At 60.9% G+C, this 230,686-nt stretch carries 207 protein-coding genes and 1 pseudogene (1 of these 208 cut by a window edge); 99 read left to right on the top strand and 109 right to left on the bottom strand.

The features are described 5' to 3' along the window. Both ACYUCQ_RS05100 and ACYUCQ_RS05095 read right to left on the bottom strand, forming a co-directional pair. Nucleotides 1-149 carry the beginning of an anti-sigma factor family protein gene (locus tag ACYUCQ_RS05100; RefSeq protein ID WP_460253423.1) on the bottom strand. 664 nt of this gene lie to the left of the window's left edge, so the window shows 149 of its 813 coding nt (coding positions 1-149); the start codon lies at nucleotides 147-149; its stop codon lies off the left edge, out of view. 32 nt (nucleotides 150-181) lie between these two features. Continuing rightward, nucleotides 182-694: an RNA polymerase sigma factor gene (locus ACYUCQ_RS05095; RefSeq protein ID WP_460253422.1), complete on the bottom strand. Its 513-nt coding sequence runs from the start codon at nucleotides 692-694 to the stop codon at nucleotides 182-184. Nucleotides 695-810: 116 nt separating this feature from the next. Here ACYUCQ_RS05095 and ACYUCQ_RS05090 point away from each other — a divergent pair, with 116 nt between their 5' ends. The 3 genes from ACYUCQ_RS05090 (at nucleotide 811) to ACYUCQ_RS05080 (ending at nucleotide 3,118) form a co-directional block, all read left to right on the top strand. After that, nucleotides 811-969 (top strand): IS1096 element passenger TnpR family protein, encoded by a 159-nt coding sequence (locus ACYUCQ_RS05090; RefSeq protein WP_460253421.1) that lies wholly within the window; start codon nucleotides 811-813, stop codon nucleotides 967-969. A gap of 146 nt (nucleotides 970-1,115) precedes the next feature. Beyond that, nucleotides 1,116-1,289, top strand: a complete 174-nt coding sequence (locus tag ACYUCQ_RS05085; RefSeq protein ID WP_460253420.1) for a hypothetical protein — start codon at nucleotides 1,116-1,118, stop codon at nucleotides 1,287-1,289. Nucleotides 1,290-2,965: 1,676 nt separating this feature from the next. Next, nucleotides 2,966-3,118 (top strand): hypothetical protein, encoded by a 153-nt coding sequence (locus tag ACYUCQ_RS05080; RefSeq protein ID WP_460253419.1) that lies wholly within the window; start codon nucleotides 2,966-2,968, stop codon nucleotides 3,116-3,118. A 75-nt stretch (nucleotides 3,119-3,193) separates the two neighbouring features. On the opposite strand, the gene ACYUCQ_RS05075 is transcribed toward ACYUCQ_RS05080, so the two are convergent. The 4 genes from ACYUCQ_RS05075 to ACYUCQ_RS05060 form a co-directional block, all read right to left on the bottom strand. Beyond that, the gene (locus tag ACYUCQ_RS05075) at nucleotides 3,194-3,499 is read right to left on the bottom strand and encodes a demethoxyubiquinone hydroxylase family protein (protein ID WP_460253418.1); all 306 of its coding nucleotides are present in this window, start codon (nucleotides 3,497-3,499) and stop codon (nucleotides 3,194-3,196) included. A 93-nt stretch (nucleotides 3,500-3,592) separates the two neighbouring features. Further along, the gene (locus tag ACYUCQ_RS05070) at nucleotides 3,593-5,962 is read right to left on the bottom strand and encodes a xanthine dehydrogenase family protein molybdopterin-binding subunit (protein ID WP_460253417.1); all 2,370 of its coding nucleotides are present in this window, start codon (nucleotides 5,960-5,962) and stop codon (nucleotides 3,593-3,595) included. Further along, complete coding sequence (locus tag ACYUCQ_RS05065) at nucleotides 5,959-6,420, bottom strand: (2Fe-2S)-binding protein (RefSeq protein ID WP_460253416.1); 462 nt, start codon at nucleotides 6,418-6,420, stop codon at nucleotides 5,959-5,961. Before ACYUCQ_RS05065 ends, ACYUCQ_RS05070 begins: the two co-directional genes overlap by 4 nt. Continuing rightward, complete coding sequence (locus tag ACYUCQ_RS05060) at nucleotides 6,417-6,932, bottom strand: FAD binding domain-containing protein (RefSeq protein WP_460253513.1); 516 nt, start codon at nucleotides 6,930-6,932, stop codon at nucleotides 6,417-6,419. Before ACYUCQ_RS05060 ends, ACYUCQ_RS05065 begins: the two co-directional genes overlap by 4 nt. Between ACYUCQ_RS05060 and ACYUCQ_RS05055 the strand changes: the two genes are divergently transcribed. From ACYUCQ_RS05055 to ACYUCQ_RS05025, 7 genes are all read left to right on the top strand, one after another. After that, on the top strand, nucleotides 6,837-7,172 hold the full coding sequence (locus ACYUCQ_RS05055; protein WP_460253512.1) for a transposase: 336 nt from the start codon (nucleotides 6,837-6,839) through the stop codon (nucleotides 7,170-7,172). The genes ACYUCQ_RS05060 and ACYUCQ_RS05055 overlap by 96 nt on opposite strands. Nucleotides 7,173-7,519: 347 nt before the next feature. Continuing rightward, entirely contained in the window at nucleotides 7,520-8,617 is a 1,098-nt protein-coding gene (locus ACYUCQ_RS05050) for an ISAs1 family transposase (protein WP_460253415.1), read from the top strand. 86 nt (nucleotides 8,618-8,703) lie between these two features. Then, the gene (locus ACYUCQ_RS05045; RefSeq protein ID WP_460253414.1) at nucleotides 8,704-8,952 is read left to right on the top strand and encodes a FitA-like ribbon-helix-helix domain-containing protein; all 249 of its coding nucleotides are present in this window, start codon (nucleotides 8,704-8,706) and stop codon (nucleotides 8,950-8,952) included. Then, nucleotides 8,949-9,374 carry a PIN domain-containing protein gene (locus ACYUCQ_RS05040; RefSeq protein ID WP_460253413.1) on the top strand — a complete coding sequence of 142 codons (426 nt, stop codon included), beginning with the start codon at nucleotides 8,949-8,951 and terminating at the stop codon, nucleotides 9,372-9,374. Before ACYUCQ_RS05045 ends, ACYUCQ_RS05040 begins: the two co-directional genes overlap by 4 nt. Beyond that, on the top strand, nucleotides 9,356-12,286 hold the full coding sequence (locus ACYUCQ_RS05035) for an SNF2-related protein (RefSeq protein ID WP_460253412.1): 2,931 nt from the start codon (nucleotides 9,356-9,358) through the stop codon (nucleotides 12,284-12,286). Before ACYUCQ_RS05040 ends, ACYUCQ_RS05035 begins: the two co-directional genes overlap by 19 nt. Continuing rightward, a complete protein-coding gene (locus ACYUCQ_RS05030; protein WP_460253411.1) occupies nucleotides 12,268-14,049 on the top strand; it encodes a site-specific DNA-methyltransferase in 1,782 nt (593 codons plus the stop codon). The genes ACYUCQ_RS05035 and ACYUCQ_RS05030 overlap by 19 nt, the downstream gene beginning before the upstream one ends. Nucleotides 14,050-14,052: 3 nt before the next feature. After that, nucleotides 14,053-16,755 (top strand): DEAD/DEAH box helicase family protein, encoded by a 2,703-nt coding sequence (locus ACYUCQ_RS05025; protein WP_460253410.1) that lies wholly within the window; start codon nucleotides 14,053-14,055, stop codon nucleotides 16,753-16,755. A gap of 268 nt (nucleotides 16,756-17,023) precedes the next feature. Here the strand turns inward: ACYUCQ_RS05025 and ACYUCQ_RS05020 are convergent, their stop codons facing one another. After that, entirely contained in the window at nucleotides 17,024-18,472 is a 1,449-nt protein-coding gene (locus tag ACYUCQ_RS05020) for an ATP-binding protein (RefSeq protein WP_460253409.1), read from the bottom strand. 75 nt (nucleotides 18,473-18,547) lie between these two features. Further along, a complete protein-coding gene (locus tag ACYUCQ_RS05015; RefSeq protein WP_460253408.1) occupies nucleotides 18,548-19,585 on the bottom strand; it encodes an IS1595 family transposase in 1,038 nt (345 codons plus the stop codon). A gap of 484 nt (nucleotides 19,586-20,069) precedes the next feature. Between ACYUCQ_RS05015 and ACYUCQ_RS05010 the strand changes: the two genes are divergently transcribed. The 3 genes from ACYUCQ_RS05010 to ACYUCQ_RS05000 all read left to right on the top strand — a co-directional run bounded on the left by ACYUCQ_RS05010 (nucleotide 20,070) and on the right by ACYUCQ_RS05000 (nucleotide 26,673). Next, entirely contained in the window at nucleotides 20,070-23,609 is a 3,540-nt protein-coding gene (locus ACYUCQ_RS05010) for a glycosyltransferase (RefSeq protein WP_460253407.1), read from the top strand. 415 nt (nucleotides 23,610-24,024) lie between these two features. Continuing rightward, nucleotides 24,025-25,908 carry an AMP-binding protein gene (locus tag ACYUCQ_RS05005; RefSeq protein WP_460253406.1) on the top strand — a complete coding sequence of 628 codons (1,884 nt, stop codon included), beginning with the start codon at nucleotides 24,025-24,027 and terminating at the stop codon, nucleotides 25,906-25,908. A 180-nt stretch (nucleotides 25,909-26,088) separates the two neighbouring features. After that, entirely contained in the window at nucleotides 26,089-26,673 is a 585-nt protein-coding gene (locus tag ACYUCQ_RS05000; RefSeq protein WP_460253405.1) for a histidine phosphatase family protein, read from the top strand. Nucleotides 26,674-26,802: 129 nt separating this feature from the next. Here the strand turns inward: ACYUCQ_RS05000 and ACYUCQ_RS04995 are convergent, their stop codons facing one another. Beyond that, nucleotides 26,803-27,069 (bottom strand): type II toxin-antitoxin system TacA family antitoxin, encoded by a 267-nt coding sequence (locus ACYUCQ_RS04995; protein ID WP_460253404.1) that lies wholly within the window; start codon nucleotides 27,067-27,069, stop codon nucleotides 26,803-26,805. Between the two features lie 138 nt (nucleotides 27,070-27,207). On the opposite strand from ACYUCQ_RS04995, the gene ACYUCQ_RS04990 reads away from it, so the two are divergent. Continuing rightward, complete coding sequence (locus ACYUCQ_RS04990; protein ID WP_460253403.1) at nucleotides 27,208-27,705, top strand: GNAT family N-acetyltransferase; 498 nt, start codon at nucleotides 27,208-27,210, stop codon at nucleotides 27,703-27,705. Between the two features lie 250 nt (nucleotides 27,706-27,955). On the opposite strand, the gene ACYUCQ_RS04985 is transcribed toward ACYUCQ_RS04990, so the two are convergent. Then, nucleotides 27,956-28,378 (bottom strand): hypothetical protein, encoded by a 423-nt coding sequence (locus ACYUCQ_RS04985; protein ID WP_460253402.1) that lies wholly within the window; start codon nucleotides 28,376-28,378, stop codon nucleotides 27,956-27,958. 88 nt (nucleotides 28,379-28,466) lie between these two features. On the opposite strand from ACYUCQ_RS04985, the gene ACYUCQ_RS04980 reads away from it, so the two are divergent. The 11 genes from ACYUCQ_RS04980 to ACYUCQ_RS04930 all read left to right on the top strand — a co-directional run bounded on the left by ACYUCQ_RS04980 (nucleotide 28,467) and on the right by ACYUCQ_RS04930 (nucleotide 40,916). Then, a protein-coding gene (locus ACYUCQ_RS04980; protein WP_460253401.1) for an IS3 family transposase occupies nucleotides 28,467-29,683 on the top strand; the annotation gives its coding sequence in 2 pieces (ribosomal slippage) (nucleotides 28,467-28,740 and nucleotides 28,740-29,683; 1,218 coding nt in all). Between the two features lie 522 nt (nucleotides 29,684-30,205). Then, the gene (locus ACYUCQ_RS04975) at nucleotides 30,206-30,922 is read left to right on the top strand and encodes a 50S ribosomal protein L25/general stress protein Ctc (protein ID WP_460253400.1); all 717 of its coding nucleotides are present in this window, start codon (nucleotides 30,206-30,208) and stop codon (nucleotides 30,920-30,922) included. A gap of 15 nt (nucleotides 30,923-30,937) precedes the next feature. Further along, complete coding sequence (gene pth / locus ACYUCQ_RS04970) at nucleotides 30,938-31,519, top strand: aminoacyl-tRNA hydrolase (protein WP_460253399.1); 582 nt, start codon at nucleotides 30,938-30,940, stop codon at nucleotides 31,517-31,519. A gap of 18 nt (nucleotides 31,520-31,537) precedes the next feature. Continuing rightward, complete coding sequence (gene ychF, locus ACYUCQ_RS04965; RefSeq protein WP_460253398.1) at nucleotides 31,538-32,632, top strand: redox-regulated ATPase YchF; 1,095 nt, start codon at nucleotides 31,538-31,540, stop codon at nucleotides 32,630-32,632. A gap of 18 nt (nucleotides 32,633-32,650) precedes the next feature. Continuing rightward, the gene (gene priA, locus ACYUCQ_RS04960) at nucleotides 32,651-34,651 is read left to right on the top strand and encodes a replication restart helicase PriA (protein WP_460253397.1); all 2,001 of its coding nucleotides are present in this window, start codon (nucleotides 32,651-32,653) and stop codon (nucleotides 34,649-34,651) included. Nucleotides 34,652-34,820: 169 nt separating this feature from the next. Next, on the top strand, nucleotides 34,821-35,372 hold the full coding sequence (atpH, locus tag ACYUCQ_RS04955; protein WP_460253396.1) for an ATP synthase F1 subunit delta: 552 nt from the start codon (nucleotides 34,821-34,823) through the stop codon (nucleotides 35,370-35,372). 1 nt (nucleotide 35,373) lies between these two features. Continuing rightward, complete coding sequence (atpA, locus tag ACYUCQ_RS04950; protein WP_460253395.1) at nucleotides 35,374-36,906, top strand: F0F1 ATP synthase subunit alpha; 1,533 nt, start codon at nucleotides 35,374-35,376, stop codon at nucleotides 36,904-36,906. 15 nt (nucleotides 36,907-36,921) lie between these two features. Next, nucleotides 36,922-37,827 (top strand): F0F1 ATP synthase subunit gamma, encoded by a 906-nt coding sequence (locus ACYUCQ_RS04945; protein ID WP_460253394.1) that lies wholly within the window; start codon nucleotides 36,922-36,924, stop codon nucleotides 37,825-37,827. Nucleotides 37,828-37,860: 33 nt separating this feature from the next. Beyond that, a complete protein-coding gene (gene atpD / locus ACYUCQ_RS04940; RefSeq protein WP_460253393.1) occupies nucleotides 37,861-39,306 on the top strand; it encodes a F0F1 ATP synthase subunit beta in 1,446 nt (481 codons plus the stop codon). 7 nt (nucleotides 39,307-39,313) lie between these two features. Then, nucleotides 39,314-39,715, top strand: coding sequence for an ATP synthase F1 subunit epsilon (gene atpC, locus ACYUCQ_RS04935; RefSeq protein WP_460253392.1), 402 nt, complete (start codon nucleotides 39,314-39,316; stop codon nucleotides 39,713-39,715). 124 nt (nucleotides 39,716-39,839) lie between these two features. After that, nucleotides 39,840-40,916, top strand: a complete 1,077-nt coding sequence (locus ACYUCQ_RS04930; protein WP_460253391.1) for a glycosyltransferase family 4 protein — start codon at nucleotides 39,840-39,842, stop codon at nucleotides 40,914-40,916. On the opposite strand, the gene rsmD is transcribed toward ACYUCQ_RS04930, so the two are convergent. From rsmD to ACYUCQ_RS04915, 3 genes are read right to left on the bottom strand one after another with little or no spacing between them, the layout of a single operon-like run. After that, on the bottom strand, nucleotides 40,900-41,457 hold the full coding sequence (rsmD, locus tag ACYUCQ_RS04925) for a 16S rRNA (guanine(966)-N(2))-methyltransferase RsmD (protein WP_460253390.1): 558 nt from the start codon (nucleotides 41,455-41,457) through the stop codon (nucleotides 40,900-40,902). The two genes, ACYUCQ_RS04930 and rsmD, sit on opposite strands and share 17 nt — an antisense overlap. Next, entirely contained in the window at nucleotides 41,457-42,269 is an 813-nt protein-coding gene (locus ACYUCQ_RS04920; RefSeq protein WP_460253389.1) for a pseudouridine synthase, read from the bottom strand. Before ACYUCQ_RS04920 ends, rsmD begins: the two co-directional genes overlap by 1 nt. Then, nucleotides 42,266-42,979 (bottom strand): gamma-glutamyl-gamma-aminobutyrate hydrolase family protein, encoded by a 714-nt coding sequence (locus ACYUCQ_RS04915; RefSeq protein ID WP_460253388.1) that lies wholly within the window; start codon nucleotides 42,977-42,979, stop codon nucleotides 42,266-42,268. The genes ACYUCQ_RS04920 and ACYUCQ_RS04915 overlap by 4 nt, the downstream gene beginning before the upstream one ends. Before the next feature lie 53 nt (nucleotides 42,980-43,032). On the opposite strand from ACYUCQ_RS04915, the gene ACYUCQ_RS04910 reads away from it, so the two are divergent. The 7 genes from ACYUCQ_RS04910 to ACYUCQ_RS04880 all read left to right on the top strand — a co-directional run bounded on the left by ACYUCQ_RS04910 (nucleotide 43,033) and on the right by ACYUCQ_RS04880 (nucleotide 50,827). Continuing rightward, complete coding sequence (locus ACYUCQ_RS04910) at nucleotides 43,033-43,491, top strand: nucleoside deaminase (RefSeq protein ID WP_460253387.1); 459 nt, start codon at nucleotides 43,033-43,035, stop codon at nucleotides 43,489-43,491. Nucleotides 43,492-43,626: 135 nt separating this feature from the next. Continuing rightward, complete coding sequence (gene fliF, locus ACYUCQ_RS04905) at nucleotides 43,627-45,237, top strand: flagellar basal-body MS-ring/collar protein FliF (RefSeq protein ID WP_460253386.1); 1,611 nt, start codon at nucleotides 43,627-43,629, stop codon at nucleotides 45,235-45,237. Continuing rightward, nucleotides 45,234-46,244 (top strand): flagellar motor switch protein FliG, encoded by a 1,011-nt coding sequence (fliG, locus tag ACYUCQ_RS04900; protein WP_460253385.1) that lies wholly within the window; start codon nucleotides 45,234-45,236, stop codon nucleotides 46,242-46,244. The genes fliF and fliG overlap by 4 nt, the downstream gene beginning before the upstream one ends. Nucleotides 46,245-46,296: 52 nt before the next feature. Next, nucleotides 46,297-46,617 (top strand): flagellar motor switch protein FliN, encoded by a 321-nt coding sequence (gene fliN, locus ACYUCQ_RS04895; RefSeq protein ID WP_460253511.1) that lies wholly within the window; start codon nucleotides 46,297-46,299, stop codon nucleotides 46,615-46,617. A gap of 8 nt (nucleotides 46,618-46,625) precedes the next feature. Next, complete coding sequence (locus ACYUCQ_RS04890) at nucleotides 46,626-47,987, top strand: sigma 54-interacting transcriptional regulator (RefSeq protein WP_460253384.1); 1,362 nt, start codon at nucleotides 46,626-46,628, stop codon at nucleotides 47,985-47,987. A gap of 10 nt (nucleotides 47,988-47,997) precedes the next feature. Beyond that, nucleotides 47,998-50,064 (top strand): flagellar biosynthesis protein FlhA, encoded by a 2,067-nt coding sequence (flhA, locus tag ACYUCQ_RS04885; RefSeq protein WP_460253383.1) that lies wholly within the window; start codon nucleotides 47,998-48,000, stop codon nucleotides 50,062-50,064. 160 nt (nucleotides 50,065-50,224) lie between these two features. Next, nucleotides 50,225-50,827, top strand: a complete 603-nt coding sequence (locus tag ACYUCQ_RS04880; RefSeq protein ID WP_460253382.1) for a hypothetical protein — start codon at nucleotides 50,225-50,227, stop codon at nucleotides 50,825-50,827. Here ACYUCQ_RS04880 and ACYUCQ_RS04875 read toward each other — a convergent pair. Then, entirely contained in the window at nucleotides 50,779-51,693 is a 915-nt protein-coding gene (locus ACYUCQ_RS04875; protein ID WP_460253381.1) for a tyrosine recombinase, read from the bottom strand. The two genes, ACYUCQ_RS04880 and ACYUCQ_RS04875, sit on opposite strands and share 49 nt — an antisense overlap. 58 nt (nucleotides 51,694-51,751) lie before the next feature. On the opposite strand from ACYUCQ_RS04875, the gene aroB reads away from it, so the two are divergent. Together aroB and ACYUCQ_RS04865 are read left to right on the top strand one after the other, a co-directional pair. Further along, on the top strand, nucleotides 51,752-53,407 hold the full coding sequence (gene aroB / locus ACYUCQ_RS04870) for a 3-dehydroquinate synthase (RefSeq protein WP_460253380.1): 1,656 nt from the start codon (nucleotides 51,752-51,754) through the stop codon (nucleotides 53,405-53,407). After that, nucleotides 53,292-53,840, top strand: a pseudogene (locus tag ACYUCQ_RS04865) (FMN-binding negative transcriptional regulator); the annotation flags it as partial. The gene aroB and the pseudogene ACYUCQ_RS04865, both read left to right, overlap by 116 nt. 82 nt (nucleotides 53,841-53,922) lie before the next feature. Here ACYUCQ_RS04865 and ACYUCQ_RS04860 read toward each other — a convergent pair. Further along, entirely contained in the window at nucleotides 53,923-55,023 is a 1,101-nt protein-coding gene (locus ACYUCQ_RS04860; protein ID WP_460253379.1) for a hypothetical protein, read from the bottom strand. 125 nt (nucleotides 55,024-55,148) lie between these two features. On the opposite strand from ACYUCQ_RS04860, the gene ACYUCQ_RS04855 reads away from it, so the two are divergent. Beyond that, entirely contained in the window at nucleotides 55,149-55,685 is a 537-nt protein-coding gene (locus ACYUCQ_RS04855) for a cytochrome b (protein ID WP_460253378.1), read from the top strand. Nucleotide 55,686: 1 nt separating this feature from the next. On the opposite strand, the gene ACYUCQ_RS04850 is transcribed toward ACYUCQ_RS04855, so the two are convergent. Then, on the bottom strand, nucleotides 55,687-56,499 hold the full coding sequence (locus ACYUCQ_RS04850; RefSeq protein ID WP_460253377.1) for a TIGR00282 family metallophosphoesterase: 813 nt from the start codon (nucleotides 56,497-56,499) through the stop codon (nucleotides 55,687-55,689). Between the two features lie 136 nt (nucleotides 56,500-56,635). Between ACYUCQ_RS04850 and ACYUCQ_RS04845 the strand changes: the two genes are divergently transcribed. The 3 genes from ACYUCQ_RS04845 to ACYUCQ_RS04835 are packed head-to-tail and all read left to right on the top strand — an operon-like array spanning nucleotide 56,636 to nucleotide 62,050. Continuing rightward, nucleotides 56,636-58,030 carry a TolC family protein gene (locus tag ACYUCQ_RS04845; RefSeq protein WP_460253376.1) on the top strand — a complete coding sequence of 465 codons (1,395 nt, stop codon included), beginning with the start codon at nucleotides 56,636-56,638 and terminating at the stop codon, nucleotides 58,028-58,030. Further along, the gene (locus tag ACYUCQ_RS04840) at nucleotides 58,027-58,941 is read left to right on the top strand and encodes an efflux RND transporter periplasmic adaptor subunit (protein ID WP_460253375.1); all 915 of its coding nucleotides are present in this window, start codon (nucleotides 58,027-58,029) and stop codon (nucleotides 58,939-58,941) included. Before ACYUCQ_RS04845 ends, ACYUCQ_RS04840 begins: the two co-directional genes overlap by 4 nt. A 19-nt stretch (nucleotides 58,942-58,960) precedes the next feature. Further along, nucleotides 58,961-62,050, top strand: coding sequence for an efflux RND transporter permease subunit (locus tag ACYUCQ_RS04835; RefSeq protein ID WP_460253374.1), 3,090 nt, complete (start codon nucleotides 58,961-58,963; stop codon nucleotides 62,048-62,050). A 7-nt stretch (nucleotides 62,051-62,057) separates the two neighbouring features. On the opposite strand, the gene ACYUCQ_RS04830 is transcribed toward ACYUCQ_RS04835, so the two are convergent. The 5 genes from ACYUCQ_RS04830 to ACYUCQ_RS04810 all read right to left on the bottom strand — a co-directional run bounded on the left by ACYUCQ_RS04830 (nucleotide 62,058) and on the right by ACYUCQ_RS04810 (nucleotide 69,750). After that, on the bottom strand, nucleotides 62,058-63,713 hold the full coding sequence (locus ACYUCQ_RS04830; RefSeq protein WP_460253373.1) for a flavin monoamine oxidase family protein: 1,656 nt from the start codon (nucleotides 63,711-63,713) through the stop codon (nucleotides 62,058-62,060). Then, the gene (locus ACYUCQ_RS04825) at nucleotides 63,713-64,528 is read right to left on the bottom strand and encodes a carbon-nitrogen hydrolase family protein (protein WP_460253372.1); all 816 of its coding nucleotides are present in this window, start codon (nucleotides 64,526-64,528) and stop codon (nucleotides 63,713-63,715) included. The genes ACYUCQ_RS04830 and ACYUCQ_RS04825 overlap by 1 nt, the downstream gene beginning before the upstream one ends. A gap of 11 nt (nucleotides 64,529-64,539) precedes the next feature. Next, on the bottom strand, nucleotides 64,540-65,361 hold the full coding sequence (locus ACYUCQ_RS04820) for an enoyl-CoA hydratase-related protein (protein WP_460253371.1): 822 nt from the start codon (nucleotides 65,359-65,361) through the stop codon (nucleotides 64,540-64,542). Between the two features lie 137 nt (nucleotides 65,362-65,498). Beyond that, entirely contained in the window at nucleotides 65,499-66,635 is a 1,137-nt protein-coding gene (locus ACYUCQ_RS04815; protein WP_460253370.1) for an outer membrane beta-barrel protein, read from the bottom strand. A 271-nt stretch (nucleotides 66,636-66,906) separates the two neighbouring features. Further along, complete coding sequence (locus tag ACYUCQ_RS04810) at nucleotides 66,907-69,750, bottom strand: ATP-dependent DNA helicase (protein ID WP_460253369.1); 2,844 nt, start codon at nucleotides 69,748-69,750, stop codon at nucleotides 66,907-66,909. Nucleotides 69,751-69,804: 54 nt separating this feature from the next. Here ACYUCQ_RS04810 and ACYUCQ_RS04805 point away from each other — a divergent pair, with 54 nt between their 5' ends. The 10 genes from ACYUCQ_RS04805 (at nucleotide 69,805) to ACYUCQ_RS04760 (ending at nucleotide 80,485) form a co-directional block, all read left to right on the top strand. Next, entirely contained in the window at nucleotides 69,805-71,373 is a 1,569-nt protein-coding gene (locus tag ACYUCQ_RS04805; protein WP_460253368.1) for a lysine--tRNA ligase, read from the top strand. Nucleotides 71,374-71,591: 218 nt separating this feature from the next. After that, nucleotides 71,592-73,718 (top strand): ribonuclease R family protein, encoded by a 2,127-nt coding sequence (locus tag ACYUCQ_RS04800; RefSeq protein ID WP_460253367.1) that lies wholly within the window; start codon nucleotides 71,592-71,594, stop codon nucleotides 73,716-73,718. Then, nucleotides 73,715-75,256 carry a S41 family peptidase gene (locus ACYUCQ_RS04795; RefSeq protein WP_460253366.1) on the top strand — a complete coding sequence of 514 codons (1,542 nt, stop codon included), beginning with the start codon at nucleotides 73,715-73,717 and terminating at the stop codon, nucleotides 75,254-75,256. The genes ACYUCQ_RS04800 and ACYUCQ_RS04795 overlap by 4 nt, the downstream gene beginning before the upstream one ends. Nucleotides 75,257-75,340: 84 nt before the next feature. Continuing rightward, entirely contained in the window at nucleotides 75,341-75,508 is a 168-nt protein-coding gene (rpmG, locus tag ACYUCQ_RS04790) for a 50S ribosomal protein L33 (protein WP_460253365.1), read from the top strand. A 128-nt stretch (nucleotides 75,509-75,636) separates the two neighbouring features. Beyond that, nucleotides 75,637-76,728: a zinc-binding metallopeptidase family protein gene (locus tag ACYUCQ_RS04785; RefSeq protein ID WP_460253510.1), complete on the top strand. Its 1,092-nt coding sequence runs from the start codon at nucleotides 75,637-75,639 to the stop codon at nucleotides 76,726-76,728. A gap of 125 nt (nucleotides 76,729-76,853) precedes the next feature. Then, nucleotides 76,854-77,051, top strand: coding sequence for a DUF3311 domain-containing protein (locus ACYUCQ_RS04780; RefSeq protein ID WP_460253364.1), 198 nt, complete (start codon nucleotides 76,854-76,856; stop codon nucleotides 77,049-77,051). Beyond that, a complete protein-coding gene (locus tag ACYUCQ_RS04775; protein ID WP_460253363.1) occupies nucleotides 77,048-78,508 on the top strand; it encodes a sodium:solute symporter family protein in 1,461 nt (486 codons plus the stop codon). Before ACYUCQ_RS04780 ends, ACYUCQ_RS04775 begins: the two co-directional genes overlap by 4 nt. 158 nt (nucleotides 78,509-78,666) lie before the next feature. Beyond that, nucleotides 78,667-79,656, top strand: a complete 990-nt coding sequence (locus ACYUCQ_RS04770) for a lysylphosphatidylglycerol synthase domain-containing protein (protein ID WP_460253362.1) — start codon at nucleotides 78,667-78,669, stop codon at nucleotides 79,654-79,656. 100 nt (nucleotides 79,657-79,756) lie between these two features. Continuing rightward, nucleotides 79,757-80,077 carry a thioredoxin gene (gene trxA, locus ACYUCQ_RS04765; protein WP_460253361.1) on the top strand — a complete coding sequence of 107 codons (321 nt, stop codon included), beginning with the start codon at nucleotides 79,757-79,759 and terminating at the stop codon, nucleotides 80,075-80,077. Nucleotides 80,078-80,131: 54 nt separating this feature from the next. Beyond that, entirely contained in the window at nucleotides 80,132-80,485 is a 354-nt protein-coding gene (locus ACYUCQ_RS04760; RefSeq protein WP_460253509.1) for an acyl-CoA thioesterase, read from the top strand. 82 nt (nucleotides 80,486-80,567) lie between these two features. Here the strand turns inward: ACYUCQ_RS04760 and purD are convergent, their stop codons facing one another. Then, nucleotides 80,568-81,845 carry a phosphoribosylamine--glycine ligase gene (gene purD / locus ACYUCQ_RS04755; protein WP_460253360.1) on the bottom strand — a complete coding sequence of 426 codons (1,278 nt, stop codon included), beginning with the start codon at nucleotides 81,843-81,845 and terminating at the stop codon, nucleotides 80,568-80,570. Nucleotides 81,846-81,908: 63 nt separating this feature from the next. On the opposite strand from purD, the gene xseA reads away from it, so the two are divergent. Beyond that, complete coding sequence (gene xseA, locus ACYUCQ_RS04750; RefSeq protein ID WP_460253359.1) at nucleotides 81,909-83,267, top strand: exodeoxyribonuclease VII large subunit; 1,359 nt, start codon at nucleotides 81,909-81,911, stop codon at nucleotides 83,265-83,267. On the opposite strand, the gene ACYUCQ_RS04745 is transcribed toward xseA, so the two are convergent. Together ACYUCQ_RS04745 and ACYUCQ_RS04740 are read right to left on the bottom strand one after the other, a co-directional pair. Further along, complete coding sequence (locus ACYUCQ_RS04745; RefSeq protein WP_460253358.1) at nucleotides 83,268-83,987, bottom strand: anti-sigma factor; 720 nt, start codon at nucleotides 83,985-83,987, stop codon at nucleotides 83,268-83,270. Beyond that, complete coding sequence (locus tag ACYUCQ_RS04740) at nucleotides 83,984-84,523, bottom strand: sigma-70 family RNA polymerase sigma factor (RefSeq protein ID WP_460253357.1); 540 nt, start codon at nucleotides 84,521-84,523, stop codon at nucleotides 83,984-83,986. Before ACYUCQ_RS04740 ends, ACYUCQ_RS04745 begins: the two co-directional genes overlap by 4 nt. Before the next feature lie 206 nt (nucleotides 84,524-84,729). Between ACYUCQ_RS04740 and ACYUCQ_RS04735 the strand changes: the two genes are divergently transcribed. The 3 genes from ACYUCQ_RS04735 (at nucleotide 84,730) to ACYUCQ_RS04725 (ending at nucleotide 86,614) form a co-directional block, all read left to right on the top strand. Beyond that, on the top strand, nucleotides 84,730-85,734 hold the full coding sequence (locus tag ACYUCQ_RS04735; RefSeq protein WP_460253356.1) for a DUF3034 family protein: 1,005 nt from the start codon (nucleotides 84,730-84,732) through the stop codon (nucleotides 85,732-85,734). Nucleotides 85,735-85,780: 46 nt separating this feature from the next. Further along, the gene (locus tag ACYUCQ_RS04730; protein WP_460253355.1) at nucleotides 85,781-86,239 is read left to right on the top strand and encodes a group I truncated hemoglobin; all 459 of its coding nucleotides are present in this window, start codon (nucleotides 85,781-85,783) and stop codon (nucleotides 86,237-86,239) included. Between the two features lie 105 nt (nucleotides 86,240-86,344). Beyond that, on the top strand, nucleotides 86,345-86,614 hold the full coding sequence (locus ACYUCQ_RS04725) for a hypothetical protein (RefSeq protein ID WP_460253354.1): 270 nt from the start codon (nucleotides 86,345-86,347) through the stop codon (nucleotides 86,612-86,614). A gap of 104 nt (nucleotides 86,615-86,718) precedes the next feature. Here the strand turns inward: ACYUCQ_RS04725 and ACYUCQ_RS04720 are convergent, their stop codons facing one another. The 17 genes from ACYUCQ_RS04720 to ACYUCQ_RS04640 form a co-directional block, all read right to left on the bottom strand. Then, the gene (locus ACYUCQ_RS04720) at nucleotides 86,719-87,393 is read right to left on the bottom strand and encodes a response regulator (protein ID WP_460253353.1); all 675 of its coding nucleotides are present in this window, start codon (nucleotides 87,391-87,393) and stop codon (nucleotides 86,719-86,721) included. Further along, on the bottom strand, nucleotides 87,390-89,990 hold the full coding sequence (locus ACYUCQ_RS04715; protein WP_460253352.1) for a DUF4118 domain-containing protein: 2,601 nt from the start codon (nucleotides 89,988-89,990) through the stop codon (nucleotides 87,390-87,392). Before ACYUCQ_RS04715 ends, ACYUCQ_RS04720 begins: the two co-directional genes overlap by 4 nt. Before the next feature lie 9 nt (nucleotides 89,991-89,999). Next, entirely contained in the window at nucleotides 90,000-90,614 is a 615-nt protein-coding gene (gene kdpC / locus ACYUCQ_RS04710; protein ID WP_460253351.1) for a potassium-transporting ATPase subunit KdpC, read from the bottom strand. A gap of 11 nt (nucleotides 90,615-90,625) precedes the next feature. Continuing rightward, a complete protein-coding gene (kdpB, locus tag ACYUCQ_RS04705; RefSeq protein ID WP_460253350.1) occupies nucleotides 90,626-92,659 on the bottom strand; it encodes a potassium-transporting ATPase subunit KdpB in 2,034 nt (677 codons plus the stop codon). Between the two features lie 11 nt (nucleotides 92,660-92,670). Then, entirely contained in the window at nucleotides 92,671-94,368 is a 1,698-nt protein-coding gene (gene kdpA, locus ACYUCQ_RS04700) for a potassium-transporting ATPase subunit KdpA (RefSeq protein WP_460253349.1), read from the bottom strand. 2 nt (nucleotides 94,369-94,370) lie between these two features. Beyond that, nucleotides 94,371-94,460 carry a K(+)-transporting ATPase subunit F gene (gene kdpF, locus ACYUCQ_RS04695; RefSeq protein ID WP_460253348.1) on the bottom strand — a complete coding sequence of 30 codons (90 nt, stop codon included), beginning with the start codon at nucleotides 94,458-94,460 and terminating at the stop codon, nucleotides 94,371-94,373. A 277-nt stretch (nucleotides 94,461-94,737) separates the two neighbouring features. After that, nucleotides 94,738-96,270, bottom strand: coding sequence for a monocarboxylate uptake permease MctP (gene mctP, locus ACYUCQ_RS04690; protein ID WP_460253347.1), 1,533 nt, complete (start codon nucleotides 96,268-96,270; stop codon nucleotides 94,738-94,740). Between the two features lie 10 nt (nucleotides 96,271-96,280). Further along, nucleotides 96,281-96,496 (bottom strand): DUF3311 domain-containing protein, encoded by a 216-nt coding sequence (locus ACYUCQ_RS04685; RefSeq protein ID WP_460253346.1) that lies wholly within the window; start codon nucleotides 96,494-96,496, stop codon nucleotides 96,281-96,283. A gap of 213 nt (nucleotides 96,497-96,709) precedes the next feature. Next, nucleotides 96,710-98,242 (bottom strand): sodium:solute symporter family protein, encoded by a 1,533-nt coding sequence (locus tag ACYUCQ_RS04680; RefSeq protein ID WP_460253345.1) that lies wholly within the window; start codon nucleotides 98,240-98,242, stop codon nucleotides 96,710-96,712. Nucleotides 98,243-98,610: 368 nt separating this feature from the next. Then, nucleotides 98,611-99,219, bottom strand: a complete 609-nt coding sequence (gmk, locus tag ACYUCQ_RS04675) for a guanylate kinase (protein WP_460253344.1) — start codon at nucleotides 99,217-99,219, stop codon at nucleotides 98,611-98,613. 3 nt (nucleotides 99,220-99,222) lie between these two features. Further along, a complete protein-coding gene (locus ACYUCQ_RS04670; protein WP_460253343.1) occupies nucleotides 99,223-100,128 on the bottom strand; it encodes a YicC/YloC family endoribonuclease in 906 nt (301 codons plus the stop codon). After that, nucleotides 100,125-101,189, bottom strand: a complete 1,065-nt coding sequence (locus ACYUCQ_RS04665) for a DNA methyltransferase (protein WP_460253508.1) — start codon at nucleotides 101,187-101,189, stop codon at nucleotides 100,125-100,127. Before ACYUCQ_RS04665 ends, ACYUCQ_RS04670 begins: the two co-directional genes overlap by 4 nt. 90 nt (nucleotides 101,190-101,279) lie before the next feature. Continuing rightward, nucleotides 101,280-102,215, bottom strand: a complete 936-nt coding sequence (locus tag ACYUCQ_RS04660) for a heavy metal-binding domain-containing protein (protein WP_460253342.1) — start codon at nucleotides 102,213-102,215, stop codon at nucleotides 101,280-101,282. Between the two features lie 10 nt (nucleotides 102,216-102,225). Continuing rightward, nucleotides 102,226-102,615 carry a hypothetical protein gene (locus ACYUCQ_RS04655; protein ID WP_460253341.1) on the bottom strand — a complete coding sequence of 130 codons (390 nt, stop codon included), beginning with the start codon at nucleotides 102,613-102,615 and terminating at the stop codon, nucleotides 102,226-102,228. A 28-nt stretch (nucleotides 102,616-102,643) separates the two neighbouring features. Further along, nucleotides 102,644-103,372, bottom strand: coding sequence for a PspA/IM30 family protein (locus ACYUCQ_RS04650; protein ID WP_460253340.1), 729 nt, complete (start codon nucleotides 103,370-103,372; stop codon nucleotides 102,644-102,646). A gap of 21 nt (nucleotides 103,373-103,393) precedes the next feature. Next, a complete protein-coding gene (locus tag ACYUCQ_RS04645; protein WP_460253339.1) occupies nucleotides 103,394-104,224 on the bottom strand; it encodes a heavy metal-binding domain-containing protein in 831 nt (276 codons plus the stop codon). 205 nt (nucleotides 104,225-104,429) lie between these two features. Next, complete coding sequence (locus ACYUCQ_RS04640) at nucleotides 104,430-104,831, bottom strand: hypothetical protein (protein WP_460253338.1); 402 nt, start codon at nucleotides 104,829-104,831, stop codon at nucleotides 104,430-104,432. 192 nt (nucleotides 104,832-105,023) lie between these two features. Here ACYUCQ_RS04640 and ACYUCQ_RS04635 point away from each other — a divergent pair, with 192 nt between their 5' ends. The 3 genes from ACYUCQ_RS04635 to der are packed head-to-tail and all read left to right on the top strand — an operon-like array spanning nucleotide 105,024 to nucleotide 108,381. After that, nucleotides 105,024-105,689 carry a tetratricopeptide repeat protein gene (locus ACYUCQ_RS04635; RefSeq protein ID WP_460253337.1) on the top strand — a complete coding sequence of 222 codons (666 nt, stop codon included), beginning with the start codon at nucleotides 105,024-105,026 and terminating at the stop codon, nucleotides 105,687-105,689. Nucleotides 105,690-105,698: 9 nt separating this feature from the next. After that, complete coding sequence (locus tag ACYUCQ_RS04630) at nucleotides 105,699-107,033, top strand: PQQ-like beta-propeller repeat protein (protein WP_460253336.1); 1,335 nt, start codon at nucleotides 105,699-105,701, stop codon at nucleotides 107,031-107,033. A 13-nt stretch (nucleotides 107,034-107,046) separates the two neighbouring features. After that, nucleotides 107,047-108,381 carry a ribosome biogenesis GTPase Der gene (gene der, locus ACYUCQ_RS04625; protein ID WP_460253335.1) on the top strand — a complete coding sequence of 445 codons (1,335 nt, stop codon included), beginning with the start codon at nucleotides 107,047-107,049 and terminating at the stop codon, nucleotides 108,379-108,381. 105 nt (nucleotides 108,382-108,486) lie between these two features. Here the strand turns inward: der and ACYUCQ_RS04620 are convergent, their stop codons facing one another. The 7 genes from ACYUCQ_RS04620 to ACYUCQ_RS04590 form a co-directional block, all read right to left on the bottom strand. Beyond that, entirely contained in the window at nucleotides 108,487-108,759 is a 273-nt protein-coding gene (locus tag ACYUCQ_RS04620; RefSeq protein WP_460253334.1) for a hypothetical protein, read from the bottom strand. A 160-nt stretch (nucleotides 108,760-108,919) separates the two neighbouring features. Continuing rightward, nucleotides 108,920-109,612, bottom strand: a complete 693-nt coding sequence (locus tag ACYUCQ_RS04615; RefSeq protein WP_460253333.1) for an RluA family pseudouridine synthase — start codon at nucleotides 109,610-109,612, stop codon at nucleotides 108,920-108,922. Beyond that, nucleotides 109,612-110,568 carry an inorganic phosphate transporter gene (locus tag ACYUCQ_RS04610; protein ID WP_460253332.1) on the bottom strand — a complete coding sequence of 319 codons (957 nt, stop codon included), beginning with the start codon at nucleotides 110,566-110,568 and terminating at the stop codon, nucleotides 109,612-109,614. The genes ACYUCQ_RS04615 and ACYUCQ_RS04610 overlap by 1 nt, the downstream gene beginning before the upstream one ends. Beyond that, entirely contained in the window at nucleotides 110,565-111,206 is a 642-nt protein-coding gene (locus ACYUCQ_RS04605; RefSeq protein WP_460253331.1) for a GNAT family N-acetyltransferase, read from the bottom strand. Before ACYUCQ_RS04605 ends, ACYUCQ_RS04610 begins: the two co-directional genes overlap by 4 nt. Nucleotides 111,207-111,212: 6 nt before the next feature. Further along, nucleotides 111,213-113,135 carry an RNA polymerase sigma factor RpoD gene (gene rpoD, locus ACYUCQ_RS04600; protein WP_460253330.1) on the bottom strand — a complete coding sequence of 641 codons (1,923 nt, stop codon included), beginning with the start codon at nucleotides 113,133-113,135 and terminating at the stop codon, nucleotides 111,213-111,215. 168 nt (nucleotides 113,136-113,303) lie between these two features. Continuing rightward, nucleotides 113,304-115,124, bottom strand: coding sequence for a DNA primase (gene dnaG, locus ACYUCQ_RS04595; protein WP_460253329.1), 1,821 nt, complete (start codon nucleotides 115,122-115,124; stop codon nucleotides 113,304-113,306). Next, a complete protein-coding gene (locus tag ACYUCQ_RS04590) occupies nucleotides 115,121-115,588 on the bottom strand; it encodes a GatB/YqeY domain-containing protein (RefSeq protein WP_460253328.1) in 468 nt (155 codons plus the stop codon). The genes dnaG and ACYUCQ_RS04590 overlap by 4 nt, the downstream gene beginning before the upstream one ends. Before the next feature lie 125 nt (nucleotides 115,589-115,713). Between ACYUCQ_RS04590 and carA the strand changes: the two genes are divergently transcribed. From carA to ACYUCQ_RS04565, 5 genes are all read left to right on the top strand, one after another. Continuing rightward, the gene (carA, locus tag ACYUCQ_RS04585; RefSeq protein ID WP_460253327.1) at nucleotides 115,714-117,066 is read left to right on the top strand and encodes a glutamine-hydrolyzing carbamoyl-phosphate synthase small subunit; all 1,353 of its coding nucleotides are present in this window, start codon (nucleotides 115,714-115,716) and stop codon (nucleotides 117,064-117,066) included. A 58-nt stretch (nucleotides 117,067-117,124) separates the two neighbouring features. Continuing rightward, complete coding sequence (carB, locus tag ACYUCQ_RS04580; protein WP_460253326.1) at nucleotides 117,125-120,382, top strand: carbamoyl-phosphate synthase large subunit; 3,258 nt, start codon at nucleotides 117,125-117,127, stop codon at nucleotides 120,380-120,382. Between the two features lie 106 nt (nucleotides 120,383-120,488). Beyond that, complete coding sequence (gene greA / locus ACYUCQ_RS04575; RefSeq protein ID WP_460253325.1) at nucleotides 120,489-120,965, top strand: transcription elongation factor GreA; 477 nt, start codon at nucleotides 120,489-120,491, stop codon at nucleotides 120,963-120,965. Further along, nucleotides 120,958-122,190 (top strand): threonine ammonia-lyase, encoded by a 1,233-nt coding sequence (locus ACYUCQ_RS04570; protein ID WP_460253324.1) that lies wholly within the window; start codon nucleotides 120,958-120,960, stop codon nucleotides 122,188-122,190. The genes greA and ACYUCQ_RS04570 overlap by 8 nt, the downstream gene beginning before the upstream one ends. Next, nucleotides 122,187-123,503, top strand: coding sequence for an AmpG family muropeptide MFS transporter (locus ACYUCQ_RS04565; RefSeq protein WP_460253323.1), 1,317 nt, complete (start codon nucleotides 122,187-122,189; stop codon nucleotides 123,501-123,503). Before ACYUCQ_RS04570 ends, ACYUCQ_RS04565 begins: the two co-directional genes overlap by 4 nt. Nucleotides 123,504-123,615: 112 nt before the next feature. On the opposite strand, the gene ACYUCQ_RS04560 is transcribed toward ACYUCQ_RS04565, so the two are convergent. Both ACYUCQ_RS04560 and ACYUCQ_RS04555 read right to left on the bottom strand, forming a co-directional pair. Beyond that, complete coding sequence (locus ACYUCQ_RS04560) at nucleotides 123,616-124,059, bottom strand: GNAT family N-acetyltransferase (protein ID WP_460253322.1); 444 nt, start codon at nucleotides 124,057-124,059, stop codon at nucleotides 123,616-123,618. An 89-nt stretch (nucleotides 124,060-124,148) separates the two neighbouring features. Then, nucleotides 124,149-125,567: a hypothetical protein gene (locus ACYUCQ_RS04555; RefSeq protein WP_460253321.1), complete on the bottom strand. Its 1,419-nt coding sequence runs from the start codon at nucleotides 125,565-125,567 to the stop codon at nucleotides 124,149-124,151. 230 nt (nucleotides 125,568-125,797) lie between these two features. On the opposite strand from ACYUCQ_RS04555, the gene ACYUCQ_RS04550 reads away from it, so the two are divergent. Further along, nucleotides 125,798-126,412 carry a hypothetical protein gene (locus ACYUCQ_RS04550; RefSeq protein WP_460253320.1) on the top strand — a complete coding sequence of 205 codons (615 nt, stop codon included), beginning with the start codon at nucleotides 125,798-125,800 and terminating at the stop codon, nucleotides 126,410-126,412. An 88-nt stretch (nucleotides 126,413-126,500) separates the two neighbouring features. Here the strand turns inward: ACYUCQ_RS04550 and ACYUCQ_RS04545 are convergent, their stop codons facing one another. Next, nucleotides 126,501-127,484, bottom strand: coding sequence for a malate dehydrogenase (locus ACYUCQ_RS04545; RefSeq protein WP_460253319.1), 984 nt, complete (start codon nucleotides 127,482-127,484; stop codon nucleotides 126,501-126,503). A 110-nt stretch (nucleotides 127,485-127,594) separates the two neighbouring features. On the opposite strand from ACYUCQ_RS04545, the gene ACYUCQ_RS04540 reads away from it, so the two are divergent. Then, nucleotides 127,595-128,167 carry a regulatory protein RecX gene (locus tag ACYUCQ_RS04540; RefSeq protein ID WP_460253318.1) on the top strand — a complete coding sequence of 191 codons (573 nt, stop codon included), beginning with the start codon at nucleotides 127,595-127,597 and terminating at the stop codon, nucleotides 128,165-128,167. A 7-nt stretch (nucleotides 128,168-128,174) separates the two neighbouring features. On the opposite strand, the gene ACYUCQ_RS04535 is transcribed toward ACYUCQ_RS04540, so the two are convergent. After that, nucleotides 128,175-129,176, bottom strand: a complete 1,002-nt coding sequence (locus ACYUCQ_RS04535) for a polyprenyl synthetase family protein (protein ID WP_460253317.1) — start codon at nucleotides 129,174-129,176, stop codon at nucleotides 128,175-128,177. Between the two features lie 104 nt (nucleotides 129,177-129,280). Between ACYUCQ_RS04535 and ACYUCQ_RS04530 the strand changes: the two genes are divergently transcribed. Next, the gene (locus ACYUCQ_RS04530; protein WP_460253316.1) at nucleotides 129,281-129,487 is read left to right on the top strand and encodes a putative signal transducing protein; all 207 of its coding nucleotides are present in this window, start codon (nucleotides 129,281-129,283) and stop codon (nucleotides 129,485-129,487) included. Between the two features lie 2 nt (nucleotides 129,488-129,489). Further along, a complete protein-coding gene (locus ACYUCQ_RS04525; RefSeq protein WP_460253315.1) occupies nucleotides 129,490-130,209 on the top strand; it encodes a tRNA1(Val) (adenine(37)-N6)-methyltransferase in 720 nt (239 codons plus the stop codon). Here the strand turns inward: ACYUCQ_RS04525 and ACYUCQ_RS04520 are convergent. From ACYUCQ_RS04520 to rpsA, 3 genes are all read right to left on the bottom strand, one after another. Then, nucleotides 130,204-131,793 (bottom strand): YifB family Mg chelatase-like AAA ATPase, encoded by a 1,590-nt coding sequence (locus ACYUCQ_RS04520; RefSeq protein WP_460253314.1) that lies wholly within the window; start codon nucleotides 131,791-131,793, stop codon nucleotides 130,204-130,206. The genes ACYUCQ_RS04525 and ACYUCQ_RS04520 overlap by 6 nt on opposite strands. Next, a complete protein-coding gene (gene radC / locus ACYUCQ_RS04515; protein WP_460253313.1) occupies nucleotides 131,790-132,686 on the bottom strand; it encodes a RadC family protein in 897 nt (298 codons plus the stop codon). The genes ACYUCQ_RS04520 and radC overlap by 4 nt, the downstream gene beginning before the upstream one ends. 158 nt (nucleotides 132,687-132,844) lie before the next feature. Then, nucleotides 132,845-134,569: a 30S ribosomal protein S1 gene (rpsA, locus tag ACYUCQ_RS04510; RefSeq protein ID WP_460253312.1), complete on the bottom strand. Its 1,725-nt coding sequence runs from the start codon at nucleotides 134,567-134,569 to the stop codon at nucleotides 132,845-132,847. Nucleotides 134,570-134,863: 294 nt separating this feature from the next. Between rpsA and ACYUCQ_RS04505 the strand changes: the two genes are divergently transcribed. The 3 genes from ACYUCQ_RS04505 to ligA are packed head-to-tail and all read left to right on the top strand — an operon-like array spanning nucleotide 134,864 to nucleotide 139,434. Continuing rightward, on the top strand, nucleotides 134,864-135,739 hold the full coding sequence (locus ACYUCQ_RS04505) for an outer membrane protein assembly factor BamD (protein ID WP_460253311.1): 876 nt from the start codon (nucleotides 134,864-134,866) through the stop codon (nucleotides 135,737-135,739). Between the two features lie 18 nt (nucleotides 135,740-135,757). Further along, nucleotides 135,758-137,437 carry a DNA repair protein RecN gene (gene recN / locus ACYUCQ_RS04500; protein WP_460253310.1) on the top strand — a complete coding sequence of 560 codons (1,680 nt, stop codon included), beginning with the start codon at nucleotides 135,758-135,760 and terminating at the stop codon, nucleotides 137,435-137,437. Further along, the gene (gene ligA, locus ACYUCQ_RS04495) at nucleotides 137,434-139,434 is read left to right on the top strand and encodes an NAD-dependent DNA ligase LigA (RefSeq protein ID WP_460253309.1); all 2,001 of its coding nucleotides are present in this window, start codon (nucleotides 137,434-137,436) and stop codon (nucleotides 139,432-139,434) included. The genes recN and ligA overlap by 4 nt, the downstream gene beginning before the upstream one ends. A 10-nt stretch (nucleotides 139,435-139,444) precedes the next feature. Here the strand turns inward: ligA and ACYUCQ_RS04490 are convergent, their stop codons facing one another. The 14 genes from ACYUCQ_RS04490 to dusB all read right to left on the bottom strand — a co-directional run bounded on the left by ACYUCQ_RS04490 (nucleotide 139,445) and on the right by dusB (nucleotide 155,252). After that, entirely contained in the window at nucleotides 139,445-140,992 is a 1,548-nt protein-coding gene (locus tag ACYUCQ_RS04490; protein ID WP_460253308.1) for a GMC family oxidoreductase, read from the bottom strand. A 127-nt stretch (nucleotides 140,993-141,119) separates the two neighbouring features. Further along, nucleotides 141,120-141,428: a chaperone modulator CbpM gene (locus ACYUCQ_RS04485; RefSeq protein ID WP_460253307.1), complete on the bottom strand. Its 309-nt coding sequence runs from the start codon at nucleotides 141,426-141,428 to the stop codon at nucleotides 141,120-141,122. Continuing rightward, entirely contained in the window at nucleotides 141,425-142,381 is a 957-nt protein-coding gene (locus ACYUCQ_RS04480) for a DnaJ C-terminal domain-containing protein (protein ID WP_460253306.1), read from the bottom strand. The genes ACYUCQ_RS04485 and ACYUCQ_RS04480 overlap by 4 nt, the downstream gene beginning before the upstream one ends. A gap of 76 nt (nucleotides 142,382-142,457) precedes the next feature. Beyond that, nucleotides 142,458-143,606 carry a rod shape-determining protein RodA gene (gene rodA / locus ACYUCQ_RS04475; protein WP_460253305.1) on the bottom strand — a complete coding sequence of 383 codons (1,149 nt, stop codon included), beginning with the start codon at nucleotides 143,604-143,606 and terminating at the stop codon, nucleotides 142,458-142,460. After that, nucleotides 143,603-145,483, bottom strand: a complete 1,881-nt coding sequence (gene mrdA / locus ACYUCQ_RS04470) for a penicillin-binding protein 2 (protein ID WP_460253304.1) — start codon at nucleotides 145,481-145,483, stop codon at nucleotides 143,603-143,605. The genes rodA and mrdA overlap by 4 nt, the downstream gene beginning before the upstream one ends. Next, nucleotides 145,484-146,011: a rod shape-determining protein MreD gene (gene mreD, locus ACYUCQ_RS04465; RefSeq protein WP_460253303.1), complete on the bottom strand. Its 528-nt coding sequence runs from the start codon at nucleotides 146,009-146,011 to the stop codon at nucleotides 145,484-145,486. It abuts the gene before it with no gap. Further along, nucleotides 146,008-146,871, bottom strand: a complete 864-nt coding sequence (locus ACYUCQ_RS04460) for a rod shape-determining protein MreC (protein WP_460253302.1) — start codon at nucleotides 146,869-146,871, stop codon at nucleotides 146,008-146,010. Before ACYUCQ_RS04460 ends, mreD begins: the two co-directional genes overlap by 4 nt. Nucleotides 146,872-147,041: 170 nt before the next feature. Next, nucleotides 147,042-147,446 (bottom strand): hypothetical protein, encoded by a 405-nt coding sequence (locus ACYUCQ_RS04455; RefSeq protein WP_460253301.1) that lies wholly within the window; start codon nucleotides 147,444-147,446, stop codon nucleotides 147,042-147,044. Continuing rightward, nucleotides 147,443-147,811 (bottom strand): hypothetical protein, encoded by a 369-nt coding sequence (locus ACYUCQ_RS04450; protein WP_460253300.1) that lies wholly within the window; start codon nucleotides 147,809-147,811, stop codon nucleotides 147,443-147,445. The genes ACYUCQ_RS04455 and ACYUCQ_RS04450 overlap by 4 nt, the downstream gene beginning before the upstream one ends. A gap of 79 nt (nucleotides 147,812-147,890) precedes the next feature. Further along, entirely contained in the window at nucleotides 147,891-149,279 is a 1,389-nt protein-coding gene (gene ntrX / locus ACYUCQ_RS04445) for a nitrogen assimilation response regulator NtrX (RefSeq protein ID WP_460253299.1), read from the bottom strand. Further along, the gene (locus ACYUCQ_RS04440) at nucleotides 149,272-151,554 is read right to left on the bottom strand and encodes a sensor histidine kinase NtrY-like (RefSeq protein ID WP_460253298.1); all 2,283 of its coding nucleotides are present in this window, start codon (nucleotides 151,552-151,554) and stop codon (nucleotides 149,272-149,274) included. The genes ntrX and ACYUCQ_RS04440 overlap by 8 nt, the downstream gene beginning before the upstream one ends. A gap of 7 nt (nucleotides 151,555-151,561) precedes the next feature. Continuing rightward, the gene (gene ntrC / locus ACYUCQ_RS04435) at nucleotides 151,562-153,004 is read right to left on the bottom strand and encodes a nitrogen regulation protein NR(I) (protein ID WP_460253297.1); all 1,443 of its coding nucleotides are present in this window, start codon (nucleotides 153,002-153,004) and stop codon (nucleotides 151,562-151,564) included. Then, the gene (locus tag ACYUCQ_RS04430) at nucleotides 153,001-154,176 is read right to left on the bottom strand and encodes a two-component system sensor histidine kinase NtrB (protein WP_460253296.1); all 1,176 of its coding nucleotides are present in this window, start codon (nucleotides 154,174-154,176) and stop codon (nucleotides 153,001-153,003) included. The genes ntrC and ACYUCQ_RS04430 overlap by 4 nt, the downstream gene beginning before the upstream one ends. Beyond that, on the bottom strand, nucleotides 154,173-155,252 hold the full coding sequence (dusB, locus tag ACYUCQ_RS04425) for a tRNA dihydrouridine synthase DusB (RefSeq protein WP_460253295.1): 1,080 nt from the start codon (nucleotides 155,250-155,252) through the stop codon (nucleotides 154,173-154,175). Before dusB ends, ACYUCQ_RS04430 begins: the two co-directional genes overlap by 4 nt. Nucleotides 155,253-155,339: 87 nt before the next feature. Between dusB and ispF the strand changes: the two genes are divergently transcribed. Genes ispF through hisI form a run of 4 tightly spaced genes read left to right on the top strand, consistent with a single transcriptional unit; the run spans nucleotide 155,340 to nucleotide 158,370 of the window. Beyond that, entirely contained in the window at nucleotides 155,340-155,873 is a 534-nt protein-coding gene (gene ispF, locus ACYUCQ_RS04420) for a 2-C-methyl-D-erythritol 2,4-cyclodiphosphate synthase (RefSeq protein WP_460253294.1), read from the top strand. Nucleotides 155,874-155,914: 41 nt separating this feature from the next. Then, the gene (gene sseA / locus ACYUCQ_RS04415; protein WP_460253293.1) at nucleotides 155,915-156,766 is read left to right on the top strand and encodes a 3-mercaptopyruvate sulfurtransferase; all 852 of its coding nucleotides are present in this window, start codon (nucleotides 155,915-155,917) and stop codon (nucleotides 156,764-156,766) included. Nucleotides 156,767-156,772: 6 nt separating this feature from the next. After that, nucleotides 156,773-158,029: a cystathionine beta-lyase gene (gene metC / locus ACYUCQ_RS04410; RefSeq protein WP_460253292.1), complete on the top strand. Its 1,257-nt coding sequence runs from the start codon at nucleotides 156,773-156,775 to the stop codon at nucleotides 158,027-158,029. Beyond that, nucleotides 158,026-158,370, top strand: coding sequence for a phosphoribosyl-AMP cyclohydrolase (gene hisI, locus ACYUCQ_RS04405; RefSeq protein ID WP_460253291.1), 345 nt, complete (start codon nucleotides 158,026-158,028; stop codon nucleotides 158,368-158,370). The genes metC and hisI overlap by 4 nt, the downstream gene beginning before the upstream one ends. On the opposite strand, the gene ACYUCQ_RS04400 is transcribed toward hisI, so the two are convergent. The 9 genes from ACYUCQ_RS04400 to ACYUCQ_RS04360 form a co-directional block, all read right to left on the bottom strand. Further along, a complete protein-coding gene (locus ACYUCQ_RS04400) occupies nucleotides 158,361-158,732 on the bottom strand; it encodes a HesB/IscA family protein (RefSeq protein WP_460253290.1) in 372 nt (123 codons plus the stop codon). The genes hisI and ACYUCQ_RS04400 overlap by 10 nt on opposite strands. A gap of 27 nt (nucleotides 158,733-158,759) precedes the next feature. Next, nucleotides 158,760-159,128, bottom strand: coding sequence for an iron-sulfur cluster assembly protein (locus ACYUCQ_RS04395; RefSeq protein ID WP_460253289.1), 369 nt, complete (start codon nucleotides 159,126-159,128; stop codon nucleotides 158,760-158,762). Beyond that, nucleotides 159,121-159,570, bottom strand: coding sequence for a Fe-S cluster assembly sulfur transfer protein SufU (gene sufU / locus ACYUCQ_RS04390; RefSeq protein WP_460253288.1), 450 nt, complete (start codon nucleotides 159,568-159,570; stop codon nucleotides 159,121-159,123). Before sufU ends, ACYUCQ_RS04395 begins: the two co-directional genes overlap by 8 nt. Then, a complete protein-coding gene (locus ACYUCQ_RS04385) occupies nucleotides 159,570-160,811 on the bottom strand; it encodes an aminotransferase class V-fold PLP-dependent enzyme (protein WP_460253287.1) in 1,242 nt (413 codons plus the stop codon). The genes sufU and ACYUCQ_RS04385 overlap by 1 nt, the downstream gene beginning before the upstream one ends. Continuing rightward, nucleotides 160,808-162,004 (bottom strand): Fe-S cluster assembly protein SufD, encoded by a 1,197-nt coding sequence (gene sufD / locus ACYUCQ_RS04380; RefSeq protein WP_460253286.1) that lies wholly within the window; start codon nucleotides 162,002-162,004, stop codon nucleotides 160,808-160,810. Before sufD ends, ACYUCQ_RS04385 begins: the two co-directional genes overlap by 4 nt. Continuing rightward, nucleotides 162,001-162,744, bottom strand: coding sequence for a Fe-S cluster assembly ATPase SufC (gene sufC, locus ACYUCQ_RS04375; protein ID WP_460253285.1), 744 nt, complete (start codon nucleotides 162,742-162,744; stop codon nucleotides 162,001-162,003). The genes sufD and sufC overlap by 4 nt, the downstream gene beginning before the upstream one ends. A 10-nt stretch (nucleotides 162,745-162,754) precedes the next feature. Continuing rightward, the gene (gene sufB / locus ACYUCQ_RS04370) at nucleotides 162,755-164,206 is read right to left on the bottom strand and encodes a Fe-S cluster assembly protein SufB (RefSeq protein ID WP_460253284.1); all 1,452 of its coding nucleotides are present in this window, start codon (nucleotides 164,204-164,206) and stop codon (nucleotides 162,755-162,757) included. Between the two features lie 8 nt (nucleotides 164,207-164,214). Next, a complete protein-coding gene (locus ACYUCQ_RS04365) occupies nucleotides 164,215-164,682 on the bottom strand; it encodes an SUF system Fe-S cluster assembly regulator (RefSeq protein ID WP_460253283.1) in 468 nt (155 codons plus the stop codon). Between the two features lie 91 nt (nucleotides 164,683-164,773). Next, complete coding sequence (locus ACYUCQ_RS04360) at nucleotides 164,774-165,433, bottom strand: HAD family hydrolase (RefSeq protein ID WP_460253282.1); 660 nt, start codon at nucleotides 165,431-165,433, stop codon at nucleotides 164,774-164,776. Nucleotides 165,434-165,514: 81 nt separating this feature from the next. Here ACYUCQ_RS04360 and glmU point away from each other — a divergent pair, with 81 nt between their 5' ends. The 4 genes from glmU to ACYUCQ_RS04340 all read left to right on the top strand — a co-directional run bounded on the left by glmU (nucleotide 165,515) and on the right by ACYUCQ_RS04340 (nucleotide 170,192). Then, nucleotides 165,515-166,840 (top strand): bifunctional UDP-N-acetylglucosamine diphosphorylase/glucosamine-1-phosphate N-acetyltransferase GlmU, encoded by a 1,326-nt coding sequence (gene glmU / locus ACYUCQ_RS04355; RefSeq protein WP_460253507.1) that lies wholly within the window; start codon nucleotides 165,515-165,517, stop codon nucleotides 166,838-166,840. A 2-nt stretch (nucleotides 166,841-166,842) separates the two neighbouring features. Beyond that, nucleotides 166,843-168,666, top strand: a complete 1,824-nt coding sequence (glmS, locus tag ACYUCQ_RS04350; protein WP_460253281.1) for a glutamine--fructose-6-phosphate transaminase (isomerizing) — start codon at nucleotides 166,843-166,845, stop codon at nucleotides 168,664-168,666. Nucleotides 168,667-168,813: 147 nt separating this feature from the next. Continuing rightward, nucleotides 168,814-169,602 carry a TIGR04255 family protein gene (locus ACYUCQ_RS04345; protein WP_460253280.1) on the top strand — a complete coding sequence of 263 codons (789 nt, stop codon included), beginning with the start codon at nucleotides 168,814-168,816 and terminating at the stop codon, nucleotides 169,600-169,602. Continuing rightward, a complete protein-coding gene (locus ACYUCQ_RS04340) occupies nucleotides 169,599-170,192 on the top strand; it encodes a hypothetical protein (protein ID WP_460253279.1) in 594 nt (197 codons plus the stop codon). The genes ACYUCQ_RS04345 and ACYUCQ_RS04340 overlap by 4 nt, the downstream gene beginning before the upstream one ends. Nucleotides 170,193-171,059: 867 nt before the next feature. Here ACYUCQ_RS04340 and ACYUCQ_RS04335 read toward each other — a convergent pair. From ACYUCQ_RS04335 to ACYUCQ_RS04285, 11 genes are all read right to left on the bottom strand, one after another. Next, a complete protein-coding gene (locus ACYUCQ_RS04335; protein WP_460253278.1) occupies nucleotides 171,060-172,493 on the bottom strand; it encodes an APC family permease in 1,434 nt (477 codons plus the stop codon). Next, the gene (locus ACYUCQ_RS04330) at nucleotides 172,493-172,687 is read right to left on the bottom strand and encodes a hypothetical protein (RefSeq protein WP_460253277.1); all 195 of its coding nucleotides are present in this window, start codon (nucleotides 172,685-172,687) and stop codon (nucleotides 172,493-172,495) included. The genes ACYUCQ_RS04335 and ACYUCQ_RS04330 overlap by 1 nt, the downstream gene beginning before the upstream one ends. 171 nt (nucleotides 172,688-172,858) lie before the next feature. Beyond that, entirely contained in the window at nucleotides 172,859-173,983 is a 1,125-nt protein-coding gene (locus ACYUCQ_RS04325; RefSeq protein ID WP_460253276.1) for a beta/alpha barrel domain-containing protein, read from the bottom strand. Between the two features lie 12 nt (nucleotides 173,984-173,995). Then, nucleotides 173,996-175,405 (bottom strand): class II 3-deoxy-7-phosphoheptulonate synthase, encoded by a 1,410-nt coding sequence (locus ACYUCQ_RS04320; RefSeq protein WP_460253275.1) that lies wholly within the window; start codon nucleotides 175,403-175,405, stop codon nucleotides 173,996-173,998. 116 nt (nucleotides 175,406-175,521) lie between these two features. After that, nucleotides 175,522-176,874 (bottom strand): glutathione-disulfide reductase, encoded by a 1,353-nt coding sequence (gene gorA / locus ACYUCQ_RS04315; protein ID WP_460253274.1) that lies wholly within the window; start codon nucleotides 176,872-176,874, stop codon nucleotides 175,522-175,524. A gap of 58 nt (nucleotides 176,875-176,932) precedes the next feature. Further along, the gene (gene boxA / locus ACYUCQ_RS04310) at nucleotides 176,933-178,144 is read right to left on the bottom strand and encodes a benzoyl-CoA 2,3-epoxidase subunit BoxA (protein ID WP_460253273.1); all 1,212 of its coding nucleotides are present in this window, start codon (nucleotides 178,142-178,144) and stop codon (nucleotides 176,933-176,935) included. A 9-nt stretch (nucleotides 178,145-178,153) separates the two neighbouring features. Further along, complete coding sequence (gene boxB, locus ACYUCQ_RS04305) at nucleotides 178,154-179,602, bottom strand: benzoyl-CoA 2,3-epoxidase subunit BoxB (RefSeq protein ID WP_460253272.1); 1,449 nt, start codon at nucleotides 179,600-179,602, stop codon at nucleotides 178,154-178,156. A 26-nt stretch (nucleotides 179,603-179,628) separates the two neighbouring features. Next, the gene (gene boxC, locus ACYUCQ_RS04300; protein WP_460253271.1) at nucleotides 179,629-181,281 is read right to left on the bottom strand and encodes a 2,3-epoxybenzoyl-CoA dihydrolase; all 1,653 of its coding nucleotides are present in this window, start codon (nucleotides 181,279-181,281) and stop codon (nucleotides 179,629-179,631) included. Between the two features lie 62 nt (nucleotides 181,282-181,343). After that, nucleotides 181,344-182,144 (bottom strand): alpha/beta fold hydrolase, encoded by an 801-nt coding sequence (locus tag ACYUCQ_RS04295; RefSeq protein ID WP_460253270.1) that lies wholly within the window; start codon nucleotides 182,142-182,144, stop codon nucleotides 181,344-181,346. Further along, nucleotides 182,141-183,679, bottom strand: coding sequence for a benzoate-CoA ligase family protein (locus tag ACYUCQ_RS04290; RefSeq protein ID WP_460253269.1), 1,539 nt, complete (start codon nucleotides 183,677-183,679; stop codon nucleotides 182,141-182,143). Before ACYUCQ_RS04290 ends, ACYUCQ_RS04295 begins: the two co-directional genes overlap by 4 nt. A 171-nt stretch (nucleotides 183,680-183,850) precedes the next feature. Further along, entirely contained in the window at nucleotides 183,851-186,019 is a 2,169-nt protein-coding gene (locus tag ACYUCQ_RS04285; RefSeq protein WP_460253268.1) for a malate synthase G, read from the bottom strand. Nucleotides 186,020-186,271: 252 nt separating this feature from the next. On the opposite strand from ACYUCQ_RS04285, the gene ACYUCQ_RS04280 reads away from it, so the two are divergent. Then, the gene (locus tag ACYUCQ_RS04280) at nucleotides 186,272-189,373 is read left to right on the top strand and encodes an AsmA family protein (protein ID WP_460253267.1); all 3,102 of its coding nucleotides are present in this window, start codon (nucleotides 186,272-186,274) and stop codon (nucleotides 189,371-189,373) included. A 22-nt stretch (nucleotides 189,374-189,395) separates the two neighbouring features. On the opposite strand, the gene hemW is transcribed toward ACYUCQ_RS04280, so the two are convergent. Further along, nucleotides 189,396-190,544, bottom strand: coding sequence for a radical SAM family heme chaperone HemW (hemW, locus tag ACYUCQ_RS04275; protein WP_460253266.1), 1,149 nt, complete (start codon nucleotides 190,542-190,544; stop codon nucleotides 189,396-189,398). A gap of 217 nt (nucleotides 190,545-190,761) precedes the next feature. On the opposite strand from hemW, the gene rpsB reads away from it, so the two are divergent. The 4 genes from rpsB (at nucleotide 190,762) to mscL (ending at nucleotide 196,556) form a co-directional block, all read left to right on the top strand. Continuing rightward, a complete protein-coding gene (gene rpsB, locus ACYUCQ_RS04270; RefSeq protein ID WP_460253265.1) occupies nucleotides 190,762-191,559 on the top strand; it encodes a 30S ribosomal protein S2 in 798 nt (265 codons plus the stop codon). 137 nt (nucleotides 191,560-191,696) lie between these two features. Next, entirely contained in the window at nucleotides 191,697-192,605 is a 909-nt protein-coding gene (tsf, locus tag ACYUCQ_RS04265) for a translation elongation factor Ts (RefSeq protein ID WP_460253264.1), read from the top strand. A 196-nt stretch (nucleotides 192,606-192,801) separates the two neighbouring features. Further along, entirely contained in the window at nucleotides 192,802-196,038 is a 3,237-nt protein-coding gene (locus ACYUCQ_RS04260; RefSeq protein ID WP_460253263.1) for a Hint domain-containing protein, read from the top strand. A gap of 62 nt (nucleotides 196,039-196,100) precedes the next feature. After that, nucleotides 196,101-196,556, top strand: coding sequence for a large conductance mechanosensitive channel protein MscL (gene mscL, locus ACYUCQ_RS04255; protein ID WP_460253262.1), 456 nt, complete (start codon nucleotides 196,101-196,103; stop codon nucleotides 196,554-196,556). Nucleotides 196,557-196,600: 44 nt separating this feature from the next. On the opposite strand, the gene ACYUCQ_RS04250 is transcribed toward mscL, so the two are convergent. The 3 genes from ACYUCQ_RS04250 to ACYUCQ_RS04240 all read right to left on the bottom strand — a co-directional run bounded on the left by ACYUCQ_RS04250 (nucleotide 196,601) and on the right by ACYUCQ_RS04240 (nucleotide 200,054). Further along, nucleotides 196,601-198,169 (bottom strand): sensor histidine kinase, encoded by a 1,569-nt coding sequence (locus ACYUCQ_RS04250; protein WP_460253261.1) that lies wholly within the window; start codon nucleotides 198,167-198,169, stop codon nucleotides 196,601-196,603. A 110-nt stretch (nucleotides 198,170-198,279) separates the two neighbouring features. Then, nucleotides 198,280-198,963, bottom strand: coding sequence for a response regulator transcription factor (locus ACYUCQ_RS04245; RefSeq protein ID WP_460253506.1), 684 nt, complete (start codon nucleotides 198,961-198,963; stop codon nucleotides 198,280-198,282). After that, complete coding sequence (locus ACYUCQ_RS04240) at nucleotides 198,963-200,054, bottom strand: S1C family serine protease (protein WP_460253260.1); 1,092 nt, start codon at nucleotides 200,052-200,054, stop codon at nucleotides 198,963-198,965. The genes ACYUCQ_RS04245 and ACYUCQ_RS04240 overlap by 1 nt, the downstream gene beginning before the upstream one ends. 177 nt (nucleotides 200,055-200,231) lie before the next feature. On the opposite strand from ACYUCQ_RS04240, the gene ACYUCQ_RS04235 reads away from it, so the two are divergent. The 5 genes from ACYUCQ_RS04235 to ptsP are packed head-to-tail and all read left to right on the top strand — an operon-like array spanning nucleotide 200,232 to nucleotide 204,306. Next, on the top strand, nucleotides 200,232-200,738 hold the full coding sequence (locus tag ACYUCQ_RS04235) for an HPr kinase/phosphorylase (protein ID WP_460253259.1): 507 nt from the start codon (nucleotides 200,232-200,234) through the stop codon (nucleotides 200,736-200,738). 28 nt (nucleotides 200,739-200,766) lie between these two features. After that, entirely contained in the window at nucleotides 200,767-201,723 is a 957-nt protein-coding gene (gene rapZ / locus ACYUCQ_RS04230) for an RNase adapter RapZ (protein WP_460253505.1), read from the top strand. A gap of 13 nt (nucleotides 201,724-201,736) precedes the next feature. After that, nucleotides 201,737-202,159 (top strand): PTS sugar transporter subunit IIA, encoded by a 423-nt coding sequence (locus tag ACYUCQ_RS04225; protein WP_460253258.1) that lies wholly within the window; start codon nucleotides 201,737-201,739, stop codon nucleotides 202,157-202,159. A gap of 26 nt (nucleotides 202,160-202,185) precedes the next feature. Continuing rightward, entirely contained in the window at nucleotides 202,186-202,485 is a 300-nt protein-coding gene (locus ACYUCQ_RS04220; RefSeq protein ID WP_460253257.1) for an HPr family phosphocarrier protein, read from the top strand. An 18-nt stretch (nucleotides 202,486-202,503) separates the two neighbouring features. After that, nucleotides 202,504-204,306, top strand: coding sequence for a phosphoenolpyruvate--protein phosphotransferase (ptsP, locus tag ACYUCQ_RS04215; RefSeq protein WP_460253256.1), 1,803 nt, complete (start codon nucleotides 202,504-202,506; stop codon nucleotides 204,304-204,306). Nucleotides 204,307-204,410: 104 nt separating this feature from the next. Here the strand turns inward: ptsP and ACYUCQ_RS04210 are convergent, their stop codons facing one another. The 5 genes from ACYUCQ_RS04210 to metX form a co-directional block, all read right to left on the bottom strand. Then, on the bottom strand, nucleotides 204,411-205,181 hold the full coding sequence (locus tag ACYUCQ_RS04210) for a Bax inhibitor-1/YccA family protein (RefSeq protein WP_460253255.1): 771 nt from the start codon (nucleotides 205,179-205,181) through the stop codon (nucleotides 204,411-204,413). Nucleotides 205,182-205,377: 196 nt separating this feature from the next. After that, nucleotides 205,378-205,647 (bottom strand): 30S ribosomal protein S15, encoded by a 270-nt coding sequence (gene rpsO / locus ACYUCQ_RS04205; protein WP_460253254.1) that lies wholly within the window; start codon nucleotides 205,645-205,647, stop codon nucleotides 205,378-205,380. A gap of 16 nt (nucleotides 205,648-205,663) precedes the next feature. Further along, complete coding sequence (truB, locus tag ACYUCQ_RS04200) at nucleotides 205,664-206,605, bottom strand: tRNA pseudouridine(55) synthase TruB (protein ID WP_460253253.1); 942 nt, start codon at nucleotides 206,603-206,605, stop codon at nucleotides 205,664-205,666. A gap of 48 nt (nucleotides 206,606-206,653) precedes the next feature. Further along, nucleotides 206,654-207,265, bottom strand: a complete 612-nt coding sequence (metW, locus tag ACYUCQ_RS04195; protein ID WP_460253504.1) for a methionine biosynthesis protein MetW — start codon at nucleotides 207,263-207,265, stop codon at nucleotides 206,654-206,656. Between the two features lie 35 nt (nucleotides 207,266-207,300). After that, nucleotides 207,301-208,446, bottom strand: coding sequence for a homoserine O-acetyltransferase MetX (metX, locus tag ACYUCQ_RS04190; RefSeq protein ID WP_460253252.1), 1,146 nt, complete (start codon nucleotides 208,444-208,446; stop codon nucleotides 207,301-207,303). A 180-nt stretch (nucleotides 208,447-208,626) separates the two neighbouring features. Between metX and ACYUCQ_RS04185 the strand changes: the two genes are divergently transcribed. Genes ACYUCQ_RS04185 through ACYUCQ_RS04175 form a run of 3 tightly spaced genes read left to right on the top strand, consistent with a single transcriptional unit; the run spans nucleotide 208,627 to nucleotide 211,530 of the window. Further along, complete coding sequence (locus ACYUCQ_RS04185; RefSeq protein WP_460253251.1) at nucleotides 208,627-209,523, top strand: chorismate mutase; 897 nt, start codon at nucleotides 208,627-208,629, stop codon at nucleotides 209,521-209,523. After that, complete coding sequence (gene hisC / locus ACYUCQ_RS04180; RefSeq protein WP_460253250.1) at nucleotides 209,520-210,626, top strand: histidinol-phosphate transaminase; 1,107 nt, start codon at nucleotides 209,520-209,522, stop codon at nucleotides 210,624-210,626. The genes ACYUCQ_RS04185 and hisC overlap by 4 nt, the downstream gene beginning before the upstream one ends. After that, on the top strand, nucleotides 210,619-211,530 hold the full coding sequence (locus ACYUCQ_RS04175; protein ID WP_460253249.1) for a prephenate/arogenate dehydrogenase family protein: 912 nt from the start codon (nucleotides 210,619-210,621) through the stop codon (nucleotides 211,528-211,530). The genes hisC and ACYUCQ_RS04175 overlap by 8 nt, the downstream gene beginning before the upstream one ends. 11 nt (nucleotides 211,531-211,541) lie before the next feature. Here the strand turns inward: ACYUCQ_RS04175 and minE are convergent, their stop codons facing one another. The 4 genes from minE to ACYUCQ_RS04155 form a co-directional block, all read right to left on the bottom strand. Beyond that, a complete protein-coding gene (minE, locus tag ACYUCQ_RS04170; protein ID WP_460253248.1) occupies nucleotides 211,542-211,805 on the bottom strand; it encodes a cell division topological specificity factor MinE in 264 nt (87 codons plus the stop codon). Further along, complete coding sequence (minD, locus tag ACYUCQ_RS04165) at nucleotides 211,802-212,617, bottom strand: septum site-determining protein MinD (protein ID WP_460253247.1); 816 nt, start codon at nucleotides 212,615-212,617, stop codon at nucleotides 211,802-211,804. The genes minE and minD overlap by 4 nt, the downstream gene beginning before the upstream one ends. 14 nt (nucleotides 212,618-212,631) lie before the next feature. Beyond that, nucleotides 212,632-213,399 (bottom strand): septum site-determining protein MinC, encoded by a 768-nt coding sequence (gene minC, locus ACYUCQ_RS04160; RefSeq protein WP_460253246.1) that lies wholly within the window; start codon nucleotides 213,397-213,399, stop codon nucleotides 212,632-212,634. Between the two features lie 119 nt (nucleotides 213,400-213,518). Beyond that, complete coding sequence (locus ACYUCQ_RS04155) at nucleotides 213,519-214,505, bottom strand: Gfo/Idh/MocA family protein (RefSeq protein ID WP_460253245.1); 987 nt, start codon at nucleotides 214,503-214,505, stop codon at nucleotides 213,519-213,521. Nucleotides 214,506-214,625: 120 nt separating this feature from the next. Here ACYUCQ_RS04155 and secD point away from each other — a divergent pair, with 120 nt between their 5' ends. The 3 genes from secD to ACYUCQ_RS04140 all read left to right on the top strand — a co-directional run bounded on the left by secD (nucleotide 214,626) and on the right by ACYUCQ_RS04140 (nucleotide 218,152). Further along, nucleotides 214,626-216,206, top strand: coding sequence for a protein translocase subunit SecD (gene secD / locus ACYUCQ_RS04150; protein WP_460253244.1), 1,581 nt, complete (start codon nucleotides 214,626-214,628; stop codon nucleotides 216,204-216,206). 42 nt (nucleotides 216,207-216,248) lie between these two features. After that, nucleotides 216,249-217,217, top strand: a complete 969-nt coding sequence (secF, locus tag ACYUCQ_RS04145) for a protein translocase subunit SecF (RefSeq protein ID WP_460253243.1) — start codon at nucleotides 216,249-216,251, stop codon at nucleotides 217,215-217,217. A gap of 110 nt (nucleotides 217,218-217,327) precedes the next feature. Beyond that, nucleotides 217,328-218,152, top strand: coding sequence for an EAL domain-containing protein (locus ACYUCQ_RS04140; protein ID WP_460253242.1), 825 nt, complete (start codon nucleotides 217,328-217,330; stop codon nucleotides 218,150-218,152). Here the strand turns inward: ACYUCQ_RS04140 and ACYUCQ_RS04135 are convergent. Genes ACYUCQ_RS04135 through ACYUCQ_RS04120 form a run of 4 tightly spaced genes read right to left on the bottom strand, consistent with a single transcriptional unit; the run spans nucleotide 218,149 to nucleotide 221,513 of the window. After that, nucleotides 218,149-219,318 (bottom strand): iron-containing alcohol dehydrogenase, encoded by a 1,170-nt coding sequence (locus tag ACYUCQ_RS04135; RefSeq protein ID WP_460253241.1) that lies wholly within the window; start codon nucleotides 219,316-219,318, stop codon nucleotides 218,149-218,151. The genes ACYUCQ_RS04140 and ACYUCQ_RS04135 overlap by 4 nt on opposite strands. Nucleotides 219,319-219,369: 51 nt before the next feature. Then, a complete protein-coding gene (locus ACYUCQ_RS04130; RefSeq protein WP_460253240.1) occupies nucleotides 219,370-219,927 on the bottom strand; it encodes a histidine phosphatase family protein in 558 nt (185 codons plus the stop codon). Between the two features lie 2 nt (nucleotides 219,928-219,929). Next, on the bottom strand, nucleotides 219,930-220,553 hold the full coding sequence (locus ACYUCQ_RS04125) for a glutathione S-transferase family protein (protein ID WP_460253239.1): 624 nt from the start codon (nucleotides 220,551-220,553) through the stop codon (nucleotides 219,930-219,932). Nucleotides 220,554-220,580: 27 nt separating this feature from the next. Then, nucleotides 220,581-221,513, bottom strand: a complete 933-nt coding sequence (locus tag ACYUCQ_RS04120) for a ribose-phosphate pyrophosphokinase (RefSeq protein ID WP_460253238.1) — start codon at nucleotides 221,511-221,513, stop codon at nucleotides 220,581-220,583. A gap of 206 nt (nucleotides 221,514-221,719) precedes the next feature. On the opposite strand from ACYUCQ_RS04120, the gene hisG reads away from it, so the two are divergent. The 6 genes from hisG to ACYUCQ_RS04090 all read left to right on the top strand — a co-directional run bounded on the left by hisG (nucleotide 221,720) and on the right by ACYUCQ_RS04090 (nucleotide 225,723). After that, nucleotides 221,720-222,415 carry an ATP phosphoribosyltransferase gene (hisG, locus tag ACYUCQ_RS04115; protein WP_460253237.1) on the top strand — a complete coding sequence of 232 codons (696 nt, stop codon included), beginning with the start codon at nucleotides 221,720-221,722 and terminating at the stop codon, nucleotides 222,413-222,415. An 8-nt stretch (nucleotides 222,416-222,423) separates the two neighbouring features. Continuing rightward, nucleotides 222,424-223,719 carry a histidinol dehydrogenase gene (hisD, locus tag ACYUCQ_RS04110; protein ID WP_460253503.1) on the top strand — a complete coding sequence of 432 codons (1,296 nt, stop codon included), beginning with the start codon at nucleotides 222,424-222,426 and terminating at the stop codon, nucleotides 223,717-223,719. A gap of 80 nt (nucleotides 223,720-223,799) precedes the next feature. Then, nucleotides 223,800-224,018, top strand: coding sequence for a translation initiation factor IF-1 (gene infA / locus ACYUCQ_RS04105; RefSeq protein ID WP_460253236.1), 219 nt, complete (start codon nucleotides 223,800-223,802; stop codon nucleotides 224,016-224,018). Further along, the gene (locus ACYUCQ_RS04100) at nucleotides 224,018-224,593 is read left to right on the top strand and encodes a Maf family protein (protein ID WP_460253235.1); all 576 of its coding nucleotides are present in this window, start codon (nucleotides 224,018-224,020) and stop codon (nucleotides 224,591-224,593) included. Before infA ends, ACYUCQ_RS04100 begins: the two co-directional genes overlap by 1 nt. A 24-nt stretch (nucleotides 224,594-224,617) precedes the next feature. After that, the gene (locus ACYUCQ_RS04095) at nucleotides 224,618-225,550 is read left to right on the top strand and encodes a ribonuclease E/G (RefSeq protein WP_460253234.1); all 933 of its coding nucleotides are present in this window, start codon (nucleotides 224,618-224,620) and stop codon (nucleotides 225,548-225,550) included. Then, nucleotides 225,547-225,723 carry a DNA gyrase inhibitor YacG gene (locus ACYUCQ_RS04090; RefSeq protein WP_460253233.1) on the top strand — a complete coding sequence of 59 codons (177 nt, stop codon included), beginning with the start codon at nucleotides 225,547-225,549 and terminating at the stop codon, nucleotides 225,721-225,723. Before ACYUCQ_RS04095 ends, ACYUCQ_RS04090 begins: the two co-directional genes overlap by 4 nt. Before the next feature lie 93 nt (nucleotides 225,724-225,816). On the opposite strand, the gene ACYUCQ_RS04085 is transcribed toward ACYUCQ_RS04090, so the two are convergent. After that, nucleotides 225,817-226,359, bottom strand: coding sequence for an LOG family protein (locus ACYUCQ_RS04085; protein WP_460253232.1), 543 nt, complete (start codon nucleotides 226,357-226,359; stop codon nucleotides 225,817-225,819). A gap of 88 nt (nucleotides 226,360-226,447) precedes the next feature. On the opposite strand from ACYUCQ_RS04085, the gene ACYUCQ_RS04080 reads away from it, so the two are divergent. Both ACYUCQ_RS04080 and ACYUCQ_RS04075 read left to right on the top strand, forming a co-directional pair. Further along, complete coding sequence (locus ACYUCQ_RS04080; RefSeq protein WP_460253231.1) at nucleotides 226,448-227,425, top strand: LysM peptidoglycan-binding domain-containing protein; 978 nt, start codon at nucleotides 226,448-226,450, stop codon at nucleotides 227,423-227,425. A gap of 402 nt (nucleotides 227,426-227,827) precedes the next feature. Further along, nucleotides 227,828-228,886, top strand: a complete 1,059-nt coding sequence (locus tag ACYUCQ_RS04075; RefSeq protein WP_460253230.1) for a P63C domain-containing protein — start codon at nucleotides 227,828-227,830, stop codon at nucleotides 228,884-228,886. A gap of 191 nt (nucleotides 228,887-229,077) precedes the next feature. Here the strand turns inward: ACYUCQ_RS04075 and ACYUCQ_RS04070 are convergent, their stop codons facing one another. Together ACYUCQ_RS04070 and ACYUCQ_RS04065 are read right to left on the bottom strand one after the other, a co-directional pair. Continuing rightward, nucleotides 229,078-230,163, bottom strand: a complete 1,086-nt coding sequence (locus tag ACYUCQ_RS04070; protein ID WP_460253229.1) for a hypothetical protein — start codon at nucleotides 230,161-230,163, stop codon at nucleotides 229,078-229,080. Nucleotides 230,164-230,241: 78 nt separating this feature from the next. Then, nucleotides 230,242-230,686, bottom strand: a 445-nt coding sequence (locus ACYUCQ_RS04065) for an IS66 family transposase (protein WP_460253228.1), incomplete at its 5' end; no start/stop codon positions are given.

Here is a 230,686-nt window from a genome sequence, read left to right as displayed (position 1 = left end):
GCGACAATCGGATCGAATGCTGTCCGCAACGCCTCGCGCTGGGCGATCCAGGCGTCAATCCGGCGACGCTGACCAGGATTAGAGCAGAGATACGCATCGACATCGGCCCAGCGCGCAGCGTCCAGTTTGCCATCGACGTAGGCGTGCAAATCATCATCGGTAATTGGTGGGATTGGGTGGTTCATTTGACCCGCCGTAAAATCGGTTGTGTCGATCCATCCATTGCAGCACTCAGCCGATCGCGGGCGCGGCTGAGGCGCGACATAACAGTGCCCAAAGGAATATCAAGCATAGTAGCCACCTCGGCATAGGTGAAATTTTCCAGCGTCACCAGCAACAACACCTCGCGCATTTCATCGGGGAGCGCGGCCAGACCGGCTTTCAGATCACGCATGCGCAGTCCAGCCTCTTGTGTGGCCGGGACGCGATACATCAGCGCGTCGGCTCCTGTGTCAGAATCATCGATTGGAATCGTCCGGCGGTATTTTGCTCTGCGCCTGTCGCTGATGAAGCGGTTTCGCATGATGGTAAACAACCACGGCCGAAGTTCATTCAGGGGCATTGACGGTCTCATAGTGGCCAGAGCCTGGAGTAGGGCATCGTGAACCAAATCGTCAGCGTCTTGGACCGAACCAAGCAGAGCGCGCGCATAGCGCCGCAGCGCCGGTATAAGCGCCTCAATCGCCGCATTCATGGCGACTTAAGGGGTCCAAAATTACGCATCAGTGTTGGCAAGCGATCTGAAGCTCATGACGCACCAACGCATGGAATTAAGAATTATTCCATCGGCGCGAAAAATAATCGAAATTTATGACTTGGCACGACCCTGACCATGATGACCATAAAAGCATGCGCCGATGGGTTGGCCGAAAGTTCGATCCAGACCGATTTAATCTGGAAGCAACCAACAAAGCCATCGCCCGAGCAATGCGGGCGTCCCAGGGCGAGTATCGGTTCCGCCTCATTTAGGCGCCGCCGCAGTCTCCAGCGGCGGTGATCATCGCAGACACGCCGATTAGGCCAATACTCTGCCCGAAACCCACTTTCGCGTGAGGATGCAGTAAATTGCGCACGGTCTGATTGACTTACTGGGCCACAAGATTATGCGCAGGCTCATGGAAAACCGGCTTATGTTGCTTCCGATCATCTATGTAGTTGCTGTGGTTGCCTTTGGATTGATCGCGATGCTGATACTCCCTGGAGGTCATGCTGAAAATCACCATCGTGGCCACACGAAAGATGTTTCTCTCCAGATCAACAAATCCACAAACGCGCCGTCCGCCGGATGATATATTCCGTGTTCGATGGGACATTGCGGCCTCCTGGGCATGGATAAGGCTTTGCCGACCAGCCGGATTGGGCGCATTAGCCTTCCCAGCGCACCCAGACATGATCGCGCAGATCTTTGGCCCCCTGGAAGGCGACTGGCCGTCTCTATGGCTGGACGCCACTATATCTGAAGGTGTGCGAGGGCGGGGGCCGGATCTTCTCGGTGGCCGTTACCATCGCGACTGGCGTCAATAGCGCAGCCAGCGCGAAGTTCTCGGCATGGCGGTCGCCGCTTGGAGGGCTGAATTCTGGTCTAGTTCTGGATGTGGGGTGGTCTGTGAGCGCGGGCGGCCTGCGGCCGCCCCCATCAGTGGGTGGTCTTTCTTTGGGTGTGAGGCGATCTGGCTTGGGGTCTGGGATACCTGCGTCCTGGCTTTGGTGGTCTTTTTTGGCGTGGTTTTGCGTGTGCTAAATCTGTCATATTTAGCGTTTTCGGATTCGCTAAATCTGTCATATTTAGCGTTTTCGGATTCGCTAAATCTGTCATATTTAGCGCTTTTGGATTCGCTAAATCTGTCATTTTTATCTTTATTTTGGGGCTGCGGTTGGTGGCCTTTTTGGGCGGCTTATCCGCTTCGGTAGCGGGTGATCTGGGGTCTTATTAGGCTACCCTTAATTTTAACTTGGCCATCTGTTCTCGCGGTCGACCGATTTTAGCGGGCGACTTATATTTTAACGGGCGCGCTTTATCCCTCGCTGGTGCCCCCATTTTGGCTCCGGTTGCCTGTGCCTGCTCTTAGCTAAATTTAGCTAAATTTTATCTTCGGCTTATGGCAACCCACTTAAAATTAAGTGCGGCCCTTATTTTTATGGTTGACCTTATTTTTAATGCAGGGCAACTTTTTATCGATTTTGGTCATCTAAGTTCGATTTTGGCTGTCTACCCCCCGTTGTCGAAGGTTTTTACTCAAAAAAATCCCTCGATATCACCATCCAGGGCCCTGAAAAGTAAAGACCTGCGAAGATCTCGGTCAAAAATATCAAAGAAATTGTATAATAAAACGCAGAAAAGTAAAAAATGGCGAAGAATTTGTAAAAATAACTGTAGAAAATCGGGCCCCGGCGGGAGCCATAAATTTTAACTAAAATTATAAGTCTGGCGAGTTAAAATTTTATCTGACCGTTATCTAGCACATATTAGCAGATAAAGATAGGGGACTTAAATTTAATTCGACCCGAGTTATAATTTTAAGTCAGCCTATCTACGCTCACGATCTCGTTATATTTGATTAAGTCATGAATCTTAAAAGCACGCTAAATCTGTCAGATTTAACGTATCACAAAAATGCTAAATATGTCAGATTTAGCGCATGGCAAAAATGCTAAATCTGTCAGATTTAGCGTAACACAAAAATGCTAAATCTGTCAGATTCTGCATTTTTCGAATGTGCAAAATCTGACAGATTTGGCATATCGATCATTTATGTGCTCACTATTAAATAATTTGCATTATATTTCTGCTATATAGTCAAGAAAAAAACCTAATATACAATAAAAAACTTGACATAAACCAAATCTATATACTCGTTTAGCATTGCTGTTGTATTTTATGGCGAGTTCTGAACCAATAGGCAACCACCGCCTTCGGTCTGACATACACCATCGCCAGCGAGCTCGTGCATCTGAGGCTCAGCACATGGCATTACGCGCCGCTGGTGCCGCGCTTGCCCGGCATCTTCCCCCATTACGCGGCACCAATCGTGCGCAACCAGCCCAACGGGCGAAAACTGGTTATGGCGCGCTGGGGTATGCCCTCACCATCCTTTGCCCTGCAGGGCCGGAACGCTGATCCGGGGATCACCAACGTGCGCAATACCGCCTCGCCGCACTGGCGCCGTGAACTGGTCCCACTTTCGGGCCCAGTTCACGCACCGGTAAGCCAGCCAGCAACCTTCCAGAGTGGCAGCAATACGCTGCGCTGATGCGGACCCAGCAACGCATCCAGCCGGGCGAGGTGATCACACTCGGTCGCGAGATGCCGCTCGGTAAATTGCCGGACCCCTGGATCGTAAGCGATTGCCAGCATCCCGACGTAGATCGCCACAGCGCCCGTTTCTCCGGCATGATCCGAGCGCAGATCGCCGATCAAGCCGCTAACGTCGCGGGCGATCCCAACCACGGTTTGAACATCCAACTCGGCATGGGAAATAATTTGACTGACATCGAGCATGCAGCGAACATTGTTGCGAATCAGCTTGTTGCAACCGCCCCTTCGCGCCAGACGAATGAGGCACCTACCTCAGCGCACGCCAGAGTTTAACGCTCAGCCGATCACGCCGAGTGCGGCCAGCACCCGGGTCGGGGTGAGCGGTAAGGCGGTGAGCAAGGCGGCATCCGGCGCCAGCGCGTCGTTCACCGCGTTCAGCACCGCCGCCGCCGCCGCGGCGGTGCCCGCTTCGCCCGCACCTTTGGCGCCCAGCGCGGTTTCCGCCGTCGGCGTGCAAACATGGCCAATCTCGATATCGGGCATTTCGGCGGCCATCGGCACCAGATAATCGGCCATCGTCGCGTTGGTCATCTGTCCCGCCGCGTCATACCGGCACGCCTCGAACAAGGCGGCCCCGAGCCCCTGCACCACGCCGCCGCGAATTTGCTCATCGACCAGCAGCGTGTTGATGATGGTGCCGCAATCTTCAACCACCCAATGACGGCGCAGCGTGATAAACCCAGTCTCGGTATCGATATCGACCAGCGACCCCTGCACGCCATTGGTAAAGGCGAACGGATAGTCGCGCGGCACGTGATGGCGGGTCGCCGCCAATTCGGGGACGATACCGGGGGGCAGCGTGTCAGGACGAAAATGCGCGATCCGCGCGAGATCAGCCAGCGCCATGCGCGGCGCCCCGGCGGCATCGGTGATCTGACCGTCACGCAAATCAAGCCGCGATGGATCGGCCTGTAATAAACTCGCCGCCAGCGTGAGCAATTGACCGCGCAACGCCCACGCCGCTTGCCATGCCGCCTCGCCGCCTACGCCCGCGCCGCGCGAGGCCCAGGTGCCACCGCCATAAGGCGTCGCGTCCGTATCGCCGAGCCGGACCAAAACCTGCTCCGGCGCTAAGCCCAGCGCCTCCGCCGCGATTTGCGCCAGAATGGTCTCGGTGCCTTGCCCCTGCTCGGTAACGCCCGCCTGCAGCACAACATGCCCAGCGGCATCAAGCCGGATGGTCGCCCCCTCCTGCGCCGAGATATGCGCGCCGCCCACACCATAAAACGCCGCACCCGGATTGGTGATTTCAATGAAACTGGCAATGCCGATGCCACGCCGGATCCCCCGTGCGCGCAAAGCCGCCTGCTCGGCACGCAACGCATCATAGCCCATCATCGTCAGGAGTTTTTCCAGGCAGGCATGGTGCGATAGCGCCTCGAACCGCATGCCACTGGCGGAGCAAGTCGGGTAGGCATCGTCAGCGATCAGATTGCGCCGCCGGATCAGCACCGGATCAACGCCAATCCGCCGTGCCGCCGCATCGATCAGCGCCTCGGTCACCGTGGTCGCAATCGGGTGACCAACCGCGCGATATTGCGACATCATCGCCTTGGTCTGAAACGCAACCCGCGCGCGGGCGCGGTAAGCTGCCACCGCATACGGCCCGCCGACCAGATTGATCACCTGATTCGCCTCAACCGCCGAGGTGCGGGGATACGCCGAATACGGGCCAATGCCCGTGAGGTCATCAACATCAAATCCGGTAATCATCCCTGCCCGGGTCACCCCAATCCGCGCGCGCACCTGATGACCGCGCGCATGAATGTCACCGATGAAACTCTCCAGCCGGTCAGCAACAAAGCGCACGGGCCGCCGCAGGGCGCGGCTCGCGGCGATGGCCGCCATTTCATCGGGATAAATATGGATTTTAATCCCGAATGAGCCGCCAACATCAGGAGCCAGCACCCGCACTTGATGCGCCGCGAGACCAAAATGCCGAGCATAGACATCCTGCAACATATGCGGAACCTGGGTGCCCGCATGCACGGTCAGGCGTTGCTCGCCCTCATTCCAATCGGCCACCACCGCGCGCGGCTCGAGCGTGACGCCGGTATGGCGCGCAAAGTCGAAATCAAGGGTCACGATCTCATCGGCCATGGCCATTGCGGCGTCGATGTCGCCCGCCTCGATCCGCCGTTCAAACGCCAGATTATCGCCGAGCGCGGGATGAATCGGCACAGCATCCGGTGCCAGCGCCGCCAGAGCATCAACCACCGGTGCCAGCGGCTGGTAGTCAACGGCAATCTGTTCGGCAGCATCCTCGGCCTCGGCGCGGCTGGTCGCGAGCACCATCGCCACCGGCTCGCCATGAAAGCGCACGCGGCCCCGCGCCAGCGGATATTGCGGCGCGGATTTCAGCCCGGTGAGATGGGTCAGCGTGCCGACCCACGGGGAACACCACGGGTCAATCGCCGCCGCATCGAACACGCCGACAACCCCTGGCATCGCGCGCGCGACGTCCAGCGCAATATTGCCGAGTTCTGCATGGGCGTGGGGCGAGCGCACAAAGGCGGCATGAACCATGCGCGGCAACATAATGTCACTGGCGAAGCGCCCGCGCCCCTGAGCAAGCCGCCGAGATGTGCCGCGCGGCACAGAGCGGCCAATTTGACGCGCCGGGCGATCAGGATCGTTGAATTTCATCGGCTGCCAACCTGCGCGATGGCATCAATGATCGCCTCATAGCCGGTGCAGCGACAATAATTGCCGGATAAATGCGCGCGGATCGCGCTGCGGTCGCACCGGTCAGGCGCGTTGGCAAGGAAATCGAGCGCGGTGATCACCATGCCCGGCGTGCAATACCCGCATTGCAGCGCGTTGCGGGCCGCGAAAGCGTCTTGCAGCGCCTGGGCCTCGCCGGAATCGGTAACGCCCTCGATGGTCTCAATGGTCGCGCCGTCGGCTTGCACCGCCAGCACCAAGCAAGACCGCACAATCGCGCCATTGAGCCGGATGGTACACGCGCCGCAAACCCCGTGCTCGCACCCAAGATGCGTGCCGGTCAGGCCGCAATGCTCACGCAAAAAATCAGCCAAATGCACCCGTGGCAATATCTCGGCATGGATCATCGCGCCATTGATGGTGAGGGTAATGCCGGTCATGCTTCGGTCCCTGCTTCGGTCCCAGCTGTCGCCCCTGGCGTCATCCATGCGGTGGCAACCCGGCGCAGCAGCACTTGCGCGAGATGCAGGCGCATCGCCGCTCCGGCCTCAGGGTCGTCATGCGCAGGTAAATCCTCTGCGAGCGCCCGGCAGGCCGCGCCAATCCGCTCAGCATCCAGCGGCAAGGTGCCCAGCGCGGCAGCGGCGCGATGGGCGAGCAGCGCCGTCGGCCCCGCCGCAAAGAAGGCCAAACGCGTTTCAGCGCGGGTGATCGTCGCAGCCAAGCCAATGATGGCGTAATCACCATGACGACGGGCGAGTTCAGCGAACCCCCAGCGCCGCTCGCGGATCGGGATATCAACGGCAACCAAAATCTCATCCGGCGCCAAGGCGGTTTCAAACATGCTCGTGAAGAAATCACCTGCTCTAATCAGCCTCGTGCCCAACGCCCCCTCGACGATCATCGTGGCATCAAGATTAACCGCTGGGAAGGCGAGGCCGTACTTGATCAAATGGCAGCGCGGCTTGCAGCCAGGCCAGAAATCCTGAGGGTGCGCCGGGAGACCGTTGAACATCCGTTCGGCAGCATCAAGCAGTGGATGAACCAGGGATATTTTCTGATGCGTGGGATCGAGAAGGTTCGAGGAGAGTTCAGTCTCACTTCGCTGGCCTACAACATCAAGAGGGTGCTCAACCTCGTCGCGTGGGACACGCTGATGGCGGCAGTGAAGGTGGAGGTCGCGCCGGGCTGAAAAGCCCGGACTCCTGGGCGTTTGCCCGGTCGGCGGCATGGATTTGCCGCTGGCAGGTCAGGCACAGGTCGTACGTAAGCGGGTTGATCGGCCTCGGCACGTTACTCGGGAGGCTGACCATCCGATCGACCGTGCTAACCCGCACCGCAGAGTTTTCACACAGTCTGGATTGTTTTTGGACACGCTTATAACTCGCTCAATGGAATTTCATAAACAAAAATACAAGCCGCCAAGAGCCGGTACAGGCAGGGGAATCGCACTTGAAATTTTCAGAATAAGGGGGGCTTGCGTGACTGAGCGGGAGCGATTCTACCGACGGCGTGTGAAACACTTCGGGGGAGGACACGTTGGAGGAATTTGCTGCGTGCTGGCAGGGTTTGGAAGATCCGCGGACCAGTAATGCCGCTTTGCACAACTTCCATGAGCTTTTGATGATAGCCTTGTGCACGGTTCTGTGCGGTGGCCAATGCGCTGTCGACATGGCGCTGTTTGCCCGCGCGAAAGAGTCGTTTCTGCGGGGGTTTCTGAAGCTTGAGAACGGACTACCCAGCCATGACACGTTCAGCCGGCTATTTCGTCAGATCGATCCGGAGCAGTTCAGCGCTGCGTTTCAGCGGTTCATGGCTCGATTTTCCAAGACGATCGAGGGTGTTGTGGCGATCGATGGGAAAGTCCTTCGTCGATCTTTCGATCATGCCCGCGGCAAATCGGCGTTGCATATGGTCAGCGCTTGGGGTTGCGAACAGCGTCTCGTGCTGGCGCAGATCGCCACAGACGTCAAATCCAATGAAATCACCGCAGTGCCGAAACTGTTGAAGTTGCTATCATTGAAAGGCACGATCGTTACAACCGATGCGCTGAACTGCCAGCGTGCGATCGCGCAACAAATCGTCGATCAAGGAGGTGATTACGTTCTCGCGCTGAAGGGGAACCAAGGCAACTTGCATGGTGATGTCTCCATGTTTCTCAACGACGTGCGGTGCGACGAAACCAATACGACGCGCACAGTCGATGCTGATCATGGTCGTATCGAGACCCGCACCGCAACCGTTTCAGACGATATCGCCTGGTTGCAGGAGGGACACCGATGGCCGGGTCTTGCCGCCATCGGCAAAATTGTCCGTATGCGCGAAACCTCCACCAAAACCACGACTGAGACCGCCTACTACCTGCTCAGCACTGTGCTCTCCAGCGAACGCTTCAATGAGGTTGTCCGGTCACATTGGGGCATTGAAAACCGGCTCCATTGGAGGCTCGATGTCGTCATGAACGAGGATCAGGATCGAAGCAGATTGGGCAATAGCCCAAATAATCTCGCAGTCCTGCGACATATGGCCCTGAACGTCATGCAAAAAGAGAACGCCACCAGGGGCTCCCTGCGCGGCAAATTCAAACGGGCCGGATGGGATGATGCCTACCTCACCAGCCTCCTACAACTATTCTGAAGTGCGATTGCCCTGCCGGTACAGGCGCATTGGCTTGACAAGCAATCAATGCCTATAAATACATCACTGATGACTGAGGTGGACTCATGGCGAGCATCACGATTCGAAATCTCGACGATCCCCTGAAGGCCCGGCTGCGCATCCAGGCGGCGGTCCATGGCCGTTCGATGGAGGACGAGGCGCGGGATATTCTCCGTTCCGCACTCAGCCGCGAGCCGTCGCGGCAGGGTAATTTAGCGACCGCTATTCGTGCCCGCTTCGCGCCGCTTGGCGGGGTGGAACTGCCGGCGGTTCCCCGCGCGCCGATGCGCGCGCCGCCGTCCTTCGACGAATGATCCTTCTCGATACGAACATCCTGTCAGAGCTGATGCGCGCGGTTCCCGAGACGGCGGTTGAGCGGTGGCTTGCCGACCAACCGGGCGCCAGCGTGTTTATCTCCGCCATCACCGAGGCCGAGCTGCGCTATGGCCTTGCCCTCATGCCGCCCGGTAAGCGGCGATCGGCCCTTGCCGTCGAGATCGAGAACATGTTGGGGGAGGACTTCAGCGATCGCATCCTGCCCTTCGATAGCCCGGCAGCCGTCGCCTTCGCCGAGATCGCGGCCGAGCGCCGCCAGGCCGGTCGGCCGATTTCACAGGCAGATGCCCAGATTGCCGCAATCGCGCGGTCGCGCGGCGCGACGCTTGCCACACGCAACGTGCCGGACTTTGAGGGGTCCGGGGTTGAGATAATCAACCCTTGGAGTTCGGCTTCATGATCGCCGGGTACACTCCTCATCACGGCACATATCTGGCGCATCGCATCACGCTTGAAGGGCGCGGCGAAGATGTTTTTGCCAAAAACCTTTCAACCGCACGGGTTGAAACCAAGCCGCATCAGGTCGATGCTGCGCTCTTTGCGCTGCACTCCCCTTTGTCCAGAGGGGTCATCCTCGCTGACGAGGTGGGGCTGGGGAAGACGATTGAAGCCAGCCTAGTCATTGCTCAGTGCTGGGCGGAGCGCCGCCGCCGGATATTGCTTGTCGTTCCGGCATCACTTCGCAAGCAGTGGCAGCAAGAGCTAAGGGAGAAATTCTCTCTCCCCAGCAGGATTATGGAGGCCCGGACCTGGGCCGATGCCCAGAAATCCGGCCAGTCCCGCCCGTTTGACGCTGCCCAGGAAATCATTCTGACATCCTATGAATTCGCCGCCCGCCGCGCCGATGACGTGCAGCGGGTTCATTGGGATTTGGTTGTTTTCGACGAAGCGCACCGCTTGCGGAACGTCTACAAAAAGGCTGGTTCCGCGCGGGCCAAGGCCCTGCGCGATGCGGTCAAAGACCGCTTCAAAATCCTTCTCACGGCTACGCCACTCCAAAACTCCCTGATGGAGCTTTATGGGTTGGTTTCGATCATTGATCAGCAGTTTTTCGGTGACGAGCGCAGCTTCAAGACGATGTATGAGAGTCGGCAGACCAACGCCTTGGCCCTGACGGCCCTTCGCCGTCGCATGGCCCCGATCTACAAGCGCCATCTTCGCCGCGACGTGCAGGAAGCCGGCCATGTTTCCTTCACCCGGCGCATGGCGACGACCTTTGATTTTGAGCCGTCCGACCGGGAAACCGAGCTTTACGAGAAGGTTTCCGCCTATCTGCAACGGTTTGATTCCATAGCTTTTGGGCTGCGACCCAATCAGCTTGTCATCATTCAGGCTCGCAAGATTCTCGGCTCTTCTGTCGCGGCTATCTTGGGCTTTTTGCAAACCGTGCTGGACCGCTTGCGCCGCCACCAGGTTGCTGATGTTTCGACGGTTGCCGATGTTGGCGACATCGAGGAGCTGGCGGAGGAGCTGGCTGAGACAGCCACGCTTGACGGGGAGTCCGCCGACGCGGCCGGCGACACCGGGGCGGACGACGAAAAGACCAAGGCCCCGGAGATCGACCCCGCCAAGCTGAAGGCCGAGATTGCCGAGCTGGAGTCCTACATCGTCCTTGCGCGGGAGATCGGCCCGAACGCCAAGGGCGAGAAGTTGGTCGCACGATTGCCGGAGGTGCTGGACGAGGTTGTCCGGCGTAACGGCCAGCGCAAGGTGGTGATCTTCACCGAGTCCGTCCGTACCCAGAATTACCTTGCGGCCTTGTTGGCCGAGAACGGCTACGGCAGCCAGGTTGTGTTGTTGAACGGCTCCAACAGCGACCCCGGCAGCCAGGCGCTCTATAAAGCCTGGAACGAGCAGCATAAAGGGACAGATGCGATTTCAGGGTCGCGATCTTCCGACATGAAGGCCGCGATTGTTGAGGCGTTCCGGGGTGCGGATAAATCGATCCTGATTGCCACGGAATCCGGGGCGGAAGGCATCAATCTTCAGTTCTGTTCCATCGTGTTGAATTTCGATCTTCCCTGGAATCCGCAGCGCGTTGAGCAGCGGATCGGTCGTTGCCATCGCTACGGCCAGAAGATCGACGTAACCGTCGTGAACATGCTGAATCGTCGGAACAAGGCCGAGCAGCGAGTTTATGAGCTTCTGGACAGCAAATTTAAGCTGTTTTCGGGGGTGTTTGGGGCCAGCGACGGCGTGCTGGGAGCCATCGAAAGCGGGATCGACTTCGAGCGCAAGGTGGTCGAAGCGGTGCAGCGGGGCCGCACCGAGGCCGAGGTCGAGGCCGAGTTTCGCCGCATCGAGGAGGAGCTTCAGGACCGCATCACGACCGATATGCAGGAGGCGCGGCGAAAGGTTTTCGACGCGCTCGACCGCGACGTGGTGGCCCGGCTCCGCCAACGCGGTGACGACATCCAGATCACCCTTGATGCTTTTGAGCAGCGGCTTTTGGCGGTAGCCAAGGCCGAGCTGCCGGGCGCGCAGTTTCATGCGGCGAACGGCCCGCGTTTCGACTTCGACGGCAAGACCTGGACCACGGAATGGCCCCTTGCCGATGAAAAGGGATGGCAGTTTTTCCGCTTAGCCGAGGGCACGCTGGCCGAGGAGATCGTTAATCGCGCGCGGGAGCGCAGCGCCCCAACCGCGATGCTGGCCTTCGATTATGCCGCCTATCGTGCGGCGGGTTGGCCCAAGTTGTCTAATGTCGGCCGACTTGCCGACCGCACGGGATGGCTGACGGTCAGCCTTCTCTCGATGAAGTCCGTTGATCCAGAAATCGGCCGACGCGACCGGTTAATTGTCGCGGGTTTTTGCGACGATGCAGCGGATGAGATCGACCAGGTCACAGTCGATGACCTGTTCCTGGTTCCGGCCGTGGCCTCACAAACGGCCGAGTCGCTGCCGGCAGATCGAATGGCCGGCTTCGAGGCCACGGCCCGGCAGGCTGCCCTTGCTCAGATCGAGAACGAAAGTCGCCTCTGGCTTGATGAGGAGACCGAGAAGCTGGACGCCTACGCCGACGATCTGGAGCAGGCCGCCGAACTACGGGTGAAAGAGCTGGAGACCGAGATCAAGGCCGCCAAGAAAGCCTTGCGCAGCAACACCGCCATCAGCTTGGCCGACAAGGTGCGCGAGCAGCGGCGGATAAAGAACATGCAGGAAGAGGCCGACGAGCTGAAGATGACCACCTTCAAACGGAAGAAGGACATTCGCGCCGAGATCGACGCCAAGCTCGACGCCATCGCCAACTCGCTTCAGGCGACCCCGAGCATTACGCCGATTTTGACCCTTCGATGGACAGTGAACGAATGAGCTGGCACCAGAAACTTGAATTGACCTGGATTGGCAAGGACGAACGGCCTCGCCTGGAGCCGCGCATTCTGTTGGAAGATTCGGCGCTATCTTACCACGCGAAGGAACGGCAGCACGAAGACATATTCGAAAATCGACTGATACATGGGGATAATTTGCTGGCGTTGAAGGCGTTGGAGCAAGAATTCTCCGGCAAGGTGAAGTGTATTTACATCGACCCTCCCTACAACACAGGAAGTGCGTTTGAGCATTATGACGACGGTTTAGAGCATTCATTGTGGCTGACGCTTATGCGTAACCGAATTGAATTGCTTCGGTCTTTGCTTGCACATGATGGATTACTGTTTGTTCAAATAGATGACAACGAAATGGCGTATCTAACTGTTCTTCTGGACGAAATTTTTGGCCGAAATAATCGCGTTAATGTTGTTGCGGTTAAAATGAGCGAAGCCTCTGGCGTGAAAATGTCTCACGTCGACAAAAAACTACCAAAACTAAAAGAATATATTTTGATATATCGAAAAGACATCACCCCGAAGCTTAAAATGGAGGGGATTCATGTCGGTGAGTGGAATGACGAATACAAGACTATTCTGCTTGGAATCGAAAAGACAGAAATAGATCTATTAAAAGAAATAATCGATCATGATATCTGTACATCGGATGATGTAGAGCAATGCAACGGGATTCTGAAAAACGCCTATACAGAGACGTTAGCATCCCACTTCAAGAGAGTTGGCGTCCCTCCAACTAAGCAATCTGAATTCAAGTTTGCAAATGCGTGGCGGATAATTCAAGCTGTAGGATCGTCAAGCGTCCTCGCAATGGCGAAACAACAACCTGTGAGGAATCAGGAAATCGCCGCAGGTCTTTCTGCTCGGGGTCTTATTTATCTCTATAAAACAGAGTTTGATTTTGATGCAAAGCAGCCAAGAATTCAGGTTATTTTTGCAGACCAGAACCTATTGAGAAATCCGGGAGACTTTTGGACTGATATAAAGACTACTGGGGGTGTTGGACAAGAAGGGGGTGTTCTATTTCCGAATGGGAAAAAACCGGAGGCGCTTATCCGACGAATCATCCAAATGTGCACTAACCATGGAGACCTCGTCCTCGACTCTTTTGCGGGCTCCGGCACGACAGGCGCGGTCGCCCATAAAATGGGCCGACGCTGGATTATGATAGAGCTTGGTGATCACGCAAGCAGCCATTGTGTGCCGCGCCTAAAGAAGGTCATTGATGGCGAAGACCCTAGCGGAATTACTGAGGTGGCAGGCTGGCGGGGTGGCGGCGGGTATCGCTTCTATCGCCTTGCCCCTTCGCTGCTAGCCAAGGACCGCTTCGATAACTGGGTTATCGCGCCGAGCTACAATGCTGCGATGTTGGCCGAAGCTGTGTGCAAGCTAATGGGCTTCACATATGCCCCGAGCCAGGTGCCGGAAGAATACTGGCGTCATGGTCATTCGACCGAGACAGACTTCATCTATGTCACCACGCAATCTTTGACCCATGACGCGCTGAAAAAGCTGTCGGATGAGGTGGGACCGAAGCGCACCTTACTGGTTTGCTGCAAAGCGTGGAACGGCAAGGAAAGCACCGTCCCAAATCTGACGGTGAAGAAGATACCCCAGGCGGTGCTGAAGAAGTGCGAATGGGGCCGCGATGATTACAGCCTGACGGTTGCCAGCTTGCCCGTTGCTCCGAATGTCAACGGGGCGGACGTGGATACAGACGCCGCCGACTCTGGCGTGGAGGAGGTTTGAGTCATGACCGATGACCGCATTCTTCGCCAGATCAAGGCTCGCCTTTCGTTGCGGGCACCGCAGTCCGATAGCCTCGAATTGCTGGCCCAGATCATCGACCATTCGCCGCTCAAGGAATTGGTGCTGCTGCAAAAGCTTGCGGGCACGGCCGAAATGCTGGCCGCCGTCCAGGCTCTCTTTCCCGAGGTCACGGACTTCGAGCGCGACTTCCCCTCTCTGTGCTTTGCCCTTGCCACAGGCGTCGGCAAGACTAGACTCATGGGGGCCTTTATCAGTTGGCTCTACCTGACCAATCGCTCGCGACATTTTTTCGTGCTGGCCCCCAACACGACCATCTATGACAAGCTCATCGTCGATTTCACGCCGAACACCCCGAAATATGTGTTCAAGGGAATCTCGGAATTCGCGCAGATGCCGCCCTTGTTGGTTACGGGTGAAAATTGGGAACAGGGCCGAGGCGTTCAGGGTGGTGATCTTCTCGGCGAAACCGCCATCATCAACATTTTCAATGTGGACAAAATCAACAAGGACAAGGGCCGCATCAAGACGATGCGCGAATATATCGGACAGAGCTATTTCGATTATCTGGCCGAGTTGCGTGACCTTGTACTGCTGATGGACGAGGCGCACCGATACCGCGCCAATGCCGGGATGCGCGCCGTTGCCGAGTTGAAGCCGGTGCTGGGTTTGGAGCTGACTGCCACGCCGCGGTCAACCGGAAGCAAGTCCGAGCGGTTCAAGAACGTCGTCTATGACTACAGCCTTGGCCAGGCCATGCAGGATGGTTTCGTCAAGGAACCAGCCGTTGCCACCCGTAAGGATTTCCGCCCCGATTCCGTGACGCCAGAGCAGTTGGAGTGGATCAAGCTCGAAGACGGCATCCACTGCCATGAGAACGTCAAGGCTGAGCTGGATATCTATGCCCGTTCAACCGGCCGCCCGAAGGTCCATCCCTTCATGCTGGTGGTGGCAACAGACACCACCCACGCCGAAGCCTTGCGCCAGATCATCGAGGGCGAGGAGTTCTTTGGCGGTCGCTACAAGGGCCGCGTCATCCGCATTGACAGCGCCACCAAGGGGGAAGAGAGCGAGGACGCGACCGCGCGCTTGCTGGCCCTGGAGACCGACACCACCACGGACGTTGTCATCCATGTCAACAAGCTCAAGGAAGGCTGGGACGTTCGCAACCTCTACACCATTGTCCCGTTGCGGGCGTCCGCTTCGGACATTCTGACTGAGCAGACCCTTGGGCGTGGGCTGCGCCTGCCTTACGGCACGCGAACGGGCGTTGATGCAGTCGATACCCTGACCGTCATCGCCCATGACCGCTTCGATGAGGTCATTAAGGCCGCGCGTGATCCCAATTCCATTGTCGCCATCCGCAAGACCGTGACAGTTGGCGCGGGCGGGGACGTATCCGCCGAGGGCGCGCAGGTTCTCGAAAGCCATTCATTCGTAGAAACCTCGCTGACTGGGAAAGGGTTTCCCGAGGAAACAACAGAGTTTGTCTTCGCCATTCCGGAAGAGCGCCAGGCGGCTGACTTTGCCTTGCGGCTGATCCAGGACCGCTATGAGCGGGAGCTGAAGAAGGGCATCAATCAGCTTTCCGAACCCGAGGTGCAGGCGCGCATCACGCGCGATGTTGAAGAGGCGATGGCCCCCTCGCAGGCGACGCTCGAACTTGGGCAGAAGCGGCCGGACATCGCCGCCGTGGTGCGGCAGGTGACGGCGAAGGTGGTGGAGCTGACCATCGAAATCCCGGAGATCGTGGTGTTGCCGACCCGCGAGGTGACATTCGGCTTTAACGATTTCGACCTGACCGGGCTGGACGCCATCGCCAAACAGCCGATTTCCGACGACATCATGATCCAGCGTCTCCGCGACGAGGCGCGCAGTTACCTTGCCCGCAAGAGCGAAGCGGTGCGCGAGGAGAGGGCTGAAAACTACCTGGTCCGTCACTTGGTCGATTATTCCGAGATCGACTACGACAGCCAAAGCGAGCTGCTGTTCAAGCTGTCCGAGCAGATGGTCGGGCGCTTGCGGAGCTACCTGCCCGACGAGGATGACGTTGAAAGTGTCCTGTTGGTTCAAGGCAAAGATTTGGCCCGCTTCATTTTCGAGCAGATGAAACAGCACTACTGGGAAACGCCAACCGACTATCGCGCGACCGTTGCCAAGGGATTCCAGCTTCTCCGACCGCAGGCATTCAATGTTCCGAACGACCGCGCCATATGGGATTTCCGCAAGCCTGTGGTGCCGGCCGGTGACACCAGGAAGCATGTTTTCGGCAGCTTCACCCGGTGCTGCTACCCCTATCAACGCTTCGATTCCAATGAGGAACGGGAGTTCTCGGTCATCATCGAGAGCGCAAACGAACCCGACGTCATCCGCTGGATGAAGCCGGGGCCGGGCCAATTCAGGATCGAATACGCCAGCGGCCAATCCTACGAACCCGACTTCGTGGTCGAGACGAAGACCCAAAAGCTGATTGTCGAGATCAAGGCCAAGAACGAGATGGAAGATCCGATTGTGAAGGCGAAGGCGCGTGCGGCCAGCAAATGGGTCAGCTACGCCAACGCCCACGCCGCCGAGATCGGCGGTAAGCCTTGGGCCTATGCCTTGGTCCCGCATGACGTTGTTGGCCCCAGCACGACCCTCGCGGGCTTGATGGCGCGGCACGGACTGACGGTTGCCGTAGCGACATAAGCTGTTTCCTAAATCGGCCTGCACGGCTGAATGGAACAGAAAGCCGGCATAAGGAGGTGCAAAATACCAGATTGTGCGAAACTCAAGATTTCTGCAAACCCGGCCCGCCCTAAGCAAATCATAGCGTCACACCTTGCATAAGATATGGCCGAAATAACCCGCCATTTCCAGCGGATGGGCTATGCCGACGTCAGTTCCCACGTCCAGGCATCTCGATGCCCAGTTCGGGCCGAACACTCTTCGACCTCCATTTGTGCCGCAGATTAAGTCATTGGTCCGCCTGTTCATCTAGCCGAGGCACTTCAAAAGTGTCGAATTCTATACCAGCTCCGACCCCAATCCACTTTTGCCAGGCCGCTTTGTTCCCATTCTTGCCTGGGACACGTTCGATTAACTGCCGTCGAAACAGACTGAGAAACACTTCTTTCATTGAGTTTTCAGACTTAATGCCGGTCAATTCGCGCGCTATACTATTCGTGATTTCATCGTGGTTATCAAGGTACGCCATCACCGAATCCTGTGGCGAAGCAAGTGGTGAATGCAAAATATGCACAATAACGGAAGTATCTGTCTCCTCGATCTCTGGCGTTTTGAGTCGAAGCGCCCTCATGGCTTCAAATGCGGTATTGAGACCTTCTCCGACATCCTTGTTCGGAGCATTGGGAAATTTGTTGATTAGCCGAACGAGACGAGGATTCCGGGCGGCTTGCTCGTCAAGCATGTTTTCCTTGGTGACATGGCCAGGAATTTTTCCAGGGCTTTGAACCTCGACACGGTTGTCAAAGATACGGATGTGAATGTCCGAGGCTAGGCTATAATCCCGATGGAGTACAGCATTCGTGATGATCTCGTGAAGTGTTTCGTCAGGATAGATGACTTCCTCCAAACCTTTATCCGTCAGCTTGCGGATACCCTGTATGATGTCCTTTGTCCGCGCGACGGCAGAATAAATCAAATCGTATGCGCAACCTTCTATGGTTATTGGATCTTCAGCAAGCTGATCTCTGACGCCTTCATCATTGCGGGTTTTATAGCGGTATATCTTTATCGCGGAACGTTTGGGCAGTGCTGATTGTGGCTCATCGTTAAAAAGCATGACGCCGGCAACGGTTGGCCGCCCGTTGGCAATCAATGACTGCTTGGTTAGCCACGCCTGGGGATCGCCACTCGGGATGACACCGAGCATGAACCTTATGATTGCGATCGAGTTTGTTACGCTTTCGATTGGGGCGTTCACCACATCGTCTTCAAAGCTAATTATGCCCTTGTCGAGTTCTAATCGGCGTAGTCCATCTGGGGTGTCGACACGCAGCTTTTGCGCCCCCTTCCTGACGTAGGGATACCCGTCAGACGCCTTGATTACGTCCTTTGACTTCGGAATTTCGAGGTGTAAGACATAGCCGGGTACCGATGCGCATTTCAAGAAGACGGCGTTGTAGTGCCCTCCAAGCGGCCTCATCGCCTCCAAAACCTGAATATGAGCGTTGGCCGCTTCGATGTCAGTGAAGCCACGCCAGCTTCGGACCTTCTCGTCGTTCTCGTTCCGCTCGTCTATACCGATATAGACCTCGCCGCCGGAGGTGTTGGCAAAGGCCGATACTGACTCGGTCAATTTTCCGGGTTTTATTTCGAGAGCTTTCACGTCATAGAAATGATTTTCTTCAAGGGCCAAGATCGTCTCGACTTGAGTGGGCGCAATTTCAGCTTGATCAGTCATGACTATTTAGACCTCCAGGTCGGCTATCTTTCTACTTCGAGGGATGCCTGGGTAGCAAGCTTGCCTATCCGGTTGTCACATCGACCCACTAAATGTGGGGTGCTCCCACTTGCCGGAATATAGCTCGTCGTAGGTGGGGCTGGTGGCGTCGCCGGCGATCGCGAGCAGGGAGCGGAAGGCGTTGAAGGGATAGTACCGCCGGTTGAAGCGGAAGACGAATTCGTTGAGGTAGGCTTGCAGATGTTGATGGCTCACCCCGTGATGGATCCCGAACAGCCAGGTCTTCAGATTGGCGAAGACGAGGTGGGTGATGGGCAGGAAGGCTTCGGCTTCGTCCGGATCACCGCACTCGGCGACCGCATGGTGGTCGTAGCCCCGTTTGCGAAGGCTGGCGTAGGCGCTCCAGTCATCGGTGACGACCAGTGTCCCTGTCGCCACCGCGCTCTCGACAAAGCCGCACAGCGATTGGGTCGTGCGGTCGGGCACCACAGCCAGGCGGACCCGTCCGGCATAGCGGCCGTCCTTCCTTTTGTCCTGAGCGGTGCCAGGCTTGCGGTGGCGGACCTCGACGGCGCAGGCGACGGGAACCTTGTGATGGACGCCCCGGCCTTCCCCGCGCGTCCGCCCGCCGATCCATGTTTCGTCAACCTCGACATGGGTGCTGGGCGGCCCGCCGATGCGGTTCCGGTTGGGCCGAACCATCCCGGCGCGCAGCTTGTGCAGGATCTGAAAGGCGGTCTCGTAGCGCTTCAGACCAAGCTGGCGCTGGAACTGTACGGCGGACACACCAGGCGTCTGGCTGGTCATCAGGTAAGCCGCCCAGAACCATACGCTCAGCGGGGTGTGCGAGAGTTCCATCACCGTGCCCGCCGTCAGGCCCGTGTCGTGACGGCAAGCGCCGCAGCGGAGCACGCCCGGTCGCTTAGCAACCCGGACCGGGGCAGAGAGCGTCCCGCATTTTGCACAAACGAAACCGTCCGGCCAGCGCAACTTCTCCAGATAGGCGGCGCACGCCGCATCATCGGGGAAGAGCCGCTGAAAGTCCGACAGGGACTGCGGGAAGCCGAGCTCGGCGCGATGATGAATGTCGAAATGGGCGTCAAGGTCGACCATGCCCACATACTACGGGTAGTATGCCGATGTGACAACCGGATAGGCAAGGTCTCTACTATGGACCAGCTCGATCACGTCTCCCCGCGCTGCATCTGCTCATACTATAACATCATCACCCGCTCATATCGTCTGATCACCATGATCCCTGAATGGATCATGCGGTGGATGGGCGCTGAGGGCGTCAACCGTGGTGATGGTGGTGGTGAGAAGTTGCATGGTGGGCCATGGGTTATACCAAGGCGGGCGTAAGGTCGGGTATTGGGCAGGCGCGCAGCAACCGGCTGGAATCAGAAAAGAGGGATGGCTTGGTCGCCAAATTTAATCGCGTATGCTAAACTTTGAACTTGCATTGGCTGTCCGTGAGGCTCAGCGATGGTGCTTAACGACTGCAGATACGCGCGTTGATGCGCCACGCGGACTGATATTTCATGAAAGGGATACGTCGCCACTATGATGAAACCAGCCACATCCCGGGAGATTTAATTTGAACACAGGTGTTAAAGGCGGCGAAGCAGAGGGCGGCGAGCCCCAAAGAGTTATTGAGCACGCGGAAGTTATTATCGTGCTTGGCATGCACCGCAGCGGCACTTCAGCATTTGCCGGCGCACTGAGCTTACTAGGGGTTGACCTGGGTGATGATCTGATGCCCGGCAATTTCGACAATCCAAAGGGATACTTCGAGCATAATGGCATTGTTGCAATCAATGAATCATTCCTTTGGGAGCGCGTGTCTGCTTGGGATGACCCCCGCGCCCCTCGGACGTGGAGTGCTGATCTTCCTTCCGATAAGGTCGAAAACCTACTAAAAAAAAGCTTTGGAAACAGTCGGCTTTGGGGGCTTAAAGATCCACGGATTTCGATACTGCTTCCGAGTTACATACCAATTCTAAAACGGCTTACCACCAAAATTAAAGCTGTTCTGATGCTTCGCTCTCCGACCGATGTTGCGGCATCTCTTAGCACACGAAACCAAATTAATTACGATAGAGCGGCTGCACTTTGGATCGATTATACCCTTGCGCCTTTAGAATATTTTTCTGAAGCGGACCTGACTGTAGTCTCGTACGATGAGCTTATCGATGATCCAGAGGAACTGATACGGGTGGCTGAAAGGCTTGGACTACCGTCTGTCAGTTGTGACGCTGCGCTCAGCCGGGCGCGCACCTTCTTGACTAAAACTCTCCGCCACCACCTAAGCCACCCGAACATCCAAGAATCCGCCCTGGTGACTGATAAGCAACGCAACATGCAATTGGCCCTAGATGGTTACAATGCGCTGCTTGAGGCCGTGGAATCTGGTAATAGTTTAATTCCAACAATCGATAAAATTAGAGACCTCGCGAACCAACTTGATCGAAACTCAGCCACGAATGATTATTTTGACAAAAAACTGCCTGCGCTTTATGGAACTATCAATGCTTTGAGACAAAATCAATCTGAAACATCGCATCAGGAAGAAACGATACAGTTAGAATTTTTTACAATATGTGCAAGCAACTATCTCGCATTTGCAAGCGTTCTTGCGAAATCTCTCGGGCTTGCCTACCCTGGGCGTAAATTAACAGTATTCCTGATCGATGATCTCGTTGAAAACGTGGATATCTCGGAATATCTGACCGTGCTGCCCGCCGCGGAAGTTTTGTCTGATGCCGACTGGTCACATCGGCTAGTTTATTATGACATCTTGGAGTTTTCGACGTCTATAAAACCAGCATGCTTCCTGAAGATGTTCGAGCTGGGTCATCGCAACGTTGTCTACCTCGATCCAGACATTTACGTATTCAGGCCGCTCCAGCAAGTCGCTAATGCTTTCACCCACGGTGCTGAGGTTGTCCTGACACCTCACATATTGACCCCCTACCCGGATGATCAGAAGCGTCCAGAGGATCTTGATATCCTACGAGCCGGCACGTTTAACCTTGGCTTCGCAGCTTTTGCAAATTCCGATCGCGCCCGTCACCTTCTTCATTGGTGGAATGACCGTCTCAGGTTTCAGTGTATGTCCGACGTCCGAGAAGGAACGTTTACTGATCAGAAATGGATCGATTTCCTTCCTTCTTTTGAATCTAGTGTCTATATCCTCCGCGATCCGGCCTATAACGTTGCTTACTGGAATTTGCACGAGCGATATCTTGTTTGTTCTGAAAATCTATGGGGCATAGCTCAGTCCGGACAATCGATCGTTCCGTTAGTATTCTATCACTATTCTGGTTTCGATCCTAAAAAACCCGACATTCTTTCGAAGCACCAAAACAGAATTACGGCTGAGAATTCAAGCGTTGAGGTAAAAGACTTAATTGATTTCTATAAAAATCATGTCATCAGCGCTGGCTACGAAACTTATATGCAAATCGGTATTTCGCCTCTTCGTTTTATATCTGGCGAAATTTGGGATCCGATATGCCGATCGCTCTACCGCGAATCCCTGCGGATGGGTCTCAATTTCGAATATCCGCTCAAAGACCCCGCCTTCATCGTTTGGATGGCATCGTATGGTCCCTCGGATCACGTGCCCCGTTATCTGCGTGAACTCTTTAAATTAAGGCCGGATGTGGGCGCAAACTTTCGGGACGGGCATGACCGGAGCAATCTGATTGAGTGGCTACGTCTCAATGGAAAGGAACAGCTGGGCATCGACGAGAGACTTTTGGTTCGCCTCGGGCTGATTGGTCCGCCACGAAATGTAATTGGTGTGAATTATGTGGGGTATCTCACAGCACATCTGGGGATAGGCGAAGCCGCCCGTGGGATGATTGAAGCCCTCACAATGGCCGGCATCCCTGTATCGATCCTTGATATTAGCGAAATGAGCAACAGCCCGAGAGGCGATTATGGTATCGTGAGCCGATTTACGTCTTCGGAAACAAAGCTCTATCCGATAACGATCTTGCACGTGAACGCAGATCAGTTGCCATACGTGATGCCAAAGTTGCCTCTGGGCATACAGAGCACGCTGAAAATAGGTGTATGGGCGTGGGAAACCTCAGATTTCCCAGAAAAGTGGTGCGATCGGTTTGGTTTACTCGATGAAGTCTGGGTAGCGACAAGGTTTATGGCCGACGCGGTTTCCAGAAAATCCACCATTCCAGTTTTCACCGTTCCCTATGTCTTTGGATGGAAAAGCGTAGAGTGCGATCGAGAATGGCTGCAGTCAAAATTGGTTGATATTGGGTCGGACGAATTCATATTCCTCTTTCAGTTCGATGCATTTTCAGTGCCTTTCCGAAAAAATCCGCACGCCGTGATCCGCGCATTTATTGAGGCGTTCAGGCCAGACGTGCCAGTTCGCTTACTGATTAAAACCCTAAATGGTGTGGACAATGCCACATTGATCTCCGAATTAGAAGCGCTAGGATCCGGGAGGCGTGTAACAATCTGGGATGCGCCATTATCCAACAATGATCGGTTTAAGCTTTTAGCAAGCGTTGATTGCTTTGTTTCGTTACATCGTGCCGAAGGGTTTGGGATGTCGATTGCAGAAGCCATGGCGCTCAAAAAGCCTGTTTTAGTTACAAACTGGAGCGGGATAGCGGATCTTCTCTCAACCAAGGTGGCTGCTCTCGTCGACTACACTCTTAAACCTCTAAAGCAAGACTACGGCCCTTACGAAAAAGGGACGCTTTGGGCTGAAGTTATAATCGAGGATGCTGCCGAGAAGATGCGTCGTATTTTTGAAGACACTCAATATCGAAACAACATCGGGAAATCAGCAGCTGATTTCATTCTGAATAATTTAAGTCCAGCAACTGTTGGTGCCCTGGCCCGAGAGCGATTGGAACGCGTTGTTACGTCAAAAATGCGAAATACCGCAACGTGTGAAGCATCGGCAATTCCACGGACGAAGGCATCTACGCTCTTGAGACGACTCAAAATTTTGTTGCGTATATCCTCCGATGTGGCCCGACGTCCGCTTTTTTACGCTAAGAGAATTCCGTCTGCGCTTCGTGTCTTACGGAAATCTGGCGTGCGCTCGGTGGTAGCGATATCGTTACAGCTAGTGGATGCAGATCGACCGCGTCAGTAAGAATCTAGGCGGATCGGCTATCGCTATGGCTACACGAACGACGAAACCGGCATAAGGCATGCCTTGATCGAAGGTCCGGCAGCTAATGTCGACGAGACGGATGCGCTGTTCATGCTTGGCGCGTGCGCGGCTTTCGTGTCATATTTGATTGGTAAGGGCCGGTCGGCTGGCATCCTTGGGTCGTGATTGATTTCCGGTTCGGACACAGATTGCACCCTCGGCGGTGATCAATCCGTGTCCGGTGGGGAGGCAATGGAGGGCGAGACATTCGTCGCCCTTTGGGACCCAAGCGGGACCCGGTGTCGGCAAGGCACCCTAAGTCGAGGGCTTAAAAACGCAATAAATCTCTGATAAACATCGACAAAGTTTCAAAAGTTTGTCGATGAGACACATCAATCAGAATAACGAGGACGCCATGAACTCATCTTATCACGATATTTATGCTGCGTGGCAGCGCGATCCGGAGGGATATTGGGCCGAGGCGGCGCACGCGATTGACTGGATTTTCGCTCCGACGCGGATTTTTGATCCATCAGTGGGGCCGTTTGGGCGCTGGTTTGTCGATGGAGTGATGAATACCAGTGCCAATTGCCTGGATCGGCATGTGGCTGCTGGCGCGGGTGAGCGGGTCGCGTTGATTTGGGATAGCGCGATGGAGGGGCGGGTGAGCCGCATCACCTATCGGGCGTTGCGCGACCGGGTGGCGAAATTGGCCGGGGCGTTGGCGGCGCGCGGGGTGCGCAAGGGGGATCGGGTGGTGATTTACATGCCGATGATCCCTGAGGCGGCGATGGCGATGCTGGCCTGTGCGCGGCTGGGGGCGGTGCATTCGGTGGTGTTTGGCGGGTTTGCGGCACCGGAATTGGCTAATCGGATTGAGGCGGCGCAGCCGAAATTGGTGATTGCGGCGTCCTGCGGGCTCGAGCCGGGGCGGGTGGTGGCGTATAAGCCGATTTTGGATGCGGCGTTGGCGTTGAGCGCGCATCAGCCGGCGCATTGCCTGATTTTCCAGCGACCGGCGCTGGAAGCGGCGATGCTGGCCGGGCGGGATGAGGATTTTATGGCTGCCGAGGCGGCGGCGACGCCGCATGAGCCGGTGCCGGTGGCGGCGACTGATCCGCTTTATGTGCTCTACACATCGGGGACTACGGGTAAGCCGAAGGGGATTATGCGCGATAATGGCGGGCATGCGGTGGCGCTGGCGCGCTCGGTGCCGATGATTTTCGATGTGCATCCGGGCGAGGTGATGTGGACGGCCTCGGACGTGGGTTGGGTGGTGGGGCATACTTATATTGTTTATGCGCCGCTGCTCGCGGGGGTGACCTCGGTGATGTATGAGGGCAAGCCGGTGGGCACGCCGGATGCCGGGGCGTTTTGGCGGGTTTGTGCCGAGCATGGCGCGAAAACCTTGTTTACCGCGCCGACGGCGTTGCGCGCGATCAAGCAGCAGGATGCGACCGGATCGCTGCTCGCGCATTATGATTTATCGCGGTTGCAGGCGTTATTTTTAGCCGGCGAGCGGTGCGATCCGCCGACGGCGGAATGGATTGCCGGGCTATTGGGTAAGCCGGTGATTGATAATTGGTGGCAGACCGAGACCGGCTGGCCGATTAGTGCGCGGTTCCGGGGGTTGGGGCTGACGCCGTTCAAGCCGGGTTCGGGCGGACGGCCCTGCCCTGGCTATGATGTGCAGGCGTTGGATGCGCAGGGTGTGCGGATGCCGCCGGGCGAGGTTGGGGCGCTGGCGATTAAGCTGCCGCTGCCGCCGGGCTGCGCGCCGAGCCTGTGGCAGGATGATGCTGGTTATCGGCGGGCTTATTTGGACGCGCTGCCGGGCTGGTATCGCACCGGCGATGCGGGGGCGGTGGATGAGGATGGCGATATTTGGGTGATGGGGCGCACCGATGATGTGATTAACGTCGCGGGGCATCGGCTTTCGACCGGGGCGATGGAGGAGGTGTTGGCGGCGCACCCGGATGTAGCGGAGTGCGCGGTGATTGGGCGGCATGACGCGATCAAGGGCGAGGTGCCGCTGGGGCTGGTGGTGTTGAAGGCCGGGGTGACGCGGACGGATGCGGAGATTAGTGCGGAATTAGTGGCGCTGGTGCGCGAGCGAATTGGCCCGGTGGCGGCATTTCGCGACGCGCTGGTGGTGCAAAGACTGCCCAAGACCCGGTCCGGCAAGATTTTGCGCGCCACGATGAAGCAAATGGCAAACGGCCAGACGCCGCTGGTGCCGCCGACGATTGAGGATGCGGGGGTGCTGGAGCAGATTGCGGGGGTGCTCCGGGCGGGGTGATTGGGGCGGGGTGACGATTGGTAACCGAATGGCGCCCAAAACCCAAAGGCGTAAAAGCGAATGATTGGGTTGATTTTTTGACACATGGCCCTTGAATGCCATACCGATCCCAACTGATAAGCGCGGCAGAGACTTTTTTGGCTGCAGAATTCCGTGCGTCTTGGTCGAGAATAACTTAACATGCTTGTGATGCCCAAAGCATACTTCATTACTCATCCGGACGTGCAAATTGATCCAGCAGTGCCGGTTCCGGAGTGGCCATTATCGTCGCGTGGTCGGCACCGCATGAGTCAGATTTTGGCGCAACCGTGGGTGGGTGGACTTCGCAGCATTTGGTCTAGTTCGGAGCGAAAAGCACGCGACGGCGCTGCGATTCTCGCTGATGGGTTAGGTTTGTCGGTAGCCGAATTGGCCACATTGGGAGAAAACGATAGATCGGCAACCGGATATCTACCACGATCAGAATTCCAAGCCGTGGCCGAGCTATTCTTTGCTCATCCCGAAACAAGCGTGCGGGGCTGGGAGCGTGCGCTCGACGCGCAGGATCGCATCATAGCCGCTGTCAATCAGGCATTGGCCGCCTCCGAAGCAGGAGGAGACGTAGCCATCGTGTCGCATGGCGGCGTTGGAACTTTACTGCTTTGCCACCTGAAAGGTTGTTCAATAGGAAAGGAACATGACCAACCTGCGAATAACGGGGGAAATTATTACGTTTTTGATATTGAAAATCGCACACTCTGCCACGGATGGAAGCCAATCGACTAATTGTTATTGCTGATCTATCGTGGTGGCTGACTGGAAATTAAGGTGAGCAATGTTTGTTGTTTATGATTTTCTATTGGTTGCGAAGTCAATGTAGGATCAAGTGACCTGGACTGAGATCACTCGGCGACATCAGACAGGAGCGCGTTGCTGTATGCAAGCGACAGCGCGGCTTGCCGGTGCATCCAGCCAATTCATGATTTTCTCGAAGGCTTTGGCGTCCGCATAAAGGGTGGTTTGATCGAGGAGAATGTTTTTTGCGGCTTTGACGGCGGAGGCCAGCATGAATTGCGAGCGGTTGGTGCCAACGAGTTCCGCCGCCTGATCGATCAGCGCCCGATCCTGCGTGCGGGCGCGCAGGTGGATATTGACCTCGGCGGTGGCGGATTGTGGTTTCATGGGCAAGCGATGGATAGATGTGGAGCCATTGTCAACACATATGCGGCTTGGGGTGTTTGGAGGCTGGGCGGGTATGGCTTGTCAGCATCGATCTTTGATTGGATCATCGCCTATGGGTTTTGTTGAGGGGATACGCGCATGATTATCCGGCGATTGGCTTCGTGTGATTCGATTGAAGCTATTACCGCTCTATTGCATGATGCTTATGCCGAGCTGGGCCGGATGGGCTTGAATTATACGGCGGTCGATCAGACGGATGAGGTTACGCGCGAGCGGATCGCGCGCGGAGACTGCCTTGTTGCCACCGAGGACGATCAACTGGTCGGCACGATCATGTTTACGGAGCCAAGCCGAACTTGGGGCGGCACGCCGTGGTATCGGCGCGCTGATGTCGCGGTTATTGGGCAATTTGGTGTGCATCCGCGTTATCAGCGGCGCGGCGTTGGCGTTCGTTTATTGCGGGCCGCAGAGCAGCTGGCTGTTATGAGCGGTGCCAAGGAACTTGCCCTCGATACAGCGGAAAGCGCCGGTCATCTGGTTGCTTGGTATCAGCGCCAGGATTTCCGGTTTATTGAGTATGCTCAATGGGAGGGCAAGACTTATCGCAGCGTGATTATGAGCAAGATGGTTGAGTGAACTTGATTTTTTTAGAGGGGCCGGATCGGGCAAGACGGGGTCCGTAGGCAACCGCGTAGGTGCTCCGGTAAGTAGACGATATAGTGCCGGAAAGATTTAGTTTTATCTTCACTCATAAAAATTGTGCATTTTACGTTGTCCAAAGCAATTCGCGGCGAACCAATCCATTATTTAGTTCGATGGTGGTTAGACCAGCTCCGTCTGCGCGAGATTTAACCGCGCACATTGCACGAAAATTGCTATGGAGAAACTATGTGTTCGGCGAATCTGGTGCCAAAACCAGTTTATTACCTTGGTCAATGAACCGATAATGACGAACGAGCGACGGGCAGCAATGGGGATCATTTGGTCCATATTCTAGCGAGTGGGCGCTCACCTCACCGTTTTTAATGAATACTGATTGTTCCATCGCCGTCGAGCGGTGCGGGATAACAACCATTGTCCCGCCATCATCGTAAAACGCGAGAAAATCGGAGTACCAGTTATTACCACCACCACAACCCTCTACGCCAAATGGCATAACAGTGATTAATTTACTCGATCCTTTAATATATCCAGAAATCATTTTGGATTTATCAATACTCACTTCACAAGTTTGGTTTTGACCTCTGAGGTAGGCTAATATTTGGGCCGAAGAAATTGCTGCATTGGCCGTTTTGGTCGTGCTAATCACCAGACCAAGGCCTGAACTGGGCCCCGAAAATGGGACCAGGGGCTTAATTGGAAGATGCGTCGCTCAGTTGTGGTAAACGGAGCGAATTATGAGCAAAACGAGACGGACGATTGATGCGGCGTTGAAGGCGAAGATTGCCTTGGAGGCGTTGCGTGAGCAGGCGACGGTGGCCGATTTGGCGACCCGCTATCAGGTTCACCCGAACCAGATTTACGCGTGGAAGAAACAGTTGCAGGAGCATGCGGCGCGCGCGTTTGATCCGAAGATTGGCCAGGATGCCGAGGCGGCCTCGAGCCGGGCGATCGAGAAGCTGCACGCGAAGATCGGACAGCTGACGATTGAGAACGATTTTTTCGCAAAGAGGTTCGGCAAATGAGCGCACCGGACCGTAGAGCGAAGCTCGACCGGCACCATCCCGATCTATCGGTCCGCCGGCAATGCGAAATGCTGAATGTGGCCCGATCTGGAGTGTACCGAGCGCGTCGGCCTGCGAATGACAACGATCTGGAACTGATGCGCCGGATTGATGAATTATTCCTGCGGCACCCGTTTCTGGGGTCGCGACGGCTGGTGGCGCTGCTGAGGGCCGATGGATTGCGGGTGAACCGCAAGCGGGTGCGGCGGCTGATGCGTCTGATGGGGATCATGCCGCTGGGTCCCAAGCCGCGGACCAGCAAGCCGGATGCGGGTCACAAAATCTATCCGTATCTACTGCGGAATCTGAAGATCGATCGGGCAAATCAGGTGTGGTGCGCCGATATCACGTATCTGCCGATCGGCCGGGGATTTCTGTATCTGGTGGCGATCATGGACTGGTATAGCCGCGCGGTGCTGGCCTGGCGGGTATCGAACACGATGGATGTCAGCTTCTGCGTCTCGGCGCTGGAAGATGCGTTGGCGCGGTTCGGCAAGCCGGAGATCTTCAATACCGATCAAGGCTCGCAGTTCACCTCGGCGGAATTCACCGGTGTGCTGAGCGCTGCGGGAATCCGGATCTCGATGGACGGCAAGGGACGCTGGATGGACAATGTGTTCATCGAGCGGCTCTGGCGATCACTGAAATACGAGGATATCTACATCAAGTTCTATGCCGATGGGAGCGAGGCGCGTGCCGGGATTTCTCAATGGATGGCCTTTTACAATTATCAACGCCCCCATCAGGCGTTGAGCAATCGGGCGCCAATGGAGGTCTGGCGCGAAGAGATGATCGGCGCGCTACCGCCGATGGCTGTGGATATGACGCTGGTCCTTCGGTCCAGCTTGGACAACGCTCACGCGTTGCCCACATATCCACAGCCACAATAGCAGCAAGCAGCGTAACATAAATGGAGATCAGAACGGCGCCGCTTCCACCTTAATGCCACCCGAACTTGGTCCTCACCGCAGGGTCCAGTTCAGCCGAGAAAAGCCAAAAAATACTTTAATGCCTTGGGCATATAAATTCCCCACAAAAAATTAGCGACAAATCGTCCCGATAATTCGTACCCTGCATTAAGTCCCTTTGACAAGCGGAAAGGTTAGACGTTTTCAACCTTAATTTTTGCTATAGGTCACACTTAACCGCACTCAGCTTTGGGCGTCCAGTCGGATTGCGTTGAAACGACCCTATCCATCTTCGTGCGGCCGTTATGCCAATGGCCTGTCCGGGTCCGACCGAGCAAAGTTTTTTTGGTTCTTTTTGTTCACAAAAAGAACTTTTGCGCCTCTTTGGGGTCTGTCGGGCGCGGTGTTGTGGTGGGGTGCTTGCGTTGGGCGGTGTGATTGGGTAGTGGGTCGGTGTGCCGGCACCCCTGGAGGCCGGCTTTTTCTGTTGCATAGGAGCGAAAGATGGCCAATTTTGAAGTGATCCCGGCCGAGGTTCGCGCGCGGGCCGGCAAGGGGGTGGCGCGGGCGACACGGCGGAGTGGGATGGTGCCTGCGGTGGTGTATGGTGCGAAGCAGGAGCCGAGTTTGATTGCGCTTGATCCGCGTGTGGTGATGCGTGAGTTGAAGCGGGGCGGCTGGCGCTCGCGGTTGTATGAGATTGATGCGGCGGGGGTGAAGACCCGTGCGTTGATGCGTGATGTGCAGTTTCATCCGGTGACGGATGCGCCAGAACATGTGGATTTTCAGCGGCTTGCGGTTGGTGAGCGGGTTCGCGTGGCGGTGCAGGTGGTGTTTTTGAACGAGGCGATTTCGGTCGGGCTGAAGCGGGGTGGCGTGCTCAATGTGGTGCGGCATTCGGTGGAGGTGTTGGTTGATCCGGATCATATTCCGGACCGATTTGAGGCTGATTTGGGCCCGTTGGACATTAACGACAATATTCGCTGGCATGATTTGAAGGGCACGGAGAATACCCGCCCGACGATCATTGACCGTGATTTTGTGATTGCGACGGTGGCGTCGCCGACGGTGATTGCTGAGGCGGCGCCGGACCCGAATTCGCAGGTGGCGGCAGCGGCGCCGGCGAAGGGCAAGGGCGGCCCGGCGAAGGCGCAGGCACCGGCGGCGCCGGCGAAGGGGGGTGCGGCGAAGGCGCCGGCCAAGCCTGCTGCGAAGAAGTAGTTTTGGGCTTCGGCCATGCTGCTCTGGGTCGGTCTTGGCAATCCCGAAGCGGGGATGGCGCGGAACCGGCATAATATTGGGTTCATGGCTGTTGATGTGTTGGCTGACCGCCACGGTTTTGCGCCGTGGCGGCGGCGTTTTTCCGGATTGGTGACTGAGGGAAGTTTGGGGGCGGAGCGGGTGATGCTGCTCAAGCCGCTGACTTATATGAATGCGTCCGGGCGGGCGGTGCAGCCGGCGGCGGCGTTTTTTAAGCTGGCGCCGGGGGCGATTACGGTGTTTCACGACGAGCTTGATTTGGCGCCGGGCAAGGTGCGGGTGAAGCGCGGCGGCGGGGCGGCGGGGCATAATGGCTTGCGCAGCATCGATCAGGTTTTGGGCACGCCGGATTATCAGCGGGTGCGGTTGGGGATTGGCCATCCGGGCGATAAGGCGCGGGTGACTGGGCATGTGCTGGGTAATTTTGACCGTGCGGATGAGGATTGGCTGGTGCCGATGCTGGAGGCGGTCTCGGAGGCGGCGGGGCTGTTGGCGGCGGGGCAGAGCGAGGCGTTCATGACCAAGGTTGCGCTGTTGCAGCAATCATCGGCGGATTGACGGGGGCGAAGGGCGGTTATGGGTTTTAATTGCGGGATTGTCGGGCTGCCGAATGTGGGCAAATCGACCTTGTTTAATGCGTTGACCGCGACGGTGGCGGCGCAGGCGGCGAATTATCCGTTTTGCACGATTGAGCCGAATATTGGGCGGGTGGCGGTGCCGGATCCGCGCCTGGCGGCGCTGGCCACGATTGGTAAATCGGTGAAGATTGTGCCGACCAGTTTGGAATTTGTGGATATTGCCGGGCTGGTGCGGGGCGCGGCGAAGGGCGAGGGGCTGGGCAATCAGTTTCTGGCGAATATTCGCGAGGTGGATGCGATTATTCATGTGCTGCGCTGTTTTGAGGATGATGATGTGACCCATGTGGAGGGGAGCATTGATCCGCTGCGGGATGCGGAGACGGTGGAGACGGAGCTGATGCTGGCGGATTTGGACTCGCTGCAAAAGCGGGTGCCGAATTTGCAGAAGAAGGCGCGGGGGAATGATCGGGCGGCGGCGGCGGAGTTGGCGCTGATGGAGCCGATTTTGGCGGCGTTGGAGGCGGGCCGACCGGCGCGCAGCGCCGTGCCGCCGGGGGAGGAAGAGGCGGTGCGGCGGTTGAATTTGCTGACCGCGAAGCCGGTTTTGTTCGTGTGCAATGTGGAGGAAGGCTCGGCGGCGACGGGCAATGCGCAATCGGCGCGGGTGGCGGCGATGGCGCAGGCGCAGGGGGCGCGGGCGGTGGTGGTGTCGGCGGCGATTGAGGCGGAGGTTGCGCAATTGCCGGAGGCGGAGCGGGCGGAGTTTTTGGAGGGGTTGGGGCTGGCGGATTCGGGGCTCGATCGGGTGATCCGGGCGGGGTATGCGCTGCTGGGGCTGGTGACCTATTTCACGGTGGGGCCGAAGGAGACGCGGGCTTGGACGATCCCGCGCGGGACCAGCGCGCCGGCGGCGGCGGGGGTGATCCATGGCGATTTCGAGCGCGGCTTTATTGCGTGCGAGACGATTGCTTACGCGGATTACATTGCGTTTCAGGGCGAGGCTGGGGCGCGCGAAGCGGGTAAGCTGCGAATCGAGGGGCGCACCTATGTTGTGCAGGATGGAGACGTGCTGCTGTTTCGCTTTAACGTGTAGTGGGCTGGGGGTTGGGGCGTGAGCGCCGTCCGGGTGACGGTGCTGCTGCCTTTGCCCTTTGACCATCCATTTGATTATGCGCTGCCGGATGGGATGGTGCTGCGTCCGGGTGATTTGGTGTCGGTGCCGCTGGGCAGGCGGATTGTGGTGGGCGCGGTGTGGGATGATGCGCCGGACGCGACGCTGGAGGATGGGGCTTCGGCGCGGCTGAAAGAGGTGGCGGCCAAATTGGAGGCCCCTGCCCTGCCTGCGGATTTACGGAAATTCATTGATTGGGTGGCGCAATATACGATGGCGCCGCGTGGGGCGGTTTTGGCGCTGGCGCTGAAGGCGAATTTGCTGGCGCCGGTTGGGTTGGCGCGTGGGTCGCGGCGGGCGGAGGCGGCGCAGCCCGATCCGGATTTTCCGGGGCCGGTCTTGTCAGCCGCGCAGGCGCAAGAGGCGGCGCGGTTGCAGGCTTTGGTGCAGGCGCGGGATTTCAGTGTGACATTGCTGGAGGGGGTGACCGGCTCGGGCAAGACGGAAGTTTATTTGGAGGCGGTGGCGACGGCGCTGCGCGGCGGCCAGCAGGCGTTGTTGCTGCTGCCGGAGATTGCGCTGTCGGCGCAGTTCACCGCGCGGCTCGCGGCGCGGTTTGGCGCGGCGCCGGCGGTTTGGCATTCGGCGCTCAGCCCGGCCAGGCGGCGGACGACGTGGCGCGGGGTGGCCGCAGGACGGATTTCGCTGGTGTTGGGCGCGCGCTCGGCGTTGTTTTTGCCGTTTGCTGATTTGGGCGTGGTGATTGTCGATGAGGAGCATGAGGCGGCGTATAAGCAGGAAGACGGGGTGATTTATCACGCGCGCGATATGGCAGTGGTGCGCGCGCGATTGGCGGGGTGTGCGGCGATTTTGGCCTCGGCCACGCCATCGCTCGAATCATCGGTGAATTCGGCGCAGGGGCGCTATCGGCATGGGGTGTTGGCGGCGCGGCATGGCGGGGCGGCGGCGCCGATGATCGAGACAGTGGATTTGCGGCTGGCACCGCCGGAGCGGGGGCAGTTTTTATCGCCGGTATTGATCGAGGCGATGGCAGCGACCTTGGCGGGCGGGGCGCAGGCGATGCTGTTTTTGAACCGGCGGGGTTATGCGCCGTTGATGCTGTGCCGACGTTGCGGGCATCGGGTGTCGTGCCCGAATTGCACGGCGTGGCTGGTGGCGCATCGGGCGCGGGATCGGCTGCTGTGTCATCATTGCGGGCATACGATCCGGGTGCCGACGCAATGTCCGTCCTGCAAGGCGGCAGAGAGTTTGGTGCCGATTGGGCCGGGGGTGGAGCGGATTGCCGAGGAGGTGCAGGCGGTGTTGCCGCAGGCGCGGCAGCTTTTGATGACCAGTGATGCGATTGGCTCGGCGGAGCAGGCGCAGGCGGCGGTGGGTGCGATTGAGGCGGGTTCGGTGGATTTGGTGATTGGCACGCAGATGATGGCCAAGGGCTGGCATTTTCCGAATTTGACGCTGGTGGGGGTGGTGGATGCGGATTTGGGGTTGGCGGGCGGTGATTTGCGGGCGGCGGAGCGCAGTGCGCAGCTTTTGCATCAGGTGGCGGGGCGGGTGGGGCGCGCCGAGCAGCCGGGGCGGGCGTTGTTGCAGACCTATCAGCCTGAGCATCCGGTGATGCAGGCGTTGGCGAGCGGGGATTTGGCGGGGTTTCGCGCGGCGGAGGCGGATTTGCGGCGCCCTGGCCATTGGCCGCCTTTTGGCCGGTTGGCCGCGTTGATTGTGACGGCGGATGAGGCGGAGGCGGTGACGGCTGCCTGCCGGGCGTTGGCGATGCAGGCACCGGTGCAAGACGGGCTGGTGGTGCTGGGGCCGGCACCGGCGCCGTTTGCGATGTTGCGGGGGCGGCATCGCTGGCGGTTTTTGCTGAAAGCCGAGCGCCGGGTGGCGGTGCAGCCGGTGTTGCGCGACTGGTTGGCGCGGGTGCGGTTGCCGCGATCGGTGCGGATCATCATCGATATCGATCCCATCTCGTTTTTGTGATGTGTGGTTGCGCGGTGGGGAGGGCTGTGCTAGTGCCCGCTCGCCGCACGGAGACGCGGACGGGTAGCTTTTGCCCGCATCTCAACGGTCCGCTTGGCTCCGGGATGGTTCCGGCGGGTGGAAATATTGGTGGAAACGCTACGAAAGGCCGCGCGTGACAGAAGTCGCCATGGATGACATCGCCTCGACCCTCGCTGAGCGCTATGCGACGGCGCTGTATGCGTTAGCGGATGAGCGGAAAATTCTTGATCGGACCATTGAGGAAATGGACGCGCTGGGCCGGTTGATTGCGGAATCGGCACCGCTGCGCCGGTTGCTGGCGGTGCATATGATCCCGCTCGATCAGGTGAAGGCGGCGTTGGACGCGGTGCTGAGCGGGCAAGGGTTTGGTGATTTGGTGCGCCGGTTTGTCGCGATTGCGGCGGATAATCGGCGGCTGGCGGATTTGGCGGAATTGGTTTCCGGGTTTGCCGCTTATGCGGCGTCGCGGCGGGGAATTGTGGTGGTTGAGGTGATCTCGGCGCATCCTTTGGCCGATAGCCAGCGCGGCTTATTGACGGCGCGGCTGGCGGAGGCGGGTTATGGACGGGTGACGCTGCGCGAGCGGGTTGATCCGGGTTTGCTTGGAGGGCTGGTGGTGAAAATCGGCTCTAATTTATACTACACAAGTTTGAAATCACGTTTGCAGCGTCTGCGATACGCTATGAAGGGAGCTAACTAATATGGAGATCCGCCCAGCCGAAATCTCCGAGATCCTGAAACAACAGATTGCCGGGTTTGATACTGCGGGTGATGTTGCGGAAACCGGTCAGGTTCTCTCGATTGGCGATGGTATTGCCCGGGTGTTTGGCCTGGCGAACGTGATGGCCGGTGAGCTGGTTGAGTTCCCGAATGCCGGGCTTAAGGGCATGGTGTTGAACCTTGAGCTTGATAATGTCGGAATCGTGGTGTTTGGCGAGGACCGGACGATCCGCGAGGGCGACACGGTGTTGCGCACCAAGCAGATTGTTGATGTGCCGGTGGGGCGCGGTTTGCTGGGCCGGGTGGTTGATGCGCTGGGCAATCCGATTGATGGCAAAGGCCCGATTGCGAGCACCGAGCGCCGGCAAGTTGAGGTCAAGGCGCCGGGGATTATTCCACGGCAATCGGTAACCGAGCCGATGCAGACCGGGATTAAATCGATCGATTCGCTGATTCCGGTGGGGCGCGGCCAGCGCGAGCTGATTATTGGCGATCGTCAGACCGGCAAGACGGCGTTGGTGATCGATAGTTTCCTTAACCAGAAAACGATCAATCAGGGCGACGACGAGAGCAAGAAGCTCTACTGCATTTATGTGGCGATTGGCCAAAAGCGCTCGACCGTGGCGCAATTGGTGCGGGTGCTCGAGGAAAATGGCGCGATGGAATATTCCATTGTGGTCGCCGCGACCGCGTCCGACCCGGCGCCGATGCAGTTTTTGGCGCCCTATACTGGCTGCGCGATGGGTGAGTTTTTCCGCGATAACGGCATGCATGCGCTGATTTGCTATGATGATTTGTCCAAGCAGGCGGTGGCGTATCGGCAAATGTCGTTGTTGCTGCGCCGCCCGCCGGGCCGCGAGGCTTATCCGGGCGACGTGTTTTATTTGCATTCGCGCTTGCTCGAACGGGCGGCGAAAATGTCCGACGAATTTGGTGCGGGCAGCTTGACGGCGTTGCCGATCATCGAGACGCAGGCGGGCGATATTGCGGCGTATATCCCGACCAACGTGATTTCGATTACCGATGGGCAGATTTTCTTGGAGACCGAATTATTCTTCAAGGGTATCCGGCCGGCGGTGAATGTTGGTAACTCGGTGTCACGCGTGGGCTCGGCGGCGCAAATCAAAGCGATGAAGCAGGTGGCTGGTAAGATTAAGCTGGAGCTGGCGCAATATCGTGAGATGGCGGCGTTTTCGCAATTTGCCTCGGATTTGGATGCGGCGACGCAGAAATTGCTGGCGCGTGGTGCGCGGTTGACCGAATTGCTCAAGCAGCCGCAATTCAGCCCGATGGCGGTTGAGGAGCAGGTGGTTTCACTGTTCATTGGCACGCGCGGCTATTTGGATGCGGTGGCGATCAACCGGGTGGGTGATTTCGAGCGGCTGTTGCTGTCGGAATTGCGCGGCGACGGGGCCGATATTTTGGCGGCGATCCGCAATGATCGTGAGCTGAAGAAAGAGACCGAAGCCAAGCTGATCAGCTTTGTTGAGAATTTCGCGAAAAACTTCGCATAAGGCGCTGCACAGACCATGCCCAGCTTGAAATCGCTTCGCAATCGGATCGGCAGCGTCAAATCGACGCAGAAGATCACCAAGGCGATGAAAATGGTCGCCGCCGCGAAACTGCGCCGTGCCCAGGCGCAGGCCGAGGCGGCGCGGCCTTATGCGGCGCGGATGGCCGAGATGATGGCGGCATTGGCGGCGGGGGCGGCGGATAATCCCGATGCGCCCGCGTTGCTGGTGGGCACCGGGCGGGACCGCACGCATTTGCTGGTGGTGATGACCGCTGATCGTGGTTTGGCGGGGGCGTTCAATACCCAGGTGGCGCGCGCGGCGCGGCAGCGGGCGTTGGCGCTGGAAGCCGAGGGCAAGAAGGTCAAGATTTTTGCTGTGGGCCGCAAGGGGCGTGATTATCTCAAGCGCGATCTGGCCGACCGGATGATTGGCGATGTTAATTTCGTTGGCCGCAAGAGCATTGAGTTTACCGACGCCGAGGCGATTGCCCAGCGTTTGGTGAGTGAGTTCGAGCAAGGCAATTTTGATATTTGCACGCTGTTTTACAATCATTTCGTCTCGGTGATTGCGCAGCGCCCGACCATGATGGCGTTGATCCCAACCCATCAGCCGGGAATTGCCAATGATAATCGGCGCTCTGAGACCGGCCAGCGCGCGATGCCGACTGAGGATTACGAGATTGAGCCGGATGATGGTTCGGTGCTCGATGCGCTGCTGCCGCGCAATCTGGCGGTGCAGATTTACCGCGCCTTGCTCGATAGTGCCGCCGGTGAGCATGGCGCGCGGATGACCGCGATGGATAATGCCAGCCGCAATGCTGGCGACATGATCAACCGGCTGACCTTGAACTATAACCGAACCCGCCAAGCCAATATCACACGCGAACTGATCGAGATCATCTCGGGCGCGGAAGCGCTCTGATTTCGCTCTGCAGGACTGACAGGAAACCGATAGATGACGCAAACTAATACTGTGCAAAATAAAACGGGCCGGATTACGCAGATTATGGGCCCGGTGGTGGATGTGCAATTCGAGGGTGAGCTGCCGTTCATTTTGAACGCGCTGGAGGTCAAGATCGGCGATCGCCGGTTGGTGCTGGAAGTGGCGCAGGAAATTGGCGAGCGCACGGTGCGCTGCATCGCGATGGATAGCACCGATGGTCTCGCGCGCGGGGCGTCGGTCACCGATACCGGCAATGCGATTGCCGTGCCGGTCGGGCCGGAGACGCTGGGGCGGATTCTCAACGTGATTGGCGAGCCGATTGATGAGCGCGGGCCGATTGGTGCCAAGCAGACCATGCCGATCCATCGGGATGCGCCGGCGTTCGATGAGCAATCGACCTCGGCGGAAGTGCTGGTGACCGGCATTAAGGTGGTGGATTTGCTGGCACCTTATTTGAAAGGCGGCAAAATCGGGTTGTTTGGCGGCGCGGGCGTTGGCAAGACGGTGCTGATCCAGGAGCTGATTAATAATATCGCCAAGGGCCATGGCGGCGTTTCGGTGTTTGCCGGGGTGGGTGAGCGGACCCGCGAAGGCAATGATTTGTACCATGAAATGATCGATGCCGGGGTGATCAAGCTGGGTGATAACACCACCGAAGGCTCGAAAGTGGCGCTGGTCTATGGCCAGATGAACGAGCCGCCGGGTGCGCGTATGCGCGTTGGGCTGTCGGGCTTGACCATGGCGGAATATTTCCGCGACCAGGAAGGGCAGGATGTGCTGTTCTTTGTGGATAATATTTTCCGCTTTACCCAGGCGGGTGCAGAAGTCTCGGCGCTGCTGGGGCGGATTCCCTCAGCGGTGGGCTATCAGCCGACGCTCGCAACCGATATGGGCGCGTTGCAGGAGCGGATTACCTCGACCAAAAAAGGGTCGATCACCTCGGTGCAGGCGATTTACGTGCCGGCGGACGATTTGACCGATCCGGCGCCCGCGACCTCGTTTGCCCATTTGGACGCGACCACGGTGTTGAACCGGGCGATCTCGGAGAAGGGCATTTATCCGGCAGTGGACCCGCTGGATTCGACCTCACGCTCGCTCGACCCGATGATTGTTGGTGAAGAGCATTATAATACCGCGCGCGAAGTGCAGAAGATTTTGCAAACCTATAAAGGCTTGCAGGATATTATTGCGATTTTGGGCATGGATGAATTGTCCGAGGATGATAAATTGATCGTCGCACGGGCGCGCAAAATCGAGCGTTTCATGTCCCAGCCATTCCATGTGGCGGAAGTGTTCACCGGCTCGCCGGGCATTTTTGTGCCGCTGGCCGACACGGTGCGCAGCTTCAAGGCGATTTGCGCGGGCGAGTATGACCATTTGCCGGAAGCGGCCTTCTATATGGTTGGCACCATCGAGGATGCGGTGGCCAAGGCCGACCAGATGAACGCGAAGGTTTGATCGGGACATGCCTGTTGCCCTCGATATATTGAGCCCGGAACGGCGCTTGCTGGCGCAGGACGTGGATATGGTGGTGATCCCCGGCGTGGAGGGGGATTTGGGCGTGCTGCCCGGTCATTCCAAACTGATCACCGTGCTGCGGCCTGGCTTGATCGATTTATATCAGGGCCAAGCGATGATTGATCGGTTTCTGGTGCGCGGCGGCTTTGCCGAGGTCACCGAAACCGGCTGCACGGTGCTGGCCGATGCGATTATGCGGCCCAGCGAGGTCAATGAGGCGGGCTTGCGCGATTGGCTGCGCGATTGTGGGTTGGATCAGGCCGATATTAGCGCGATGCAAGGGTTGATCGCCGGAACGCCGGGCAGTGTGGCGGCGCTGGCGGCGAGCCGGGCTGATATCGCGCCGTAACATCACGCGCGGCAACCCGGCCCCGCCCCCAGCCCTGCCCCCGGCCCCTCATTGTGATGCGCGGGGTGGTCTCATGATGTTGCGCGGGTTGCCTGTTGGTCATGATTAAGTGATACCGGCCCCGATGATTGCGCCGCCGACCAGCTTTGCCGATCTTGCCTTGCCGCGCCATCTCGCGCTGTTGGCCGGGCTTGCGCTGTTTTCCGGCATCATGGTGAAAATCATGATCGCGGTGGGCGTGCCGGATCGGCCAGATGCGCGCAAGGCGCATGCGAAAATCACGCCGAAATCGGGCGGGGTTGGGATTGTTGCCGCGTTTTTGCTCGGGATTTTGCTGTTATACCGATATGGCGAAGTCTCGCGCCTGGCAGCACCCCTGTTTTTGGGGGTGATTGCGGCGGCGTTTTTGATTGCTGCGGTTTCGCTGCTCGATGATATTTTCGATTTCCCGTTTCTGGTGAAGCTGGCGGCGCAGTTGGCGGCGGCGCTGGTTGCGGTGTGGGCGGGGCTGGCGGTGCATCATGTGGCGTTGCCGGTGCTGGGGGTGGTGCGGCTGGGTTGGGCTGGGCCGGTGCTTTCGATCCTGTGGATCATGGTTGTGACCAATGCGATGAATTTCATCGATGGGTTGGACGGGCTGGCGGCGGGGACCACGCTGATTGCGTGTTTGTTTTTGGCGGTGATTGCCGGGCTGCATGGCGGGTTTTTCGTCTATACCGCGTCCTTGCTGCTGGCTGGCGGGGTGGCGGGGTTTTTGCCGTTCAATTATCCACGGGCGCGGATTTTTATGGGCGATGTGGGGAGCCAGTTTTGCGGCTTCATGCTCTCGCTGCTGGGGATTGCGGCGACGCAGGATCAGCATGTCACGTTGTCGTTCCTGGTGGTGCCGTTATTGCTGTCCGGCGTGTTGCTGGATGTGGCGGTGACATTGGTGCGGCGCGGCGCGCAGGGGCGCAATGTGGCGCAGGCGCATCGGGGGCATTTATACCAGATTGCGCATCGGGCCGGGATGGATGCGCGCTGGATTGCCCTGATTTATTGGGGATTCTCCCTGTTTGGCGGCATTTCGCTCCTGGTGTTTTTGAGCGTCGGGTCGGTCGGGAAACTGCTCGCGCTGGCGGCGCCGGTGGTGCCGTTTGCGGTGTGGGCCTGGTGGGTGCGGGGCTTGGCGCGGCGGGCCGGGATTACCGATTGGGGTTGAGGTAGAAAATCAGCCGGGCCGGGCCGTGGCTGCGCTCGGCGAGGAGCGGATGATCGGGCAGCGGATCATCCCGGCCCATTTCGGCGGCGATCAGCGCGTCTGGCGCGAGCCAGCCGGTGCGGTGCAAGGCGGCGATGGCTTGGGGCACCAGATTTTGGCCGTACGGGGGATCGAGCAGGATCACGGCGAACGGCGCGGGGGCTTGCGGCGGCGCGAGGGCGTTGGCGGCGGTGAGGCGCGATTGCGCGGTGGCGCGGCAGGCGGCGATGTTACGCTGGAGCACGGCGAGCACGGTGCGATCCTGTTCAATGAAGCCTGCGCGAGATGCGCCGCGCGACAGGGCTTCGAGGCCGAGGGCGCCGGAGCCGGCGAACACATCGAGCACCGGACGATCGACCACGCCGCCCATGGCCCAGGGGGCGTGGGCCAGCATGTCGAACAAGGCTTGGCGCACCCGCGCCGAGCTGGGCCGGGTGATGGCGCCCGTTGGGGTTTCCAGCACCCGCCCGCGCCACGCGCCGGCGATCAGGCGCAGCGCCATCAGGATTTGCGGTGGCGCTGGGCGCGCTTGGCGGCGGCGCTGGGCGGTTCGGCGGGGCGCGGCAATTGTTCGCGCAGGACTTTCGGGTTGACTTCGGCGACCGTGCGCACGGCGAGATTGCCGAGCTGGAACGGGCCGTAGGCGACGCGGATCAGGCGGGTGACTTGCAGGCCGAGGGCCGCCATGACTTTGCGAATTTCGCGGTTTTTGCCTTCGGTGATGCTAACCGAGAGCCAGGCGGTGGCACCGGAGGCGGAATCGACGTCGGCGGTGATCGGGCCGTAGCGCACGTCATCGACAATGATGCCTTGGCTGAGGGCGGCGAGGCGCTCGGAATCGACCATGCCATAGACGCGCACGCGGTAGCGACGGTGCCAGCCGGTGCTGGGCAGTTCCAGGCGGCGGGCCAAGGCACCATCATTGGTGAGGAGCAGCAGCCCTTCGCTGTTCAAATCGAGCCGCCCGACGCTGACCACGCGGGGCATGTCTTTGGGCAGGCGCTCGAACACGGTGGGGCGGCCGGCGGGATCGCGATGGGTAGTGAGCAGGCCGTCCGGCTTGTGATAGCGCCACAGGCGGGTGCGCGCCGGTTCGCCGATCAGCGCGCCATCGACCGCGATTTGATCGCCCGCGACGATAAAGGTGGCGGGATGGGTGACGGGCGCACCGTTGAGCACGACGCGGCCCTCTTCGATCATGCGTTCGGCGTCACGGCGGCTGGCGACGCCGGCGCGGGCGAGATATTTTGCCACCCGCTCGCCGACGGGTGCGGCTTCGTTGACGGTGGGTTGGGTGGGGGTGGGTTTGGTCATTGGGCGGCCCCGATGAAGGCGGCGAGCAGGCGGTGATCGCCCGGATCGATCTGGAATTCAGGATGCCATTGGACTCCGAGGCAAAACCGATGATCAGGCGATTCGATGCCCTCGATCACGCCATCTGGCGCGCGGGCATTGACGATCAGGCGCGGGCCGGGATCGGCCACGGCTTGGTGATGGGCGGAGTTGACTGCCATTTGGGTGACACCCGTGATCGCGGCGAGGCGGGTATTGGGGGTGATAGCGATGCTGTGGCTGGGTTGATCGCGCGGGTTGGGCTGTTCATGGGGCAGTGCGTTGGGCACGGCATCGGGAATATGTTGGATCAGCGTGCCGCCGAGGGCGACGGCGAGGAGTTGTTCGCCGCCGCAAATGCCGAGCACCGGCATGTTGCGGGCGAGCGCGCCGTGCAGGAGCGCTAATTCGGCGCTGGTGCGGCTGGGTTTGAGGGCGACCGATTGGTGGCGCTGATCGACGCCGTATAAAGCGGGATCGACATCAAACGCGCCGCCGGTGATGATCAGCGCATCGAGCCGATCGAGATAATCGCTGGCGAGGGCGGCGAGATGCGGCAAGGCGAGCGGCAGGCCGCCGGCGGCGGCGATGGCGTCCGCGTAGTTGCAGCGGAGCGCATACCAGGGGAATTTGGAGTATCCGCCGGGCGCCTCGGCATCGAGGGTCAGGCCAATGGTCGGACGATGGGTCATCGCGCGGTCTAGACCGGCAAGCCGGGTCGAGGCAAGAGAAGCGGATGACGCCCATGCAGCTTGCCTTGCTGGAAGCGCGCGCGGCCGCCTTGCGGGGCGAGGTGCCGGTGGGCGCGGTGTTGACCGATGCGACGGGGTTGGTGCTGGCGGCGGCGGGCAACCAGGTGGAGGCGTTGGCCGACCCGACGGCGCATGCCGAGATGCTGGTGCTGCGGGCGGCACGGGCGGCGTTGGGGGGGGGGAAATTTTTGCCGGGCTGCACCCTCACCGTGACATTGGAGCCCTGCCCGCTTTGCGCAGCGGCGCTCGCGCTGCATCGGGTCGAGCGGGTGGTGTTTGGCGCGTATGATCCGAAATCGGGCGGGGTTGAGCACGGGCCTCGGGTTTTTCAGCATCCGACCTGTCATCACCGGCCTGAAGTGGTGGGGGGCGTGGAGGAGCGCGCGGCGACGGCGCTGCTGCAGGAATTTTTTGCCGCGCGGCGTGACCCGGCAAATTCTGCCGAGCGTTAACCGAATAGTTATTTTCGTCGGCCATTCTGCGTTCACGGCAAAAACGTCGTAACCGCAGGAATCGCTAATGCCCGAGTTTGACTATGCGCCCCCCCGAGCTTCGATGGCTGATCGGCACCGTGTCAGGACCGGCTCATGAACAAATTGCTGGACAATTTGCGTGGGTTGGGCCGCACCAAGCTAGCCGCGTTGGCGGGCATTGCCGTGGCGGTGCTGGCCTTGATGGCGGCGGTGGCGCTCAGCGGCGGGGCTTCGGCCAATTCGATGCTGTATAGCGGCTTGAGCTTGGGCGATTCGGCAAAAATCGCGACGGCTTTGAAGGCGGGGCATATTCGCTATCGGCTTGCCGAGGGTGGCCATGCGATCATGGTGACGCCGGGCGCGCGCGATCAGGCGCGGCTGTTATTGGCCGAGAAAAATCTGCCCGCCGGCAATGCGGATGGGTTTGCTTTGTTCGATCATCAGAACCCGCTGACCGGCTCGTCCTTTCTGGATCGGATCAATGAGACGCGGGCGATTGATGGCTCGCTGGAGCGGACGATTACGCTGATCCATGGGGTGCGCGCGGCGCGGGTGCAGGTGGTGCTGCCGCATCGGGCGGCGTTCAGCCTGACGACTCAGCCGGCGCGGGCCAGTGTGATGCTCAGTCTGGCCGGGGCGGTGCCGCTTGATCAGCAGAGCGTGAATGCGATTTTGAATTTGGTGGCCTCGTCCGTGCCGGGGCTGCAGCCTGATAATATCACCATTGCTGATGATCGGGGCGAGTTGCTGGCCAGCGCGGGCCAGGCGTCGAGCCTGTTGCTCAGCGCGCATGAGGCGGCGATTCGCCGGCAAACCGAGCGGGCCTTGTCGCATCGGGTGCGCGATTTGCTGACGGCGGCGATTGGGCCGGGCAAGGCGCGGGTGGTGACCACGGTCTCGATGAATTTCGATCGCACCAATCGGCTGGCGACGCGGTATGACCCGAAAAGCCGGGTGGTGCGCAGCCGACAGACCAGCGATTCCACCAGTGACCGCGTGGATGGCCAGGACAAGACGGTTTCGGTGCAAAATAATTTGCCCGGCGCGAAGACGACCTCGAACCAGCCCAAGCGGCGGGACCGGCGCAATCGTGCGAGCCGGCTGACCAATTATGAGATCAGCAAGACGGTGGAGCATGTGGTGCATGCGGCGCCGACGATCAAACGGTTGAGCGTGGCGGTGATTGTTGATGGCGTCACCACGGTAACCGGCAAAGGGGCGAAGGCCAAGACCGTGTGGCGCCCGCGCTCTGCGGCGACGCTGGCGCAGTTGCGCACGCTGGTGGAGGCGGCGATTGGCTATGACAAGGCGCGCGGCGATGTGGTGGATGTGCAATCGCTCAGGTTTGCCCCGCCGGTGCCGATACCCGCCGGCCCTTCGATGATGGCGCGCTTGATGAGCAGCGGCGCGCTGATCCCGGTGTTGCGGACGCTGGTGACCGGCTTGATCGGGCTGGCGGCGTTATTCCTGGTGTTCAAGCCGATGCTGCGCAAGGTTTTGGATGATGCCAAGGGCAATGCGGACGCACCCCGCCTGACCGACGCGACGGAGGGTGATGCGCTGTTAGAGACCGAGGTGCCACAAGCGCCCGGCTTGCTGGGGCCTGCCATGCAGCGACTTGGCGCACCGAGCGGGCTTGAGCAGGTGATTGCGATGATCGAGGAAAATCCTGAAGCCTCGGTCACGGTATTGCGTGATTGGCTGGTTGAGGAGGTGGCAGCATGAGCGAGCAACGATTGGGCATGATTGCGGGACCGGCGCGCGCGGCGATTTTGCTGCTCGCGGTGGGTGAAGCGCCGGGAGGTAAATTATTATCACTGATGCGCGACGATGAGGTGCGCGAGATTTCGGCGGCGATGGCGGGGCTGGGCGTCGTGCCGCGTGAGACGTTGAATGCGATTTGTCAGTCATTCAGCGAGCGCATGCAGCAGGCGGGTGGGATTGCTGGGTCGTATGATGTTGCTGAGAAGCTGCTGCGCAACGCGATGCCGGCAGAGCGGGCGGATCAGATTTTGGAAGATATCAAGGGGCCTGCGGGCAAGAGCATTTGGGATAAGCTCGCGAAGGTTGATGACCAGATGCTCGCCAATTACTTGTTGGCCGAGCATCCGCAGACGGCGGCTTTGGTGTTATCGCGGCTGGATAGCGGGCATGCGGCGCGGGTTTTGAGCATTCTGCCCGAAGCGCGCACGCTTGAGGTGATTGAGCGGATGTTGCGGATCGATGGGGTGCCGCGCGAGGTTTTGGAGGATGTTGAGCGGTCGCTAAAAGCTGATTTCATTGTGAATATGGGCAAGCGCGCGGAGGCGGACCCGTTCACCCGCATGGCGGATATTTTCAATGCGTTTGATCGTCAGGTGGAAGCAAAATTACTCGGCGAGATTGAGACGCGCGATGCGCCAACGGCGGAGCGGATCCGCTCGTTGATGTTCACCTTTGAGGATTTGGGGCGGCTTTCACCCTCGGCGATCCAAGCGGTGCTGCGCGCGGCGGAAAAAGACAAATTGCCCGTGGCGCTCAAGGGCGCGTCCGAGAAAATCAAGGATTTGTTCTTTAATAATCTATCGGAGCGGGCAGGCAAAATGCTGCGCGATGACATCGAAGCGCTGGGGCCGGTGCGCATGCGCGATGTTGATGCGGCGCAACTCTCGATCATTGCGGTTACTAAAGAGCTTGCCGCTGCCGGTGAGATCGATATTGGACCTGGAAAGGAAGACGAACTTGTCATCTAACATCACAGAAGCGGGTGCGGATGCGCCGACGATCAACACGCCGGGACCGGCGGTGATCGCGGCGCCGGTCACGGCATCATCGGCCAACGCGCATCATGACGGGTTCGAGTCGGTGCGGCCAAGCCGCGAATTGGACGCGGTTTATGATATTCCGGTGCTGGTGAGCGCGGTGCTGGGACGAGCGACGATGCAGGTTAGTCAGATTTTGAAGCTGGGGCGCGGGGCGGTGGTTGAGCTGGATCGCAAGGTTGGTGATCCGATCGATGTGTTTGTCAATAATCGGCTGGTGGCGCGCGGGGAGATTGTGATTATCGAGGGAACCCGGCTGGGCATTACTATGACCGAAATCGTCAAATCTGATCGGGCGGGGTAGCCGGGGCCATGCGTATCCTGATTATCGGGTCGTTAGCGAGTGAACTGGGGGGTGCGGCGCGCATCGCGATGGCTCGGGGCGCACGGATCGATCAGGCCGATACGATGGGCGAGGCGCTAAGGGTGTTGCGCGGGCGAGCGCAGTTTGACTTGGTGATTGCTGATATTGCCTGCGGCATTGCCGCTTTGATCCAGGGGTTGGCGGCGGAACGGTTTGCCGTGCCGGTGATTGCGGCGAGTGCGGTGGCTGATGAGGCCTTGGTGATTGCGGCGATTGAGGCAGGGGCGCGCGATTATTTGCCGCTGCCGCCTGACCCGGACCTGATCGCGGCGATGCTGAGTGCGGTTGCCCATCATCCGGGTGAAGGCTTGATTGTTGGTGATCCGGCGATGGTGGCAGTGCTTGATCGTGCGCAGCAGGTGGCGCGCTCGGCGGCCTCGGTGTTGATCACGGGCGAGAGCGGCACGGGCAAGGAGGTTCTGGCGCTGCATATTCACCGGCAATCGGCGCGCGCGGAGGGGCCGTTTGTGGCGATTAATTGTGCGGCGATCCCCGAAGCGTTGCTGGAATCCGAGCTATTTGGCCATGAGAAAGGAGCGTTTTCTGGCGCGCTCGCGCGGCGCATTGGCAAATTTGAGGCGGCGCATGGGGGCACGTTATTGCTCGATGAAATTGCGGAAATGGATTTACGGCTGCAATCGAAATTGCTGCGGGTGCTGCAAGAGCGGGTGATTGATCGGGTGGGCGGCGACCGGCCAGTGCCGGTTGATGTGCGGATTATTGCGGCGACCAACCGCAATCTGATCGATGACATGGCGTTAGGGCGGTTTCGCGAGGATTTATTTTTCCGCCTTGGGGTGATTACCCTGAAAATCCCTTCATTGCGCGAACGACCGGGGGATATTTTACCGCTCGCGCGTTATTTTCTTGATCGGTATGCCCAGGCGAACGGGCTTGGCGATAAACTTCTATCCGAGGCGGCTGAGGCGGCGCTGCTGCGCTATGGCTGGCGGGGCAATGTGCGCGAATTGCAAAATATCATGCATCGGGCGGTGCTGTTGAGTGCCGGGGCGCTGATCGATATTGCCGATTTGGAGCTTGAGGGGGCGCCGGTGCCGACGCTGCCGGCCCCGAACGCGCTTTCATTGCCCGGGGAGGCCGTGACCCGCGAGATCGCGACGTTGGTTGGGCGGCGCATGGAGGAGGTGGAACAGGCATTGATTTTGGAGACCTTGCGCCATTGCCTGGGCAATCGCACCCATGCGGCGAATATATTGGGCATTTCGATCCGCGCCCTGCGCAATAAATTACGCGATTATGCGGCCCATGGTGCGACCGTGCCGAGTGCCGGTACCGGCATGGCGGCCTGAAGGAGAGCGCATGTTATCGAAATTGACTTGGCGTGAGGGACTGAAAAAGCTGCGCTTTGGCACCGATATTGGGCTGGCGATCAGCGTGGTTTTTATTATTTCGGTACTGATTGTGCCGCTGCCGACATTTTTGCTGGATATGGGGCTGTCTTTGTCGTTTACCGGCGGGATTTTGGTGTTGATGGTGGCGCTGTTCATTCGCCGACCGCTCGATTTTACCAGTTTTCCGACCGTGCTGCTGCTCACCACTTTGCTGCGATTGGCGCTCGATATTGCGGCGACGCGGTTGATTTTGTCGAATGGCAGCGAGGGGGTGGATGCTGCCGGGCATGTTATTGCGGCGTTTGGCGGGTTTTTGATGGGGGGTGATTTGATCATCGGCCTGATCGTGTTTGCGATCTTGCTGGTGGTGAATTTTGTGGTGATTACCAAAGGCTCCAGCCGAATTGCCGAGGTGGCGGCGCGCTTTACGCTGGATGCGATACCCGGCAAGCAAATGGCGATTGATGCGGAGTTGAATTCCGGCGCGATTGACGACATCACCGCGCGGCGGCGGCGCACTGAGCTTGAGCAGGAGAGTGGCTTTTATGGTGCGATGGATGGGGCCGCGAAATTTGTGCGCGGTGATGCGATTGCGGCATTGATTATCACCTCGATCAATATTGTCGGCGGGTTTGTGATTGGGGTATTGCAAAAGGAGATGTCGCTCGCGCATGCGGCGGCGGATTTTACCACGCTATCGATTGGTGAGGGGCTGGTCTCGCAAATTCCGGCGCTGCTGGTGTCGATTGCGGCGGGGATTGTGGTCACCAAGGGCGCGACTGAGGGCAGCGCGGATGCGAATTTGGTGGCGCAATTGGGCCGCACACCCAAGCCGCTGGGGCTGGCGGCGGCGGCGGCGTTGTGCCTGGCTTTGGTGCCGGGGCTGCCTTTCATTCCGTTCGCCGGGCTGGCGGCTTTGGCGGGGTTTGGCGCGTGGCAGCGATGGAAACATCCGCCGGCGCTCCCGAGCGATGCGGTGACAGCGGAGCCGGTTTTGACCGAGCCGCCAATTGCCGAGGCACTGAAGATCGAGCCGATCCGGCTGGAATTGGGATATGGTCTGCTGGTGCTGGCCGGGGGCGACACGCCGCGCCTGACCGAGCAGATCAAGGCACTCCGGCGGGCGATTGCGACCGAGATGGGGTTTATTTTGGCGCCGGTGCGGATTCAGGATAATATGCAGCTACCGGCCAATAGCTATGTGATCCGGATCAAGGAGATTGAGGCGGGGCGCGGGCAATTGCGCCCTGGTCAGGTGCTGGCGATGCGCGCGGGGGCGGCGCTGCCGACGATTGAGGGCGAGGCGACGACCGAGCCAGCCTTTGGCCTGCCGGCACTCTGGATCGATCCGTCGCTGCGCGAAACGGCACTGGCGAAAGGCTGCACCGTGGTGGACCCGGCGAGTGTGCTGACCACCCATTTGACCGAGATTGTGAAAGATAACATGGCGGAACTGCTCTCGTACGCAGAGACGCAGAAATTGCTTGATGATTTGCCGCGCGAGCAGCAACGCTTGATTGCGGATTTGATCCCCGGCCAAGTCACGGTGGGTACGGTGCAGCGCGTGTTGCAGGCTTTGTTGGCTGAGCGCGTTTCGATCCGGGATTTGGCCACGATTTTGGAAGGGATTCAGGAGGCGTGGACCATGCAGATCCGCGCGGTGCCCTCGATGGCGGCGCATGTGCGCACGCGCCTCGCCCGGCAATTGAGCGATGCCTATTTGGGGCCGCAAGGCTATTTGCCGCTGGTGGTGCTCAGCCCGGAATGGGAGCAGGAATTGGCCGAAGCGCTGGTTGGCCCGCCGGATCAGCGGCAATTGGCACTGCCGCCATCGCGCCTATCTGATTTGATCAAGCGGATTAGCCAAGTGTTTGAGACCGCCGCGCGCGAGGGGGAATCGCCGGTGTTGCTGACCAGTGCGATGCTGCGCAGCCATCTTCGGGCGGTGATTGAACGCATTCAGCCGGCCACGCCGGTTTTGGCGCAGACCGAGATTATGCCCCGGGTGCGCATCCGCACCATCGCGGCGATATGATCGGCCTGGCCATGGTTTGTTTGATCCTGCACACCAAGACGGATGTGCATGCTGCCCGACCAGACGGCGGGGCGATGATCCCGCCTGTCTCACTGCCATCCACGCCGAAAATCGGCTTGAGCTGTTCGCTTTTGCCCGATATTTCGCATGGAGTGCTCCGATGTTTCGACCCTGCCGCGTTCTGGTTTTGGCGACCCGGCATTGCCCTGATTTGCTCACCGCTTTGGTGGCGGCGCTGGAAAAATCCGGCGTTCATGCCGCGATTGAGAAGCTGGGTGACGAGGCCGATACCCAAGCTGACGTGCTGATTGCGGCGGTGCAGATTGGCGATGCGATCCCGGCATCGGGGATTGAGGCTGGGGTTCGCCGGGCGGAGGCGGATTTTTGGGTTTTGGTGTTGCGCGAGGACGTGGCGAGCGTGACGGCGGGGTTCATGGCGTTGAAGGCGATGCTGGGCGCATCAGGGTCAAAAGCGGGCTTGCCGGGGCGCGCAAAAGCGGGCGCCAATATCGGGCCGTGCGGTGTTGCTGTGCTGATTGATGCGCCGACGAGTGCGGCGGCGGCGCTCCAGGCGCATCGGTCGTTGAACCGGGCGGTGACGCAATTTCTGCGGCTAGAATTGATCCATGCGCCTGACATTGAGGCGGATGGCGAGGGGGTGCGGGCGGCAGCGCGCAGCCTGGCGCGGCGGATGAGCGCAAAATTGCGGCTGCATCAGCCATCGTCACGGCGCGAGGTGGTGGCGTTACGCGCGAGCGGGTGATGGGCATCGACCAGTTTTTGCAGCCGCTCGGCCAGCACATGGGTGTAGATTTGGGTGGTTGCGATATCGGCATGACCGAGCAGCATTTGCAGGCTGCGCAAATCAGCGCCATGGGCGAGCAGATGCGAGGCAAAAGCGTGGCGCAGCACATGGGGCGAGACGCGTGCGGGGTCCAGCCCGGCTTTCAGCGCGACGCGTTTGAGGATCAGGGCAAAGCCTTGACGGGTCATCGCCTCGGCGATGTTACGACCTGGAAATAAATACCGCGTGCCTTTGGCATGGTGGGCGCGCAAATCGGCGGCGGCGTGGCGGGCAGCATCCGATAGCGGGACGATGCGTTCGCGCCCGCCTTTGCCACGGATCAGCAGAACCGCCGCATCGCTCGACAAGGCGCTGGCGGGCAGGTTGAGCAATTCGGACACCCGTAAGCCGGTGGCGTAGAGAATTTCCAACCCGGCGCGGGCGAGCCGCCCTTGCTGGCCGGCGATGGCGCTGGCGGCGGCGAAGAGTTGGTCGATTTCGGCTTCGGCGAGAAATTTCGGGAGCGCGAGGCCCAGGCGCGGCGCGGTTGTTTGATCGGTCGGGTCATCGGGGCGCACGCCATCGCGGAGCAAAAACCGGTAGAATTGGCGCAGGCTGGAGAGTTTGCGCGCCTGGCTGCGCGCGGCCAACCCGGCGGCGGCGAGCGAGGCGAGATAATCGGCCACGATGCTGCGATCCGCGTTGGTGAGGCTATGGCCCGCCGCGGCGCAGAAGCTGGCGAAGGCGTCAAGATCGGTGCGGTAGGCGAGAATCGTGTTGGCGGCGGCACCGCGTTCGGCGGCGAGTAATTCCAGAAATGCTTCGATATGTCGCTCTATCGCCATGCTCTGAATGTGGTAAGCCGCGCAGGTGATGCAGCACAACCCCACCTTCCGTTCCCGCATGGCTTGTGACGCGGATGCGCCGCAACATCGCGCTCAAAATCGCAGTATTGTGCTGGTCGGCTTGATGGGCAGCGGCAAATCGGCGATCGGGCGGTTGCTCGCGCATCGGCTGGGGCTGACCTTCGAGGATTCCGATGCGGTGATTGAGCGGGAATTGGGCATGAGCATCGCCGAAATTTTTGCCCGCCATGGCGAAGCGGCGTTTCGCGGCGCGGAACGGCGGATTATTGCGACATTGCTATCGGGACCGCCGATTGTGCTGGCGACCGGCGGTGGCGCGTTCATTGATGAGCAGACCCGCGCGCTGATCCTGCGCACAGCCCGCTCGATCTGGTTGCGCGCGCCGATTGCGCTGCTGCTGAGCCGGGTGGTGGGGCGCAGCCATCGGCCTTTGCTCAATCAAGGCGACCCTGAGGCGATTCTGACCGCTCTTGAAGCGGCGCGCCGCCCGATTTACGCACTGGCGGATATTGTGATCGATAGCACCTCGGAGCCTGCCGCCATGACCGCTGACGCCGCTTTGCACGCCCTGACGCAATTCCAGCCGCCGGAGGCGATTGCGGTTGATCTGGTCGATGCGCCGTATCAGGTGCTGATTGGCGACAATATGCTGGCGCAGGCGGGGAAATATTTGATTGCGCCGTTGCCACAGCGCCGGGCGATCATTGTGACCGATCAACATGTGGCGGCGCATTATCTGGCACCGCTGCAGCAAAGCCTGGCCGAGCATGGCTTTGCCCATCAGGCGCTGATCGTGCCGCCGGGCGAGGCGTCGAAATCGATGGCGCAGTTTAGCGCGTTGATTGAGGATATTTTGGCCTGCAAGCCCGAACGGCGGAGTGCAATTATCGCGCTGGGCGGCGGGGTGATTGGGGATTTGGCGGGGTTTGCGGCGGCGAGTGCGCTGCGCGGCTTGCCGTTCGTGCAAATACCGACCTCGCTGCTGGCGCAGGTGGATAGCAGCGTGGGCGGCAAGACCGGGATTAATTCGCGGCATGGCAAAAATTTGATCGGCGCGTTTCATCAGCCGCGCATCGTGCTGATCGATATTGCGACCTTGCGCACCCTGCCCCGGCGTGAGCGCGCGGCGGGCTATGCGGAAATCCTGAAGGCCGGGCTGATTGCCGAGCCGGATTTGTTTGAATGGTGCCTGGCGCAGGGGCTTGCTTTGATCGAGGGGGATGCGGCAGCGCAGCGCCATGCGATCAGCGCGGCCGTGCGCTTCAAGGCGCGGGTGGTGGTGGCGGATCCGCATGAGCAAGCGCCGGAAAATGGCCGGGCTTTGCTGAATTTGGGGCATAGTTTCGCCCATGCGTTCGAGGCGGAGACCGGCTATGGCAGCGCGCTGCTGCATGGCGAGGCGGTCGCAATTGGCTTGGTGTGTGCGCTGCATCTCTCGGCGGTTTTGGGATTTTGCGCCCCGGATTTGGCCGAGCTGGTGGCGGCGCATCTCGCCAGCATGGGTCTGCCGCATAAAATCCCGGCGGGCAGCGTCGATCGGTTGATCGGTCATATGCGCAACGACAAAAAAATGCACGATGGCAAGCTCGCTTTCGTGCTCGTGCGCGGGGTTGGCCAGGCATTCACCGACCGGGGCGTGCCGGAGGAGGCGGTGCGGGCGACGTTGCGCGCGCGTGGCGCAAGCGATGTATAATCCGGCCTCGTTTCGCACCGAGGATCGCGTTGAAATGGCCGCGATCATGCGCGCAGCGCGGCTGCCGATTTTGGTGAGTGCGGCCGCGACGGGCCTGGAGGCAACCCATTTGCCACTTTGCTACACGCCCGAGCCTGGCCCCTATGGTCGGCTGGTGGGGCATATGGCGCGGGCGAACAAGCATTGGCACGCCTTGCGCGATGGCGCGGCGACGATGGTGATTTTCCAGGCGGATGATTTTTATGTCTCGCCAAGCTGGTATGCGACCAAGCGCGAAACCGGCCGGGTGGTGCCGACCTGGAATTATCAGGCGGTGCATGCGGCCGGCTCGGTGACGGTGATTGATGATCAGGCCCGGCTGCACGAGATTGTTTCGGCATTGACCGATCATCACGAAGCGCCACGCGCGACCCCTTGGCAGGTGGATGATGCGCCGGCGGATTACGTCGCGGCGCAGCTCAAGGCGATTGTTGGGATTGAACTCACCATCACCAGCCTGATCGGCAAGCGCAAGCTCAGTCAGAACCGGCCTTTGGCGGATCGGCACGGGGTGATCGCCGGGTTGCGCGCGGCGGGCGAGACGGGTGCTGCTTCGTTGATGCAGGCGTTGGAGGATGACGGCGCTGGATCGGCCAATCAATCTGGCCCAGCACCCAGCCTTCCACCGGATCGCTAAGGCTTGATGGCGGCGAATGGTCGGGTGGGCGATCGGGCGCGCCATTTATCACCGCGATGACATTCAGCACGCCGAGCAGACTATCGAATTGATCCTCGCCGGTAGGGCTGGGGCCGAAGCCTGAACTGATGGCGTGGTGCAAAGCGGGGCTTGGCTCGGCCTGTAGCTGCGCGAGGCTGCGTAACAAATCCGGTGCGAGGGCTTGGCGATCGGCTTGGTTGCGTTTGCTGCCGCGCAGGGTGAGGCCGAGCTGGACCAGGGCTTCGGCGGGGTAGGTTTCGGCGATGACGATCTGCGCCGGTTGCAGCAGGGCGCGAAACTCGCCCTCGAACGGCCACAGGCGCAGCTTGGTCTGGGCGGCGAAGGCCGGGAGCAAGCAATCGCGCCAGCCCGATAAGGCGGCTTTGCCGCATTGATTGGCGCCGAGGGTCCAAAATAGCGGCGCGCCGCCGGGGCGGCGGGCGGTTGGGTGATCGGCGGCGCGGCGCAAATCCTGCGGGCCCGCCAGCCCGAGCGCGTGCGCCAACGCCGCCTGATGCCCGGCGCCGGTGACGCTGGCGCGTGGATAAAATGGGCGGGCCAAGGATAGCTCGTCCAGCCTGTCGCAAACGCGAAACAACGGCGCATCGGGGGGCAAACCACGCAGCCAGGTGGGGAAATCGGTGATGCCTGCGCGCGCGGCGTAAGCGCGGGGCAATCCGAGGGGAAAATCGACACCGAAGGCGACCGGCGCGCCCGCCGCACGGCGCAGCAAACGAGCGAGCAGATCACCGGGCGGCCCCACCGGCTCTGGGGCGTCCACCATCCAGCGCCCCGCGTGGCGCCCAGCTTGGCGCCCAGTCTGGCGCCCAGCTTGGCGCAGAGCGTGGGTGATAACGCGTTTGGCCGGATTGACGCTCCAATCGGCGTGGGCAGCGAGAATCGGGGCCTCGTGATCCATAGATGCTCCCTGACTTGAAAAAATAATGGCTGGCCCCATCGAATTGTAACGGCGATGCTTCTATAGCGCGCCGGGTGACGATGGTTCAAACCATCAATCATCGAACGCTTAGCATGGAGCCATTAATGGAACCGCGATACCGCACCACCGTTCAAATTCTGCACTGGCTGATTGCGCTCGCGGTGATTGGGCTGATCGTGGCGGGGTTGATTTTGAAATATGATCTGGCACCCAAGCCGCTGCGACCCGAGCTGCGGATGCTGCATATCAGCGCCGGGCTGACGGTGCTGGTTCTGATGATGGTGCGGCTGGTGCTGCGGCTGATCCATCGGCCACCGCCGCTGCCCGCGACGGTGCCGACGCGTGAGCGGATTGCGTCCACGGCGGCGCATTGGCTGTTTTATGCGATGGTGCTCGCCATGCCGGTGTTTGGCGTGCTGTTTGTACAGGCCTATGGCCATCCGGTGGGCTGGTTCGGCTTGGTGATGCTGCCGCAATTGGTGGGCAAAAATACCGCCATCGCCACGTTATTCTATGCGCTACATTTTTATGTCGGGCTTGGTTTGCTCGCGCTGATTGTGCTGCATGTGAGTGCGGTGATCCGCCATGAAAAACGCGGTGAGCGGCTGCTGATCCGGATGATGCCGCGCCGTCAGCGCTGACTTATCGCTCCGGCATCGCCGGGGCGAGGCGGCCACCGAGGCGCACTGGTTCGATCCGCACGGCACGGCCTGTCGCGTCGGTTTCGATGAAGGCCCCGCAGATGGTGGCGGGACCATCGGCGGGATGTAGCCGTTCGCCGGGCATTTTTTTGATGAAGCGGGCGATGGCGGGTTCTTTGGTCATGCCGATGACGCTGTCGAAATCGCCGCACATGCCAACATCGGACATATAGGCGGTGCCGCCGGGCAGGATTTGATGATCGGCGGTGGGGCAATGGGTATGAGTGCCGAGCACCACACTGACCGAGCCATCGAAAGCATGGGCGAAGGCCATTTTTTCGCTGGTGGCCTCGCCATGGAAATCGACCAGGATGGCGGCATGGGTGGCGCCGAGGCGCGCGCGGGTGAGCAGGGCTTCCATCGCGCGGAACGGGCAATCGAGCGGGTCCATGAACAGGCGCCCCATGGCGTTGACCACCAGCACGCGCTGGCCGCCGGGGAGGGTGAGATCGACCATGCCCTCGCCGGGGGTGCCGGTGGGGAAATTGATCGGCCGGATCAGGCGTTTTTGTTGGGCGATATAGGGGATGATCTCGCGCCGGTCCCAGGCATGATTGCCCAGCGTGATCACATCGGCGCCGGCGGCGAAGAGTTTATCGGCCATGTCAGGCGCGAGGCCGAACCCGTGGGAGGCGTTTTCGGCATTCACCACGGCGAGATCGATCGCGAGGTCACGGCGCAGGCCGGGCAAGGCGGCTTCGACCGCATCGCGCCCGGTGCGGCCCAACACATCACCCAAAAACAAAATCCGCATTTTGGCTCCTTATTCGGTGGCTCTCGATAGGGTGAAGCGCTCGCTGGAGCAATGGGAGATAATCGGGGGGCGATAATCGGGGGCGATGATCGGGCGGGAAATTGACAATTGGCGATGCGGCGGTCAATCGAGGGGGATGCGCGTTGGATTTTGCCGACCGATCAAGCCCTTGGCCGTGCTGCCGATGTTGACGCTGGTATTCGTGCTGACGGGGCTGAGCGGATGTGCGCGGATGAATGCGCGCCCGCTTGATCCGGCGCAATCGGCGGCGGCACTACGGGCGAAAAATTTCAACGATCCGCGCTTGCAGCGATTTTTGAGCGCGATGGGGGCGCGCCCACCCGATCCGAGCGGGCCTTACGGGGTGCGGGCCTTGGTGCTGACCGCGCTGTATGAGCGGCCTGATATGGCGCTGGCAAGTGGGCAGGTGGCGTTGGCGCGCGCGAAACTCACGACGGCGCGGGCGCTGCCCAATCCGGTTTTGTCGTTGACGCCGAGCTATAATGCGACGGACGGGCTGCCCTCACCGCTGAAAATTGGGCCGATTATCGATTTCGTGATCGGCAGTTTCGGGGCGCGGCAGGCGACGATTGGCGCTGCGGCGGCGCGCTATCAGGCGGCGCGGCAATTGATTGAGCAGGCAATGTGGCGCGAGCGCGCCAGGGTGCGTGATGCGCTGATGGCGGACCAACAGGCGCGCCAACGCGTGGCATTGGCCGCGCAGGCACGGGCCTTGGCGAATTGGCGCACCTCATTGCTCGCAAGCCGCTATCAGCATGGCATGGTTGCGGCCCCGGCTCTGATGCAGGCCCAATTAGGCCAGGCGCAGGCGCGGCTGCGCTGGACGCAGGCGAAGCGGTCGTCCGCGTTGGCGCAATCAGCCCTGGCCGCCTCGCTCGGCGTGTCGCCCGCGAGTGTTGCGCGTATCCGACTGGATCGGGGCGCGATCAGCCCGGTGAAGGAGGGGCCGGCGCTGCAGGCGGCGGTCATGCGGGCGATGCAGGATCGTCCCTCGATTATCGCCGCGCTCGCGCGCTATCGGGCGGCGCAGGATCAGCTCCGCGCGGCGATTGATGAGCAGTTTCCAGGGGTGACGCTGGGACCAGGCTATCATTATGATCAGGGGCAGAACAAATATTTGCTCAATTTTTCGTTACCATTGCCAATTTTCAATCAGAATCAGGGGCCGATTGCGCAGGCGCGCGCGCAGCGGCGGATTGCGGCGGCGCAATTTGTGGCGGCGCAAGAGCGGGTTTTGGCGCAAATCCGGCGGGCGAGAGCGGATTGGACGGGGAGCAACCGCAGCTTGGCGGCGGCCGCATCGGTGATGGCGGTTGCGGTGCGAAACGGGCAGAACGCGCAAGTGGCGTTCGATCACGGGGCCATCGGCAAACTCCGCCTGATTGCGGCGCAGCAAACAATGCTGATGGCGCAGAGCGAGATGATGCAGGCGCGGACGGCGCGGTGGCGGGCGGCGGGCCGGCTTGAAGACGCGCTGCATGTGATTTTATGGCAGGGACGAAGCGGATGAGCAAAGCAAATGCAGCGATGATGGCGGTGATTTTGGCGTTCGGATGGCTGCCGAATGCAGTGTTCGCGCAGTCATCGGCCCCCGTCCTCACGCTCTCGGCGGCGCAGCGCCATGATGCTGGCGTGAAAGTTCGCGCTTTGCCGCTGGTGCGCACCGCACCGACGCAGCCTATGACCGCGATTGTGCGCAATGCCGCACCGATTTTGGTGTTGCGCGCTTCCTGGGTGCAGCAACAAGCGCGAGCCGGGTTGGCGCGCCAACAGGCGAGCCGCGCCGAGGCGCTGTATCGGGCCGGGCATAACATTGCGCAAGCGCAATTGCAGCGCGCCGAGGCGGCACGGACCGTTGCGGTGGCCCGGCTCGATGCGCTGCGCGCGCGGGCGATAGGACTTTATGGCAAGGCCTTGGGGGCGGCGATTATGAGCGATCAGGCGCGGGGGGCGCCCGCACTCACCGCGCTGGCGCAGGGCGCGCCGCTGATCGAGCTGGTATTTGCTACACCGCAGGCAGCCGATGGCGTGGCGGCGGGTTGGACCCGGATTGGTGAGGCGGGAATGCTGCCCGCCGGGCTGACCGGCGTGCCAGTGTATTTTTATGGGACGCCGGATCAGGCGCTGCCGGCGGGTGCGGCCTTGCAGCTCGCGGTGCGCACCGGACCTGCGCAGGCGGGCTATCAAGTGCCGGCCAGCGCGCTGATTTACCGGCGCAAGCGGGTGTTGATTTTTGTGCAACAGGCCCGCGCTGGTGAATTCCAGCCCGTGTCACTCGCGGTGGGGCGCGGGGCGATCAGCCGAGGCGATGGACGCTTGCGCAGCCTGTTCGTGCCGCAAGAAGCGTTGCCCGCGCAGCCGCTGGTGGTGGTTTCGGGGGCTGGCTTGTTACGCTCGATGATGGTCACGCAGGGGCGATGAGAGCGGCGAAGGGCGCGTTATGCTGACCGGGCTGATCCGCGCGGCGCTGCGATTCCGCCTGCTGGTGGTGCTGGTGATTGCCGGGCTGTGCCTGCTCGAACTCGCGCGCTTGCCGGGTGCGCATTATGGCGTGTTTCCGGAATTTGCCCCGCCGACGATCAAGATTGCCACCGAAGCGCCGGGCTTTGGGCCACGCGGGGTTGAGCGGGCGATTACCACGCCGATTGAGCAGGGATTATTTGGCTTGCGCGGCGTGACCGCGATGCGCTCACAATCCCAAGCCGGGATTTCGACGGTGCAATTGGTTTTTGCTGGCGATACCCAAGCTGCGGCGGACAAGACCCGCGTGGCGACGCGACTGGCCGGGATTGAGGCGGGGCTGCCGCATGGCGTGGTGCCGGTGATCGCGCCGTTGCAATCAGCGACCGGCACGGCGGTTGAAATTGGGCTGACCGCGCCGCACCGCTCGCTGATCACGCTCACCGCCTTGGCCGATACGCTGGTGCGCCCGGCGTTGCGGGCGGTGCCGGGAGTGGCGAATGTGGTGATTTTCGGGGCACGACCGCCTGATTTGGCGGTGATGGTGCGGCCCTCGGCGTTAGTGCGATCAGGCTATGGGTTCAACCAGATTGCGCGGGCGGCGGGGCGGGCGAGCACGCTGCTGGGCGGCGGGTTTATCGATACCGGCAATCAGCGGATTGATTTGGCCATCCAGGGCCAAGCCCGCGATGCGGCTGCATTGCGCGCCAGTTTGGTGGGTGTTGCCGATGGGTTGCCGGTGACGTTGGGGGATGTGGCGCGGGTGCAGGCGAGCACACCGCCGCGCTTTGGCGCTGCGCTAATCGAAGGCAAACCCGGATTGTTATTGATTGTGTCATCCTTGCGCGGCGCGAATACGCTCGCGGTGGCGTCTGGCGTGCGGGCGGCGCTTGCCCGGATTACGCCGGCGCTGCACAGCGAAGGGGTGGTGGTGCTGCCCAACGCGCTTGATCCGGCGGGCTTTATTCATGAAGCGCTGACGGATTTGGGGCGGGTGCTGTTGGTGGGGGCGGGGCTGATTTTAATCGTGCTGATGCTTGCTTTGCGTAATTGGCGCGTGGCGTTGATTTCGTTCGTCTCGATCCCGGTGGCGCTGCTGGCGGCGATGGCGAGCTTGCAGGCCTTTGGCATGAGCTTGAACACCATGGCCCTCGCTGGCTTGGCGATTGCGCTCGGCGAGGTGGTTGATGATGCGATTGTTGATGTTGAAAATATCGCCCGGCGCTTGCGCGAAAATTTGGCGTTAGAAAGCCCTGTTGCGCCGTTACTGGTGATTTTGCGCGCCTCCTTGGAGGTGCGCAGCGCCATTATTTATGCCACCTTCGCGGTGGCGGTGATGTTTACGCCGGTATTGCTGCTGGGCGGCGTGGCCGGGCGGCTCTTTGCGCCGCTGGGCATCGCCTATATCGCGGCAATTTTATCATCGCTGGTGGTGGCACTCACCCTAACCCCTGCCCTTTCCGGGCTGTTACTGGCCCGGCGGCCGACCCTTGCGGCGCACCGGGCCGGAGACATTCTGCGCACGGCGTATCAAACCGGGGCGGCGCGATTTGATCGGCATGGAAGGGCGTTTGGTCTGGTTTTGGTGGTGGCGGTGCTGGTGGCGGGGGCGAGCGTGCCGTTTTTGCGGCCGCAATTTTTACCGCAATTTCGCGAACAGGATGTTATTGCGCATTTTCTGAGCACGCCGGGAACCTCGTTGCACACCACATTGCAAATTGGGGCGCGGGCGATTGCGCGGGTAAAACGCTTGCCGCAGGTGGGGGTGGTGGTGCTGCATGCCGGGCGCGCCCGGCTGGGCAATGGCCATCCTGGCGTCAATAAAGCAGAAATCGACATTACGCTCAGCCATTCGGGCAACCGGCATCCGGTGGCCTCGGCGCATAAAATATTGGCGACCTTGGCAACCGTGCCGGGATTGCGCTGGTGGGCCAATACGTTTCTGACCGAGCGGATTAACGAGACGTTATCGGGCTTCACCGCACCCCTGACGATTTCGGTATTCGGGCCGCATTTGGCAGGTATTTCGGCGGATGCGGGGCATATTGCCGGACTGGCGCGGCGCATCCATGGGGTGATTACCGCCTCGCTCGCGGCACCGCCCAATCAGCCGGTGATCCGCATTACCCCGCATCGGCGCGCGATGGTGGCGGTGGGGTTGACCGATCATGCGGTGGTTGCCGCGATCCATGCTGCCTATGCCGGGCAGATTGTCGGGCAGGTTTATCGGGGCATATTGGTTGAGCCGATTATCGTGACGCTCCCCCCTGGGCTGCGCCACGATCCGCTCGCCCTCGCGGCGTTGCCGATTGCAGGAAGAAATGGGCGGATCACCCGTTTGGGGGCGATCGCCACGATCCAGCAAATCAATGCGCCCTCGGTGATTTTGCATGATGGCGGGCGGCGCGTGCAGGTGGTGACGGTGCATACCAAGCCCGGTCACAGTGCCGCAGTGTTAGCGCGTTTGCGCACCGCCATTGCCCGGCTGCATTTGGAGGCGGGGGATTATTACGTGACCTATGGCGGCAGTGCGATTGCCGGGGGACAGGCGCAGCGCAGCCTCGCGCTGCATGCGCTATTGGCGCTGGCCTGGGTGATGATTTTGCTCGGCCTTGCCTTGCGGGATGCGCGGGCGGTGGCGTTGCTCTGTGGCGGGCTGCCCGTTGCGTTAGCGGGTGGCATTGCGGCGGCGTGGTTTGGGTTGGGCGGCAAGCTTGATTTGGGCGCAATGGTTGGTTTGGCGACATTGTTTGGACTAACGCTGCGCAATGGATTACTCCTCCTGCTCCATGCCAAGCGCTTGGTGCACAATGGCGAAGTTTGGAATGCCGCCTTGGCGCGGCGGGCGGCGATGGACCGGCTGCCCGCCATTTTACTCACCGCCAGCGTGACCGCCCTCGCGCTGTTGCCTTTGGCCCTCGCCGCCGGATCGCCGGGCGATGAAATTGAAGGGCCGATGGCGATTGTGATTTTGGGTGGGTTGATCCCGGCGACATTGGTGAATTTGTTCGCACTACCCCACGCTGCGGCGCGCTGGCTGCGCTTCACGCCTGCGACCGACGGGTTTTGACCGCGTGCTATTCGGACAGGCGGACCGGGGCGAGTTCGGCCCAACGATCAATCGGGTCGGGGTTGGCGGGATGGCCCGCCCCGCCCAGATGCCGAAGCACGCCGCTGACCGCGTTTAGCGCCGTGGTCACGGCACCTTCGGCCCAGCCGGCGGTCCAGGAAATATCATCGCCGGCCAGAAAAATGCCGCGCTGATGGGCGGGCAGATCCTGCTGCACGAAATGGCTGAACAAGCGGCGTTGATAGCGGTAATGGCCGGGGAGATTGGCTTTGAACGCGCCCATGAAATTTGGGTCTGACTCCCATGAGACGGTGATTGGCGCGCCGATAATATGGTTGGCGATGTCAAGATCGGGGTAGATTTGGCGCAAGCTATGCAGCATCAGGCGCACTCGCTCATCGAGCGGTAAGGCAAGCCATTTTAGCGCATCGTCATTCCAGGTATAAGACAGGCAAATAACGCCGGGTTGATCCGCCCCGTTATCGATCAAATAGGTGCCGCGGGTGAGGCGATCCGTGAGGGTCATGCTCATCCGGTCATGGCCGGTTTCGGGGTGGCGATCACGCCAGAACGGGCGATCGACCATCACGAATGTTTTAGAGGATTGCATGTAATGGGTGCGTTCCATCGCCATCCACAGATCGTGATGAAATAAGCTCTCGGCACAATCGATGCGTGCAGAAAGCAGCCAGACTTGGCAGGTGACGATGGCGGCGGCGAAAATGCGTTGGTTACCATATCGATCAGTAATCGCGATTTTGCCGCCGGTGGCCGGGGCGATGCGCGCGACGGCAGGATGCGGAACGTTGCGGTGCAGGCTCGCGAGCGAGGTGCCGGGGGCGAAATGCGCCATGCGCTCTGGGCTGCGCGCCCAAAGCCGACGGGGCAATTGTTCAACACCCCCGATCACCAGGCGATGCTCATCATCAGCGCCGGTCGCGACCACGCGGAGAATTTCCAGGATGGAGTTGGGAAAATCGGTATCCCAGCCGCCCGTGCCAAAGCCGACTTGGCCGAACACTTCGCGGGCGCGAAAGCCTAAATTGCGAAAGGCGCTGGATTTGGCAATGAAACCCGAAAAACTCTCTTCATCCAACGTCTCGACCAGATGGTGCCAGATGCGCTGGATCGCGGCGACATCGCGGGTGCGAATGGCTTGGATGAGGGCCGGGAAATCAGCCCCCTCAGCCAACGCCTCGCTCCAAGCGCGTTCAACATCAGCGAACAAAGGCGGCAAATCCTCCTTGCGCCGGGCGATATGTTTTTGGCCGGCAAGTTCAATGACGGTGGAGGGCGTGTCCGGCGCTAACGGGTTGGGAAATCCGGTGGTGCGCAGCCCGACCAGATCAAGATAATGAAACAGCGCGCGCGAGGAGGGCGGGAAGCGCATCGCGCCAAGCTCGGCAAAGGCCCCTGCCCCATCCTTGAACGGTTCAGAACGCAGCCGACCGCCGATCCGATCACTTTCATAAATCACCGGCTTGAGGCCAAGTTTCATCAATTCATAGGCCGCGACGATGCCGGCGATGCCCGCGCCAATCACCGCGACTTCGGTGCCCTGCGCGGCGGCGGGCAGTTGGCCGAGACCGGCGGGATGGCCCAAAAAATCATCATAGGCGAAGGGAAAATCCGGGCCGAACATGGTGATGGGATGATCGGTCATCACGGATCGCTCCTTGGATGCTGGATCGGTTGGTATAAAGCGGGCCGCCGATCAGCGAGCATGGGATCACGCGCACGGATTTCGGCTTGGCGGGCGGGGTCCAATGGCGCGATAATCTGGCCAATATCGGCGTTCGCTTGGGCCAAGGCTGAACCATCGGGCGCGATGATCGAAGACAGGCCGACATAGTCAAGAGTCTGTTCGGAACCGCATCGATTAGCATAAGCGAGATAGACTTGGTTTTCATAAGCCCTGGCGCGCACAACATGATTGGCGACGACATCATACGGGGTCATCAGCGCGGTGGGGACCAATAACAAATCTGCACCCGCCAGCGCCATCAGCCGGGCGGATTCGGGAAACTCGATATCATAGCAAATTGCGAGGCCCACTCGCCACCCTTGCCAATTCACCACCTCGAACCGATCACCGCTGCAGGAGAACATCGCCCGATCCAGCGCGCCAAACAAATGCACTTTCCGGTGATTGAGCAGCAAGTGACCGGATGCATCGATCAGGGCGGCGCTGTTCGCGATGCGATCACCCACCCGTTCGGGATAACCCACGCATAAAGCGATGCCATGGCGGGTCGCGATGCTGCGCAATTGGTCAAACAACGGATCATGCGGGGTGATGGCGAGGTCAGCACAGCGTTCGGCGCCCAGATTATAGCCGGTGAGAAACATCTCCGGCAGCACCAGCAGATTGGCCCCGTTGATCCGGGCCGTGCGGGCCTCGTGATCGAGCTGATCCAAGGCCGCGAGTGGGGCGGCGAAGCAGCCTTGGGTTTGGGCAATCGCAATGCGCTGGCTCATGACGCGGATGCTCAAATTTTGGCCCGGCTGGGCAGATTTTTGAAGTGCGGGGGCGTTTTGCTGGTTCGCGCGGTGATGGCGGCGGTGATGTCGTCGGTGTTCCAAATCGCGGCCTGCATCCAGCAGGCGCGTTCCAGTGATTCGGCGACTGAATGATCGCGAGCGTAGAGCAGCGAATTTTTGCTGCCCGCGATGGCAAGCGGTGCGCGGGCGGCGATGGCTTGGGCGGCTTCCTGGGCGAGATGCAGGGTGCTCGCGGCGTCGGCGGCGGTGGCATTGATAAAGCCCAGCGCCTCGGCGCGCGGTGCGGGGAGCGCGTAGCCGGTATAGGCCATTTGTTTCACGATGGCATCGGGCAATAATTTCGGCAAGCGTTGCAACGCGCCGAGATCGGCCATCATGGCGATATCGATTTCAGCGATTTTCACATAAGAATCGATGGCGGCGAAGCGCAGATCACAGGCGGCGACCAGTTCGAGGCCCGCACCAACGCATGCGCCTTGGATGGCGGCGATCACTGGGAAGCGCACCTGTTCGATGCGGGCCAGCGCGTCTTGCATCAGCCGGGCGGTTTCATAAAAATGGGCGCGGCCGGCGGCGTGGTCCGGCTTCATCGTTGATCCGGCGGTGAACACCGATAAATCCATCCCAGCGCAAAAATTACGCCCCTCACCGGCGATGATCAAGGCGCGGGTGGCGCCGGTGGCGTCAAGCTGCTCCAGGGCGGTTGGAAAATGTCGCCAGAAATCAAGGGTGAGGGCGTTGGATTGCTGCGGGCGGGTCAAAATGAGGGTGGCGATGCCATCCTCCGCCATTATCCGAAAATCATCCATCCGCGTCTCCCGATCCAGCCGATGGGGCGATCATCGCGACGGATGGCAGGCGCGTCAATGGGTGCGAGTGGCGGCGATGGTGGCGGCGTGGGTGGAGTCATGATGACCCCACCCTGCCTTAATCGTCAGTATGCGTTTTAGAACAGAACGCCCGCTTCGACCAGAGCGGTTGCTTGATTGCGGCTGGTGCCATTGGCGCCATACCCCACCGAGCCGGGGACACCGAGCGTGGTCAGATGCAACAAGCCGACATCGCCGCGCACGAACAGATCGTTTTTCTGCCATGTCGGCGCGATTGAGATGCCGAAGCCTTTGGCGCCCGCATTGACGAACCAATTATCCGGGCCGTTGCTGCTGAAATACTCAACCCAACCCGCCAGCGCATAAGGCGATTTGCCGAATTGATAGTTGCCGAACACGGCGGCGCCGAAATTGCTGGAGAATTTGTTCAGAAGCAGCGAGGTGTCCGGCTTGGCATACACATATTGCACTTCCGGCACGAGATTGAGATTGCCGGTGGTGTAGCTGTAAAAACCGCCAATCATCGTTGAATTGACGTAATAAGCGCTATTGCCGACGAAGCTTTGACTATACGGCGTGGTGGCCGACCCATAAATATGCGCGTTGAGTCCGGTTTTGCCGAAATTGGTGGCACCGAACAGGTTGATCACATTATTGCTGTTGATCGTGTAAGTGACCAAGGCCTGGCCGAAATTCCAAACGCCGGTATCAAACCCGTCGCCGAATTCGACCGTGGCACTCACTGGCCCCGCCGTGTAGGTGGCTTCCACCCCACGGCTTTGGGAGTTTTCCACCGCGAAAATATCAGTGGTCAGCACGTTGGTATTGTTCCAGTCGATGCCGGACTCATAGCCTTCCTGCGAGCCGAGCTGGCCAATCGAGACGCTGAAATTGCTGGTCGGCGCCAAAGTGACATAGCCCGCATAGAGCGGCCCGGTGGAGAAGGTTTGCACCGAGGTTTGCGAGGGCTTGCCGCCCAGCGCGATTGAGGTGGTGGAGCCGACCTCAATGGTGAATTGCACCAATCCGGTCGCTTTTTGCAGCTGGATCAGCCCGTTCATCAATTCGGCGCCATTGGTTTTATCAGTGCCGAGCAAGCCGTAATTGGTGGAATTGCCTGCGCCGGACAGCACATAGCCATAGCCATCCAAACCACCGGACAGCTCGAGCGGGCCGAGCGGACCACCATCGATCTTGATATTCGCCGGGCCGTTGAACGCCATCGCGGCGGGGGGGAAGGGCCTGCGCGGCAACCAAGGCAACGCCCGAGCAGATGACGGCGCGAAGCCATTGGCGGCCTGGTTTTTTGCCAGAATTAGGGTTTAAGAACGACATACTGCCTCCGTTATGTTCATTGCGTGCAACACAAGTCTAAATTTTAGGCACTTGCGCCCGTCCATGTCATCAGCTTCACGAAAATGTCACGGACAACGGGTTTGTATCAGCAAACGACGTGCCAGCTTACCAACAATGCTGGGTTAGCGCGCAAAAACGCGCTAAAGTTTCGTCGCTGTGTCGTTTAGGTTACAGCTTATTCCCGTCATCGCCTGGATCGGCTGCGAAAAAGTCGCGGATTTGCGCGACGGCGGCAGCGAGGCCCAGGCGCTGCACCGGCACGCCGCCGGGAAAGGCGTTGAGCAGGCGGCTCGGCGCTGCGCGATCGATCAACACGAACACGCCGCGATCATCGGCACGGCGGATCAGCCGACCAAAGGCCTGGCGCAGCCGCAAACGGACAATCGCATCGTCATACTCGCGCGGCGCGCCGCCGGCGAGAAAGCTGCGCCGCACTCGGTGCAAAATATCCGGGCGCGGCCAGGGTGTGCGCTCCAGCACCACAAGACGCAGCGCATTGCCGGGCACGTCCACCCCATCGCGCATCGCATCGGTGCCAAGCAGGCAGGCATTATGCTCGGCGCGGAACACATCGACGAGGCTGGCATTATTCATGGCATCAACATGCTGGGCGTAGAGCGGCAGGCCCGCCGCTTCGAGCGCGGGGGCGATGTGGCGATGCACCGCGCGCAACCGGGCGATGGCGGTGAACAGGCCCAGCGCGCCGCCACCCGCCGCAATGAACAGGCTGCGATAGGCGCTGGCGAGCGCTTCCTCGTTCTGGCTTGGAATGTCGCGCACGATGATCACCCGGGTTTGGTGCGGGTAATCAAAGGGCGAGGCGAAGGCGGCGCGGATGGCTGGGGCGGCGAGATGGGCGGCCCCGGTGCGCGCTTCGGCGGCGCGCCATTTGGCCTCCATGGCGGCTTGCGCGTCTGGACTAGTCACTGGGCCGGTCCCTGAGTTGGTCACTGGGCTCGCGCTGTCGCGCAGGGTGGCGGAGGTGATCACCAAGCCATGGGCTTGCGCGCCGATCAGTTCGGCAAAGGCTTCGGTCGGGTCAAGCAAATGGCCCAGGAGCGCAATATCGCGGTCACGCTGGATAAACAGCACGCGGTGGGGGCGATCACCGGGCTCGGGGGTGGGGCCGGTGACGATGGCGAGGAGACGGCGCCAAGCCGTAATCGGGTCGATGGCGCGGCGGGCGAGGCTGCGGCCTAGCGCTTCGATGCGCTGGCGGTCACGCTCCTCCAGCGTGTCGGCCTCGTTATCGAGGCGGGCCAGCAACCGTTGGCGCAGCGTTGTGAGCGGCGCGGCCAGCCGCTCCAGCGCCCGATCAAGCGTTGCGGCGGTGCTGACCAGCGCCTCGCCCGCCGGGTGCAAATCGACCTCGATGCGGCCTTTCGCTTCCGGCTCGGTGCTGGCGGCGCGCGCCCGGGCGGCTTCATCAAGGGCGGCGAGAAATTGTTCGGCGGGGGCGGTGCCGACTTGATCGAGCGGATTTTCGGCCCAATCGGGGTTTTCGGTCAGGCGGCGATGGGCGAGCCAGGCTTCGCCGGGCAGCACGCGGGCGGCGATCAGCACCGCATCAAGCGGGCTACGCAGCGTTTCATCGGCGGCGCAAAAATCATCGAGCCGCCGGGCAAGGCCGCGTGCGCGCGAGCGCCCGCCTTCGGCACCGAGCAGCCAGCGGCGTAATTCGGCCATCGCCGCACCGGACAGCTCGACGGCGAAGGCGCTATCCGCCGCGTCAAAGACGTGATGGCCCTCATCAAACACATAGCGGGTGGGCACTTGCGCATCATCCAGCCCGCCCCAAGCGGCTTGCGCCATCACCAAGGCATGATTGGCGATCACCAAATCAGCGCCGCGCGCCCGGCGGACCACCTGCTCGATGGTGCAGCGTTTCCAATGGGCGCAGGCGGCATGAATACATTCGCCACGCCGATCAACGATGGATGGCAGGATGCCATTGCCGAACAAATCCGCGAACCAGCCCGGTAAATCGCCGCCGGTTACATCATGATCGCCCGAGAGCAGCGCCCAGCGGGCGATCAGCCCCATCGCGATCAGGGTGCCGGCGCGGGCCGCACCGAGCGCATCTTCATAGTTGAGCAGGCAGAGATAATTTTCGCGCCCTTTGCGCAGCACCACGCGGGCGCGGCGGCGTACCGGGTCCGGTTCTAGCCGTTCGAGTTCCTGTTCGATCTGGCGCTGCAAATGCCGCGTGTAGGTTGCGATCCAGACCGGGCCGTCATTCTGTTCGGCCCAGAGCGAGGCCGGGGCGATATAACCTAGGGTCTTGCCGGTGCCGGTGCCCGCTTCGGCGAGCACGCAATGAGGCGCGCCGGCTTGATCACGCGGCGCGAAGGCGGCGCTGACGGCGGAGGCGTAATCGGCCTGGGCGGGGCGCGGTTCAGCACCGGTGCCGAGCATCTGGGCCAGCCGGGCGCGCGCCGCGTCGGTGCCAACGGGAAAGGCGGTGGGCGGTGGGCGCGGTGCCTGCTCCTCCCATTCGGGCAGGATCGACCAGAGTTTCAGCCCCGCCGAATCGGGCCGGGCGGCGGGGGCGCCGAGTGCGGCGAGCACGCTGCGCGCCCAGGGCCAACCGGCTTGGCCCATCAGCGCGGCCAGCCCGGCCGCATGGCGGTTCATTGGCAAATCACGCCCTTGCAGCAACAGGCCGAGCAGGGTCGCGACCCAGTTTTGCATGGCACTCGCGGCGGCCTCCAGGCTGGCGGGCACTGGCTCATCGAGCGCGCGGGCCAGGCCCGCCGGGGTGGGCGCACAATTTTGTGCGGGCCGGGCAAACGCGAAGAGTTCCAGAATATCCAGAACCGGGAGCGCCAGCCCCAAGCGTTTTTGCACCGAGGGCGCGTGGATCACCAAAGGCGGGCTGAGCGTCTTGAGAGTCTTGCGCGCATCCTCGATGCTGAGCGTGACCAGCTCGCCCTCGCCCGAAAGGATCACGGCGTGACCATAAGCGACCACGAGACAGGGCGCGTCGGGGAGCAGAATGGTTGCGGCAGCCATGCGCGCTCATATCGTGGTTTGCGTTCGGGCGAAACGGCGGTTACAGCCGGGGTTATGAGTGATTCCCCTTCGCTTGCGAATTCCTGGCCGTTTCGTGAGGCGGCGCGTGTGGCCGAGCGGTTGGCGCGCACCGGCAAAACCCATGCGCTGTTCGAAACCGGCTATGGCCCGTCCGGCTTGCCGCATATTGGCACTTTTATGGAGGTGGCGCGCACCTCCTGGATTCGGCTGGCCTTTACCAAATTGACCGGCATGCCCTCGAAATTGCTGGCGTTTTCCGATGATATGGACGCGCTGCGCAAGGTTCCCGGCAATGTGCCAAACCAGGATTTATTGCGCGGCTTTATTGGCAAGCCACTGACGCAGGTGCCGGACCCGTTTGGCACCCATGATAGTTTTGGCGCGCATAATAACGCGCGGCTGCGGGCCTTCCTTGACCAGTTCGGGTTTGACTATGAGTTCGCCTCCTCGACCGATTATTATCGCGGGGGTCGGTTCAATGATGCGCTGCGCACCATCGCGGCGCATCACGATACGATAAGAGACATCATCGCCCCGACCTTGGGGCCGGAGCGGCGCGCGACCTATTCGCCGATTTTGCCGATCCATCCGGAAACCGGCGTGGTGATGCAGGTGCGAATCGATCAAGTCGATGCGGCGGCGGCGATGGTGACGTGGAGCGATCCGGACAATGGGGCGACCTTCACCACCTCGATCCTGGATGGCAACGCCAAGCTGCAATGGAAGGCCGATTGGGCGATGCGCTGGTTTGCGCTGGATGTTGATTATGAAATGTCCGGCAAAGATTTGATCGATTCGGTGAAATTATCGAGCGCGATTGTGCGCGCACTGGGCGTCGCGCCGCCGGAGACCTTCACCTATGAGCTGTTTTTAGATGAGGCTGGGCAGAAAATCAGCAAATCGAAAGGCAACGGGCTCTCGGTCGAGCAGTTTCTGGCCTATGGCCCGCCGGAAAGCCTGGGGCAGTTTATGTTTGCCGCCCCGCAGCGGGCCAAGCGGCTCTATTTCGATGTGATCCCGAAAGCGACGGATGAATATATCACCAGCGTCGATGCGCTGCGCGCCGGGCGCGGGGTGGCCGAAGAAAATCCGGCTTGGTTCATCCATGGCGGGGTGGTTCCGGCGGCCTCGGGCAGTGCGATCCCGTTCGGCATGTTGCTGAATTTGGCCTCGGTGGTGAATGCCGAAACGCCGGACCTGCTCTGGGGCTTCATTCGCGCCTACCGGCCTGATGCCAGCCCGGAATCCGAGCCGTTCCTGGCGCGCTTGGTTGATTATGCGGTGCGCTATTATCAAGATTTTGTGCGACCGGCGAAGCATTATCGTGCGGCGAGCGCGCTGGAACGGGCCGCCCTTGAGGATTTGGCGGAGTCGCTGCGTGCGCTGCCCCCCAGCACCGACGCCGAGGCGCTCCAGACTTTGGTGTATGATGTCGGCAAGCGCCATCCGTTCCCGGCTCTGCGCGATTGGTTTGGCTGTTTATATCAGCTTTTGCTGGGCCAAAGCGAAGGGCCGCGCTTTGGCGGGTTTATTGCGCTCTATGGCATTGCCCCGACCATCGCGCTGATCGAGACCGCACTGGCGCGTGACGCGACGGGGTAAATGAGCGTCTTTCTGTGGTAGCAATGCCGCAGGGTCGTAAAACTTGCGTCATCGCGCAGCCAGGGTGTCGGCAACGCGTTGTAACTTCATTACATTGGCCGTATGGCGTTGGCATTGGCCCAAACTCGCATGCATGACATTGATCGGCGCCGTTATCGGCGCGGTGATGGGCGCGGCGGATGGCTGGACCAGTTGTTTCTCCAGCGGATCGGGCTTTGATGAAATTGCCACGAAAATCGAAGCCCCCCTCGCCGAAAGCGCCGCGCGCGTTGGCCGAGAGCTGTGTGGTGATGGTAACCGGGTTGGACCGCGACGGGCAGCCTTTGGCGCGACCGGTTGATTGGGCCGGCGGGCGCGCGCCGGTTGTCTATATGCGCCCAGAGCGCAGCGGCCAGCCGGCCTTGGCGCCTGGCTCGCGGGTGCTCGCCCGGCTACGGCGCATTGGCGGTGATCGCTATGAGGGGCGCACGATCAAATTGCTAGATCGCGTGCCGGTGACGGTGATTGGCGTGTTCCGGTCAGATGATCGGGGCAATCCGGCGCACGGCGGGCGGATTGAGCCGGTCGATCGGAAAATCCGCGCTGATTGGCTGGTGCCACCAGGGGCGGCGGGCGATGCCACTGACGGCATGATTGTGCGCGCCGAACCGCTGGCCGGAGGCGGCTATGGCTTGCAAAAGGCGCAAATTATCGACTGCCTCGGCGGTATCGATGATGCACGCTCGATCAGCCTGATTGCGATTGCCAGCCTGGGCATTCCCGATATTTTTCCGCCCGAAGCCGTGGCGGAGGCGCAGGCTGCGGGGCCGACACATCTGGGTCAACGCACCGATTTACGCGATGTGGCGCTGGTGACCATTGATGGCGCGGATGCGCGCGATTTTGACGATGCGGTGTTCGCCGTCCCGGAGCAGAATGGCTATCGGTTGATCGTCGCGATTGCCGATGTCGCCTCCTATGTGGTGCCCGGCTCGGCGCTGGACCGCGAAGCGCGCCATCGCGGCAATTCGGTCTATTTCCCCGATCGGGTGGTGCCGATGCTGCCGGAGGCCTTGTCGAATGGCTGGTGCAGCTTGCGTCCCGATGAGGATCGGGGCTGCCTGTTCGTGGAGATGCGGATTGGCGCGGATGGGCGCAAAATTTCTCACCGTTTTGGCCGCGGGCTGATGCGCAGTGCGGCGCGGCTGACCTATGAACAAGCGCAAGCGGCGCATGATGCCCAGCGTGAGGAAGGGCTGCCCGCCGGCACGATTGCGCATTTATTCGGGGCCTATCAGCGTCTGGCGGCGGCGCGAGCGGCACGCGGCACGCTCGATCTTGATTTGCCGGAGCGCCAAATTACGCTGGGTACCGATGGGCATGTGGCCTCGGTCACGCCGCGCCCAAGGCTCGATAGTTACCGGCTGATTGAGGAGTTCATGATCCTCGCCAATGTTGCGGCGGCGGAGGAGTTGGAACGGCTGGTGCAGCCTTGCATGTATCGGGTACACGCCCCGCCCTCGGCGGAGAAATTGGATGCGTTGCGCGGGCTGCTCAGCACATTTTCGATCAGCTTGAAGCCGGGCGACCAATTGCATCCGCGCGATTTGGACCAGATTTTGCGGCTGGTGGCTGGCACGCCGAGCGCCGCCTTGGTCAATGAGGCGATTTTGCGCAGCCAGTCGCAGGCGGAATATGCGCCGGAGAATATTGGCCATTTTGGTTTGGGTTTGCGCGCCTATGCGCATTTCACCTCACCGATTCGCCGGTACGCGGATTTGCTGGTGCATCGAGCCTTGATCGGCGGGTTAAAGCTCGGCGCGGACGGGCTGGACGCGGATGCCGGCGCGCGGTTTGCCGAATTGGGCACGCATATCACCATCACCGAGCGGCGGGCGGCGGATGCGGAGCGGCAATCGGCGGATCGGTATCTGGCGGCGTTTCTGGCGGATCGGGTCGGCGATGCGTTCGATGCGCGGATTTCCGGGGTGACGCGGTTTGGCCTGTTCGTGACGCTGCTGGAAACCGGCGCATCCGGCTTCGTGCCATTCGCGAATTTGCCGGAGGATTTCTGGTTCCATGACGAGGCGAGCAACAGCCTTGCCGGACGGCGCAGCCGGGTGGTGTATCGGCTGGCCGATTTAGTCACCGTGCGGCTGGTTGAAGCGCGACCGGTGACCGGCGGGTTGATTTTCGCCATCGCAGCGGCAGCCCCGGCCAAACCGGCGGCGCGCCGGGGCAAAGCCGGTCAGGCACCGAACGATGCCGCCAAGCCGGGCAAAAAAGCAAAAAAGGCGAAGTCCGAACAGCGCGCGCGCAAACCGGCCCGCAAAGGCCGCCGCGCCAAGGCCGCGTTGCCGACATGACGCGCTGGCTGCGGTTGCTTGCGGTTTTGCTAATTTTGCCCGTGGCGCAGGCGCAGGCGCAAACCACCACGCCAGGGGCGAACGCGCGGTTCAACAGCGATCAGGCGGGGCAAATCTGGGGGACTGCCTTGACCTTCATGGCACCGCGCCTGCTCAAACCGGTGCCGATTTCCCAGCTCGCCGTGTGGGGCTTGTCCGGCCTCACAGCGCTCGACCCTAATTTGACGGTGCAGGCGTTGCAGGGAAAAATCGTGCTGTACGGCCCGGATCGGGTGATTTATGCGATCCCGGCGCCGGGGGGCGGGCCGGATGCCGGGCCACAATGGGGGCAGACCTGTGCAGCGGTGGCCGCGCAGGCTTTTAGGGCCTCGCGCCGGTTGCGACGCGCGGGGACAGGGGCGGTGATTCGCAGCTTTTTCGATGAGTTGTTCAATCATTTTGACCCCTATTCACGCTACGAATCGCCGCGCGAGCAGGATGCGACGCCGGGGCCGGCGGGGCTTGGCCTCACCCTCAGCCGCGATGGCGCGCCGGACGATGCGGCGATTATCGCGGCCAAGGTCGCGGCGAGCGGCCCGGCGGGTCAGGCCGGTATTCAGCCGGGCATGGCGGTCATGGCGGTTGATGGCGACAAAATCACCAATCAACACGTGGCGGCGGTGCAAGCCATGCTGTCCGGGCCGGTCGGCTCGATGGTGACATTGGTGGTGCGCCCGCCCCATAGCTTGCCGCAAACCATCAGCCTGACCCGGGCGGTGGTGCCGCCGCCCACCGTGTTCAGCAAAATGCGCGATGGGGTTGGCGTGATCAGGGTCACCGCATTCGGGCCGAATACCGGCCAGGAATTCGCCACCGCCCTCGCCGGTTTAGTCGGGCAAAGCCCACAACCGGCGGGCATTGTGATTGATCTGCGCGGCAATCGCGGGGGGGTGCTGCGGCAATCGGTGCTCAGCGTCGATACGCTGCTCAGCCATGGCGAGATTGTGCAAACCATCGGGCGCGCAGCGGGGGCCAACAAGATTTTTCACGCCGAGGGCGGCGATTTGGCGCAAGGCCTGCCGGTGGTGATTTTGGTGGATGGGCAAACGGCGAGTGCGGCGGAGGTGTTTACCGCCTCGCTCTCGGATAATGACCGGGCGGTGGTGGTGGGCAGTGCCACCTTGGGCAAGGGTTTGGTGCAAACCGTGGCACATTTGCCGGGCGGCGGCACCTTATATGTCACGTGGAGCCGGATTATCGCGCCGCGCGGCTGGCCCTTGCAGGGGCTTGGGGTTATCCCGCAAGTTTGCACCAGCCTCGGCACGGAGGCGGTGCGCCGCCAGATGCAGGCTTTGCGCGACGGGCGTGATTTAATGGACCCTTCGATTGCTGCCGCGCGCAATGCCCGCCCACCCTTGGCGCTTGCGCAAATCCTGGAAATCCGCGATGCGTGCCCGGCAACGATTGGCGCGAACGATGATTTCAAGGTGGCGCGATCGCTGATTGAGCATCCGGCGCGCTATCACGCGGCGCTGATCCGGCCCTTACGGGCGGGCTGAACGCGGCAAAATCGCCATCAGCACCCGCTGCGGGCTTGACCGCACGGCGCGGCTTCGCCATATCGAATTTTCTGGAGACATATCATGGCCAAATCAAACACTGTTCAAATCAAACTGGTTTCGACCGCCGATACCGGGTTCTTCTATGTGACCAAGAAGAATGCCAAAGCGCAGACGGGTAAGCTCGAATTCCGGAAATATGATCCGGTTGCGCGCAAGCATGTCGCGTTCAAGGAAGCGAAAATTAAGTAATTCGCTGCGCGAGCGATCGTTCTCGTAACGATCCCCCGCCTCCTTCGGTTTGCTCTATCATTGGGTCGCTTTTGATCGAATCGGTCATTCGATCAAAGGCGATTTTGTTTTGGGTTGAAAGGCTCGTGATGCGCCTGTTCACCTGCCAATCGTGCGGCGCGCGGCTCTATTTCGAGAACCGCTATTGTCATTCCTGCGATCATTGGCTTGGCTATCTGGCCGATTGCGGGGAGCTGACGGCGCTGCGCCGACCGAACGATCATACCGATGATGAGGATGCGTTTCTGGGCCGCTGGACCCCGCTGGTGGACCCGCAACGGCGGGTGCGGTTTTGCATTAATGCCGAATATGATGCCTGTAACTGGCTGATTGCCGAGCCGGCGCCGGGCGAGCCGCGTGCGCTATTTTGCGCGGCGTGCCGGTTTAATCAGGTGATCCCAGATATCAACGATCCGGTTAATCTGGGTCGCTGGCGCAAAATCGAGTCGGCAAAACATTGGTTGATTTACACGCTCGAGCAATTGGGGCTGACCCTGCCGGACCGGCGCGAAAATCCGGCACATGGGCTGGCGTTTCAGTTTCTGGCGACGCTGCCGGGCGAACCGCCGCCGCTGACCGGGCATCGCGCCGGGGTGATTACCCTGAATGTCGAAGAGGCCGAGGATACCATCCGCGAGCAGCAACGCGCCGCGCTCGGTGAGCCCTATCGCACCTTGCTCGGGCATTTTCGGCATGAAATCGGCCATTTTTATTGGGATTTGCTGGTGCGCGATGGCGACCGCCTGGAGGCGTTCCGCGCTCTGTTCGGCGATGAGCGCGCCGATTACGGCGCAGCACTGGAGCGGCATTATGCGCAAGGGGCGCCGCCCGATTGGCGCGCGCATTATATCAGCGCCTATGCCAGCGCCCATCCTTGGGAAGATTTCGCCGAAAGCTGGGCGCATTATTTGCATATTATCGACACGCTGGAGACCGCCGGCAGCTATGGGCTGGCCGTGCGCCCGCCCGGCCCGGACTTGGAGGCGATGCCGGTGGCGGAGACCAACCCCTATCAAATCCCCACCATCGGCGCGCTGATCCAGCGCTGGCTGCCGTTGACCTTTGCCATGAACAGCCTGGCGCGCAGCCTGGGGCAAGCCGATTTATACCCGTTCATTCTCTCCCCGACCGTGATTGGCAAGCTCGGCTTCATTCACGGCCTGATGCCCCGCCATCAATAGCGCTTTGCCCCGTGGGTTACGGGCAAGCGGCTAAATTTTCCTTGCTTTGTGACAGCGTTCCGTCCAGTTTCGTCAAGGGGTTGGTCAGTCGCACGATAAATCACACGTCAAGCAAAGGGTGTCTCATGCGATTATTATATGGGCTTGCGATCATTCCGGTGTTTTTCCTGTTGATCGGGCCGGTTTTGCACAATCAGGTGCATCCGCTGATTCTCGGCATGCCGTTTCCACTCGGCTGGATTTCAATCTGGATCGCAATCATCGCGCTGGTAATGTTGATCATCTACCGGCTCGATCCGCGCAATGGGGATAGCGCGCCATGACCAGCACCCTAATTATTCTTGCTCTGGCGACGCTGTTTGCGCTGGGCCTGGGGTTAGTCGCTCGCTCCGGCCATGACATGGGGTTAGAAAGCTGGACCGTCGGCAATCGCGGTTTCGGGGCAATTTTGGTGTTTTTGCTAATGGCCGGTGAGATTTACACCACCTTCACCTTCCTCGGCGCCTCCGGCTTTGCCTACGGGCAGGGCGCACCGGCTTATTATATTCTGGCCTATGGCTCGATTGCCTATGTCATGGGCTATTTTCTGCTCCCGGCGATCTGGCAATATGGTCGGGATCATCACCTCGTGTCGCAGCCTGATTTTTTCGCTCATAAATATCAAAGCCCGAGCCTCGGCGTGCTGGTCACGCTGGTCGATATCATCGCGCTGATCCCCTATTTGGTGCTGCAACTGACCGGGCTTGGCATTATCGTTGCCGTGGCGGGGCATGGCGCGATTGGCAAGGATACCGCCATCATCATTGGTGCGGCGGTGGTGACGATTTATGTGATTGTGTCGGGAATTCGCGGCTCGGCGTGGACGGCGGTGGCCAAAGACATCATGATCCTCGCGGTGGTGTTGTTTTTGGGGATTTATTTGCCGTTTCACCTCTATGGCGGCATCGGTTCGATGTTTGATGCCATTGCCAAGGCCAAGCCGGGCTTTTTGGTGTTTCCGGCGGCAGGGGACAGCGTTTGGTGGTTTGTCTCGACGGTGTTGCTGACAGCGCTTGGGTTTTTCATGTGGCCCCATACGCTCGCCTCCTGCTATTCGGCGCGCGAGGCCAAGACATTCCGCAAAAATGCGATTGTGCTGCCGCTGTACCAACTGATTTTGCTGTTTGTGTATTTCGTAGGGTTTGCGGCGGTGTTGCAAATTCCCGGCTTGAAGGGGGCCGCGACCAATCTGGCCTTGTTCAAATTGGTGGTGGCGCAGTTTCCGCCCTGGTTTGTTGGCGTGGTTGGTGCGGCGGGCGTGCTCACCGCATTGGTTCCCGGCTCGATGCTGACCATGACCACCGCGACGCTGATTTCACGCAATCTCTATGGCGCGATCAATCCGCGCGCGAGCGATGATCAGATCGTGTTCATCGCCAAATGCGCGGTGCCGGTGGTGATGGCGATTGCGGTGTATTTCACCATCACCGGTAGCTCGACCATCGTGACCTTGCTGCTGGTGGGCTATAGCTTCGTCACCCAAATGTTCCCCTCTTTGTTGGCGAGCCTGTTTCCACGGCTCGGCGTGACGCGCGAGGGGGCGTTTGCCGGCATTGTGGTCGGGGTGGCGCTGGCCGCATGGCTAACGTTTAGCCATGCATCGCTCGGCACGCTGATGCCGTTTTTGCCGGCTGGCATTCGTGATGTGAATGTCGGGATCATCGCCTTGATCGGTAATATCGTGGTGCTGGCAGGTGTCAGCCTCGCCACACGCGGGCGCCAGGCCATCGCCGCCGAATAGGCGGTGCGGATCGCGTCCTGCGCATGGGGCAGGACGCGGTTCAATTGGCAGGATGGCGCAGCGTCGTGTAAAGCACGGGCCATGTGTTCATATCCGCTTTATTGGCACCGGATGCGTTGTGCCCCATTCCTGCCCGGCTGCTCGCATCGGGGTGGGTTATGACCCGCGCGCGGTTATGGTCGGTGATCACAGCGTTGATCGGCGTCAGTTTGTTCACCCTGACCATCGCTTGGTTTGGCTGGGCGGGGGTGGTGCGTGCGCTCAGTGCGGTGCGGGTTTCGGATTTCATCGCCTATCTCGGGGTTCAGGCGGTTATCGTCGCCGGGCTGGCGGTGGCGTGGCGGTTGGTGCTGCGCAGCCGGCGCGGAGGGCGGTTTTTGCTGCTCTATTGGGGGCGGCTGGTGCGCGATGCGGCGGGCGAGTTTCTGCCGTTTTCGCATGTGGGCGGGTTCATTCTCGGCGGGCGGGCGATATCATTGGGCGGCGTTGCCTTCGCCGATGCGGCGGCCTCGACCCTCGCGGACGTGACGATCGAGTTTCTGTCGGAATTGGTGTTTATCAGTGTGGGGCTGGTGCTACTAGCGACATTGGTGCCCAATAATCAACTCGTTATGCCCGTGGCGCTCGGCCTGATGATGGCGGTGCTGGGCGGGGTGGGGTTCATTTTTGCGCAAAAGGGCGGCTCGCGGATTTTCCGGGCGTTGGCGCTCCGAATCGCCGGGCGATCGGGCGATCAGGTGGCGATGCGCGCCGATCATTTGCAAGCAGCACTCGATGCGATTTATGCGCAGCCGCGCCGATTGGCCGGGGCTGGCGTGATGCATTTGCTGTGCTGGTTTGGCACCGGCTGCGCTTCCTTCGTTGCGTTCCGGGCGTTTGGCACGCCGATTTCGATCTGGCAGGCGCTATCGATTGAGGCGTTGTTGCACGCGATCCTGGCGGCAGGATTTTTTGTGCCGGGGCGGATTGGCGTGCAGGAGGCGGCTTATGCGTTGCTCGGCACGGCATTTGGCTTGCCACCGGATATTGCGCTTTCCGTCTCGCTGCTGCGCCGCGCGCGTGACCTGATTGTTGCGGTGCCGGTGTTGCTGATTTGGCAAGGGATCGAAGCGCGGCGGCTGCAGCCGCTCTCCAGCGAGGCGCGCTGATCGATCACCGCGCCGCGCTTGCCGATGATGGCTGCCATGATGGGCTTGATTGCGGCAGCGTCTCGTCCCACTCTGCTTGGCAACAACGAGGAGCGAATCGATGACGAAACCTGTGACCGATGCCAGCTTTGCCGCCGATGTGATCGGCGCCAGCAAACCCGTGCTGGTGGATTTTTGGGCTGAATGGTGCGGCCCGTGCCGCGTGATCGGCCCGGCTTTGGAAGAGTTGAGCGGCGAGTATGCGGGCAAGCTCGATATTGCCAAGGTCAATATCGATGAAAACCCGATGACGCCGACGCAGTTTGGCGTGCGCGGCATCCCGACTTTGATCCTGTTCAAAGACGGCAAAGCGGTCGCGACCCATGTGGGTGCCGCACCGAAATCGACCCTGAAGGCCTTCATCGATCAGAATATCGGCTGATCGGTGAGCGACCCGGAGATTGATGCCAGCGAGGCGGTGCCACAAACACCGCCGATGATCCGCACCGTGGCGATGCCGGCGGACGCCAATGCCAATGGCGATATTTTCGGCGGCTGGCTGATGTCGCAGATGGATTTGGGCGGCAGCAATCTCGCCGGGCGCGTGGCCCATGGCCGGATTGCCACCGTGGCCGTGGATGCGATGAGCTTCATTCGGCCCGTGAAAATCGGCGATGAGGTGAGCGTTTACGCCATGCTGGTCTCGGTGGGTCGCAGCTCGATCAAGGTGAATGTTGAGGCTTGGCGGCGTGCGCGCGATTCCACCACGGAACGGCGGGTCACCAAGGCCGTCTTCACCTTTGTTGCGATTGATAGCGAAGGAAGGCCCCGCCCGATCAACGCCAGTTGATCGGGCCAAAACCATTAACGCCGATCAACGCTAGTTGATCGGGCCAGTGCGCAAAAATCCGATCAACGCCCGTTGATCGGGATTAGCGGGCGTGCAGCGCGCGGGCGCCGATATCGCGGCGCGAAAATCCCTCTGGAAAATCGATGGCATCGACCCCGCGATAGGCGCGCTCAATGGCCGTTCGCAAATCAGCTCCCGTTGCCGTTACTGCGAGCACACGGCCCCCATTCGACCGCAAAACGCCATCATGCTCGGCGGTGCCCGCGTGGAAAATCAACAAATCGTCGCAATGAGCCGCTTGGGTCAGGTCAATTTTCGCGCCGCGCGCATAGGCGCCCGGATAGCCCTTGGCTGCCAAGATCACCGTCGCGGAAGCCCCTTCCCGCCAGCTCAGCTTTTGGCTGGGATCGAGCGCCCCGTGCGCGCCCGCGACGAGCCAGGGCAGCAAATCATCCGCGATCAGCGGCAGCAAGGTTTCGCATTCCGGATCACCAAAACGGGCATTGAACTCGATCAATTGCGGGCCGGATTGGGTCAGCATCAGCCCGGCGAACAAAAAGCCGCAAAACGGCGTGCCGCGCTCAGCCATCGCCGCCAGCGTGGGGCGAATAATGCGCGCCATGACGGTTTCGGTGAGATGTTCAGGGTTATCCAAAGGTGGTGGCGCAATCGCGCCCATGCCGCCAGTATTTGGCCCGGTATCGCCTTCGCCGACGCGCTTATGGTCTTGGGCCATACCCGCGAAAATCGCGGTCTCGCCATCGCATAGGGCAAAGAACGAAATTTCCGGGCCGGTGAGGCAATCCTCGACTAGAATTTCAGCGCCCGCCGCGCCATGAACCCGGTCAGCCAGCATCGCGGTAGCGGCGTCCAGTGCTTCCTCGGTCGATAAGGCGACCACCACACCCTTGCCGGCGGCCAGCCCATCGGCCTTGACCACCATGGGCGCCGGACGCGCGCGGATATAGGCATGGGCCTCTGCCAGATCGGTAAAGCGCGCCCACGCGGCGGTGGGAATTTCTGCGACGGCGCAGAGTTCCTTGGTAAAAATTTTCGAGGTTTCCAACTGAGCGGCGGCTTGGCTCGGACCAAAACAGGCAATGTGATGGGCGGCGAGCGCATCGGTCAGGCCCAAGGCCAGGGGCGCTTCGGGGCCGGGAACCACCAGATCGATAGCCTGCGCACGCGCAAATTCCACCAAGCCGGCAATATCATCGACGGCGATGGCGATATTGCTGCCCAACGAAGCCGTGCCGGGGTTGCCAGGCGCGATGAACAGGGCGCTGAGCGCCGGGCTTTGTGCCAATTTCCAGGCCAAGGCGCCTTCACGCGCGCCGCCGCCAACCACCAAAACCCGCATTTTTGCTCCTTTTCGAACCGCTCCGCTTGCCGCGTTGGCGCGGGCTTAGCATAGTGCGGCCCGATGTCAGAAATTGCAGCACCCAACCCGCATAATATCCCCGAAATCACCGTCTCCGAGCTGGCTGGTGCGGTCAAACGCGCGCTCGAATCGAGTTTTAGCCGGGTGCGGGTGCGCGGCGAAATCACTGAGATGAAAACCTACCCCTCCGGCCATACTTATATGGCGCTCAAGGATGATGGGGCCAAAATCCGCGCAATTATTTGGAAGGGCAATGCCAGCCGCCTGGGCTTGAAGCCGGAAAATGGCGTCGAAGTGATCGCCACCGGCAAAATCACCGCCTATTCAGAGCGCTCGGAATATCAGCTGATTATCGAGCGGCTCGATTATGCCGGCGAAGGGGCGATGCTGGCGCGCATCGAGGCGCTGCGGCTGAAGCTGGCCGATGAGGGCCTGTTCGAGCATGCGCGCAAACGCCCCCTGCCGTTTTTGCCCCGGGTGATTGGGGTGGTTTCCTCGCCGCAAGGGGCGGTGATCCAGGATATTCGCACCACCATCGCCCGGCGATTTCCAAGCCGGATCATTCTCTGGCCGGTCGCGGTGCAGGGCGAAGGAGCGGCGATGCAAATTGCCGCCGCCATCGCTGGATTTTCTGGCCTGCCCGCCGACGGACCAATCCCGCGGCCCGATGTGGTGATTGTCGCGCGCGGGGGCGGCTCGCTCGAAGATTTGATGGCGTTCAATGACGAGGCGGTGGTGCGCGCCGCAGCGTCGAGCCAAATTCCGCTGATTTCAGCGGTGGGCCATGAAACCGACACCACCTTGATCGATTTCGCCGCCGACCGTCGCGCACCAACGCCGACCGCCGCCGCCGAATTGGCGGTGCCAGACCGGCTCGGTGTTGCGGCCAGCCTCGCCCAGCTCGGCGCCCGGCTGACCGGCGCGCTCTCCGGCCAGATCAATGCGCGCCATTTGCGGCTGAACCGCGCCGCCGGGCAGTTGCCGGATTTACCAAGCCTGATGGCCACGGCGCGCCAGCGGCTTGATGAACGCGGCGAGCGTTTCGCCATGGCCCTGCCCCGCTATGCACAGGCCAAGCGCCACCGGCTGGAGCAGATCGTGGCGCGCCTGCCCGATCCGCGGCATCTGCTCACCGGCAAGACCCATGGGTTGGCGCTGGTGGTGCAACGGCTGGCACCGCCGATGCGCACGGCACTCCGCGAGCGCAGCATCAAGCTCGATGCCCTCGCCGCACGGCTGAACGCCCTCTCATATCAAGCCGTGCTGATGCGCGGTTTTGCGCTGGTGACCGCACCGGACGGCGCACCAATTTCCGAAGCCGCCACGGCACGCAGCACGCCTCATATGATCGTGCGGTTTCAGGACGGCACGGTTTCGGTGCAACCCGAAAAATCGGGCTGATCAACCTTGGACGGCGCTGAGTGGCCCATCAAACACAATGGGCATGGTGGGCGTGCCGGTGGGTGAGCCGCCGGGCTGCTCCACCGTTACCGCAATCAACACACCCGGTTTGCGCAGGGAGGCGGGAATATCGCCCGCTGGCAAGCGCGTGGGGCCTGACTGCAAAAACCCAATCGGCACCGGCTTGACGCCCTTGGCCACCGCCCAGAGTTCCCACACTTTGCCCGCAGGCGGCGCGACATGGCCGAGCGGCAGAATTTGCGCACTGCCATTCTCGCGCAGCGACACGGTAAAGAGCGGCTTGCTGCCCTGATTGAGAAGCGCAACCATACTCGGCGGCGGTGCGGCGCGATGGAAGGGGCGGATCACCACGAGCACCAACGCTGCGGCAATCGCCAACGCGCCGACACTGCGCCAGAGCCCGGCATTGTTCCAGAGCGCGGCCAGCCGGGCACGCCATGATGCAACGGGTTGCGCCGGGCCAATCGCCGCTTCAATTGCGGACCAAAGCGACGGCGCTGGCATCGTCGCGGGTACTGCGGCCAGTGCCAACGGCGCGAGCCGATCTTCCCAGAATGCGACCGCGCGCGCCAAAGCAGGGTCACGCGCCATCTCGGCCTCGAATTGCGCCCGCTCCATGCCACGCAGGAGTCCGAGCACATATTCACCAGCGCGTTGGTCAGGGGGCAATCCCTCGCCGAATTCCGAAGATTGGCTCATGCTTCAAGACACCGTTTCAACGATGCCAACCCTCGTAAAATCCAGCTCTTGATGGTGCCAAGCGGGGTTTTGGTGAGTTCGGCGATCTCGGAATGCGAATAACCATCAACGAATGCAAGATTGATCGAACGCTGCCAGGGTTCAGGCAACGTCGCCAAACAGGCCGCGAGCGCTGATTGATCCTCGACGGATACGGGCAATTCGGCGGCGACATCGGGCAATTCATCCGTGCCGGTATGGCGTTTTTCGGATTCGATCCGATCCAACGCCCGATAGCGCAAAATCGCGACCATCCAGCCCATCGCCGAGCCGCGCGCGGTATCGAACCGATCCGCATTGCGCCAAATCTGCAAAAACGCCTCTTGCACTACGTCTTCGGCTTGCGGGCGATTGCGCAGCAGACGCAGCGCGATGCCGAGAAGTTTCGGCGCGGTCAAATCATAAAGTGCGCGCAGGGCAGCGCGATCACGCCCAGCACAACGGCTGAGCAAATCGCGCAACCGCGCATCTTCAGCGGTGCCGAGCGTGCTGCTCATCAGAGGGGAGAAATCGATGCCATCAAACATGATCGTAAGCGGATACCCAGCGCGAGGCAATCCGGATGCAGCCCGCTGGTGAGCGCCATTTGTTGTATTTTTATCACAGCGATAGGCGATGGCGAGCAGAATGATAAAATCGTCAGCGCGCATGCATCCGACCCGGCGGTTGGATCGTAACCCGACCACCATAACAGGAGGTCGTCATGCTCAAAACGCTAAAAGCATCTGAAAAGAAAACCAAATTCCAGGGCCGTGCGCCGGCCTTGATGGCGTGGCTTGCCAGCACCGCCTTGGTCGGTGCCAGCCTGGTCTTGGCCGCCCCCGCGGCACAGGCGCAGGACGCGATGATGGCGCAAGGCGGATTACTCGCAACCGGCGGCGTCACCTCAATCAATGGCGTTGGCGGCGGTGGCATCAACCCATTTGCGGTGATTTCTGGCTACGACACCAATGATGAAGTCGGCGTCACCGGATTTTTCACCCATTTGATCGCCGGTAGCTACACACTGAACTCGGGTGGTGCCTCGGTCGGTCTGTTTAACCGCGTTGAGCTATCGGTTGCCCGGCAGAATTTCGACCTTGGCAGCCCTGGTGCCTCACTCGGTCTCGGGCCGGATTTCAACCTGAGCCAGAATATTATCAGCGCCAAAGTTCGCCTATTTGGCAACGCGGTTTACGATCAGGGCACCATGCTCCCGGTGGTGGCGGTGGGGGCATCCTACCATGAAAACGTCACCAGCGCCTTTCCGGGCACCAACGAAGCGCTGCCCAAAGCGGTCGGGTCACATCTTGATGGCACCACCTTCTATGTCGTCGCCACCAAATTATTCATCGATGGTTTGTTTGGCCATTATACGCTGTTGAGTGCCGGCGCACGGCTGACCAATTCCAACTATAACGGCCTGCTCGGCTTTGGCGGCACCAATGCCGCCGGTCAATTCAAATCGGGCTATCATGTCGAGCCGTTCTTTGACTTTGCCTACTTCCCCGATCGGAAATTCGCCGTGGGTTATGAGTACCGCGCCATGCCGCATTTCGATGTTGCCGGGGCGCTTAATTTGAACACCACCAACAACTGGCAAGATGTTTTCGTGGCCTATTTCCCGACCAAAAATCTCTCAATCACCGCCGCCTATGCGGCACTCGGCACAATTGCGGGTGCCAAAAACTCGAACGGTTTGTACCTCTCATTCACAGCGACGTTCTAAATCTCGCTTGCCTCTTTTCCCTAACACGCCTCAGGAGCTCACAATCATGACCCCGTATCGCCGCAAAAACACCCTCCGTAACGCAATTGCCGCGATGATCGCCGCCACCACCCTCGCTATGGCGCCGATCATCACTACACCAGCCCATGCCAGCTCGACTTATTTCAACGAATTTGGCGGTCGGCCCGGCATAACGGCGTTGATCAACACATTCGTTGGCAATGTTGCTGCTGATAACCGCATCAATTTCTATTTCGCCCACACCAATATTCCAGCCCTGAAAGCCGCTTTGGTCAATCAGGTCTGCAATCTCGAAGGGGGCGGCTGCCCGTTCAACATGAATATGCGCGCCATTCACGCGCATATGGGTGTCACCCAAGCCGCGTTCAACGCACTGGCCGAAGACATGATCCGGGCCATGGATAAAGAACATATCCCAACCGCCGCGCAAAATAATCTGCTCGCCAAGCTCGCCGCGATGGGACCGGAGATTGTTACGAAATAACCATCGACTCTGCGTTAGAGCGTGATTGCCGATCACCAATCACGCTCCGGCGTTTTTTGCCGATTAATTTCACTGATTTAACCCGCGACGCGAAAGGAACCTACCATGAGCGACAATCACTATGGCCGGCGTATCGCCCTCAAAGCGATCGGGCTTGGCGCTGCGGGATCGGCCATGAGTTTGCTGGCACGGCGAACCGCCTTTGCGGACAACAAATCCACCAAAGCCACCGCCGGATACATCGCCAAGCCCGGTCCGGGCGGCGCTGATTGCTCAAGCTGCGTCAATTATATCCCAACCGGGTCGATGTGCATGGTCGTTCAAGGCAGCGTCGCCGCCACCGGCTATTGTAATTTCTACGCGCCGAAAAGCTGATTGGCGCCCCCGGCGGCACCATCGGCTGCCGCCGGGATCAGCATGTTAGTGATATTTTGCAGCCTTATACGCTGATCGCGTGCCTGACGCCGACCAATCGCGCTCTACTCGAAATAATAACCAACACCGGGCCGCGTTTTCAAATGGGTTTCGCCAAACGCCCCAAGCTTCCGGCGCAGATGGCCAATATAAATCCGCAGATAATTCATCTCCCGTTCCTGCGCACTGCCCCAAACCGCTTTCAAAATCGCACTATGGGTAATCACCCGCCCCCGGTTGCGCAGTAAAAACTCTAACAAGCGAAACTCCGTGCGGGTAAATTGGATCATCACGCCCTGCAATTGGCCGGTCAGCGCATGGGTATCCAGTTCCAGCCCGTCAACGACGAAAACCGGCCCCGCAAGCGGGCCCGTGGCACTCGCCCGGAGCGCCGCGCGCAACCGGGCCAGCAACTCACCGAGGCTGAACGGCTTTTCGATATAATCATTGGCCCCACCATCGAGTGCTGCGATTTTATCAACATCGCGATCGCGCGCTGACAGCACAATAATCGGCATCGCATAATCCCGCCGAATCTCCGCCAACAAGGCCTGCCCGTCACGATCGGGCAAACCAAGATCGAGCAAAATCAAATCGGGCATCCGCGAAGCGATCATCCTGAGCGCTTCAGCGGCGTGATCGGCACGCCAAACAATATAGTCCGCCGATTCTAACGCCGGTTTGAGAAACCGATGGATCTGCGGCTCATCATCAACGATCAGAATCGAGCGACCACTCATGCGCTGGGAACCTTAATCGTGATCATCGTGCCGGGCATGCCATCGCGCGGCAAATCCGTTCGCGGGCTCATCGCCTCAATCGATCCGCCCATCGCTTCGGCGAAGGCGCGGGCAATCGCAAGGCCCAGCCCGGTGCCGGATGCGACCCGATCACCCCGTTCGGCCCGAAAAAACCGATCAAACACCCGCTGCAAATCATCAGCTTCAATTCCAATCCCTTCATCCGCGACGGAAATCACCACCAACGCGTCCTCCCGCCGGGCAGCAATAGCGATGGCCGACCCCACCGGTGCATATTTCACCGAGTTTTCCAAGCAATTCACTAAAATCTGCTCTAACAAGCTCGGGTCCGCCAAAACCGTCTGTGCGTCATCAGCAATATTGACGCCGGCATGAAACGCGTCCGGCACCCGCGCCACCGCCGCCTCGATCAGTGCCGGTAGTGCAACGATATCGCGGCGCGCAACAATCTCGCCGGTCTCAATCCGTGCCATGCCGGTTATGTTCGTCAAAAATCGGGTCATCCGCTCAACGTCTTGGACAATGCTGGCCAATAAATCCAACCGCACCGCCTGCGTGATCGCACTGCCGGCGGCGAGCAGGGTCTGCGCCGCACCACTAATTGCGGTGAGCGGTGTGCGCAAATCATGCGACAGCGACGACAGCAGAGCCGTACGCAATGATTGAGTTTTCGTCTGGGCGCGAATTTCAGCCGCCCGCGCCGCTAGGCGCAGCCGCTCAATCGCCATCGCCCCCTGATCAGCAAGCGCGCTCAGAGCTTGAATGGTTGGCTCGGTCATGACGCCTGTCGGTTTCACCCCCAACACCCCCACACTGCCCGCCTCCGTCGCCAAGGCAAAAAATCGCCACGCGACCGATGGCAAGGTGATCGTGCCAAGCCCCGCCTCGATTTTATGACGAAACGCAAAATCCGCCGCCGCATGATCGGCATCGCTGAGCGTTGCCACGGGTGCCAAATCGCCACCTTCAGCGAGCAGCACAATCGCGGCGCCGGCGAGAGCGGAGGCTTCACTTTCAATCGCACGGCTCAACGACGCCGCATCCGTCGCGGCCGCGAGGGTGCGCCCAAACAAAGCCACCCGGCGCAGCGCATCAATCCGGCTGCGCGCGGCCTCCGCCTCCGTGCGCACCCGCCCCGCCAACGTGCCGGTCAGCAAGCCAACCGCGAGAAACACCACTAACGCAACAATATCACGCGGATCGCCAACCGAAAGGGTGAAAACCGGCGGCAAAAAGAAAAAATTCCACAGTAAAAAGCTGATAACCGCCGCAAATAAGCCAAGAGTCCGGCCATAATGGCTGGCCACGCCGACCACAATAGCTGTGAACACAAAACCCATCGCATCGCGCGGCACCACCGCGCGCAACCCATAGCCCAGCGCCGTGGCGGCGGCCATGATCGCGAAACTGATTGCGTAAGGCGCCAATTGAGGCTTTGATTTTTTTGGCTTGACTGGTGCCGGGCGCGCCGCGGGATCGGGCACGACATACAATGAATAAGCCCGCGCATGCCGCGCTAACGCACGCGCCAAGGGCCAAGTCGGCCAAAGGCTAGCGGCGCCGCGCGCCACCACAATATGCGCAACATTATGCTGCGCCGCCGCCGCCAATATGGCTGCAACCGCATCAGCCTGCGTGGTCGTTTCCACCGTGCCGCCCAATTGCAGTGCCAAATCCAGCGCCGATTGCACATTACCACTGACCCCGGCTTCCACATGAAACGCGAGTAAGGGGGCGCGCAGCGCGTCCGCAAGCCGTGCGGCGTGGCGCACCACCTGCTCCGACGTTGACCCGGCCTCAATCACCGCCATCACCCGCTCTGCCGCCGGCCACGGCCCGGCAATCGCCCGCGCGCGCATATAGGTTGCAATATCGCGATCAACCTGTTGCGCCACGCGCCTCAGCGCCATTTCACGCAACGCCGCCAAATTGCCAGGGCGAAAAAATCCATCAAGCGCGCGCCGCGCCAAATCCGGCCGGTAAATCCGCCCCTGCTCCAACCGCGTTCGCAATTCTGCTGGCGGCAAATCGATCAATTCAATTTCGGTCGCGAGCGTGAGCACCGTATCCGGCAACGTTTCGGTAACCCGCACACCGGTAATCCGCGCCACCTGATCATGCACACTCTCCAAATGCTGCACGTTGAGCGTCGTCCAAACATCAATGCCCGCTTCAAGAATATCCACAACATCTCGCCAGCGTTTGGCATGGCGCAATCCGGGCGCATTGGTATGCGCCAACTCATCAACCAGCAGCAACGCCGGACGCCGGGTAATGGCGGCTTCGAGGTCAAATTCCTCAATCACATGCCCGCGATACGCCACCGGCTTACGCGCCAGCACCGGCAAATCGCCAAGCTGCGCCTCCGTATCAGCACGGCCATGGGTTTCGATCAGGCCGGCCAGCACATCCAGCCCCTCGGCCTGCTTTTGCCGCGCGGCAACCAGCATTTCCCACGTCTTGCCAACCCCTGGCGCTGCCCCGAGAAAAATCTTCAGCCGCCCGCGATGCGCGCCAGCAAGCGCGGCGAGCAAGGCGTCCGGGTCAGGTCGTTGATCGTCGGCTGCCGTGGCCATCCTGCCCGATCATCGCGCATTTAGCTCTGTCAATGCAAGATTGAGCTTCAATACATTGACATGCGGCGTGCCGATGACACCAAGCCACCGGTGCGTTGCCGAATGCTGCACCAAATGGCGCACCAGATTGATCGGCAGATGCCGCGATTGCGCCACCGATGGTGCCTGGCGCAAAGCGTTCGCCAGTGAAATATCCGGATCAAGGCCAGACCCAGAACTGGTCACCGCATCATCAGGCACCGGCCCCGACCCATAGGCCGCACGATAGGCGGCAATACGCGCGCGAACATGATCGATCATCATTTTATTCGTGGGCCCCGCGTTAGAGCCGCCGGATTCTGAAGCGTCATAGGGCGTCGGCATCGTCTGCCCTTGCGCATTGGTCCCGGTGAGCGCCGATGGGCGGGGCTGAAACCAACGCGCCGCATCAATGCTGTGTCCAGCGAAATTTTGCCCAATCAATGCCGAACCAATCACTCGGTCCTTGATCGTGAGCAAGCTGCCATTCGCTTGGAAGGGTGCTGTAAATTGCGCCAATTCGGTAAAACCCATCGGCAAGAGCACGCCCAGCATCAGGGTTGCGACCAAAACGAGTGACAAAGCAGAACGAATTTCGCGGATCATGATACCTCCTATCACGAAAAAATATGCAAGGCACCGAGCAACCAATCAATCGCCTTGATGCCGATAAACGGCGTAATGATGCCGCCAAGCCCATAGATCAATAAATTTCGGCGCAAGAGTGCCGCAGCACCCACCGCGCGAAATTTTACCCCGCGCAGCGCGAGCGGTACCAGCACCACAATGATCAAGGCATTGAAAATCACCGCCGCCAAAATCGCACTACGCGGTGAGGTCAGGTGCATGATATTCAAAGCCCCCAAACCCGGATAAGTGGCCACAAAAATCGCAGGCAGGATCGCAAAATACTTCGAGATATCATTGGCTATTGAAAAAGTGGTGAGCGCACCACGGGTAATCAGCAATTGCTTGCCAATTTCCACGATTTCGATCAGCTTGGTGGGGTCGCTATCCAAATCAACCATATTCCCCGCCTCGCGGGCCGCCTGCGTGCCGGTTTGCATCGCGACTCCCACATCGGCCTGCGCTAACGCGGGTGCATCATTCGTGCCATCACCACACATTGCAACCAGGCGTCCCTCCTCCTGGGCTTTGCGGATATAGCCAAGCTTATCCTGGGGTGTCGCCTCGGCAATCACGTCATCCACCCCAGCTTCGGCAGCAATCGCGGCGGCGGTAATCCGGTTATCGCCGGTCACCATCACCGTGCGAATACCCATGCGCCGCAAATCAGCAAAGCGCTCCTTGATCCCTGGCTTGACAATGTCCTTCAGCTCAATGGCCCCGAGCAAATGATCATCGACCGCCAGCGCCAGCGGCGTCGCCCCTGCCCTCGCAATCCGGGAGACGACATCGGTAAATTCCACGGGGGGCGCACCTGTTAGTTGCAACACCGAATCCACAGCACCTTTGCGCCAAGCCTGCACACCCACATCAATCCCCGAAACCCGCGTATTGGCGCTGAAGGGCACCAAAACCGCTTGATCGGGCAGCTCGGCATTGATTTGGTAGCGCTCACGCATCAGCGCCACAATCGAACGGCCCTCGGGTGTTTCATCGCCCAGCGAGGCCAACGACGCCGCCTGCGCCATCGCGCGTTCATCAACCCCCGGTGCTGGATAAATCGCCGCCGCCATGCGGTTACCAAAAGTGATGGTGCCCGTTTTATCAAGCAGCAGCGCATCAACATCGCCCGCCGCCTCTACCGCCCGCCCTGAGGTTGCCACAACATTAAACCGGATCAGCCGATCCATTCCCGCAATCCCGATGGCTGACAATAATCCGCCAATCGTCGTGGGGATCAGACACACAAACAATGCGGCCAACACCGCGATTGATAAATGGGTTTGCGAATAGGCGGCAAAACCACGCAAGGTCGCGACCGCGATAACAAAAACGACGGTCAACCCCGCCAGCAAAATATCAAGCGCAATCTCATTCGGCGTTTTGCGCCGCTCAGCGCCTTCAACCAGGGCAATCATCCGATCCAGAAAGGTCGCGCCAGGCTCGGCACGAATCCGCACCACCAACCAATCCGACACCACCTGTGTGCCACCGGTCACCGCTGAGCGATCACCGCCGGCCTCGCGGATCACCGGCGCTGACTCGCCGGTAATGGCGCTCTCATTGACGCTGGCAATACCTTGGATAATTTCGCCATCCGAGGGAATGATGTCGCCGGTTTCCACCAGAACCAGATCATCGCAATGCAAATCGGAGGCAGCGGTTGGCTTGTAGAGGGTAGGCACCCGTGGATCGAGGATCAATTTGGCCATCGTGTCCGAACGCGCCCGGCGCAGCGCATCCGCGCGCACGCGCCCGCGCCCTTCGGCAACAGCCTCGGCAAAGGTGGCAAACAGCACCGTCATCCAAAGCCACACGGCAATCGTCAGTGAAAATGCGCTCGGTTTGGCTTCGATCAAATGCAACAGCCCAACAATTGTCACCAAAGCGGCGATCACTTCGGTGGTAAAAATCACCGGATTGCGGATCAATTGTCGTGGATCGAGCTTCAGCACCGCATCAAGGCTCGCGCGGCGCAGAATCGCACGATCAAACAGGCTGATAATATCCGTGTCTGTGGTCATCGTGATCTCTCTTAAAAACTCTTGCCCGCATTCATCAGATAATGCTCCGCGAGCGGCCCGAGTGTGTCAGCGGGCATGAATTGCAAGCCACCCAGAATGATGATCACCCCGATCAATAAACCAATGAACAGGCCACCATCGGTGGGAAACGTACCGCTGGAGGACGGCAATTTCGGCTTCAGCGCAAGCGATCCGGCAATGGCGAGCACCGGGATCAGCACGGCAAAGCGGCCAAACAGCATCGCCATGCCCAATCCATAATCAAGCAACGGCGTGTTGGCCGATAGACCCGCAAAGGCTGAGCCATTATTCTCCGTGGCCGAAGTCCAGCCATACAACATCTCAGTCAACCCATGCGGCCCAGCATTGCTGAGCGAACCTAAGCCAGATTTGGTCAACAGCGAAAATCCCGCACCCGCCAAGATGAACATGGTTTGCACCAGGATTGCTAACATCGCGAGCTTGATTTCGCGCGCTTGCACCTTTTTACCCAGATATTCCGGAGTGCGCCCAACCATCAATCCTGCAACAAACACCGCGAGCAACGCGAACAGCACCATGCCATAAAGGCCTGAGCCAACGCCGCCCGGCGCCACTTCATCAAGCTGCATCAGAAATAACGGCACCAGTCCGCCGAGTGGCGTATAACTATCCGTTACCGAATCGATAGCGCCGGTTGATGTGCCGGTCGCGGCACTGTTGAAAGCCGTGGATTGCGCAATGCCAAAGCGCACCTCTTTACCCACCATATTGCCTGGCTGCGCGGCAATGCCCGCATGCACCAAAATGGGATTATTCGCGGCCTCCGCCGCGTAATCGCCAACCATGGCGAGGCCGAGTATCAGTGCCATCGCCGTGAACAGCGCAATCCCTTCACGCGGGCGCCCAATCATCCGGCCCAGCGTGATCGGAAGAGCGAACCCGATGACCAACATCAGAAAAATCTCAAAAAAATTGCTCAGCGCTGTTGGGTTTTCAAAAGGATGCGCCGAATTGGCATTGAAAAACCCGCCGCCATTGGTTCCCAGCTCCTTGATTGCCTCCTGCAAAGCAACCGGGCCGCGCGCAATGGTTTGCACGCCGCCCGCGAGTGGATGGACCGTTGCAAATGGTGCAAATGTTTGGGGAACACCGGCATAAAGCAGCAGGATGGCGGCAATCAACGCAATGGGAAGTAAGAGATAGAGGGTTATTCGGGTGATATCGACATAGATATTACCAAGCGTGGTCAAACCACCACTCACGAAGGCGCGCATCAGTGCGGCAGCAACGGCAATACCGGCGGCGGCAGAGATGAACATATGCACCATGAGGCCGAACATTTGCGCACCGTTCGAAATTTGGGCCTCCGGTGCATAAGCTTGCCAATTAGTATTGGTAGCAAAACTAACTGCCGTATTAAACGCCAGCATCGGAGCCATGCCCGGAATATGCTGAGGATTAAACGGTAGATCATTTTGCAGCCGTAAAATGGCATAGAGCAATAGCACATGGAACGCACTCAGCAGCAGCAACGCAATCGCATAAGCCTGCCACCCCATCTGCCGCGCCGGGTTAATCCCGCATAGGCGATAAAATCCCCGCTCGATGGGACCGGCAAAACGTATATGGCCGCGAAAAATCATCGCAATATAGCGCCCAAGTGGCATAGCAGCCGCCAGGACGACCCCCATCACGAGGCCAATATAGCCAAGCCCGTGGAGTGTCATGATCAAAAATCCTCCGGTCGGATCAAGGCCCAAACCAAATAAAACAACAATCCGAGCGAGACAGCAGCACCGAGGGCGACGTCAATCATCATCAGATCCGATCACAAAACACGACATAGACGGCAAACAGCGCAAAGCTCGCAACCATGACCGTGATGGCCAAAAAATCCCCCATAATCCGCTCCACTCGATCAGTCCCGCATCATTGCGCCGCAATCGCGCAGGCCAGGACAACGCCGATCAATGGGCGCTCAGGGCATAAAAAAACGAGCCGAAGACCCGGCCCATTTCATAAAAATCATATAAAAATCATCCCGCCGACCGGTGAAATCACCGATCGGCGGGATGGAAGCAGCCTATCTCAAACGATCACGCATAGTCAGACGCACTCGTGACATCGCGGGTGCGATCCGAGGCAAAAGCGTGAAACACCGGCGATAGCACCGTCGCGACAATCACGTTCAGCGCGAAGGTCACAATGGCGATATAGCAAGGGATAACCATGCCAAAAATATGGAACGGGTAGATCGCACCCGCCAAATGATTGAGCAGAGCCAAGTGCGTGGCCATAGCAAAGCCGCTGGCCCAGCCAATCAGCAGCGCCCAGCCATTATAAAACCGGGTGAACAGGCTGAACACGATGGAGGGAAAAATCTGGATCATCCACATCCCGCCCAAAAGCTGCAACTGGATCGCATATTTCAGCGGCAAACCAAACACGAAGGCCAGCGCTCCAACGATCATCACAATCGAGAATAATTTCGCCACCATCGATTCTTGCGCCGGCGAAACACCCCCATGGATAAATTGCCGCCAAATATCGCGGGTGAAAATATTCGCCGAGGCAATCGCCATGATTGCGGCGGGCACCAGCGCACCAATCGCAATCGCCGCGAAAGCAACGCCCACGAACCAGCCGGGCAGCGTATGCAGCAGCAAGGCTGGCACCGAGAAGTTCGGACCGAATTCCTTAAAGCCTTTGGCGAATTGCGGCATCGTGCTCACCCCGGCCACAGCGGCCATCGCGCCCAGCAAGGTAATCAGCCCCAGCATGAACGAGTAAGCTGGCAAAATAACCGCATTGCGCCGCACCACCTCGCGGCTGCGCGCCGACAAAATACCGGTCATCGCATGCGGGTATAAAAACAGCGCCATGGCCGAGCCGAGTGCCAGTGTTGCATAACCAGAATAAATACCAGTCCCGCCCTTCGGCGGATGCGCGAGCAACAGCTTCGCCGGCGCCAATTTGGCGAAAATCGTGCCAAAACCACCCAGTTCGGTGGGGATAACAATCACCGCCACAATGATCGTCAAATAAATCAGGATATCCTTGACAATCGCGATCATCGCCGGTGCGCGCAAGCCAGAGGTAAAGGTGAAAGCGGCCAGCACCAAGAAGGCAATAATCAGCGGCAGGCGGGCGCCCAACCCAGCACCAGTGATGCCAAGCCCGCCAATCACCGTCTGCATACCAACAAGCTGCAAGGCGATATAGGGCATGGTCGCGAGGATGCCGGTCAGCCCAACGGCGAGGGCCAGATAGCGATTGCCATAGCGCCCGCGCACGAATTCCGGCCCGGTGACAAAGCCGTGCTTAGCAGAAACCCGCCAAAGTTTGGGGAAAATCACATACAAAATCGGATAAGCGACGATGGTGTATGGCACAGCAAAAAACGCAATCGCGCCCGCGCCGAACATCAAGGCCGGCACAGCAATGAACGTATAGGCCGTATAGATATCACCACCGATCAGAAACCAGGAGATCAGCACACCAAACTGCCGCCCACCGAGGCCCCATTCATGCAATTGCGACAAATCGCCGCCCTTCCAGCGGGCCGCGACGAAGCCAAGAATCAACACGCCAATCACCAGGATGGCGAAAATAACCGTTGCAATGGTCATGATGCAGTCCTCAGCGTTCAGCGCGATAGACGATGAAAATAATCACCGCCGATAACGGCACCCAGAGCAACTGATACCAGTAAAAGAACGGGAACCCGGCAAGCTCCGGCGATTTGCTATTGTAAAACGGCACCCAAAGCGTCGCGATGAACGGGACCAGCAACAGCCACCGCAACGGCGAGGACCGCGCCGGGGTTTGGTCGGTTACATCTTGTGGATCAGACATCGTCATAGCCCCCCTTGGTAAATGTCACTGCACGATCCAGCGCGCAGCGACGCGAATATTATAACCAAGCGGGCAAGGACAACCTGATCGATTCCTCTCGAACCAACGGTTCGGCCCGAAACGATCCAGAAGCTTGGCCCCGCAAGGCGAAATCATATTTCTGTTCCCAGCGCGCGATCTAGAACGAATATCGATATCCGTGCAAGCGGCCCCTCACGCATAATCCGACGCAACGGTCCGATCACGGCTGCGATCAGAGGCAATGCGATGAAAGAGCGGCGATAACGCCGTGGCCACCACCACATTGACGCAAAATGTTACGACCGCGATATAGCAAGGCACGGTGTAGCCGAACAGATCAAACGCGTAAATCGCGCCGCTCAGATGGTTCAGCAGCGCAAGATCGGTCGCCATCCCAAAGCCCGCAACCCAACCAATAAGCAAGGCCCAGCCATTGTAAAAGCGGGTGAACAGGCTGAACACCACGGCGGGAAAGGTCTGAATAATCCACATCCCGCCAAGCAATTGCAGTTGGATCGCGTATTTGAGCGGCAAATCGATCTCGAAAACCAAGCCGCCCAGGATAATCGCAATGGCGAAGAGCTTCGCAATCAGCGCTTCCGCCCCTGACGTCATCGAAGGCGCGATAAATTGCCGCCAAATATCGCGGGTAAAAATATTGGCCGCCGCAATGCCCATAATCGCCGCCGGCACCAGCGCAGCAATGGCAATGGCGGCGAAGGCAAGGCCAACGAACCAGCTTGGCATGGCATGGATCAACAACGCCGGAAAAGAGAAATTAGGGCCGTAAATGCGAAAACCCTCAGCAAATTGCGGCATCTTGCGCACGCCCGCCGCCACCGCCATCACCCCAAACAGCGCGACCAAACCCAGCATGAAGGCGAATGCCGGCTGCAAAAATGCGTTACGGCGCACCACGTCGCGGCTGCGCGAGGCCAGAATGCCGGTCATGGCGTGCGGATATAAAAACAGCGCCATCGCCGAGCCGAGTGCCAAGGTCGCATAGCCCGAATACAGGCCCGACGACCCCGCCGGCGGATGCGCGAGCAGCAAATGAGCCGCCGATACTTTGCCAAAAATAGCGCCAAATCCACCCAACGCCGCCGGGATCACGACGAATCCGATAATGACCGTCAAGAAAATCAGCATATTTTTGACCACCGCAACCATCGCCACCGCGCGCAGCCCGGACGTCACAGTAAACAATGCCACCAGCGTCACCGCCATGATCAACGGCAAATGCGCGCCCAAGCCGGTGCCATTAAACCCAAGCGCGCCAATCACCGTCTGCATACCCACCAATTGCAACGCGATATAAGGCACCGTTGCCAAAATGCCGGTCACGCCAATCGCCAACGCCAACAGCCGGTTGCCATAGCGCGCGCGCACAAACTCAGCGCCGGTTACATAGCCATATTTCGCCGAAACCCGCCATAATTTTGGAAATATCACAAACAGCACAATATTGGCCATCAACGTGTAGGACACCGCGAAATACGCCAAGGCCCCTGCGCCAAACATCAAGGCCGGCACCGCAATAAACGTATAGGCCGTATACACATCGCCGCCCACCAGAAACCACGACATCGCCAAGCCAAATTGCCGTCCGCCCAGCCCCCATTCATGCAGTTTCGACAGATCATGGCCCTTTAATCGGGCCGCACTATCGACAATGATCAACACACCAATGACCAGAACAACAAAAATAACCGTTGCTAAACCCATACCCCGATCCTCGGCCCGTTGGCCTGGTTGAACAGTGGAAACACCCTGAGATTGCGCCAAGCACAACCTACGCGCTCATGCTGCATATACATGAAAAACGCAACATCAAAAGCATCCGGATGATGACATAACGATCACGCGACAATGCCGAGCGCAACAGACGCATAATATTGGCCGGTCATCAATGACCACACCGGCGTCAAATCAGTATCATTAATTGCCAAATTAAAGCATAAGACCGACATAATGCAGAATAATTAAACTCTAGAGCATTTTCCGTTCGCATAAGCTCACCGACAATGCTCTAACTCATTGTTTTGGCAAGCAACTTTATCCGATCAGATGATTCCATCTGATCGGATGTTGCTCTAGCCGTCCTCGCCAATCAGCGCCAAATCGTCTTGCCGCGCGCTCGCCAGCCGTGCGGCGCGCAGGATCGCCCGCAAATCGCCCAGCGCCTGCTCAAGATCATCATTGCGCACGATATAATCAAACTCGCTCTGATGCGCCCATTCGGATTGCGCCGCCGCCATCCGCCGCGCCACATCCTCGGCGGCATCGCCGCGCCCCTGCAAGCGCTCCCGCAACGAAGCCAAGCTCGGCGGGCGGACAAAAACACCAACCACATCGCCCGGCAGCGCCGCCCGAATTTGGCGGAACCCCTGCCAATCAATATCGAACAACACATCCTGCCCAGCCTGTAGCCGGGCCACCACCGGCGCGCGCGGCGTGCCATAAGAGCGGCCAAACACGGTCGCGTGCTCTAAAAACGCCCCCGCCGCCACCATCGCGGCGAATTGCGCATCGGTCTTGAAAAAATAATGCTCGCCCTCGCGCTCACCGGCGCGCGGTGCGCGCGTCGTCGCGCTGATCGAGAGCGCAATCGCTGTGTCCGCCGCCAGCAAACGGCGCGACAAGGTTGTCTTGCCCGCGCCCGAAGGCGCTGCCAGCACCAGGCATAATCCGCGCCTGCTCACGCCTCACTCCACATTCGCCACCTGCTCGCGCAATTGCTCAATCGCCGCTTTCAGCTCCAGCCCCAGCGTGGTCAATGGCAGCGAGGCCGATTTACTGCACAGCGTATTCGCCTCGCGATTAAATTCCTGCACCAGAAAATCCAGCCGCCGGCCAACCCCCCGCGCCTCAGCGAGCAAAGCACGCGCCGCCGCGCAATGGGCATCCAGCCGATCCAGCTCCTCAGTCACGTCGGATTTTCCCGCCAGAAGCGCAATTTCCTGCGCCAAGCGCTCAGGCGCCACCGGCTCCGCACCGCCGAGCAACGACGCCAGCGCCTGCTGCAGCCGCGCCTGATGCAGCGCCGGTTGCGCCGCCGCCACGCGGCGCGCCCGCAGGGTGAGATCCTCGACCCGATCGAGTGTCACCGCCAGAATAGCCGCAAGCCGCGCCCCCTCGGCCCGGCGCGAAAGGGTCAGCGCGGCCACCGCCCGCTCAAACAACCCAACGATGCTCTGCTCCAACGCCTGATCCGCCGCCGGATCCGCCTGATCAACCGCGTCCGCCCGGCTCAGCACGCCGGGCAACGCCAGCACCGCCTCGGCACGCGGCGGCGCTGTGTTGGGCAGGCGCGCGCGGATCTCCTCAATCGCCGTCAGCATCGCGCCCAACGCCGCCTGATCGACCACCAACCCTGGCCGCTCCTCGCGCTTGCGGCTGATCGTCGCGGTTACATTGCCGCGCCCCAAAGCCCGCTCGGCGAGCGGGCGCAAAGTCGCCTCCAGCCGATCCAACCCCGGCGGCAGGCGCAATTTCAGGTCCAACCCACGGCCATTGACGCTGCGAATCTCGACCACTAGCGCATCGCCCGGCTCAGCCACCCGGGCGAACCCGGTCATCGACGCGAGGTCGGGCGGTGGATCAGCGCTCACAGGCGCATCGTCGCGCGCAGCGTATCAATCGCGACCAACCGGCCATCGCGCTCGATATGCCAGAAACTCCAGCCATTGCAGCTCGCAGCATTCTGCACCGCCGCCCCCACCTGATGGATCGAGCCGCGCACCGCCCCCGCAATGATCGTCCCATCCGCCGCCACCACCGCGCGCACCCGGCGTAGCCGGTCATGCAACACCGTGCCCGCCGGAACCATGCCCTGCTCCACCAAGGTGCCAAACGGAATCCGCGGCACATCCCGCCGCGACAGGGTGGATGTCAAATAAGGCGGCGCCGCTCGCATCGCCTTCAACCGCGCCCAACCCGCCTCGACATAGGCAGGATGCCGCTCAATCCCGATAAAATGCCGATTGAGCCGCTTGGCCACCGCCGCCGTGGTCGCGGTGCCGGCGAACGGATCGAGCACCACGTCGTCAGGATTAGTCGCTGCCAGGATAACCCGATGCAACAAGGCTTCGGGCTTTTGCGTGGGGTGCAGCTTCAAGCCGTGATCATTGCGCAGCCGTTCCGCGCCGGTGCACAGCGGCAAGGTCCAATCCGAGCGCATTTGCAAATCTTCGTTCAACGCCTTCATCGCCTGATAATTGAACTTATAGCGCGAGGTCGGCTCGCGCGCGGCCCAAATCAAGGTTTCATGCGCGTTGGTAAAGCGCCGCCCGCGAAAATTCGGCATCGGGTTGGATTTACGCCAAATCACATCATTCAGAATCCAGAACCCCAAATCCTGCAAAATCGCGCCAATCCGGAAAATATTATGATACGAACCAATCACCCAGATCGTCGCATCCTTATGCAACAACCGCCGACACTCGCTCAGCCAAGCGCGGGTGAACGCATCATAGGCCGCGAAATCGGCAAATTTATCCCAATCATCATCCACCGCATCGACCAGACTATCATCAGGCCGCCGCAACTCACCGCGCAGCTGCAAATTATAGGGCGGATCAGCGAAAATACAGTCGATCGACGCATCGGGCAGCATCCGCATCATCTCGACGGCATCGCCGAGAAGCAACTGATCGAGCGGCAATTCGCGAATAGCGTGCACGGGCAATGGGAACCTCAGATATCGTCAGCCCCTTATACCTGACGAATCGCCCGTGACCGCGTCAATGGGCTTTTGTCGCGACTAAATAATATCCTCCGCCGCTTCAAGCGAGGGCGCCTTGGCCCGGCCCATCATCAACACCGCGCGCGGTTTGAGCGATTCATGCTGGTTGCGCCGGTGCAGAATCGTCGTGCCAAACGCGATATGCCGACATAAATATTGCGTCGGCTCTTCATTGCGGCCCTCTTCGCGGAACATTTCGGTGAATTGCACCCGCCCCAAAACCCCCGAGCCGCGCAGACTGCGCGCATGCCGACGCATGCCATCAACCGCCGAGGCACGCACCCGGCGCTGAAACCCGGCCAGCACTTCCAATTCCTGATTGTAAAAACTGCGCCGCGCATCCGCCCAGCCGTACGGATCGGCCATCCACTCGAAATGCGCCCCCACCGCCAGCCCGATGGGCAAAATTCCCGCCTCCAGCAGCCGGGCAAACTCCAATTGCGACACGGTCGCCACCAAAGGCGGGCCGCTATGGGCGTAGCCCTTGATCGTCACCGCGGTTCCGGTCACCGCATAATCCATCGAAGATCGCGCCTCGGCATCGTTCAGCCGGCGCGTCTTCAGCCGCACCTCCACCACCGCGTGCGCCCCCATCAATTCGGCTTCATGCTGCATGCGGGCAATCGCCGCATTCCAGCCATCACGATGGCCCTCGGTCCAGGAAAAGCCGAAATGAAACCAGCAATTGCCGGACACCATGCCCAGCGTTTCGATCCCGTGAGTGTGCAACGTGAGCAAATCGGCGGGCGATGCGGTGGAAACCCAGGGCAATTTGCCCGCCGCCGTATGGCGCAGCCGCTCGGCCACGAAACCCGGCACGCTATTGCGCCGGAGTGCGACCGACCATTCCTGCATCCGCGCATCTTGCCGCGCCACCTCGGCGGGATCTTGCGCTAGCGGCACCTGCGCCGCGACCGCCCCCACCACGCCCTTCAGTAAATCCTTGAACGACATGGCGCCCTCCTCAGGACATCAGAAAATCATGCAAAACCCGGTGCGCACCCTCGGCATCGGTCGATAATTTGGCCAAGGCCGCGCTCAACTCATCCAACCATTGCGGCACGGTCAGCGTGTCGCGCTTCAACACCACCCCATGGGTGCCGCGCGCCCGGCTCGCCTGCAGCAATCCCGCCTCGTTCTCCAACCCGTAGCGCGCGTCACCGGTATCCACCGTAATCGCGCGCACATGGGCGGTTTTCGAAAATAGCCCGTCTTTTTTGCGCACGACCTGCACCCGGCCCGGCAAAGCCTGTTCCAGCCGGATCGCCAAGGCTTCGAGAAAGGCAGGCTGGTCCGCCGCCGCCCGGCGCATAAACGCCGCGTGCAGATCCAACCCACCCGTGCTGTCACTCATGGGTGCCGTCACGCATCGGTAGTCTCACTCACGGTTTATCCGCCTCGGGCTTGGGGGCTGATCCCTCCATCTCGGCGCGTAATTTGGCCAATTGGTCATCAATCCCCGCCTGATCCCGCAATTTCGCGATTTCGTGATCATTGCCGGTGCTGTGGTCAGACGGATCATGGATCACGCCCTCATCCATCAACCGTTCCATCGCCTCGGCCTTGGCTGACATCGCATGGGTCTTGTCGCGCGCATGCTGGATCAAATCACCAGCCCCGCCCAACCCTTTGCCAATCCCGGCCAATTGCTGATCCACCTTCAGCTCCGCCTCGGCGGCATGATGCTCGGCCTTTAGCGATTCTTTTTCGGTGCGGAATTGTTCGATTTTATCTTCGAGCTTTTGCTCATAGAGCTTTAATTTATCAGCCTGCTGCTTCACGTGCTCAAGCGAACCCTGAATCGGCTCCAGCCGGTGCTCCTCAGCCGCCTTATCCGCCAACGCCGCCCGCGCCAAATCCTCGCGCCCGGCTTTCAGGGCAATGCGCGCATCATTATCATGCCGGTCGATCGCGGCTTTATGATCGGCAATCTGATGCTCAAGCGTGATTTGCTCGGCAACCACATCGGCCAAATGGCCTTTGGTCTCCTGCAAGCTGGTCAGCATTTTCTCATAGGATAAATCTAGCTCGGCATCGGTATCCTCTGCCGCATCGAGAAACTTATTGGCCTTCGCCGCCACCAGATTGCTAAAGCGCGATAACAAACTCATTTCCACACCCCCCTTTTGAGGTTAATCATTCACCGGCAACACAATTTGCGGGATCAATTTCTCCGGCAGCACCGATTTATCCTCAACCGGCGTCACCGCCGTCCCCACGGCAAAAAATTCGATCACATGGGGCTGCCAATTATGCGACCCTTCTTTGAGCTGCACCCCAACCACGCCCTCGGCCTTGGCCTCACCGGCCTCGCGCTGCATCCGCTCCATCGCCAACTCGCGCGCATCATACAGCGCTTGGGTAAACACCTCGATTTCGGTGTTGCGCCCGACATTCCCGAGCGAGCGCATCACGCCCTGATGCGCCATGTGATACACACACGAGCCCATCACCATTTCCAGCGGCCGATAGCCCGATTGCAGCAACAGCCACAAATCCTGACCCGACAAATCCGAGGTGAATGGCTTGCCGCCCACGCCCTTGAACATCGGATGACCGGCGGAATGCGCAATCGCGGTGCCAATCGCCATGAATTCCAGAATATCCTGGTCCCATTCCATGCGTTTGACTTCAAGCCGCACGCCAACAATCCCATCGGCATGCAGCGCCGAGGCTTCCTGCTCCATGCGTGACATGGCCAATTCGCGCGCATGATACATGGCTTGCGAAAGCACGGTCATTTCCTGGTTCTTGCTCCAGGAACTATACTGCACGCCCACATGATAAATGCAGGAGCCGACCACCAGGCCAAGTGGCTCGAACCCGGCCTCGCGCACCATCAAAAATTCATTGACCGAGAAATCCGAGGTAAAAATCCCCTCATGGCTGCCTTCGCTACGCAAACCGCGCAACCGCTCCAGCGCTTGATGCGATAATTGGCCGGAATTTGGCGCCGTATCCATGGTTCGCTCCTCCGAATGATGGTCAGATCGTGATGGTTTAAGGGCTGCTTTGTTGCGTTATTAAAATCGATAATCGCGTCAGCCTCACCCTATCGGGTTTCACCGCGCGGTCAAGCCATGCACCCCCCCATCATCGCCCTGGCGCAGCACATCGATCATGGCTCGCGCAAGCGTGATCCGAACCGGTGTGCTTATGTCCAGCCGCTTAGGGCCAACCATGATTGCGATTGGCCAATTGTGCCCGGCTCAACCGGTTCGGCCCCTCAGCGACCGGCGGCGCATGATCCGGCAAATTTTCCGGGTCAGACCAGCATGTCACCTGCCCCAATGTGCGGGTGCAATAGGGGATGGGCGGCGGCAACGGCGCCGGATTGCGGCAATAGCTTTTGCCCGCATCCAGCCGGGCCAACGAACAATCACGATGCAAAGCGAGCGAGACAATCGCATCGGGAATCGTGCGATGAATCGTGGTCAGCGCCACCAGATTCGCCCCAGCGCCAATGCCCGCATCCGCCCCCGCGCTCAAGCCACAGCCACTCAGCCCCAGCAAGCCCGTGACCAGCCCGCCCAGCAGCATGATCCTTTTGATCCATCGTCGATGCGTCATGCTCGCTTTATCGCGCCAAAAGGTGAAAATTCAGTTACGTTGCTCAAAGCGGTCAGCACCGCTATGTAGGGCGCGAACAGGCGATTGGGGCGTCGCATCGCTGGCCCCATCGCCTGTCGCCAGCGACCCAGACCCTGCGATATAGACCCCGCGATACAGACCCAGCGACACAGACAGAGAGCGAGACCAGGCGTGCCCGATATTTTTGACGAAGTTGCCGATGATCTGCGCGCCGATCGCACGCGCCAATTTTTGCTCCGCTATGCCGGTGCCTTCCTCGGTGCCGCCTTGCTGGTTCTGGCCGGCGTGGGCGGCTACAAATTCTGGCAATGGCACCGCCATCAACAAGCCCTGCACGCCGCCTCGCTCTATCTCGGCTTGACCGACCAGATTGCCGCCGCCGGCCCCGCTTTGACCAATCAAGAGCGGCTGACCGATGCGGCAGATTTGCTCAATTTCGCCAAAACCGCCCCGACTGGCTATAAGCTGCTCGCGCAATTGCGCGCAGCGGGCCTGTATCGCGACGCCGGGCAATTGCCCAAAGCCCAAGCGCTCTGGTTGCAGATCGGCGCATCAGCCGAGGGTCATCCGGCCCTGCGCGATCTTGGTAATCTGCTCTGGGCGCAGAGCGCCCTCGGCACCGCCCCCGCCGCACAAGTGAGCGCCAAACTCAAACCGCTGATGAACCCGAACAATGCCTGGCATGACATCGCCCAGTTCGACCAAGCGGTGCTCGATTTGCATCAGCACAACGATGCCGCCGCCAAATCCCTGCTCCAGCGCGTGACCGATGATCCCGCGACGCCGGCGGGCCTGCGCAATCTGGCGCAAGGCTTGCTCTCAACCGTGCAATCCTAGGTCCGCCCGATGCAGCGTCCCATCAAAATCGCCCGCCGCACCGCGCTCATGCTGCCGGTGGGCCTCCTCGCCAGTTGCGGCCTGTTCGACAGCAAAAAGAAAAGCATCGTCCCCGGCGTGAAAATCCCGGTGATTGCCACGCGCAACCCGCTCAAAATCGATCCGCAAGCCCCGCCCATCAGCCTGCCCACCGCTGCGACCAACCAAGCCTGGTCGCAATCGGCGCGCAATGCGCTGCATGCCACCGGTAATATCGCGCTGCCCGAGCAGCTCGGCGAGGCCTGGCACAGTTCCATCGGCGCCGGTGCCACCTATCGGCGGGTGCTGCACGCCGCCCCGATTGCCGCGAACGGCCAAGTTTTCACCATGGACGCCAATGGCTTTGTCGATGCGTTTGATGCCAGCAATGGCCGGCGCGTCTGGCGTAAATCCATGCGCCCCAAACACGTCACCAGCTTCGCGCTCGGCGGCGGGCTGGGTTTTGCCGATGGCACCTTATTTGTCGCCACCGCCTTTTCCGAGTTGCATGCGCTCGATCCGGCCAGCGGTGCGCTGCGCTGGCAAAAATCGCTCGGCCAGCCGGCCCGCTCCGCGCCCACCATCGGCGGCGGCTCGGTCTATCTGGTCCAGCTCGACAACACGCTGGTCGCTCATGACGCCAAAACCGGCGCTTTTGGCTGGCGTTTCCCCGCCGGCGAATCGGTCAATTCCGTGCTCGGCGCCGGTGCGCCCGCCTATCAGCACGGCATCGTGGTCGCTGGGTTCGGCACCGGCCTGATCGCGGGCATCCACGCCGAAACCGGCACCGCCATCTGGGAACAAAGCCTCGCCGCCGGCTATGATGCCAGCAACCCGCTAAACATCGCGACCATCCTGGCGGACCCGGTGATCAGCGGCAATCTGGTGATCGTCAATTCCGTCTCCGGCTCCACCGTCGCGTTCGATCTGCGCTCCGGTCGCCGCATCTGGAGCCATAGCGCCGGTGCGTCATCCACCCCCGCCGCCGCCGGCAATTGGCTGTTTCTCCTGACCGATGATCAAACACTCGCCGCGATCGATGCCATCGAAGGCCGCGTCGCCTGGGTGACGCAACTGCCCGCCTTCCGCAACGAAAAATCCGATTCCGGCCCGATCACTTGGCACGGCCCGCTGCTTGCGGGCACCCGCCTGATCCTCGCTGGCGATGATTCCCGGCTGCTGATGGTCGATGCGATGACCGGCGCGCTGCTCGATCAACCCGCCCATGCCCTGCATTTGCGCGGCAAGGCCGATCACGCCCCCATCGCCGTCAACGGCCAATTACTGACCCTGACGCGCAATGCCGTCCTGACCAGTTACCGATAAGCATCCTCGCACCGTGGAACCCAAAATCGCCATTTGTGGGCGGCCCAACGTGGGTAAATCCACCCTGTTCAACCGCCTCGTCGGTCGGCGCATGGCGCTGGTCGATGACACACCCGGCGTCACCCGCGACCATAAAGAAGGCTGGGCCGAATTATTTGGCCGCCGCGTGGTGCTGATCGACACCGCCGGTCTCGAAGAGGCCCCGCCCGAAACCCTCGCCGGGCGGATGCGCGCCTCCACCAGCACCGCAATCGACACGGCTGACCTCGTGCTGTTCATGTTTGATTGCCGCGCCGGCTTGCTGCCCGATGATCGCCATGTCGCGGCCTGGCTGCGCCGCTCCGGTCGCCCGGTGCTGGTCGTCGCCAACAAAGCCGAAGGCCGCGCCGGCGCCAATGCCGCCCTCGAAGCCTTCGAGCTCGGCTTTGGTGAACCCATCGCCATTTCCGCCGAGCATAATGAGGGCGTGTCCTCCCTGATCGCCGCCATGCTTGAGATGCTCCCCGAGACCGGCCCGCAACAGCCCGAAGCGGACCGCCCGCTGCATCTCGCCATCCTGGGCCGTCCCAATGCCGGCAAATCCACCCTGCTCAACCGCCTGCTCGGCACCGAACGCTCAATCACCGGCCCCGAACCCGGCCTCACCCGCGATGCCATCGCCGCCGATTTCACCGACCGCGACGGCCATCGCTACCGGCTGATCGACACGGCAGGCTTGCGCAAACGCGCCCGCGTCGATGAGGGGCTGGAAAAAATGTCCACCTCCGCCACCATCGAGGCGATGAAACGCGCCGATTCCGTGATCCTCGCGGTCGATGCCGCACGCGGCATGGATGATCAGGATTTCCAAATCGCCCGGCTGATCGAGCGCGAAGGCCGCAGCCTGATCATCGCCCTCACCAAATGGGATCTGGTCGAAGACCGCGACGCCACCCGCCGCGCCATCCGCGAGCGGTTGAACGATTCGCTCTCGCAGCTCAAAGACATTCCCGCCATCCCGATTTCCGCCGAAACCGGCGAGGGCATCGGCAAAATGCTCGCCGCCGTGCAAGACGCCGCCACCATCTGGAACACCCGCATCCCCACCGGCGCGCTCAATCGCTGGTTCGAAGGCGCGCTTGAACGGTTCCCGCCGCCGCTGGTCGAAGGACGACGGCTGAAACTGCGCTATATCACCCAAGTCAAAGCCCGCCCGCCCAGCTTCATCCTGTTCGGCACCCGCGTCGAATCCACCCCGGATTCCTATCAGCGCTATCTGGTCAACAGCCTGCGCGAGCACTTCAAACTGCCCGGCACGCCGATCCGCATTTCGCTCCGTGGCAGCAAAAACCCCTATGATCCGAGCTAGATCAATATTGGTTTTGGTTGACCAGACATAGTCGACCGAAACCAATGAAATTGATCGGCAAACAAGGGTGAGAGCGTGATTAATGCCAACCCAGCACGCTCTAAATCAACGGGTCAATGATTGTTTGGATGATTTGCCGCGAAACCACTGCATCAACGGCGATTGCCGAAACCGCCAAAACCCATACAGCGCCAAGCCGCCCAGCACCATCACCGCCGCACTGACCAGCGCCGCCCAGAGCAGCGAAATCCCGACCACCAAAACCACCCCAACGATCGCAATCCGCAGCAAAACCGTGCCCAGCCCCGGTTTCGGGGCCGGCGCAAAACTGCCGTCAGGCTGCATATCGATAATCGGGCCGGGTTCGCGTTTCATCATTCTAGCTTGGTGCCCCCCAAGCCGCCATGCAAGAGCGGATCGAGCCGCTCCCCGCACCATCCGACCCAATCAAATCATCGGATCGGATAAAATTCCTCTCTAAAACAATCACCTAGAGCATTGTCCGTAAGCCGATGCGAACAAAAATCCTCTCGATGAATTATCGGTCAGGCAGCGTCTCGCGCCACGCCGCGCGCATCGCCGGCGACCACGGCGCCTCCGCATGGATCGCCCCATCCTGCAACACCAAATCCAACTGCCGGGCGAGCAAGCTCAACCCGCCCGCCGCCTCGCCAGAAGCCCCCTCGCCAGAAGCCCCCTCGCCATAAACCAGATCACCAATGATCGGATGGCCAATGCTGGCACAATGCACCCGCAATTGATGGGTCCGCCCGGTCTCAGGCCGCAATTCCAGCAACGCCCGCCCCGCCGCCACCGCCCACACCCGCCAGACCGTGCGCGCCGCCTGCCCCGCCGGATCAACCACCATGCGCCAACCGGTCACATCATTGAGTTTGGTCAACGGGGCCTCGATCACCCCGGACGCTGCACCCGGCACCCCGCGCACAATCGCTGCATACATCTTGCGCACCGCCCCGGTGCGAAACCCATCCTGGATCGCGCGCAACGCCGTCTTGCGCCGCGCCACCATCAAACACCCCGCCGTGTCCGTATCGAGCCGATGCGCAAGCCACGGCCCATCATGCCCACGCCGCCAAAGCGGAAAAAAATCCTCCACACTCGGCCCACCCCGCTTGGCCCCCGAAGGGCCCGGATGACACGCCAACCCCGCCGGCTTGTTGATTATCAGCACATGGTTCGACTGAAATAAAATTTCTGGCACCAACGCCATCAGCCAATGCCCAGCATTTGCCGCAGCCGCACCAGCGCGAATCCCAGCGCCAACCCCGCCACCGGCCCAATCACCCAGCCGCGCAAAATTCCCACCAGCGCCGCCCGATCAATCGCCCCGCCGCGCGCCGTTCCCGCCCCCGCCATCGCGCCGATCAACGCCTGGTTCATCGAGGTGAACGCGCCAAAACTCACCGCCACCAGCACAATCAGCGCCTGGGCAAATTTCGCCGCAATCGCCATCGGCAAATCCATCGTCACGACCTTGAACGCCACCCGCTCCAGCAAAGGCCGCCCCCAGGTCACCGCACCCAGCGCCAAACCCGCCCCACCCAGCATCGCCGCCAACCACACCGACCCGAACCCCGTGGTGCGAAACACCGACGTCGCATTCGCAACATCATTCGCCCCCATCGCCAACGAAGCGGCCATGCCACCCAAAGCCAGCAAGCCCCGCCCCGTGCGCGTGGGATCACCAAAGCGCGACGCCACGCGCCAAACCCGGTCTAACAAATATGTGCCACCCCAGCCGAGCGCAAACCCAACCCCCGGCGCCGCCACCCACAGCATAATCAAGCCCAGCACATGCCCCCACGCCACCGCGAGACCCAGCGCCAACCCGGCCCCCACCAAAGCGGCCACAAAAATCTGGATCGTCGAGGTGGGAATCCGCAGCCCGGTGAATAAGGTGGTCAACCCAAACGCGACCGCCAACACCAGCGCCGCATCCAGCTTGTGCAATTCAGCGCCGATAATCCCGGTGCCAATCCGCTCTAGCGTGGCATGGCTGAACAGGCTCGCCCCCAAAAACACCAGCACCGCCATCAGCCCCAGCGCCGCCCGGCGCGATAACGCGCCCATAGCATAGGGCATGCCCATGCAGGCCCCGGTATAATGCGCGCCCATGCTCCACGCGAATGCCAGCGCCAGCGCGACCAGCGCAAGCGAGGTGATCACGCCGCACCGCTAGCATCACCCGCCCGATCTGCAGAGTAACCCGAAGCCTGACCAATCGGGCGCAAATGCGGCGGGATCACAAAACCCAATCGCTGTGGAATATCCCACACTTCGCGCACCTGCCGGATAATCCGAAACCCCGCCCGCTGATAATTCGGCAAGGCCCGTGGATGATCCGCCGTGCAGGTATTCACCGTCATGCCGCGCACCGGCCCGGAAAACACCTGATCAATCGCAGCCCCCAGCAGCGAAAACCCCAAACCCTGGCCAATCGCCTCAGGCAGCAGGCCAAAATAGCTCAAATTAACATCGGGCCAGCTCGTCGCATCCAGCTCAAAAAAGCCGGCAACCGCCTCCCCCTGCCACAGCCGATACACCGCGACCGCCGGATCGGCGAGCAAGCGCGCGAGCATCGGCTCGGTCATCATCCGGCGCAGCCACCATAACCACGGCCCGCCCACCCGATCATATAAATCGCGATACGCTGCCACACTCAAACGCGGCGCCAATTCCAACCGCGTCCCCTCCGGCAAGGCCGACCAGCGCCGCTCCGGCTTCGCATCGAGGCGCATGAAACTCACCGTTACGATCACCCGATCAACGGCCTCACCCGGCAACGCCTGCCAATAGCTGGACATTGCCGCTCAGTCTTCCAGAAAGCTCCGCAATTTTCGGCTGCGCGTCGGGTGCTTCAATTTGCGTAGCGCCTTGGCTTCAATTTGCCGGATGCGCTCACGCGTCACGTTGAATTGCTGGCCCACTTCTTCAAGCGTGTGGTCGGTATTCATCCCGATACCAAAACGCATCCGCAACACACGCTCCTCGCGCGGCGTTAGTGAAGATAACACCCGCGTCGCCGCCTCGCGCAAATTCGCATGCACCGCCGCATCGAGCGGAATGATCGCGTTCTTATCCTCGATGAAATCGCCCAAATGGCTGTCTTCCTCATCGCCAATCGGCGTCTCCAGGCTGATCGGCTCCTTGGCGATTTTCAGCACCTTGCGCACTTTCTCAAGCGGCATGCCCAATTTCTCGGCCAATTCCTCAGGCGTCGGCTCGCGGCCAATTTCATGCAGCATCTGGCGCGAGGTGCGCACCAATTTGTTGATCGTCTCAATCATATGCACCGGAATGCGAATGGTGCGCGCCTGATCGGCGATCGAGCGGGTAATCGCCTGACGGATCCACCACGTCGCATAGGTGCTGAATTTATAGCCGCGCCGATATTCAAACTTATCGACCGCCTTCATCAAGCCAATATTACCTTCCTGGATCAAATCCAGGAACTGCAAACCTCGATTGGTGTATTTTTTCGCAATCGAAATCACCAAGCGCAAATTCGCCTCGATCATTTCCTTCTTCGCCCGCGTCGAATCACGCTCCCCGCGCGAAACCGTGGCATAAACCCGGCGGAATTCCTCAATCGGCAATTGCGCCTCGGCAGCGATCCGGCCAATTTGCGCCCGCAATTCGGTAATTTGCGCTGCATGCTTGGTGACAAATAATTTCCAGCCCTTGCCAGGACGATCAGCAACATGATCCAGCCAAGCCGGGTCCATCTCACAGCCGCGATAGGCCGCCAGAAAATCCTCGCGCGAAATTTTGCAGCTCTCCGCCAGCCGCAAAAGCTGACCCTCCAGCCCATTCAGCCGCTGGCTCAATTCCTTGAGCTGCACCACCAATTCTTCAATCCGGTTGGTATGCAGCCGCACCTGCTCAACCTTGGCGACCAGCTCATCGCGCAATTTCTCATAGGTTTTTTCTGAGCGTTTATTGGCCTCGGTGCCGGCGTTCAGCGCATCCAGCCTTTTATGCTGGAGCTTCATGAATTTTTCGTACAAATCCTCAATCACGGTAAAAGTCTCAAACACTTCCGGCTTGAGCTTTTCTTCCACCGCCGAGAGCGACATGCCGCTCCCCTCGCCTTCTTCCTCTTCCTCCGGCTCCTCAACCACCGCATCAAACCCGGCTTCGCTGGTCGGCTCGCCGCCGCCTTGCGTCGCTTCCAGATCAATCACGTCGCGCAACAACATCCGGCTCGATTTCAGCGCCTCATGCCAGGCAATAATCGCCCGGAAGGTCAGCGGGCTTTCGCACAGCCCGCCAATCATCATGTCGCGGCCGGCTTCAATGCGCTTGGCAATGGCAATTTCGCCCTCGCGCGAGAGCAATTCCACCGTGCCCATTTCACGCAAATACATCCGCACCGGATCATCGGTGCGCCCGGCGCTGGCCTCGCTGATATTGCCCGCAACCGGCTCATCCTCGGCATCAACGGCCTCTTCGGCCTTCTCAGTCACCGGCTCGACATCGTCACTCTCTTCGCTCTCGACAACCTGAATGCCCATCTCGCTGAGCTGGGACATCACATCCTCGATCTGCTCGGAACTATTCTGCTCCGCCGGCAGCACCGCATTCAGCTCATCGAACGTAATATAGCCGCGCTCCTTGCCCCGCGCGATCAGCCGCTTCACCGAGGCCGATTGGATATCAAGGGTCACAGTCTCCGGCTCGGCCTCAGCGGCGGCGGGCTCGGATTGCGGGGCAGTGGCTGGTTTGATGGCCATAAACATAGTCTCCAACTCGATCACACAGTATCGCACACACAGTATCGCAAACAGCATCGCAACCCGTATCATAGGCGGCGAACCAATTTATCTCCGGGTCAGTGCGCCCCGGTTGCATTCTCATCACGCGTCATCCGCTCACGCGACATCCGCTCAATCATCATCCGCTCAATCTAGCGCATCCTCGTCGCTCTCGCCGCGCTCGGCCCGTTTGAGCGCCTGGGTGAGCGATACCAGCCGGTCCCAATGCCCAGCATCGTTGGTCTCACGCCAGCGCCGATGTTGCTCAGCGCATTGGTCGCGCAACCAATCGAGATTCATCAGGCCGAAAATCCCATACCAGCAGGCTTCGATGTCGGGCCGGAGCGCGTCAGGGCGCGACACGATGGATGGCAGCGTTTCAGCCTCGATGCTCGACATTAAATCCCCGAAACCTGATGTGCGGAGATGGTCAACCAAGGCCGCGCTGTCAAGAGCCGTGGCGTAATTCGCCCATTCGATCAGGGCCGCCCGCAACGCGATCAGCGATGCGGGCAGATCAAGGGCAACCAACGCCTCATCGAAATTGGGGATCAGCGCCGGATGTTTCAACAAAATTCCGAGCAATAGACGCGCCCGCCGCTCTTGGGTGCGTTCCGGCGCAATCACCGGGCGCACCAAGCCAAGCGGTCGGCGCACCGGAGCGGCACCACGCCGCTGATCGCCAAAGCCCGCCCGCTCCGGGCGCGCCGACCGCGCCGGGCGGGCCGCAAAGAACCGATCCAGCAGACTGCGCCGCATCTCGCTCGCCAAAGCCCGGTCGGTAATCTGCCCCGCCGCCGCTTCCAAGCGCCGCCGCAGCGCCGCCCGGCCCTCCGGTCCCGCCTGATCCGCCCCTTCCGCCAGCAACCCAAACAACGCCTCATCCAACGGCCGCGCGCCGGCCAGCACCGAAGCAAACCCCGCCGCCCCGGCTTTACGCACCAGGCTATCGGGGTCTTCATCATCCGGCAGCCGCGCCACCATCAACGACCGATCAGCGGCCAGCGACGGCAAAGCCCGCTCAATCGCCCGCAACATCGCCCGCCGGCCCGCCTTGTCGCCATCCAAACACAGCACCGGCATCGGTGAAACCCGCCACAATTCCGCCAAATGCGCCTCGGTCAGCGCCGTGCCGAGCGGCGCCACCGCCCCGCCAAACCCGGCCTCATGCAGCGCAATCACATCCATATAGCCTTCCACCACCAGCAGCCGCGCCCCCTGGCGCAGCGCGGCGCGCGCCAGGTCCAGCCCATAGAGCGTGCGGCTCTTGGAAAACACCGCCGTTTCCGGCCCGTTCAGATATTTCGGCTCGCCCGCCCCCAGCAGCCGGCCCCCAAAACTGACAATCCGCCCGCGCCGGTCACGGATCGGAAACATCAACCGGCTATAAAAATAATCAACCGGCCCGCGCTCGCCCTGCTTCATCAAACCAGCCTCGACCAGCCGCTCCGCGCTCACCCCCTCGCGCCCCAACGAAGCGAGCAACGCGCCGCGCCCCTCGCCAGACCAACCCAGCCCAAACCGCTCAATCGCCGCGCGATCCAACCCGCGCTTGGCCAAATAGGCCCGCGCCGCCGCCCCTTCCGGCAGCATCAACCGCCGCTGATACTCTGCGCCGGCCATCGCCAGCACCGCCACCACCCCCGCCTCGCGAGAGGCTTGCTCCGCCGCTTGCGGGTCGGATTTGGGCAATTCCATCCCCGCCTCGCCCGCCAGCCGTTCCACCGCCTCGGTAAAACTCGCCCCCTCGCTCTGCATCACGAAGCTGATCGCATCACCATGCGCGCCGCAGCCAAAACAATGGAAATGATCGTCATACACGTAAAAAGACGGCGTTTTTTCGTTATGAAACGGGCAACAGCCCTTTTGCTCGCGCCCCGAACGGGTCAAGCGCACCCGCTTGCCGATCAGCGCTGCAATCGGCGTGCGGGTGCGCAATTCATCCAGAAAAGGCGCCGGCCAATTCATCGGGCGGCTAGTTTTTCTTTCACCAGCGCTGAGGTCACCCCCATATCCAAATCGGTCCCATGCGCCTGTTTCAGCGCCGCGATCACCTTGCCCATATCCTTCGGCCCCGCCGCCTCGGTGCTGGCAATCGCCTGCTCCACCGCCGCCGCCAGCGCCGCCCCCTCCAGCGTGCGCGGCAGAAATTCCTCGATAATCGCAATTTCCGCCGCTTCCTTATCCGCGAGCGCAGGACGATTGACCGCCCGATATTGCGCCTCGGATTCCCGGCGCGATTTCACCATGCCGCGCAGCATCGCAATAATCTCGGCATCGGGAATTTCCATCACCCCTTTGGGCCGTGCGGCAATGTCAAAATCCTTCAACCGCGCACTCATCATGCGCAGCGTCGAAACCCGCAGCGCATCACCCGCGCGCATCGCCGCCTTCACACTCTCCGTCATCTGCGCCCGCAACGCTGAACTCATTTTTTGCTCCTTTACTCTGACCATCGGCATGACCCATCGGCATTGCCCTTTTGGACCGGAAAAAATTTCCGGCTTGCCGCCCGCGATATTGAACCCGGATTTAATTTCCGATATGCCTTGCAATCATGCCCCTGTCCATAGAATCCCTGATTGATCGTCTCGGCGGCCCGGACGCCGCCGCCAAACTCACCGCCGTCTCGACCGAAGCGGTGCGGAAATGGCGCAGCACCGGCGCAATCCCCTCGCGCCACTGGCCCACCGTGCTCGCCGCCACCGGCCTGAGCCTCGATGATCTGCCGGGCGGGGTCAATCACGAAGCATCGACCCGCAAGCCCGATCGCGCCACCGCCGCCCTGGTGCTCGGCGATGGGCGGGTATTCTGGGGCATCGGCTTTGGTGCGCCGAGCCGCCCCGATCAGCAGCCCGCCGAATTGTGCTTCTCCACCGGCATGGCCGGCTATCAGGAAACCCTGACCGACCCCTCCTTCGCCGGCCAAATCATCACCTTCACCTTCCCCCATATCGGCAATGTAGGCAGCAATGCCGAAGATATCGAGGCCAGTCAGAGTTTCGCCCGCGGCCTCGTGCTCAACCGGCCCATCAGCAAACCCTCAAACTGGCGCTCCACCGCATCGCTCGATGAATGGTGTGCCCGCATCGGCCTATCGGGCATCCATAGCGTCGATACCCGCGCCCTCACCCTCTCGATCCGCGATGACGGCGCCCCCAACGCGCTGCTCGCTTTTCCGCCCGACCAAAAATTCGACATCCAAGCCCTGGTCGCCCAAGCGCGCGATTGGCCCGGCCTCACCGGCATGGACCTCGCGAGCGTCGTATCTTGCACCCAACCCTATGAGTGGACCGAAACACTCTGGGACCGCGTCGGCGGTTTCGGCCAGCAGACCGCGCCCTTATACACCGTGGTTGCGGTCGATTACGGGGCCAAACGCAATATTTTCCGCAATCTCGCCAGTGTTGGCTGCCGGGTGATCGTGGTGCCCGCCACCAGCACCGCCGAGGATATTCTGCGCCACCAGCCCGATGGCGTATTTCTCTCCAATGGCCCCGGTGACCCCGCCGCCACGGCCCGCTACGCCGTGCCGGCCATTCGCCGGGTGCTTGAGGCGAAAATTCCGCTATTCGGCATCTGCCTCGGCCACCAGCTCCTCGCCACCGCTCTCGGCGGCAAAACCTACAAACTCGCGCGCGGCCATCGCGGCGCCAACCAGCCGGTGCAAGAGCTGGCGACCGGGCGGGTTGAAATCACCAGCCAAAATCACGGTTTCGCGGTCGATGAAGCCTCGCTGCCGCACGGCGTCACCATCACCCATCGCAGCCTGTTTGATGGCTCGAACGAGGGCATCGCCTGCCCGGCGCAAAATTGCTTCTCGGTGCAATATCACCCCGAAGCCAGCCCCGGCCCATCCGACGCCAATCACCTATTCAGCCGCTTCACCGCCATGATGCGCCCCGCCTGATCGCACCACGACCGGCCAAGTTCTCAATCCCGTCCGCCTGCCCCCACGGAGCCACCTGATGCCCAAGCGCACCGACCTGCACTCGATCCTGATCATCGGCGCCGGCCCCATCGTCATCGGCCAGGCTTGCGAGTTCGATTATTCCGGCGCCCAGGCCTGCAAAGCCCTGCGCGAGGAAGGCTACCGCGTCATCCTGGTCAATTCCAACCCCGCCACCATCATGACCGACCCGGAATTAGCAGACGCCACCTATATCGAGCCGATCACGCCCGAAATGGTGGAAAAAATCATCATCAAAGAACGCCCAGACGCAATCTTGCCCACCATGGGCGGCCAAACCGCGCTGAATACCGCGATGACCTTGGCCAAATCCGGCATTCTGGCCAAGCACGGCGTCGAATTAATCGGCGCCAAAGCCGACGTGATCGATCGCGCTGAGGACCGCCTCAAATTCCGCGACGCCATGGCCGAAATCGGGATCGAAAGCCCCAAAAGCCGCATCGCCCACTCGCTCGATGAGGCAAAGGCCGCCCTGGAGATCGTCGGCTTGCCCGCCGTCATCCGCCCCTCTTTCACCCTCGGCGGCACCGGCGGCGGCATCGCCTATAACCGGAGCGAATTCCTCGAAATCGTCACCGGCGGGCTGGACGCCTCCCCCACCACCGAAGTGCTGATCGAAGAAAGCGTGCTCGGCTGGAAAGAATATGAAATGGAAGTCGTGCGCGACAGCGCCGATAATTGCATCATCATCTGCTCCATCGAAAATATCGACCCGATGGGCGTGCATACCGGCGATTCCGTCACCGTCGCCCCGGCCCTGACCCTGACCGACCGCGAACTCCAAATCATGCGCGACGCCTCGATTGCCTGCCTGCGCAAAATCGGCGTCGATACCGGCGGCTCCAACGTGCAATTCGGCATCAACCCCGCCGATGGCCGCATGGTGGTGATCGAGATGAACCCGCGCGTCTCGCGCTCATCGGCCCTGGCCTCCAAAGCCACCGGCTTTCCGATTGCCAAAATCGCCGCCAAACTCGCCGTCGGCTACACGCTCGATGAATTGCGCAATGACATCACCAAAGTCACACCCGCGAGTTTCGAGCCGACCATCGATTACGTCGTGGTCAAAATTCCCCGCTTCACCTTCGAAAAATTCCCCGGCACCCCCGCCTTGCTCACCACCGCCATGAAATCGGTCGGCGAAGCCATGGCGATTGGCCGCAGCTTCCCCGAAGCCCTGCAAAAAGCCCTCCGCAGCCTGGAAACCGGCTATGCCGGCCTCGACCCGATCGAACCCCCCGGCGATGGCACGCATGACGCCTATCGCGCCGCCCTCTCCACCCCGCGCCCGGATCGCCTGCTGATCGCCGCCTCCGCCCTGCGCGCCGGGCTTAGCGTCGCGGACATCCATAACGCCTGCAAATTCGACCCCTGGTTCATCGAGCAGCTCGCTGTGATCATCGAGGCCGAAAACCACGTCAGCGCCCACGGCCTGCCCGATGACGCAGATGGCTGGCGCGCCCTCAAAGCCCTTGGCCTGTCCGATAAACGACTAAGCACCCTGTCCGGCCTCACCGAACCCGACATCGCCGCCACCCGCCAACGGCTCGGCGTAATCCCCACCTATCGCCGCATCGATAGCACCGCCGGCGAATTCGCCTCCGCCACCGCCTATCTCTACGCCACCTATGAAGGCGGCTTCGGCACCCCTCATTGCGAGGCCGAACCCAGTGCGCGCACCAAAATCGTGATCCTCGGCGGCGGCCCCAACCGGATCGGCCAAGGCATCGAGTTTGATTATTGCTGCGTCCACGCCGCCTACGCCCTGCGTGATGCCGGGTTTGAGACCATCATGGTCAATTGCAACCCCGAAACCGTCTCCACCGATTACGACACCTCCGACCGGCTCTATTTCGAACCCTTATTCGCCGAAGACGTGCTGGCCCTGATCAAGCGCGAACAAGCCAACGGCCAGTTGCTCGGCTGCATCGTGCAATATGGCGGGCAAACCCCGCTGAAACTCAGTCAAGCCCTCGCCGCCGCCGGCATCCCGATCCTCGGCACCTCCGCCGATGCCATCGACATCGCCGAAGACCGCGAGCGCTTCCAAACCCTGCTGCACCAGCTCGGCCTACGCCAGCCCGAAAACGGCATCGCCCGCTCCGCCGATGAAGCCGAAGCCATCGTCGCGCGCATCGGCTTCCCCGTGGTCATCCGCCCCAGCTACGTGCTCGGCGGGCGTGCCATGGAAATCGTCTATGACCTCACCAATCTGCGCCGCTACATGCGCGAGGCGGTGGTGGTCTCCGGCACCAACCCGGTGCTGATCGATCGCTATTTGAACGACGCCATCGAAGTCGATGTCGATTGCATCGCCGATGGCGAAACCGTCTATGTCGCGGGCGTGATGGAACATATCGAAGAAGCCGGCATCCATTCCGGCGATAGCGCCTGCTCGCTGCCGCCCTATTCGCTCTCCCCCGCCATCATCGATGAATTGCGCGCCCAAACCGAAGCCATGGCCAAAGCCCTCAACGTGGTCGGGCTGATGAATGTCCAATTCGCCATCCAGCGCGACCAAGCGGGCGGCGACAATGTCTATGTGCTCGAAGTCAACCCGCGCGCCTCGCGCACCGTCCCCTTCGTCGCCAAAGCCACCGGCATCCCGGTCGCCAAAATCGGCGCGCGGGTGATGGCCGGCGAAAAACTCGCCGCTTTCAATCTCGATCCCAACGTCATGCGCAGCCATGTCGCGGTCAAAGAAGCCGTCTTCCCCTTCGCCCGCTTCTCTGGCGTCGATGTCCTGCTCGGCCCGGAAATGAAATCCACCGGCGAAGTGATGGGGCTGGATGCCAGCTTCGCCCGCGCCTTCGCCAAGGCCCAACTCGGCGCCGGCGTCAAACTCCCGCAAGCGGGCACGGTGTTTCTCTCCGTGCGCGATGCCGATAAATCCGCCATCATCCCCATCGCCCGCCGCTTCACCGAACTCGGCTTTTTACTCCGCGCCACCCGGGGCACCGCCGCCCATCTCGCCAGCGCCGGCATCGCCGCCGAGCCGGTCAATAAAGTGCTCGAAGGCCGCCCCCATTGCGTCGATGCCATTCGCTCCGGCGAAATCGACCTCGTCATCAACACCGCCTCCGGCGCGCAAACCGTCGCCGACAGCTTCGATATCCGCCGCTCCGCCCTCACCCACGGCGTGCCGCACTTCACCACCATCGCCGGTGCGCGCGCCGCCTCGCACGCCATTTCCGCCCTCGCGGCGGGTCACCTTGATGTTGCGCCGCTTCAGTCGTATTTTCGTTCCTCGTTCTGATGACCCGGGGCAGTTTTTGCACCGCCCCGGCTAAAAAACCTGTCTTGTTGCCAACCTCCAGCCTCTCGCCCACTCAACCCGATCGGGCAAGCGTTAAGGATTAGACGTGCAAAGATTTCCGATGACCGGACCTGGCCTGCAAACGCTCGAAAACGAGCTGCGCCATCTCAAGTCCGAAGAACGCCCCGCCATCATCCGCGCGATCGCTGAGGCGCGCAGCCACGGCGATCTCTCGGAAAACGCCGAATATCACGCCGCGCGCGAGCGCCAATCCTTCATCGAAGGCCGCATCGCCGAGCTCGAAGAAGTCATCTCCTCCGCCGAAGTGATCGACATCGCCTCCCTCTCCGGTGACAGCGTCAAATTCGGCGCCTTCGTCACCCTCTACGATGAGGAAGCGGACCGCGAAGTGACCTACCAGCTCGTCGGCCTGCACGAAGCCGACATCAAATCCGGTCGCCTCTCCATCACCGCCCCGCTCGCCAAAGCCCTGATCGGCAAAAAAACCGGCGATACCGTCTCCGTCCCCGCCCCCGGCGGTGATCGCTCCTACGAAATCTTGACGATCCGCTTCGGTGGCTGACCGCGCCCCAAGCCCGGTCGCGGGCGACCCGCCGACCCTCGCCGAGATCGATGCAGCCGCCGAACGCATCCAAGGCTCGGTGCTGCGCACCCCGCTGATCCGCTCGGATGCCCTCTCGCGCGCCACCGGGGCCGAGATTTTTCTCAAGCTCGAAAATCTGCAAGCCACCGGCGCCTTCAAAGAACGCGGTGCCGCCAACCGCATCGCCCTGCTCACCCCAGCCGAGCGCGCCTGCGGCGTCATCGCCATGTCCGCCGGCAATCACGCCCAAGCCGTCGCCCGCCACGCCCGCCTCGCCGGCATCGCCGCCACCATCGTCATGCCGCTGTTCACCCCCACCACCAAAGTCACCCGCACCCGCGCCTGGGGCGCCAATGTGGTGCTGCACGGCGAAACCCTTGCCGAAGCCTCAGACCACGCCTACCACCTCGCCGCGCGCGATGGCCTCGTCTTCGTCCACCCCTATAACGACCGCGCCGTGATCGCCGGCCAAGCCAGCATCGCCCTCGAAATCATCGCCGACCAACCCGATCTGGACGCCATGATCGTGCCCACCGGCGGCGGCGGCTTTATCGCCGGCTGCACCATCGCCGCCCGCGCCCGCGCCCCACATATGCAAGTGTTCGGCGTCGAGGTCGAAACCTATGCCGGTTTTGCCCAAGCCCTCGCCGGCCAACAAGTCGCCGTCGGCGGGGCCACCATCGCCGAAGGCATCGCCGTGCGCGATATCGGCAGCCTGCCCCTCGCCATCCTGCGCGCCCATCAAGCCGAAATCCTGGTCGTCCCCGAAGCCGCCGTCGAGCAAGCCATCGCCATGCTGATCGAGGAAGGCAAACTCGTCGCCGAAGGTGCGGGCGCCGCCGGCCTCGCCGCCATCCTCACCTTCCCCGCACGCTTCAAAGGCCAGCGCGTCGCCCTGCCCATCTGCGGCGGCAATATCGACTCGCGCATCCTCGCCAACACTTTGCTGCGCAACCTCCTGCGCGATGGCCGCCTGCTGCGCGTGCTGATGGAAATCCCCGATCGCCCCGGCGTCCTGGCGGACATCGCCACCCGCATCAGCGCCCAAGGCGGCAATATCCTCGAAGTCGTCCATCAGCGCCTGTTCGCCTCGCCCACCGTCCAAGCCGCCACCCTCGAAATCATGGTCGAAGCCCGTGACGCGGGCCACGGCAACGCCATCGCCAGCGCCTTGGAACAGGTCTACACGGTCAAACGCATGTGAGCACCCCGTCGCTCCCTGGGCCGCACCCCGGGCCGCCCACCCCCACCGATCACCCGATCACGGCCAAAACCCTCAGCTTGATCACCCTGCTCGGCTTCTCCTCCGGCCTGCCGCTCGCTCTATCCGGCTTTACCCTCCGCCTCTGGCTCACCCGCGCCCATCTGCCCCTCGCCGAAATCGGCCTCACCGCCAATCTCGGCATCGCCTACTCGCTCAAATTCCTCTGGGCGCCCGCGCTCGATCATTTCCGCGCGCCACCCCCGTTCCGCGCCCTGGGCCGCCGCCGAAGCTGGCTGCTGATCACCCAGCTCAGCCTCGCCGCCGCCATTCTCGGCCTCGCTTTAAGCCATCCCGCCCACAACCTTCCCCTCACCCTCAGCCTCGGCGCCCTCGTCGCCTTTTGCTCCGCCAGCCAAGACATCATGATCGATACCTGGCGCATCGAATTTTTCGCCCTCCCCGCCATGGGCACCGCCATCGCCGGCTATGTCTGGGGCTATCGCGCCGCCATGCTGATCTCCGGCGCCGGCGTCATCGCCCTCTCCACCCTCATCGGCTGGCACGCCGCCCTGCTGCTCATGGTCCCGCTGCAACTCGCCGGCATCATCGCCACCCTGCTCGCCACCGAACCACCGCCACCCGCCGCCACCGCCCCGCGCTCCATCGCCGCCCAATTTCGCGCCGCCGTGATCGATCCGCTGGCCCAATTCCTCACCCGCCCCGGCGCGCCGCTGATCCTCGCCTTCATCATCCTGTTCTATCTGGGCGACGCCCTCGCGGGCGTCATGCTCGCCCCCTATTACACCCATCTCGGCTTCAACCGCGCCGCCATCGCCATCGCCACCGGCATCCCCGCCCTCGCCGCCACCCTCGCCGGCACCGCCCTCGGCGGCGCCGCAGTCGCCCGCCTCGGCACTGGCCGCGCCCTGCTCGCCGCAGGCATCTTTCAAACCGCCGCCCTCGCTATGTATCCCCTCCTCGGCCTCTACCCCCACTTCCCCCACATGCTGCTGATCACCACCATCACCGAATCCTTCGCCGAAGGCATCGCCGGCGCCGCCTTCCTCAGCTACCTCTCCAGCCTGTGCGACCGCCACTACACCGCCACCCAATACGCCCTCCTCTCCTCCGCCGCCGCTCTGTCGCTCCGCACCATCGGCGGCGCCTCCGGCCTCATCGCCCACCGTCTCGGCTGGCTGCCCTTCTACGAATTTTCAATCCTCGCCGCCCTCCCCGCCATGGCCCTCATGATTTTGCTCCTCCGCTTTTACCCGCCGCCAGGGCGGGCCGCAGCACCATCCGCGCAACTATAATGGAACTAAAACGAACCGCCACCGATAAAAGGCAATGAGTTAATAAGTGTTTTGCTTAAGATATTTAACAATTGATTATTCACCAATCAACGTAATACCTGAAACAAACGGATTATCGTTGGTGACCCACCCCACGCCCCATCACCATCCATTTGCCATCCGGCTCCGCCAGCCGAAACCCAAACCGCTCATACAAACCATGCGCATCCGCCGTCGTCAGCGTCCAAGCCTCGACCGAGGCGAGTGCTGGATGCGCCAAAATACTGGCAATCAGCGCCTTGCCAAGCCCCAAGCCGCGCTGCGCCGGGTGGAGAAAAACATCGCCAATATGCGCACGCAAGGCATAATCCGTCAGCACCCGCCCAAACCCAACCGGTTGGCCCGCACGGTCATAAAGCCCAAAACCCAGGCAATGCGCCCAGCTTCGCTCGGTCAACGCCGCCGGACGGTCCGCCGCCCAATAGGTGCTGGCCAATGACGCCTGGATAAACCCCATATCCAACCGCCCCCGGTCATCACTAATCGAATAGCCATCAGCAAGCTCAACCTCATACATCACCAAAATATCATCTCACAGGCATCCAATTTCCCAGAACCAAACGAAATTTCCAAACGTAACCAGCTCACCTCGAACCCACGCCAAATTCATGCACCCAACACCCCCGCTCCGGATTGACACGACGGAAATGCAGGCCGGACCCATCTGAATTTCGTCAATAAACTATTGATTGTCATGCCACCTGCAATGGCGAACGGAATAATGAGCATCAAATTATAACGCATTTGGTTCGCCGAAAGTGCGGCGTAAAAAGCCAGCATGAACCATCCAGGTAGCGTCACGGCCAGCATTGGCGCGTCAAAAGCCCGCAATGCCCGAACGGTTAAACGTATGCAAAATATCGCCAACAGAAAACCCCAATAATGATCAATCCACAACCCCCTCATCGCCATCGGGATCGAGACAATGGCGTGCCATACCGGATCATAAATTATGTAATGAACAACCTCGTAACGAGCCTCATTGGCCGTTCCGCCGGCGGCAATAGCGATATGTTTTAACAGGGTGGTTGAGCCTATTGAGTAAAAGCCGTTCGGGGTTCCATCATACCCAAATTTCGCACATGCGTTTGGCTTGACCAAGAGGCTTCCCATACCCGTCCCGTCAGGCAGCGAGCAGAGGCTGAAAACAGAAAATTGCTTCCAACTCATGGCATCATACGCAATGCGCTGGGTGAGAGCCAACTGAGCATATCCAGCAGTCAATGCAGGATCATTTAGAATAACTTTGTTGCGCACAATCCACGGCGTGATCACACAGGCACTCGCCACCAAGAAAACCACTAAAGTCATCGCGTGACGCCACTGTCGAGAGCCAAAGACAATCATCATGGCCACAGCAACCGCGGCAAACGGTAAAAAATAGGCGAAGGGAGGACGAGACAACGCCGCCAGACCAACGGCAATCCCAGAAACAACCGCCCATCTCAAGCGATGTCGCCCCGTCAACATCTCAACCGCTGCCAGCGTCGCCATTGTGGTCAAAAATAAGGTTAGCGTCTCGGTCATTAATACGTTAACACTTCGTATCAGCACCGGCGCCGCGATCAGCCCAACGCCCAGAGACAGCCATCCTACCTTTCTTGACCCAGTCACACGAATAGCAATGAGCCATAACATCAAATAAACCAGAACAGTCATCGTAAATTGTAGGGCGCGCGGCAGAGGGGCGCGCTGTGGGCAAGTCGAAGCAGCACCGTGTTGCACCAAACAATCCAACGATTGTTTGAACGTGGGATCAAGCTCCGCCGCCGCAGCCAGAAAAAACGGGTAAAGGGGGGTACGGGCCATTCCTGACGGTCGGGATGGATCGACGCTCGGCGTGCTCCACCCGGTACCATCGGTAAACCGATGAAAATGATCAATATCATAGGCAATGCTCAGATAAACTGGCGCGTCATAGAACCATAAAGACTGTGGCGACGGCACCCGATACCAGCAGGCTCCAAGCCAAACCAGGATCACCGCAGCGGCCAAGCCCAATTGCCCCATCTTATGAGAAACCATGGACCGACGGGCCAATAATAGGCGCTGAAACAAAATCATCTCCCTACAAGCCGCGGCTAAAGTGAACTTTTATTGATTTTATCCGAATGTTCGCTTCAAACATTCCTACAGCTTCATGCCCCGACAGCACAAGATCACCTGATACCCACCCGCAATCGCCACCTGATACACCATCACCCCTCCAAAATTGCCCTTGCGCACCCAAGGCCGCTTATGCAATGTTAGTATTTATGCACACGGCCCAAACCCATCAGCATCTGGCCGTCCGCTTCACCCGGATCATGCACCAGCTTCTGCGTGCCATCACCAGCGATGGCTATGAAGTCCGCCTGTTCGGCCGCCTGCTCGTCATGGTCTGGAACCGCGTCCACCGCATCGGCTGGCGCTTCACCGCCCGCGCCGCCGCCGGGGCGCCGCCGCAATCCTCCAAACCAAACACCCCAACGCGCGCTAACCCCACCGCCAATCCCGGAATCACGCCGCGCCAAGCCGCAAAAATCCTCATCGCGCACAGCTTCACCCGCCCAATCCTGTTCCCGCGCGCCCATGGCTGGCTGCCGAAACTCATCCCCCGCCCCGGCATCGCCGCCGCCACCGATAGGCTGCACCGCCTGATCGGCGAACCGGAATTTTCCCGCCTGCTCAATCATAATCCCGGCCTCGCACGCATCCTGCGCCCGCTCTGCCACCTGCTCGGCCTTGCGCTCCCCGCACCCCACCACACCCCGCCACGCATCCGCCGCCGCCATAAACCACGCCGCGCCTGGGCGCACCCAGCCCCCGCGCCGGATCGCCTCAATTTCCCCCAACGCCACCCCAGTTTTTATCAAAAATCAGCAGCATAACTCCGACCCACGTCCATTTTGTTACGATATAACAACATCTATGCCAAAAAACAGCGGCCCGTAAAGCGACGGGCCGCTGCGTCGCCGATCAGCCGAGCAAATGCGCCACCGCGCCGCGCTCTTCTTTCAGCTCATTCAGCGTAATCGCAAACCGTTCCTTGGCGAAATCATCCATCGCCAGCCCAGTCACCCGCGTCACCACGCCACCTGCCGTCGTCACCGGCACGCCAAACATGATGCCCTCGGGCACGCCATAGCTGCCATCCGAGGCAACCGCCATCGAGACCCATTTGCCCTGCGAACCCAGCACCCAATCCCGCACCTGATCGATCGCCGCATTCGCCGCCGACGCCGCCGATGACGCGCCCCGCGCCTCAATAACCGCCGCACCGCGCTTGCCCACAGTCGGGATAAACACGTCTCGATTCCAAGCCTCATCACCAATCAACGCCGATAATGCACGCCCACCCGCCATCGCAAACCGGTAATCCGGATACATGGTCGGCGAATGATTGCCCCACACCACCATTTTCTCAATATCGGCCACCGCCACCCCGGCCTTGCTGGCCAGCATCGAAACCGCCCGATTATGATCGAGCCGGATCATCGCCGAGAAGCAATCAGGCGACAAATCAGGTGCTGACTTCATCGCAATATACGCATTGGTATTGGCCGGATTGCCCACCACCAAAATCCGCGCGCTGCGCTTGGCGACCGCATTCAACGCCCGGCCCTGCACCGTGAAAATCTCGGCATTGGCGCCCAGCAAATCCTTCCGCTCCATGCCCTTGCCACGCGGGCGGGCACCGACCAAAAACCCGATATCAATATCCTTAAACGCAACCATCGGATCATCGGTCGCCACCATCCCCGCCAACGCCGGAAAAGCGCAATCCTCAAGCTCCATCATCACGCCCTTGAGCGCACCTTGCATCGGCGGCAGATCAAGGAGGTGCAAAATAACCGGCTGATCAGGGCCAAGCAGCGCGCCACTGGCAATGCGAAAAATCAACGCATACGCAATCTGGCCGGCAGCGCCGGTCACCGCGATACGAACGGGGGATTTGGCCATCGGAAATTCTCCTTGAATGATCCGTGTGCGATCCCCTGGCACTATGCCCCCCGCTGAGAGCGGTCAAGCGGGGGGTTTCGCATAGCCCCACCGCATGGCAGGAACAGACCATGAAACGCGACAAAAGCCCCCTCGGCCCGCCGCCCGACGCCGCCCGGTTGCGCGAAGCCGCCCTGGCCCATTTGGCCCGTTTTGCCGCCAGCGAGGCCAATCTCCACCAAATCCTCACCCGCCGCATCACCAGATGGGCCCGCGCCGCTGAGCAAGCCGGGCTCGAAACCGATTTCATCGAGGCCGCCCAACAAACCGCCCGCGCCAGCCTGCCCAGTTTGATCGCCCAACTCCGCAGCCTCGGCGCCCTGAACGACCAAGCCTTCGCTGAAAGCCGCGCCCGCCGCCTCGCCCGATCGGGCAAATCACGCAATGCCAGCCTCGCTCACCTCACCGCCAAAGGGATCAATCCTGATCTCGCCGCCAGCGCCCTCCCGCCGGACCCGGCGCGCGATCTCGCTAGCGCCTGCATTTTGCTGCGCCGCCGCCGCTTGCCGCCGTTCGGCCCCGGTGACCGGCTGAAAACCCTCGGCATTTTAGCCCGCGCCGGCTTTGACCGGGCCACCGCCGAAAACGCAATCGCTCTGGATGGGGAAACCGCCGAGGCGCTAATTATCGCCGCCCGCCAATAGCCAAAATTCAGTGATTCCGCGCCACCGCATAATCGGCGGCCACCGCCAATAAATCGCGCAATTCATGGGCCGGCAAAGGCTCCAGCGCCGCTCGCGCTTCGGCCGCAAACGCAGCCGCCCGCGCAATCGTGCCGTTAATCGCATCATGCCGGGCGATCAGCGCCATCGCCTCGGCCAAATCAGTCTCGCCCTGCTCACTTTGCTCAATCGTGCGCTGCCAAAAAGCCCGCTCGTGGGCGTCGCCCGCCTGATAGGCCAGCAAAATCGGATAAGTCAGCTTACCCTCACGAAAATCATCGCCCACATTCTTGCCGAGCTGGTCCTGATCCGCCGCATAATCGAGCGCGTCATCCACCAATTGAAACGCCATCCCCAGCGCCCGGCCATAACGCGATAAACCAGCACATTGCTCGGCCGAAGCCCCCGCAATCACCCCGCCCACCTCGCACGCCGCCGCAAACAGCGCCGCCGTTTTACCCTCAATCACTTTGAAATAGCGCGGAATATCGGTGCTGAGATCATTCTGGGTGGCCAGTTGCAACACCTCACCCTCCGCAATCGTCGCGGACGCCCGGCATAAAATCCGCAGCACATCGAGCGAACCATCGGCCACCATCAGCTCAAAAGCGCGGGCAAACAGAAAATCCCCCACCAAAACCGGGGCCTTATTGCCAAACACCGCATTGGCACTGGCCAAACCGCGCCGTAAATGGCTGTCATCCACCACATCATCATGCAGCAACGTCGCGGTGTGAATGAACTCCACACAAGCCGCCAGCCCGATATGCCGCGCCCCCTGATAACCACAGAGCCGCGCCGCCGCCAGCGTCAACAAAGGCCGCAATCTTTTGCCGCCCGCCGCCACGATATGGGCCGCCAATTGCGGCACCAGCGGCACATCGCTGGCCATATTGGTCAAAATCGTCTGATTGGTCGCCGCCAAATCGGCGTGCAGCACCTGCGACAGGCGCGTCAAAGCATCTGCGCAAGCAGGGTTTTCGTCGGTCAAAGGGTCGCGATCAGGTGCTACGATGCCGTCCACAAATAAACCCGCTCTTGTTAAACCGATCCGATACACAGAATATCGGCTCGAAGGAAATAGGGTCAAGCCAAATGGAAATTATCACCACCTCGACCGACCCAATCCGGCTGAGCTTTCTGATCGCTCTCTTGCGCGACGCTGGGCTGAACCCGGTGCTGCTCGATCAGCACATCGCCGCCGTCGAAGGCAATATCGGCGCCTTTCCGCGCCGCCTCGCCGTGCCGCGCGATCAGGCCGATCAAGCCCGCCGGGTGCTGCGCGAGGCGCAAGTCAGTTAAGCATGGCAGCCCAGCAAACACTCCTTGGCGGGAAAATCATCTATCACCAGCTCGATTCCGGCCATCGCACCGGCATCGAGCCGGTGCTGCTCGCGGCCAGCATTCCGGCCAAACCCGGCGCGACCATTCTTGAAGCCGGGACCGGCGCCGGGGCGGGGCTGCTTTGCCTCGCTCACCGGGTCGAGCTTGGCATCGGGATCGGGCTGGAACGCGAGCCAACCCTCGCTGCCCTCGCTGCCGCCAATCTTCGGGCCAATCATTGTTCCACCGGCGCCATCCTGGTCGGTGATCTGATCGCGGCCCCGCTGGCGCGTCGCCGGTTTGACCATGTCATGGCCAACCCGCCCTGGTTTGATCCCGCCAACACCGCCTCACCCGATCCGCTGCGCCGCCTGGCTCGCGCGATCTCCGTACCAGGGCTGCAGGATTGGATCACCACCCTCGCCAGCCTGCTGCGCCCCGGCGGCACAATCACGCTGATCCTGCCCGCCAGCCGATTGCCGGAATTCATGCAGGGCTGCACCACGGCCCATATCGGCGCGCTGAAAATCATGCCACTTTGGCCCCGCGCCGGGCGGCCCGCCAAACTCATGATCGTGCAAGGGTGCCTGCAGGGCCGCAGCCCGTTGCGGCTGCTCGCCGGTCTGACGCTCCACGACACCAACGGATTTTCACCGGCAGCGGAGCAAATTTTGCGTGACGGTGCGGCCCTCGCGCTATGAGCCTCGGCGCTGCGCCGCTGGACCCGGCAGGCTGGCCACATTCGCCCGCCCGGCCATGCGGTGGCGATAAGCGAGCGCCTCCGCCACATCGACCCGCCGCACCTGATCGACGCAGGCCAAATCGGCGATGGTGCGCGCCACCCGCAAAACCCGGGTGAAGCCGCGCGCCGAGAGGCGCAGCCGCTCCGCCGCCTGCTCGGCAAAGCCCTTGGCTTCGGGGAGCAGGATGATCTGATCGGTTGGCGCGTTGGCATTATTGGCCGGCAGATCCGGCGCAGCCCCACCCACGGCCCCACCGGCGAGTTCAGCATAATCTTGCGCCCGCGCCTGGGCACGGGCGCGGGCAGCACGCACCCGCGCCGCGACCATTGCGCTGGTCTCGCCTTGTGGGGCGTGCAGTAATTCCGATGGTGGGATCGGGCTGATTTCCAAAACAAGGTCAATCCGGTCCAAAAGCGGCCCGCTGATTTTGCTCTGATATTCCTCGCCACAGCGCGGCGCGCGGCCACACGCGCGGGCGGGATCGAATAAATGCCCGCAGCGGCAGGGGTTCATCGCCGCGACCAATTGGAACCGCGCCGGATAGGTGACATGGGCGGCTGCCCTGGCCACGGTGGTGCGGCCTGATTCCAGCGGTTGGCGCAGCGCTTCGAGCGCCGCACGGGGAAATTCCGGCAATTCATCCATGAACAACACGCCGCAATGGGCCAGCGAAATCTCCCCTGGCTTGGCGCGGTTGCCGCCACCGGCAATCGCCGCCTGGCTGGCGGAATGATGCGGCTCGCGAAATGGCGGACGCGTGATCAACCGCCCCTCGGTCAGCATTCCTGCCACCGAATGCACCATACTGACTTCCAGCGCCTCACGCGGGGTCAAATCCGCAAGCAAGCCCGCAAGCCGCGACGCCAGCATGGTCTTGCCCGCCCCTGGCGGGCCGATCATCAGCAAATTATGCCCACCCGCCGCCGCAATTTCCAAAGCGCGCCGAGCGGTTTCCATGCCGCGCACATCGGCCAAATCGCCACCCGGATCACGCTGATCGAGCATGCCGCGCGGCGGGGGCGACAAAATCTGCTCACCTTTGAAATGATTGATCAAGGCCAGCAAATCCGGTGGCGCCAGCACGCCAATATCCCCGGCCCATGCCGCCTCAGCGCCCTGTTGCGCGGGACAAATCAGGCCAAGCCCGCGCGCTGACGCGGCAATCGCCGCCGGCAGCACCCCGCTGACCGGCGCCAATTTGCCATCGAGCGACAATTCTCCCAAGGCGGCGAAATTCGCCATTTCATCGACGGGCAAAATATCCATCGCCGTCAGCACGCCAAGGGCGATTGGCAAATCGAGATGGCTGCCTTCTTTGGCCAGATCCGCTGGCGCCAGATTGACCAGAACCCGGCGCGGCGGGAGTGCCAGCCCCATCGCGGTGAGGGCGGCGCGCACCCGTTCGCGCGATTCGGCCACCGCCTTGTCAGGCAGGCCGACGATCAAAAACACCGGCAAGCCGGGGGCGATTTGCACCTGCACCTCCACCTTCATCGCCTCAATCCCGGCGAAGGCGAAGCTCTGGATGCGGGCGATGCTCATGCCCGGCCTGCCGCACGGCCAATCAGGCCCTCTTGGCGGAAACTCAGAAACCGGCCTTTGCCGATAATCAGATGGTCATGCAGCACAATATCCATCACCTGGATGGCCCGCTCGATCTCGGCGGTCATGGCGATGTCATCCCGCGAGGCCGTTGGGTCACCGCTGGGGTGATTATGCACCAAAATCAATGCCGTCGCGTGCAATTCCAACGCCCGCTTGACCACTTCGCGCACATAAACCTGGGTGTGATTGACCGTGCCGCGGGAGGCGATTTCGTTGGCGATCAGCCGATTGCGATTATCGAGAAATAAAATCCGAAATTGCTCGATCGGCTCGCGCGCCATGGCGATGGTCAAATAATCGATCAACCGATCCCAATTGTTCAAGATCGGCTGATCCGCCAATTCCGCCCGCGCCAAGCGCTCCGCCGAGGCCTGCACCAATTTGATTGCCGCCACGCTATGCGGTCCCACGCCCGGCTCGACGGCCAAAAGCTCGGGCGATGCCACCAGCACGCCGGCATAAGAGCCAAATCGGTTGATTAATGATTTCGCGAGCGGTTTGGTATCGCCCTTTTTGAAGGCGAGAAACAACAGCATTTCCAAAAGCTCGTAATCGGCCAGCGACTCGGCACCACGCTCCAACAAGCGCTCGCGCATCCGCGCGCGATGACCCAACGGCCCGGTGCTGGGAAATGGCACATGATCCAAGCCCGCATCGCCCAAACCAAGCCCATCCATCGATTGCGGCACGGGGGCAGGCGCTGGCGTCGGCGCCGCCGCCGGACGCTCCGCCATGCCGCTGACACGGCGCGCCGGCGCGTCTGGAAACGGTTCCGTTTCAGCGCGGCGCAGGGTTTTCAGCAATCGATCCCACACGATAGACGCGAACATTCCGATAAAATCGCGTTAAGGTTGTAACCCTACCGGATTTTCGCGCTCTGTCCAGTTATTTTAATCCGCAAGCGGCATAAAAAACGCCGCCCTTGCGGGGCGGCGTTTTCTGCAACGATCGAGCGAAGGCTCGATTTGTTTATCGATGAGTTTGTCGATTAGTTTTCGGACTGGGCCTGCTGATTGCGGCGACGGATCGCGGCACCCAGAATATCGCCCAGCGAGGCGCCGGAATCGACCGAGCCGAAATCGGCCATGGCCTGCTTTTCCTCGTCCATCTCTTTGCCTTTGACGGTGAGTTGCAGCTTGCGCGCCGCGCGATCAACCGCCGTGATTTTGGCGTCGATTTTTTCGCCGACGGCAAATTTCTCCGGACGTTGATCGCCCTTATCGCGAGCCAGTTCGGCACGGCGAATAAAGCCGGTCAACACATCATCGACCTTCACTTCAAGCCCGTTGGTCTGCACGGCGGTGATCACGCAGGTCACGATCATGCCCTTGCTCACGCGGTCCAGCACGCCGGCGGCGGGATCTTCCTCGAGCTGCTTCACGCCCAGGCTGATCCGCTCTTTCTCGACATCGACATCGAGTACCTTGGCTTTGACGTGATCGCCCTTGTTGTACTTGGCCATCGCGAGTTCGCCGGTATCATCCCATGACAGGTCCGACATATGGACCATGCCATCGATTTCCGGCGCCAGCCCAATGAACAAGCCAAACTCTGTCATGTTGCGAATCTCGCCTTCGACCACCGAACCAACCGGATGATCATCGAGGAATTGCTCCCACGGATTGCGGCTGACCTGCTTCAGACCCAGCGAAATGCGACGCTTAGAGGCATCGACATCGAGCACCATGACTTCGACTTCTTGGCTGGTCGAGACGATTTTGCCCGGATGCACGTTCTTTTTGGTCCACGACATTTCGGACACATGCACCAGACCTTCGACGCCCGGTTCCAGTTCCACAAACGCGCCGTAATCGGTGATGTTGGTCACCCGACCGGCGGCCTTGATGCCGGCGGGGTATTTCACGTCCACACCTTCCCACGGATCGATCTCAAGCTGCTTCATGCCCAAGCTGATGCGCTGGGTATCCGGGTTGAAGCGGATCACCTGCACGCGCACCGGCTGGCCGATGGTGAGGGCTTCGGCTGGGTGGTTGATCCGGCGCCACGCAATGTCGGTGACATGCAGCAGGCCATCCACGCCGCCCAAATCAACGAAGGCGCCGTAATCGGTGATGTTTTTCACCACGCCATCCAGAATTTGGCCTTCTTTGAGGCCCTGGATCAGCTCGGAGCGCTGCTCGGCGCGGGTTTCTTCGAGCACGGCGCGGCGTGACACCACGATATTGCCGCGCGCGCGGTCCATTTTCAGAATTTGGAACGGTTGGGACATGCCCATCAGCGGCGTGACATCGCGCACCGGACGAATATCGACCTGGCTGCCCGGCAAAAATGCCGTGGCGCCGCCCAGATCGACAGTGAAACCGCCTTTGACTCGGCCATGGATCACGCCATTGACCCGCACGCCCGATTCATGGGCGCGCTCCAATGTGGTCCAGGATTCCTCGCGCCGCGCCTTTTCGCGCGACAGCACGATTGAGCCGTCTTTGTCTTCATAGCGCTCAACGAACAGATCAAACGAGTCGCCGGGCTTGACTTCCTGCGCCCCGAATTCCTTGACCGGCACCCGGCCTTCACTTTTCAGCCCGACATCAACAACGACAAAATCATCGTCGATCCGCAGCACATGGCCGGTGACGACGGAGCCTTCAAAGCCCGTATCGATGCCGAGCGAGCTATCAAGCATCGCGGCAAAATCATTATCGGCGGCATGCTGATCAGCGTGCGAGCGCGTGGCAGTTGCGGTAGAACCCATGAGACGGTGTTGATCCTTGAAACGAGACCGGCCCTAAGCCGATCGGGTTGGCGTGCGCGGATACTCCATGATCCAACTGTGATCAGAAACCCACGTCTAGCACGGCTTTGCCAGCCGGCTTGGTTAATCATGACGATCCAAAACGGATCGAGCCGCAAGCACCATGCCGCAGCTGACCCCTCCATTACCGGCAAAACCACCCCTGCGCAAGGGTAATCAAGCCTAAACCACGGCAATTTTAAGATCAGCCGGGCAGGCTTCGCGCCGCGACGTCTCGTGCTATAGAACCCTCCCATGAGAGAATATCGCTTCGCATTGCCGCGCCGTTTGAACCCGCTGCTGCCGATCTGCCTGACGCTCCCGCTTCTGCTGAGCGGCTGCGGGCTGTTTGGGTCAAGCCATCCGAAACCCAAGCTCGGCCAGGCCGACGCGATAACCGCACCGCCGCTCTCGGCCAGCGCCCAATATGAGGCCGGAATTGAGCAATTGCGCAAAGGCAACAACAAAAAAGCCGCGACCGCGTTCGGCGCCGTGCAGGTCAATCATCCCTATTCGACCTGGGCGACCCATGCCGCGCTGCTGCAAGGCTATGCCGATTTTCAGCGCCAGGATTTTACCGCCGCCATCGCCTCGCTCACCCGATTCGTGCAACTGCATCCGGCCAGCCCCGAAGCCGCCTACGCCTATTATTTGCGTGCTTTGTGCTATTACGAGCAAATTGAGGGCGTGCATCGCGATCAAACTACCACCAAAGAAGCGGCCCAGGCGCTGCAAGACGTGATTACCCGCTTCCCCAACAGCGCCTATGCCAGCGATGCGCGGATCAAATTGCGCCTCGCGGAGAACCGGCTCGCCGGTCATGATATGGTGATCGGGCGGTTTTATGAGCGGCAAAATCTGTATCCCGCCGCCATCAACAGCTTCCAGAAAGTCGTGCAGCAATATCAGAGCACGACGTTTGTGCCTGAAGCGTTGGAGCGGCTGGTCGAGTGCTATCTCGATTTGGGCCTGACCGATGAAGCGCGCCGCACCGCCGCCGTGCTGGGGTATAATTATCCCGGTTCGTCTTGGTATCAGGACGCATATCATAAATTGCGCGCCCATAAGTTGCTCGCCCATGCCGCGCCGCCGCCGCATAAATCCGGCGGCTGGCTGTTCGGACTTTTCTAGCCCGGGTGCTCGGCCCCTATGCTCATCGCCCTGTCGATCCGCGATGTGGTGCTGATCGACCAGCTTGACCTTGAGTTCGAGCCGGGCCTGACCGCCTTTACCGGCGAGACCGGTGCTGGGAAGTCGATTCTGCTGGACGCGCTTGGCCTTGCTTTGGGCGCGCGCGCCGATACCGGACTGATCCGCGCCGGGGCCGCGCAATCGGTGGTCACCGCCGCTTTTTCGCTCCAAGCCGGCCATCCCGCGCACGCGCTGCTGGCCGAACAGGGATTGGACGGCGATGACACGGTGGTGCTGCGCCGGATCGTTAGCCGCGATGGCAAATCCCGTGCCTTGATCAATGACCAAACGGTCAGCCTGTCGCTCCTGCGCCGCGTTGCTGAAACTCTGATCGAAATTGAGGGGCAGCACGCAGCCCTAGCGCTAGCTGAGCCCGCGACTCAATTGCGCTTGCTTGATCAATTCGGCGTGCCCGCAGCACTGCGCCAACGCACGCTCAGCGCTTGGCGCGGCTGGCGCGCGGCTGAGGCGGCGCTGCGCGAAGCGCGTGACGCCATTGAGGCGGCGCGGCGCGATGAGGAATTTTTGCGCCACGCTTATGGTGAATTGCACGATCTGGCCGCTCAGCCCGATGAGGAGCAACAGCTCGCGAGCCAGCGCCAGCATTTGCAGGGGGCCGAGCGCCGCGCCGCCGCGATTGATGCCGCGCTGAGCGAAATTGCGCCGCGCGAACGCCGATCAGGCGGGCCGGCGGTGGCGCTGCGCAGTGCGGCCCGCAGCCTGTCCCGCCTCGCCGAAACCGAGCCGGGCAGCCAAGCCGCGCAGGCGCTGAGCGCGATTGAACGCGCGGAAGAAGCCTTATCCGAAGCCGAAACGTTGCTCTCGCGCGCCAGCGCTGACGCCGCCCCCGATCCACGCGCTCTCGATCAAATCGAAACCCGCTTATTTGCCCTGCGCGCCGCCGCCCGCAAATACGCCGTGGCGGTGAGCGATCTTCCGGCTCTATCTGAAAGTTTTGCGGCGCGGATTGCGGCTTTGGAAACCGGCGAGAACGCGATTGCCGCTCTTGTTAGCGCCGCCGCGACGGCGCGCGCCGATTTCACCGAGGCCGCCGACACCCTGCATGACGCACGCCGCACCGCTGCCCGCAAGCTGGAGGCGGCGCTCGCCCGCGAATTGCCACCGCTCAAACTTGATCGTGCGCGGTTCACCATTGCCTGCACGGCGCTGCCGGAATCACGCTGGTCCGAAGCGGGGATGGATGAAACCAGCTTTCTGGTTGCGACCAACCCTGGCGATACGCCCGGCGCGCTCGACCGGGTGGCCTCGGGCGGCGAATTATCGCGCCTGATGCTGGCGCTGAAAGTGGTGCTCACCCGCGCCGGGCCTGCTGACACCTTGATTTTTGATGAGGTCGATAGCGGCATTGGCGGGGCGACGGCCGCCGCTGTGGGCGAACGGCTCGCGCGGATTGCCAAGGCGACCCAGATTTTGATGGTGACCCATTCGCCACAAGTTGCCGCACGGGCCGCCCATCATTTCGTTGTCGCTAAATCAGCCCTGAAAAATCGGGCGCAAACCACGGTCCGGCGCCTTGATCACGACGCACGGCATGAGGAGATTGCCCGCATGCTCGCCGGCGAAACCATTACCGATGCCGCGCGCGCCGCCGCCCACAGCCTGTTGAGCCCGACATGAGCGAGACCCCGCTTGACCAGATGACGCTAGAGACGCTGCTCGCGCAGATCGCCGCCGCTGATCTGGCGTATCACCGCGATGATCGCCCGATGATGGATGATGCACGCTATGACGCGCTCAAACGCGAAGCCGAGCGGCGCGGTGCAGTGTTCACGCAGGTTGGCGCGCCGGTCGCAGCGGGGTTTGGCAAAATTCGTCACGCGCAGCCGATGTTATCGCTCGATAACGTTTTTGTCCCTGCAGAATTCAGCGAGTTTTGTGCGCGTATCCGCCGGTTTCTGGGATTGGATGCCACGATTTTGCAGTTTGTCGCGGAACCGAAAATCGATGGACTATCGATTTCGCTGACCTATCAAGACCGAAAATTCATCCGTGCCGCCACCAGGGGCGATGGCGAAGAGGGCGAGGATGTCACCGAGAATGTGCGCACGCTGCCCGGTTTGCCGTTGCAATTGCCTGAGGATACACCAGATCTTATTGAAATTCGCGGTGAAATCTATATGGCGCGCGCAGATTTTCTCGCGCTGAACGCGACCCAGGCGCGCCCGTTCGCCAATCCGCGCAACGCCGCCGCTGGCAGTCTGCGCCAGCTTGATCCGCGCATTACCGCCAGCCGCAAATTATCGCTGTTTGCCTATGCGCGCGGTGCGGCCAGCGCGCCGGTTGCGCAAACCCATTTTCAGTATCTGGCGACGCTGCGGCGCTGGGGATTTACGGTCAATCCGTTAGCCGAACCGATTGCCGAGACCCAAGCCATGGCATTCCAAGCGCGGATCGGCGCGCTGCGGCCTGATCTGCCTTATGACATTGATGGCGTGGTCTATAAGCTTGATGATCTGGCCTTGCAGGACCGGCTTGGTTTTGCCGGGCGCGCGCCGCGCTGGGCGGTTGCGTGGAAATTCCCTGCCGAGCGCGCCATCACCCGGCTCGAAGCGATTGATATTCAAGTTGGGCGCACCGGCGCACTCACCCCGCGCGCGACACTCACGCCGGTGAATGTCGGCGGCGTGATTGTTACCCATGCCACCTTGCATAATGAGGATGAAATCATCCGTAAGGACGTGCGCGTGGGTGACATGGTGGAAATTCAACGGGCCGGCGATGTTATTCCACAAATCGTTGCGGTGCTGACCGCGCAGCGCCCGGCGGATGCCGTGCCGTTCAGCTTCCCCGATCATTGCCCGATCTGTGGGTCGCTCGCGATCCGCCCGCAAGGCGAGGTTGTGCGCCGCTGCACCGGCGGCTTGTCCTGTCCGGCGCAGGTGGTGGAACGGTTGATCCATTTTTGTGCGCGCCCGGCCTTTGATATTGAAGGCATGGGCGAAAAGACCGTCCGTGAATTTCATGCGCTGGGCTGGCTCAACACTGTAGCCGATATTTTCACACTGCCTGACCTAGAGGCGAAAATTGCCAGCCTTGATGGCTGGGGCGCGCTATCCGCCGCCAAGCTGAGTGCGGCGATTCGCACCCGCCGCCGCATCCCGCTCGCCCGCTTTATTTATGCGCTGGGGATTCGCCGCATCGGCGAGGCGAACGCCAAGCTGCTCGCGCGCCATTATGGCCGGTTCGCCGCTTGGCGCGAGGCGATGATCGCCGCCCAGATCATCGGCTCGGATGCGCGGCTCGAACTCGGGGTGATTTCGGGCATCGGTCCGTCCATTGCCGAGGAGCTGGTTGGATTTTTTGCCGAGCCGCATAACCTTGCGCTGCTGGCGACGCTGGATGCGCAGCTGAGCATTGAGGATGAGACCGGCCCGGGTGAGGATACACCGCTCGCTGGAAAAACCATTGTTTTTACCGGCACGTTAGAAACCATCACCCGGCCCGAAGCCAAGGCCCGCGCCGAGGAAGCCGGCGCCAAAGTGACGGAAAGCGTCTCCAAACGCACCGATTACGTGGTGGTCGGTGCCGAGGCAGGGTCCAAAGCGACGAAGGCCGCCGCTTTGGGGATTGCGCTTCTCACCGAGGCCGAGTTCCGCGCCCTCGCTGGATTCTAACTGTTAGTTATTACACGGCGCGTCGGATCAAATCCGCCGCGCGCTCAGCGATCATGATGGTGGGTGCATTGGTATTGCCGCGCACCACACTCGGCATCACCGAGGCATCGACCACCCGCAGCCCATGAACACCATGCACCCGCAAAGCCGGGTCCACCACCGGGCCGATCGCGCAGGTGCTGGTTGGATGATACACGGTATGGGTATAATGCTCGATATAATCCCAAAGATCGGCATCGGAGGCGGAAGCGGGCACCTGATGCGGCGCGGTGATGTGGGCCTGGAGCGCCGGCTGTTTGGCAATGTCCAACCCAATCCGCATCCCCGCCAGCGCGCTCGCGCGATCGTCCGGGGTGGCGAAGTAATTATGGGTGATGCGCGGCTTGGAGCGCGGATTGGCCGAGCGCAGCGATAATTGACCTCGGCTGGTGGGTTTCAACACGCAGGGGCCAAAGCCGAACGCATGGGCGGTCGGCACGCCCATGCCTTCCTGATAAAACATCACCGGGGCGGCGTGAAACTGCACATCTGGCGCATCAAGCTCCGCGCGCGTGCGGAAAAATCCACCCGCCTCGCCGATATTCGAGGTTAGCGGCCCACGCCCTTCCTTCATCAGCAATTCGGCATTTTCCGCCGTTGCTGCGGTCATCAGCGTTTCGGTGTTGGTGTACCAGGTCATCAAGGTCATCGGGTGGTCCTGCAGACCGATACCAACCGGCAAATCCACCCGCACCGGAATTTGCAACGCCGCGAGATCACCCGCCGGCCCGATGCCTGACAGCATCAGTAATTGCGGCGAGTTATAGGCGCCCGCCGCCAAAATGACTTCCTGCTCTGCGTGGATCGTCTCGACCTGACCGTTCACCACGATTTCCACGCCGCTGGCGCGCGCGCCATCGAACAGGATGCGGGTGGTGAGGGCGTCGGTGATCACCCGCAGATTGGGCCGTGCCATTGCCGGATGCAAATAGGCCACTGCCGCGCTGCAGCGCATGCCGTTGCGCTGGGTGTTTTGAAACAAGCCAACGCCATCTTGCTGGGCGGCGTTGAAATCGGGGTTGGCCGGAAACCCGGCCTGCACGCCCGCCTCGACGAAGGCATCCATCAACGGGTTGCGCGAGCGCCCTTCACACACTGAGAGCGGGCCAAGCTTGCCGTGAAACTGATCTTCGCCACGCTCGTTATTTTCCGACCGCCGAAAATAGGGCAGCACCTCGTTATAGCTCCAGCCCGTGGCGCCTTCGGCTGCCCAGCCATCGTAGTCAGCCCGGTTGCCGCGAATATAGACCATCGCGTTCATCGAGCTGGAGCCGCCGAGCATTTTGCCACGCGGCAGATAGATCCGCCGCCCCGCCAAGCCGGGTTCTGGTTCGCTCGAAAAATCCCAATCATATTCGGACTTGAAAAGCTGAGGAAACGCCGCCGGGATGTGAATTTCCTGCGCGCTATCCGGCCCACCCGCCTCGATCAGGGTGACCTGCACCGCAGGGTCCTCGCTCAGGCGCGCCGCCAGCACACAGCCAGCCGACCCCGCGCCGACAATCACGTAATGGCTCATGATTTGCTCCGTTTCCTCGCCGCCTTGTTCTCCGGACCATACCGGGTGGCGTGGATCGAGACTATCAGCATCAAGCCGAGGGTCAACCGCCGCAACAAAATTTGATCCAGAGCGGGCGCCAGTGCCTTTATTCTGGCTCTTGATTTGACCATTGATCTGGCGCGGTCGCGCGGACCCGCTCGATCAAGGCGCGCATCTGACGGCGCGTGTCATAGAGCTGATCAAGCAAGGACAGCACCACCGGCAACGCGGCCTCATTGACCTCCATATCGGTGCGCAGGGTGCAAATTAGGCGAACCCGCGCGACATCGATCTCAACGAACCGATAGGCATCTGGCTCGCCTTCGGGCCGCACCCAGCCTTCGCGGATCCAACGCTCCAAATCCGCCCGCTCCACCTGCCCGATTTCGGCGATCAGCCTGTCGATTGTCATCATGACGCTGCATCCATTGTTTGACGCGGATTAAACGGCCGCGCCGGTTGCCATGTCTGCAAAAACGCATCCAAAGCCGGGTCATCCGGCCCGACCATCACCCGCAACCGGACATATAAATCGCCCTCCGGCAGACCATTATGCGCCGGAACGCCGCGCCCGCGCACCCGTAATTCGGTGCCGGTATCAGAATGCGGCGGAATCCGCAGCCGCAACGCGCCGCGCGGCCCGGCAATCTCCACCGGCCCGCCCAGCACCGCTTCGCGGAGCGACACCGGCAACTCCATCCGGAGTGTCTGGCCATCGCGGCTATAGGCGGGGTGTGGTTCAATCGCGATTTCGATGAGTATATCGCCTGCTTTGGCACCCGCCCCCGCTGCGTTGGTCCCTGCCGCATGGGCCGCTTGGCCGCGCAGGCGCAAAATATGCCCCGCCTCGGTGCCGGGGGGAATTTTCACATCCAGCACCCGCTGATCGGGCAGGGTCAATCGCTTGGTCGCCCCATTCACCGCATCGAGCAGCGGCACCGCCAGCCGGTAGCGCTCCGCCTCAGCGCGCGCACCGGCCCGCGCACCGGCCCGACCGTCGGCAAACATCGAGGCAAACATTGCCTCCAAATCAGGATCGTTCCAATCCTGGGCCTCAGGCCCGGCATGGCGATAGCGCTGACCGGCCCCGGATTCGGCATGGGCGCGATAGCCCGGATGCGCGTGCGGATGGGCGTGTGAACGCTCAGCGCCGCTGGCATCGATCTCGCCCCGGTCAAAGCGGGCGCGCTGCTCGGCATCCGAAAGCAGACCATAGGCGGACGCCACCGCCTTGAATCGCTCCTCCGCCGCCGCATTGCCGGGGTTTAAATCCGGATGATGCTGCTTGGCGAGTTTGCGATAGGCACTGCGGATGGCATCAGGCGTCGCATCGCGCGGCACGCCCAGCGTTTTATATGGATCATCCACGATCAAGCCTCTTTCAACCAATGTCGCCTTATCTTGAACGCGCCCGCGAATAAGGGGCGCGGCGTCACGTTAGACGCTATTCCTCGGACGCGGCAAATTCAACGTCCCGATGCACATGGATCGACATCAGCACACCGAAACCAAGCATCACCGCCGTCAAGGCCGAACCGCCATAAGAGACCAAAGGCAACGGCACCCCACCCACCGGAATTAGCCCCATCACCATCGCCAAATTGACGAAACAATAGAGGAATAAATTGGTGGCAATCCCCAACGCCGCCAACCGCCCGAACATGTGCTGGCAGCGCAGCGCGGTGTAGAACCCCATGGCAATCATCGAGAAGAGCACGCCGATCAATACCAAGGAGCCGGCAAAGCCGAACTCTTCGGCGATGATGGTGAACACGAAATCGGTTTGTTTCTCCGGCAAGAAATTGAGCTGATTTTGCGTGCCGTGCAAAAATCCCTGACCCCAGAACCCGCCCGAGCCGAGCGCGATTTTGGACTGGATGATATTATAACCGGCACCCAGCGGATCGCGCCCCGGATGCAAAAACGTCAGAATCCGTTGTTTCTGATAGCCGTGCAGATGATGATAAATGAATGGCGCGGCAATCGCGACCACCGCAATCACGATCACGAATTTCCACCAGCGCACCCCGGCCCCGAGTAAAATTGTGCCGCCGATACTCATGGTGATGACGGCGGTGCCGAGATTCGGCTCTTTGAGGATCAACGCCGCCGGGACCAAAATCGCGAGGATCGGCGGGATCAGAAACGGCAATTGGCCGACCCGCTCATAGCTGGCCCGCTGAAACCATGACGCGAGCGCGAGCGCCAGAAACAGCTTCATCAGTTCCGATGGCTGCACATGCAACCCGCCGACATCAATCCAGCGTTTCGCGCCGAGCCCGACATGGCCGAACCGCCACACCACCACCAGCAACACCAGGCCCAGCGCGTAGGCCGGCCAGGCCAGCTTGGCGATCAGCCGGATATCGACCAACGCAATCGCGATCATCATGATTAATGACGCAGAAAACCGGATCAATTGCGGTGTGGCATACGGTTCGCCATGGCCCCCTGCCGCCGAGTAGAGCGCGGCATAGCCAATGCCCGCCAGCGCGCAGCAGGCCAAAACGAACAGCCAATTGATGCGCAATAATTTACGCAGCAAGCCGAAGGAGCGCGCGTAATAGGGGCGATAATCGATCAAACCGCTCATGACGCGGTCACCATCGCCACTGTTTGCGGGGCTGCGACAAATCCCGGCTTGGCCGCCGGGCGCTGCGCCGTGCTGGTCAGCGCCAGCGTCATCAAATCACGGGCAATCGGTGCCGATGCTGCCGCCCCTTCATTGCCGTGCTCCACCACCACCGATATGGCATAGCGCGGGGCTGCCACCGGCGCGAACGCGATAAAAAACGCGTTGGGGCGGTATTTCCAGGGCAGGCTGGCATCGTCGTAATTCGCTTTTTCCTGCGCTTGCGACAAATCATGCACCTGCGCGGTGCCGGTTTTGCCGGCCATTTGCACCCCCGGCAGCATCAGGCGCGAGGCATAGCCGGTGCCCGATGGCGTGTTGACCACTTCGGTCATGCCGGCGCGCACCGTTTCCAAATGCCGGTCCTGCAAACCAAGCGAGGGCCAACCATAATCCAACCCATCAGCCTGATGCACCGTGCCAATGGCTCGGGTCAGCCGGGGCTGCACCGCCCGCCCGGTGGCGATGCGCGCCACCATGGTGGCCAAGCCGAGCGGGGTTACCTGGGTAAAGCCCTGGCCGATGCCCTGGATCACGGTGTTGCCCTTGGTCCAAACCAGCTTGCGCCGCTTGGCCCATTGATGGGTTGGTAAAAACCCGGTCGAGGCGCCGGGCATGCCAATATCCAGCGAGCCCACAAGGCCAAGCCGCCGCCCCATCGCGGCGATCTTATCAATGCCCACCGCCAAGGCAGTGTGATAGAAAAACACATCGCAACTTTGCTGCAGGGCGCTGACCACATTAATGGTGCCGTGGCCGCTATGCTGCCAGCAATAAAATGTATGATCGCCGAGCTTCAAATAGCCGGGGCAGGTGAAGGTAGTGTGCGCGGTGATTGCGCCGCTATGCAGAGCCGCGATAGCGACACAGGGCTTGAAGGTTGAACCGGGCGCATAAAGCCCATTCGCGGCCCGGTTGGTCAGCGGGCGCATCGGATCATGCATCCAATTCGCCCAGGTCGCCGCCGGCACGCCGGTATCAAACAGGCCCGGATCAAAACCGGGCGTGCTCGCCATCGCCAGCACTTCCCCTGCCACCGCATCGATCACAATGGCCGCGCCAGCCTGCCCGGCTAGCCTTGTTGCCGCCAAGGTTTGCAAGCCGGTATCCAAAGCCGTCTGCACCACAGCGCCCGGCTTGCCATTGTCACGATCAAGCTCACGCACCACCGAGCCGTGGACATTCACCTCGGTTTGCACAATCCCCGGCGTGCCCCGCAGCGCACGATCATGCGCGCCTTCGATCCCGGTGCGCCCAACCCGCATGCCCGGCAAGGCCAGCATCGGGTCGCGCTGCGCCTGCGCCTGGGTTGGCCGACCGACAAAGCCGATCACATGAGCCGCCTGCGGCCCGAGCGGATAGGTGCGCGACGCCCCGACATCGACAAACACGCCGGGCAAATCCACCGCCCGCACCTCGATCCGTGCCATGTCGGACCAGTCGAGATCATCTTTGAGCAAAATCGGCACATAGCGCGGCTTGCCGGCCAAATCCCGCGCAATCCGCGCCTGCTCTGCCGGGGACAACGCCATCAGCGCGGCGAAGCGATCAATGACCGCTTCCGGGTCGTGCGCCTGCGCCATCATGAACAAGGCCCGCCAATGCTGGCGATTTCCCGCGAGAATCACCCCATATCGGTCAGTGATCAGCCCGCGTTCGGGCGCGATCAGGCGATCATTGATTGAGTTTTGCTTGGCCAGCGTGGCAAACCGCCCATGCTCGCGCACCTGCAAGCGGTATAAATTCACGCCCATCGCGCCGAACGCCGCCGTTTGCGCGGCACCCACCAGCAAGGCCCGGCGGGTAAACACCGAACGCCGTTTGGTCTCGCGCCTCATTCACGCGAACTCGGGCGCCGCAGCACCACGATGCGCCTTGATCAACCAGGGCGCCAACAGCGGATAGAGCAAAACGCCAATCACCGCCTGAATCAACACCGGCCCCAGCGGTAAAAATTGCAAAATGAGTAAGGATCGGATCAGATATTCAAGCCCACTGGTACCCACCATACTCGCCGCCAATGCGAGCCAAACCAGGAAAAATCCTTGCTTGGCCAGCACCCGCCGGAGTGCCAGAACCGCCGCCTGGTTCAGCAATAACAACACCGCCCACAAGCCGAGCGGCGAATTGCCGATCAAATCGAGCAACACACCGAGGATCAGCACCACTGGCGCTGGCAGCGCCGCCGGGCGATACAAGGTCCAGAAAAACACCGAAATCAACACAAACGCCGCCCGGAACGCCCCAGGGTCCGGCAGCAATAGCGGCACTGACGCGACCATCATGATCAGCATGATCGAACAGCTTGGCAACGCATGCCGCGCCGCACGATCCAGATCGCGCCACAAACTCGGCCACGCAATCACGGACCATTGCTCGCAAGCGGATTGATCGCTGTTTGGGCGGCACTTTGACCTTCCAGATGATAATCAAACAGCCGCAATACTTGCAGCCGGTGCAACCCGGCGAATGGCAGCACGACCGGGTTATTACGGCCCTGATAATGCACGACGCCTACCGGCAAGCCGGGCGGAAACACCCCGCCCGCCGCGCTGGTCAACACTATTTCCCCCTCATGGGGTGGATGATTGGGCGACCAATATTGCAAACTCGGCATCGCACCATTGGTGCCCACCATCAGCGCATGCGCGCCGGACGTGCCCATCGCCACCGGCACCCGGCTGTTCAAATCATTGATCAACAGCACCCGCGCGCTGCGCAGCCCCGATTGCACCACCCGCCCGACCACGCCGCGCCCGTCCATCGCAATCGCATCGACCAAGTTTGGCGCGCCCGACGGGACCGACACCAACACGGAATGGGCGTAGAGCCCGCCATTATCGGCGATCACCCGGGCGGTGAAAAATTCCGGCGTCGGCGTTGGCACGAAATGCAAGGTTGATTTGAGCGCCTGATTTTGCGCGGCCAGCGCCAGTGCGACCGACTGCCAGCGCCGCAGCCGCGCATTCTCCGCCCGTAGCGCCAGGATTTGCCGATGCATGCCAACCCAGGCGCCGAGAGCCGTATCATCGCGGGTCAGGCTGACGATCGGGCGTGACATCACCCGAAACGCTGGCGCCAGCGCATCATCAAGGCCCAGACGCAGCGAGGCTGTCAGCCGGCTATTGGCGCGGCCTGCGATCATTAATCCCAGCGCAAGCAGCAGCATGACCGGGAGGGTCAGCCGCGCTAATACTAAACGGACCGGCACCGAGAGCCGAAACATATGATCAGTCCCTATGGAAGATCGGGGTGGAGGATCGGGGGTGGATGATCGGGCGTGAGACCGCAGACTTACGACAGTCGGCGGGTTAAGCCAATGTCCTGACCCGATTATTTTGCCCTCACGTGACCGTCAATCGGTGAAATTAATTCCGCTGATCCAGGATCGAACCCTCAATCAGAGGGTGAGTCACTTTTTTGCAACATCGCCCGGAGCGTGCCGAGCAAGATCGCGAGCAGCGCCAGCACCGCCGGGTCTCGGCGCATTAGGCTGCGCACGAGGGCCAATCCCTCCGCCAGCACCGCCAACAGCGCGCCGCTTTGCGCCGGGCGCGGCCGGCGACGCCAGCGATAGCGGGTGATGCCCCAGCACAGCAGCGCCAGCAGCAAAAACCCACAGCCAAAAATCAAATCCGCCTGCAGCACGCCGATCATCTGCGCCAAGGCGCGAAAACAAGCTGCCAACAGAAACACAAGCCCCAGCAGCCCCAGCACCAGCGCCACCGCCCCGAGCAGTACGCGCTCGCGCCAGGCGCGCAGGCCGATCATGTCCAATAACGGTGCGAACAAACGCATCAACCGCGCTTGATCCAGCGCGCGATCAGATACCCCGCCCCAAACGCCATCGCCAAGCTCACCAAAGGCCGCTCTTGCACAAATTGCGCTGTCCGGTTCGAGGCACCGCGCCCGGTATCGGTCAAGCGATCACTCAATCCCGCAATATCGCGTGTCAGCGCCTCGATCCGTTGGTCGAGACTGCCGCGCCCCGCACTTGGCGTGGATGCCGGTTGCTTCAGGCGGTCCTGCACCTCGTGCAGCACGGTATCGGCCACCTGCACCACCCGGTCACGCAAATGATCGAGCTGACCGACCAGCCGCTCGATATCCTCCGCCATTTTGGTTGCGTTGAAATTATATGTGGTTTTGGCGCGAAACGGATCCATCGGCGACACTCCTGATTTTCATTCTGTCCCCTTGATGGAATGGGGTTCCCGCCCCCTCGGTTCAACCCAGAAGCCGCAATCAGCCCGCCGATTGTCGGTCTTCTGGCCCCACGCCCAATTGCTTGAGCTTGCGGTGCAGGGCGCTGCGCTCCATGCCGACAAATTGCGCGGTGCGGCTGATATTGCCGCCAAACCGCAGGAGTTGCGCTTGCAAATACTGGGTTTCGAACACATCGCGCGCATCGCGCAGCGACAGCGCCATGATATCGGCCAGCGGATCAATCGCCAATGCGCGCGGCGCGTGCGCACTGATCTCGCCAGGCAATTGCGCGGCGTGAAACGGCTCGCCGGCCTCGCCGGGATGCATGATCATCAGCCAGTCGATCACATTGCGCAGTTGGCGCACATTCCCGGGCCAATCATGCGCCTGCAGCGCCGCAATCGCGTCCGAGGCCAAAATGCGTGGTGGCAAGCCGGAGGTTTCCGCCGCCCGCGCCAAAAACAGGCTGGCCAATTCGGGGATATCTTCGCGCCGCTCGCGCAGGCTCGGCACCCGCAGCGGCACCACGGCGAGCCGGTAATATAAATCCTGCCGAAAGCTGCCCGCATTAATGTGGGCCTGCAAATCGCGTGCGGTGCTGGCCAGAATCCGCACATCGACCTTCACCCGCGCGCCGCCGCCCAACCGCTCAAACCGCTGATCTTGCAGCACACGAACGATTTTGCCTTGGGTTTCCAACGGCATATCCGCGATCTCATCGAGCAGCAGGGTTCCGCCATTGGCCCGGTCGAGCAAGCCCGGACGGCTCGCCCCATCGGCCCCCGCCTCGACACCGAACAGCGCCGCCTCGACCCGCTCGGGCGCCAGCGTGGCGCAGTTCAACACCACAAAAGGGCCGCTCGCGCGCTTGGATTGGGTGTGGATCATCCGCGCCACCACCTCCTTGCCCACGCCCGCTGCTCCGGTGATCAAAATTCGTGAGCCGGTTGGTGCCGCTTTTTCAACCGCGTGGCGCAGCGCATGGATCACGGCACTCGACCCGGTCAGCCGATTTTCCGAGCCGGTGCGCAGCCGCAATTCGGCATTCTCGGCCACCAGCCGCGCCGCCTCCAGCGCGCGCTGGATTACCAATAACAGCCGCTCGGATTTGAACGGTTTTTCGATGAAATCATACGCCCCGTGCTGGATCGCCTGCACGGCCATTTCAATCGTGCCGTGACCGGAAATCATCACCACCGGCAGGTTTGGGGCTTCGGCGCGCATCGCCTGCAAAATCCCCAACCCATCGAGTGCCGAATTTTGCAACCACACATCGAGAATCACCAAATCGGGCCGGCGCTCGGCAAACGCTGCCAATGCCTCGTCCGACGAGCCGGCGCTGCGCGTTTCAAACCCTTCATCGCGCAAAATCGCGTCAACCAGAAAGCGAATGTCCGGCTCGTCGTCGATAATGAGAATCTCAGTCATTCCGCTCCAATCCCGCCGACACAGCGTCGTTTACCAGGGCTTTCGATGGCAATAGCAAGGTTACCACCGCACCCACGCCATCCTCCCGGCTCGCCAATTCCAGCGCGCCATGATGATCCTCCATGATCTTGCGCACGATCGCGAGTCCAAGACCAGTGCCCTTCACCTTGTGCGTCACGTAAGGCTCGGTCAGCCGATCCCGATCCTGCTCGGGCAAGCCAATGCCGTTATCGATCACCTCGATCCGATACCATGCCGCATCCTCGGTGATTCGCAAAACAACCTCGCCGTGTGGCGATTGCTCTGCTGAAATTGGCCGCATTGCGATCGAATCTGCTGCATTTTGCAATAAATTCGTCAATGCCTGCCCGATCAACCGCGCATCGCACAGGGCGCGTGGATCATCCGGCGGCAACTCGACCCGCCAATCGATCTCTGCATGCGCGGTGCGCTGCAGAATCACCGCCTCGCGCAGAATTTTCGATAGGCTTTCCAGGCGCATCACCGGTACCGGCATGCGGGCAAAGGCCGAAAACTCATCCACCATCCGGCCAATATCGCCCACATGCCGCACAATCGTGTCGGCACATTGCGCAAAACTCTCAGGATCGGACTTGATCTCTTTGGCGAACCGCCGCTTCATCCGCTCGGCCGAAAGCTGGATCGGGGTGAGCGGATTTTTGATTTCATGGGCAATTCGCCGCGCCACATCCGCCCAGGCCGCTTTCCGCTGGGCGGTTTGCAAGGCGGTGATGTCATCAAAAGTCACCACAAAACCCGGCGCACGATCACCATGCCGATCCGCACCAATCCGCGCCATGAAAATCCGTTTGCCGCCCTGCCCGGCATAAGCGATTTCAGCGGTGATCGGGCGGTCTGGCGTTGCTTCGGCCAGCGCCAGGGACGCGGCAAAGTCAGGCAGCAGCACCGATAATCGCTCGCCCAGATGCGCGAGCAAATCAATGCCGAGTAAATCCGAAGCCGCCTTGTTGGGCAATTCAATCCGCCCTTGCGGATCAAGCCCGATCACCCCCGCCGATACACCGGCTAACACCGTCTCGGTAAACCGCCGCCGCTCATCGATTTGCCCATAGGCACTCATCAATTCCGCCCGCTGTGCGGCAAGCTGCCCGGTCATTCGGTTGAAGGCGCGCGACAAGCCAGCGACATCATCGCCGGAATCACCCTCGGGCACCCGCACCTGCAAATCCCCGCTGCGCACCCGCTCGGCAGCGCGGATCAAATGACCGATGGGCCGGGCAATTTGATTGGCGAACACCAAGCCGATCAACGCAGCCCCCGACAGCACGAGCAGCGCCACGGTCACGAAAATCAGGGCGAAGAACAATTCGAATTGCCCGCGCTGATGCTCAAGCCGATTATATTCGGCGAGCGCCTTTTCGGTGCGTTTGACATGGGCATAAATGCTCGGATCGATGGGCCGTTCGACCATCAGCATCAAAGCCGGTGCGGCTTCAAGCTGCACCATCGCGTGTTCTAGCGTTGAATGCGGCGTGCTCCACACCACGATTTGATGCTTCTCGGCCAGATCGATCTGCGCTTGCGGCGGGAGCGAAACATCGGTGCCGGCGAACAGCCCCGCCGAGGCGATCACCTTATCGGTCAGCGGCTCAAAAATCACCGCCTGGGTCAATCCGTGCAACGCCGTTTGGGCGATCAGCACATTGAGGAAGCCTTGATCGAAAAAATCCTGCGCGCTGCCGTAAAAAATCGGACCATTTTGGTTCAGATCATTGGCAATCGCCAACGCATCGACGCGAATACTGTTCTTTTTCGCATCCATATACCCAACCGCCACTTGCTGACTTTCCGCCAGCGCCGTGCGCACCCGCTGATTGAACCAGGCTTGGATGCCAAAATTGAAGAATACCGCGGCAAAAATCGCAACCAATATCGCAGGCACCGCCGCAATGCCGCCAAATAACAGCACGAGGCGCACATGCAGCCGCGCCCCCGCCGCGCCGCGCCGCGCCTCCAGCACCACCCGCGTCACGCGTGCCACCAGCACAATGATCAGCAGCAGCAAAATCGCAATATCGCCCACTGCCAAGCCAACCGCCGCGCCCGAATGCACGCCGAGTTTGATGCCGCCAGCGAGATAGGCAAAACTGCCAATGCCCAAGGTCAGGGCCAAGGCCGCGAGCAGCAATGTCGCCACCCGGCCAACCAGAATATCAATCAGCCGGGAAAGCCCGCCGCTCGAAGGCTTGGTGCGCGGATCGCCGGGCACTGGTGAACGCGCAATCTGGTTCATCGCCGGCTCAACCAACCCGCCGCGCCACGTCAAGGTCGTGCAGGCGGATTTTCTTGCGCAGCGTATTGCGATTAAGCCCCAGCAGCGAAGCTGCGCGAATTTGATTACCCCGCGTTTCAGCCAGCACCTGACGGATCAACGGTGCCTCGAAATCAGCCAAAATCCGGTCATAGAGCACCCCTTCTTCGCCGGTTCCGCGCATGGCGGCGAGCACGCGCGCGATATGCTGCTCAATGGCCCGTTCAATCGGCTGGGCCGCCGCCTCGCTGCTCGATACCGGCTCGGCATGCACCAATTCGGCCAAGGCTTGATCGATAATCTCAGCGGTGATGACCGGCTGGGGCACCAAAGCCGCCAGCCTGCGCATCAAATTTTCCAATTCGCGCACATTGCCGGGCCAGCGATAGGCCGATAGCCGCGCCATCGCCTCGGGCGCCAAGGTTTTGGCGCTCAGCCCTTCATTTTGCGCCCGCATGAGGAAATGTTGCGCTAACAGCGGAATATCGCCGGGCCGCTCGCGCAAGGGCGGCAGGCGGATCGGCACCACATTCAGCCGATAAAACAAATCCTCGCGGAACTGCCCGGCACGGATCAACACGCGCAAATCCCGATGGGTCGCCGCCACGATGCGCGCATTCGCGCGGATCGGCTGGCGGCCACCAACGGTGGTAAACTCGCCTTCCTGCAACACCCGCAACAGCCGAGTTTGCGCCTCTTGCGGCATGTCGCCAATTTCATCGAGAAACAACGTCCCGCCTGCCGCTTGCTCGAACCGGCCAATATGCCGGTTGGTCGCGCCGGTGAAAGCACCGCGCTCATGGCCGAACAACTCGCTCTCGATCAATTCACGCGGGATCGCCGCCATATTGATCGCAACGAACGGCCCCTGGCGCCTGCGCCCATAATCATGCAAGGCGCGCGCAATCAATTCCTTGCCGGTGCCGGATTCTCCGGTGACCATGATGGTCAAATCCGCCGTGGTCAGCCGGGCAATCACCCGGTAAATTTCCTGCATCACCGGCGCGCGGCCAATCAAGGGCAGATCATCGCCCGGCACCGCTTCCGGCGTGGGGCCTGGCAGCGGCTGCTTGATCGCCCGATCCACAATGCTGAGCAGCTCGGTCAAATCAAAGGGCTTGGGCAAATATTCGAACGCGCCACGCTGGGTTGATTGCACGGCAGTGAGAATCGTCGATTGCGCGCTCATCACCACCACCGGCAAATCGGGCCTGATCCGCCGGATGCGCGGCACCAAATCCAGCCCATTGCCATCGGGCATGACAATATCGGTGATCACCAAATCGCCTTCGCCATCCTCGACCCAGCGCCAGAGCGTGGCCGCCGCACCGGTGGCGCGCACCTGATACCCGGCGCGACCGAGCGCTTGGGTTAATACCGTGCGGATCGAGCGATCATCATCGGCAATCAAAATTGTCGGCACTGTGGTCATGCGCCTGGTCCATCCCCAATTTCGTCCATCGTTTCATCGAAAACCGGCAAATGCAGCCGAAATTCGGTGCGTCCCGGCCAGCTTTCGGTCTGGATCAAACCGCCATGATCGGCGACGATTTTGGCCACCAGCGCCAGCCCCAACCCGCTCCCCGTGGCCTTGGTGCTCACGAAGGGCTCGAATAAATGCCGCCGAATATCATCGGGAATCCCCGGCCCGTTATCGCGCACCGCCACGAACACCGGCAAATTGCGCTGCGCCCGCGCGCCGCCGGTCCCCAGCCGCACCCCGTGCTGAAACCCGGTCAGGAGCTGGATTTCGCCATCCAACCGCTCGGTTTCAGCAATCGCCTCGGCGGCATTTTTCACCAGATTGAGCAAAACCTGGATCAACAAATCCCGATGGCCCAGCACCGCCGGTAGCGAGGGGTCATAAAGCTCGACAAAGCGGATGCGGGCGCCAAACCCCGATTGTGCCAGCCTGCGCACATGCTCCAGCACCCGATGGATATTCACCGCCTTGGGGGCGATTGGCTTATCGCCAAACATCTCCATCCGCTCGACCAAATCGCGAATCCGGTCCACCTCGTCACAAATCAGCGTGGTCAACTCACGGTCTTCCGTGCGCGCCCCCGCTTCCAATAATTGGGCCGCCCCCCTGATGCCCGATAGCGGATTTTTCACCTCATGGGCGAGCACCGCCGCCATGCCATTGATGCTGCGCGCGGCATTGCGCGCTGAAATCTGCTGATCGAGCGCGCGTGCCGCCGATCCATCCTGGATCGCCACCACCACATGCCCGGCCCGGCCTGCCAGCGGGGCAGCCTGCAATGCCACCACCCGGCGCGTCAGGCGCGGCCCATCCAGCACCAGATCATGCTCGGCAATCGTCACGCCCTGACGGCGGGCGCGCTCCAGCAGCAAAAACATCGGCAAATCCGGTGCCAGCACATCCTCAAGCGCGCGGCCTACCAGCCGCAAGGCCGACACGCCCAGCAATTCCTCCGCCGCGTAATTCAGCGACACCACCCGGTTTTCCGGGTCAAGCTCTAAGACCGGGTTGGGCAGCGCATCGAGCAACGCGGATGGCGCCGATGGGGCGGCGATCTCGGCAGGGCGCTCACCCCGGCCACTCGGACGCAACCGGCGCAGCGCCTCGCGAAACCCGCTCACGCCGCATCCCGGAGAGCATCATCAGCCGCGTATCCGCGCTCGCCGGCATAGCCCTGCTCCACGGCCCGATGATAGATCGCCTCGATCAAGGCTTCGACGGCGCCCGGATCATCCAGCCGATTAACCGTCTCGCGAAATTCCGCCGCCCCGTGCAACCCGCGCACATACCAAGAGATATGCTTGCGGGCGATCCGCAGGCCCGCCCCCTCGCCGTAATGCGCGCGCATCGCCCGGTAATGCTCCAGCAAAATCGTGCATTGCGTCAATAGCGGCGGTGCCGGCGGCATCATCCCGGTGCGCAAATAAGCCGCCACCTGCGCCAAAAACCACGGCCGGCCATAAGCGCCGCGCCCAATCATCACCCCATCCGCGCCCGAGCGCCGCAGCGCCTCCGCCGCTTTCTCCGGCGTGGTGATATCACCATTGGCGATCACCGGGATCGACACCGCATCCTTGACCGATGCGATAAAATCCCAATCCGCCTCGCCCTGATAAAATTGCTGGCGGGTGCGCCCATGCACCGTCACCATCGCGATGCCCGCCTCCTCGGCAATTTTGGCCAAACGCGGCGCGTTCAAATGATCGCGATCCCAGCCCATGCGCATTTTCAGCGTCACCGGCACCGCGACCGCTTGCACCGTCGCGCTCAAAATCCGGGCGGCCTGCACCTCATCGCGCATCAGCGCCGATCCGGCCATTTGCCCGACCGCGACTTTTTTCACCGGGCAACCAAAATTAATATCAATCAAATCAGCGCCCTGCGCGACGCCAAGGCGTGCAGCCTGCGCCATCGCTTCCGGGTCGCAGCCGGCCAATTGCAAGGAGGATGGCCCACCATCCTCGGCCATTTCCGCCATTTGCCGGGTCTTGGCGTTCTCGCGCACCATCGCCCAGGACGCGATCATTTCCGATACCACCAGCCCGGCACCGAGCCGCTTGGCGATGCTGCGAAATGGCAAATCGGTGACGCCGGACATGGGTGCCAGAATCACCGGCGTTTCCAGCCGCACGGTTTTTGCCGCCGATTGCAGGGTAATCGGCCTAATCATCGCGCTGGGCTGTGGCTGGATGCTCATCATTTAATCACTACAAGCCCAGCCCTTGACGCGCAATCGGTCTATGCGCATGCGGAGGGCGGAAATCGCATCGGATGGAGGCTTGGTATGCAAACCGGATTGGATATCGGATCATTGATCGCGCAGGGCGCCCTTGCGCGCATCGGTACCGGGTTTGACGTGCATGCGCTGGTCGCCAACCGTCCCTTGATATTGTGCGGCGTCACAATCCCGTTCGATCAAGGGCTTGCTGGTCATTCTGATGCCGATGTCGGCATTCATGCCTTGTGCGACGCGATTTATGGCGCGCTGGCCGAGGGTGATATTGGTCGGCATTTCCCGCCGAGCGAAGCCCATTGGAAAGATGCCGATTCCGCGCAGTTTTTGCGCCACGCGGTTGATTTGGTGGCGCAACGCGGCGGTGCCATCGCCAATATCGACATCACCCTGATATGTGAGCAGCCAAAAATCACTCCGCATGCCCAAAAAATGCGCGCCCGCCTCGCGGAACTGACCCGCCTGCCGCTCGATCGCATCTCGGTGAAGGCCACCACCACCGAGCGGCTCGGCTTTACCGGGCGCGGCGAAGGCATCGCCGCACAGGCCGCCGTCATGCTGCTGGTACCGCTCCGCTCCGCCTGATCGCGGATGGACGCCCCTGAAAATCACGGTATGGTTGGGTCATGGATCATTTGATCAGCACCGATGCCCTCGCCGCCGCGCTCGACCGCCGAGACCGCAAGCTCGCCATCCTCGATGCGTCCTTCTACCTGCCCACCGAGCCGCAAAATCCGCGTGCTTTGTTTGAAGACGCCCATATTCCGGGTGCGCAGTTTTTTGATATCGAAACCATCGCCGATCTGAGCACAGGCCTGCCCCATATGCTGCCGGATAGCGATGCGTTCGCCGCCGCGATCGCCGCACTGGGTATCAGCAATGACACCGAGATTGTGGTGTATGACCAGCGCGGCCTGTTTTCTGCTGCCCGTGTCTGGTGGATGTTTCACGCCCATGGCCATCCGCACATCGCCGTGCTGGATGGCGGGCTGCCGAAATGGCGCGCGGAAGACCGCCCGTTAGCGAGCGGCGCGGCCCACCAACTCGCCCCCGCCCGGTTCGCCGCGCGCTTGAACCCTGATATGGTGCGGCATCGGCATCATGTTCTCGACATCGCCCATCGGCGCAACGCCAAATTGCTCGATGCCCGTGCCGCCGCCCGCTTCGCCGGCACGGCGCCCGAGCCACGCCCCGGTATGCGCGCCGGCCATGTGCCCGGCGCCATCTCTTTGCCGTTCCAGCATCTGCTCAACGCCGATCAGACGCTGAAATCCCCCGCCGCCCTGCGCGCTTTATTCGCCGAGCACGGCGTTGATGGCACCGAGCCAGTGATCACCATGTGCGGCTCAGGCGTCACCGCCGCGATTCTAACCCTCGGACTGCACCATGCCGGACTGCCGATTGGCGGCCTCTATGACGGCTCCTGGGCCGAATGGGGCGGGCGCGCCGACACCCCGATTGAAACCGCGAACGGATAATATCGCATGACCGAGCATCATCCCGACACCAAACTGGTCCATGGCGCGCGCGCCCCCACCAAGAGCCACGGCTTTGTCAATCCAAAACTGGTGCGCGGGTCAACCGTGTTATACCAAGATTGCGCGCAGCGCCGCGACATTGGCAAAAGGCGTTTGGAACAAGAGGAAATTTACGGGCTCTATGGCACCGAGACTCATTTTGCCCTCGAAAACATGGTCGCCAGCATCGAGGGTGGGACCCATTGCCAAATCGTCTCCTCGGGCCTCGCCGCGATCACCGTGCCGCTGCTCGCTTATCTAAAATCGGGCGATCATTTGCTGGTACCGGATTCAATTTACGGCCCCACCCGCCGCTTCTGCGATACCACGCTGCGCCGGTTTGGCGTGACCACCACCTATTATGATCCGCTGATCGCGGAGGCTGATCTCGTCCGCCTGCTGCAGCCGCAGACGCGGGTGATTTTTGTAGAAAGTCCTGGCAGCCACACGTTCGAAGTGCAGGACGTGCCAATGATTGCGCGCATCGGCCATCAGCATGGCGCGAAGATTTTTATGGATAACACGTGGGGTATTCATATTTTTCAGCCCTTCCGCCATGGCGTTGATGTTTCGATCCAGGCCCTAACAAAATATGTTGGCGGGCATTCTGATCTGGTGCTTGGCTCAATCACTGTGAATAGCGATGAGGATTGGGAGTGGCTGCGCACCGGCGCGCTCGATCTTGGGCAATATGCCTCGCCCGATGATTGCTGGCTGGCGCTGCGCGGTGCGCGCACCCTCAATGTGCGCCTCGCCCATCAGGAACGCTCAGCCCTTACCATTGCCCAATGGCTCGCCACCCGCCCGGAAATTAGCCGGGTGCTGCACCCAGCTTTGCCCTCCTGCCCCGGTCATGCAATCTGGCAGCGCGATTTCACCGGCGCCAGCGGCTTGTTTGGCATCGTGTTCCAACCGGAATTTGGTTATGACGCGGTTACGGCGATGGTGGATGCGCTGAAACTTTTTGGCATCGGCGCGTCATGGGGCGGCTATGAAAGCCTCGCACTCCCCACCAGCTTCACCATCACCCGTAGCGAAGGCACTGGCCGTTTTGGTGGCGAGATGCTGCGTTTGCAAATAGGCCTGGAGCACCCTGAGGATTTGATTGCCGACCTGACCCAAGGCCTCGCAATCCTGCGCAGTCAAACCCGCACGATTTGTGCATCCTCACCCTGCCTTGCCGATGAAATGCAAGACCTCTATCGCGAAGACCAGTTGAAATGACCGAGACTGCACCGTGGCACTTTAACGATAACGGCCTGATCCCGGCCATCGCCCAGCAGCACGATACGGGTGAAGTGTTGATGCTGGCCTGGATGAACCAAGAGGCGATTGAGGAAACATTGCGCACCGGTCAGGTTTGTTATTACAGCCGCAGCCGGCAAAAACTCTGGCGTAAAGGCGAAACCTCCGGCCACACGCAGCGCTTGATTTCCATGCGCCTTGATTGTGATGGCGATACGATTTTATTGCTGATCGATCAAACCGGCCCGGCCTGCCATACCGGTGCGCATAATTGCTTTTTTCGCACCATCGGTGCGGATGGTTCGATCGCTCAGACGTGAAAACTCTCGCCGCACCCGCAACGGCCTTTTTCGTTTGGATTCTCGAAAGTAAAGCCGGCTGAGAATTTCTCAACCTTATAATCCATCACTGTGCCGATCAAAAACAACGTCGCTTTGCGATCAATCAGCACCGTCAAGCCATGATCCTTGATCACCTCATCGGACGGCGCGGGCGCTTCCACCCAATCCATCACATATGACATGCCCGAACAACCCTTGGTGCCAACGCTGACGCGTAGCAACTTGCCCTGCTCGGCACTAGCATAAAGCCCCCGCAGCCGCTCCGCCGCTGCCTCGGTCAGCGTGAGGAGCGGGGGCAGGCTGCGCCGGGCCGGAGCGTTATTGGTTTCAGAAACACTCATGACATCACCATCCTTGTCTCAAAGCACTCAATACATGTTGAGCGCCAACCGCGCCTCATCACTCATCCGGCTCGGGTCCCACGGCGGGTCCCACACCACACGCACATCGATCTCGCTGACGCCAGGGATCGTGCCAATCGCGAGGCGCACCGATTCCGGCAATTCCTGCGCACTCGGGCAGCCAGGTGCGGTGAGCGTCATTTCCACTTTGACCGCGCTGCCTTCAATTTCAACAGCGTAAATCAGGCCAAGTTCGTAAATATTGATCGGAATTTCCGGATCATACACGCTGGCAATCGCGCTCACCACATCGGCTTCGCTGACCAAGGGCGTGGTCTCTCCCGTCGGCGTCCAGACGCTCGCCGCTTCGGTCGCCATTACCGGTTTATCATCCATGTTCCAGCTCCCTTCGCTTATCCATCGCCGCGCTGAGCGCCTGCCAAGGCAGCGTCGCGCAACGATGACGCGAGCGGTAGGCCGAAACGCCGGCAAAAGCTTGCAACATACCGAAATCCTCCCGCGCCGGCACCGTGCCGGTTTGCACCATCGCTTCAAATTCCGTTGCGAGCTGGCCTGTTTCGCTAGCCGCCCGCCCGATCACAATTTCCGCCAATATGTCAGCCGAGGCGACGCAAATCGCACAACCGCGCGTCTCGTGTGCCGCTTGCGTGATCATCCCGGCTTCGTCACAGCGTAGCGACAGCCGAACCCGATCACCGCACATCGGGTTATTGCCCTCTGCCTCGGCGTGCGCCGCCGCAACCCGCCCCGCATGCAACGGGTGACGCGCCCGCTCCATCACCAGCCGTTGATAAAGATCGCTGGCGTCGTCTGACATTAGCTGAATATCTTTCGAATTCGCTCAAGCCCCACGCCCAGCGCATCGATTTCAGCGCATGTCGAATAAACGCCAAAGGAGGCCCGCGCCGTGCTATCAAGTCCCAAACGACGCGTTAGTGGTTCCGCGCAATGATGCCCGGCCCGCACCGCAATCCCTTGCTTATCCAGCAGCGTGGCGACGTCATGCGCATGCACGCCATCCAGCGTGAATGACACCACGCCGCCCCGATCCTGCGCTGCGCCGGCGATATGAAGCCCCGGAATATGAGCGAGCACCGCCAACGCATGCTCGGTCAGTTCACGCTCATGCGCCGCAATTGCCTCAAACCCGATGGTATTGATGTAATCAATCGCAGCCCCCAACCCAATCGTCTCGATAATCGCGGGCGTTCCCGCCTCAAAGCGAAAGGGCGGCTTGGCCCAGGTGGATCGTTGATAGGTCACGGTGCCGATCATCTCGCCACCGCCCAAAAAAGGCGGCATCGCGTCTAACAACTCCGCCTTGCCATACAAGACGCCAATCCCGGTTGGCCCATATAGTTTATGGCCGGAAAATACGTAAAAATCGGCATCAATCGCCCGCACGTCCACGGCACGATGCACCACAGCTTGCGCCCCATCGAGCAAAATTCGCGCGCCATGCGCATGCGCGAACGACGCCAACCGCTCCACCGGCGTATAGGTGCCCAACACATTGGACATATGGGTGACCGCAAGCAGCCGCACTTTGCCATCGGCAAAAACCTGCTCCAAATGCGAAAAATCGATCTCGCCGGCATCGGTAATTCGCACCACGCGCAACTCAATGCCGTGCGCATCGCGCAGCATCTGCCAGGGCACCAAATTCGCATGGTGCTCCATTTCGCTCACCACCACCGCATCCCCGGCCTGCAGTGCGCTGCGCCCATAGCTATGAGCCACCAGATTGACCGCCTCGGTGGCGTTGCGCACGAAAATGATTTCATCGCGCCTTGCATTGATGAACTGCGCAACCTTGTCGCGCACTGCCTCATAATCATCCGAGCATTGTTCGCTCATCCAATGCAATCCGCGATGCACATTGGCGTAGCGCGTCTCCATCGTGCGCACCATCGCATCGATCACAGCGCGCGGTTTTTGCGCGGATGCGGCACTATCCAAAAACACCAATTTCTTGCCATGCACCTGTTGGCTGAGGATCGGAAAATCGGCTCTGATCCGCTCAACATCGAATGAAGGCGCTGCGACGGCAACACTCATAACGCAGCCCTCCGCCACCATTCATCAATCGCCGCCTCGAATATTGGCCGCGCCACACTCTCACCAATCGGCTCCAACGCCTCGGTTAAAAACGCCCGGATTAGCATCGCCCGTGCCTGCGCCTCATCAATGCCTCGGCTGCGCAGGTAGAAAATCTGCTCAGGGTCCAGCGCCCCAATCGTCGCACCGTGGCTGCATTTCACATCGTCGGCGAAAATCTCCAACTCCGGCTTGCTATCAATTTCTGCGTCCGGCGAGAGCAACAGAGCTTGGTTCATCTGATACCCATCGGTCTTTTGGGCAATCCGATCCACTTCGATGCGTCCTTGAAAAACGCCACGCGCCGTGCCGTCAATCACCGATTTCACCGTCTGACGGGACGAGCAATGCGGTGCCTTGTGCGCAATCACTGTGGTGATATCCCCGTGCTGACGGCCCGTTAACATCTGCGCGGCATTCAATTGCACATCGCCATGCGCGCCCGCCAGCGCCACGTGAAACTCGCTGCGCGCCAGCGACGCCCCGGTGGCGAGGGTAAATCCATTATAGTGCGCGGCCTCGCCCATCGTAACAAAAACCGTCGCAACATGCACCGATTGCACCGCATCATCTTGCAGCCGGTAATGCTCAAGCCGTGCGCCCGCGCCGAGCGTGATCTCCCAAACCGGATCGTGAACATAAGCGCCCGATCCTTGGGCCACTTCAATAATCGTCAATGAAGCTTCAGCACCCAACACCACCCGATAACGCGGTGTGATCGGCTGCGCGTTGGCGCACGCCTGCGCGACAACCATCACCGTGCCACCCGCCTCAGCAGCGCGGAGCCTGATATCCACCCCGTCCTGACCGAGCGCGGTATTCAACGCCACTAACGAATTGGCCCCGACCGGCACGGCTTCATCACGCACCAGCCTGCTCATAAACGGCGCCGGGCGCGATAAAGCACCGTCCCAAACGCCATCACGCAGAACCGCGCAGGGTAATGATAAATCCGGCAGCATCAAAGCGGCCCGATCACCGGACGGCGTCCAATCGAAATCGCGCATCCGCGCCTTCAAATCGGTGAAATGCCAAGCCTCATCGCGGCGGTTGGGAAATCCCACCGCCCGGAATGCGTCCAGCGCCGCTCGCCGGTGCGGATGCTCTGCAACCGATGCTAAATCGATCCGATCCAAAAAAGCGAGGTCGTTCATGCGGCTTCTAGTCCTGCGTAGCCATGGGCTTCGAGTTCCAGCGCGAGGTCCGGCCCGCCGGATCGCACGATGCGCCCGCCCGCCAACACATGCACCCGGTCCGGCACGATATGATCGAGCAAGCGCTGATAATGGGTAATCACCAAGGCCGAGAAATTCGGCCCGCGCGCGGCATTAACCCCATCGGCGACAATGCGCAGCGCATCAATATCAAGCCCGGAATCGGTCTCATCCAATAAGGCCAGACTCGGTTGCAACAAGGCCATTTGCAAAATCTCGTTGCGCTTCTTTTCGCCGCCGGAAAACCCGACATTGACGTTCCGCTTGAGCATGTCTTCAGGCATCGATAGCCGCTTGATCGCCGCCCGCGCCTCTTTCAGAAACGCAACCGTATCCATTTCCGGCTCACCGCGCGCCTTGCGCACGGCATTGACCGCCGTGCGAATAAAATTCGCATTGCCCACGCCCGGCAGTTCAATCGGATATTGAAACGCTAAAAACACTCCCGCCGCCGCACGCGCCTCAGGCTCCATCGCTAACAAATCTTGACCATTAAACAGCACACTGCCGCCGGTCACCTCATAGCCCTCACGCCCGGATAGCACATAGGACAAGGTGGATTTCCCTGCGCCATTTGGCCCCATAATGGCGTGAATTTCGCCATCCGGCACCACCAGGTCAATGCCATTGAGGATCGTTTTATCCTCGATTGAGGCCGTCAAACCCTTAATCTCTAACATCGTACGATCCTTACCCTACCGAACCTTCGAGCGACACAGCCAATAATTTCTGCGCTTCCACCGCAAACTCCATCGGCAATTCCTTCAGCACCTCGCGGCAAAACCCATTGACCAGCAACCCAACTGCATCCTCTTCGGACAGCCCGCGCGAGCGACAATAAAACAACTGGTCATCAGCAATCTTCGAGGTGGTCGCTTCATGTTCCACCTTCGCACTCTGATTACGACACTCAATATACGGCACCGTATGCGCCCCGCATTGATCGCCGATCAGCAGGGAGTCACACTGGGTGAAATTCCGCGCATTCCGCGCCTTGGGCATAATCCGCACCAACCCACGATAGGTATTGTTGGAATGCCCTGCCGAAATCCCTTTCGAGATAATCGTGCTCGTGGTGTTCGGTGCCAAATGGATCATTTTGGTGCCGGTGTCAGCCTGCTGCCGATGATTAGTCAGCGCCACCGAGTAAAACGAGCCACTGGACCCTTCGCCCTGCAAAATACAGGACGGGTATTTCCAGGTAATCGCCGAGCCAGTCTCCACCTGCGTCCAGGAAATTTTCGATTTTGCCCCCCGGCACGCGCCGCGCTTGGTCACAAAATTATAAATCCCGCCTTTGCCATCCGCATCACCCGGATACCAATTCTGCACGGTCGAATATTTGATGCTTGCCTCATCATGCGCCACCAATTCCACCACCGCCGCATGCAGCTGGTTCTCATCGCGCATCGGTGCGGTGCAGCCTTCCAAATAGGAAACACTGGCCCCCGCTTCAGCAATAATCAGCGTCCGCTCAAACTGCCCGGTATTGCGGGCATTGATCCGGAAATAGGTGGATAATTCCATCGGGCAGCGCACGCCTTTAGGAATATAGACAAAACTCCCATCGGAAAACACGGCCGAATTCAGCGCCGCATAGTAATTATCTCCAGCCGGCACGACACTGCCGAGATATTTGCGCACCAACTCAGGATGCTCACGCACCGCCTCGGAAATTGAGCAGAAAATCACGCCAACCTGGGCCAGACTATCGCGAAACGTCGTCGCGACCGAAACACTGTCAAACACCGCGTCAACCGCAACGCCCGCCAAGCTGGCCCGCTCATTCAGCGGGATTCCCAATTTCTCATACATTTCCAGCAATGCCGGATCGACCTCATCGAGCGATTTGGGTGCCGGCGCGCGCGGCGCCGCGTAATAATGCAAATCCTGATAATCGATCCGTGGATGCATAATGCGCGCCCAAGCCGGGTCCGCCATAGTGAGCCAAGCGCGATACGCTTTCAGCCGCCATTCCAGCAGCCATTCCGGCTCCTGTTTCTTGGCCGAAATCAGGCGAACAATATCCTCATTCAGCCCTTTCGGTGCAAAATCCATATCAATCGCGGTCTCGAACCCGTACTGATACCCACTCTCGGCCAGCCGGTCGATCGTCTCGCGTGTCTCAGTGATCGCAGCCATCAAAACCCCTATTTCAATACGGCTAACGCGCCGTGATCCAGTTCCGTCGCCGAAAGCCGCATGGATTTCGGCACCGTCGCCACCTGCATGTCTGCAAGCGTAATCGCCCCTAACGCCTCGCTGATCGCGTCATTCACCACACTCCAGCGCCCCGCCATCGGGCACAGTGATTGGCTCTCGCACGATCCGCCGGTTCCCTCGACGCACGCCGTCAGCGCGATCGGGCCATCGATCGCCGCGATCACCGCTGACACCGGGATCGCGCTTAACGGACGGATCAGCCGATACCCGCCCCGCGCCCCGCGCTGCGATGCGACCAGCCCCGCCTGCGCCAACCCCTTGAGCACCTTGCCGACCGTTGGCTCCGGCAGCCCAATGGCCGCCGCAATCCCCGGCGAGGTCTCAATATCCGCCGATTGTGCCAGACGAACCAGCACAACCACGGCATAATCGGTGAGGCGTGACAAACGGAGCATGGGCCATCTCAATTGGGGACAACAGCGGTCCTAATTGAAATGGGGCATGCTGGCCCAGACGTCAAGCCTTTTTATAACGCCAATCACTTGATCAAGTCGCCAGGATCGCCCCGATCATCGGCGCCAGCTCCGCCGGCTCGTCAACCTGAAACGCCGCGTCCGCCTGCCCATAGCCCCAATTGCAAAAAATCCCGGTCGTCGCACAGCCCGCCGCCGCCGCCAGATCGTTCGGATGATCGCCAATCATCACCGCACACGAAGCCGGCACGCCAATCGCGTCCAGCACCGCCTGCAAATGGCGCGGGTCGGGCTTGCGAAATGGCGTGGCATCGCCGCCAATTACCGCCTGAAATGGCGCCTCCAAATCCAGCGCCGCCAGCACCTTGCGCGCCGAAACTTCGGGCTTGTTGGTACACACCGCCAACACATAGCCTTCGCCCGCCAGCGTCGCCAAAGCCTGGGGTATCCCCGCGAAAACAACGGTCAAATCGGTCACGTGCGCTTCATAATCCTCGAGAAAAATCTGCACATCGGCATCGCTCGGCACCAGCCCGCGCACCGCATAGCCGCGCTTGAGCAACATCAGCGCCCCATCGCCAATCATCGGTTTCACCAACGCTGGCTCAACCGGGGCCTGGCCATGCCGCGCCAGCGAACGGTTCAGCGCCGCCGCCAAATCCGGCAAACTATCAATCAACGTGCCATCCAAATCAAAAATCGCCGCCCGCTTGCCGCACACCGCATCCGCCATGAAAAACTCCGATAAATATCTTGACCGCCCCATCCTTTGACACGGCACGCACCCCAAGGCTACCGCATTCTCATGACGCAGTTGCACAAAACCGCCATCATCCTCGCGGCCGGCCTCGGCACCCGGATGAAATCGCGCCACCCGAAAGTAACGCACCGCATCGCCGGCCTGCCGATGCTCTCGCACCTGATCAACAGCCTCGCTCCGCTTTATGATCGGATTGTGGTGGTCACCGGACCGGACATGCCCGAGATCGCTAGCCTCGCCGCACCGCACCCCACCCTGATCCAAACCGAACGGCTCGGCACCGCCCACGCCGCCCGCGCCGCCGAAGCGCAATTCGGTGAGGGCATCGTCTCGATCATTTACGGCGATAATCCGCTACTCACCGCCCCGATTTTCCAAGCGCTGATCGATGCGGTGAGCGGTCCCAACGCCGCTGGCCTCGCTTTGATCGGCACCCACCCGCCCGATCCCGGTGCCTTTGGCCGCATCATCACCGAGCACGGCAGCGCCCAGCGCATCATTGAAAGCGCTGACGCCACCGAGGCCGAAAAAGCGATCACCCTCTGCAATATCGGCGGCTTCACCGGCCACGCCGCCGCCCTGCGCACCTGGCTGCGCAGCATCGAGAATCACAACGCCAAGGCCGAATATTATCTCACCGACCTCGTGGCCCGCGCCCGCGCCGATGACCAAACCGTGCGCGTGATCGAAGCACCCTGGGCGCAATGCCTCGGCGTCAATTCCCGTGCCGAGCTCGCCGCCGCCGAAGCGGCCCTGCAAACCCGCCTGCGCGCCGCCGCCCTCGCCGCCGGCGTGACCATGACCGCCCCTGACACCGTGTTTCTCGCCGCCGACACCATCCTCGCCCCTGATGTTACCATCGAACCCAACGTGATGTTCGGCCCCGGCGTGCGCCTCGCACCCGATGTCACCATCCGCGCCTTTTCGCACCTCGAAGGCTGCACCATCGAACCAGGCGCGATCATCGGCCCGTTCGCCCGCATCCGCCCCGGCAGCCTGATCGGCGAAGGCGCTCATGTCGGCAATTTCTGCGAAGTCAAAGCCACCCATCTCGGCTCCAAAGCCAAGGTCAATCACCTCTCCTATCTCGGTGACGCCTCCATCGGCGCGCGCACCAATATCGGTGCCGGCACCATCACCTGCAATTACGATGGCAACGCCAAGCACCGCACCACCATCGGCGCGGACGCCTTCATCGGCTCAGATGTTGCCCTGGTCGCTCCGGTGACCGTTGGCGATGGCGCGATCATCGGCGCCGGCAGCATCATCACCGAAAACGTCGCCGCCGACGCCCTCGCCCTCGCCCGCGCGCGTCAGGTGCAAAAACCCGGCCGCGCCCGCACGCTCCGCCTGCGCCACCAGCAACCTAGGGATCAATAATCATGTGTGGAATCGTCGGTGTTATCGGCAGCCAACCCGCCGCCGAACTTCTGCTCGATGGGCTCAGCCGCCTCGCCTATCGCGGCTATGACAGCGCAGGCATCGCCACCCTGGTTGATGGCGCGATCACCCGCCGCCGCGCCGAAGGCAAACTCACCAACCTCACCGCCGCCCTACGCGCCAACCCACTCCCCGGCACCACCGGCATCGGCCATACACGCTGGGCCACCCATGGCGCGCCCACCGAGGCGAACGCCCATCCGCACGGCACCGCCCGCGTCGCTGTTGTGCATAACGGCATCATCGAGAACCATCTTTTGCTCCGCACCGAGCTGGAAGCCGCCGGCCAAATCTTCGCCTCGGACACCGATACCGAAACCGTCGCCCAGCTCCTCGATTATCACCTCGCCCGTGGCCTCGCCCCGCTGCAAGCCGCCGCCGCCACCTTCCACCGCCTCGAAGGCGCCTACGCCCTCGCGCTGATCTTTGCTGATCACCCCGAACTCATCATCGGGGCGCGACGCGGCGCTCCGCTCGCCGTCGGCTATGGTGATGCCGAAATGTATCTCGGCTCCGACGCCCTCGCCCTCGCCCCGCTCACCCGCAACATCGCCTACCTCCAGGACGGCGATTGGGTCGCGCTGAGCCGCACCGATGCGATATTTTATGACGCTGCCGATCAACAAGTCACCCGCAAAATCGAAATCACCCGCCTCACCGGCGCCGCCATCGGCAAAGGCAATTTCCGCCACTTCATGGAAAAGGAAATCTGCGAAAGCCCCGTGGTTATCGGCGACACGCTGCACCGCATGATCGATCCCGCCAGCCGCATGCCGGTGCTCCCCGCGCTCGATCTCGATCTGCGCGCCATCCGTCGCATGGTGATCTCCGCCTGCGGCTCTGCCTTCTATGCCGGCCTCGTTGGCCGCTACTGGCTCGAAGAATATGCCCGTCTGCCCACGGATGCCGATGTCGCCAGCGAATTTCGCTACCGTAACCCCCCGCTCGAGCCGGCAACCCTCGGCCTCGTCGTCAGCCAATCCGGCGAAACCGCCGATACCCTCGCCGCCCTGCGCTATATGCGCCAGCAAAACTGCCAAACCCTCGCGGTGGTCAACGCCATTGAAAGCACCATCGCCCGCGAAAGCACATTCGCGCTGGAAACCATCGCCGGGCCGGAAATCAGCGTTGCCAGCACCAAAGCTGTCATCGCCCAAATGACTGTGCTCGCTGCCTTCACCCTCGCCCTCGCCCGCGCCCGCGCCACCCTTGATGACGCGACCATCGCCGATCTCGTCGAAGCGCTGATGGAAGTCCCGGCCAAAGCCGCCCAACTGATCGCCGATGATACCGACATCCGCGCCCTTGCCGCCGCCATCGCCGATAGCCGCGACATCCTGTTCTTTGGTCGCGGCTCCATGATGCCCATCGCCCTCGAAGGCGCGCTCAAACTCAAAGAACTCAGCTATATCCACGCCGAAGGCTACCCCGCCGGCGAAATGAAACACGGCCCCATCGCCCTGATCGACCCCAACGTGCCCATCATCGCCGTCATCCCCTCAGGGCCGCTGTTCGAAAAAACCGCGTCCAATTTGCAAGAAGCCGCCGCCCGTGGCGGACGCATCATCGTCCTGAGCGACGTCACCGGCGCCGCCCAGCTCGCCAGCATCGCCAGCCACAGCATCTTGCTCCCCTCATGCGACCCCTTCGTCGCCCCCATCCTCTACGCCCTGCAAGTGCAAATGCTCGCCTACCACGTCGCCATCCTCAAAGGCACCGACGTCGACCAACCCCGCAACCTCGCCAAATCCGTCACCGTCGAATGATTTCGCTCCGAAGTCTCGTGCCAGTCCTTTAGCCGTCGATCTCATATGGGTCTAGAGGATGGCCAAGGTTCCGCCGATACGATATATGAGGAAAACTCAAAGCGACTCTTGACCTGCAACAACCATTAATCCACAATAAGACTTATAATGGCTTCATCTAGATCGTTGTACGAAGTAATATTTGTTGCACATTTTTCAGCGGCACAGCCGTTGACCGTGTTGGATATGGCCGATTGGTACAATGGCGTCGCCAATCGTTACCCTGTATTCCTACAACAGCCACCGTGGCCCACATTTAACTGGTACGATTTCGAGGCTTCGGTTCCTGAAACCCCGCTTGTCTCGCCGAATTCGAGAAGCTACGACTATGTCCCGAGAATTGTCGCATTAAGCGAAGATCAGCGGTGGTCAGTAAACTGCCAGAGTGACAGGGTAGCGGTTAGTTGGCGTCGCCTAGAGCCAACGGGTCAACTTACCCCATACCCGGGATTCGAAAACGTCCTTGACGAGGTGTTAAGTGTCTTTGAAGAATTTCAAAAATGGTGGCATGCGCGGTTTGGCGTTGATGTCACATTTCGAATCTGTGAATTGAACTATTTCAACGCCTTCCCATTCAAGAGCGGAGAGCGCTTATTAAGAGTTTCGGAAGTGTTCAAAGCCTGGGTATTTCGTCCTGGAAAAATGATTGCCAATCTTAACGTAAGTTGGATTGTGCCACCGGAATCATCCAAACATGCACAAGTCCAATGTGTTGCCGCGATGGGCGCGACAGCCGATTGTCCATCCGCAGCAATATTCAACTTTGCATCGTCGATTAGATTAGGGCACAGAGGCTCCACCGGTCAACTGCGACCAGCATATGAGGCCTTGCACGACGCCGTAACGGATGCCCATATTGCGACCGTAAATACTGAAACCATCGGGGCGCAAGAATGAGTTGGACCATTAGCGGCACGGACTCGGTCTGTTTCAAGTTTCTTGATCCAGTAATCCAGATGTTCACCGGGCGCGTTCAGGCCAATCCCATGCGTGAACACTTGCAATCTCGCTCCACTCTGGTTCCTACGACGGGACCAATGGTTAGCGTTGAGATGGTTCCGTCAACACCTTGGATGAGAAAGTTGTTGAAAAATGTGAATCGACTTCGCGGGCTTTCTCATGGGTGGGACGGCCCGGAGTCTTTGCCAATCGACAATTCTTTGCTTAATCTTGCAGCTACTCTGATTCGAACGGCTCTTTCGTCTCTCGGATCGAGTGCTCAGGCTCCCTTTGTAGTGCCGCTTGCCACCGGTGACATCCAGGTGGAGTGGCATGTCCTCCGGGGCGAGTTGGAGTTTGAGTTGCGTTCTGATGGAGATGCTTCAATTTGGGTGAGGGATCACGGCACCGACAATGAATTTGAAGAGGAAGGCTTTAAGGCTATCAATCTTTTTATGCTTTGGGCGCCCCGGTTGGCTGCGGAGCATTTTGATGGCACTGATGTGTCGGCTACGTCAAACGCGTCAATCTTCGCAGTTGCTGCCTGAATATTCTGTTATCCGTACAATCCAAGCGCCACATCATTTAATGCTAGTGACCGATGCGTCGGGAGAGTGGGTATTATCGTCCGCCGCCTACTCGCCCTCCCGAGATGGATTCGTGTCCGTTGACCTGGAACAACTGCTAATTGAAGATGGACTTAACGCCAAATTTATGTATCCGGCTGTTAATCGAAGCGTAGCTGCCGCAACTCACACAGTGTCAGCGCTGCAGGAACTCAACTTGGCCGCAGTCCATGATCCCATAGCAAAAAATTGGTACCATGGCGGCATTTCCGGAATAGACCGTTCGAACAGAGGAAGAGAAATTCGTAGGCAGTTAGCCAAGACAGCGTCCTTTCTCATTCCTATCGATCAAATCGAGGCCCAAAAATTTCACGATGACGCGGATGCGAACGGAAGGTCCGACATTCAATCGTCATAATTATACGTTCCGTAATACCCATTTGATGTGTTGATTATTGTGGATCTCGAATCGCTACGGAAACAGTTGTGTTTGGAATAGAAAAGTCCGCATATTCTATTAACTAACCCATTCAAATTAAAACCATCACTCATAAAAGTATACTCCGCTGACAACTCAACATTCACCAATCCTCTGTTCGCCTAGTCAATCAATGGATCATTTTCCACATTATGAGACCCGCTGTGTCTAACCAGCTCGCCGCCATACTTTATCGCCGCACCCACTTAAACAAGAAGCCCGAATTTAATCCCGGCTTTTCAAGAGTTTTAACAGATTTCACTCGGCGTTTTGGTTCCATCGATTCATTGGTCCAAATGACATTCCAACAAAACGCGCGATCCAACAACGCGCCCCCTCCAGTCCAGCCAAAACCAACCACGCGAGAGAATTTATTTCGATAAAATATCAATCTTCTCAGAAACCTGACCCTCGAACACGAACATCAACCGCCCGGATTTCCGCGCGCGCAAGCCCAGCGTAAACACCACCCCCAGCCCCAGCAGGAGCAAAATCGTGCGGTCCACGCCCGCCTGGATATAAACCGGCCCCTCGATCACAAACAGCCCGTCAACCAGCGCGAGGCCAACCACCACCAGCACCGCCGCCAGCAACAGCCCGAGATGATGATGCCCCCGCACCCGGTGCCGCACCTCGCCGTGCCGGCGCAGCAAAAACACCAGCATCGTCACCCCATCCAGCCAAAATTCCGCCACCAGAAAAAATCCCGCCGCACTCAGCACCAAGGCAAACAATCCCTGCACCGCCGGAAACACCATTTGCACCATCACCACCGCCACCGCCGCGCCAATCGGCCCGATAATCGCCCAAACCGGCACATGCTGCCGGTTCAGCACCCCAAATAGCCGGGGCATCACCCCATCACGCGCCATCGCATACAGCGCGCGCGACAAAATATAGGTCGTCAGCCACAAGCCCCCCGCCGTCGAGGCAATGATGGCCACGCGCATCCACGGCAAAAATCCCGGCGCCACCGTTCGCGCCCACAGGCTCAGCGTGTCCGGGCTATGCGCCAGTGCCGCCAGCGGCACCTGATGCAGCAGCAGCGGCCAAATCAGCAAATAATACACCACCACACTCACCACCCCGATCACCCCGCCCCAACCCGGCGTCAATCGGGGCCGGCGCGCCTCCTCGCTCGCATACGAATCAATCTCCCACCCATCCACAATCGTCGCCGCCAGCACCATGCACACAATCACGCCGGACCAGCGCACATGATGCAGCGAAAACCCCGCCGCCCCCGGCGCGGCATGCCCCCACGCGCCATAACCGAGCACCGCCACAAACCCGACCGAAACCACCTCGATCACCAGAAAAATCTGCGTCACCCGCGCCGTCATCCGCGCGCCAAACAGCAGCACCAAGGCCGCAAAGAGCGCCCAGCCCATCGCCACCAGCACCAGCGCGCCCGCACCCGGCGCCGGATCGCCCAGCGTCTCCAAGGTAAACCGCGCCGCCGGGATCAAAATCGGCGGGATCGACCAGAAATAGGCCATCACCACCACCCAAGCCTGAAAATTGGAGAAATCAATGCCAATCACCCGCCGTGACCAATGATAGGATGCGCCGGCATTGGGAAAATGCTGATTGAGCGATAAAAAAATCCACGAACATAAAATGAACGGCACCGCGATCAGCAAAATCGCCAGCGGCACCGCCGCCCCCGCCGCCTGCGCCATCGCCCCGCCAGCCGCCGCCACGCTGAAAATCGGCCCCACACTCGAAATCGACAGGCTCGATAAATCAAACAAATGATAAATCTGCCGCAACGCCCGCCGCTCTGGCTGCACGCTGATTCGCATCAAACCCAGCCCCGCGCAAAAAAATCGCCCGAACCAGAGCCCGGTTCGAGCGATTTTTGCTCACCCTTATGTTTGGTGCGCCGATGCCAGCGATCCTTTTGCGCCTCACGCTCAAACCGCGATTTCGCGCGTTTTAACCGGTAAAGCGGGTTCGTCAGCAATTCGCGCGCCATGGGATTGCGCTTGCGTGCCATGATTATGCTCCTCATCAATGTTGCGGCGTCATCATCTCCGTGGTCCACCAACACCCATCCATAACGCCAATCACCCGCATAGCGCCAGCATTCCAGGGACGATAGCGCGCCCTGACCGCCAAGCCATTGATCTATCGCAAATGCGCGCCCAAATGCGCGCCCAAATGCGCGCTACAGGGCCGGGCGTAGCAAAAACTCCCGCCCCGCCTTCACCCGCGCCACCCCGTCATAGGCCACAATATCCGCCGTCGCGTAGGTCTCGCTCCAGCGCTCGGGGATAAAACTGCCGGTGCCCACCACATCGATCGGCGCGTGAACATCCGCCATCACCCCGCATTTCTCCACGCCAAAACCGGATGACACCACAATTTTCACCGCCGGATACCCCGCCTGATCCAATATTTCGCGCAGCCGCCAAACCGCCGCCGCCGAAACCCCAGTGCCAATCAAATGCCGCAATTCCGGCTCGCTGCGATACCGCCTAATCGCGCCCGGCGCGTGGCGCTCTAACACCGCATAGCTCGCTTGCGGATCAAGCCCCTCTAAAAACCGCCCGCCATGGGTATCCAGCCGGATCGACAGATCACCCGCCTGCGCCATCGGCGCAAAATGCTGGCAAATCTCCAGCGTATCGCTCACTTCCCGGCCAAAATAATCCACCAACACCGTCATTGGCTGGCCCGGAAACGTCGCCACGAATAATTCCGCCGCCCGCAGCGTCGAACCCGCATACCCAATCAACGCATGCGGCATCGTGCCAAAACCCTGCGCCGCGCCAAAATAATGCGCGGTCGCATCATTCGCCCCGCCAATGAACCCGCGCGCCCCCTCCGCCTGCGCCGCCCGCGAGCCAACGGATGCTGCATATTCCATCATCTCGTGCATTTCGGCCCCGGCGCAATGGCGCGCCTCCATCGCCAAAAACGCGGCCTGCGGCAGTGCCAGGCACATCTGATAGGCGTTATGCGCTGCCACACAGGCCGCCCCTAATTTCTGGAGCAATATCGTCTCCAGATCGACTAACACCGAAAACGCGCCGGTGAGAAAAACCAGCGGCTCACCCGCCCCCACCCAAGCGCCCTCTTCATGGGGCAGCTCAATCTCAATCACAGCCCCGCGCGCCGCCGCCACCGTGCGGAGCCAATCCACCATCAGCCCCGCCGCCGCCAGCACCGGCCTGCGTAAAAACACCGCATAGGTCACGCGGCAATCACCGAATTTCTCAATGATCGCCCGTGTCCGGTTGAAATAAGCATCAGTCTGCGCCGCAATCGCGCGATCATCCGGCGCCGTCACGGGCTTGCGCGCCTATTCGGCAGCAACATCGGTGCGCGCCGGTGCGCGCCGCGATTTCAGCTCCGCCGCGATCAAAAAGGCCAGCTCTAACGCCTGCTCGGCATTCAACCGCGGATCGCAGAACGTCTCATAACGCGCCGACAAATCCGCCTCGGTCAATTGCCGCGCCCCGCCAATGCATTCAGTGACATCCTGCCCGGTCATCTCGACATGCACCCCGCCCGGCACCGTGCCCTCGGCCTGATGCACATCGAAAAACCCGCGCACCTCTGCCAAAATCGCGTCAAACCGCCTTGTCTTCACCCGCCCCAGCGCCGGGATCGTGTTGCCATGCATCGGGTCGCATAACCACGCCACGTTGCGCCCTTCCCGCCGCGTTGCCCGCACCAGGCGCGGCAATTTCGCCGCAATCTGCTCCGCCCCCATGCGCGAAATCAGCGTCAGCCGCCCCGGCTCATTCGCTGGATCAAGCCGATCGATCAGGGCAAGCAGCTCATCCTCGCCCAGGCTCGGCCCTACCTTCATCCCAATCGGATTTTGCACCCCGCGCATGAACTCCACATGCGCCCCATCCAACTGGCGCGTGCGATCGCCAATCCAAATGAAATGCGCCGAGCAGGCATAATAATCCCCCGTGGTCGAATCAATTCGGGTCAAAGCCTGCTCATACGGCAATAACAGCGCCTCATGGCTGGTATAAAACTCGGTCTCATGGATTTGCGGGGTCGATTGGCTGGTCATGCCGCACGCCGCCATGAATCGCAGCGTCTCATCAATCCGCGACGACAAATCCCGATAACGCTCAGCTAACGGCGAGCGCCGGACAAAATCCAAATTCCAGCGATGCACCTGATGCAAATCGGCATAGCCGCCCGAGGCAAATGCCCGCAGCAAATTCAGCGTGCCTGCCGATTGGAAATAGCCAAACTCCATGCGCGCCGGATCAGGAATGCGCGCCTCCGCCGAAAATTCCGGCCCGTTAACAATATCCCCCCGATACGAGGGCAGCGACACCCCATCAATGGTCTCGACATCCGAGGAGCGCGGCTTGGCAAACTGCCCGGCCATGCGCCCCAATTTCACCACCGGCAACGCGCCACCAAAGGTGAGCACCACCGCCATTTGCAACAAAACCCGGAACGTATCGCGGATCACATTGGCGGTGAAATCGCCAAAACTCTCCGCGCAATCGCCACCCTGCAACACAAAAGCCTGGCCCTGCGCGGCCATCGCGAGCGATTTTTTCAGCCGCCGCGCCTCGCCGGCAAACACCAACGGCGGAAACCGATGCAGCCGCGCTTCCATCGCCTGTAACCGCTCCGCATCCGGATAAACCGGCGCCTGCGCAATCGGGCGGGTCCGCCAGGAATCTGGGCTCCACGCCGCCATCGATGCACCCGCCTTGGTTTCCGCACTCATCATACCACTCCCGTCACGCGATCCGACCATTCGGATATTGCGCCAACACTCACTTCAGCGAACCTTTATATCGCAACGACCGTTTCTTGGCGACCCTCGCCATGCAACCCAGCCGCGCCTCAGCCGCCCACCACGCGGGTTTGCGTCCGCATCGTGACAAATTCCTCCGCCACCGTCGGATGAATTCCAATCGTGCGGTCGAAATCCCCCTTGGTCGCCCCCGCCATCATCGCAACCGCCAGACCTTGAATAATCTCCGGCGCATCCTCGCCCAGCATATGTGCGCCGAGCACCCGGTCGGTCACTGGATCAACCAGCAATTTCATCAGGCTGCGCCGCGCCCGCCCGCTCAAATTATGCCGCATCGGCGTAAACTGCGCGACGAAAACCCGCGTTCCCGCCGGCGCCTGATCCTCGCTGATCCCCACGCTGGCCAGCGGCGGGATTGAAAACACCGCACTCGGCACCCCGACCAGCGACACGGTTCGCTCGCGCCCGCCAAACAGCGTATCGGCCAGCGCATGGCCCTCGGCGGTGGCCACCGGCGTTAAATTCAACCGATCCGTCACATCGCCCAGCGCGTAAATATGCGGAATATTGGTGGCATAATGCGCATTGATCGGAATCGCCCCAGAAGGCCCAACCACCACCCCCGCCGCCGCCAAATTCAACCCCGCCACATGCGGCGAACGCCCGGTTGCCATGAACACGCAATCGGCTTCCAGGCTGGTGCCATCCGACAAAAATAGTTTTTTCACCGCCCCATGCGCCTCCAAGCGCATCGGCGTCACGCTGGGCCGGAGCAAAACGCCATTGGCCGCGAGCGCATCGGCAACGCCCATCCGCAAATCCGGATCAAACCCGCGCAACGGCAAATCCTGCCGAAACACCTGCTCAACCTGCGCTCCCAACCCGGCAAAAATCCCGGCAAACTCAACCGCGATATAGCCGCTGCCAATAATCACCACGCGCTCCGGGCGTGCCGGCAAGTGAAACGCATCATCCGAGACAATCGCCAGCTCGGCCCCCGGAAAATCCAGCCGCGTCGGCAACCCGCCGGTCGCAATCGCAATCCGCGCCGCGCGCACCCGCCGCTCGCCAATTTCCAGCGTATGCGCATCGATAAACCGGGCATAGCCCTCGAACATCTGCGCGCCCGCCCGCTCCAGTAGCCCGGTATAGGCCCGGTTCAGCCGCGCAATCTCAACATCCTTGGCGGCGATAAACCGCGCCCAATCATGCGCCCCGCGCTCGATCGACCAGCCAAACCCCACCGCATCATCGGCCCCCAGCCCATATTCGGCGGCCATCACCATGAATTTCTTCGGCACACAGCCGACATTCACGCAGGTTCCGCCCCAGAATCGCGCTTCCGCGACCCCCACCCGCGCGCCGTGCCCCGCCGCGATCCGTGCCAGCCGCACCCCCGCCGAGCCACCACCAATCACAAATAAATCAAATTCATCCGCCATGTTCGCGCTCCAAAACTGCGCGGACTATGGCCCAACCAAGCCCCTATTCCAAGGCCTCTCAGTAGGTCTCGACATGAAACCGCCCCGTCATGCGCATCGCGGCGCGCAACTCTGCCCAATTCAGCCCGGCCCCCGCGGCGATCTCGGCGAGTGCCGCATCAACCCCCTGCTCTAACCCGCGCACCCCGCAAATATAGATATGCAGCCCGTCACGCTTGAGCAGCTCAGCCAACGTCGCGGCCTGCGTGCGCATCCGATCCTGCACATAATCCCGCGCCTGCCCCGGCACCCGCGAAAACACCAATTGCTTGTCAATCAAACGATCCGGTAAACGCTGCAACGGCCCAAAATACGGCAACTCCTCCGGCGTGCGCGCCCCGAAATACAAATATAACCGTCCCCGTCCACTCTGCCCCAGGCGCCGCCGACGCTCGGTGAATCCGCGAAACGGCGCCGAGCCGGTGCCGGTGCACACCATCAAAATATCCGCATCCAAATCATCGGGCATCAAAAACGTAGCCCCGAACGGCCCAATCACCTCAACCCGAGCGCCTAACGGCAAATCGGCCAAATAGTTCGAGGCCACACCCGCAAACACCTGACCATCCGCACCCTGCTCACGCACCCGCTTTACCGTAATCGCCAAATTATTGGTGTTGGGCCGCTCGCCATCACGCGCACTCGCCACCGAATAAAGCCGCATCGCATGCGCTTGCCCGCGCGCATCCACACCTGGCGGTACAATGCCAATACTCTGCCCCTCTAACACCGGAAACGCCACGGCACCAAAATCCAAAATAATATGCCGCACATCGGATGATGTTTCCGCACCGGTGATCCGCAAATTACCAGTCACCGTCGCCATCGCTGGCCGCGCCCGATTAAACAGATTAATTCGTGGCTTCGCCGCACTGATCGGTGCGCGCGCATGCCCACCCGCCCCCTCATGCGCCGCTTCCAGCAACCGCATCGCCTCATCATCCAGCGCATCCGCCTGCTCCGCCTCACCCTTCTCCGGTGGCGGCGGCAATTCCAGCCAGGAAAACTGCTCCTCCAGCGAAAATGGCTGTGGCACCATGAACCAATGATCGATCGAGCCGGTTGGGCATGGTGGGATGCAGTCCATACAATAATTGCATTTCGCGGCATCCACCACATAATTATTATCATCATGGGTGACCGCCCCCACCGGGCACGTCGCCTCGCAGGTATTGCAGCGAATGCAAACTTCCGGATCGATCAGATGCTGCTTAAACGCTGCCTCTAACATCAGCGATCCTTATTCCACAATCTGCACATATTCAAAATCACCGCTTTTATTATCAATCCCGACCCGTGGCGGCGCAATCCATGACGCGTATTGGCCCGCCTCGCGCACCGGTACCATCAGACGCTCAATATACGTCGCATCTTCGGCATCGGGCAGCCAATCATGCGCCTGCGCCGCCCATAATGCCGCATCAATCACCTGACCTTCCGGCGTCGCTTTGATCGATGAAAATTCGCCAATCGCCCGATTGAAGGCGACATGTGGCAATTTCAATCGGAACGAAAATCCGGCTTTCTCAATCACCCGGTTCCATCGCACCACGCCCGACTCGCAATCCTTCACGTAATCATCACGCAACCGCATATTCAGCGCCGATAACGCCGGAACATCCTCCTGCACCATCGCGCCATCAACACAGCGCAAAACCGGGTAGGTCGCGCCGATCAATTGGTGATCATCCTCGATTTTATCCTCGCGATAGCGCCCTTTGATCCCAGCATTAAATGCATTCGCCGCATTGGTGCTGATCTCATGACCAAACAAATCCAAGGTGAGTGAGAAATGCAAATTCATTTTCTTCTGGATCGTCGGCAAATCGATCACCCCAAGCCGGCGCACCGCCGCCCGATCCTCAGGATCAGTCACACCGGCCTCGCGCATCGCCTGCACCGTGCGCTCAACCACACGCTGCACCCCGCTATCGCCAACGAACATATGATGCGCCTCTTCCGTCAGCATAAACCGGCAGGTTCGGCTCAACGGATCAAATCCCGATTGCGCGAGTGCCTCTAACTGCATCTTGCCATCACGATCGGTGAAATAGGTGAACATAAAAAAGCTCAGCCAATCGGGGGTGGCTTCATTGAACGCCCCTAACATGCGCGGCGTATCAGCATGGCCCGAGCGCCGCTGCAATAATTCCTCGGCCTCCTCGCGGCCATCGGTGCCGAAATATTTATGCAGCAAATACACCATCGCCCATAAATGCCGCCCCTCTTCCACATTCACCTGGAACAGATTGCGCAAATCATAAAGTGATGGCGCGGTCGCTCCCAAATGCCGCTGCTGCTCAACCGAGGCCGGTTCGGTATCACCCTGTACAACAATCAAGCGCCGCAATAACGCCCGATATTCACCCGGCACTTCCTGCCATGCCGGCTCGCCCTGATGCTTACCAAATGGGATCGTCCGCCCTTCAACCGCAGGTGCCAGCAAAATACCCCATTTATACTCTGGCATTTTAACATAATCGAATTTCGCCCACCCTTTCGGATCAACCCCAATGGCGGTGCGCAAATACACCAGCGATTCCTGGAATCCCTCCGGCCCCATATCCTTCCACCAATCAATGTAGCCCGGATGCCAAGTTTCCAACGCTTTACGCACGCGCTGATCTTGCGCCAAACCAACATTGTTGGGAATCAAGCCATCATAATCAATATTCATTCCATCGGGCATCGAACGCTCCTGTCGCTTTGCTGTATTTATACACGCTGCCGGTCGAAATCGGCCTGCTGGCCGCTACCATATCGCTTCAACGCCCCGTCGGGCCCCACCGCGTTCGGACGCTGAAAAATCCAATTCTGCCAGGCCGTCAACCGGCCAAAAATCCGCGTCTCCATCGTCTCCGGCCCTGGAAACCGCAAATTCGCCTCCATGCCGGTCAGGCTATCGGGCGAAAAACTGGCCCGCTCCTCCAGCATGATCCGAATTTCATCATCCCAGTCGGTCTGATCATAAGTGAACGTCACCAACCCCAACGAAGCCGCCGCCTCTGCATCCAGCGCCACACCGCGCGAATTTTGTACTCGCTCTAAAGTGGCTTTCTCGCCCAAAAACCGCGTCTCCAGCCGGGTCAGACCGTTCCCCATTTTATAGGGCCCAAAATTTGCCGACCCAACTGTTAGCGAGGCGCCATCGCCCATAAACATCGCCGAACGATCAGCGGCAAACACCAACTCCGCCAGCGTTCCGGCAAAGCAACTCCCCGGCTCGATCAACGCAACGATGCTGCGGGAGGTCACATCAAGCCGCTTGAACACCCGCTTCAGGAAATGCCGAATTTCGCGCATCAACCAATGATCCTGATGCGCCTCCAAAAACGCATCATAGGCGAGCATCAGCTGCGCATCCCCGTGCGTGCGCAACACCCACAAACCCAATTCCGGCTCGTTGGTGCGCAAATGCAAAATCGCATCATCAAGCGCCCGCGCCATTGCTAACGGCCAAAAATCTGCGCCCAACGCCACCGCCGCCGCAACATCGCCCGGCACCTCAGCGTTCGGGCCCGTTATCAAAATTTCTGCCCGCCGCAATCGCGCATCGCATTGAACCTGCACATGCGGATAAGAAATTCTGCTTCCCTCAATCATTCGCTCTAACAACGGGAGCGAAATGCCTTTTGCATCAGTCGGTCGGTCCGTGCGCGCCGCCGCCGCGCTCGCGCGCTGCGCCACCGTCGCCTCCCAGGCCGATGGCGCAATCACCTCATCAACCAACCGCCACGCAACCGCCTTTTTCCCTCGCACGCCCTCTTCCGCCGTGCAAAACACATCCGCCAAATCCCGCCGCACCCGCCTCTTATCGGTCACCCGCGTCAGCCCGCCCGTGCCCGGCAACACCGCCAATAATGGCAATTCCGGCAACGACACCGATGATTTACGATCATCAATCAGCATAATATGCTCAGCAGTCAGCGCTAATTCATAACCACCGCCCGCTGCCGATCCTTTTACCGCGCATAAATAGGTCTGGCCGGAATGAGCACTCGCATCTTCAATAGAAAGCCTCGTTTCATTGGTGAATTTGCAAAAATTCACCTTGTGGGCATGGCTTGACTGGCCGAGCATGCGAATATTCGCGCCCGCACAAAACACTCCCTCACGGCCTGAGCGCAATACCACCGCCCCGACCTCCGGGTGCTCAAACCGCAAGCGCTGCACCGCGTCATGCAACTCAATATCCACGCCCAAATCATAGGAATTTAGCTTCAACTCGTAGCCCGGCACCAACCCGCCCGCCGGGTCTACCGCCATAATCAAATGCGCGACCGGACCATCAAACTCAATCCGCCAATGCCGATAGCGCGCCGGCTCAGTGCGAAAATCAATGATCGGTTTGGCCACAATCTCAATCATCTCATACTCCATAAAATGCATCATAATGCATTGCCGTTACCTGTCAAGAGAAATATGCACTATCATACATTTTCCAGTCGGGTAATTCGCCTAACGAACGGTGCGATCAGTGCCAGCATCTCTGATTGATGCGATAAATGCGGCGAATGACCCGCTCCAGCGATCAAATGCACCGCAACCGGGCAATAAGCCTCCTGGGTCAACGGCGCTAACTGCGCGGACGTGCCATATTGATCCGCATCCCCTTGGATCGCCAAAATCGGCACCCGCACAGTGGCCACCGCGTCATCAATACGCCAATCGCGAAACCCCGGATCAAGCCATGCGCCATTCCACCCCCAAAATGCGTGATCCGGATCGGCATGATGGCGCGCCAACCGGCTGCGCAAATCACCGCTGCGAAACGCGTCACGCGCCGCCTCGATGCTTCGGATCGAAACATCCTCGACAAATAAATGCGGCGCAATCAGCACCACCCCGCGCAAACCAAAATTCTGCATCCCGCCGGCATGGATCAGCGCAATCGAGGCCCCATCCGAATGCCCCACCAAAATCGCGCGCTGAATACCAGCCGCCTGCAAAACCTGCGGTAAAATCTCCAACGCTTCAATCGTCATATAATCAAGGGACCATGGCAAACTGCCACAATCGGACTGCCCATACCCAAACCGGTCATAGGCAAAAACCGCACACCCGGTCGCTGCTGCTAACGCTTGCGGAAAACCCCGCCACATCGAAATCGATCCCAGCCCTTCATGCAGCAAAATAATCGTCGGCCCCGCGTCAATCTCGCCCCATAGCCGTGCAGCAATCCGCCGCCCGGCGACATCAAGTGACAAGGCCCGCCCGCTATCCTCCGTCATCCAACCCACCCTTGCCGCAATTTATAGCGCTGGATTTTGCCAGTCGCGGTCTTGGGCAAGGCCTCAACAATCTCGATCCAGCGTGGATATTTCCAATGGCCGATGGTCTGTTTCACATGCTCTTGCAGCAGCGCAACAAGCCCCGCGCGCTCCACCCAATCCGCTAACACCACAAACGCGCGCGGCTTAACCAAGCCGTCCTCATCTTCCGCGCCAATCACCGCTGCCTCTAACACCGCTGGATGCGCCCCCAGCGCCGCCTCCACCTCAAACGGGCTAACCCAAATGCCGCTCACTTTGAATAAATCATCACTCCGCCCGCAATATGTGTAAATACCCTCGGCATCACGGGTATATTTATCCCCCGTGACCATCCATGCGCCGATAAAGGTCGCGCGTGATTTTGCGGTCTGATTCCAATAACCCTCCGCCATGCTCGGCCCGCGCACCCATAATTCGCCCAAGCCTGGCCCATCGATTTCAGCCCCGTCCTCATCCACCAGCCGCAGCGCAAAGCCCGGCACCGCAATGCCCGAATGCCCATATCGCACCGCATCAGGCCGGTTCGAGAGAAAAATATGCAGCATCTCGGTCGAGCCGACGCCATCGATAATATCCACCCCGGTCGCGGCCTGCCACGCCGCACCTATATGCGCAGGCAACGCCTCCCCCGCCGATGTGCAGATCCGTAACCGATCCGATCCCGCCCCCGGCTCCAACCCGGCATGCACCAGCGCCGCATATAAAGTCGGCACCCCGCAAAACACGCTGGGCCGCTCACGGCGCATCACCACGCCGACATGCGCGGCACTCGCCCGTTCGGCGGATAATACCGCACACGCCCCCACCGCCATGGGAAATGTCATCGCGTTGCCCAGCCCATAGGCAAAAAACAACTTCGCCGCTGAAAACACCACATCATCCGCCTGCATCGCCAAAACCTGCGCGCCAAATGTGTCCGCCGTCGCCCGCAAGCTGCCATGCCGGTGGCGCACCCCTTTCGGCGCGCTGGTGGACCCTGATGAATAGAGAAAAAAGCCAATTTCATCGGCACTCACCGCCACCGGCTCAGCAACAGGCTCAGCCCCCGCGATAAACGCCTCAAAGCCAATCCCCGCCTCCGCTCCCGCCGGCCCCACCCTAATCACCCGCACAGCCCCGACCAAACTGTGCAGCATGGCGCCAAAATGCTCTAACAAAGGCGCTGAGATCACCACCGCCTCCGCGCGGCAATCCTCCAAAATATACCGCACCTGCTCAGCGGGCAGCATCGTATTCACGGGCACCGGCACCACCCCTGCGCGCAACGCACCCCAAAACGCCACCGGAAACTCTATCGCATCGAGCAATATCAGCGCCAAGCGCGCCTCACGCCGAACCCCAGCCCGCCGCAACGCCCCGGCAAACAACGCCGTTTGCACCGATAATTCCTGATACGTCACAAGCCGCCGATCATCGATGAACGCAAGCCGCCCCCCACGCCCATCGCGCACATGCCGATCGATAAAATACGCCGCCGCATTGTCATTCGACATCGGCTCGCTCCTCCAATTTTTGTTAAACGGCACTATAATGCATTATTTTGCGCATTCAAGTCACAATAGCACAGTTTGACGATTTATTTTGATACCATAACATTCTGAGCACAAAAAAATGGCGCGGAGCAAAACCCCGCGCCATTGAGACGTCTGCCGGAAAGAGGCCGCCTAACGCGCGGCGCGCTTCGCCTCGCGCCGGCGCTCATGCAACACGAACTCGGTATAGCCATTCGGTTGTTCGCGTCCCTTGAACACCAAATCACACGCCGCTTGGAAGGCAACCCCGTCATAATGCGGCGCCATGGGCCGGTATAACGGATCATCCGCATTCTGCCGATCCACCACCACCGCCATGCGCTTGAGCGTCGCCATCACCTGCTCATGATCCACAATGCCGTGATGGAGCCAGTTGGCAATGTGCTGCGCTGAAATCCGCAATGTCGCCCGGTCTTCCATCAGTGCCACATTGTGAATGTCAGGCACTTTCGAACAGCCAACCCCCTGGTCGATCCAACGCACCACATAGCCCAGAATCCCTTGCGCGTTGTTATCAAGCTCCTGCGCAATCTCTTCAGGCCGCCAGTTCGGACGATCCGCGAGCGGAATGGTTAGCAAATCATCAAGCGACCCAACCGCCCGGCTGCGCAACGCATTCTGGCTCGCCTGCACATCCACCATATGATAATGCAGCGCATGCAAAGTCGCTGCCGTAGGCGAGGGCACCCAGGCCGTGTTCGCCCCCGCCTTGGCGTGCCCCACCTTCTGCTCTAACATCGCCGCCATCGCATCCGGTGCCGCCCACATGCCTTTGCCAATCTGCGCATGGCCCGGCAAACCGCAGCGAATGCCGATATCGACATTGCGATCCTCATAGCTCTTGATCCAAGGCGTCGCCTTGATCTCGGCCTTGCGGATCATCGGCCCGGCCTCCATCGAGGTATGAATTTCATCGCCGGTGCGGTCCAAAAATCCGGTATTGATGAAAAACACCCGCTCGCGCGCCGCCTCAATGCACGACGCCAAATTCGCCGAGGTCCGCCGCTCCTCGTCCATGATGCCCATTTTGATCGTGTTGCGCGGCAATCCCAACAAATCTTCGGTCGCGCCAAATAATGTATTGGCATAAGCAACCTCATCCGGCCCATGCAATTTCGGCTTGACGATATAAATCGACCCCGCCGCCGAATTGCGCCGGCCCGCCCGGCGCACATCATGCATCCCGCACAAGGATGTCACCACCAAATCAATGATCGTCTCCGGCACCGTCTGGCCCGCCGCATCGGTGATCACATCGGTCTCAATATGATGCCCGACATTGCGCACCAGCATCAGCACCCGCCCCGGCAGCGCCAAACTCGAGCCATCAGGGGCCGTGTAAACCCGGTCCTCCGCCAAGCGGCGGGTAAAACGCTTGCCGCCCTTTTCAACCGTTTCTTCAAGCGTGCCCGCCATCAGCCCGAGCCAATTGCGATACACCAACACCTTATCCTCGGCATCCACCGCCGCGACGCTATCTTCCGCATCCATGATCGTGCTGATCGCCGATTCCAAAATCAGGTCAGACACACCGGCTTTGTCAGTCTTGCCAATTACGCTCGCCGGATCGATCACGATTTCCAAATGCAAATGATGATGCTTTAGCAAAATCGCCGAAGGCTGCGCCGCATCGCCCCGATATCCCACAAACGCCGCACCCTCACGCAAGCCAACCGCGCCGCTCGGCAAAGTCACCGCCAAATGCCCATGCTCAACCCGATAGGCCAGCGCATCCGCATGGCTGCCGGTCGCCAATGGCACATAGGCATCAAGCACCGCCCGCGCCCGGGCAATCACCGCAGCGCCGCGCGCCGGATTATAGCTCGCCCCCGGCGCCAGCGCGCCGGTTTGCTCGATCGCATCCGTGCCGTAGAGCGCATCATACAAGCTACCCCATCGCGCATTGGCCGCATTCAGCGCGTAGCGCGCATTCATCACCGGCACCACAAGCTGCGGCCCGGCAATGGTGGTGATCTCCGGATCAACCCGCGCCGTGCTCACCGCAACCGCACTCGGCTCAGGCCGCAAATACCCAATCTCGCGCAAAAACGCTTGATACGAGGCCTGATCGATCGGCCGACCGCGCTGCGCCTTGTGCCAATCATCAATCGCCGCCTGCAGCCGGTCCCGCTCTGCCATCAATTCGGCATTGCGCGGCGCATGGGTCTTAATCAGCGCGGCCAGACCGGCCCAGAAATTCTCTGCTGCCAATCCCGTTCCCGGCAAGGCTTCGGTCTCAATAAAATCATAAAGCGGCTTGGCAATGTGCAGCCCAGCAACAGACAGCATCGTCTCAGTCATCATAGTCTCCCGTTACGTCTTGCCCCTGCTAGAGTGTGAGGGCTGATTATCAATCACGCTCTAGCCTTGTTTATCGATCAATTTCATTGGTTTAGTTCGAATTTGTTAATTCGAGCTAAACCAATATTGATCTAATGCAACCTCCAGCCCGACCTGTCGAGGGCACCACTCAAGCCGAGGGGTCGCCTCCAGCGACGCGGTCTGATACCAACGCCGAATGCGCCGAGACCCTCCAACCCAAGCCTGCCCCGCATGACCGGTCGGCGCCGTCTCGCGCTCATCCTTGGTGCATCGCTCCTGGCGCTCAGCCTGATTGTGCTCGTCGGGCGCGCCATCCTTGCGGGAACCTATCATCGTGCCGCCATCGAGCGGCTCGCCAGCCGCGTCGCCGGCCAGCGCGTCACCATTCAGGGCCCGATCAAACTCACCCTGATCCCCGAGCCGCAACTCATCGCCGGGCGCATCACCATCGGCAATCCGCAAGCCGCCTCGGTGCGCGCCCAAACCCTCAAGCTTGACCTTGCCGCCTGGCCCTTGCTGCTCGGCCAATTGCGCGCCACCCGCCTGACCCTGCACCGCCCCATTATCGATCTCCCTTGGCCCTTGCCCGGTGGTGCCAGCGCCCTGGCCCCACCACCCTGGCTGGCCTCGCTGCACGCCTCGATTGAAAACGGCACCATCAATCTCGGTCGGCTGCATTTCACCAACGCCAACCTATCAATCTTCACCGGCGGCCCCAACGCCGTTCTCGCCCTCGGCGGCAGCGCGCTGCTCGGCATCCAGCCGGTTCACCTCACGCTTGATCTTAGCCACGCCAGCCATCCGGGCAACACCAACACCGCCACCAACACCGCCACCATGACCGCCTCGATCAGCCGGATCACCGCAACCGGCCAGCCCGACGCGACGATGAATTTCACCGGCCAGTTCAATAATCAGAGCGTGCTCATCGGCACCATCACCGGCCAAGCAACCATCGCGCCGCAAGGCTGGCAAACCACCCCCACCCATCTGCACGCCACCCTGCACGCCGATGGCCGCCTCATCGCGCTTAGCGATCTCACCATCCAGCACGGCCCGGGCCGCATCACCGGCAGCGCCCAATTCCAGGGCACCACCGCCGCACTCGATCTCACGGTGGATCATCTTAATATCGCCCCCCTGCTGTCCCCGTTCGACGCACAACCCAACCTGGCACCCAACCCGTTGCTCAGCGTCGCGCCGATCCTGGTGACCCTGCATCTGCATCATGCGCGCTATCATCAGGTCCAGCTCCCCGACCTGACCAGCCGGCTGCGCATCACCCAACACCAAATCCAGCTCCAAGCCCTGCACGCCCATATCGCTGGCGGCCAGCTCAGCCTCACCGGTTCCGCCAACAATTCTAGCCCCCTGACCGGCCAATTCACCCTCACCGCCCCGCATCTCGCCAGCGCCATCACCACCGCCCTCACCGCTTGGCGCCAGCTCGACCCAACCTTGCCACCCTGGCTCGCCAAAACGCCCTGGAGCCAAGCGCCGCTGACCCTGAATGGCAATTTCGCGCTCAGCGCGCATGGCTTTCGCCTCAGCCAGTTGCACGGCCTGATCGGCACCGGCGCCATCCGCAGCGATTTCACCGGCGCCCTCACCAGCATCGGTGCGGATCGCGCCATTGGCCTGCAATTCGGCCATCTCGCCCTCGGCGCTCCGCCTTTGGCGCCCCTGATCGCCGCCAGCGCGGTACCCACCACGCCGGGTGCGAAAATCACGCTGCGCCTGACCGCGCAGACCATCGCGTTCGGTCATGACAAAACCGACCTCACCGGATCGCATTTATTGATCGATGGCACTATTGGCCGCTCGATCAATCTGCGCATCGGCGGCGTGACCCTGGCCGGCGCGATGATCAACGCGCATGGCCAATTCAGCCCCCTTACCGGCCTGAGCCACGCGCAACTCACCATCGCCGGACCCAACGCCAGCTCGACGCTGCTGACCCTTGATCCCAACCTTAATCCCAACCTTGCGGCCAGCATCGCGCACGCCCCGCTCGGTCAGCAGCGTTTTGCCCTCGGGGTGCGCGCCAGCGGCCCTCTGACCGCGCTGATGACGCAATGGCATCTGGATTTGGGCCTGGATCGCACCGAAATCGCGGCGGCTGCCGATCAGCGTCTCAACCTGACCCAGCAGACCGCCCAGGGCAGCTTGGTGCTCCGCGCCCCCAGCGCCATCGCCCTGCTCGATAATCTTGGTATCAGAGCGGGGGGCGTCAAAGCCGGGCTGAGCTGGCCCGGCGCCGGATCGGTCGGCCTGCGCATCGGCGATCATCTAAGCCCCCACATCATCAGCCTCGATAATGCCGTCGCCAGTTTCGGCGCCAGCACCCTGACCGCCCGGCTCAAACTCGCCCTGGCCCCAACCCCAACGCTCACCGGGCGCCTCCATGCCGATCGGCTGGCCCTGCCCGCATCCGCCCAGCTGATCGACAGCGCCATGGGCTTGATCGGGCGCACCATCGCGGTCCAATTCACCGCCGATCACGTCGAGCGCGCCGGCGCAACCATCGCCACCAACGTCACTGGCCAACTTTCGGCGCGCACCAAAACCGCACCAACCCTGGCGGTCACTCTGCACGCCGCACCCGCCATGGGTGGCGCCCTGACTGTGCAAGCCAAACTCGTGGCCCCACCCCAGCAACAGCCGCATGTTAAGCCACCTCTGGAACCACCCCTGAAACAACCTCTGGAACCACATTTGGCTTTGGGCATCACGCTGAAAGGCGCGCCAATCGCGCCCCTCACGCAAGTCGCCGCCCAAGCTGGCCTGCATCTGCCCTTCATCGGCAATCATGGCACGGGCGGTCATGTCGATCTGGTCACCGCCCTGACTGCCACCGGCACCTCCAGCGCTGACTGGCTCAAAAGCGCCACCGGCAGCCTCGCCATCACCGCCGATCACACCGCGCTGGCCGGGATCAATCTCACCGCCGCTGCCGCCGCCTTGCGGGCCGCGCGTGCGGCCTCACACCGGATCAGCCGATTCACGGCGGCGGATCGGCTACGCCGCGCCTTGGCGATCGGCACCACCCATTTCAGCACCGGCCAAATGTCGGTGAGCGTCGCGGCTCAGCAATTAATCATCGATTACGCGCATTTCGTCGGCCCCAGCGGGGCCGTGCGGCTTAGCGGCACGGTCAACCGCGCCACATCGCGCCTAAACCTCACCGCGCAAATCCAACCGCAGGACGGGCAACAGCCCGCCTTGCCCACCCTCAACGAACAAATTCTCGGCACGGCCACAGCCCCCTGGCACCATGCCAATCTGACACCGGCGATGCGCTGGATCGACGCTCCCGCGCCACCAAAACCTTAAATATCACGAAATATCACGCTGGCTATTTCAGCAGCGCCGCCAGCAATGCATCCAAACGCTTGCGCCCCTCGGCGGTCGCAATCAAACGGGTCGGCGTGATATTGATATAATCCGCGAGCAACGCCTGATCGAGAATTTCCGGATCGAGCAAATCCGCCAACCGGCGCTGGGTGCGGGCAAAAAACACCCCACTATCAATCCCTTCGGTCAGGCGCAGCCCCATCAGCACGGCTTCGCGCGCGCGCTCATCCGGCTCAACCGCCTGCTCCTCAGCCGTTCCATGCCCCGCATTCTGCACCCGCAGCGCCCATTCCTCCGGTGCGCGATGGCGACGCGTAGCGAGCAATTGATCGCCAATGGTGATCCTGCCATGCGCGCCGGGGCCAATGCCCGCATAATCCTGATAGCACCAATAAGCGAGATTATGGCGAGATTCCTGGCCGGGGCGCGCATAATTGGAAATCTCATAAGCGCGCAGCCCATAGCGCGCCGCAATCTCGCCCGTCGCATCATAGAGCGCCGCCGCCTCATCATCATCGGGAAGCGCAAACTCGGCACGGGCATAGCGCGTGGCAAACTGCGTCCCTGGCTCGATGGTCAATTGATAGAGCGATAAATGATCCAGCCCCACATCAAGGGCGCGGCTCAGCTCAGCCTGCCAGTCGGCATAGCTCTGACCAGGACGGGCATAGATCAAATCAAAACTGACCCGCGGAAAAATCTCACGCCCGAGCCGAACCGCCGCCATCGCATCAGCGCTCGAATGGGTGCGGCCCAGAAACCGCAGCGCCGCATCATCCAGGCTTTGCACCCCCATCGAAACCCGGTTCACCCCCGCCGCCCGGTAGCCAGCAAAACGTGTAGCCTCCACACTGGTCGGGTTCGCCTCCAAGGTGATCTCAATCTCCGGGTCGATCGCAAACAGCCCCGCCGCGTCATCAATCAGCGCGGCAACACTGGCCGGCGCCATCAAGCTCGGCGTGCCGCCGCCAAAAAAAATCGAGCCGAGCCTGCGCGGGCCCAGCCGCGCCGCCTCATAGCGTAGTTCTGCGCGCAAGGCTGCTATGATCGCGGCTTCAGGAATCCGCTCGCGCACATGCGAGTTAAAGTCGCAATAGGGGCATTTGCTCAAGCAAAATGGCCAATGAATATAAAGGGCGAGCGGTTGCATCCGCACCCTCTAGCATGGAATCGCCCCCAACCCACGCCCGCCCTGTTGCGTTGCCGCGCCAGACATTGCATATCGGGCGCGCTCAAGCACGCGCTTGGGCAAATCCACACACGGAGCGCCTTTCCCGGTTGACCGGGTCCGGTGCCTTTCGGCGCAGCTCCGTGGAGGCTCAACCGGACGATCCACGCGTTGGATCATAGATGAAAGGACTTCGCCGATGGCGACACCTCAGGTTTCTCTGCGTCAGCTCCTCGAAGCGGGCGTGCATTTCGGCCATAACACCCGCCGCTGGAACCCGCATATGGCGCCGTTCCTGTTCGGCGTGCGCAACCAGGTCCATATTATCGACCTGCAACAAACAGTGCCGCTGCTGGAACGCGCCTTGCGCGAAGTGCGCAACGTCACCGCCGCGGGCGGGCGCGTGCTGTTCGTCGGCACCAAGCGTGCCGCTGCGGATCATGTTGCCGATTCCGCCAAGCGCTGCGGCCAATATTACGTCAATCACCGTTGGCTCGGCGGCATGCTGACCAATTGGAAAACCATCACCAACTCGATCCGCAAGTTGCGCCAGCTCGAAGACATGCTGAGCGGCGAAGCGCAGGGCCTGACCAAAAAAGAGCGGCTGAACCTGTCGCGTGAGCGCGACAAGCTCGATCGTGCGCTCGGCGGCATCAAGGAAATGGGCGGCCTGCCAGATATTCTGTTCATCATCGACACCAACAAGGAAAAGCTGGCGGTCGAAGAGGCCAACAAGCTCGGCATCCCGGTGGTCGCGGTGCTCGATTCCAATTCCGACCCCGCCGGCATCACCTACCCGATTCCGGGCAATGACGATGCCATCCGCGCGATCACCCTCTATTGCGACCTGATCGCCGGTGCCGTGCTCGATGGCATCAGCGCCGAAATGGGTGCCAGCGGTGCCGATTTGGGCGCGGTTGAGGAAATCCCCGAAGCCGCTCTCGATGAAGTCGGTATTGATGACATTGCCAGCCATGGCGAAGCCGCGTCGGTCTAAAGCGTCATCGTTGCACAGCGAGACGCGCTCAGTTTTGATGCGCGATCAAGATCATCGCTTGAGCGGGCATTAAGCGTCCCCCTCAAGCGATGCGGATCTCAGGCGCCCCGCGCCATTCTGGTTTAAGGAGCAAGAAAATGGTTGAGATCACCGGAGCCATGGTGAAAGATCTGCGCGAAAGCACCGGCGCAGGCATGATGGATTGCAAAAAAGCGCTGGTCGAAGCGGGCGGCGACATGAATGCGGCGGTCGATTGGCTGCGCAAGAAGGGCTTGGCGGCGGCGGCGAAAAAATCGGGCCGGGTGGCCGCCGAAGGCTTAGTCGGCGTCGCCCATGACGGCAAAAAAGCCGCGATGGTCGAGGTCAATGCGGAAACCGACTTCGTGGCCCGCAACGAAGCCTTCCAAAATTTCGTGGAAACCGTGACCAAACTGGCGCTGACCATCGGCGAGGATGTCGAAGCCCTCAAAGCCGCCCCCTATCCGGGCGCCGATCATGATGTGAGCGCGGAATTGACCCATCTGGTCGCGACGGTCGGCGAAAACATGACCATCCGCCGCGCTGCCGTGGTCACGGTGCAAACCGGCACCGTCGCCTCCTATGTCCATGGCGCGCTGCGTCCGGGCCTCGGCAAAATCGGCGTGCTGGTCGGGCTGGAAGGCCGCGCCGACGACGCAATTTTTGCGCTGGGCCGCCAGGTCGGCATGCATGTGGCCGCAACAAGGCCCGACGCGGTGGACATCACCGATGTCGACCCCGCTGCGTTGGAGCGCGAGAAAGCGATTCTCGCCGAACAAGCCCGCGCCTCCGGCAAGCCCGACGCGATCATCGAACGCATGGTCGAAGGCCGGGTGAAAAAATATTATGAGGACGTGGTACTGCTCGAACAAATCTGGGTGCATGACGGCGAGAGCAAAGTGCGCACCGTGATCGACAAAGCCGGCGCAAAACTGACCCGCTTCGTCCGTTTCACCCTGGGCGAAGGCATCGAAAAAGAAACCACCGATTTCGCCGCCGAAGTCGCGGCAGCCGCGGGAACCAATTAACAAAGGCATCTCACCCTCATTATGTGAGATTTTAAGCGCCCAGATGACCCAGTCTGGGCGTTTATTTTTTTACCGCGCAATTATAATTTTTGATAATCGGTTTAGATTTTAATTTTGTTGTGAATCCGTGCCCAACTATGGCACTAGCGGTCCATTGCTTCACAACATTGAGCCTATAAGACGAGAGGGTGCCACCATGGCCGAAATTGGACCGCCGCCAAGAACAGAAATATTTCACGGCTATTACGCCGACTGGAACCCAACAATTGCCTCAGGCAACTGGTTCACGCCCGAATCGGTCACGACAACAGTCAATTCATCTGGTACCCTCGTCCACGTCACCACTGCAGTCTGGCTGAACGATACGACGGGCAGCGGCCTGACCTTCGCGCCAGGCTCGACGCTCGGCACCCAGGAGCAGTTCGGCTTAGGCGGTCCCGCGAACTACGGCGTCATGATCGGCAACAACACCGTGGCGATTGCGGCCTATCAGACCAGTGATAACGGCAGCGCCTATGTGGTGCCTACCACGATAGCACCCGTCGACCCGTTTTTCAGCAAAAATTTCGGCATCATCCTCGGAGCACCCAATAGAGGCAGCACGTATCCCACGCACTCCACGCTAGTCGCCGATGACGTCGCTTTCGCGAAAGGCGTCACAATCAGAAATTTCTACGTAGCAGGCTATAACGGCCAGCCCAGCATCGTTGGCGATGGCACCCTCTACGTCGAAAACACCGTCACCAATGATGGCGTGATCCTCAACGAAGGCGGTGGCTCGGTCGCTATTCTCACCGCCCCTGGCGGCAGCTTCATCAATGATGGCATCATTCAAACCCAGAAATACACCACCATCACGCTCGGTAAAACCGCAAGTTCCGGCATTTTCAACTATTCCTCAATCGAAGCCTTTGGCGGTGAAATCATCATCGGCAGCTCGGTCTATGGCAGCCACACCTATACCGTCGGCAAAACCGGCACCTTCGCCATGGGCAATGCCGGCACCTTCATTCTGAACGCGCCGGTCAATGGTAGCGAATATGTCCAGTTCACCGATGGCAATGGTGATAAATTGGGCGTCAACACCAATCCCGCCGTGATCTCAGGCGCAACCGTTGGGTTTCACCTCCCGCCCCTCGGCGGCTTCGCCAATTCGGTCACCGGCTCGCCCTTTACCCAAAGCGGCAACATCATCACGCTCAACAACACCGCCGTTCCCGGGGAAATCACCGGATATTCAATCATCACCGGCAGCACCAGCCAAACCTTGCTGCTCGACGAAAAACTGACCAACGGAACCGTCGAAACCCTCGCCCTCAGCTTCGCTGGCACCACCGCGCTCAACCACCTTACCGTGGTCCAAACCGGCGGTGTCACCGAACTGCTCGGCGGCAATGCCGATTTTTTCAGCGGCCCCGCCGTCGCGCTTGGCACCCAAGCCAATTTCCTCAACCCGGCCTATTGGAATCTCGGCGCCGCCCCCGGCACCTCACTCGGCGTCGCGATTAATAGTCTCGGGGTCACCCAAGCCGTCAACGCACCCAGCGTCGCCGAAATCGCTGGTTCCAGCGTTTATCTCTCATCAACCGCCACCAATTACGGCTCCATATCAACCCTGTCGAACATGACCATCGGCCTGCTCGGCTCAGTCGCCAACGGCTCCACCACCACCACCGGCGGCACCCTCAATCTCAATGGCGTGAATATCGGCGCCAACAGCACCATCGTCACCGGCATCGGGCCTAATCTCATTTACACCCAAGGCTCAGTCGTCAATTACGGCACCATCGAAGCCGCCGGCACCAGCTCGAGCGATGGCGTGGCAATCGTCACTGGAACCGGCAGCAGCTTCACCAATGCCGGGCTGATCGAAGCCGTCGGCGGGCTCGATCCCGCAACCATCGGCAGCTACAGCTCGCCTGCCTCCACCTTCATCAATAACGGCACGCTGGAAGCCAACGGTACCCTCACCGGCTCCTCGCCGAGCAATGCCGGGGAATTGGTGATTTATGACTATATCACCGCCAGCGCTGGCAGTTCTGGCACCATCCTGATGACCAATGGCGGCATCGTCGAGCTGAAAGACAGCGCCGCCGCCAACCAAACGCTGCTATTCGGCACCAACGGCGGCACGCTCGATCTGAGCACCACCGCCGATGTGTCGAGCGGCGTCTTGAGCCCCACCTTGACCGGCTTTGGCTATTTGAGCGCCATCGACCTGACCGGATCGCTGTTCTCATCATTCGTATCAGAATCCTTGATCACAACCGGCACCAACAGCACGCTGGTCGTCTCCGAGGGCACCGCTGCCGGCAACTATACCACCAGCTTCAGCCTGGTCTTCGCCGGCCATCCGCAAAACCTCACCTTCACCAACAACGCCACCGTCACGCTCGATGGCGCAAACCAATCTGCCATCGTGATCACCGCACCCTGCTTTGCCGAAGGCACCCGCATTCTCACCCCGCGCGGCGAAATTCCGGTCGAGGCGCTGGGTATTGGCGATCACATCATCACCATCCATCACAACGGCACGCCGCGCCACGCGGCGATCCGCTGGCGCGGCCAGCGGCGCATGTCCCTGGCCCAGCACCCGGCGCCCGAGCGGGTCGCACCGATCATCATCGAACCCGGCGCGCTGGGCGAGGCAACGCCGCATCGCCGGTTGGCGCTCTCGCCCGATCACGCGCTGCTGCTCGATGGCCTGTTGATCGAGGCCAAAAACCTGGTCAATGGCACCACCATCCGCCAGGATTTCAATCCGCGCAGCATCACCTATCACCATCTGGAGCTTGATCAGCACAGCGCCATTCTCGCCGAAGGCGCTGCGGCGGAAACCTATTTGGAATCAGGCAATCGCCATCAATTCGAGGGCCAATCCGCCCTCGCGATGATCGCGGATTTCGCCGCCACCCAACCCGTCCCGCGCTTCGCCCCCCTCTGCGATCGCGGACCCGCGGTCACCGCCATCCGCCAACGGCTCGCCGCCATCGCCATCGCAGCGGGCTATCGCATCGCCCATGCCAGCGCCGCCAACCCGAGCGGCTTGATGATCGAAGCCGATGGCCAGATCATCCATGGCGAGCCAAAGGGCGCCGGGCGCGTCCTGTTCACCGCCCCTGCCACGCTGCGCCGCGTGCGGCTGCGCGCCCCATCGGGCGTTCCCGCCGAGATCGATCCCGCAGCGACCGACCGGCGGCGTCTGAGCCTCGCCTTGCGCGGTCTCGCTTATGGCGGTCAGGACTTGGCGCTGGATGATCATTGCTTTGCCGCCGGGTTTTTCGCTCCTGAAGGCGCATTCCGGTGGGCCGGGCCGGAGGCGATCTTGGATTTTGCCCATCTCGCCCCCGCCTCGCAGCTCACCTTGCTGGTGCATGATTTCGCACCGCATTGGGTGGCCCCGCAGCACCCATGCCCGCTCAAGGTTGCTTGACCCAGAGCACATTAATGTGTGTAACGATCACACCCGTAACAAGAGCGTAATGGAGCGAAACTATGGCTGATCTGCCACCGATCAAAAAACCCGGCTGGGTGGGCGAATTTCAAGCGTTTCTGATGCGCGGCAATGTGGTTGATCTGGCTGTCGCCGTGGTGATCGGCGCCGCCTTCACCAAAATCGTCAATTCGCTGGTCGCGGATCTCATCAACCCTTTGATCGGGCTAGTTACCGGCGGCGTCGATTTTTCCAATCATTTCGCCACCCTCTCCGGCAAGGTCGAACCAACCCTGGCCGCCGCCAAAAAAGCCGGGGCCGTCACCCTGAATTATGGCGTCTTCATCAATGCCGTGATCAATTTCGTCATCGTCGCGTTCGCAATTTTCTGGCTGGTGCGGATGATCCAAAAACTCTACGCCAAGCCCGCCGCCCCCGCAGCGCCCCCGCCGCCCACGGTCTCGGAGAGCCTGCTCACCGAAATTCGCGATTTGCTGAAAGCCGCCGAAACCAAATAATCCGCGCTATTGTGTTTGCGTAAAATGAACAGAGTCTGATTGCGTTAATCAGTCAGGCTCTGTTCATTGTTTTGCCGAGCAACTTTATCTGATCGGATATTACTCTCAGCATCCACGGACTTGCGCTTCGCCACCGAGAGTAATCGCTCGCGCAAATTGCCGGTCGGTTTGGGGTTATCGCGCGGCAATACCAGCACGGCGCGCAAGCCCGGATGATTATCCTCCAACCGGATCCGGCCATTATGCAACTGGGCAATCGCCGCGACCAACGCGAGGCCAAGGCCGGTGCCCGGCGTATTGCGCGCCGCTTCCGCCCGGTAAAACCGCTCCGTCGCCCGCGCACGATCAGCTTCGGGAATACCCGGGCCATTATCGGTGATATGGATTTCGATAAACTCAGAATCCCGCCGGGCAGCGAGCCGCACCACCCCGCCATCCGGCGCAAATTTGATCGCATTATCGAGCAAATTGGCAATCGCCTGCTGCAACATATCGACATCGCCGATCAAATTGAGCGCGTCCGGCCAGCTCGCATCGAAGGTGATGCCCCGCTCTTCCGCAGCGGCCTCATAAAATTCGGCCAAATCCGCAATCACCGGCGTCAAATTAATCGCCGCGAACGCTGATCGGCGCGCACCGGCCTCAATCTCGGCAATCCGCAGCAGCGCCTGAAACACCCGCACCACCCCATCGAGCTCCGCCGTCGCCCGCTCGATGGCCGCGCGCAATTCATCAGCATCGGTGCTGTGCGAAGCGGCAAATTCCAGCCGAGTGCGCGCCCGCGCAATCGGGGTGCGCAAATCATGCGCAATGGCGTTGGAAACCTGGCGCACCCCATCCATCAACCGGGCGATCCGATCCAGCATGTCATTGATCGTCTCGGCCATGATATCAAACTCATCGCCGGTATAATCGCGCCGGACCCGCTTACTCAGATCACCGCGCGCCACCGCCCGCGTGGTGGCGCTAATATCGCCAATCGAGCGGCTAAACAGCCCGCGCACCACCAGCGCACCGACTACACCTAGCCCCACCATCGCGGCAAGCGCCCAGATCATCGCATCGCGCAGAATGCGCCGCAATTTGACCTGCATTTCAATATCGCGGCCCACCAGCAACTGATCGCCATCGGGCAGCGCGTAAGCCCGCAATTGCGCTGCCGATTTTTTATTAAAATGCTCAATCGGCAGGCTATACAGCACATTATCCTGGTTCACCGCTTGCGGCCAGGCGGACATATTGCCAATCACCCGGTTGCCGAGCGGATCAACCAGCAAATAAATCGCCGAATCATCCGGATTTTCCCTGATCCGGTTGCGCAACGCCAGCACCACGGCCGGGATACCGCCGGTGCGGTAATGGTTCAGCAGCCCAGCACCATCGGCGCGGATCGCCACTTCGGTCTGTCGGCTCAGCAAACCCAGCGTGGTATAACGCAGCGACGCCGCCAGCACGATGGTAGACACACCGAACACCAACCCATAGAGCACGGCAAATCGCACACTGGCCGAGCGCAGCACGGTGCGCTTGCGCACCATCGGTTCCGCCTCAAGCGGGCGCCGGATCGGCTCGGCAAGCCCGTCCGTCGCCTCGCTGTCGGGGATGTCCGCCATCCGGGCTTCGATCAATATCGGTCGAGGTCAAATCGACAGATTCGACCGCGACCAATGACATTAATCGGCGACCAAAGATTCGAGCATGGTTGATGATCAGCCATCACGCTCTAGGGCTCCTCAACCCTCAGCATATAACCCGCATTGCGCACTGTATGGAGCAACGTCGTGTCAAACGGTTTATCGATTTTCTGGCGCAGCCGCGAGACATGCACATCAATCACATTAGTTTGTGGATCGAAATGGTAATCCCACACCCCTTCGAGCAGCATGGTGCGGGTCACCACCTGGCCAGCATGGCGCATCAAATATTCGAGCAGACGAAATTCCCGTGGCTGCAAATCGATTTTCTGCCCGGCGCGCTTCACCCCGCGCGAGAGCAAATCCATCTCCAAATCCCCCACCGTCAGCCGGGTGGCTGGCCCCTCGCCCTTGCCGCGCCGCGCCAGCGCCTCAACGCGCGCGAGCAACTCGGCAAACGCAAATGGCTTGGTCATGTAATCATCGCCCCCGGCCTTGAGGCCTTTGACCCGATCATCAACCTGCCCCAACGCCGAGAGAAACATCACCGGCGTCGCATTATCCTGCGCACGCAATGTTTCCAGCAACCGCAACCCATCAATCCCGCCCGGCAACATGCGATCCAGAATAATCGCATCGAAATTCTCCGATGCCGCGAGAAACAAGCCATCCCGGCCATTATCGACATGCTCAATCGTATGGCCCGCCTCGCGCAGACCCTTCACCACAAAACCCGCTACGTCTTTATCATCTTCAACCACAAGAATGCGCATCATTCGCTCCTGAGTTCGGCCGGTCTCCGGCCAATGGTGACCGGCAAGGCATAGAGCCTGCCGCGTCGTTCAACTTCGAGAATCTCGCGCCGCCCCGGCATACTCGCCGCAATCATCCGGGTCAGATCATTCGCGTCCCCTACTTTATGGTGATTGACCGCCAGAATAACATCACCCGGCGCCAAGCCTAATCCGCCCGCTGGCCCCTGCGGATCAACGCCGGTAATCACCGCACCGGGCAGCGCCCCGGCCCGATCCGTCGCACTAATCCCGAGCCAACCGCGCGCGATACTGCCATGGGCGATCAACGCGGCGATCACCCGCCGCGCCAAATTGGACGGGATCGCAAAGCCAATCCCCACCGAGCCGCCCGAGGGCGAGACAATCGCGGTATTCACCCCGATCACATGGCCGCGCATATCAAAAGACGGCCCGCCCGAATTGCCCGGATTGATCGGCGCATCGAGCTGGAAAAACCGATCGAACGGATCATCATCAATCTGCCGTCCGCGCGCCGAAATGATCCCGGCGGTAAACGATGTGCCCAAATCAAACGGATTGCCCGCGGCCAAAATCCAATCGCCCACCTGCATATGCGCCGAATCACCCCAGGTCACCGTCGGCAAATCCGCACCAACATCGATTTTCACAATGGCGAGGTCGGTCAATTGATCGGTGCCCACAACACGGGCCGATACCTGTCGGCCACTATCGAGCGTCACGACAATTTCCCGCGCATTGCCGACCACGTGATTGTTGGTGACGATAATGCCCGCCTTGGTCACCACAAAACCCGAACCCGCCGCCTGCACGGCGCGTGGCGCAGCACGAGGGCCAACCGAACGAACCGCTGGCGTGCGCTGATTGGGCATATCGAGGCGCGGTGCGGCCGGCGCAGGCCCGGCATATTGGATCACCGAAATCCCCACAATCGAGGGGGCCACTGCGCGCACCAACGGCGCAAAACTCTGCGGCGCCAAGCGAACATCCAACCCATGCGCCATCGCCCGCCGCGCGAACAGGCCACTTCCCAGCACACCGCCCCCCAGCATGGGCAACGCCGCCATCACCCTTCGGCGCGAAATCGTCATCACAGGCACTCACCATCAAGCATGATTGGACATGGCACTGGCCGGGCACCGGCGCAAGATAATCCATGGTTCGCTCATTCTCCGCATCATCATCAACGGTGATCCACGGGCATCACCGAGTCTCCACCCGTGGCCTTATCGCAACAGCGGATTCAATTCACTGATGACCCGCCCGAAATGGCTAAAAATATCAAATTTTTCATCGCGCCACGAGATTGCGGCAACCCCCTCTTTCACTTTCGCCTAAAACTTGCCACAATCGGCTCCGTGATGCGAGTGCATGCCTCTTGTGCCGCGCTAAACGATGACGCCGTTTTACTGGTTGGACCGCCCGGAGCCGGGAAGTCTGACCTGTTATTGCGGCTCATTGATCGCGGCTTTGCTCTGATCGGCGACGATCAGATCATCATCGAAGGCGGGCAAGTGCGCCCGTGCACTGCAATCGCCGGGATGGTCGAATTGCGCGGATTAGGGTTGTTTGAACTGGAATTTCGGCCTTCGGCGACCTTGCGGCTGATCGTGCAGCTCGGCGCCCACGCCGCGCGCCTGCCCGCATTCGCGCCGAGCGCAACCCCGATGATCGCGCTCGACCCCAGCGCGCCCTCCGCGCCAATCCGGGTGCATTGGGCGCTCGATGCCGCCTGTGGCCGCCGCACCCAACGCTGCGGAGCCTTCGCCGCATGATGATGATGGCCGCATTGAGTATGGCACGATGACCGATCCAGCGCGCATCGTGGTGGTCAGCGGCCTATCGGGGGCCGGCAAAAACTCGATCATGCGCAGCCTTGAGGATATCGGCTTCGAGGCGGTCGATAATGCGCCGCTGAAATTGCTCGACTCGCTGATCCATACCGACCACCGCACCGCCATCGGCGTTGATGTCCGCACCCGCGATTTCAACGCCGCCGAATTGATCGAAACCCTCACCCGCCTGCGCGCCGAGGGCGTGCGGCTCGATTTGGTGTTCGCCACCGCCGAACCCACCGTGCTGCAACGCCGCTATACCGAAACGCGTCGGCGCCATCCCCTCGCCCCGCACGGCACCATCGCCGAAGGTGTCGAGACCGAGCGCGCCCTCACCATGGCCCTGATCAGCGCCGCCAATTGGGTGATCGACACATCCGATCTGCCCTTGCCCAAGCTGCGCGAGATGATCGGCGCCCGCTATAGCGGCGCGGAAGACGGGCTCGCCGTGACGCTGGTCTCCTTCGCCTTCCCCAACGGCACCCCGCGCGATGCCGATTTGATGTTCGATGCGCGCTTCCTGCGCAACCCGCATTACATAGCGGATCTGCGCGCTTTGACAGGTCTCGACGCTGCGGTTCGTGCCTATATCGATACCGATACGGATTACCCGGGCTTCTTCCGCCGCCTCGCTGATCTGGTGGATTTCCTGCTGCCGCGCTTCCAGCGTGAAAGCAAAACCTACGCCACCATCGCCGTTGGCTGCACCGGCGGGCGGCACCGCTCCGTCGCGGTGATTGAAGCCCTGGCCGAGCATCTTACCGGGCAAGGCTGGCGCATCCGCATCGAACATCGCGCCCTGGGCCAAACCCGCGACGCCAAAGCCCAAAAAACGCCAGCCCCAACAACCACAGCCGAATCGCTGGGCCCCTGGAACTCGATATCAGCGGCAGACTCGCCGCGCGCTTTTGGAGAAACACGATGATCGGAGTGTCGAGATGATCGGCCTCGTCCTGGTCAGCCACGGCACCCTGGCCGATGCGCTGCGCGACGCCATGGAGCATGTGGTCGGCCCCCAGCGCAATGTCGCGACCGTCGCGGTTGGCGCTGATGAGGATATCGAGCAGCAGCGCGCCGAAGTTGCCGCCCGCGTCGCCGAGGTCGATACCGGCGATGGGGTGGTGGTGCTCACCGACATGTTCGGCGGCACACCCTGCAATTTGGCGATGTCGATGTTGGCACGCCCCGGCGTCGAAGTGCTGGCCGGAATGAATTTGCCGATGCTGGTCAAACTCGCCAAAATCCGTGGCTCGCACGGGCTGATCGAGGCCGTTCACTGCGCCGAAGCCGCCGGGCGCAAATATATCGCCAGCGGGTCTGACGTGCTGCACGCAAGCCTGCCCCGCCGCGCCGTTGGATAACCAATCATCGTGGTTTTTCTCTCCTCATGAGTGACGGCGGCGAAGCCTCCGCCCTGCGGCTGGTGCAAAATGTGGTGATCCGCAATAAGCGCGGCCTGCATGCCCGCGCCGCCGCCAAATTGGTCACCCTGGCCGAGCGGTTCAGCGCCTCGGTCGAAGTCGGGCGCGACCAGCAATTCGTCTCCGCGCAATCGATCATGGGCCTGATGATGCTCGGTGCCGCCCAAGGTTGCACTATCGAAATCACCGCCGAAGGCTGGGACGCCAAAGAAGCGCTCGAAGCCATCGTGGCGCTGGTCGAAGCAGGTTTCAACGAATCCGATTGAGTGTGTTAGAATTTTCGGATGCGACAGGCCGATCCCTCGCTCCGTAAGCCGCGCCGGCAGCTCACCCTGCCCGGCACCGGCGTGGTGCCCGGCATCGCCATCGGGCCAATCGCCTTCGCCGCCGAGCCCAAGCTCGAAATCACCCGCCAAAAAATCGCCGCCGCGGACATCGCCGCCGAGCGCCGCACGCTCGATGAAGCGGTGGTGCGCGCCCGCCAGCAACTGATCAAGCTACGCGCCCGGCTCGCCCATTTGCCCGAGGAGAGCGAAGGCGAATTAGGGCCGCTGCTCGATGCCCATGTCCATATGCTCGATAAATCGCGGCTGATGCGCGCCATCTACGCGGCGATCGAGGAAAAACTGGTCTCCGCCACCACCGCCGTGCTCGATGTCAGCGAAGCCCAAGCCACCGCGATCCTGGAAAACCAGTCCCTCGCCGCCGATGATAGCGGTGCCGCCGCGCGCCAGGCCGAAGAGGTGCGCGATCTGGGCCGCCGCCTGTTGCGCAATTTGATCCATCTGCCGTTCCGCAGCTTCACCGGCCTGCCGCCGGGCAGCCTGCTGGTGGCCGACGCGCTGCGCCCCGCCGATGCCGCCCTGATCGCCCCCAATCATTTCGCCGGCATTGTCAGCGAGGAAGGCAGCGATGGCGGCCACACGGCGGTCATGCTGCGCGCCATCGGCATTCCCGCCGTGCTCGGCGTCAGCGGCCTGATCGCCGCCGCGCGCGAAGGCAGCCTCGCCGTGCTCGATGGCACCACCGGCCAAATCACCCTCAATCCCGGCGCGCGCCTGCTGGCCAATGCCGCGCAAAGCCGCACCCGCTTCGCCAGCGCCCAGCGCGGCCTCGCCCGGCTCCGGCGCCTCGCCTCCACCACCGCCGATCATGTGCCCATCGAGCTGCAAGCCAATATCGAGCTGCCGTTTGAACTACCGATGGTGGTGCGCTCCGGCGCCAGCGGCGTTGGGCTGATGCGCAGCGAATTCCTGTTCATGAACCGCGACAGCCTGCCCGACGAAGCCACCCAGCTTGCCATCTATCGCGACACCATCGAAGCGATGGATGGCGACCCGGTGACCATCCGCCTGCTCGATTGGGGCTCGGATAAACAAATCGAGGCCCTGGTCAGCGCCGGGCTGGTGCCCGAAACCCGCGAGGAAAATCCGGCCCTCGGCCTGCGCGGCGTGCGGCTGCTGGGCGATGCGCCTGCCTTGCTGGAAACCCAACTCGCCGCGACGCTGCGCGCCGCAATCTATGGCCCGGTGCGCATCCTGATCCCCATGGTGTGTCGCCCGCGTGAAATCACCCTGGTGCGCACGGCAATGAACCGGGTCTGGCGGCGGCTGGAGGCCGAGCATGTCCGCCTGCCCGCCGCCCCGCCGCCGCTCGGCGTGATGATCGAAACCCCCGCCGCCGCCATCGCCGCCGCCGCCTTGGCCCGCCATGCTGATTTTTTCTCGATCGGCACCAATGATTTGACCATGTACACCCTCGCGGCGGACCGCGCCCTGCCCGCCCGCTTCGGCCTCTATGACGCGCTGGAACCGCCGGTGCTGCATTTGATCGCCATGATCGTTGCCGCTGCGGCCAAGGCGCGCATCCCGGTCTCGCTGTGCGGTGAGCTGGCCAGCCGCCCGGAAGCCGCGCCCTTGCTGATCGGGCTGGGGCTGCGTAGCCTCTCAATGCATGGCAGCGCGATCCTGCCGGTCAAGCGCGTGGTCCGATCCGTCAGCCTCAGCCAATGCGAAAGCCTCGCCGCCGCCGCCCTCAGCACCAGCGACGTCGCCGCCATCCACGATTTGCTCAACACCCCAAAATAACGCCCCAAACCAAGGCCATAAAACAAGGCCATAAAACAAGGCCAAAAAAAAGCGGCCGGTGCGAAACCGGCCGCCTCCCATCACGCGTCGCGCAACAATGACGATCAGTTGCGGCGATTACCCATAAATTGCAGCAGGAACAAAAACAGGTTCAGGAAGTTCAGATAAAGCTGCAACGAGTCGAACACCGCCCGCTTGCCCGCAATATCCTGGCCGAACCGGCTGCCGAACTGAAGATAATCGGCCTTGATCCGCTGCGTGTCATACGCGCACAGCCCGGTGAAAATCAGCACCCCGAACCCGCTGATAATGAACTGCATCTGCGAGGATTGCATGAACATGTTGATCACCATCGCAATCAACAAGCCAATCACGCCCATGATCAGGAAGCTGCCAAACTTGGTCAGGTCAGTGCGGGTGGTGTAGCCATACAAGCTCATCGCGCCGAACGTGGCGGACGCGGTAAGGAACGTCGTCACCACCGAAGCCCCGGTATAGACCAGGAAAATATTCGCCAAGCTCGCACCCATCACCGCGCAAAACGCCCAGAACATCGCCTGGACCTGCACCGTGGAGAGCCGATTGACGCCAAAGCGCATCACCAAAATAAAGCCGAGCGGCGCAAACATCAGCACATAAGCCAGCAGGCTGGGCTGGCGCACCATCTGACCGTGCGAATTCTCCGCCAGCGGATAGAGGCTATTAATCAACCCACTATTCGCCACACCATAAGAAACCAGGGCGGTCAGCAGCAAGCCGGACGCCATCCAGTTATAAACGCGCAACATATAGGCGCGCAGACCTTGATCGAGCACACCCGTGCCCGCCATGGTTGCCGCACCGCGATATGAGCGCATGTCAGGACCTTGAGCCATGTATCACCAACGCTCCGTTCAGGGCGACACTAGCGTCGCCCGCGAACCCCTATTTCGGCGAAATCGTCGTCAAAATCAAGAGTTTTCAACCGGATGATAGATGAGATCGGCGTAACGATCGGGTTAACCTACGTATATAACCGTAGAATCACCCGATCTTCACGATATCTTTACCCCCCCAACCGGGAGGTCCGCCTCAGCGGCGCAGCTTCAAGCGGCCAATCAGCGCCTCATAGCGCTTCACATCCTGGCGCTTGACGTAATCCAGCAGGCGGCGGCGGCGGCCCACCAGCATCAACAGGCCCCGGCGCGAATGGAAATCCTTCGCATGGGTCTTCAAATGCTCAGTCAGGCTGGAAATCCGCTCGGTCAGCAGGGCAACCTGCACTTCCGGGCTGCCGGTATCGGTCGGGCCATTGGCATAGTCGGCGATAATCGCCTGACGGCGTTCGGGCAAAGTCGACATCGTTGTACTCCACAGGTCAGGGTTGCAGGAAACGCTCGGTGCGGAGCAGGCCCTCGGCCATGCGCCCCAACGCAACGCAGCTCTCCTCCGCCATCAACCGCACCAGCCCATCATCAGGGTTCGCGGCCTCCGGAATCCGACCCATCAAGGTCACCAAGCTTAAAGCTAGGCCCTGCTTGAGGTCAGCAATCTCGCGGGACGTTAGGGCCAGCGCCGGGATGTCGGCCAGCGCGGTCGTAACAGACAACACAAAATTCGGATCAGCCCCGGCCTCTTGCCCCATCTCCGCCAGCTTGTCCAGCGTCACCGCCCGCTCAATGGTGAACGGCCCCACCGCCAAGCGCCGCAGCACGGCGATATGCCCCACCGCCCCCAGCGCCTGCGCCAAATCCCGCGCCAATGAGCGCATATAAACCCCCTTGCCGGAGGCCACCTCAAACACCGCATGATCGGCATCAACCCGCTCGACCAGCTCAAACCGATCAATCTGCGCCGGTCGCGCCGCCAGCGCCGGTGGCGCTCCCTGCCGGGCCAGATCATAAGCCCGCTCACCATTCACCTTGATCGCCGAAAATGCCGGCGGCACCTGCATAATGGAACCCCGAAACGCGCTGAGCGCCGCGCGGATCGCCGCATCGTCAGGCCGAACATCGCTGGTCGCCACCACCGCGCCATCCGCATCATCCGAATCCCGCGCTTCGCCGAATTTCAGGGTGAACCGATAAAGCTTGGTACCATCCATAATATAAGGCACGGTCTTGGTCGCCGCCCCCAGCGCAATCGGCAGCAACCCAGTCGCCAGCGGATCGAGCGTGCCGCCATGACCCACCTTGGCGGCGTCCAAAATCCGCTTAATCCGCGCGACCGCATGCGCGCTGGTAATGCCTTGCGGCTTATCCAGAATAATCCAGCCATTGATTGGCCGACCGCGTGACTGCCGTGATTGGGGCCGACCCATAAATTCATCCTATTCGATTGATGCGAGACGGTCTGATAGCGAAGCCGATTAGCGACGACCAGCCCCGCGCCGCAACAAAAACAACCCTTGCTCGCCAAACAAATTGGCCAGCATCGGTGCGCGCCGCCACGGCGCCCGCCGTCCCGCCTCATCCGCCGCCAGCCATTGCTCAACCTCATACCCCTCCACCGCACAGAGCGCGAAAAAATCACGCATCGTGCAAGGATGGATATTCGGCGTCTCATACCACATCCGCCCCCAGGTCCGCGTCATCGGCATGCGCCCGGTGGTCAAAAGCTGCCAGCGCAAGCTCCAATGGCCGAAATTCGGAAAACTGACGATGGCGCGCGCACTAATCCGCAGCATTTGCCGCAACACCTCGCGCGGCTTCTCCACCGCCTGCAACGTGCGCGACAGCACCACCACGTCAAACGCATCATCCGGATAATGCGCCAAATCGCTATCGGCATCGCCCTGCATCACCGGCAGCCCATGCGCCACCGCGCGGGTCACCTCCGCCATGTCGATCTCCAGCCCGCGCGCGTCACAGCCTTTGGTGCGAAACAAATATTCAATCAACGCCCCATCGCCGCAGCCAATATCCAACACCCGCGCCCCCGGTGCGATCATCTCCGCAATCAATTCCAAATCCACCCGCATCGATTTGGACACCAGCCGCACCGCCCCGCGCTCGCTCATCGAAGCAGCCCCAGCGATTCCGCGCACCCGGCCAAAAACCCAGCCACCGAGCGCGCCAGATCCGGCTCATCGAGCAAAAACGCGTCATGCCCCTTATCGCTGATGATTTCCACGAACGAGACATTGGCCGCCACCTGATTGAGCGCACGCGCAATCGCCCGGCTCTGCGCGGTCGGGAACAGCCAATCCGAACTAAAGGATACCAGCAAAAACCGCGTGCTTGTGCCCTGAAACGCCGCCGCCAAGCTGCCGCCATGATCGGCGGCCAAGTCAAAAAAATCCATCGCGCGAGTGATGCATAAATAGGAATTAGCATCAAAACGCCGCACGAAGCTGGAGCCTTGATGCTCCAAATAACTCTCCACTGCGAACCGGTCCCCAAACAAAGCGCCGCCCAGCGCCGCCCCACCCTGGATGCGTCGGCCAAATTTCCGCGACAATGCCGATTCCGACAAATAGGTGATATGCGCCGTCATCCGCGCCACACCGAGGCCGCGCGCCGGGATCACCCCATGATCGCGATAGCGCCCCTCATGAAAATCCGGATCAGCCAGAATCGCCTGACGCCCCACCTCATGAAACGCGATATTCTGCGCCGAATGATACGCAGCCGCGGCAATCGGCACCGCAGCGAACATCATCTCTGGATACATCGCGGCCCAGGCCAGCACCTGCATCCCCCCCATCGACCCGCCAACCACCGCAAACAGCCGCTCAATGCCCAGCGCATCGATCAGCGCCTTCTGCGCGCGCACCATGTCCTGAATGGTCAGCGGCGGAAAATCGACACCCCAGGGTGCAGCGCCCTCGGCACGCGGGCTCGCCGGCCCGGTGCTGCCCATGCAGCCGCCCAACACATTGCTGCAAATCACAAAATACCGGTCAGTATCCACCGGCTGACCCGGCCCGACCAACCCGCCCCACCAGCCCGGCTTGCCGGTGACCGGATGGGTTTCCGCCACATATTGATCCCCGGTCAGCGCATGGCACACCAAAATCGCATTGCTGCGCTCGGCATTGAGCTGGCCATAGGTGCGATAAGCGAGCCGCACCTCATCGAGCGTGACGCCGCAATCGAGCGTTAGCCCATGGTCAAGGCGCAGCGATTGATGCACAATCTCGGGTAAGGGCGTCAAATCCATGGCGCCGCATATGCGCTGCCGGGCGCGCCACGACAAGCGGGCGGTAGCACCCATGCGGTCATAGCCAGGCAGTTGCGCTCTTGCCGTGCGCGCGCCCTGCTGTATCTAGCCCGGTTATGGTCATGATATTTCATGGCTGCGGACCCGCTGTGCTGACTACTATCGCGAATTGAGGACTCTATGGCCGAATCGGCAATACCCACCCCTCCGATCGACACCAGCGATGCGGCGGCGCTGCGGGCATTACGCGCTGAAATCGACGCGCTGGATGATCGGCTGCATGATTTGCTGATGGAACGCGCGCGCATCATCGAGCGGGTCAAGCGCGATGGCGGCAAGCGCGGCGTGATGATCCGTCCCGGTCGCGAAGCCCAAATGCTGCGTCGGCTGCTCGCCCGGCATCGCGGCGCGCTGCCCCCGCAAACCATCATCCGCCTCTGGCGCGAGCTATTCACCGGCGCGCTCACCATCGAAGGCAGCCTGACCATCGCGGTCGATGACAAAAACGAGGATTTGGCGGCGGTCGCGCGCGAGCATTTCGGCCCACTCGCCCCGTTGCGCAAACATCGCTCGGCCTCGCAAGCCCTGAACGATCTGACCAACGGCGCAGCGCAAGCCGCCGTCATGCCGATCCCGAGCGAGGCCGATGATGACAGCGCCGCCTGGTGGACCGGGCTGATGCATGGCGGCGCGCCCCGCCTGCAAATCATCGCCAAACTGCCGTTCTGGGCCAAGCGCAGCGAGGGTCTGCCCACCGCCTCCGCCTATGTGGTGGCGCCCATCCTGCTTGATCCGAGCGGCCATGATCACGGGTTGATCGGCATCGAAACCCCGCCAGACACCAGCACCGCGCGGATCATGGCCGCCTTGAAAGAAGCCGGGTTCGAGGGCGTCACCGTGATGTCACGGCGCAGCGAACGCGGCGAGCCGCGCTACGCCCTGGCCGAAGTGATCGGGCTGGTGGCGCTCGATGATCCGCGCATCGCCGCCCTGAGCCAAATTTTCCGCGCCCCCGCCATGGTGCTGGGCGGCTTTGCCGTCCCGATCACCGAATTTCCCACCGAGGCCGCCCGATGAGCACGCAGCAGCAACCCACCAGCGCCCCCAAAGCGCGCGCCGCGATTTTCACCGTCGCGCCCTATATTGGTGGCGAATCCAAAGTCGCGGGCGCCAACCGCGTGGTGAAACTCTCCTCCAATGAGGGCGCGTTCGGCCCGCCACCCGGCGCCATCGCCGCCATCGCCGCCATCGCACAGGACATGCACCGCTACCCGGATGGCGGCGCCACCGCCTTGCGCACCGCCATCGGCCAGACCTTCGGGCTGGACCCGGCGCGCATCGTCTGCGGCAATGGCTCCGATGAGCTGATTGCGCTCCTGATCCAATCCTATGGCGGCCCCGGCACCGAGCTGATCATGAGCGCCCATGGCTTTTTGATGTATGAAATCTCCGGCAAACTCGCCGGCATGACCGTGCGCAAAGTGCCCGAGCGCCACCTCACCGCCGATATCGATGCGATGCTGGCCGCGGTCACTCCCGCCACCCGCCTGGTCTTTTTGGCCAACCCGAACAACCCAACCGGCAGCCTGCTCGCCGATGCCGACGTGACGCGCCTGCGCGCGGGCCTGCCGCCCGATGTGCTGCTGGTGCTCGATGCTGCCTATGCCGAATATGTCGAGGACCCCAGCTATGATCCCGGCATCCGGCTGGTCGATGCCGGGTCCAACACGGTGATGACCCGGACCTTCTCGAAAATTTTCGGCCTGGGCGGTGCGCGTCTCGGCTGGGCCTACGCCCCACCCGCGATCATCGACGTGCTGAACCGTGCGCGCGGCCCGTTTAATGTCAATGCGCTGGCCGCCGCCGGCATCGCCGCCCTGAACGAGCCAGGCTGGATCGCCCGCAACCGCGATCACAACAGCCAGGCCCGCAACCGCCTCAGCGCACGGCTCACCAAGGCCGGCCTCACGATCTATCCGAGCCACGGCAATTTCATTCTGGTCGATTTTCACGCGCCCGCCCGCGCCGCCGCCGCCGATGCCCATTTGCGCGCCCGTGGCATCATTGTGCGCGCCATGGCCGCCTATGCGCTCGATTCTTGCCTGCGCGTCACCATCGGCACCGATGAGGAATGCGCCCTCGCCGCCGAAGCGATCGAGGATTTTCTGGCTCATGGCTGACCCGGCTGCAGCGAACGCGTCAGAACCGGTTTTCGACACGCTGGCCCTGATCGGGTTCGGCCTAATCGGCTCCTCGGTCGCCCGCGCCGCCCGCCTGCGCGGCACTATCGCCCGGCGCATCGTCGCTCACGACCTCTCGGCGCATACGCTTGAGCGGGTGGCCGCACTCGGCATCGCCGATCATTGCGAGATCGACCCGGCCCGCGCCGTCACCGAGGCCGATGGCGTGATCCTCTGCGCCCCGGTCGGTGCCTATGCCGCCCTCGCCGAAACGATTGGCCCGCATCTGAAACCCGGCGCCATCATCACCGATGTCGGCTCGACCAAGCAATCAGTGATCCGCGATGTCGGGCCCTTCGTGCCCGAGGGCGTGCATTTCGTGCCCGGCCACCCAATGGCGGGCACCGAATTTTCCGGCCCGGATGCCGGCTTCGCCGAATTGTTCGAAGGCCGCTGGACCCTGCTCACCCCACCGCCCGGCACCCATCCCGAGGCCGTGGCGCGGGTGCGGTCGCTCTGGGAACGGATGGGCGCCAGCGTCTGCGTCATGGACCCCGCCCATCATGACCGGGTGGTCGCCATCGTCTCGCATCTGCCGCATCTGATCGCCTTCACCATCTGCGGCACCGCCGATGATTTGGCCGATGAAACCCGCCAGGAAGTGCTGCAATTCGCCGCCTCCGGCTTTCGCGATTTCACCCGCATCGCCGCCTCCGACCCCGTCATGTGGCGCGACGTATTCCTCAATAACCGCGAGGCGCTCTTGGAAATGCTCGCCCGCTTCACCGAAGACGCCCAAGCCATGGCCCGCGCCGTGCGCTGGGGCGATGGCGGCTATATCGAGGATAGAGTGCTCCGTGGCCGCAAAATCCGCCAAGCCCTGATCGACCTCAACCAAGCCTGAACCAAGCCTGATTAGTCGCGCTCGAAATTCGGCGCGCCCGGCATCTCGATATCAATCTCCAAGGTCGACACCGAATTGCCGCGATCAAGCTTCACATGCACCTTATCGCGATCCACCGTGACGTGCTTGGCAATCACCGCCAGAATCTCTTCCTGCAAAATCGCCGCCAAATCCGAACGGCCATCAAGCGCCCGCTCATGGGCCAGCAAAAATTTGAGCCGTTCGCGCGCGACCGGTGCGGTGCGCTGCCGCGAGAAAAACCCGAACAAGCTCATGCTACACTCCGTCCGAACAGCCGGCTGATCAAGCCTTTGCGCTCAATCGGCACAATAATTTCAATGGTTTCGCCCATCAAACGCCGCGCCGCCTCGGCATAAGCCCGCGCCGGCGCCGATGCCGGATTATGCAGCGTCACCGGGCAGCCCAAATTGGACGCGCGCAACACCTCCTCGCTATCGGGAATAATCCCCAGCAGCGGGATCGCCAAAATCTCCAACACATCATCAACCTTGAGCATTTCGCCCCGCGCCGCCCGCCCGGCATCATAGCGGGTCAGCAGCAAATGCTTCTCGATTTTGTCGCCCGCTTCCGCCCGCGCCGTCTTGGAATCGAGCAACCCAATAATCCGGTCCGAATCGCGCACCGATGACACTTCCGGATTGGTCACCACCACCGCAATATCGGCATGGCGCATCGCGAGCGTCGCCCCGCGCTCAATCCCCGCCGGACTATCACACACAATCCAATCAAACTTTTCCCGCAATTCGCCAATCACCCGCTCAACCCCCTCCGGGGTCAGCGCATCCTTATCGCGGGTCTGCGAGGCCGGCAGCAGCGAAAGGCTCTCCACCCGCTTATCGCGGATCAAGGCCTGCGCCAGCTTGGCATCGCCCTGCACCACATTGACCAAATCATACACCACCCGCCGCTCAGCGCCCATGATCAGGTCCAGATTACGCAAGCCGACATCGAAATCGACCACCACCACATTCTGCCCGAGCTGCGCGAGCGCCGCCCCGAGTGCCGCCGATGTCGTGGTTTTGCCCACCCCGCCCTTGCCCGATGTCACCACCAAAACCTTGGCCATAAATCTCTAATCCCTCATTCAAGCGCCGCGAGGCGCACCGATTCACCCTCAAGCCAAGCCTGGGCGGGGCGGCCATGCAACCCCTCCCCCCAATGTTCAGCCGTGCGATAAAGCCCGTCGATCGCCAGCAACTCGGCAAACAACCGTCGGCAAAAAATCCGCGCCGCCGGATTGCCCTGCACCCCCGCAACCGCCCGACCCCGCAACGCCCCGTAAATATGGATCGAACCACCGGCGATAATTTCCGCACCCGACGCAACCGAGGCCAGCACCGTCACATCGCCCGCCTCGAAAATGATCGATTGGCCCGACCGCACGGGCCGATCCACAATCAAATGCGTCTGCGCGGGCGGCTCCGGCTCGGCCTCCGGTGTCAGTGCATCGGCAGACGCTTCGGCGGGCGGGGGATCATCCGGCACCAGCACCAACCGGTCCCGGCTAGTCGGCCCAAGCAGCCAGGCCTGCGCCCAGCGCGTCCCCTCAAGCTGCGCGCGCTCAACCCCTTCAACGCCAATAATATTCAGCCCGCGCCCCGCAAGCTGCCCGGCCAATTCATCCAACACCCCCGCCTCAGCCACCGCCTGATCCTGCAACGCCGCCAGATTGACCACCACGGGCCGATCCGCAAAAAATTGCTTCGAGCGGCCCATTTGCTCATCCAACGCCGCGAGCCACGGCTCGAGCGGCGGTTCCGGGGCGACAATCAACGCCATTAAGGAGCGGCCCCGCACACGGATCGGCGGGGTGGCGATCTCGGCATCAAGGGGAGCAGGGCGTGTCACAGGCTTGTGCTAGCGTTGCCCGCTTCTCCGCGTCAACACGAACCGTACCCAGTCAAATTTTTCCAATCAATATCAACCTATTAACCAAAATAATCACCAAAGCGCGACTCGGCACCGCCTCACGCCACGCTCGCCACTTTGGAAATCAACCCGCTCGCCTCGGCACGCGCCCGGCTCGCCGCAATCGACTGCGCCACCTTAATCGCCGCCTCCAGCGCCCAGCGCCCCGCCGCCGCATCCACCAGCACCGGCGCGCCATCGAGGCAGGAGGCGTAAAACGCCGCATGCTCGGCCTCCAACGCATCATGATCCTGCCAACCCACCTGCTCGACCCCAAATTCCGCGACCCCCGGGATCGGCATGCCCGCACCCCGGCCAATCACCGTCAGGTTGCGCGCCGCAAAATCGATGGTCAAATACCCCGCCTCCGAAAAAATCCGCATCCGCCGCTCGGTCTTTTGCGCAATCCGGCTCGCGGTGATCGTCGCCACACAGCCATTCACAAAGCGCACCCGCGCATTGGCAATATCATCATGCAAGCTCGCCACCGCGGCCCCCACCGCATCGACGCTCTCAATCGGCTGGTTCACCAGCGCCAAAATCAAATCCAAATCATGGATCATCAAATCCAAAATAACCGACACATCCGTGCCCCGTGGCTTGAACGGCGCCACCCGCACCGCCTCGATATAAAGCGGCTTGCCCATCCGCGCCGTCACCGCGCCATGCGCCGCCGAGAACCGCTCCAAATGCCCGACCTGCAACACCAACCCCGCCGCGCGCGCCAGGCAAGCGAGCTGATCCGCCTCATCCAGCGTCGCGGCAATCGGCTTTTCCACCAAAACATGCTTACCCGCCTGCAACGCCTCGGCGGCCAACGCAAAATGCGCCTCAGCCGGTGCGGCAATAATCACCGCATCACTCGCCGCCAGCAGCGCCTCACGCGCCAGCGTCACACTCTGCGCTTCGCTCGCCACCAATTGCGCGCGCACCGGATCGTGATCGAACACCCCCACCAGCGTCGCACGGGTCGCCTCGCGCAGCTTGAGCGCATGAAAACGCCCGAAATGCCCCGCACCAATCAACCCCACCCGCAATCGCGACATGATCTCGCTCCCTAACCCGTTTCTTCGTATCGATTCTGTCGCAGCGGCGCAGCCCCTTGCGCGCCGTATCCTGGACCGCCATACCACCGCTGCTTCGGACTTGGGAGACCGCCGCTCGTCATGCTGTATTTTACCCGACTGAAATCTCTTTTGATCGTGCTGGTGTGCGCGCTCGGCGTCGCTTTGGCGATTCCCAACCTGTTCACCCGCCCCGCCGCCTGGATACCCTGGCCGCAAATCCATCTTGGTCTCGATTTGCGCGGCGGCTCCTATCTGCTGATGCAGGTCGATATGCAGGCCGTGGTCAAGCAAGACCTGACCGACCTGACCGATGAGGTGCGCTCAACCCTGTTCAAAGCGCATATCGGCTATACCAATCTCGGCGCCAATCCGGCGAGCAAACAGGTCAGTTTTACGCTCCTCGACCCGAATGACGCCCCCAAGGTCAAAACCCTGCTGGATAAATTGATCACCCCGGTTACCGCCGCCAATGGCGCGCCGGATCTGGTGGTCGCCATCGCCCCCTCCGGCGCCGCCACCCTGACCCTCTCGCGCCCCGCCTTGATCGCCAAAGCCAGCCAAGCCGTCGCCCAATCGATCACCATCATCGGTCGGCGCATCGATGGTACCGGCGTCGTTGATCCGCAAATCGCCCGCCAAGGCTCGGATCAAATCGTGATCCAGCTCCCCGGCGTGTCCGATCCCGACCGGATCAAGCGGCTGATCGGCAAAACCGCCCATATGACCTTCCATTTGGTGCCCCAAGGCATCGCCGCCGCCAGCAAAACCCTGCCCCCCGGCGTCGAAGTCCTGCCGGTGCTGAACCAACCCGGCGAAGCCCAGGCCATTTTCTCGCGCGTCGCGGTCGATGGCGCGGATCTGACCAACGCCCAAGCCGGCCAAGACCCGCAAACCGGCCAATGGGTGGTGAATTTCTCCTTCAACGGTGAAGGCGCGCGCAAATTCGCGAAAATCACCACCGCCAATGTCGGCAAACCCTTCGCCATCGTGCTCGATCATAAAATCATCGAAGCCCCGGTGATCGACTCGCCGATCATCACCGGCCAAGGCCAAATTTTGGGCCAATTCACCGCCAAATCCGCAACCGACCTTGCGCTCCTGCTGCGCGCCGGCGCCCTGCCCGCGCCGCTGAAAGTCGTCGAACAGCAAAGCGTCGGCCCCGAATTGGGCACGGATGCGATTCGCGCCGGCGTAATCTCGCTGGCCGTCGGCTTCGTGCTGGTCATCGCCTTCATGGCCAGCTTCTATGGTCTGTTCGGCTGGTTCGCCAATCTCGCTCTGATCCTCAATTTGGTGATGATGCTGGGCGTGCTGTCGCTCATGGGCGCCACCCTGACCCTACCCGGCATGGCGGGCATTTTGCTCACCCTCGGCATGGCGGTAGACGCCAACGTGTTGATCAATGAGCGCGTGCGCGAAGAGGTCAAACTCGGGCGCAAGCCCCTCGCAGCCCTGGAAGCCGGCTATAAGCGCGCTTACGGCACCATCATCGATTCCAACGTCACCACCCTGCTCGCGCACGTCACCTTGTTCATTTTCGGCTCGCCCCCGGTGCGCGGCTTCGCGGTCACCATCTGTGTCGGCATCATCACCACCTTATTCACCGCCACCGTGGTGACCCGCCTGATCACCGCACGCTGGTTCGTGGCGCGTCGGCCCGCCGAATTGCCCGTGTTCTGAGAACCCCCGTGTTCTGAGAACCAATGTTCTGAGAGAAATGCCATGAAATTCATCACCCGCCCCGCCTTCCGCCTGGTGCCGGACGGCACCCGCATCCGCTTCATGAATGGCCGCTTCGCCGGGCTGATCGTCTCGGCGGTGCTCTCCACCGCCTCGCTGATCCTGTTTTTCCATCCGGGGCTAAATCTGGGCCTCGATTTCAAAGGCGGGGTGGTGATGCAGGTCGGCACGCCGAGCAAGCCCGATTTCGCCAAATTGCGCGCCGCCCTCGATGCCAACCACCTGCCCGGCGCATCGCTGCAAAGCTTCGGCCATGATCAAGGCGTGCTGATCAGCCTGGAATCACAAAGCAACGCCAAAGCCACCCAGCAAGCGCTGAACGAGGCGCAAGCGGCGGTCAAACAATCCCTGCCCAACGCCAAAATCCTCGGCACCCAAGCCATCGGTGCCTCAGTCTCCGCCCAACTTTTCGATCAGGGCCTGACCGCGCTCGGGCTCAGCCTGCTGATGATCCTCGGCTATATCTGGTTCCGCTTCGAATGGCAGTTCGCCGTCGGCGCCGTCACCACCCTGGTGCTGGATGCCACCAAAACCATCGGCTTCATGGTGATCACCCGCATCCCATTCGATCTGGTGACCATCGCCGCCATCCTCACCGTGATCGGCTACTCCACCAACGACAAGGTGGTGGTCTATGACCGGGTGCGCGAAAATCTGCGCAAATATAAAACCATGCCCCTGCGCGACCTGATCGATCTATCGATCAACGAAACATTGAACCGCACCTTGGGCACCTCCGGCACCGTGTTCCTCGCCGCCCTGCCGCTCGCGCTGTTCGGCGGTGCCTCGCTCTCCGGCTTCGCCTGGGTCATGCTGTTCGGCATCGTGGTCGGCACCTCGTCGTCAATTTTCATCGCCGCCCCGATCCTGTTGCTGCTCGGCGACAACAAGCTGCGGCGCGGTACCGCAAAGCCCACCGACGATCCCACCGTCGCAAAATCAAGGGCGTAGTCTAAAAAATAAGCAAAACATCTGAATTAATCGTCTAGAATTATTGCCAAAATTTTGTTAATTATTCGTAAAACCATTGCGCTCCGTAACATTGCGACTCTATTAGACCTATGGATGGATTGATCGACTCGGCTTACGTCTCATCATACGATGCGCCTGACATCGAGGCCGCGCCGTTTGGAGCTGCGGATGTCGCCTGCCTTTATCAACCCATTATCCGCCTGACCGATGGCACCCCCGCCTCCGCCGAAATATTGGTCCGCCGCCGCGATCAGCATGGCGTGCTGCAAGGTGCCGCCGAATTTGCCGATGCCTTGCACGCCGGCGACCCCGCCCGCCGCCTCACCGGCCTCGTCGTCCGCTCGGTGATCGGCGATGTCGCCACCGGCTTGCTCACCGGCTTGCCGTTTTTGTACATGCTCAATCTGCCGTTGCATATTCTTCTCGATCCCTCGCTCCCCGCCTGGATCGATCGCGCGTTGTCAGAGGCCAATATCGCCCCGCACCGGCTCGGCTTCGAGCTGACCGAAACCCGCCCGGTGGAAAATTTCGCCGAAGCCGCCGCCGCCATCACCGCGCTACGCGCCCAAGGTCATCACGTCGCGCTTGATGATATCACCGAAACCACCGCCGACCTTGATCGGCTGTTTCAGCTCGATTTCAACGCCATCAAGCTCGATTGCCGCGTCATCGCCGCCCTCGATCATTCATGGAAAGCCCATGATTTCGTGCGCCGCATTGTCGCCGCCTGCGCCGCCACCGGCAAACATCTGATCGCCGAAGGCGCCGAAGACCCCTCGATGCTCAGCCGCCTGCGTGATCTCGGCGTCGGCTACGCCCAAGGCTTCATCATAGCAAAGCCGCTCTCCGCTGCCGCCCTGCGCCAATGGTTCGACGGCTGGGCGCATAACGCCCTATTCCCGGTCGCCCTTTAACCCTCAAACACCCGATCATAGAGCGCGATAATCATCGCCGCATCCGGCACCGCCGGATTATTCGCCGGACTGCCCGAGGCCAAAGCCTGATCCGCCATCACCGCCCGGCGCGCGCGCCACACCTGCGCCTCAATGCCAAAATCAGCCGGCGTCGGCACCGCCAAATCCCGATTAATCGCCGCCAACTCCGCCACCAAAGCCGCCCCCGCGACCAGGTCTGGCGCATCTTGCGGCGCAAAACCCGCTAGCCGCGCCGCCTCGGCATAGCGCGGCAACGCCGCATCGAGCGAATAGGCGGTCACGGCGGGCAGTAACATCGCGTTGGACATGCCATGCGGCACATGAAAATGCGCGCCAATCGGTCGTGACATGCCATGCACCAGCGCCACCGAGGCGTTGGAGAAAGCCAACCCCGCGAGCGTCGCCCCCAACATCATCGCCTCACGCGCCGCATGATCGCCTGGCTCTTGATACACACGGCGCAGATGCGGGCCAATCAAACCCAAAGCCGAGCGCGCATACCCATCCGAAATCGGCCCGGCCCGCCGCGACACATAGGCCTCCAGCGCATGGGTAAAGGCATCGATACCGGTATCCGCCGTGGTGCGCGCCGGCACGCTCAGCGTCAGCTCATAATCCACCAAAGCCGCCACCGGCAGCGCGCCAAGGCCGCCAATCAGCATTTTCTCATCGGTCTCGGTATCGGTAATCACGGTAAAGCGCGTCGCCTCCGAGCCGGTGCCCGCCGTGGTCGGCACCGCAATCAACGGATAGGCGGCATGATCGGCACTCACCGGCACTTTCAGGCTGCGCAGCCGCGTGCCCGGTGCCGCCGCGAGCAGAATATTCATCGCCTTGGCGGTGTCGATCGGTGAGCCACCGCCAAAGCCGATGATACAATCAATCGCCGCACGGCGCGCCAACGCCACGCCCGCATCAATCACCGTGTCAACCGGCTCCGGCACCGTATCGGCAAACAGCGTATAGCGAATTCCCGCCGCCTCCAACGGGCCGGTCAATTGCGTGATCAAACCGAGCTTGACCATCACCGGATCGGTCACAATCAATGGCGCGCTGACACCCAGCCGCGCCAGCAGGGGCGCAATCCGGCTCACCGCCCCACCCCCAATATCGATAAAACGCGGCGCAAAAAACGGGATATTCATTCCGCTCACCCCTCCCAAGGCCATGGTCATTGTTAGCCCCGCTCCAAACCTTTATCCGTCGAGCGGCGTCACCTGCCAAATTTGGCCCACCGGCGCACAATGCAGCGGTCGGGCATTGCCGGAAATAACATCCAAGTCCAGCCGCATCAAAGCGCGCACCGCCCGGAAAAACGCACCATGCGACACAATCAGCAACGGCCCTGGATGCGCCAGCACCCGTGCCATCGCCGCCGCCGCCCGGTGGGTCAGCGCCTCGAAACTTTCCGCCCCCTCCGGCGTCGCCGTGCCATCAAGCCAGTGCGCAAACCACGGTGCCAATGGCTTGCCCTCCTGCCCGCCAAAAATCACCTCGCGCAAATCAGGCTCAATCATCACCGGCAAATTGAGCGTCTCATTGACAATCATCGCCGTCTCATGCGCCCGTTTCATCGGCGAGGTGGCAATGCCGACAATGCCGCGCTCGGCCAAAATCGGGGCCGCCGCCGCCGCCTGCGCACGCCCCATGGCATTGAGCGGAATATCAATCGCCCCTTGCGATAGGCCTTGGGCATTAAAATCGGTCTGGCCGTGCCGCAAAAAGTAAAAATTCCGCCGCAACAGACCGATCATTGTTAAACCAGCCCCTCCGCCGCCATCGCCCGCTGCACCGCAGGGCGGGCCAGCATCCTGGCATAATGCGCCGCCACATGCGGCGGCAGCGCGCAGGTTTTGCGGCCCTCCGCCCAATAGGACACATAAAACAGCGCCGCATCGGCAATCGAAAAATCACCCAGCAGATAGTCACGCCCGGCCAAAGCCTGATCGATCAGCGCAAACCCCTCGCTGAACAGCCGCAAACCCTCAGCGCGCACCTTATTGAGCATCGCCTCATCCGCCTCCGGCGCAAATCGCTCAGGCCGGAACATCCGCGCAAAACCCTGGCCATGCATGAAGCTGTTGATATAGACCATGATCTCGGTCACCCGCGCCGCCGCCAGCGGATCGGCGGGCGTGAGCTTCGCCTGCGGGTTGGTGGCGGCCAGATACCCCGCAATCGCCAGCCATTCGGTGAGAATTTCGCCATGATCGAGCAAAACCGCCGGCACTTTGGCTTTCGGGTTGATCGCCAGAAATTCCGGCTTGAAATGATCGCCCGCGCGCAAATTCACCGCCTGCATCTCATAAGGCTTGCCGATTTCCTCGAAAATCACATGAATACCCAGCGAACAGGCACCCGGCGCAAAATAGAGTTTCATCTTTCGCTCCTTTTGGGGTTGTGGCGATCAGTCGAACAGCGAACTGACCGAGGTTTCATCCGAAATATTGCGCATCGCCGCCGCCAACAGCGGGGCAATGCTCAACACCCGCAAATTCGCGGGCTTGGGCCGCAATGTCGTCAGGCGAATACTATCGGTAATGGTCAAGGTCTCAATCGGGCTGGCCTCGATGCGATCAAGCGCACTGCCGGACAACACGCCATGCGTCACATAAGCCGAGGCCGAGGCCGCGCCATGCTTGAGCAACGCCTCGGCGGCATTCACAAATGTGCCGCCGGAATCAACAATATCGTCAATCAGAATGCAATTGCGCCCCTCAACATCGCCAATCACATTCATCACCTCAGACACCCCGGCCCGCTCGCGCCTTTTGTCAATAATCGCCAAGTCAACATCGAGCCGACTCGCAATCGCCCGCGCGCGCGCCACCCCGCCCACATCCGGCGACACCATCATGATATCGCGCTGAGCAAATTGCTGCTTGATGTCGCGGGCAAACAGCGGCGCGCCATATAAATTATCCACCGGAATATCGAAAAACCCCTGAATTTGCCCCGCATGCAAATCAACCGTGAGCACCCGGTTGGCCCCCGCCTCGGTGATCAAATTGGCCACCAGCTTGGCCGAAATCGGCGTGCGCGCACTGGTGCGCCGATCTTGCCGCGCATAGCCGAAATACGGGATCACAGCCGTAATCCGCCGCGCCGAGCTGCGCCGCAGCGCATCCAGCGTAATCAGCAACTCCATCAAATTATCATTGGCCGGAAACGAGGTGGATTGGATCACAAACACATCCTCGCCGCGCACATTTTCCTGCACCTCGACATGGATTTCCATATCGGCGAACCGGCGGATCATCGCATTGGTCAATGTCATGTCGAGCGCGGCGGCCACTGCCTCGGCCAAGGGAGGATTGCTGTTGCAGGCGACAATTTTCATCAGGCAGTTTCCAGCATGAGGGGAAAAGCAGCGCGCGAGCGCTTGCTACGCGCCGGATGTAGCAACCCGGCTCCGCCCTGTCCATGACAACATCCCCCTATCACCCAAGACGCACCCATGACGCACTCATGAATCTCCCATGCCCGCGCGCGCCAACGCCGCCTCGAGCGATTGGCGCAACGCCGCTTCGATGCTAGGAGCGCCGCATGACCGCGATCTCGCCCATTCAGCCCGCTTCTGACGCGCAAACCAGTTCCCTCGTGCTGGCCCTGCCCAAAGGCCGCCTGCTCGATGAATGCGCCCCCTTGCTCGCCGCCGCCGGCATCACGCCCGATCCTGATTACGCCCGCGAATCATCCCGCCGCCTGCGCTTTCCCACCAATCATCCGGGCCTTGATGTCATCCGCGTCCGCAGTTTCGACGTCGCGACCTTCGTCGCCTTCGGTGCCGCCCAAATCGGCATTTGCGGCGCCGATGTGCTGATGGAATTCGACTATCCCGAAATCTACGCCCCGCTTGATCTCGATATCGGCCATTGCCGCATCTCGGTCGCCGAACCCAAAGACGCCCAATACCGCACCGATCTGTCGCGCCTGTCGCGGGTGCGCGTCGCGAGCAAATACCCCAACATCACCCGCAAACATTTCGCCGCCCGTGGCATCCAAGCCGAAATCGTCACCCTCAACGGCGCGATGGAACTCGCCCCCGGCCTCGGCCTGTCGCGCCTGATCGTCGATCTGGTGCAAACCGGCAGCACCCTGGTCGCCAATGGCCTGGTCGAGAGCGAAATCATCGCCCACGCCTCAGCGCGCCTGATCGTCAATCGCATCGCCCTGAAAACCCAACCCGAACTGATCAGCCATTGGATCGCCCAATTCCGCGCCGCCATGGCCAAGCCATGACCGCCCCCATGCGCACCCTGCACGCCAGCGATCCATCCTTCGCCGCCGACCTCGCCGCCCTGCTCGCCGCGCGCGCCCACGCCACCGACGTCACCAAAGCCGTCGCCGCCGTGATCGCCCAAATCCGCGCCGAGGGCGATGACGCGTTGATCGCCCTCACCTCCCAGTTTGATCGCTTCACCCTCACCGCCGATCAAATCCGCATCACCCCAGCCGAGATCGATCACGCCTGCACCACCATCAGCGCCGAGCAGCACGCCGCCCTCGATCTCGCCGCCACCCGCATCGAAGCCTTCCACCAGGCGCAAATGCCGCACGACCTCACGGTCACCGACGCCATCGGCGCGCGCATGGGCCTGCGCTGGACCCCGCTCGACGCTGTCGGCCTCTACGTCCCCGGCGGCAAAGCCTCCTACCCCTCTTCAGTGCTGATGAACGCCATCCCCGCGCGCATCGCCGGCGTCGCCCGCATCGCCATGTGCGTGCCCACCCCGGAGGGTCAACTCAACCCGCTGGTCCTCGCCGCCGCCCACCGCGCCGGTGTCAGCGAAATCTACCGAGTCGGCGGCGCCCAAGCCATCGCCGCCCTCGCCTACGGCACCGCCACCATCGCCCCGGTCGATCGCATCACCGGCCCCGGCAACGCCTATGTCGCCGAAGCCAAACGCCAAGTCTTCGGTCGCGTCGGCATCGATAACATCGCCGGCCCCTCCGAAGTCGCGATCATCGCGGATGCCACCCAAAACCCCGATTATATCGCGCTCGATCTGCTGGCCCAGGCCGAGCATGACGAAGCCGCCCAATCCATCCTGCTCACCGACAGCCCAGACCTCGCCCGCCGCGTCGCCGCCGCCATCGAACAAGCCCTGTGCACCCTGCCCCGCGCCACCATCGCCCGCCACGCCTTGCAGCATCACGGCGCGATCATCCTGGTCGATGATCTCGATGCCGCCTGCACCCTCTGCAACCGCATCGCGCCCGAACATCTGCAAATCATGACCGCCGACCCCCAAGCCCTGTTCACCAAAATCCGCCACGCCGGCGCCATCTTCCTCGGCAGCCACACCCCCGAAGCCATCGGCGATTACGTCGCCGGCCCCAACCATGTCCTGCCCACCTCCGGCACCGCCCGCTTCGCCTCCGGCCTATCGGTCTATGATTTTCTCAAGCGCACCAGTTGGGTCGCGCTCGACGCCGCGAGCCTCAACGCCATCGGCCCCGCCGCCATCACCCTCGCCCAAGCCGAGGGGCTGGATGCCCATGCGCGCTCCGTCGCCCGCCGCCTCGGCCAGAACCAGCCCTGATGGTTTTGACCACAAAACTTGACCGCGCCCGCGCGGCGGCCCATGTGTCCGCCGGAGCGACAACAACGGATTGAGGGTAGATGTCGAAAGAAGACATGATCGAGTTTAACGGCATGGTGACCGAGCTGTTGCCGAACGCCATGTTCCGCGTGAAACTCGACAACGAACACGAGATTTTGGCCCATACCAGTGGCAAAATGCGCAAAAACCGCATTCGCGTGCTGGCCGGCGACCGGGTCACGGTGGAAATGACCCCGTATGACCTGACCAAAGGCCGGATCACGTTCCGCTTCAAATAATGGCCGCCACGCCAAGGCTGATCCTCGCCTCCTCCAGCCCGCGTCGGCTCGCCCTCCTCGCCCAAATCGGCATCACGCCCGACAGCAACATCGCCCCCGCGATCGATGAAACCCCCGCGCGCGCCGAGTCGCCGCGCCTCTATGCCGCGCGCATGGCCCAGACCAAATGCGCCGCCATCACCGAGCCCAACGCCTTCATCCTCGCCGCCGACACCGTCGTCGCCGCCGGCCAACGCATCCTGCCCAAAGCCGAAGACGCCCACACCGCGCAAGCCTGCCTCGATCTGCTGGCCGGCCGCCGCCACCAAGTCTTCTCCGCTATTTCTCTCCGCGCGCCCGATGGCCGCACCCGCCACCGCATCGTGCTCAGCCGCGTCGGCATCGCCCGCCTCGATGACCGCCAACGCGCCGACTATCTCGCCAGCGGCGAATGGCACGGCAAAGCCGGCGGCTACGCCATCCAAGGCCGCGCCGCCGCCTTTATCGATTTCCTCGCCGGCTCCTATTCCGGCGTCGTCGGCCTGCCGCTGCACGAAACCGCCAATCTGCTCCGTGGCCTCGGCTATTTCGGTTAATCCGCGCCCCATGACCCACCCAGCATGACCCGCGCCACCGTCCTCGCCTCCGGCCACGGCCCCCTGATCCGCCTCGCACTGCTCGAAGCCGGCACCCTGGTCGAATACACCCTGTTCGACCCCGCCAACCCCGATGGCGTCGGCGATCTCTATGCAGGCCGCGTCACCGCCCGCGCCCCCGCCATGGGCGGCGTGTTCATCGATCTCGGCCCCCACACCCTCATCGGCTTCCTGCCCGATAGCGCCGGCGGCAAATCTGTCAGCGAAGGCGATTGGCTCCGCCTGCGCATCACCCGCGCCGCCCAAGGCGGCAAAGGCCCCCGCCTTGCAGCCAACCCCCTCGCTGCCGACCCCCTCGCAGCCGCCCCCCACAAACCCGGCCTGATCGCCCGCGGCCCCGGCCCGCTCGGCGCCCTGCAAACCCTGCACCCCACCGCCCCCATCCTCGCCGATGATTACGCCATCCTCGCCGCCCTGCGCCCGACCCACCCGCACGCCACCTACCAGGCCGCCTGCTTCGCCGCCCTCGAAGACGACATCGCCGCCCTCGCCGAACCGCACAGCCCCCTGCCCGGCGGCGCCATCGCTCATTTCAACCCCACCCCCGCCCTCACCGCCATCGATATCGATGCCGCCCACGCCACCGCCGACCGCAGCACCAAACACCGCACCCCCCAGCACGACGCCCACGCCCGCCTCAACCGCGCTTTGATCCCCGAACTCGCCCGCCAAATCCGCCTGCGCAATTTCGGCGGCGCCATCCTGATCGATTTCGCCGGCATGAAAGCCAACGCCCGCGCCACCCTCGCGCCCGATCTCACCGCCGCCCTCGCCACCGACCCGCAACGCCCGCGCCTGCTCGGCTTCACCGCCCTCGGCTTCGCCGAAATCCTCCGCCCGCGCACCCGCGCCCCCCTGCACGAACTGCTCGCCCAACACCAAATTTTTTCTCCATGACCAAATCCAAACCCTGCCCCATCTGCGGCAAACCAGCCAACCCCGCCCAAACCCCGTTCTGCTCCCCGCGCTGCCGCACCATCGATCTCGGTCGCTGGTTCAACGAAGACTACGCCCTCCCCGCCACCACCCCCCTGACCGACGACCTCAACCCCGATCCAGATTCTGATTAAATCAATATTGGTTCAACTCGAATCGACAGATTCGCGCTGAACCCATGAAATTGATCGGCAAACGAAAGTTGGAGCGTGATTGATGGTCAGCAATCACGCTCCAAGCCGCGCCAACACCGCCTCCACCCCGTCCACCACCTCAAACAAATCCCGCGCCGAGCCACGCGCAAACCCCTCGCCAATCACATACTCAATCAACCCCGCCACCTGCCGCGCCCAGCCTCGCACATCACACAACAAAATCGGCTTGCCATGCCGCTCAAGCTGCTTCCAGGTCAGAATCTCCATCAACTCATCCAACGTCCCCAACCCACCCGGCAACACCACAAACGCATCGCCCCGCGCAAACATGATCTCCTTGCGCTGATGCATCGATTCCGTAACAATCAGCTCAGTCAGCCCATGAAACTCAACCTCGCGCGCCCGTAAAAACTGCGGAATAATCCCCGTCACCGTCCCGCCCGCCGCCAGCGCCGCCCCCGCCACCGCCCCCATCAGCCCCACATCGCCCCCGCCAAACACCAAATGCAGCCCCGCACGCGCCAGCCCCGCGCCCAACGCCTCCGCCGCCTCCCGATATACCGGCGACACACCCGGCGAAGAGCCGCAAAAAACCGTGACTGAAAAGTGACTCATATTCCAAAAATCCTCCTGCACCTTCCGATTCGCCCTCTTACGTGGCAGGAGAGAAAAACCGACGCAAGCACATGACGGGTCATTTCCAATGTCTGGCAAAATTACCAACGATCTCAACAAAAAACCGCTCCCCGGCTGGGTCACCCCCACCGCCATCGCCGCCCTCGGCCTGCTCGCCGTCGTCGGCCTCGTCTTGCTCGGCGGTAAAAAACAATTCGCCCCCACCGCCCCCGCCAACATCCCCGCCGCCAGCACCCAATCCCTCAACACCGCCCCCCGTTTCGATACCGTGCGCGTCGATGCCGGTGGCAACGCCGTCATCGCCGGTCGCGGCACCCCCGGCGCCACCATGACCATCGAGGCCAACGGCAAACCCATCGGCACCACAACCGTCGGGCAAGATGGCTCCTTCGCCTTCGTCACCACCAAACCCCTCACCCCCGGCAGCGCCAACCTCACCCTCTCCGAAAAAACCGATACCGCCAACGGCACCGGCACCATCACCACCAGCCACCGCAGCGTCGCCATCAACGTGCCCCAAACCCCCAGCGAAGGCGCGCTCGCCGTGCTCTCCGGCGGCGCCAACGGCACCTCCAAACTCCTCTCCGGCCAAGGCCCACAACCCGGCACCCTCGGCCTCAGCTCCGTCGATTACAATGCCGGCCACGCCGTCATCGCCGGCACCGCCAAACCCGGCGCCCAAATCTCCCTCTATCTCGGCTCCCGCTACCTCGGCAGCGCCCTCACCGGCACCAATGGCCGCTGGACCCTGCGCATCCCCAGCCTGCCCGCCACCCCCGGCACCTTCACCCTGGAATCCATCAAACCAGACGGCACCATCATCCAATCGATGAAAACCGCCTACGCCCCCACCCAAATCGCCGGCGTCAAACCCGGCCAAGTCGTCATCAAACGCGGCGAATGCCTGTGGGAAATCGCCCGCGCCGAATACGGCAACGGTGCCAAATACACCCTGATCTACAAAGCCAACGAAGCCTCAATCAGTAACCCCAACCTCATCTACCCCGGCCAAAAATTTTCTCTCCCACAACCCACCTCGAAATAACCACGCCCGCCGAACGTGCGCGGGCGCTAAATCCACGCACGACGCCAAGGCGCAATAAACTGCTTTTTGAAAAAAGCAGCAAAAACTTTCGCTACTCGTCGCGCTTGACGAGGTCGGATAACACCGCGACTAGCAACAAGCCTGCGAGCCAGCCAAACAGTTCCTCAAATAAAACCGCGAACTGCATCACCCAACTGAGCGCGGTAGCCGCCTCTTCGGCTTGTATTGCGCTGGGCAAATTGGGCGACGAAGCCCGCGCTCGAAACACGACGTCCGAGCAACGTGCTGAGACCGCGAAGAAAGCCCGGCAAAAAAGCGGCCCAAGTAAGCATTTGCGGGAATGCTTGCTAAAATTATATAATTTGTGCTAATGCCTGCTTGTGTTTAATTCAGGAGCCCGCGATGACAGAGATTGTCCCTAGCAAGCAGAGCAAAGGAGGCCTTGCGCGGGCCGCCAATATGCCTCCCTCCGAGCGGAGCGAAATCGCCCGAAATGCGGCCTTAAAGCGGTGGGAGGCAAAGTCTAACCATGTGCATATGGCCCTTGACGAAGGAGTCGTTGACTTTGTGGGCACTAAATTTCGTTGCGCAGTCCTTGAAGGTGAGGTTCGAGTAATCTCAGGAACCGAGTTGATGCGTGGTCTGGGTATTTACCGGAGCGGCGCTCTCTCAACTCGTCGTTCTGACGATGATGATATCCGGTTTCCTCTTTATTTAGCACACAAAAATCTGCGCAAGTACGTTTTGGAGGATGAAAAACTAGTTGAGGCGCTAAAGTATCCGCTTAAATACCGGCAGGAAGGCCAAGCGATAACTGACGGACTTCCTGGCCATGTCCTGAGACGCATACTGGATGTTTGGGTTCGAGCACTCGGCGACGGTGTGTTAGGACCTTCACAGGCTGAGGTCGCGCGAAGAGCAAAAAAGCTGCTTGAGGGCTTGGCTGATGTGGCTATTGATGCTCTCATTGATGAAGCTACAGGATATCAGAAGAAACGTGCACACGGTGCGTTGCAGGCTTTGCTGACAGCCTACGTTCGACCCGAATTTAGGCCATACAAAACCAAGTTTCCGGTATCGTTCTATGAGCAGATTTATCGCGTGATGGGCTGGCCGTTTGACGCATCGTCAAGTGCACGAACGGCTTATGTTGGGAAACTGACGAATACCCTCATTTACGATACAATGCCACCAGGCGTTGCGGATGAAATCCGCAGAAGAAATCCCATTGATCCGGTTACAAAACGGCGAAAAAAGAAGAATTTTCAACTTCTTACTGATGATCCAGGGGATGTGCATATTGATCGACAAATCGCCTCAGTAACAACACTTCTTCGAGCGTCGCCAAGCGGTCAATGGAAGTTTTTTGAAATGCTTTTTAAAAACGCTTTTCCGCCGCAGCAGGGAGAACTTTTCAAAGAAGACGAAATCGCTCGATTAACGACTGAAATAAATTCTTGACACCAAGCCGAACCAACCCGGCGAGTACGGAATCGACTTTCGGGCGGAGCGCGCGGCCTTTGAAGCGAAGGTCGAGATCGGCGGCGGCGATGTCGGCGGGAGCGGTGCCGAAGGCGGCCATGATGACGGTGGTTTGTGCGGCCCCGTCGGCGGGGAAGACGCGACGGTGGGGTCGACGGAAAGAGCGGAAACTATGCCTCCTCGATGTCCCCCTCCTCACCGCCCACCGCAACAGCATCAGTGCGCCGTGGGCGAGGAATTAGCCATGTGTGCGTTCCTATCGTAATTTCGACAGAGTCGCCGTTTACGTCACTTCGATACCGCAATCCTAGGTCCAGAAGCTCACGCTCTTGCACCGCGATGCTTTCGATAGGCTCTTTTATATAGCGTTTAACGAATGTGGCAATCTCCTTGCCAGACAACTCGGAAAGGTGAATCCACACCTGGTCACCTAAGAACACGCGACCGCCCGCATCCTGAAAAGCCTTGGTAATTGCTGTCAGCTTGGCGTTTGGCGTCGGGTCCATCACCATAAGAATCGGCGTGTAACCAGAGGCAGCACAATCACGCGGAAACGCAAGCTCCTCGGAAAAACGCCCTTGTCCGGATGCCGCAATCGTAATTCTGTCCTTAAATTCGTAGGCTAGTTTCTCACCGTCGACCTCAACAATGCAATCGACTTGACGCCCTTTGCTTCGGTCTTCTGCGCGTTTTACCGGAGAGGCTTTAGCACTTACGGATCGGCCACCAAGCGATTCTGTCAGCATTGGCTCGAACAAGTATCCCGTTTCCTGTGCGGATCGGTTGTCAATATCATAGACCCATTTTCGCCACGTCAGCCAGGACGCCAGCGCTTCAACCGGGACGGTTCCATATTCGAGAAGCCCCCGCCGAGCAACCTGCTCCATGGTTGGCAAGGGCTGTGTGCGCAGAATAACCTCATACTTCCGGCGATGGCGATGAAGCTTCGTAATGCAGCGAAAAATCACACGGAAGTTCTCTACTTCCTTGCAGCATTTCAGAAAAAAACCACCAAAATCAAACGGTCGGGTCTCATCCATTATAAACCAGCTGATCGGCACATTATAGTAATTTCCGTCTGGAATGTCCCTGGCCCAGTCCGGTATCAATGTGTGATGCTCTAAATCTCGCAAAACTACCGCCACAAGACGAGCCATTTCCCGATCGCTCATCGAAATCGGGCCTAACTCGCGGCCATCGGCGATAGTCTTCCGATCCTCGGGGCCTAAACGGACATATTCTTCTGCTTCGAACAAGCTTTGTTGTTTTGCTTTCAGTCGTTTGGATGGTAAGCGTCGTTTCTCTGACCTTGTTGAAAGGCGCGTGTAGCGCGACTATGCGGCGGCTTGAACGATTTCGGTTGCTGCGTGACCGGCCTTCCAATGCCATGGGAGCAGCCTGTCGATTTCGGTGGCCTTGGTTCGCCCAGAGACAATGCGCTCGAGGATGTCGGTGAGCCAGGCAAGCGGTTCCACGTCGTTTAGTTTTGCCGAGGCGATTAAGGTTGCCATCAAAGCCCAATGCTCGGCGCCGATATCGTTGCCTGCGAAGAGGGCATTCTTTCGTCCGAGGGGAATTCGGCGGATTTCGCGCTCGACGGTGTTGGTGTCGAGCTCGATGCGACCATCATCGAGGAATAGGGTCAGACCTGCCCAATGGCGCAGCGTATAGCGCATCGCCTTGGCGAGGTCCGAACCTTTGGAGATGCGCGCCAGTTGCGCATTCAGCCAGTCGTGCAGGGCCTCGATGAGCGGTCGGGATTTTGCCTGCCGCACTGAC

The sequence above is a fragment of the Acidiphilium sp. MT5 genome (genome assembly GCF_054767495.1).
This window is presented reverse-complemented; position numbering and strand designations above follow the sequence as displayed.

Coding starts and splice junctions, on each gene's coding strand:
- rpoD (WP_460253330.1), bottom strand. CDS start 113,135: ATGGCCATCAAACCAGCCACTGCCCCGCAATCCGAGCCCGCCGCCGCT.
- ACYUCQ_RS04910 (WP_460253387.1), top strand. CDS start 43,033: ATGCAGCTTGCCTTGCTGGAAGCGCGCGCGGCCGCCTTGCGGGGCGAG.
- ACYUCQ_RS05015 (WP_460253408.1), bottom strand. CDS start 19,585: ATGGTCGACCTTGACGCCCATTTCGACATTCATCATCGCGCCGAGCTC.
- minE (WP_460253248.1), bottom strand. CDS start 211,805: ATGAGCTTGTTCGGGTTTTTCTCGCGGCAGCGCACCGCACCGGTCGCG.
- rpsA (WP_460253312.1), bottom strand. CDS start 134,569: ATGGGTTCTACCGCAACTGCCACGCGCTCGCACGCTGATCAGCATGCC.
- ACYUCQ_RS04620 (WP_460253334.1), bottom strand. CDS start 108,759: ATGATGAAACGCGAACCCGGCCCGATTATCGATATGCAGCCTGACGGC.
- rsmD (WP_460253390.1), bottom strand. CDS start 41,457: ATGGCGCTGCGCCTGATCGCCGGCGCGTGGCGCGGGCGGGTGCTGGAA.
- ACYUCQ_RS04845 (WP_460253376.1), top strand. CDS start 56,636: ATGCGCGTTGGATTTTGCCGACCGATCAAGCCCTTGGCCGTGCTGCCG.
- sseA (WP_460253293.1), top strand. CDS start 155,915: ATGGATCATTTGATCAGCACCGATGCCCTCGCCGCCGCGCTCGACCGC.
- ACYUCQ_RS04450 (WP_460253300.1), bottom strand. CDS start 147,811: ATGGATCCGTTTCGCGCCAAAACCACATATAATTTCAACGCAACCAAA.
- ACYUCQ_RS04235 (WP_460253259.1), top strand. CDS start 200,232: ATGGCTAAAAATATCAAATTTTTCATCGCGCCACGAGATTGCGGCAAC.
- ACYUCQ_RS04250 (WP_460253261.1), bottom strand. CDS start 198,169: ATGGCGGACATCCCCGACAGCGAGGCGACGGACGGGCTTGCCGAGCCG.
- hisG (WP_460253237.1), top strand. CDS start 221,720: ATGACCGCGATCTCGCCCATTCAGCCCGCTTCTGACGCGCAAACCAGT.
- ACYUCQ_RS05045 (WP_460253414.1), top strand. CDS start 8,704: ATGGCGAGCATCACGATTCGAAATCTCGACGATCCCCTGAAGGCCCGG.
- ACYUCQ_RS04825 (WP_460253372.1), bottom strand. CDS start 64,528: ATGAGCCAGCGCATTGCGATTGCCCAAACCCAAGGCTGCTTCGCCGCC.
- ACYUCQ_RS05000 (WP_460253405.1), top strand. CDS start 26,089: ATGCTTGTGATGCCCAAAGCATACTTCATTACTCATCCGGACGTGCAA.
- ACYUCQ_RS04735 (WP_460253356.1), top strand. CDS start 84,730: ATGCTCAAAACGCTAAAAGCATCTGAAAAGAAAACCAAATTCCAGGGC.
- carB (WP_460253326.1), top strand. CDS start 117,125: ATGCCCAAGCGCACCGACCTGCACTCGATCCTGATCATCGGCGCCGGC.
- ACYUCQ_RS04220 (WP_460253257.1), top strand. CDS start 202,186: ATGAGTGACGGCGGCGAAGCCTCCGCCCTGCGGCTGGTGCAAAATGTG.
- ACYUCQ_RS04995 (WP_460253404.1), bottom strand. CDS start 27,069: ATGAAACCACAATCCGCCACCGCCGAGGTCAATATCCACCTGCGCGCC.
- ACYUCQ_RS05090 (WP_460253421.1), top strand. CDS start 811: ATGACTTGGCACGACCCTGACCATGATGACCATAAAAGCATGCGCCGA.
- atpA (WP_460253395.1), top strand. CDS start 35,374: ATGGAGATCCGCCCAGCCGAAATCTCCGAGATCCTGAAACAACAGATT.
- ACYUCQ_RS04125 (WP_460253239.1), bottom strand. CDS start 220,553: ATGAAACTCTATTTTGCGCCGGGTGCCTGTTCGCTGGGTATTCATGTG.
- ACYUCQ_RS04360 (WP_460253282.1), bottom strand. CDS start 165,433: ATGGCGGATGCGGTGTGCGGCAAGCGGGCGGCGATTTTTGATTTGGAT.
- ACYUCQ_RS05080 (WP_460253419.1), top strand. CDS start 2,966: ATGGCATTACGCGCCGCTGGTGCCGCGCTTGCCCGGCATCTTCCCCCA.
- hisD (WP_460253503.1), top strand. CDS start 222,424: ATGCGCACCCTGCACGCCAGCGATCCATCCTTCGCCGCCGACCTCGCC.
- ACYUCQ_RS04260 (WP_460253263.1), top strand. CDS start 192,802: ATGGCCGAAATTGGACCGCCGCCAAGAACAGAAATATTTCACGGCTAT.
- hisI (WP_460253291.1), top strand. CDS start 158,026: ATGACCGAGACTGCACCGTGGCACTTTAACGATAACGGCCTGATCCCG.
- ACYUCQ_RS04850 (WP_460253377.1), bottom strand. CDS start 56,499: ATGCGGATTTTGTTTTTGGGTGATGTGTTGGGCCGCACCGGGCGCGAT.
- ACYUCQ_RS04185 (WP_460253251.1), top strand. CDS start 208,627: ATGGCCGAATCGGCAATACCCACCCCTCCGATCGACACCAGCGATGCG.
- ACYUCQ_RS05005 (WP_460253406.1), top strand. CDS start 24,025: ATGAACTCATCTTATCACGATATTTATGCTGCGTGGCAGCGCGATCCG.
- ACYUCQ_RS04890 (WP_460253384.1), top strand. CDS start 46,626: ATGCGTATCCTGATTATCGGGTCGTTAGCGAGTGAACTGGGGGGTGCG.
- ACYUCQ_RS04730 (WP_460253355.1), top strand. CDS start 85,781: ATGACCCCGTATCGCCGCAAAAACACCCTCCGTAACGCAATTGCCGCG.
- ACYUCQ_RS04280 (WP_460253267.1), top strand. CDS start 186,272: ATGACCGGTCGGCGCCGTCTCGCGCTCATCCTTGGTGCATCGCTCCTG.
- ACYUCQ_RS04285 (WP_460253268.1), bottom strand. CDS start 186,019: ATGACTGAGACGATGCTGTCTGTTGCTGGGCTGCACATTGCCAAGCCG.
- glmS (WP_460253281.1), top strand. CDS start 166,843: ATGTGTGGAATCGTCGGTGTTATCGGCAGCCAACCCGCCGCCGAACTT.
- ACYUCQ_RS04075 (WP_460253230.1), top strand. CDS start 227,828: ATGACAGAGATTGTCCCTAGCAAGCAGAGCAAAGGAGGCCTTGCGCGG.
- ACYUCQ_RS04505 (WP_460253311.1), top strand. CDS start 134,864: ATGAGAGAATATCGCTTCGCATTGCCGCGCCGTTTGAACCCGCTGCTG.
- ACYUCQ_RS04295 (WP_460253270.1), bottom strand. CDS start 182,144: ATGACGGAGGATAGCGGGCGGGCCTTGTCACTTGATGTCGCCGGGCGG.
- mctP (WP_460253347.1), bottom strand. CDS start 96,270: ATGACCATTGCAACGGTTATTTTCGCCATCCTGGTGATTGGCGTGTTG.
- metW (WP_460253504.1), bottom strand. CDS start 207,265: ATGCGGGTGGATTTGGAATTGATTGCGGAGATGATCGCACCGGGGGCG.
- ACYUCQ_RS04240 (WP_460253260.1), bottom strand. CDS start 200,054: ATGACGATTTCGCGCCGAAGGGTGATGGCGGCGTTGCCCATGCTGGGG.
- ACYUCQ_RS04725 (WP_460253354.1), top strand. CDS start 86,345: ATGAGCGACAATCACTATGGCCGGCGTATCGCCCTCAAAGCGATCGGG.
- ACYUCQ_RS05065 (WP_460253416.1), bottom strand. CDS start 6,420: ATGACCGGCATTACCCTCACCATCAATGGCGCGATGATCCATGCCGAG.
- carA (WP_460253327.1), top strand. CDS start 115,714: ATGCCCCTGTCCATAGAATCCCTGATTGATCGTCTCGGCGGCCCGGAC.
- ntrX (WP_460253299.1), bottom strand. CDS start 149,279: ATGACTGAGATTCTCATTATCGACGACGAGCCGGACATTCGCTTTCTG.
- ACYUCQ_RS04520 (WP_460253314.1), bottom strand. CDS start 131,793: ATGAGCATCGCCCGCATCCAGAGCTTCGCCTTCGCCGGGATTGAGGCG.
- ACYUCQ_RS04820 (WP_460253371.1), bottom strand. CDS start 65,361: ATGGATGATTTTCGGATAATGGCGGAGGATGGCATCGCCACCCTCATT.
- ACYUCQ_RS04330 (WP_460253277.1), bottom strand. CDS start 172,687: ATGGCACGCAAGCGCAATCCCATGGCGCGCGAATTGCTGACGAACCCG.
- sufU (WP_460253288.1), bottom strand. CDS start 159,570: ATGTCAGACGACGCCAGCGATCTTTATCAACGGCTGGTGATGGAGCGG.
- ACYUCQ_RS04175 (WP_460253249.1), top strand. CDS start 210,619: ATGGCTGACCCGGCTGCAGCGAACGCGTCAGAACCGGTTTTCGACACG.
- ACYUCQ_RS04715 (WP_460253352.1), bottom strand. CDS start 89,990: ATGGCCACGGCAGCCGACGATCAACGACCTGACCCGGACGCCTTGCTC.
- hisC (WP_460253250.1), top strand. CDS start 209,520: ATGAGCACGCAGCAGCAACCCACCAGCGCCCCCAAAGCGCGCGCCGCG.
- ACYUCQ_RS04090 (WP_460253233.1), top strand. CDS start 225,547: ATGACCAAATCCAAACCCTGCCCCATCTGCGGCAAACCAGCCAACCCC.
- secF (WP_460253243.1), top strand. CDS start 216,249: ATGAAATTCATCACCCGCCCCGCCTTCCGCCTGGTGCCGGACGGCACC.
- atpH (WP_460253396.1), top strand. CDS start 34,821: ATGGATGACATCGCCTCGACCCTCGCTGAGCGCTATGCGACGGCGCTG.
- ACYUCQ_RS04440 (WP_460253298.1), bottom strand. CDS start 151,554: ATGAACCAGATTGCGCGTTCACCAGTGCCCGGCGATCCGCGCACCAAG.
- rpsO (WP_460253254.1), bottom strand. CDS start 205,647: ATGTCGACTTTGCCCGAACGCCGTCAGGCGATTATCGCCGACTATGCC.
- rpmG (WP_460253365.1), top strand. CDS start 75,341: ATGGCCAAATCAAACACTGTTCAAATCAAACTGGTTTCGACCGCCGAT.
- metX (WP_460253252.1), bottom strand. CDS start 208,446: ATGGATTTGACGCCCTTACCCGAGATTGTGCATCAATCGCTGCGCCTT.
- xseA (WP_460253359.1), top strand. CDS start 81,909: ATGTCAGAAATTGCAGCACCCAACCCGCATAATATCCCCGAAATCACC.
- ACYUCQ_RS04335 (WP_460253278.1), bottom strand. CDS start 172,493: ATGCGAATCAGCGTGCAGCCAGAGCGGCGGGCGTTGCGGCAGATTTAT.
- ACYUCQ_RS05070 (WP_460253417.1), bottom strand. CDS start 5,962: ATGAAATTCAACGATCCTGATCGCCCGGCGCGTCAAATTGGCCGCTCT.
- kdpB (WP_460253350.1), bottom strand. CDS start 92,659: ATGACCACAGACACGGATATTATCAGCCTGTTTGATCGTGCGATTCTG.
- dnaG (WP_460253329.1), bottom strand. CDS start 115,124: ATGAATTGGCCGGCGCCTTTTCTGGATGAATTGCGCACCCGCACGCCG.
- ACYUCQ_RS04555 (WP_460253321.1), bottom strand. CDS start 125,567: ATGGTTTCTCATAAGATGGGGCAATTGGGCTTGGCCGCTGCGGTGATC.
- ACYUCQ_RS04385 (WP_460253287.1), bottom strand. CDS start 160,811: ATGAGTGTTGCCGTCGCAGCGCCTTCATTCGATGTTGAGCGGATCAGA.
- ACYUCQ_RS04785 (WP_460253510.1), top strand. CDS start 75,637: ATGCGCCTGTTCACCTGCCAATCGTGCGGCGCGCGGCTCTATTTCGAG.
- ispF (WP_460253294.1), top strand. CDS start 155,340: ATGCAAACCGGATTGGATATCGGATCATTGATCGCGCAGGGCGCCCTT.
- ACYUCQ_RS04660 (WP_460253342.1), bottom strand. CDS start 102,215: ATGTCGTTCAAGGATTTACTGAAGGGCGTGGTGGGGGCGGTCGCGGCG.
- radC (WP_460253313.1), bottom strand. CDS start 132,686: ATGTTCGCGTCTATCGTGTGGGATCGATTGCTGAAAACCCTGCGCCGC.
- ACYUCQ_RS04490 (WP_460253308.1), bottom strand. CDS start 140,992: ATGAGCCATTACGTGATTGTCGGCGCGGGGTCGGCTGGCTGTGTGCTG.
- trxA (WP_460253361.1), top strand. CDS start 79,757: ATGACGAAACCTGTGACCGATGCCAGCTTTGCCGCCGATGTGATCGGC.
- ACYUCQ_RS04680 (WP_460253345.1), bottom strand. CDS start 98,242: ATGGGTTTAGCAACGGTTATTTTTGTTGTTCTGGTCATTGGTGTGTTG.
- ACYUCQ_RS04945 (WP_460253394.1), top strand. CDS start 36,922: ATGCCCAGCTTGAAATCGCTTCGCAATCGGATCGGCAGCGTCAAATCG.
- ACYUCQ_RS05040 (WP_460253413.1), top strand. CDS start 8,949: ATGATCCTTCTCGATACGAACATCCTGTCAGAGCTGATGCGCGCGGTT.
- ACYUCQ_RS04395 (WP_460253289.1), bottom strand. CDS start 159,128: ATGGATGATAAACCGGTAATGGCGACCGAAGCGGCGAGCGTCTGGACG.
- ACYUCQ_RS04530 (WP_460253316.1), top strand. CDS start 129,281: ATGGAAATTATCACCACCTCGACCGACCCAATCCGGCTGAGCTTTCTG.
- ACYUCQ_RS04835 (WP_460253374.1), top strand. CDS start 58,961: ATGCTGACCGGGCTGATCCGCGCGGCGCTGCGATTCCGCCTGCTGGTG.
- ACYUCQ_RS04685 (WP_460253346.1), bottom strand. CDS start 96,496: ATGTCTGATCCACAAGATGTAACCGACCAAACCCCGGCGCGGTCCTCG.
- ACYUCQ_RS04915 (WP_460253388.1), bottom strand. CDS start 42,979: ATGACCCATCGTCCGACCATTGGCCTGACCCTCGATGCCGAGGCGCCC.
- ACYUCQ_RS04365 (WP_460253283.1), bottom strand. CDS start 164,682: ATGCTCCGTTTGTCACGCCTCACCGATTATGCCGTGGTTGTGCTGGTT.
- ACYUCQ_RS04155 (WP_460253245.1), bottom strand. CDS start 214,505: ATGTCGCGATTGCGGGTGGGGTTGATTGGTGCGGGGCATTTCGGGCGT.
- ACYUCQ_RS04340 (WP_460253279.1), top strand. CDS start 169,599: ATGAGTTGGACCATTAGCGGCACGGACTCGGTCTGTTTCAAGTTTCTT.
- flhA (WP_460253383.1), top strand. CDS start 47,998: ATGTTATCGAAATTGACTTGGCGTGAGGGACTGAAAAAGCTGCGCTTT.
- ACYUCQ_RS04645 (WP_460253339.1), bottom strand. CDS start 104,224: ATGGATACGGCGCCAAATTCCGGCCAATTATCGCATCAAGCGCTGGAG.
- ACYUCQ_RS04875 (WP_460253381.1), bottom strand. CDS start 51,693: ATGGCGATAGAGCGACATATCGAAGCATTTCTGGAATTACTCGCCGCC.
- ACYUCQ_RS04225 (WP_460253258.1), top strand. CDS start 201,737: ATGATCGGCCTCGTCCTGGTCAGCCACGGCACCCTGGCCGATGCGCTG.
- mscL (WP_460253262.1), top strand. CDS start 196,101: ATGGCTGATCTGCCACCGATCAAAAAACCCGGCTGGGTGGGCGAATTT.
- atpC (WP_460253392.1), top strand. CDS start 39,314: ATGCCTGTTGCCCTCGATATATTGAGCCCGGAACGGCGCTTGCTGGCG.
- ACYUCQ_RS04590 (WP_460253328.1), bottom strand. CDS start 115,588: ATGAGTTCAGCGTTGCGGGCGCAGATGACGGAGAGTGTGAAGGCGGCG.
- ACYUCQ_RS05020 (WP_460253409.1), bottom strand. CDS start 18,472: ATGACTGATCAAGCTGAAATTGCGCCCACTCAAGTCGAGACGATCTTG.
- kdpA (WP_460253349.1), bottom strand. CDS start 94,368: ATGACACTCCACGGGCTTGGCTATATTGGCCTCGTGATGGGGGTCGTC.
- boxA (WP_460253273.1), bottom strand. CDS start 178,144: ATGTTAGAGGCAGCGTTTAAGCAGCATCTGATCGATCCGGAAGTTTGC.
- ACYUCQ_RS04760 (WP_460253509.1), top strand. CDS start 80,132: ATGATCCGCACCGTGGCGATGCCGGCGGACGCCAATGCCAATGGCGAT.
- kdpF (WP_460253348.1), bottom strand. CDS start 94,460: ATGATGATTGACGTCGCCCTCGGTGCTGCTGTCTCGCTCGGATTGTTG.
- ACYUCQ_RS04525 (WP_460253315.1), top strand. CDS start 129,490: ATGGCAGCCCAGCAAACACTCCTTGGCGGGAAAATCATCTATCACCAG.
- ACYUCQ_RS04545 (WP_460253319.1), bottom strand. CDS start 127,484: ATGGCCAAATCCCCCGTTCGTATCGCGGTGACCGGCGCTGCCGGCCAG.
- ACYUCQ_RS04780 (WP_460253364.1), top strand. CDS start 76,854: ATGCGATTATTATATGGGCTTGCGATCATTCCGGTGTTTTTCCTGTTG.
- ptsP (WP_460253256.1), top strand. CDS start 202,504: ATGCGACAGGCCGATCCCTCGCTCCGTAAGCCGCGCCGGCAGCTCACC.
- ligA (WP_460253309.1), top strand. CDS start 137,434: ATGAGCGAGACCCCGCTTGACCAGATGACGCTAGAGACGCTGCTCGCG.
- ACYUCQ_RS04550 (WP_460253320.1), top strand. CDS start 125,798: ATGCACACGGCCCAAACCCATCAGCATCTGGCCGTCCGCTTCACCCGG.
- ACYUCQ_RS04615 (WP_460253333.1), bottom strand. CDS start 109,612: ATGGCGTTGGTGCCAGAAATTTTATTTCAGTCGAACCATGTGCTGATA.
- recN (WP_460253310.1), top strand. CDS start 135,758: ATGCTCATCGCCCTGTCGATCCGCGATGTGGTGCTGATCGACCAGCTT.
- ACYUCQ_RS04640 (WP_460253338.1), bottom strand. CDS start 104,831: ATGACGCATCGACGATGGATCAAAAGGATCATGCTGCTGGGCGGGCTG.
- ACYUCQ_RS04080 (WP_460253231.1), top strand. CDS start 226,448: ATGTCTGGCAAAATTACCAACGATCTCAACAAAAAACCGCTCCCCGGC.
- ACYUCQ_RS04460 (WP_460253302.1), bottom strand. CDS start 146,871: ATGTTTCGGCTCTCGGTGCCGGTCCGTTTAGTATTAGCGCGGCTGACC.
- ACYUCQ_RS04745 (WP_460253358.1), bottom strand. CDS start 83,987: ATGAGCCAATCTTCGGAATTCGGCGAGGGATTGCCCCCTGACCAACGC.
- ACYUCQ_RS04860 (WP_460253379.1), bottom strand. CDS start 55,023: ATGGATCACGAGGCCCCGATTCTCGCTGCCCACGCCGATTGGAGCGTC.
- aroB (WP_460253380.1), top strand. CDS start 51,752: ATGGCTTGTGACGCGGATGCGCCGCAACATCGCGCTCAAAATCGCAGT.
- ACYUCQ_RS04810 (WP_460253369.1), bottom strand. CDS start 69,750: ATGGCTGCCGCAACCATTCTGCTCCCCGACGCGCCCTGTCTCGTGGTC.
- ntrC (WP_460253297.1), bottom strand. CDS start 153,004: ATGACCACAGTGCCGACAATTTTGATTGCCGATGATGATCGCTCGATC.
- rodA (WP_460253305.1), bottom strand. CDS start 143,606: ATGAGCGGTTTGATCGATTATCGCCCCTATTACGCGCGCTCCTTCGGC.
- ACYUCQ_RS05085 (WP_460253420.1), top strand. CDS start 1,116: ATGGAAAACCGGCTTATGTTGCTTCCGATCATCTATGTAGTTGCTGTG.
- ACYUCQ_RS04130 (WP_460253240.1), bottom strand. CDS start 219,927: ATGATCGGTCTGTTGCGGCGGAATTTTTACTTTTTGCGGCACGGCCAG.
- ACYUCQ_RS04805 (WP_460253368.1), top strand. CDS start 69,805: ATGAGTGATTCCCCTTCGCTTGCGAATTCCTGGCCGTTTCGTGAGGCG.
- ACYUCQ_RS04775 (WP_460253363.1), top strand. CDS start 77,048: ATGACCAGCACCCTAATTATTCTTGCTCTGGCGACGCTGTTTGCGCTG.
- ACYUCQ_RS04560 (WP_460253322.1), bottom strand. CDS start 124,059: ATGTATGAGGTTGAGCTTGCTGATGGCTATTCGATTAGTGATGACCGG.
- ACYUCQ_RS05075 (WP_460253418.1), bottom strand. CDS start 3,499: ATGCTCGATGTCAGTCAAATTATTTCCCATGCCGAGTTGGATGTTCAA.
- minD (WP_460253247.1), bottom strand. CDS start 212,617: ATGGCCAAGGTTTTGGTGGTGACATCGGGCAAGGGCGGGGTGGGCAAA.
- ACYUCQ_RS04135 (WP_460253241.1), bottom strand. CDS start 219,318: ATGAATATCCCGTTTTTTGCGCCGCGTTTTATCGATATTGGGGGTGGG.
- ACYUCQ_RS04800 (WP_460253367.1), top strand. CDS start 71,592: ATGAAATTGCCACGAAAATCGAAGCCCCCCTCGCCGAAAGCGCCGCGC.
- secD (WP_460253244.1), top strand. CDS start 214,626: ATGCTGTATTTTACCCGACTGAAATCTCTTTTGATCGTGCTGGTGTGC.
- kdpC (WP_460253351.1), bottom strand. CDS start 90,614: ATGATCCGCGAAATTCGTTCTGCTTTGTCACTCGTTTTGGTCGCAACC.
- fliF (WP_460253386.1), top strand. CDS start 43,627: ATGAACAAATTGCTGGACAATTTGCGTGGGTTGGGCCGCACCAAGCTA.
- ACYUCQ_RS04085 (WP_460253232.1), bottom strand. CDS start 226,359: ATGAGTCACTTTTCAGTCACGGTTTTTTGCGGCTCTTCGCCGGGTGTG.
- ACYUCQ_RS04920 (WP_460253389.1), bottom strand. CDS start 42,269: ATGACCAAACCCACCCCCACCCAACCCACCGTCAACGAAGCCGCACCC.
- sufC (WP_460253285.1), bottom strand. CDS start 162,744: ATGTTAGAGATTAAGGGTTTGACGGCCTCAATCGAGGATAAAACGATC.
- dusB (WP_460253295.1), bottom strand. CDS start 155,252: ATGAGCATCCAGCCACAGCCCAGCGCGATGATTAGGCCGATTACCCTG.
- mrdA (WP_460253304.1), bottom strand. CDS start 145,483: ATGAGGCGCGAGACCAAACGGCGTTCGGTGTTTACCCGCCGGGCCTTG.
- ACYUCQ_RS04100 (WP_460253235.1), top strand. CDS start 224,018: ATGGCCGCCACGCCAAGGCTGATCCTCGCCTCCTCCAGCCCGCGTCGG.
- ACYUCQ_RS04140 (WP_460253242.1), top strand. CDS start 217,328: ATGGATGGATTGATCGACTCGGCTTACGTCTCATCATACGATGCGCCT.
- ychF (WP_460253398.1), top strand. CDS start 31,538: ATGGGTTTTAATTGCGGGATTGTCGGGCTGCCGAATGTGGGCAAATCG.
- infA (WP_460253236.1), top strand. CDS start 223,800: ATGTCGAAAGAAGACATGATCGAGTTTAACGGCATGGTGACCGAGCTG.
- metC (WP_460253292.1), top strand. CDS start 156,773: ATGACCGAGCATCATCCCGACACCAAACTGGTCCATGGCGCGCGCGCC.
- boxC (WP_460253271.1), bottom strand. CDS start 181,281: ATGATTGAGATTGTGGCCAAACCGATCATTGATTTTCGCACTGAGCCG.
- ACYUCQ_RS04540 (WP_460253318.1), top strand. CDS start 127,595: ATGAAACGCGACAAAAGCCCCCTCGGCCCGCCGCCCGACGCCGCCCGG.
- rapZ (WP_460253505.1), top strand. CDS start 200,767: ATGACCGATCCAGCGCGCATCGTGGTGGTCAGCGGCCTATCGGGGGCC.
- ACYUCQ_RS04400 (WP_460253290.1), bottom strand. CDS start 158,732: ATGAGTGTTTCTGAAACCAATAACGCTCCGGCCCGGCGCAGCCTGCCC.
- purD (WP_460253360.1), bottom strand. CDS start 81,845: ATGCGGGTTTTGGTGGTTGGCGGCGGCGCGCGTGAAGGCGCCTTGGCC.
- rpsB (WP_460253265.1), top strand. CDS start 190,762: ATGGCGACACCTCAGGTTTCTCTGCGTCAGCTCCTCGAAGCGGGCGTG.
- ACYUCQ_RS04290 (WP_460253269.1), bottom strand. CDS start 183,679: ATGTCGAATGACAATGCGGCGGCGTATTTTATCGATCGGCATGTGCGC.
- ACYUCQ_RS04630 (WP_460253336.1), top strand. CDS start 105,699: ATGCAGCGTCCCATCAAAATCGCCCGCCGCACCGCGCTCATGCTGCCG.
- ACYUCQ_RS04880 (WP_460253382.1), top strand. CDS start 50,225: ATGTTTCGACCCTGCCGCGTTCTGGTTTTGGCGACCCGGCATTGCCCT.
- sufD (WP_460253286.1), bottom strand. CDS start 162,004: ATGAACGACCTCGCTTTTTTGGATCGGATCGATTTAGCATCGGTTGCA.
- ACYUCQ_RS04655 (WP_460253341.1), bottom strand. CDS start 102,615: ATGAGTGACAGCACGGGTGGGTTGGATCTGCACGCGGCGTTTATGCGC.
- ACYUCQ_RS04485 (WP_460253307.1), bottom strand. CDS start 141,428: ATGATGACAATCGACAGGCTGATCGCCGAAATCGGGCAGGTGGAGCGG.
- hemW (WP_460253266.1), bottom strand. CDS start 190,544: ATGCAACCGCTCGCCCTTTATATTCATTGGCCATTTTGCTTGAGCAAA.
- ACYUCQ_RS05025 (WP_460253410.1), top strand. CDS start 14,053: ATGACCGATGACCGCATTCTTCGCCAGATCAAGGCTCGCCTTTCGTTG.
- ACYUCQ_RS04345 (WP_460253280.1), top strand. CDS start 168,814: ATGGCTTCATCTAGATCGTTGTACGAAGTAATATTTGTTGCACATTTT.
- ACYUCQ_RS05030 (WP_460253411.1), top strand. CDS start 12,268: ATGGACAGTGAACGAATGAGCTGGCACCAGAAACTTGAATTGACCTGG.
- ACYUCQ_RS04930 (WP_460253391.1), top strand. CDS start 39,840: ATGATTGCGCCGCCGACCAGCTTTGCCGATCTTGCCTTGCCGCGCCAT.
- sufB (WP_460253284.1), bottom strand. CDS start 164,206: ATGGCTGCGATCACTGAGACACGCGAGACGATCGACCGGCTGGCCGAG.
- ACYUCQ_RS05095 (WP_460253422.1), bottom strand. CDS start 694: ATGAATGCGGCGATTGAGGCGCTTATACCGGCGCTGCGGCGCTATGCG.
- pth (WP_460253399.1), top strand. CDS start 30,938: ATGCTGCTCTGGGTCGGTCTTGGCAATCCCGAAGCGGGGATGGCGCGG.
- ACYUCQ_RS04855 (WP_460253378.1), top strand. CDS start 55,149: ATGGAACCGCGATACCGCACCACCGTTCAAATTCTGCACTGGCTGATT.
- ACYUCQ_RS04975 (WP_460253400.1), top strand. CDS start 30,206: ATGGCCAATTTTGAAGTGATCCCGGCCGAGGTTCGCGCGCGGGCCGGC.
- ACYUCQ_RS04830 (WP_460253373.1), bottom strand. CDS start 63,713: ATGACCGATCATCCCATCACCATGTTCGGCCCGGATTTTCCCTTCGCC.
- ACYUCQ_RS04320 (WP_460253275.1), bottom strand. CDS start 175,405: ATGATGAGTGCGGAAACCAAGGCGGGTGCATCGATGGCGGCGTGGAGC.
- ACYUCQ_RS04650 (WP_460253340.1), bottom strand. CDS start 103,372: ATGAGTTTGTTATCGCGCTTTAGCAATCTGGTGGCGGCGAAGGCCAAT.
- ACYUCQ_RS04770 (WP_460253362.1), top strand. CDS start 78,667: ATGACCCGCGCGCGGTTATGGTCGGTGATCACAGCGTTGATCGGCGTC.
- ACYUCQ_RS04120 (WP_460253238.1), bottom strand. CDS start 221,513: ATGAAAATTGTCGCCTGCAACAGCAATCCTCCCTTGGCCGAGGCAGTG.
- ACYUCQ_RS04990 (WP_460253403.1), top strand. CDS start 27,208: ATGATTATCCGGCGATTGGCTTCGTGTGATTCGATTGAAGCTATTACC.
- fliG (WP_460253385.1), top strand. CDS start 45,234: ATGAGCGAGCAACGATTGGGCATGATTGCGGGACCGGCGCGCGCGGCG.
- atpD (WP_460253393.1), top strand. CDS start 37,861: ATGACGCAAACTAATACTGTGCAAAATAAAACGGGCCGGATTACGCAG.
- ACYUCQ_RS04740 (WP_460253357.1), bottom strand. CDS start 84,523: ATGAGCAGCACGCTCGGCACCGCTGAAGATGCGCGGTTGCGCGATTTG.
- ACYUCQ_RS04795 (WP_460253366.1), top strand. CDS start 73,715: ATGACGCGCTGGCTGCGGTTGCTTGCGGTTTTGCTAATTTTGCCCGTG.
- boxB (WP_460253272.1), bottom strand. CDS start 179,602: ATGCCCGATGGAATGAATATTGATTATGATGGCTTGATTCCCAACAAT.
- ACYUCQ_RS04720 (WP_460253353.1), bottom strand. CDS start 87,393: ATGAGTGGTCGCTCGATTCTGATCGTTGATGATGAGCCGCAGATCCAT.
- ACYUCQ_RS04605 (WP_460253331.1), bottom strand. CDS start 111,206: ATGTCCAGCTATTGGCAGGCGTTGCCGGGTGAGGCCGTTGATCGGGTG.
- gorA (WP_460253274.1), bottom strand. CDS start 176,874: ATGGCGGATGAATTTGATTTATTTGTGATTGGTGGTGGCTCGGCGGGG.
- ACYUCQ_RS04095 (WP_460253234.1), top strand. CDS start 224,618: ATGACCCGCGCCACCGTCCTCGCCTCCGGCCACGGCCCCCTGATCCGC.
- ACYUCQ_RS04245 (WP_460253506.1), bottom strand. CDS start 198,963: ATGCGCATTCTTGTGGTTGAAGATGATAAAGACGTAGCGGGTTTTGTG.
- truB (WP_460253253.1), bottom strand. CDS start 206,605: ATGGGTCGGCCCCAATCACGGCAGTCACGCGGTCGGCCAATCAATGGC.
- tsf (WP_460253264.1), top strand. CDS start 191,697: ATGGTTGAGATCACCGGAGCCATGGTGAAAGATCTGCGCGAAAGCACC.
- ACYUCQ_RS04840 (WP_460253375.1), top strand. CDS start 58,027: ATGAGCAAAGCAAATGCAGCGATGATGGCGGTGATTTTGGCGTTCGGA.
- ACYUCQ_RS04210 (WP_460253255.1), bottom strand. CDS start 205,181: ATGGCTCAAGGTCCTGACATGCGCTCATATCGCGGTGCGGCAACCATG.